At 59.2% G+C, this 200,337-nt stretch carries 180 protein-coding genes, 2 tRNA genes and 1 pseudogene (1 of these 183 only partly in view); 68 read left to right on the forward strand and 115 right to left on the reverse strand.

Features of this window, described 5'->3' with window-relative positions; translation table 11 throughout:
* The 3 genes in view from hisC to AC1DV6_RS04835 are tightly spaced (at most 5 nt apart) and all read right to left on the reverse strand, a layout consistent with a single transcriptional unit that may run on beyond the window.
* Positions 1–669, reverse strand: the 5' portion of a protein-coding gene (hisC, locus tag AC1DV6_RS04825; RefSeq protein ID WP_477975644.1) for a histidinol-phosphate transaminase. It extends 459 nt beyond the left edge of the window; 669 of the gene's 1,128 nt are visible here — the first part of the coding sequence; the start codon lies at positions 667–669; the stop codon falls past the left edge of the window.
* Between the two features lie 5 nt (positions 670–674).
* A complete protein-coding gene (locus tag AC1DV6_RS04830) occupies positions 675–1,139 on the reverse strand; it encodes a PIN domain-containing protein (protein ID WP_477975646.1) in 465 nt (154 codons plus the stop codon).
* A complete protein-coding gene (locus AC1DV6_RS04835) occupies positions 1,132–1,356 on the reverse strand; it encodes a CopG family transcriptional regulator (RefSeq protein WP_477975647.1) in 225 nt (74 codons plus the stop codon). The genes AC1DV6_RS04830 and AC1DV6_RS04835 overlap by 8 nt, the downstream gene beginning before the upstream one ends.
* Before the next feature lie 297 nt (positions 1,357–1,653).
* On the opposite strand from AC1DV6_RS04835, the gene AC1DV6_RS04840 reads away from it, so the two are divergent.
* From AC1DV6_RS04840 to AC1DV6_RS04850, 3 genes are all read left to right on the forward strand, one after another.
* Positions 1,654–2,166: a hypothetical protein gene (locus AC1DV6_RS04840; protein WP_477975649.1), complete on the forward strand. Its 513-nt coding sequence runs from the start codon at positions 1,654–1,656 to the stop codon at positions 2,164–2,166.
* Between the two features lie 68 nt (positions 2,167–2,234).
* Positions 2,235–2,684: an SRPBCC family protein gene (locus AC1DV6_RS04845; RefSeq protein WP_477975651.1), complete on the forward strand. Its 450-nt coding sequence runs from the start codon at positions 2,235–2,237 to the stop codon at positions 2,682–2,684.
* Between the two features lie 15 nt (positions 2,685–2,699).
* A complete protein-coding gene (locus AC1DV6_RS04850; protein WP_477975653.1) occupies positions 2,700–3,098 on the forward strand; it encodes a hypothetical protein in 399 nt (132 codons plus the stop codon).
* A 9-nt stretch (positions 3,099–3,107) separates the two neighbouring features.
* On the opposite strand, the gene AC1DV6_RS04855 is transcribed toward AC1DV6_RS04850, so the two are convergent.
* The 28 genes from AC1DV6_RS04855 to AC1DV6_RS04990 all read right to left on the reverse strand — a co-directional run bounded on the left by AC1DV6_RS04855 (position 3,108) and on the right by AC1DV6_RS04990 (position 31,351).
* Positions 3,108–3,455 (reverse strand): Rap1a family protein, encoded by a 348-nt coding sequence (locus AC1DV6_RS04855; RefSeq protein WP_477975654.1) that lies wholly within the window; start codon positions 3,453–3,455, stop codon positions 3,108–3,110.
* Positions 3,456–3,504: 49 nt separating this feature from the next.
* Positions 3,505–4,824, reverse strand: a complete 1,320-nt coding sequence (hisD, locus tag AC1DV6_RS04860; RefSeq protein ID WP_477975656.1) for a histidinol dehydrogenase — start codon at positions 4,822–4,824, stop codon at positions 3,505–3,507.
* A 5-nt stretch (positions 4,825–4,829) separates the two neighbouring features.
* Positions 4,830–5,474, reverse strand: coding sequence for an ATP phosphoribosyltransferase (gene hisG / locus AC1DV6_RS04865; protein WP_477975658.1), 645 nt, complete (start codon positions 5,472–5,474; stop codon positions 4,830–4,832).
* Positions 5,471–5,707 carry a BolA family protein gene (locus AC1DV6_RS04870; protein WP_477975660.1) on the reverse strand — a complete coding sequence of 79 codons (237 nt, stop codon included), beginning with the start codon at positions 5,705–5,707 and terminating at the stop codon, positions 5,471–5,473. Before AC1DV6_RS04870 ends, hisG begins: the two co-directional genes overlap by 4 nt.
* Positions 5,708–5,722: 15 nt before the next feature.
* Entirely contained in the window at positions 5,723–6,478 is a 756-nt protein-coding gene (locus tag AC1DV6_RS04875) for an ABC transporter permease (protein ID WP_477975661.1), read from the reverse strand.
* On the reverse strand, positions 6,475–7,425 hold the full coding sequence (locus AC1DV6_RS04880; protein ID WP_477975662.1) for an ABC transporter ATP-binding protein: 951 nt from the start codon (positions 7,423–7,425) through the stop codon (positions 6,475–6,477). The genes AC1DV6_RS04875 and AC1DV6_RS04880 overlap by 4 nt, the downstream gene beginning before the upstream one ends.
* A gap of 74 nt (positions 7,426–7,499) precedes the next feature.
* Positions 7,500–7,766, reverse strand: coding sequence for an STAS domain-containing protein (locus tag AC1DV6_RS04885; protein WP_477975663.1), 267 nt, complete (start codon positions 7,764–7,766; stop codon positions 7,500–7,502).
* Positions 7,767–7,768: 2 nt separating this feature from the next.
* The gene (locus tag AC1DV6_RS04890) at positions 7,769–8,395 is read right to left on the reverse strand and encodes an MlaC/ttg2D family ABC transporter substrate-binding protein (RefSeq protein ID WP_477975979.1); all 627 of its coding nucleotides are present in this window, start codon (positions 8,393–8,395) and stop codon (positions 7,769–7,771) included.
* 71 nt (positions 8,396–8,466) lie between these two features.
* Entirely contained in the window at positions 8,467–9,216 is a 750-nt protein-coding gene (locus AC1DV6_RS04895) for an MlaA family lipoprotein (protein ID WP_477975665.1), read from the reverse strand.
* Positions 9,217–9,220: 4 nt separating this feature from the next.
* Positions 9,221–9,694 carry an outer membrane lipid asymmetry maintenance protein MlaD gene (mlaD, locus tag AC1DV6_RS04900; RefSeq protein ID WP_477975667.1) on the reverse strand — a complete coding sequence of 158 codons (474 nt, stop codon included), beginning with the start codon at positions 9,692–9,694 and terminating at the stop codon, positions 9,221–9,223.
* Between the two features lie 32 nt (positions 9,695–9,726).
* The gene (gene mlaE, locus AC1DV6_RS04905) at positions 9,727–10,518 is read right to left on the reverse strand and encodes a lipid asymmetry maintenance ABC transporter permease subunit MlaE (RefSeq protein ID WP_477975669.1); all 792 of its coding nucleotides are present in this window, start codon (positions 10,516–10,518) and stop codon (positions 9,727–9,729) included.
* Positions 10,518–11,348 carry an ABC transporter ATP-binding protein gene (locus tag AC1DV6_RS04910; RefSeq protein ID WP_477975671.1) on the reverse strand — a complete coding sequence of 277 codons (831 nt, stop codon included), beginning with the start codon at positions 11,346–11,348 and terminating at the stop codon, positions 10,518–10,520. Before AC1DV6_RS04910 ends, mlaE begins: the two co-directional genes overlap by 1 nt.
* A gap of 95 nt (positions 11,349–11,443) precedes the next feature.
* Complete coding sequence (locus AC1DV6_RS04915) at positions 11,444–12,910, reverse strand: glutamate synthase subunit beta (protein WP_477975673.1); 1,467 nt, start codon at positions 12,908–12,910, stop codon at positions 11,444–11,446.
* A gap of 71 nt (positions 12,911–12,981) precedes the next feature.
* A complete protein-coding gene (locus AC1DV6_RS04920; RefSeq protein ID WP_477975675.1) occupies positions 12,982–17,754 on the reverse strand; it encodes a glutamate synthase-related protein in 4,773 nt (1,590 codons plus the stop codon).
* A gap of 183 nt (positions 17,755–17,937) precedes the next feature.
* A complete protein-coding gene (locus AC1DV6_RS04925; protein WP_477975676.1) occupies positions 17,938–18,642 on the reverse strand; it encodes a transposase in 705 nt (234 codons plus the stop codon).
* Positions 18,643–18,654: 12 nt separating this feature from the next.
* On the reverse strand, positions 18,655–19,128 hold the full coding sequence (locus AC1DV6_RS04930; protein WP_477975678.1) for a glycine zipper 2TM domain-containing protein: 474 nt from the start codon (positions 19,126–19,128) through the stop codon (positions 18,655–18,657).
* Between the two features lie 48 nt (positions 19,129–19,176).
* Positions 19,177–20,064, reverse strand: a complete 888-nt coding sequence (locus AC1DV6_RS04935) for a class I SAM-dependent methyltransferase (RefSeq protein ID WP_477975680.1) — start codon at positions 20,062–20,064, stop codon at positions 19,177–19,179.
* Positions 20,061–20,651 (reverse strand): DUF1415 domain-containing protein, encoded by a 591-nt coding sequence (locus AC1DV6_RS04940; RefSeq protein ID WP_477975682.1) that lies wholly within the window; start codon positions 20,649–20,651, stop codon positions 20,061–20,063. The genes AC1DV6_RS04935 and AC1DV6_RS04940 overlap by 4 nt, the downstream gene beginning before the upstream one ends.
* A 4-nt stretch (positions 20,652–20,655) precedes the next feature.
* On the reverse strand, positions 20,656–21,303 hold the full coding sequence (locus AC1DV6_RS04945; RefSeq protein WP_477975684.1) for a hypothetical protein: 648 nt from the start codon (positions 21,301–21,303) through the stop codon (positions 20,656–20,658).
* A 72-nt stretch (positions 21,304–21,375) separates the two neighbouring features.
* Positions 21,376–22,566, reverse strand: a complete 1,191-nt coding sequence (locus AC1DV6_RS04950; protein ID WP_477975686.1) for a deoxyguanosinetriphosphate triphosphohydrolase — start codon at positions 22,564–22,566, stop codon at positions 21,376–21,378.
* Complete coding sequence (gene aroB / locus AC1DV6_RS04955) at positions 22,563–23,678, reverse strand: 3-dehydroquinate synthase (RefSeq protein WP_477975688.1); 1,116 nt, start codon at positions 23,676–23,678, stop codon at positions 22,563–22,565. The genes AC1DV6_RS04950 and aroB overlap by 4 nt, the downstream gene beginning before the upstream one ends.
* Before the next feature lie 20 nt (positions 23,679–23,698).
* Entirely contained in the window at positions 23,699–24,217 is a 519-nt protein-coding gene (locus AC1DV6_RS04960; protein WP_477975981.1) for a shikimate kinase, read from the reverse strand.
* On the reverse strand, positions 24,211–26,157 hold the full coding sequence (locus tag AC1DV6_RS04965; RefSeq protein ID WP_477975690.1) for an Ig-like domain-containing protein: 1,947 nt from the start codon (positions 26,155–26,157) through the stop codon (positions 24,211–24,213). Before AC1DV6_RS04965 ends, AC1DV6_RS04960 begins: the two co-directional genes overlap by 7 nt.
* A 108-nt stretch (positions 26,158–26,265) precedes the next feature.
* On the reverse strand, positions 26,266–28,419 hold the full coding sequence (locus tag AC1DV6_RS04970) for a type IV pilus secretin PilQ (RefSeq protein ID WP_477975692.1): 2,154 nt from the start codon (positions 28,417–28,419) through the stop codon (positions 26,266–26,268).
* Entirely contained in the window at positions 28,416–28,958 is a 543-nt protein-coding gene (locus AC1DV6_RS04975) for a pilus assembly protein PilP (RefSeq protein WP_477975694.1), read from the reverse strand. Before AC1DV6_RS04975 ends, AC1DV6_RS04970 begins: the two co-directional genes overlap by 4 nt.
* Positions 28,955–29,629, reverse strand: coding sequence for a type IV pilus inner membrane component PilO (locus AC1DV6_RS04980; protein ID WP_477975696.1), 675 nt, complete (start codon positions 29,627–29,629; stop codon positions 28,955–28,957). Before AC1DV6_RS04980 ends, AC1DV6_RS04975 begins: the two co-directional genes overlap by 4 nt.
* A gap of 7 nt (positions 29,630–29,636) precedes the next feature.
* On the reverse strand, positions 29,637–30,275 hold the full coding sequence (locus AC1DV6_RS04985) for a PilN domain-containing protein (protein ID WP_477975698.1): 639 nt from the start codon (positions 30,273–30,275) through the stop codon (positions 29,637–29,639).
* Positions 30,272–31,351 (reverse strand): pilus assembly protein PilM, encoded by a 1,080-nt coding sequence (locus AC1DV6_RS04990; protein ID WP_477975700.1) that lies wholly within the window; start codon positions 31,349–31,351, stop codon positions 30,272–30,274. Before AC1DV6_RS04990 ends, AC1DV6_RS04985 begins: the two co-directional genes overlap by 4 nt.
* Before the next feature lie 267 nt (positions 31,352–31,618).
* Between AC1DV6_RS04990 and AC1DV6_RS04995 the strand changes: the two genes are divergently transcribed.
* Positions 31,619–33,988, forward strand: a complete 2,370-nt coding sequence (locus AC1DV6_RS04995) for a penicillin-binding protein 1A (RefSeq protein WP_477975702.1) — start codon at positions 31,619–31,621, stop codon at positions 33,986–33,988.
* Here the strand turns inward: AC1DV6_RS04995 and cyaY are convergent.
* On the reverse strand, positions 33,985–34,311 hold the full coding sequence (gene cyaY, locus AC1DV6_RS05000) for an iron donor protein CyaY (RefSeq protein ID WP_477975704.1): 327 nt from the start codon (positions 34,309–34,311) through the stop codon (positions 33,985–33,987). The two genes, AC1DV6_RS04995 and cyaY, sit on opposite strands and share 4 nt — an antisense overlap.
* A 15-nt stretch (positions 34,312–34,326) precedes the next feature.
* Between cyaY and lptM the strand changes: the two genes are divergently transcribed.
* Complete coding sequence (gene lptM, locus AC1DV6_RS05005) at positions 34,327–34,512, forward strand: LPS translocon maturation chaperone LptM (RefSeq protein WP_477975983.1); 186 nt, start codon at positions 34,327–34,329, stop codon at positions 34,510–34,512.
* The gene (gene lysA / locus AC1DV6_RS05010; protein WP_477975706.1) at positions 34,509–35,792 is read left to right on the forward strand and encodes a diaminopimelate decarboxylase; all 1,284 of its coding nucleotides are present in this window, start codon (positions 34,509–34,511) and stop codon (positions 35,790–35,792) included. Before lptM ends, lysA begins: the two co-directional genes overlap by 4 nt.
* A 13-nt stretch (positions 35,793–35,805) precedes the next feature.
* On the opposite strand, the gene AC1DV6_RS05015 is transcribed toward lysA, so the two are convergent.
* From AC1DV6_RS05015 to AC1DV6_RS05025, 3 genes are all read right to left on the reverse strand, one after another.
* On the reverse strand, positions 35,806–36,444 hold the full coding sequence (locus tag AC1DV6_RS05015; protein ID WP_477975985.1) for a protein-methionine-sulfoxide reductase heme-binding subunit MsrQ: 639 nt from the start codon (positions 36,442–36,444) through the stop codon (positions 35,806–35,808).
* Between the two features lie 5 nt (positions 36,445–36,449).
* On the reverse strand, positions 36,450–37,457 hold the full coding sequence (msrP, locus tag AC1DV6_RS05020) for a protein-methionine-sulfoxide reductase catalytic subunit MsrP (protein ID WP_477975708.1): 1,008 nt from the start codon (positions 37,455–37,457) through the stop codon (positions 36,450–36,452).
* Between the two features lie 143 nt (positions 37,458–37,600).
* Positions 37,601–38,239 carry a c-type cytochrome gene (locus tag AC1DV6_RS05025; protein WP_477975710.1) on the reverse strand — a complete coding sequence of 213 codons (639 nt, stop codon included), beginning with the start codon at positions 38,237–38,239 and terminating at the stop codon, positions 37,601–37,603.
* A 153-nt stretch (positions 38,240–38,392) separates the two neighbouring features.
* On the opposite strand from AC1DV6_RS05025, the gene yihA reads away from it, so the two are divergent.
* Positions 38,393–39,112: a ribosome biogenesis GTP-binding protein YihA/YsxC gene (gene yihA / locus AC1DV6_RS05030; RefSeq protein WP_477975712.1), complete on the forward strand. Its 720-nt coding sequence runs from the start codon at positions 38,393–38,395 to the stop codon at positions 39,110–39,112.
* Positions 39,113–39,376: 264 nt separating this feature from the next.
* Here yihA and AC1DV6_RS05035 read toward each other — a convergent pair whose 3' ends face one another.
* Positions 39,377–40,240, reverse strand: coding sequence for an LpxL/LpxP family acyltransferase (locus tag AC1DV6_RS05035; RefSeq protein WP_477975714.1), 864 nt, complete (start codon positions 40,238–40,240; stop codon positions 39,377–39,379).
* Positions 40,237–41,070: a lysophospholipid acyltransferase family protein gene (locus AC1DV6_RS05040; protein ID WP_477975715.1), complete on the reverse strand. Its 834-nt coding sequence runs from the start codon at positions 41,068–41,070 to the stop codon at positions 40,237–40,239. Before AC1DV6_RS05040 ends, AC1DV6_RS05035 begins: the two co-directional genes overlap by 4 nt.
* Positions 41,071–41,249: 179 nt before the next feature.
* Between AC1DV6_RS05040 and metK the strand changes: the two genes are divergently transcribed.
* From metK to AC1DV6_RS05060, 4 genes are read left to right on the forward strand one after another with little or no spacing between them, the layout of a single operon-like run.
* The gene (gene metK / locus AC1DV6_RS05045) at positions 41,250–42,434 is read left to right on the forward strand and encodes a methionine adenosyltransferase (protein WP_477975716.1); all 1,185 of its coding nucleotides are present in this window, start codon (positions 41,250–41,252) and stop codon (positions 42,432–42,434) included.
* Between the two features lie 60 nt (positions 42,435–42,494).
* Entirely contained in the window at positions 42,495–43,733 is a 1,239-nt protein-coding gene (locus tag AC1DV6_RS05050) for a glycosyltransferase family 9 protein (protein WP_477975718.1), read from the forward strand.
* A complete protein-coding gene (locus AC1DV6_RS05055) occupies positions 43,730–44,221 on the forward strand; it encodes a GtrA family protein (RefSeq protein WP_477975720.1) in 492 nt (163 codons plus the stop codon). Before AC1DV6_RS05050 ends, AC1DV6_RS05055 begins: the two co-directional genes overlap by 4 nt.
* Before the next feature lie 5 nt (positions 44,222–44,226).
* On the forward strand, positions 44,227–45,993 hold the full coding sequence (locus AC1DV6_RS05060) for an ArnT family glycosyltransferase (RefSeq protein WP_477975722.1): 1,767 nt from the start codon (positions 44,227–44,229) through the stop codon (positions 45,991–45,993).
* 18 nt (positions 45,994–46,011) lie between these two features.
* On the opposite strand, the gene AC1DV6_RS05065 is transcribed toward AC1DV6_RS05060, so the two are convergent.
* From AC1DV6_RS05065 to AC1DV6_RS05080, 4 genes are read right to left on the reverse strand one after another with little or no spacing between them, the layout of a single operon-like run.
* Complete coding sequence (locus AC1DV6_RS05065; protein WP_477975724.1) at positions 46,012–46,665, reverse strand: hypothetical protein; 654 nt, start codon at positions 46,663–46,665, stop codon at positions 46,012–46,014.
* A complete protein-coding gene (locus AC1DV6_RS05070; RefSeq protein ID WP_477975726.1) occupies positions 46,662–47,825 on the reverse strand; it encodes an exo-alpha-sialidase in 1,164 nt (387 codons plus the stop codon). Before AC1DV6_RS05070 ends, AC1DV6_RS05065 begins: the two co-directional genes overlap by 4 nt.
* Positions 47,822–48,466 carry an FMN-binding negative transcriptional regulator gene (locus tag AC1DV6_RS05075; protein WP_477975728.1) on the reverse strand — a complete coding sequence of 215 codons (645 nt, stop codon included), beginning with the start codon at positions 48,464–48,466 and terminating at the stop codon, positions 47,822–47,824. Before AC1DV6_RS05075 ends, AC1DV6_RS05070 begins: the two co-directional genes overlap by 4 nt.
* 11 nt (positions 48,467–48,477) lie before the next feature.
* The gene (locus tag AC1DV6_RS05080; RefSeq protein ID WP_477975730.1) at positions 48,478–52,128 is read right to left on the reverse strand and encodes a DUF748 domain-containing protein; all 3,651 of its coding nucleotides are present in this window, start codon (positions 52,126–52,128) and stop codon (positions 48,478–48,480) included.
* A 67-nt stretch (positions 52,129–52,195) separates the two neighbouring features.
* On the opposite strand from AC1DV6_RS05080, the gene AC1DV6_RS05085 reads away from it, so the two are divergent.
* Complete coding sequence (locus tag AC1DV6_RS05085; RefSeq protein ID WP_477975731.1) at positions 52,196–53,869, forward strand: alkaline phosphatase family protein; 1,674 nt, start codon at positions 52,196–52,198, stop codon at positions 53,867–53,869.
* A gap of 59 nt (positions 53,870–53,928) precedes the next feature.
* On the opposite strand, the gene AC1DV6_RS05090 is transcribed toward AC1DV6_RS05085, so the two are convergent.
* Together AC1DV6_RS05090 and AC1DV6_RS05095 are read right to left on the reverse strand one after the other, a co-directional pair.
* A complete protein-coding gene (locus tag AC1DV6_RS05090; protein ID WP_477975986.1) occupies positions 53,929–55,989 on the reverse strand; it encodes a M13 family metallopeptidase in 2,061 nt (686 codons plus the stop codon).
* A gap of 146 nt (positions 55,990–56,135) precedes the next feature.
* Positions 56,136–57,485, reverse strand: coding sequence for a hypothetical protein (locus AC1DV6_RS05095; RefSeq protein WP_477975733.1), 1,350 nt, complete (start codon positions 57,483–57,485; stop codon positions 56,136–56,138).
* Between the two features lie 108 nt (positions 57,486–57,593).
* On the opposite strand from AC1DV6_RS05095, the gene AC1DV6_RS05100 reads away from it, so the two are divergent.
* Positions 57,594–59,693, forward strand: coding sequence for a S46 family peptidase (locus AC1DV6_RS05100; protein ID WP_477975735.1), 2,100 nt, complete (start codon positions 57,594–57,596; stop codon positions 59,691–59,693).
* A gap of 130 nt (positions 59,694–59,823) precedes the next feature.
* Positions 59,824–60,177, forward strand: a complete 354-nt coding sequence (locus AC1DV6_RS05105) for a hypothetical protein (RefSeq protein ID WP_477975737.1) — start codon at positions 59,824–59,826, stop codon at positions 60,175–60,177.
* On the opposite strand, the gene AC1DV6_RS05110 is transcribed toward AC1DV6_RS05105, so the two are convergent.
* Together AC1DV6_RS05110 and AC1DV6_RS05115 are read right to left on the reverse strand one after the other, a co-directional pair.
* A complete protein-coding gene (locus AC1DV6_RS05110; RefSeq protein ID WP_477975739.1) occupies positions 60,174–62,405 on the reverse strand; it encodes a S9 family peptidase in 2,232 nt (743 codons plus the stop codon). The genes AC1DV6_RS05105 and AC1DV6_RS05110 overlap by 4 nt on opposite strands.
* A gap of 21 nt (positions 62,406–62,426) precedes the next feature.
* Positions 62,427–65,204: a M16 family metallopeptidase gene (locus AC1DV6_RS05115; RefSeq protein WP_477975741.1), complete on the reverse strand. Its 2,778-nt coding sequence runs from the start codon at positions 65,202–65,204 to the stop codon at positions 62,427–62,429.
* A gap of 121 nt (positions 65,205–65,325) precedes the next feature.
* On the opposite strand from AC1DV6_RS05115, the gene AC1DV6_RS05120 reads away from it, so the two are divergent.
* On the forward strand, positions 65,326–66,549 hold the full coding sequence (locus tag AC1DV6_RS05120; protein WP_477975743.1) for a TCR/Tet family MFS transporter: 1,224 nt from the start codon (positions 65,326–65,328) through the stop codon (positions 66,547–66,549).
* Here AC1DV6_RS05120 and AC1DV6_RS05125 read toward each other — a convergent pair.
* Entirely contained in the window at positions 66,546–68,585 is a 2,040-nt protein-coding gene (locus tag AC1DV6_RS05125) for a tetratricopeptide repeat-containing diguanylate cyclase (RefSeq protein ID WP_477975745.1), read from the reverse strand. The two genes, AC1DV6_RS05120 and AC1DV6_RS05125, sit on opposite strands and share 4 nt — an antisense overlap.
* Before the next feature lie 286 nt (positions 68,586–68,871).
* On the opposite strand from AC1DV6_RS05125, the gene AC1DV6_RS05130 reads away from it, so the two are divergent.
* Positions 68,872–69,855, forward strand: coding sequence for a hypothetical protein (locus tag AC1DV6_RS05130; protein ID WP_477975747.1), 984 nt, complete (start codon positions 68,872–68,874; stop codon positions 69,853–69,855).
* Positions 69,856–69,883: 28 nt separating this feature from the next.
* Here the strand turns inward: AC1DV6_RS05130 and AC1DV6_RS05135 are convergent, their stop codons facing one another.
* Together AC1DV6_RS05135 and AC1DV6_RS05140 are read right to left on the reverse strand one after the other, a co-directional pair.
* The gene (locus tag AC1DV6_RS05135; RefSeq protein ID WP_477975749.1) at positions 69,884–73,093 is read right to left on the reverse strand and encodes an error-prone DNA polymerase; all 3,210 of its coding nucleotides are present in this window, start codon (positions 73,091–73,093) and stop codon (positions 69,884–69,886) included.
* A 90-nt stretch (positions 73,094–73,183) separates the two neighbouring features.
* Positions 73,184–74,311, reverse strand: coding sequence for an ABC transporter substrate-binding protein (locus AC1DV6_RS05140; protein WP_477975751.1), 1,128 nt, complete (start codon positions 74,309–74,311; stop codon positions 73,184–73,186).
* Positions 74,312–74,446: 135 nt separating this feature from the next.
* Between AC1DV6_RS05140 and AC1DV6_RS05145 the strand changes: the two genes are divergently transcribed.
* Entirely contained in the window at positions 74,447–75,244 is a 798-nt protein-coding gene (locus tag AC1DV6_RS05145) for a substrate-binding periplasmic protein (protein WP_477975753.1), read from the forward strand.
* Positions 75,245–75,269: 25 nt separating this feature from the next.
* Here AC1DV6_RS05145 and AC1DV6_RS05150 read toward each other — a convergent pair whose 3' ends face one another.
* Together AC1DV6_RS05150 and imuA are read right to left on the reverse strand one after the other, a co-directional pair.
* Positions 75,270–76,619, reverse strand: coding sequence for a Y-family DNA polymerase (locus AC1DV6_RS05150; protein ID WP_477975755.1), 1,350 nt, complete (start codon positions 76,617–76,619; stop codon positions 75,270–75,272).
* Complete coding sequence (gene imuA / locus AC1DV6_RS05155) at positions 76,588–77,358, reverse strand: translesion DNA synthesis-associated protein ImuA (RefSeq protein ID WP_477975757.1); 771 nt, start codon at positions 77,356–77,358, stop codon at positions 76,588–76,590. The genes AC1DV6_RS05150 and imuA overlap by 32 nt, the downstream gene beginning before the upstream one ends.
* A gap of 161 nt (positions 77,359–77,519) precedes the next feature.
* On the opposite strand from imuA, the gene AC1DV6_RS05160 reads away from it, so the two are divergent.
* The 3 genes from AC1DV6_RS05160 to AC1DV6_RS05170 are packed head-to-tail and all read left to right on the forward strand — an operon-like array spanning position 77,520 to position 80,050.
* A complete protein-coding gene (locus AC1DV6_RS05160) occupies positions 77,520–78,284 on the forward strand; it encodes a class I SAM-dependent methyltransferase (protein ID WP_477975759.1) in 765 nt (254 codons plus the stop codon).
* A 10-nt stretch (positions 78,285–78,294) separates the two neighbouring features.
* Positions 78,295–78,786, forward strand: coding sequence for a DUF2844 domain-containing protein (locus AC1DV6_RS05165; RefSeq protein ID WP_477975761.1), 492 nt, complete (start codon positions 78,295–78,297; stop codon positions 78,784–78,786).
* 1 nt (position 78,787) lies between these two features.
* Positions 78,788–80,050 (forward strand): DUF3443 domain-containing protein, encoded by a 1,263-nt coding sequence (locus AC1DV6_RS05170; RefSeq protein ID WP_477975763.1) that lies wholly within the window; start codon positions 78,788–78,790, stop codon positions 80,048–80,050.
* A 20-nt stretch (positions 80,051–80,070) separates the two neighbouring features.
* Here the strand turns inward: AC1DV6_RS05170 and AC1DV6_RS05175 are convergent, their stop codons facing one another.
* Entirely contained in the window at positions 80,071–81,303 is a 1,233-nt protein-coding gene (locus tag AC1DV6_RS05175) for a multidrug effflux MFS transporter (RefSeq protein ID WP_477975765.1), read from the reverse strand.
* A 144-nt stretch (positions 81,304–81,447) separates the two neighbouring features.
* On the opposite strand from AC1DV6_RS05175, the gene AC1DV6_RS05180 reads away from it, so the two are divergent.
* Positions 81,448–81,924, forward strand: coding sequence for an RcnB family protein (locus AC1DV6_RS05180; RefSeq protein WP_477975767.1), 477 nt, complete (start codon positions 81,448–81,450; stop codon positions 81,922–81,924).
* Here the strand turns inward: AC1DV6_RS05180 and AC1DV6_RS05185 are convergent.
* Both AC1DV6_RS05185 and AC1DV6_RS05190 read right to left on the reverse strand, forming a co-directional pair.
* Positions 81,910–82,755 carry a hypothetical protein gene (locus tag AC1DV6_RS05185; RefSeq protein WP_477975769.1) on the reverse strand — a complete coding sequence of 282 codons (846 nt, stop codon included), beginning with the start codon at positions 82,753–82,755 and terminating at the stop codon, positions 81,910–81,912. The two genes, AC1DV6_RS05180 and AC1DV6_RS05185, sit on opposite strands and share 15 nt — an antisense overlap.
* Positions 82,756–82,817: 62 nt before the next feature.
* Positions 82,818–84,191 carry a phospholipase D-like domain-containing protein gene (locus tag AC1DV6_RS05190; RefSeq protein WP_477975770.1) on the reverse strand — a complete coding sequence of 458 codons (1,374 nt, stop codon included), beginning with the start codon at positions 84,189–84,191 and terminating at the stop codon, positions 82,818–82,820.
* 474 nt (positions 84,192–84,665) lie between these two features.
* Between AC1DV6_RS05190 and AC1DV6_RS05195 the strand changes: the two genes are divergently transcribed.
* The 3 genes from AC1DV6_RS05195 to AC1DV6_RS05205 are packed head-to-tail and all read left to right on the forward strand — an operon-like array spanning position 84,666 to position 88,777.
* Positions 84,666–87,203 carry a PAS domain S-box protein gene (locus AC1DV6_RS05195; protein ID WP_477975772.1) on the forward strand — a complete coding sequence of 846 codons (2,538 nt, stop codon included), beginning with the start codon at positions 84,666–84,668 and terminating at the stop codon, positions 87,201–87,203.
* Complete coding sequence (locus tag AC1DV6_RS05200) at positions 87,200–88,024, forward strand: response regulator (protein WP_477975774.1); 825 nt, start codon at positions 87,200–87,202, stop codon at positions 88,022–88,024. Before AC1DV6_RS05195 ends, AC1DV6_RS05200 begins: the two co-directional genes overlap by 4 nt.
* 24 nt (positions 88,025–88,048) lie before the next feature.
* Positions 88,049–88,777 (forward strand): Crp/Fnr family transcriptional regulator, encoded by a 729-nt coding sequence (locus AC1DV6_RS05205; RefSeq protein ID WP_477975776.1) that lies wholly within the window; start codon positions 88,049–88,051, stop codon positions 88,775–88,777.
* 72 nt (positions 88,778–88,849) lie between these two features.
* Here the strand turns inward: AC1DV6_RS05205 and AC1DV6_RS05210 are convergent, their stop codons facing one another.
* From AC1DV6_RS05210 to AC1DV6_RS05220, 3 genes are all read right to left on the reverse strand, one after another.
* Positions 88,850–89,176, reverse strand: coding sequence for a BON domain-containing protein (locus AC1DV6_RS05210; protein ID WP_477975778.1), 327 nt, complete (start codon positions 89,174–89,176; stop codon positions 88,850–88,852).
* A 109-nt stretch (positions 89,177–89,285) separates the two neighbouring features.
* Positions 89,286–97,541, reverse strand: a complete 8,256-nt coding sequence (locus AC1DV6_RS05215; RefSeq protein ID WP_477975780.1) for a GH36-type glycosyl hydrolase domain-containing protein — start codon at positions 97,539–97,541, stop codon at positions 89,286–89,288.
* 3 nt (positions 97,542–97,544) lie between these two features.
* Complete coding sequence (locus tag AC1DV6_RS05220; RefSeq protein ID WP_477975782.1) at positions 97,545–97,787, reverse strand: hypothetical protein; 243 nt, start codon at positions 97,785–97,787, stop codon at positions 97,545–97,547.
* Between the two features lie 241 nt (positions 97,788–98,028).
* On the opposite strand from AC1DV6_RS05220, the gene AC1DV6_RS05225 reads away from it, so the two are divergent.
* Complete coding sequence (locus AC1DV6_RS05225) at positions 98,029–98,187, forward strand: DUF3309 family protein (protein WP_477975784.1); 159 nt, start codon at positions 98,029–98,031, stop codon at positions 98,185–98,187.
* A gap of 65 nt (positions 98,188–98,252) precedes the next feature.
* On the opposite strand, the gene AC1DV6_RS05230 is transcribed toward AC1DV6_RS05225, so the two are convergent.
* Together AC1DV6_RS05230 and AC1DV6_RS05235 are read right to left on the reverse strand one after the other, a co-directional pair.
* On the reverse strand, positions 98,253–98,864 hold the full coding sequence (locus AC1DV6_RS05230) for an ATP synthase subunit B family protein (RefSeq protein WP_477975786.1): 612 nt from the start codon (positions 98,862–98,864) through the stop codon (positions 98,253–98,255).
* A gap of 33 nt (positions 98,865–98,897) precedes the next feature.
* Positions 98,898–100,064 (reverse strand): OmpA family protein, encoded by a 1,167-nt coding sequence (locus AC1DV6_RS05235; protein WP_477975788.1) that lies wholly within the window; start codon positions 100,062–100,064, stop codon positions 98,898–98,900.
* A 188-nt stretch (positions 100,065–100,252) separates the two neighbouring features.
* Between AC1DV6_RS05235 and AC1DV6_RS05240 the strand changes: the two genes are divergently transcribed.
* Positions 100,253–100,813, forward strand: coding sequence for a ferritin-like domain-containing protein (locus tag AC1DV6_RS05240; protein WP_477975789.1), 561 nt, complete (start codon positions 100,253–100,255; stop codon positions 100,811–100,813).
* A gap of 88 nt (positions 100,814–100,901) precedes the next feature.
* On the forward strand, positions 100,902–101,843 hold the full coding sequence (gene rpoH, locus AC1DV6_RS05245) for an RNA polymerase sigma factor RpoH (protein WP_477975791.1): 942 nt from the start codon (positions 100,902–100,904) through the stop codon (positions 101,841–101,843).
* Positions 101,844–101,860: 17 nt separating this feature from the next.
* Here the strand turns inward: rpoH and AC1DV6_RS05250 are convergent, their stop codons facing one another.
* Complete coding sequence (locus AC1DV6_RS05250) at positions 101,861–102,691, reverse strand: substrate-binding periplasmic protein (protein ID WP_477975793.1); 831 nt, start codon at positions 102,689–102,691, stop codon at positions 101,861–101,863.
* A 184-nt stretch (positions 102,692–102,875) separates the two neighbouring features.
* Between AC1DV6_RS05250 and AC1DV6_RS05255 the strand changes: the two genes are divergently transcribed.
* On the forward strand, positions 102,876–103,868 hold the full coding sequence (locus tag AC1DV6_RS05255) for a Bug family tripartite tricarboxylate transporter substrate binding protein (RefSeq protein ID WP_477975795.1): 993 nt from the start codon (positions 102,876–102,878) through the stop codon (positions 103,866–103,868).
* 4 nt (positions 103,869–103,872) lie between these two features.
* On the opposite strand, the gene AC1DV6_RS05260 is transcribed toward AC1DV6_RS05255, so the two are convergent.
* Positions 103,873–105,081, reverse strand: coding sequence for an AI-2E family transporter (locus AC1DV6_RS05260; protein WP_477975797.1), 1,209 nt, complete (start codon positions 105,079–105,081; stop codon positions 103,873–103,875).
* A 111-nt stretch (positions 105,082–105,192) separates the two neighbouring features.
* Entirely contained in the window at positions 105,193–105,825 is a 633-nt protein-coding gene (locus AC1DV6_RS05265; RefSeq protein WP_477975799.1) for a response regulator, read from the reverse strand.
* Between the two features lie 49 nt (positions 105,826–105,874).
* On the opposite strand from AC1DV6_RS05265, the gene AC1DV6_RS05270 reads away from it, so the two are divergent.
* On the forward strand, positions 105,875–107,239 hold the full coding sequence (locus tag AC1DV6_RS05270) for a CHASE3 domain-containing protein (protein WP_477975801.1): 1,365 nt from the start codon (positions 105,875–105,877) through the stop codon (positions 107,237–107,239).
* A gap of 2 nt (positions 107,240–107,241) precedes the next feature.
* Here the strand turns inward: AC1DV6_RS05270 and AC1DV6_RS05275 are convergent, their stop codons facing one another.
* The 8 genes from AC1DV6_RS05275 to AC1DV6_RS05310 form a co-directional block, all read right to left on the reverse strand.
* A complete protein-coding gene (locus AC1DV6_RS05275) occupies positions 107,242–107,964 on the reverse strand; it encodes a Crp/Fnr family transcriptional regulator (RefSeq protein ID WP_477975803.1) in 723 nt (240 codons plus the stop codon).
* 104 nt (positions 107,965–108,068) lie between these two features.
* Positions 108,069–108,473, reverse strand: a complete 405-nt coding sequence (locus AC1DV6_RS05280) for a VOC family protein (protein ID WP_477975805.1) — start codon at positions 108,471–108,473, stop codon at positions 108,069–108,071.
* 32 nt (positions 108,474–108,505) lie between these two features.
* The gene (locus AC1DV6_RS05285; protein ID WP_477975807.1) at positions 108,506–109,249 is read right to left on the reverse strand and encodes a sulfite exporter TauE/SafE family protein; all 744 of its coding nucleotides are present in this window, start codon (positions 109,247–109,249) and stop codon (positions 108,506–108,508) included.
* 30 nt (positions 109,250–109,279) lie between these two features.
* Positions 109,280–109,891: an SCO family protein gene (locus tag AC1DV6_RS05290; RefSeq protein WP_477975809.1), complete on the reverse strand. Its 612-nt coding sequence runs from the start codon at positions 109,889–109,891 to the stop codon at positions 109,280–109,282.
* A gap of 8 nt (positions 109,892–109,899) precedes the next feature.
* Positions 109,900–110,796, reverse strand: coding sequence for a heme o synthase (gene cyoE, locus AC1DV6_RS05295; protein ID WP_477975811.1), 897 nt, complete (start codon positions 110,794–110,796; stop codon positions 109,900–109,902).
* Positions 110,793–111,947: a COX15/CtaA family protein gene (locus AC1DV6_RS05300; protein WP_477975813.1), complete on the reverse strand. Its 1,155-nt coding sequence runs from the start codon at positions 111,945–111,947 to the stop codon at positions 110,793–110,795. Before AC1DV6_RS05300 ends, cyoE begins: the two co-directional genes overlap by 4 nt.
* Before the next feature lie 3 nt (positions 111,948–111,950).
* Positions 111,951–112,658, reverse strand: coding sequence for a hypothetical protein (locus AC1DV6_RS05305; protein WP_477975815.1), 708 nt, complete (start codon positions 112,656–112,658; stop codon positions 111,951–111,953).
* Positions 112,648–113,388 (reverse strand): SURF1 family protein, encoded by a 741-nt coding sequence (locus tag AC1DV6_RS05310; protein WP_477975817.1) that lies wholly within the window; start codon positions 113,386–113,388, stop codon positions 112,648–112,650. The genes AC1DV6_RS05305 and AC1DV6_RS05310 overlap by 11 nt, the downstream gene beginning before the upstream one ends.
* 15 nt (positions 113,389–113,403) lie before the next feature.
* On the opposite strand from AC1DV6_RS05310, the gene AC1DV6_RS05315 reads away from it, so the two are divergent.
* Positions 113,404–113,625, forward strand: a complete 222-nt coding sequence (locus AC1DV6_RS05315; RefSeq protein ID WP_477975819.1) for a twin transmembrane helix small protein — start codon at positions 113,404–113,406, stop codon at positions 113,623–113,625.
* A 71-nt stretch (positions 113,626–113,696) separates the two neighbouring features.
* Here AC1DV6_RS05315 and AC1DV6_RS05320 read toward each other — a convergent pair whose 3' ends face one another.
* The 7 genes from AC1DV6_RS05320 to AC1DV6_RS05350 form a co-directional block, all read right to left on the reverse strand.
* Positions 113,697–114,578, reverse strand: coding sequence for a cytochrome c oxidase subunit 3 (locus AC1DV6_RS05320; protein WP_477975821.1), 882 nt, complete (start codon positions 114,576–114,578; stop codon positions 113,697–113,699).
* A 58-nt stretch (positions 114,579–114,636) separates the two neighbouring features.
* Entirely contained in the window at positions 114,637–114,852 is a 216-nt protein-coding gene (locus AC1DV6_RS05325) for a DUF2970 domain-containing protein (RefSeq protein ID WP_477975823.1), read from the reverse strand.
* Positions 114,852–115,451, reverse strand: a complete 600-nt coding sequence (locus tag AC1DV6_RS05330; protein WP_477975824.1) for a cytochrome c oxidase assembly protein — start codon at positions 115,449–115,451, stop codon at positions 114,852–114,854. Before AC1DV6_RS05330 ends, AC1DV6_RS05325 begins: the two co-directional genes overlap by 1 nt.
* A 4-nt stretch (positions 115,452–115,455) precedes the next feature.
* Positions 115,456–115,569: a cytochrome oxidase small assembly protein gene (locus AC1DV6_RS05335; RefSeq protein ID WP_477975825.1), complete on the reverse strand. Its 114-nt coding sequence runs from the start codon at positions 115,567–115,569 to the stop codon at positions 115,456–115,458.
* A gap of 19 nt (positions 115,570–115,588) precedes the next feature.
* Complete coding sequence (gene ctaD / locus AC1DV6_RS05340) at positions 115,589–117,211, reverse strand: cytochrome c oxidase subunit I (protein ID WP_477975826.1); 1,623 nt, start codon at positions 117,209–117,211, stop codon at positions 115,589–115,591.
* A 49-nt stretch (positions 117,212–117,260) separates the two neighbouring features.
* Entirely contained in the window at positions 117,261–118,445 is a 1,185-nt protein-coding gene (coxB, locus tag AC1DV6_RS05345; RefSeq protein ID WP_477975827.1) for a cytochrome c oxidase subunit II, read from the reverse strand.
* Between the two features lie 69 nt (positions 118,446–118,514).
* Positions 118,515–119,402: a biotin synthase gene (locus AC1DV6_RS05350; RefSeq protein WP_477975828.1), complete on the reverse strand. Its 888-nt coding sequence runs from the start codon at positions 119,400–119,402 to the stop codon at positions 118,515–118,517.
* Between the two features lie 207 nt (positions 119,403–119,609).
* On the opposite strand from AC1DV6_RS05350, the gene AC1DV6_RS05355 reads away from it, so the two are divergent.
* Both AC1DV6_RS05355 and trmL read left to right on the forward strand, forming a co-directional pair.
* The gene (locus AC1DV6_RS05355; RefSeq protein WP_477975829.1) at positions 119,610–120,146 is read left to right on the forward strand and encodes a ComF family protein; all 537 of its coding nucleotides are present in this window, start codon (positions 119,610–119,612) and stop codon (positions 120,144–120,146) included.
* A 273-nt stretch (positions 120,147–120,419) separates the two neighbouring features.
* Positions 120,420–120,881, forward strand: coding sequence for a tRNA (uridine(34)/cytosine(34)/5-carboxymethylaminomethyluridine(34)-2'-O)-methyltransferase TrmL (trmL, locus tag AC1DV6_RS05360; RefSeq protein WP_477975831.1), 462 nt, complete (start codon positions 120,420–120,422; stop codon positions 120,879–120,881).
* Here the strand turns inward: trmL and AC1DV6_RS05365 are convergent.
* Together AC1DV6_RS05365 and AC1DV6_RS05370 are read right to left on the reverse strand one after the other, a co-directional pair.
* Positions 120,878–121,333, reverse strand: a complete 456-nt coding sequence (locus tag AC1DV6_RS05365) for a MaoC family dehydratase (protein ID WP_477975832.1) — start codon at positions 121,331–121,333, stop codon at positions 120,878–120,880. The genes trmL and AC1DV6_RS05365 overlap by 4 nt on opposite strands.
* Before the next feature lie 138 nt (positions 121,334–121,471).
* Entirely contained in the window at positions 121,472–122,089 is a 618-nt protein-coding gene (locus AC1DV6_RS05370; RefSeq protein ID WP_477975833.1) for a nucleotide-binding protein, read from the reverse strand.
* A gap of 41 nt (positions 122,090–122,130) precedes the next feature.
* Here AC1DV6_RS05370 and kefF point away from each other — a divergent pair, with 41 nt between their 5' ends.
* Together kefF and kefC are read left to right on the forward strand one after the other, a co-directional pair.
* Positions 122,131–122,847 (forward strand): glutathione-regulated potassium-efflux system oxidoreductase KefF, encoded by a 717-nt coding sequence (kefF, locus tag AC1DV6_RS05375; protein ID WP_477975835.1) that lies wholly within the window; start codon positions 122,131–122,133, stop codon positions 122,845–122,847.
* A gap of 1 nt (position 122,848) precedes the next feature.
* On the forward strand, positions 122,849–124,675 hold the full coding sequence (kefC, locus tag AC1DV6_RS05380) for a glutathione-regulated potassium-efflux system protein KefC (protein WP_477975837.1): 1,827 nt from the start codon (positions 122,849–122,851) through the stop codon (positions 124,673–124,675).
* Positions 124,676–124,687: 12 nt separating this feature from the next.
* Here the strand turns inward: kefC and AC1DV6_RS05385 are convergent, their stop codons facing one another.
* The 3 genes from AC1DV6_RS05385 to pcaF all read right to left on the reverse strand — a co-directional run bounded on the left by AC1DV6_RS05385 (position 124,688) and on the right by pcaF (position 127,258).
* Positions 124,688–125,212: a DUF1993 domain-containing protein gene (locus AC1DV6_RS05385; protein WP_477975839.1), complete on the reverse strand. Its 525-nt coding sequence runs from the start codon at positions 125,210–125,212 to the stop codon at positions 124,688–124,690.
* Between the two features lie 85 nt (positions 125,213–125,297).
* Positions 125,298–126,053, reverse strand: a complete 756-nt coding sequence (locus tag AC1DV6_RS05390; RefSeq protein WP_477975841.1) for a sulfite exporter TauE/SafE family protein — start codon at positions 126,051–126,053, stop codon at positions 125,298–125,300.
* A complete protein-coding gene (gene pcaF, locus AC1DV6_RS05395) occupies positions 126,053–127,258 on the reverse strand; it encodes a 3-oxoadipyl-CoA thiolase (protein WP_477975843.1) in 1,206 nt (401 codons plus the stop codon). Before pcaF ends, AC1DV6_RS05390 begins: the two co-directional genes overlap by 1 nt.
* Before the next feature lie 101 nt (positions 127,259–127,359).
* Here pcaF and AC1DV6_RS05400 point away from each other — a divergent pair, with 101 nt between their 5' ends.
* The 4 genes from AC1DV6_RS05400 to AC1DV6_RS05415 all read left to right on the forward strand — a co-directional run bounded on the left by AC1DV6_RS05400 (position 127,360) and on the right by AC1DV6_RS05415 (position 133,144).
* The gene (locus AC1DV6_RS05400) at positions 127,360–127,794 is read left to right on the forward strand and encodes a DUF1841 family protein (protein WP_477975844.1); all 435 of its coding nucleotides are present in this window, start codon (positions 127,360–127,362) and stop codon (positions 127,792–127,794) included.
* A gap of 276 nt (positions 127,795–128,070) precedes the next feature.
* Complete coding sequence (locus AC1DV6_RS05405) at positions 128,071–128,781, forward strand: energy transducer TonB (protein ID WP_477975845.1); 711 nt, start codon at positions 128,071–128,073, stop codon at positions 128,779–128,781.
* 66 nt (positions 128,782–128,847) lie between these two features.
* Positions 128,848–131,217 carry a TonB-dependent receptor gene (locus AC1DV6_RS05410; RefSeq protein ID WP_477975847.1) on the forward strand — a complete coding sequence of 790 codons (2,370 nt, stop codon included), beginning with the start codon at positions 128,848–128,850 and terminating at the stop codon, positions 131,215–131,217.
* Positions 131,218–131,353: 136 nt separating this feature from the next.
* Complete coding sequence (locus AC1DV6_RS05415) at positions 131,354–133,144, forward strand: bifunctional metallophosphatase/5'-nucleotidase (protein WP_477975849.1); 1,791 nt, start codon at positions 131,354–131,356, stop codon at positions 133,142–133,144.
* A 59-nt stretch (positions 133,145–133,203) separates the two neighbouring features.
* Here the strand turns inward: AC1DV6_RS05415 and AC1DV6_RS05420 are convergent, their stop codons facing one another.
* The gene (locus AC1DV6_RS05420; protein WP_477975851.1) at positions 133,204–133,869 is read right to left on the reverse strand and encodes a c-type cytochrome; all 666 of its coding nucleotides are present in this window, start codon (positions 133,867–133,869) and stop codon (positions 133,204–133,206) included.
* A gap of 123 nt (positions 133,870–133,992) precedes the next feature.
* Here AC1DV6_RS05420 and AC1DV6_RS05425 point away from each other — a divergent pair, with 123 nt between their 5' ends.
* From AC1DV6_RS05425 to AC1DV6_RS05455, 7 genes are all read left to right on the forward strand, one after another.
* On the forward strand, positions 133,993–134,847 hold the full coding sequence (locus AC1DV6_RS05425; protein ID WP_477975853.1) for an AAA family ATPase: 855 nt from the start codon (positions 133,993–133,995) through the stop codon (positions 134,845–134,847).
* 9 nt (positions 134,848–134,856) lie between these two features.
* Positions 134,857–135,078 (forward strand): hypothetical protein, encoded by a 222-nt coding sequence (locus AC1DV6_RS05430; protein WP_477975855.1) that lies wholly within the window; start codon positions 134,857–134,859, stop codon positions 135,076–135,078.
* Positions 135,079–135,080: 2 nt separating this feature from the next.
* Positions 135,081–135,674 (forward strand): GNAT family N-acetyltransferase, encoded by a 594-nt coding sequence (locus AC1DV6_RS05435; protein ID WP_477975857.1) that lies wholly within the window; start codon positions 135,081–135,083, stop codon positions 135,672–135,674.
* A 9-nt stretch (positions 135,675–135,683) separates the two neighbouring features.
* Positions 135,684–136,898 (forward strand): vWA domain-containing protein, encoded by a 1,215-nt coding sequence (locus AC1DV6_RS05440; RefSeq protein WP_477975859.1) that lies wholly within the window; start codon positions 135,684–135,686, stop codon positions 136,896–136,898.
* Between the two features lie 69 nt (positions 136,899–136,967).
* Positions 136,968–137,042 (forward strand) — tRNA-Arg (locus AC1DV6_RS05445).
* Positions 137,043–137,238: 196 nt separating this feature from the next.
* Entirely contained in the window at positions 137,239–137,487 is a 249-nt protein-coding gene (locus tag AC1DV6_RS05450) for a hypothetical protein (protein WP_477975861.1), read from the forward strand.
* Between the two features lie 13 nt (positions 137,488–137,500).
* Positions 137,501–138,274, forward strand: a complete 774-nt coding sequence (locus tag AC1DV6_RS05455; RefSeq protein WP_477975863.1) for a YdcF family protein — start codon at positions 137,501–137,503, stop codon at positions 138,272–138,274.
* On the opposite strand, the gene AC1DV6_RS05460 is transcribed toward AC1DV6_RS05455, so the two are convergent.
* Positions 138,275–139,570, reverse strand: coding sequence for a hemolysin family protein (locus AC1DV6_RS05460; protein ID WP_477975865.1), 1,296 nt, complete (start codon positions 139,568–139,570; stop codon positions 138,275–138,277).
* A gap of 24 nt (positions 139,571–139,594) precedes the next feature.
* Here AC1DV6_RS05460 and AC1DV6_RS05465 point away from each other — a divergent pair, with 24 nt between their 5' ends.
* Positions 139,595–140,455: a symmetrical bis(5'-nucleosyl)-tetraphosphatase gene (locus tag AC1DV6_RS05465; protein ID WP_477975867.1), complete on the forward strand. Its 861-nt coding sequence runs from the start codon at positions 139,595–139,597 to the stop codon at positions 140,453–140,455.
* Positions 140,456–140,460: 5 nt separating this feature from the next.
* On the opposite strand, the gene AC1DV6_RS05470 is transcribed toward AC1DV6_RS05465, so the two are convergent.
* The 12 genes from AC1DV6_RS05470 to AC1DV6_RS05525 form a co-directional block, all read right to left on the reverse strand.
* Positions 140,461–141,966, reverse strand: a complete 1,506-nt coding sequence (locus AC1DV6_RS05470; protein ID WP_477975988.1) for a DEAD/DEAH box helicase — start codon at positions 141,964–141,966, stop codon at positions 140,461–140,463.
* Positions 141,967–142,171: 205 nt separating this feature from the next.
* Positions 142,172–143,059, reverse strand: coding sequence for a KPN_02809 family neutral zinc metallopeptidase (gene ypfJ, locus AC1DV6_RS05475; protein ID WP_477975869.1), 888 nt, complete (start codon positions 143,057–143,059; stop codon positions 142,172–142,174).
* 19 nt (positions 143,060–143,078) lie between these two features.
* A complete protein-coding gene (locus AC1DV6_RS05480; RefSeq protein WP_477975871.1) occupies positions 143,079–143,609 on the reverse strand; it encodes a deoxycytidylate deaminase in 531 nt (176 codons plus the stop codon).
* A gap of 3 nt (positions 143,610–143,612) precedes the next feature.
* Positions 143,613–144,920 carry a guanine deaminase gene (guaD, locus tag AC1DV6_RS05485; protein ID WP_477975873.1) on the reverse strand — a complete coding sequence of 436 codons (1,308 nt, stop codon included), beginning with the start codon at positions 144,918–144,920 and terminating at the stop codon, positions 143,613–143,615.
* Positions 144,921–145,211: 291 nt separating this feature from the next.
* Positions 145,212–145,586, reverse strand: coding sequence for a 6-carboxytetrahydropterin synthase (locus AC1DV6_RS05490; RefSeq protein WP_477975875.1), 375 nt, complete (start codon positions 145,584–145,586; stop codon positions 145,212–145,214).
* Positions 145,583–146,218 (reverse strand): 7-carboxy-7-deazaguanine synthase, encoded by a 636-nt coding sequence (queE, locus tag AC1DV6_RS05495; RefSeq protein WP_477975877.1) that lies wholly within the window; start codon positions 146,216–146,218, stop codon positions 145,583–145,585. Before queE ends, AC1DV6_RS05490 begins: the two co-directional genes overlap by 4 nt.
* A 157-nt stretch (positions 146,219–146,375) precedes the next feature.
* Positions 146,376–147,413: an adenosine deaminase gene (locus AC1DV6_RS05500; protein WP_477975879.1), complete on the reverse strand. Its 1,038-nt coding sequence runs from the start codon at positions 147,411–147,413 to the stop codon at positions 146,376–146,378.
* Positions 147,414–147,451: 38 nt separating this feature from the next.
* Positions 147,452–148,219, reverse strand: coding sequence for a type 2 periplasmic-binding domain-containing protein (locus AC1DV6_RS05505; protein WP_477975881.1), 768 nt, complete (start codon positions 148,217–148,219; stop codon positions 147,452–147,454).
* 119 nt (positions 148,220–148,338) lie between these two features.
* Positions 148,339–149,481, reverse strand: a complete 1,143-nt coding sequence (locus AC1DV6_RS05510) for a BMP family ABC transporter substrate-binding protein (protein ID WP_477975883.1) — start codon at positions 149,479–149,481, stop codon at positions 148,339–148,341.
* A gap of 36 nt (positions 149,482–149,517) precedes the next feature.
* The gene (locus AC1DV6_RS05515) at positions 149,518–150,438 is read right to left on the reverse strand and encodes an ABC transporter permease (RefSeq protein ID WP_477975885.1); all 921 of its coding nucleotides are present in this window, start codon (positions 150,436–150,438) and stop codon (positions 149,518–149,520) included.
* Entirely contained in the window at positions 150,438–151,520 is a 1,083-nt protein-coding gene (locus tag AC1DV6_RS05520; RefSeq protein WP_477975887.1) for an ABC transporter permease, read from the reverse strand. Before AC1DV6_RS05520 ends, AC1DV6_RS05515 begins: the two co-directional genes overlap by 1 nt.
* Positions 151,513–153,051, reverse strand: a complete 1,539-nt coding sequence (locus tag AC1DV6_RS05525) for an ABC transporter ATP-binding protein (protein ID WP_477975889.1) — start codon at positions 153,049–153,051, stop codon at positions 151,513–151,515. Before AC1DV6_RS05525 ends, AC1DV6_RS05520 begins: the two co-directional genes overlap by 8 nt.
* A gap of 100 nt (positions 153,052–153,151) precedes the next feature.
* Between AC1DV6_RS05525 and xdhA the strand changes: the two genes are divergently transcribed.
* Both xdhA and xdhB read left to right on the forward strand, forming a co-directional pair.
* Positions 153,152–154,624, forward strand: coding sequence for a xanthine dehydrogenase small subunit (gene xdhA, locus AC1DV6_RS05530; RefSeq protein ID WP_477975891.1), 1,473 nt, complete (start codon positions 153,152–153,154; stop codon positions 154,622–154,624).
* The gene (gene xdhB / locus AC1DV6_RS05535; protein ID WP_477975893.1) at positions 154,621–156,927 is read left to right on the forward strand and encodes a xanthine dehydrogenase molybdopterin binding subunit; all 2,307 of its coding nucleotides are present in this window, start codon (positions 154,621–154,623) and stop codon (positions 156,925–156,927) included. Before xdhA ends, xdhB begins: the two co-directional genes overlap by 4 nt.
* 3 nt (positions 156,928–156,930) lie before the next feature.
* On the opposite strand, the gene AC1DV6_RS05540 is transcribed toward xdhB, so the two are convergent.
* Positions 156,931–158,553 (reverse strand): diguanylate cyclase domain-containing protein, encoded by a 1,623-nt coding sequence (locus AC1DV6_RS05540; protein WP_477975895.1) that lies wholly within the window; start codon positions 158,551–158,553, stop codon positions 156,931–156,933.
* 133 nt (positions 158,554–158,686) lie between these two features.
* On the reverse strand, positions 158,687–160,042 hold the full coding sequence (locus AC1DV6_RS05545) for a glycerate kinase type-2 family protein (RefSeq protein ID WP_477975897.1): 1,356 nt from the start codon (positions 160,040–160,042) through the stop codon (positions 158,687–158,689).
* Between the two features lie 36 nt (positions 160,043–160,078).
* Between AC1DV6_RS05545 and AC1DV6_RS05550 the strand changes: the two genes are divergently transcribed.
* Both AC1DV6_RS05550 and AC1DV6_RS05555 read left to right on the forward strand, forming a co-directional pair.
* Positions 160,079–160,717: a LysE family translocator gene (locus AC1DV6_RS05550; RefSeq protein ID WP_477975899.1), complete on the forward strand. Its 639-nt coding sequence runs from the start codon at positions 160,079–160,081 to the stop codon at positions 160,715–160,717.
* Between the two features lie 18 nt (positions 160,718–160,735).
* Positions 160,736–161,380, forward strand: a complete 645-nt coding sequence (locus tag AC1DV6_RS05555; RefSeq protein ID WP_477975901.1) for a glutathione S-transferase family protein — start codon at positions 160,736–160,738, stop codon at positions 161,378–161,380.
* 20 nt (positions 161,381–161,400) lie between these two features.
* Here the strand turns inward: AC1DV6_RS05555 and AC1DV6_RS05560 are convergent, their stop codons facing one another.
* The 4 genes from AC1DV6_RS05560 to xdhC form a co-directional block, all read right to left on the reverse strand.
* Positions 161,401–163,233: a S8 family serine peptidase gene (locus AC1DV6_RS05560; RefSeq protein WP_477975903.1), complete on the reverse strand. Its 1,833-nt coding sequence runs from the start codon at positions 163,231–163,233 to the stop codon at positions 161,401–161,403.
* A gap of 122 nt (positions 163,234–163,355) precedes the next feature.
* Positions 163,356–166,169, reverse strand: a complete 2,814-nt coding sequence (locus AC1DV6_RS05565) for a M16 family metallopeptidase (RefSeq protein WP_477975905.1) — start codon at positions 166,167–166,169, stop codon at positions 163,356–163,358.
* A gap of 119 nt (positions 166,170–166,288) precedes the next feature.
* Complete coding sequence (locus AC1DV6_RS05570; RefSeq protein WP_477975907.1) at positions 166,289–167,530, reverse strand: urate hydroxylase PuuD; 1,242 nt, start codon at positions 167,528–167,530, stop codon at positions 166,289–166,291.
* A 2-nt stretch (positions 167,531–167,532) separates the two neighbouring features.
* Positions 167,533–168,345 (reverse strand): xanthine dehydrogenase accessory protein XdhC, encoded by an 813-nt coding sequence (gene xdhC / locus AC1DV6_RS05575; RefSeq protein WP_477975909.1) that lies wholly within the window; start codon positions 168,343–168,345, stop codon positions 167,533–167,535.
* Positions 168,346–168,434: 89 nt separating this feature from the next.
* Here xdhC and AC1DV6_RS05580 point away from each other — a divergent pair, with 89 nt between their 5' ends.
* Positions 168,435–168,986: a hypothetical protein gene (locus tag AC1DV6_RS05580; protein WP_477975911.1), complete on the forward strand. Its 552-nt coding sequence runs from the start codon at positions 168,435–168,437 to the stop codon at positions 168,984–168,986.
* Here the strand turns inward: AC1DV6_RS05580 and uraH are convergent.
* Positions 168,983–169,336, reverse strand: coding sequence for a hydroxyisourate hydrolase (gene uraH / locus AC1DV6_RS05585; RefSeq protein WP_477975913.1), 354 nt, complete (start codon positions 169,334–169,336; stop codon positions 168,983–168,985). The genes AC1DV6_RS05580 and uraH overlap by 4 nt on opposite strands.
* Before the next feature lie 75 nt (positions 169,337–169,411).
* Here uraH and puuE point away from each other — a divergent pair, with 75 nt between their 5' ends.
* From puuE to AC1DV6_RS05610, 5 genes are all read left to right on the forward strand, one after another.
* On the forward strand, positions 169,412–170,362 hold the full coding sequence (gene puuE, locus AC1DV6_RS05590; protein WP_477975915.1) for an allantoinase PuuE: 951 nt from the start codon (positions 169,412–169,414) through the stop codon (positions 170,360–170,362).
* Positions 170,359–172,140: a 2-oxo-4-hydroxy-4-carboxy-5-ureidoimidazoline decarboxylase gene (gene uraD / locus AC1DV6_RS05595; protein ID WP_477975917.1), complete on the forward strand. Its 1,782-nt coding sequence runs from the start codon at positions 170,359–170,361 to the stop codon at positions 172,138–172,140. The genes puuE and uraD overlap by 4 nt, the downstream gene beginning before the upstream one ends.
* The gene (locus AC1DV6_RS05600) at positions 172,133–173,362 is read left to right on the forward strand and encodes a M20 family metallopeptidase (RefSeq protein WP_477975919.1); all 1,230 of its coding nucleotides are present in this window, start codon (positions 172,133–172,135) and stop codon (positions 173,360–173,362) included. The genes uraD and AC1DV6_RS05600 overlap by 8 nt, the downstream gene beginning before the upstream one ends.
* A 15-nt stretch (positions 173,363–173,377) precedes the next feature.
* Complete coding sequence (locus AC1DV6_RS05605; RefSeq protein WP_477975921.1) at positions 173,378–174,208, forward strand: urease accessory protein UreD; 831 nt, start codon at positions 173,378–173,380, stop codon at positions 174,206–174,208.
* 86 nt (positions 174,209–174,294) lie between these two features.
* The gene (locus AC1DV6_RS05610) at positions 174,295–175,962 is read left to right on the forward strand and encodes a tetratricopeptide repeat protein (protein WP_477975922.1); all 1,668 of its coding nucleotides are present in this window, start codon (positions 174,295–174,297) and stop codon (positions 175,960–175,962) included.
* Positions 175,963–175,968: 6 nt separating this feature from the next.
* Here AC1DV6_RS05610 and AC1DV6_RS05615 read toward each other — a convergent pair whose 3' ends face one another.
* The 8 genes from AC1DV6_RS05615 to urtA all read right to left on the reverse strand — a co-directional run bounded on the left by AC1DV6_RS05615 (position 175,969) and on the right by urtA (position 183,760).
* Positions 175,969–176,541: a YceI family protein gene (locus AC1DV6_RS05615; RefSeq protein WP_477975924.1), complete on the reverse strand. Its 573-nt coding sequence runs from the start codon at positions 176,539–176,541 to the stop codon at positions 175,969–175,971.
* 40 nt (positions 176,542–176,581) lie between these two features.
* Positions 176,582–177,157 (reverse strand): YceI family protein, encoded by a 576-nt coding sequence (locus tag AC1DV6_RS05620; RefSeq protein WP_477975926.1) that lies wholly within the window; start codon positions 177,155–177,157, stop codon positions 176,582–176,584.
* A gap of 32 nt (positions 177,158–177,189) precedes the next feature.
* Positions 177,190–177,753 (reverse strand): cytochrome b, encoded by a 564-nt coding sequence (locus tag AC1DV6_RS05625; RefSeq protein ID WP_477975928.1) that lies wholly within the window; start codon positions 177,751–177,753, stop codon positions 177,190–177,192.
* A gap of 392 nt (positions 177,754–178,145) precedes the next feature.
* Positions 178,146–178,838 carry an urea ABC transporter ATP-binding subunit UrtE gene (gene urtE / locus AC1DV6_RS05630; RefSeq protein ID WP_477975930.1) on the reverse strand — a complete coding sequence of 231 codons (693 nt, stop codon included), beginning with the start codon at positions 178,836–178,838 and terminating at the stop codon, positions 178,146–178,148.
* The gene (gene urtD / locus AC1DV6_RS05635) at positions 178,839–179,720 is read right to left on the reverse strand and encodes an urea ABC transporter ATP-binding protein UrtD (protein WP_477975932.1); all 882 of its coding nucleotides are present in this window, start codon (positions 179,718–179,720) and stop codon (positions 178,839–178,841) included.
* Positions 179,717–180,856 (reverse strand): urea ABC transporter permease subunit UrtC, encoded by a 1,140-nt coding sequence (urtC, locus tag AC1DV6_RS05640; RefSeq protein ID WP_477975934.1) that lies wholly within the window; start codon positions 180,854–180,856, stop codon positions 179,717–179,719. Before urtC ends, urtD begins: the two co-directional genes overlap by 4 nt.
* On the reverse strand, positions 180,853–182,427 hold the full coding sequence (urtB, locus tag AC1DV6_RS05645) for an urea ABC transporter permease subunit UrtB (RefSeq protein ID WP_477975936.1): 1,575 nt from the start codon (positions 182,425–182,427) through the stop codon (positions 180,853–180,855). The genes urtC and urtB overlap by 4 nt, the downstream gene beginning before the upstream one ends.
* A 58-nt stretch (positions 182,428–182,485) precedes the next feature.
* Entirely contained in the window at positions 182,486–183,760 is a 1,275-nt protein-coding gene (gene urtA / locus AC1DV6_RS05650) for an urea ABC transporter substrate-binding protein (RefSeq protein WP_477975938.1), read from the reverse strand.
* 207 nt (positions 183,761–183,967) lie between these two features.
* Here urtA and AC1DV6_RS05655 point away from each other — a divergent pair, with 207 nt between their 5' ends.
* Complete coding sequence (locus AC1DV6_RS05655) at positions 183,968–185,647, forward strand: AMP-binding protein (RefSeq protein ID WP_477975940.1); 1,680 nt, start codon at positions 183,968–183,970, stop codon at positions 185,645–185,647.
* A gap of 285 nt (positions 185,648–185,932) precedes the next feature.
* On the opposite strand, the gene AC1DV6_RS05660 is transcribed toward AC1DV6_RS05655, so the two are convergent.
* The 3 genes from AC1DV6_RS05660 to AC1DV6_RS05670 are packed head-to-tail and all read right to left on the reverse strand — an operon-like array spanning position 185,933 to position 190,657.
* On the reverse strand, positions 185,933–186,184 hold the full coding sequence (locus AC1DV6_RS05660; RefSeq protein ID WP_477975942.1) for a VF530 family protein: 252 nt from the start codon (positions 186,182–186,184) through the stop codon (positions 185,933–185,935).
* On the reverse strand, positions 186,181–187,173 hold the full coding sequence (locus AC1DV6_RS05665) for a response regulator (protein ID WP_477975944.1): 993 nt from the start codon (positions 187,171–187,173) through the stop codon (positions 186,181–186,183). Before AC1DV6_RS05665 ends, AC1DV6_RS05660 begins: the two co-directional genes overlap by 4 nt.
* 1 nt (position 187,174) lies before the next feature.
* Positions 187,175–190,657 (reverse strand): hybrid sensor histidine kinase/response regulator, encoded by a 3,483-nt coding sequence (locus AC1DV6_RS05670; protein WP_477975946.1) that lies wholly within the window; start codon positions 190,655–190,657, stop codon positions 187,175–187,177.
* A 51-nt stretch (positions 190,658–190,708) separates the two neighbouring features.
* Here AC1DV6_RS05670 and AC1DV6_RS05675 point away from each other — a divergent pair, with 51 nt between their 5' ends.
* The 10 genes from AC1DV6_RS05675 to AC1DV6_RS05720 all read left to right on the forward strand — a co-directional run bounded on the left by AC1DV6_RS05675 (position 190,709) and on the right by AC1DV6_RS05720 (position 198,177).
* Positions 190,709–191,011: an urease subunit gamma gene (locus AC1DV6_RS05675; protein ID WP_477975948.1), complete on the forward strand. Its 303-nt coding sequence runs from the start codon at positions 190,709–190,711 to the stop codon at positions 191,009–191,011.
* Positions 191,012–191,050: 39 nt separating this feature from the next.
* Positions 191,051–191,644, forward strand: a complete 594-nt coding sequence (locus AC1DV6_RS05680; RefSeq protein ID WP_477975950.1) for a HupE/UreJ family protein — start codon at positions 191,051–191,053, stop codon at positions 191,642–191,644.
* 10 nt (positions 191,645–191,654) lie between these two features.
* Complete coding sequence (locus tag AC1DV6_RS05685; protein WP_477975951.1) at positions 191,655–191,960, forward strand: urease subunit beta; 306 nt, start codon at positions 191,655–191,657, stop codon at positions 191,958–191,960.
* Between the two features lies 1 nt (position 191,961).
* The gene (gene ureC, locus AC1DV6_RS05690; RefSeq protein WP_477975953.1) at positions 191,962–193,680 is read left to right on the forward strand and encodes an urease subunit alpha; all 1,719 of its coding nucleotides are present in this window, start codon (positions 191,962–191,964) and stop codon (positions 193,678–193,680) included.
* A gap of 4 nt (positions 193,681–193,684) precedes the next feature.
* Positions 193,685–194,176 carry a GNAT family N-acetyltransferase gene (locus tag AC1DV6_RS05695; protein ID WP_477975955.1) on the forward strand — a complete coding sequence of 164 codons (492 nt, stop codon included), beginning with the start codon at positions 193,685–193,687 and terminating at the stop codon, positions 194,174–194,176.
* A gap of 62 nt (positions 194,177–194,238) precedes the next feature.
* The gene (locus AC1DV6_RS05700) at positions 194,239–195,480 is read left to right on the forward strand and encodes a serine hydrolase domain-containing protein (protein ID WP_477975957.1); all 1,242 of its coding nucleotides are present in this window, start codon (positions 194,239–194,241) and stop codon (positions 195,478–195,480) included.
* A 9-nt stretch (positions 195,481–195,489) separates the two neighbouring features.
* Entirely contained in the window at positions 195,490–196,125 is a 636-nt protein-coding gene (ureE, locus tag AC1DV6_RS05705; protein WP_477975959.1) for an urease accessory protein UreE, read from the forward strand.
* Between the two features lie 12 nt (positions 196,126–196,137).
* Positions 196,138–196,815, forward strand: a complete 678-nt coding sequence (locus AC1DV6_RS05710; protein ID WP_477975961.1) for an urease accessory protein UreF — start codon at positions 196,138–196,140, stop codon at positions 196,813–196,815.
* Positions 196,816–196,873: 58 nt separating this feature from the next.
* On the forward strand, positions 196,874–197,533 hold the full coding sequence (ureG, locus tag AC1DV6_RS05715; protein ID WP_477975963.1) for an urease accessory protein UreG: 660 nt from the start codon (positions 196,874–196,876) through the stop codon (positions 197,531–197,533).
* Between the two features lie 74 nt (positions 197,534–197,607).
* Entirely contained in the window at positions 197,608–198,177 is a 570-nt protein-coding gene (locus tag AC1DV6_RS05720) for a DUF4124 domain-containing protein (protein ID WP_477975964.1), read from the forward strand.
* 36 nt (positions 198,178–198,213) lie between these two features.
* Here AC1DV6_RS05720 and AC1DV6_RS05725 read toward each other — a convergent pair whose 3' ends face one another.
* The gene (locus AC1DV6_RS05725) at positions 198,214–199,011 is read right to left on the reverse strand and encodes an esterase/lipase family protein (protein ID WP_477975966.1); all 798 of its coding nucleotides are present in this window, start codon (positions 199,009–199,011) and stop codon (positions 198,214–198,216) included.
* Positions 199,012–199,125: 114 nt separating this feature from the next.
* Between AC1DV6_RS05725 and AC1DV6_RS05730 the strand changes: the two genes are divergently transcribed.
* Positions 199,126–199,215, forward strand: a tRNA-Ser gene (locus AC1DV6_RS05730).
* An 876-nt stretch (positions 199,216–200,091) separates the two neighbouring features.
* Here the strand turns inward: AC1DV6_RS05730 and AC1DV6_RS05735 are convergent.
* Positions 200,092–200,337, reverse strand: a pseudogene (locus tag AC1DV6_RS05735) (IS21 family transposase); the annotation flags it as partial.

A 200,337-nucleotide genomic window follows, 5' to 3' on the forward strand; every position in this document is an offset into this window, starting at 1 on the left:
CTGATTCGCTTGGGGGTTGGCGCGAATCTGGTCGAGCCAGGTGCGGCTGGAGAACGGCTGGTAGGCCTCGTCCATCACGACAATGCTGCCCGCCTCTCCCGCCGCCGCAATCACGCGCGCCATATCGGGCTCGTTCCACAGGTTCGCGGTCGGGTTGTTCGGGTAGGCCAGATAAACCAGCGCGGGCTGATGCTTGGCAATCGCTTGCAACATCGCCTCCGTGTCCAGCGCGAAATCTGCAGTCAGCGGAACGCCCACGAAGTCCAGCCCCTGCAACGCAGCGCTCATCGCGTACATCACAAAGCCAGGCAGAGGCGCCAGCACCACCGGCTTGGCAACGCCTGCCGCAGCAGGTACATCGCAGGCCATCGCCAGCAGCGAGATCAATTCATCCGAACCATTGCCCAGCATGAGACCTAAGCCAGCGGGCATATCGATGTAGGCCGCCAGCGCATCGCGCAAGTCATCGACGCGGCCATCCGGATAGCGGTTCAGCGCCAGCGCGCCCAGCCGTTGGCCCAATGCTTGTTGCAATGCGGGCGGCAAGCGGTGCGGGTTCTCCATCGCATCGAGCTTGACCATGCCTTTTGAGTCCTGAATGGCATAGGCATGCATGGACTGCACATCCTGGCGGATGCGGCGCTCGATCAGAGTTTTCAGGGTGTTCACATCATTCATTCGGCAAGCCCCAGTTCGGCGGCGGTGGTTTGCATGGGGTTGAGGATGGTCACCCCATCGATCTGCTGGCCGTGCTGCAGGTCCAGCGACAGCACATGGCTGGCCCCGCTTTGTGCTGCGGCGGCCACGATCAGCGCATCCCAATACGGCAGGCCAAATCGCGCTTCCACGCCCCACGCGGTTTCCACCGTCTGGTGGTCAATCTGCCAGGGCTGCCAGAGCTGGTAGCGGCGCAACTTGGCGCGCGCATCGCCCTGTGGCATCGCGAAATGCCGCGTAGCCCCAACGTAATACGCATTGAGCACCTGCGTGCTCAGGCGCCCGGCGCGGTGCTGCCACAGTGCTTGCAACCATTCGCGCACACGGGTCTGGCGAGAAGCATCATGTTCATCGTCCGCAGCCAGCAGCACATTCGTGTCGACAAACACGATGGCGCTCTTCGGCTCAAGTGCGCTAGCCATTGGAAGGATCTCTTTGCGGGTACGCCTTGCCACCCGAACTGAACGATGAGGTATCCGCCACCCAGTCGCGCTGCGCACGCGCATAGGCGTCGTCGTGCTGCATCTTGTCCACCAACATCTCACCCACCAAGCGCGACACACTGGTATTGCGCTTGGCCGCCTCAATCCGCACCCACTCCAGGGCCGCGTCGTCGACGGTGATGGTGACGTTTTTCATGGATGGGAATTTAACACGAAATTCGTGCAACACGAAATTCGTGTTGACTGCATGGGGTCTTGATTGGACTTAGAGCCTGTGCCAGTGCTTGGTTTGCGGGTTACATTCCGGGGAAACGGGGGGGGACAACAACATGACTACAGCCGGGGCAAGCATCAGCCGCTCACTTATGCCGGGTCTTTTGCTATCTTTATGTGAGCAGCTTACGCACATTCCACGGGCGCTAGAGGCCATTTTTATGGTGAATATTTCCAAAATATTCCGTAGAGCGATGCGGTTTACGTTGAGTTAGGCCTCATGTCGAACATCGTTTCATCGTTTACGAGGGCTTCAAGTCCAAAGGCATTTCTCTGCTTTCTATTTAGGCATGAGACCTATCTGGACATGGCTGTCTCTCATGGCTTGGCGATCAACCTCGAGGCCAGCGACCTGCGACGGGCCTTTGATGAAGGTAGGTTTCCTTCGGCTGGATGGGAGATTGAAGCTCGCTTGAGTGCTGACGCCCATGCTAAAGAACTAGGAGACGGCATTTGGTCGGCTTTAATGACGACCTTAGCTTTTGCCATAGCCGGGACAATTTTGGCCGCCGCCCTAGGCAAGGTTCATCCTGCACTTCCATTGGATTGGGGCAAGATACTTAGCGTGCTGGGCGGCCTGCTTGCTGCGTGGGCCACGCTGTTTGAGCTTGGTGGGTTCACCGAAACCTTTAGCGGCGAGGCGCTCCACGAGAAGTTACGTCCGATTTTTTTCCGTACAGTGTTTCTTCCCGGACTTATCTTTGCAACCGCAGGGCAACTGTGGTGGCAATGAGGACTAACCCGTCGCTCGCGGATCAGCTTTAACGTTAGGCGTCACAAACCCACAATTTGGAGCAACGCATGGCATCTGTAAAACGCATTCAATTCACCGAGCACATCGCTGCTCCCGTTCAGAGGGTCTTTAGCTTGATGCTCGACCCCGAGGGCTACAGGAAATGGGCCTCAGCGTTCGCAGAGGGTTGTTACTTTGAGGGGTCGTGGGAGCAGGGAAAGAGAATCAAGTTTCTCGCGCCCCCCGGGGACGGTATGGTCTCGGAGATCGCGGAGCACAGACCCAACGCGTTCGTCTCCATCCGCCATCTGAACTTCACTACGAACGGAGTCGAAGACACAGAAAATGAAGCCCTCAAGGGGTGGTTGCCTGCCTACGAGAACTACACATTTCAGGCGACCCCGACAGGCACCACCCTCATCGTCGATCTGGATGTCACTGAAGCGCTGGAGGCCTACATGCTTGAAGCTTGGCCCCAAGCACTAAAGAAGCTCAAAGCCATCTGCGAGACCGAGTAACGCATATCCATCACCATGACGCCCCTCTTCAAAAAACTCAACCTCAAATCCGAAACCTCTATCCTCGTGCTGGACGCGCCCGAGAGCTTTGAGCCCGAGTTGGCTTTGCTCGAAGGCGTGAAGGTGGTTCGCAGTGCCGCCAAGGCCAAGGAGGTGTCGTTCGCGATGGCCTTTGTGACCACGCTGGCTGGCGTAGAAAAGGCGACCGCGCAGATCGATGCCAAAGCGGTGGGCGATGTGATTGTGTGGATGGTCTACCCGAAGCAGACGTCCAAAAAATACAAATGCGAGTTCCACCGGGACACCGGCTGGCAGTCCCTTACCGATCTGGGCTATGAGTCGGTGCGCATGGTGGCCGTGGACGAAGACTGGTCTGCGCTGCGGTTTCGCAAGACCGAATTCGTCAAGAAATAGACCGCCTGATCAGCAGGGGTAGGCCGACACCAGCGCGTTGGTCAGCACCAACTGCACTGGCATATCGGCCTCATACACGCCCGCGTTGCGGCGCAACTCACCGTCATACAAACCACGTGCCATGCGCGGCTCCAGGCGGCGGCCGTTGAGGCAGATGCTGGGTTTGGCACCCTGACGTACTGCTTGAGCATGGGCTTCGAGCGCGCCTTCCATCACGCCGACGAGGTAGTAGTTCGCATAGTCCTCGCCCTGTTTGCTGGAAGCTTCCAGAGCGCGCAGTTCGCGCAGCGACATGGCGTTGGCGGTGAGGGATGCCAATGCGAGCGCTAATACCAACAGGGAGCGAAAGAAGGTCATGCAACGGTTCATATGAGTGAGTCGCCGCAGGCCACCGGACCTTACAGATTTACTTCTTCAGCCGCATTTCGGCGGCTTGTGCGTGGGCCTGCAGACCCTCGCCATAGGCCAGCGTTGCGGCGATCGGGCCCAATATCTGGGCACCGGCTTCGCTGACTTCGATCAGGCTGCTGCGCTTCTGGAAGTCGTACACGCCCAAGGGGCTGGAGAAGCGCGCGGTACCGCTGGTGGGCAGCACGTGGTTGGGGCCTGCGCAATAGTCGCCCAGGCTTTCGGAGGTGTAGGCGCCGAGAAAAATTGCTCCGGCGTGTTTTAGCAGGGGCTCCCATTTATGCGGGTCGGTGCTGGAGACTTCCAGATGCTCGGGCGCGATGCGGTTGCTGATTTCGCAGGCCTCTTCCATGCTGCGGGTGTGGATCAGCGCGCCACGGCCGCTGAGGCTCTTGGCAATGATCTCGGCGCGCGGCATGGTGGGCAGCAGGCGGTCTATCTCGGCCTGCACGCGGTCGATGTATGCGGCGTCGGGGCACAGCAAAATGCTTTGCGCCAGCTCGTCGTGCTCGGCCTGGCTGAACAAATCCATCGCCACCCAGTCGGGCGGCGTGGTGCCATCGGCCAGCACCAGAATCTCGCTGGGGCCGGCGATCATGTCGATGCCCACGGTGCCAAACACGCGGCGCTTGGCGGCGGCAACATAGGCGTTGCCGGGGCCGGTGATCTTGTGCACCGCCGGAATGCTTTGCGTGCCGTAGGCCAGCGCGGCCACGGCCTGCGCGCCGCCAATGGTGAAGGCGCGGGTGACACCAGCTACATAGGCCGCGGCCAACACCAATGCGTTCTTCTCGCCCTTGGGCGTGGGCACGACCATGATGATTTCGCCCACACCAGCCACGTGGGCGGGGATCGCATTCATCAGCACCGATGACGGATAGGCCGCCTTGCCGCCGGGCACATAGATGCCCACGCGGTCCAGTGGTGTGACCTTCTGGCCCAACAGCGTGCCGTCTTCGTCACGGTAGCTCCAGCTCTCGCCGGAGGCTTTCTTTTGTGCTTCGTGGTAGCTGCGCACACGTTTGGCGGCGGCTTGCAATGCGTCGCGCTGCTGCGCAGGGATGCTGTCAAACGCAGCCTTCAGTTCGGCCTGCGTCAGTTCCAGCGCTTTCATGTCGGAAACAGTGAGGCCATCGAAGCGCGCGGTGTATTCCAGCACGGCCGCATCGCCGCGCTGTTGCACATCCGCCAGAATCTCGGCCACGCGGGTTTCAATCGCTGCATCGGTGTCGGCAGACCAGTGCAGCCGCGCCTTGAATTGGGACTCAAATTGGCTGTCGGCGCAGGAAAGGCGGGCGGGGGCAGCTACCAATTTCATAGCGATCAGGATTTCGTATCGATGGCCGCGGCAAATGCATCGATGATGCGGCGCAGCGGTTCCTGCTTCAGTTTGAGCGCGGCCTGGTTGACGATCAAGCGTGAGCTGATGTCCATGATGCGCTCCACTTCGATCAGGTGGTTGGCCTTGAGCGTGTTGCCGGTCGACACCAGATCGACGATGGCATCGGCCAAGCCGACCAGCGGCGCCAGCTCCATGCTGCCGTAGAGCTTGATCAGATCAACGTGCACGCCCTTGGATGCAAAGAACTCGCGCGCAATCGCAACGTACTTGGTTGCCACCTTCAGGCGCGAGCCCTGCTTCACAGCCGAGGCGTAATCAAAATCGGAGCGCACCGCGACACTGATGCGGCACTTGGCAATGTTCAAATCCAGCGGCGTGTACAAGCCCTGGCTGCCGTGTTCAATCAAAGTGTCTTTACCCGTAATACCCAGATCGGCGCCACCGTATTGCACATAGGTGGGCACGTCGGAGGCGCGCACTACCAGCACGCGCACGTCCGGTTGGTTGGTATCCAGAATCAGCTTGCGGGATTTCTCGGGATCGTCCAACACCTCAATGCCAGCGGCTTTGAGCAGTGGCAGGGTTTCTTCAAAGATGCGTCCCTTGGACAGTGCCAGCGTAATCATTGCGCGGCCCATTCGGTGGGGGTGTAGGTCTTCATCGACAGCGCGTGCACTTCGTCGGTCTTCATGCGATCACCCAGCGTGGCGTAGACCAGTTGGTGGCGCTGGATCAGGCGTTTGCCTTCAAATGCGCTGGAGACAAAAGTGCCGTACCAGTGGCGGCCATCCCCCTCCACGCGGCACACATCGCAAGGCAGACCGGAGCTGATCAGGGATTGGAGTTCTTCGGCGGTCATGGCAGGTCCAGAAAATCAGTTGCGAATCTTGTAGCCCGTGCGCAGCAGGTGCAGTGCAATGCCGCTGACAACAACCAGCGTGCCACCGACAACAGCGAGGCTCAACCAAGGCGATACATCGCTCTGACCAAAGAAGCCGCGGCGGAATCCGTCGATCATGTAGAAGAATGGGTTGAAGTGGCTGACGCCCTGCCAAAAGGCGGGCAGCGAATGGATGGAATAGAACACGCCGCTCAGGAACGTCATGGGCATCACAACGAAGTTCTGGAAGGCGGCCAACTGGTCAAACTTCTCGGCCCACAAGCCAGCGATCAGGCCCAGCGTGCCCATCAGCGCAGCACCCATCACGGCAAACACAATGATCCACGCCGGCTCCACAAAGCTCATACCGGTAAACGGTGCGGACACCACGAAAACGCCAAAGCCGACGACCAGGCCGCGCACGACGGACGCGCCCACGTAAGCGACAAACCAGTGCATATACGACAGCGGCGTCAGCAACAGGAACACCAGATTGCCCATCACCTTGCTCATGATCAGCGAGGAGGAGCTGTTGGCAAATGCGTTTTGCAGCAGGCTCATCATCGCCAGCCCCGGCACCAGGAAGGCGGTGTAGCTGACCGTGTCGTAAACCTTCACATGGTCTTCCAGCGCGTGACCAAAGATCAGCAGGTAGAGCATCGCGGTCAGCACCGGACCGGCGATGGTCTGGAACGCGACTTTCCAGAAGCGCCAGATTTCTTTGTACAGGAGTGTTTGCCAGCCGTTCATTTTGAAGACCCTCCCACGCCATGCACAGAATCCTTGTGCTGCGTCATCACATCGAGGAACACATCTTCCAGATCGGCTTTGCGAATTTCGACATCCTGCGCGACCAGGCCTGCTTCACGCACAGCAGCCAGGTATTTCTCCACTTCCAGCGCGTCGTGCGCCGGGAACTGGACCACACGGCCGGTGATACGCGCGCCTTGGGCCAGCGCAGCGGGCAGTTCGCCATCGAGTTTGAAGCGCAGCACATTGCTGGATGCGGCTTTCAGCAGCTCGCTGGTTTTGTCCAGCGCAACGATGCGACCGGTCTTCAGCATGGCAATGCGGCCGCACAGGGCTTCCGCTTCTTCGAGGTAATGGGTGGTCAGCAAGACCGTGTGGCCTTGCTTGTTGAGTTTGGCAATGAAGGCCCACAGCGTCTGGCGCAATTCAACATCCACGCCCGCGGTCGGCTCGTCCAGCACGATCACCGGCGGCTTGTGCACCAGCGCCTGCGCGACCAGCACGCGGCGCTTCATGCCTCCGGAGAGCTGGCGCATATTGGCGTTGGCCTTGTCGGCTAGGCCAAGGCTTTCCAGGAGTTCATCGATCCAGGCGTCGTTGTTTTTGACACCGAAGTAGCCGGACTGGATGCGCAGCATTTCGCGCACATTGAAAAACGGGTCGAACACCAGCTCTTGCGGCACCACGCCAAGCTTGCGGCGGGCTTCGGAAAAGTCGCGTTGCACATCGCTGCCCAACACACTGACAGCGCCGCCTGTTGGACGAGCCAGACCGGCGAGGATGCTGATCATCGTGGTCTTGCCGGCGCCATTGGGGCCTAACAAGCCGAAGAATTCACCCTCTTCAATGTCCAGACTTACGCCGTCAAGCGCCAGAAAGCTGGAGCCTTTGGGCCCCTTGGACGAGGGATACGCTTTGGAGACGGATTGGAACGAAATGGCGGGCATGGGAGAGCGCCATTTTACGCGGCGAACCTATGAAGAACTTGACGTGAAAAAGCGGCCGAAGCCGCATTGGAAAATCAGGCGCTGGGCAAGAGCGCATTGATGCCGTACAGCGTCGCCAGATCGCGCAGGCGCTCCGGCAAACCCTTGACGGCGAAGCGCTTGCCCGCACGGGCGCACTCGCGGCGAAACTCCAGCAACACGGCCAATGCGGAAGAGTCAAAGCTCTTCAACTGCGTGCCATCCACAACCACTTCGGCGGTCTGCGCTGGCAAGCCGGCGTTGAGCTCTTCCAGGCACTTGCGCGCCTGGACCTGGGTGAGGGTTTCGGGCAGGCTCAACACGATCAGCCCTTCTTGCCGTTGGCCTTGTTGCGCTCGCCCAGCGATGTGATCAGACCATCGATACCCTTGGCACTGATCTCTGTCGCAAATTGGCTCTTGTAAGTTTGCACCAACCAGACGCCCAATACGTTCAAGTCATAGATCTTCCAGCCAGCGCCTTCGCCGGGAGTTTTTTCCATACGGTATTCCAGCTGGATCGGGTCGCCGCTGCCTTTGACTTCGGTACGAACGACGACTTCCTTGTCTTCAGGCGCGCTGCGCATGGGCTTGACGTTGATGGTCTGGTCAGACACTTGCGACAAGGCGCCTGCGTAGGTGCGGACCAGCAGGATCTTGAACTCGTCCTGCAGCTTGGTCTTTTGCTCAGGTGTCGCGCTGCGCCATGCCGGGCCAATCGCCGATGCGGTCATGCGCTGGAAATTCACATTGGGCATGATGCGGGTATCGACCAAGGTGACGATCTTGGCGACGTCGCCACCGCGCATGGCCTTGTCGGCCTTGATGGTGTCCAGCACGTCAGAGGACAGGCGCTTGATCATCACATCCGGCGCCTCGTCAGCAGCCATCGCAACACCGGAGAAGCTAAAGGCCGCCAGCAGGGTAAACAGGGCGGTCAGGGATCGGATCATTGGGGACTTCATACGCACTTTCTGGGTGAATGTTCACCCTCATTATCGGTTTTTGTGCCGTCTTGTGCTGGCTACGGCTTTTCGGGCTCAGTATCCCCATCTTCATCCGGGGGATTGCCATCGTATTGGATGTTTCTCTGGCGCTGCAAGTAGGAGTCGCGAGTAAAAGAATATTTGTCCAGCGCTGCACCGGCCACTACATCGCCTGCGTTCAAATACTTCGCGCGCAAGTTCAGCAGCTTCACAACTGTTAATCCTGTACGGGTTCCTTCATCATCCACATACGTCAAAGCATTTCCTTGCCTGTCTACTGGTAACGCGGCAACCTCGCGCAGCGTTGACGGCCCGAGCAGTGGCAGCACAACATAAGGGCCAGGCGGCACGCCCCAACGACCCAGCGTCATACCAAAGTCTGTCGTATGGCGCTCAATGTTCAGGTCGCTGGCGACATCGACCAAGCCGAGGATGCCAACAGTGGAATTCACCAATACGCGGCCAATGCTGTCACCGGTATCCATGCGCCGACCCTGGATGGCGTTATTGAAGATGGACCAGACGTCTTCGAGGTTGCCGAAGAAGTTGCCAACACCTTTGCGGACCACGCTGGGCACCACATTGCGGTACACCGTAGCCACAGGTTTAACTACAGCCGCATCGGCGGCATCGTTGAAGGCGAACACACTGCGGTTGATCGACTCCAGCGGATCGCGCTTGTCCGGGTTTGCCACCGTAGCGCAACCTTGCAGCATCAAAGCCGTCAAAGCCAGCGCCACCATGCCCCAACGGGGCCATGCCAACGAGCGTGTGGTGGGCAATGCCATGGAGTTACTGGCCCGACTTGCCATCCGCCGCCTTGCTATAGAGGAACTGGCTGATCAGGTTCTCCAGCACGACAGCAGATTGCGTGGAACTAATGGTGTCGCCAGACGCCAGCATTTTTTCGTCGGCACCAGGCTCGATGCCCAAGTACTGCTCACCCAGCAAACCTGCCGTCAGAATCTTCAGCGAGCTGTCTTTGGGGAAGGTGTAACGGTTGTCCAGACCCACGATCACGCGCGCCTGGAAGTTCTTGTCGTCAAACACAATGGACTCGACGCGGCCAACCACAACACCAGAGCTCTTGACCGAGGCTTTAGCCTTGAGGCCGCCGATGTTGTCAAAGCGTGCGGTGACAGAGTAGGTACCGGAGGAGCCAGTGAAGCTGCCCAGGTTGGCCGCTTTGAGGGCCAGGAAGACCAGGCCCACAAAGCCCAGCACCACAAAGGCGCCGACCAGGATTTCTATGTTTCGTTTTTGCATGGTAGTTCTGGGAATAAATCGCTACAGAGGGATCAGTCGGTGGAGAACATCAGGGCTGTCAGGATGAAGTCCATGAACAGAATGCCCAATGAGGAAATCACCACGGTACGGGTGGTTGCATAGGCAACGCCTTCGGGCGTGGCCTCGGTTTCATAGCCCTGGTACAGCGCCACGAAGGTGCAGATGATGCCGAACACGAAGCTCTTCACGATGCCATTACCGACATCGCGGACCACATCTACGCGGCTTTGCATGATGGACCAGAAGTTGCCTGCATCAATGCCGATCAGCAGCACTGCCACGACCCAGGCACCAATGATGCCGACCGCGGAAAACAGAATCGCCAACACGGGCATGGACACAACGCCGCCAATAAAACGCGGGGCCAGAATACGTTGGGTCGGGTCCACGGCCATCAGGTCCATTGCGGCGATTTGCTCGCCAGCTTTCATCAGACCGATTTCAGCAGTCAGAGACGTACCGGCGCGCCCAGCAAACAGCAACCCAGCCACCACAGGGCCCAATTCGCGCACCAGTGCCAGATTGACGATCAGACCCAGTGACTCGGCCGCGCCGTAAATCACCAATGCGTAATACATCTGCAGCGCCAGCACAAAGCCCACAGCCAGACCAGAAGCCAGAATAATCAGCAGCGAACGATTGCCTACCGCGTGAATTTGCGCAACTACCAGATAGGGGCGACGCAGTGCGCCACCAGTCGCTTTGAGCAGGCTCCAGAAAAACAAGGCGGCGTGGCCCAGGGAACCCAGAATGCCAATCGTGCGCTGGCCGACATTGGCCAGGAAATTCAGAGTTGTATCCATTACGCAGCCACTCCAAATTCTTCGGCCATCGGCTTGGCAGGGTAGTGGAAGTTGATTGGGCCGTCCGGTTCACCGTGGATGAACTGGCGGGTTTCAGGGTCCGTGGACGCCATCAATTCAGCGGGGGTGCCTTGCGCTACGATGCGCCCTTGGGGTGCCAACAACACAACATAGTCACTGATCTTCATGCACTGCGGAATGTCATGCGACACCAGCAGCGATGTGGCGCCGGTGCTGTCATTGAGCGTGCGAATCAATTTGGCAGCAACACCCATGGACACCAGATCCAGACCGGCAAACGGTTCGTCATACATGATCAGTTGCGGGTCCAGCACAATGGCGCGGGCCAATGCGACCCGGCGCGCCATGCCGCCAGAAACTTCCGAAATACGCAATTGCGCCGCACCACGCAGGCCCACTGCATTGAGCTTCATCAACACCAGATCGTTGATCATGGCCTCAGACATGTCGGTGTGCTCACGCAACGGGAAGGCTACGTTGTCGAACACTGACAAATCTGTGAACAGTGCGCCAAACTGGAACAGCATGCCCAGACGGCGGCGGAATTTGTACAGTTCTTCGCGGTTACTGAGATCCACCGGGACGCCGTCGTAGCGGACTTGGCCCGATGAAGGGGCATGTACACCACCGATCAGGCGCAACAACGTGGTCTTACCGCAACCCGAACCGCCCAGGATGGCCGTGACCTTGCCACGGGCAAAGTTCAGGTTCACATCACGCAGGATCAAACGCCTGTCGTCATAACCAAAGGAAACATGGTCAATCTCGATCAGGGAATCTTCACGGGAAACGGGGGTGGAGTGCGCCATAAAAAAGGAGCCGGGTCAAAGGGCCCGGCTCCGCAATCATAAGGGAAAACACCTAAACATTCACGCGTGACTGTAAATGCCCCTATGGCGTGGTTTCAGCGCGGCAAATTGGAGCTTCCCATCAGGAATTCGTCCACCGAGCGCGCAGCCTGACGGCCTTCACGGATCGCCCAGACCACCAGGCTCTGGCCGCGGCGCATGTCGCCTGCGGCAAAGACCTTGGCTACGTTGGTGGCATAGCCGCCGGTGAATTCGGTGGTGGCGCGTGCATTGCCGCGGACATCCTTGTCCACGCCAAACGCATCCAGCACGGTCGCGACGGGGTTTACAAAGCCCATGGCCAGCAGCACCAGATCGGCTTTGAGCACTTGCTCAGAGCCTGCAACCTCCACCATCTTGCCGTCCTTGAATTCCACCTGCACGGTCTTCAAGCCAGTGACCTTGCCTTTTTCACCGATGAATTCTTTGGTGGAGATCGAGAACACGCGCTCGCAACCTTCTTCATGGCTGGAGCTGGTGCGCAATTTAAGCGGCCAGTAAGGCCAGGTCATCGGGCGGTTTTCTTCTTCCGGCGGCTGAGGCATCACTTCAAACTGCGTCACGCTGACCGCGCCATGGCGGTTGCTGGTGCCTACGCAATCAGAACCGGTATCGCCACCACCAATCACGATGACGTGCTTGCCATCCGCGCGCAACTGGCCTTTGAGCTTGTCACCGGCGTTGACCTTGTTCTGCTGCGGCAGGAATTCCATCGCGAAATGGATGCCGTCCAAGTCACGGCCCGGCACCGGCAGGTCGCGCGATTGCTCGGAGCCACCCGTCAGGATGACGGCGTCAAAGTCTTTTTGCAATTGCTCAGCCGAAATGGTTTCCTTGGCCCAGTTGGTGACCTTGGAGCCCTTGGGCATCTCACCAATCAGCACACCGGTGCGAATCGTCACGCCTTCCTTGACCATCTGGTCGGCGCGGCGGTCGATGTGGTGCTTCTCCATCTTGAAGTCGGGAATGCCATAGCGCAACAGGCCGCCGATACGGTCGTTCTTTTCGAATAGCGTGACATCGTGGCCCACGCGCGCAAGTTGTTGCGCAGCGGCCATGCCAGCGGGGCCGGAGCCGACGACGGCGACCTTCTTGCCGGTCTTGACTTTTGGCGGCTGGGCCAGCACCCAGCCTTCATGCCAAGCGCGGTCGATGATGGCGTGCTCGATGGACTTGATGCCCACCGCGTCGTCGTTCACATTCAGTGTGCACGCAGCCTCGCAAGGCGCAGGGCAGATGCGGCCGGTGAACTCGGGGAAGTTGTTGGTGCTGTGCAGCGTGTCGATCGCGGCTTTCCAGTTACCGGTGAAGACCAAGTCATTGAAGTCCGGAATGATGTTGTTGACCGGGCAGCCGTTGTTGCAAAACGGCGTACCGCAGTCCATGCAACGCGCAGCCTGTTTGTTGGCCTGCGCGTCGTCGAGGCCGATAACGAATTCCTTGTAGTTTTTGAGGCGCTCAGGCACGGGCTTGTAGCCCTCTTCAACGCGCTCAAACTCCATGAAGCCTGTGACTTTTCCCATGATTCTTTTCTCTATTCAGTTGGGGACAGAGCAAATTTGCTGCGCAAATATTGGTCAATCCCGCAAGGTCATTATTTAGCCGGGGTTGCTACTTTTTTTGTAGCTGCCTGCGCACGTCCTGTGAGCTCTGCAGCCTCTTTTCGTGCATGAATTTCACCCAAAGCGCGCTTGTATTCCAGCGGGAATACCTTGACGAACTTGGCGCGGGAAGTCTCCCAGTTATCCAGCAGGTCGCGTGCGCGCTTGCTGCCGGTCCATCGGTTGTGCTCTTCCAGCAGGCGGCGCAGTTGTGTCTCATCTGCCTGGCCCCGGTGCCACAGGCCCTTGTCAATTTGTGCTTCTTGCTCTTTCGCAGTCAACACTTTCTCCATGCTGACCATGGCGGTGTTGCAGCGGCTGGCGAACTGACCGTCTTCGTCATACACATAAGCGATGCCGCCACTCATGCCGGCAGCAAAGTTGCGGCCAGTCCTGCCCAGCACGGCGACTGTGCCGCCGGTCATGTATTCGCAGCCATGGTCACCGGTACCTTCGACAACCGCGGTCGCACCCGACAGGCGTACCGCGAAACGTTCGCCACCAACGCCGCTGAAGAAAGCTTCACCGGCGGTCGCGCCGTACATCACGGTGTTGCCGACGATGGTGTTGTTGACCGCCACGCCGCGGAAATCGATGCTCGGTCGCACGACGACACGGCCACCGGAGAGGCCCTTGCCGGTGTAGTCATTGGCGTCGCCAATCAGGTACAGCGTGATGCCCTTGGTCAGAAAGGCTCCAAAGGACTGGCCACCGGTACCTTCGAGCTGGATATGGATGGTGTTGTCTGGCAGCCCCTCAGGATGAACCTTGGTCACCGCACCGGACAACATCGCGCCGACGGAGCGGTTAACGTTGCGCGCGGCTTCCATGAACTGCACTTTTTCGCCCTTGTCGATGGCAGCGCGGCTCTTGGCGATCAGCACGTTGTCCAGCGCCTTTTCCAAGCCATGTTCCTGCTCCAGCGTCTGGAAGCGGGGCACATCGGCGGGCACATTGGGTTGTGCAAACAGGCGGCTGAAATCCAGACCACTGGCTTTCCAGTGTTCAATGCCCTTGCGCATATCCAGCAGGTCAGAACGACCAATCAGGTCGTCAAACTTACGGATACCGAGCTGGGCCATGATCTGGCGCACTTCTTCGGCGATGAAGAAGAAATAGTTCACTACGTGCTCGGGCTTGCCGGAGAACTTCTTGCGCAAAGCCGGGTCTTGCGTGGCCACACCCACCGGGCAAGTATTCAGGTGGCACTTGCGCATCATGATGCAGCCCTCGACGACCAGTGGCGCTGTAGCAAAGCCGAATTCGTCAGCACCCAGCAGCGCGCCAATGGCGACATCACGACCGGTCTTCATCTGGCCGTCGGCCTGCACGCGGATGCGGCTGCGCAGGCGGTTCAGCACCAGCGTCTGCTGTGTTTCGGCCAAACCGATTTCCCACGGGCTGCCCGCGTGTTTGATGGACGACCAAGGCGAAGCGCCCGTGCCACCGTCGTGCCCGGCGATCACCACGTGATCACTCTTGCACTTGGCCACGCCTGCGGCAATCGTGCCCACACCGATTTCGGACACCAGCTTGACGCTGATGGAGCTGTGCGGGGCCACGTTTTTCAAATCGTGGATCAGCTGCGCCAAATCTTCGATCGAATAAATATCGTGGTGCGGCGGTGGCGAGATCAGGCCAACGCCCGGCACGGAGTGGCGCAGCTTGCCAATGTAGTCCGACACTTTGCCGCCAGGTAATTGACCGCCCTCGCCCGGCTTGGCGCCTTGCGCCATCTTGATCTGGATCTGGTCGGCGCTGGACAGGTATTCGGCAGTGACACCGAAGCGGCCGGAGGCGACTTGCTTGATGCGTGAGCGCAACGAATCACCGGGGTTTAGCGGGATGTCCACTTCCACCACGTCATGGCCAATGATGTCGGCCATGGTCTGGCCCTGTTTGATCGGAATGCCTTTGAGCTCCTGGCGGTAACGCGCTGGGTCTTCCCCACCCTCACCCGTGTTGCTCTTGCCGCCAATGCGGTTCATTGCGACTGCGAGCGTGGCATGTGCTTCTGTCGAAATCGAACCCAGCGACATCGCACCCGTGGCAAAACGCTTGACGATTTCTTTGGCGGATTCCACTTCGTCCACCGCAATAGCCTTGGCCGGATCGATCTTGAATTCGAACAGACCGCGCAGCGTCAGATGGCGCTTGCTTTGGTCGTTGATGATCTGCGCGTATTCCTTGTAGGTGTTCCAGTTATTGGCACGCGTGGAATGCTGCAGCTTGGCGATCGCATCTGGCGTCCACATGTGCTCCTCGCCGCGCACACGCCAAGCGTATTCGCCGCCGGTTTCCAACGCGTTAGCAAGCACCGGGCTGTCGCCAAAGGCCGCTCTGTGCGCGCGGATGCTTTCTTCGGCAATCTCGAAGACGCCAATGCCTTCCACGCGGCTAGGTGTGCCGGTGAAGTACTTGGAGACCGTGGCGCTGGACAGGCCAATCGCTTCAAACAACTGCGCACCGCAGTAGCTCATGTAAGTAGACACGCCCATCTTGGACATGATCTTGGACAGACCCTTGCCGATGGCCTTTACATAGTTGTAAATGGCCTTTTCAGCGCTCAAGTCACCCGGTAAATCCTTGTGGATGTTTCCCAGCGTTTCCATTGCCAGATACGGGTGCACCGCTTCGGCTCCGTAACCTGCAAGCACCGCGAAGTGATGGACTTCCCGAGCAGTGCCGGTCTCCACCACCAAGCCTGCCGTCGTACGCAGGCCTTCGGCGACCAAATGTTGGTGAATTGCCGACAGCGCCAGCAAGGCTGGAATCGCCACCTGATCAGCACTGATGTTGCGGTCACTGATGATCAGGATGTTCTTGCCGCCCTTGATCGCATCCACCGCTTCCGCACAGAGGGAGGCCAACTTGGCTTCAACCCCTTCGTGTCCCCAGGCCAGTGGATAGGTGATGTCCAGCGTGTGGCTGCGGAACTTGCCTTGCGTGTGGGCTTCAATGTCACGCAGCTTGGCCATGTCGGCTGCGTCCAGCACAGGCTGTGACACCTCCAGCCGCATCGGCGGATTCACCTGGTTGATGTCCAGCAGATTGGGCTTGGGCCCAATAAAGGACACCAGCGACATCACAATCGCTTCGCGGATCGGGTCAATCGGCGGGTTGGTCACTTGCGCGAACAGCTGTTTGAAGTAGCTGTACAACGGCTTGTTCTTGTCAGACAGCACGGCCAACGGGCTGTCGTTACCCATAGAGCCAATTGCCTCTTCACCGGCAGAGGCCATGGGAGCGATCAGGAACTTCAGGTCTTCCTGGGTAAAACCAAAGGCTTGCTGGCGATCCAACAAACTGGCTCTGTCAGTCACCCGCTTCGGTTCGATGCCCGCGACCGTAGCTGCGAGCGCCACCTCGGTGCGACGCTCGTCAAAGGTCACGTCGTCCAGCTTGATGCGCAGGTTTTCAATCCATTGCTTGTAGGGCTTGCTGTTGGCCAAATTGGCTTTGAGCTCTTCGTCGTCAATCATCCGGCCCTGCTCCAGATCGATCAGGAACATCTTGCCGGGCTGCAGGCGCCATTTGCGCACGATCTTGTTTTCCGGCACCGGCAGCACGCCGGACTCGGAACCCATGATCACCAGATCGTCATCGGTGATGCAGTAACGCGATGGACGCAGGCCATTGCGGTCAAGCGTAGCGCCGATCTGGCGGCCATCGGTGAACACGATGGAAGCCGGGCCATCCCAGGGTTCCATCATCGCGGCGTGGTATTCATAGAAGGCCTTGCGACGACTGTCCATCGTGGTGTGCTGCTCCCACGGCTCGGGAATCATCATCATCACGGCCTGGCTGAGCGGGTAGCCCGCCATTGTCAGCAGTTCGAGGCAGTTATCAAAGGTCGCGGTATCGGACTGGCCGGCAAAACTGATCGGGTACAGCTTTTGCAGATCGGCGCCCAGCACCGGCGAAGACATCACGCCTTCGCGGGCCTTCATCCAGTTGTAGTTGCCCTTGACCGTGTTGATTTCGCCGTTGTGCGCGACGTAACGGTACGGGTGGGCCAGCGGCCACTCGGGGAATGTGTTGGTCGAGAAGCGCTGGTGCACCAGACCCAGCGCCGACACGCAGCGCGAATCTTCCAAGTCAAGGAAGTAAACACCAACTTGGTCTGCCAACAACAGGCCCTTGTAGACCACCGTGCGGCTGGACATGCTGGGAACGTAGTATTCCTTGGAGTGCGTCAGCTTGAGCGCCTGGATGTTGGCACTGGCCGTCTTGCGGATCACATACAGCTTGCGTTCCAACGCGTCCTGCACGATCACGTCCTGACCACGCCCAATGAACACCTGGCGCTGGATGGGTTCCTTCTCGCGCACGGTGGGCGACATGGGCATGTCGCGGTTGACCGGCACATCACGCCAACCCAGCAGCACCTGCCCTTCGGCCTTGATCGCGCGCTCCAACTCTTGTTCACAGGCCAGGCGGGAGGCATGCTCTTTGGGCAAAAACACCATGCCTACACCGTATTCACCCAACGGTGGCAGAGTGACGCCCTGCGCCTTCATTTCTTCGCGGTACAGCGCATCCGGTAATTGAATCAGGATACCGGCGCCATCACCCATTAACTTGTCTGCCCCGACTGCACCCCGGTGGTCCAGGTTTTCCAGGATCTTCAGCGCGTTCTTGACGATGGAATGGCTCTTCTCGCCCCGGATATGGGCTACAAAACCCACACCACAGGCGTCGTGCTCCTGCTCGGAGGAATACAAACCGTGTTCTTGCAGATATTTGATTTCGGCAGCCGTGGTCATGGCGCTCTCCTGAGTTGGGCGGTGAAAAATCTCGAGCAATGAGAATACTGCAACGCAACAAAAGTGCCAATTGAATTAAATGGGGTCAGACTCTAATTAATACAGGCAAATAGAAATTGAAAATTAAATAGGGACATATCTAATTTAATAGCAATAAACCCAAACTGGATAATAGCCAGCAAGCTATTTGTTATCCGAAGAAACAGGAGTGCTTGGTCGCCCCGGCGCGCGTTTGCTAACCCGGCGTGGCGTTTGGGTTTGCAGATTTGCAACAAAATCAGGGTCTCCCAAGGCCCATCCCTGCATGGTGGCATCCGTCAAGGCCGTCAGGCTGGACTGCCCCAAACCAGCCTGCACCAACTCGGCATATGCAGCCTCGCGTGCAAACGGTGTATTGCCCATGTTCCACACCAGTGGATGGGGCGTGAGCCATTTGTCGGAGCGGCGCCCCACGTAATGGGCATGACTAGACCAGGGGAATTCGATCGCTTGCACTGCTATACCTGCGCGCACCGGGTTCAGATCGATATACGCCATACAGGCCAGCAAGTAGCGCTCAGTCTGGATCAACGTGGCGCGGTAGCGCCCCTCCCACAAGGTACCGCTACGGCGGTGCAAGTCGTTGAAATAGCGCACATAACTACGACCGACCGATTGCATCCATTTGGGGATGCCATCTGCAGTATGGGGGGTTGCAAGCAGATGAAAGTGGTTGTCCATCAGCACATAGGCGTGAACCTCGACCCCAAATTTGCGAGCACTTGCGTCCAGCAAAGACAGCATGGTCTCGCGGTCCGCCGCACCCAAAAAAATGGGTTGGCGGTTGTTTCCGCGCTGGATGATGTGGTGCGGATGGCCCGGCAGCGTCAGGCGCGGGAGACGAGCCATGCCTTTAGCACCTTACTTGGGCGCCTTGGTGACGCGCACCTTGCCGCCGGTTGTCACGAGGATGACTGGGTCACCCGCCACCAACACTTCAGCCCCCTTGGCTTGCACGATGGCACGGCGTTCGCCGCCCTTGAGCTGAACCAGGATTTCATAAGCGTCTTCGCGCGTAGACATGCGCTCAATCGCGTTGCCAGCAGCTGCACCGGCCACACCAGCCAGCACACCCAACACCTGCGCCTCGCGCTGCACGCCACTACCACCGTAACCACCAATGGCACCGACGACACCGCCGACCGCACCGCCGATACCGGACTGGCTGCCATCAACGACCACAGAGCGAACGGACAGCACAACACCATCTTCGACTTGCGCCATGCGTTGTGTGTCACTGCGCTTTATCACGTCCGGGCTGCTACTTGCGCAAGCGCCCAGAAGGGCAGTCAAGGTCAAGGCAATGGTCAAGCTTGGGATGTTCTTCAAATTCATTCTCATACTCCGTCAATCAAAAAGTTCAATGCCAGCGCATTTAACGCATTACGCCGGTATTGCGTTGTCGTCCTTATTGTCTGACGTCAATGTAAACCGGGTGTCAAGTAAGGTTTCCAGACCGCATTCCTTCAAGACGGCCTGCAACCGTTGCGCCGCAGCCCGTTTGCGCTGGCCGGTATACCGTGCCAGGATCAATTCGTTTTTCATACTGTGCTCCCAGCCCACCAGCTCGGTCACAGTGACCTGGTAACCATTGGCTTCCAGGTACAGGCACCGCAAGACATTGGTAAGCTGACTGCCAAATTCACGGGTGTGCATGGGGTGACGCCACAACTCAGCCAGTGGCGTACGGGCCAAGTTCAACGCCTTTTGGTGATTCAGGTGCCTCGCCACTTCTGCCTGGCAGCAGGGCACCAATACAAAGGCCTGCGCCTTCTTCGATAGCCCAAATGCAATCGCATCGTCCGTTGCCGTGTCGCACGCGTGCAGGGCCGTGACGACGTCAATGTGCACAGGCAGCTGGTCAGAGTCGGTGGATTCCGCTACCGACAGGTTGACGAAGGACATACGATCAAACCCGAGACGCTGGGCCAGCGCGCGTGATTTCTCCACCAATTCGGCGCGCGTCTCAATGCCATACAGATGGCTGGCCCCCAAGGCCTTGAAGTACAGGTCGTAAAGAATAAAACCCAAATAGGACTTGCCTGCGCCATGATCCGCCAGAGTACGCATAGCGCCTTGGGGAGGCGGCAACTCCTTCAGCAATTTTTCGATGAACTGGAACAGGTGGTACACCTGCTTGAGCTTGCGGCGTGAATCCTGATTCAGTTTTCCGTCACGGGTAAGGATATGCAACTCTTTGAGAAGCTCAATGGACTGGCCCGGGCGCAATTCATCGCCCAAGGGATTGGCCTGCGGTTTGGCGGTTTTCATAGGCCTATCTTGCCACGCGCCATACCAAGCGCTTGCCACCCTTCAAAGCCCAAATTTTCCAGTGTCTTGATGTTTTCTTCGAAGATCATTTCTGCTTCGGGAAACGCCTGCACAGCCCGATCGATACTGCTCTCGCGCAGCAAATGCAAAGTAGGGTACGGCGAGCGGTTGGTGCAGTTGGTGACGTCGTCCAGTTCGGTGTCAGCAAACTGGAAATCCGGGTGGAAACTGGCAATCTGCAATTCGCCATCCAGGCGCATGCTGGACAACAAGCTGTCGGCCAGAACCAGAAAGTCATTGAAATCCTGAAAAGCCCGCAAGCACTGAGGCACAATCAACAATGTGGTATCCCGAACTTCTGGCGCTGCTTCCATTAACCCCAGAGATTCGCGCTCCAGATCCATCAGCAAGGTCTCAATATGGGTCGCCTGGCTGACCGTGAAATGAATCTGATTCTTGACCAATACCCCTTTGGCGAATGGGCACAGATTCAACCCGATGACTGCACGATCCAGCCAACGCCGCGTCTCAGTTTCCACTTGCTGGATAGCTTCTTGTGTGAGCAAAGAAGTTGCAGACAGGGGCATGTTGTCAGACAAATGTACTGCTTTCTCCAACAATCAACTTGGCCAGCTCATCCAGCACACTGCCGTGAATCTGGTTGGCCGCGTAACTTGCGTTGACAACTTGAAAGCCAGACAGGCAACCCAACCGAAAGTTCAAACGGGCTTCGTCGTGATCGGCAGTAATGGTCACGCTGCCACGGCTCTCCGTGACATAGTCGAAACGAATTTCCTTCAAGGTATTTTTTTCGGGGTGCCGCACGTTGACGCGTTCATGCTTCACATTGCCCGCAACAATGCGTGACTCAATGCGCTGCAGATCTGGTGGGAAATTGGCTCTGACAGAACCGCTTATTGGCTGCCCCATTGTGGGCAGGATCTTCCAACCAAGGGCGATGTAATCAAAGACCTCCTGGTCGCGCAGCTTCTTCTTACGGGCATCGGCGCCGAAACTGGCGAGTTTCATTGCAGGCCACTGTGTCTTGCCATCCAGGCTCAGGGCAGGTCCTGCCGGAGCGATGACGTTAAGCTGTTTCGAGAGCTCAGACACATACAGCCAAACCGTACGGCAAGCTGCCTCCGTAGCTTTCGCGTTCGCTTCCAGCCGCACCGTGTCAGCACCCTGCTGTTGCTGCAATGCGCTTGCCTGCGACTTCAATTGGTTGAGAAAACTCAATTCAGCTCCCGATCGCCCTATAGATGTAACTGAATTTTACCGGGCACACGGCCCCAACTTCAATGCGAAGCCTCAGACCAATAGACGAATACCGGTCAGACGATAGTGCTCGCTGGCAGCAAATCGGTCTGTCATGCCCGCCACGTGGTCCGCGACCATTCGGTAAATATCAACCGCCTCTTGTTCTGTCATTATTTGAAGCGCGCGGGTTGTGGAGCCTGAATGCATCTCCTGCGGCGCTGCGACGTAAGCTGCAAATAGCTCTCGCACCACCTGTTTGGCCATATCCATGGTGCTAACGACTTGGGTGTGTCTGTACAAGCTATCAAACAAGAAAGATTTCAACTCCGTAGAGAGTTGCCGCATTTCATGGCTGAATTGCACCAACACGGGTTTACCGCGTACATCCCAAATATCCTGCGGCTTGGTCACCTCCAGCGCCGCTGCAGTCGTGGAGTTGACGTCACGCACCTGCGCGCTGAGCATTTGGCGAATGGTTTCGTACAGCAGCCTTCGCTCCTGGCCTGGTTCTGCCAGATGTCCATGCGCATGCAATGTTTGACTACAGAATTTCTCGAACAGCGGCACCGCGCGCAGTTGCTCCATGGTCAATAGTCCAGATCGCACACCGTCATCCATGTCGTGTGCGTTGTAGGCGATTTCGTCTGCCAGATTGCAAAGTTGGGCTTCCAGGCTGGGCTGGTAGCGTTCCAGGAAGCGCCGCCCAACCCCACCCTTGCCATCGCTGTAAGCGAACTCGCTCGCCTCCAAAGCTTCTGCATTGCGGCGTGCGCAGTGTTTGAGGATGCCCTCGCGCGTTTCGAAACTGAGATTCAATCCATCAAAATTGGGGTAGCGCCGCTCCAGCCGGTCCACCACACGCAGGCTTTGCAGATTGTGTTCAAAGCCTCCGTGACCCTGCATACACACATTTAACGCATCCTGCCCGGCGTGACCAAACGGTGTATGCCCCAGGTCGTGCGCTAGGGATATGGCCTCCACCAGGTCTTCATTCAATTGCAACGCACGGGCCATGGAGCGCCCCAATTGCGCGACCTCCAAAGAGTGCGTCAGCCGCGTGCGAAACATGTCGCCTTCGTGGTTCAGGAAAACCTGCGTCTTGTATACCAACCGTCGAAACGCGCTGGAATGGACTATGCGATCCCGATCCCGCTGGAACTCAGTCCGGTCAAATGCTGGGGGCTCGACATACCTACGTCCCCGCGATTGTTCCGGGTGACAAGCGTAAACAGCAAGCGTCATGGCACGGGGCTGCAGCAGGCGTCGATCACTTTGCGAACCAATGCATCCGGCGCACCACGCATGGTCGCATTACCCCGGCCATCCACCACCACGAAACGAATTTCGCCGCTCTCGGTTTTTTTGTCGACGCGCATTAGCTCCAGATAACGGCTGGCATTGTCTGCTGCATCAAGGAGCGGTCCACGTACAGGCAACCCCGCCTTCTGAATCAGGCTGGTCAGACGCTGCACATAAGCCAAGTCCACTAACCCTAAACCTAAAGACAGATGCGCAGCCATCACCATGCCACAGCCCACAGCTTCACCATGCAGCCACTTCCCATAGCCCATGCCCGCTTCAATTGCATGGCCAAATGTGTGACCGAAATTCAAAATTGCACGCAGTCCGGACTCTCGTTCGTCTTGTCCCACCACCCAAGCTTTGATCTCGCAACTTCGCTTGACTGCGTATCCAAGCGCAACCGCATCGCGCGCCAACAGCTTGTCCAGATTGGTCTCAATCCAATCGAGAAATTGCAAATCAGCGATGGGGCCGTATTTGATGACCTCTGCCAGCCCCGCAGAGATTTCTCGAGATGGCAATGTATTGAGGGTCGCCAAATCGCACACCACCAGTTTGGGCTGGTAGAACGCCCCCACCATATTTTTTCCCATGGGGTGGTTGATCCCGGTCTTGCCTCCGACAGAGGAATCCACCTGCGCAAGCAAGGTAGTGGGTACTTGCACGAAAGGCACACCACGCATGTAACTTGCGGCCGCAAAGCCTGTCATATCGCCCACCACACCACCGCCCAGTGCAAAGAGGACTGTCTTGCGGTCACATTGGTGAGCAAGCAAGGCATCGAATATCAATTGCAGGGTTTGCCAAGTTTTGAAGTCTTCGCCGTCTGGCAAGGTGACTAAATGGACTATGGCGAAGTGCGGCCGCAATGCAGATTGCAGCGCATCTGCATAAAGGGGCGCCACAGTCACATTGCTGACGATCAGCGCGGTTGAGCCCCGTGGAAGCTGGGCGAAAGTGTCGGCATTGCCCAAAAGACCTGTGCCAATAAAAATGGGATAACTGCGCTCACCCAGCGCGATGGAAACCGTTTGAGAGGAAGTATGCGACATACCCCAAGTTTAGGGGAGCTTTAGCGCAGAGCCCCGGCAAGCTCCAATTGCATTACGATCATGTTGACCAGAGTCGCCACGGAGGGCCGCCCCGTCTCGATCACAAAATGGGCAGTTTCGCGGTAGAGCGGATCGCGCTGGGCGTACAGATCGCGTAAACGGGCAAGCGGGTCTTCCACTTGCAAAAGAGGGCGATGGTGGTCGTGACGCAAGCGGCGCGCCAAATCATCGGGATTGGCCTTCAGGTAAATGACCTGACAACGTTCACGCAGAGCTTGCCGATTGGCCTGACGAAGCACCACGCCACCACCGGTAGACAACACACAAGTAGACTTTGCCGTCAGTAAAGCAATCGTTTCCTGCTCAATATCGCGGAAATTATCTTCGCCCTCTCTATCGAAATACTGGCGAATAGAACACCCCAACTGCACCTCAATGGCATGGTCGGAGTCTTCAAAAGGTAGCTGGAGACGTCGAGCGAGTTGTCGCCCGACGGTGGTTTTACCGGAGCCAGGAAGACCGATGAGGGCAATCAAAATCTCGCAACAGTCCCAACCCCAGCGGGAGATGTCACCGTCACCTCAACTGCAACGGTGATGCAATCGGCGGCAGCATCGAGGTTGACAATGTGATTTCCACCATCAGGAGAGTTGCGGACAATATTGGGACTAACACTTGACACAGTGCACGTTGCGCCGTTCGTTACAACTTTCGCAGACACAGTAGTACCCGTTGGCATAGCGTTTCCGTTCAAATCTTTTACGCTCACAGTAAGCCCAGCTGCGGTCTTACCTGAAATGAGGGCGATCTGAGCAGATGCAGTGCCAAGTGCTATCACAGCTTGTTTGCGGACCCGAATACTATCGCTCCAGGTGCCATCGCATGTATTGTCAATAGACGGATAGTTGAACTGCGAACTAGTAGCCAGACCAACACTCGTGCAGGATACAGCACCGGTCTTGCCACCGGGAATTGTTTGTTCCGTAGCTGCATCAAGGCTACCCGATTCATTGTCATCTCGATACAAGGTCCCAACGTCGTAGAAAGGCTCACTGGCATCCCAGACATTGTTGGCATTTTGGTCAATGAAGCTCTCTTCTCCATCCATATACGCGAGTATCACCGCTCGCCCATTGGCGGGTCGCTGCCCTTGACTGGTGTATTGAACTGAACATTGGGACGCTGTATCCAGGAAACAGGAGCCTTGGACCAAACCATGGGAGGCAATAAAAGTGACCGGCGTTCCTACAGGTACAGGGTTCCCCTGACGATCCGCAACCCGCATTGTCAGAGTTGTTTGTACGCCATCGGTATTAAAGGCTTCAAGACTCAATTTCGTGGCGGACAGCGAGGCCGAATTCTGGGTGGCTCGACCCGAAGTAACCGCAACACCCAAAGACGTAGCTTGAATAGACGGTGTACTCAGCAATTTTGCAGAGACATTTACAGGAGTGGGGAAAGCCCCGGAGGTAACGATCACCGACGCAACTCCAGAACTGTCTGTAACTATCTGTTGAGTTGCTGCTGTAGCAACACTACCCGCCAAAAACTTGACACCGGCCGCAACGGTAGCATTGTCCAAATCCATTGTGACCGACTGGCCTGCCATCCCAGCACCCGTGCTATCCAACACCTTGAATTTCAGCGTGGATTGTTTTATCCCGCCTGCGGTTGTCGATGTCACCATCAAGGGAGCAGTGGCTGAATCAAACACCACATTTGCCGGCATAGCAGCTGCAATGGTAACGGTAGTGGTTGCCGGAGGTGCATTCGTATTCGCCGCAGTAGCGGAAAGCAATGTAGGCCCGGAACAACCCACAGCAGATATGTATGTCGTTGTGACCAAGCCGGAGTTGTTTGTACTTGCGCTGGTTGGGCTGAATGTTCCGCAAGCGGCCGTGAAATTGATAGTAACAACACCGTTGCCTGCCAACACGCCACCGACCCGGCCTTCCGCCGTCACGCTTGTGGTTTGCAAGGCGTTGATGGTTGTCGGCGTCGAGACCATGTTTGTCACAGTCACATTGGCTGCTGTGATCTGGAAATCCAGATTGACAGACACAGGATTGCCATCGATCGTTGCAGAAGCAGAAAGGCTTCCCGCGCCGGTGGTAGACAAACTGACAGGAGAGATCTGTACTTTGGCGACGCCAGTGGCGTCAGTCAGTGCGCTGCTTTGCGCAAGTTTGGCAACACTCGCATCTGCCGTGAACGCAACCAGCTTGTTAGCTATGGGATTCCCCGTTCCATCCTTCAGGGTTGCACGTGCATAAAAAATTGCGCTATTAGCGATCGAATTGGCCGCAACAACAGCGCCGCCGCTATCGACAATTGCCAGTGCAATTGCTGGGGTTGTCGTACCGCCGCCGGAGCCAGAGCCAGAGCCACCAGAGTTGGTACCTGGATTGCCTCCACCGCCCCCGCATGCAACTAGCAATGCAGACGCCAACATCACCAACAAATAGTTAGACAGTTTCATAAAAAATTTACTCATACTTGGGTCTCTCTTGCTTCATGCAACACATTGGCGTCTTCACCTACGTTGTGATTTGTCAAGTTTCATGTGCAACTACACAAAATTCCGCCATCAACGAACGTTTGAATCAGAAAGGGTTTTAGGTGTTATGAATACCAACAACTCTTGCTTGGTTATGCCGTTAGTTTTGTTCTTGAAGAGGTATCCCAGTCCCGGCAAATCTCCAAAAAATGGGACCTTGGCTTCAACCACGTTTTCCACCATTTCGTAAATACCGCCGATAACCACCGTTCCACCATTCTCCACAAGCACCTGCGTCTTGATACGCTTCTTATTAATGACTGGGCCAGCGCTCGGGGTGTTCGCGCCTTGGGTGTCTTTCGTGATTTCGAGATTCAAGATTATTGCGCCCTCTGGAGTAATCTGTGGAGTGACTTCTAGTTTGAGCGTTGCATCCTTGAAAGAAATGGTCGGTCCTCCTCCATTGGCCGCTACGGATCCTTGATAAGGAATCTGCACACCAGATTCAATGATGGCCTGCTGCTGGTTTGCGGTGACGACCCGAGGGCTGGACACCACTTTGCCTTTGCGGTCGCCCTCAAGCGCCTGAATTTCGAGATTGAGATAACGATTTGCAGCGGCACTGAAAATAGACACCCCGAGGGACGCAACTTCTCCAAACCCGCTTCCGTCAGCTGGCAAATTCACGAATGTACCGGAAGTATTCAACGTGCCGCCTCCTCCACTACTTGCAATCGCATTGCCGTAGGAGGTTCCAATCGCAACCCGAGTGTCGCCGGAAACAAGGTATCCACCATCGCCACCACGTGCGGCGCGTTGGTCTGTTGCACCCAACTTGACGCCCAGTGATTTGCTAAAGCCATCACTGGCTTCCACAATGCGCGCTTCGATAAGAACTTGGCGGACAGCCACATCCAGCTTTGCAATCATCTGTTGCACTTGCTCTAACTTGGACGGAATATCAGTAACGAAAAGCTGATTTGTGCGTTGCTCGGCGATAACGCTGCCCCGGGTACTCAAAATTCGCGCACTTGCAGAACCGCCAGCGGCAGACAAAGTACTTCCGCCAGCGGCCAATTGCGCGGCTATATCGGAGGCTTTACCGTAATTGATTTGAAAAGACTGCGTACGCAACGGCTCCAGGTTTTGAACGGCTGCGGTAGCCTCAAAATCCAGCTTCTCCTTGGCGGCAATTTCATCCTTTGGAGCAACCCAAATCACATTGCCGTTTTTCCGCATACCAAGATTCTTGGCTTGCAAAATGATATCGAGTGCTTGATCCCAGGGCACATCTTGCAGGCGCAAAGTTACGGAGCCAGAAACCGAGTCAGACGTCACTATATTAAAGTTCGTAAAGTCTGCAATCACCTGTAGCAGAGAGCGCACTTCAATATTCTGAAAATTCAGTGATAGTTTCTGCCCGTTATATCCAATGCCTTGCGTCAATTTGCGAGGATCGGTCTTAACTTCTTTCACTTCAACAACGAACTGATCGTCGCTTTGATATGCACTGTGCTCCCACAGCCCGCTTGGCTCGATCACCATACGCACGCGATCACCTGCCTGGCTGGTAGTGACGGTCCGGACCGGGGTACCGAAATCACCCACATCGAGACGTCTGCGAAGTCCTTCGGGCAGAGTGGATTTCATGAACTCGACTACCAACCCTTGTCCTTGCTGGCGAATGTCAACACCGACTTGGTTGTTTGGCAGCGCTACGACAATGCGGCCAGCACCATCTGCAGTGCGTCGGAAATCAATATCTTTCAACGGCGCCGAATCCCTGCTGCGATTTTCGGCAAACACCGGGGCAGCGCTGGACGTCACTATGGGACTGCTGGCAATTGCCTCGAGTGCAACAATTAACGATTTGCCTTGAACTTCAGCCTTATACGAGGTCGCCTGACGCAGGTTCAATACAACGCGCGTGCGATCGCCAGCCTGAACAACACTGATTGAGCGCAAATTACCCTGGTTGACTTCTACAGTGGAGCGCCCCATAGCGTTGGAAACGCCCGGAAAATCCAGCGCAATACGCGCAGGAGATTGAATGGCGAATCCTGTAGGAACAGAGGCAAGAGGCTGCGACAAGTCAATACGAACGACCTCCGAACCTCCTTGAACTGAGCCTGAAACCGACTCAATGGCTGGCTGTGCGTAAGCGACGCCAGAGACAACGAGCAATACCGCCATACAAAACCGCTGCAGCATACCCATCTCCGCGCACTGTGTGTGCAATTTCATTTTGACCTCTCTTGCAACGAAAGTGTTGCAACGCGTTCAATCCATTCCCCGACCGCATCCTGAACAATTTCACGCAACGTAACTTCCGTTTCGCTGATTTTCGTGACTTTCCCATAGTTCTGACCGAGGTAATTACCCAGCTTTACTTGATACAAAAGGCTGTCCACTTTTACAAGGGCCACCGGCTGCCCGGCCTTGACTATGCTTCCAACCAAACTCATCGCATCGAGCGGAAATGCTTCCATGGGCTCTTTTCTCCGTGCTAGCTCGGGCGCAACCAATCCGCCATTGGACGCAACTTGAGCCGAGTCACGCTTGAGCGCTTGAGTCAATTTTTGGTTGCTAAAGGGCTCAATCGCAGACGCATTGGTATACGCCTCCGGTTTGAACTGCTTTGGTTCGGGAATAGGCTTCACTTTGGGACGTGTTTGGTTCCGCTCTTCAACCATCCATTGGCGGATATCGTCTTCTTTGGACGCCCCACACCCGACCAGAGGGATTGCCGTCAAAACAGCGAGAAATAAGAAAAAAATTCTCATTTTTTGGCTCCCTTGCCACCTGCAGCTTGACGTTGCGCCAACTGCTCGTCCGGGTCCAAATATCGAAAAGTTTTCGCTGTCGCATCCAATGTCAGCGCACCATCGGCTTTGGGCGCAATGGTCAAGTTATTCAGGGTAACGATTCGCGATAGATTGGCAACATCCGACGCAAATGCCCCAATATCGTGATAGCGCCCGGTATACCTGATTGAGATTGGAAGTTCTGCGTAATATTCTTTAACAGCAATTTGTCCAGGACGAAAAATGTCATTTTGCAAGCTGCGTCCCAAGCCGGCTTGATTAATATCAGAGAGGAGCGCATCCATTTCAGCCTTGCTTGGGAGTTGTTTCTCCAATTGCGTTACATACTGCTGAACCTGTTCACGCTGCTTCTTCAACACATCCAGATTGACTGCTTTGGCAAGCTTGGTCTTGTAGTCGTCTCGAAGCTTGACTTCCTTTTCTTCTTCTGCATGCAGAACCTCTTGAGACCCGCTGAGCCAAACAAACCACAGAGCAACAACAACCGCAATGGCCGTTGCAGCAAATAGCGCATTTCTCGGCAATGCGGGCCATGCAGAAGGATCCTTGGGATCCAGATCGCGAAACTGACTGACCAGCTTCTCCTGCAATGCCGCAAAGTCTATGGAACTTGGAAGTTTTGTTGCCATACCGTTCCTACTGCTTTTTCTGCTCAACGGCGGGAATTGGCGCCGATGCAGAAGCCGTTGGCGAAGTAGCCGCCTTCTCTACTTCGCTCGCTCTAACCAGCCTCACTTTAATTACAAAATTGGCAACACGCTTCTGCTCTTTTCCAGAGAGGGTGACATTTCCAGCAACGATTTCAATCAATTCAGGCTTGGTGAACCAAGGGGTGTTGTTTGCAAGGTTGCGGAATAGTTCGGCCACGCGCTCGTTCGACTGGGCAACCCCATTGATCGTGACCATCTTGTCCACTTGCGTCATTTTGGAAATATAAGTGCCATCTGGCAGCTGATTCACCAGCTCCGTTAACAAATGCACGGGCAAATTGCGGTCCGACTGCAAATCTTCAACGGCTTGCTGACGCGCACGCAGTGCCGCAATTTCTGTCTCGAGCGTTGCAATGTCCTTGATTTGGGCTTCGAGTTTTTTAATTTCGGTGTCGAGAATGAAATTGGTACTCTGTTGGGTAGAGATAGCCGCCTGGAACCACAGGAAGATTGCACCAGCCACGATGCCACCCAGCATGGCCGAGGCACCGATGGACACATTGAAAACATCACGGCGACGCTTGCGTGCCGCTTCTCGGTGAGGGAGCAGGTTGATCAGAATCACTGCGAGAACCTCCGCAAAGCCAGTCCACAGGACGTCAGATACGACGGCGCCTCACGCGTCATACGCTTCAGGCGCACGCCATCTCCAATTTCCATACCATCAAAGGGATTGAGCAGGCTGCAAGGAAAAGAAGTATGTTGCGTCACCGCAGCGGTCAAGCCAGGCAGCGCAGCCGAGCCGCCTGCCAACATGATGTAGTCCACTTTGTTGTGCGGCGTACTGGTAAAGAAGAACTGCAGCGCGCGCCCCAACTCCTGCACCATGGTATCGATGAAGGGCTTCAGAACAGTGGATTCGTAATCTTCGGGGAGCTCGCCACTGCGCTTTTTACTCTCCGCTTCTTCTTGGGAGAAACCGTATTGGCGCACGATCAGCTGAGTCAACTGCGCGCCACCGAATGCCTGATCACGGTCATATAGTACCTCTTCGTCACGCAACACCTGCATGCTGGTGGTCATTGCGCCGACTTCGAACAGTGCAACGATGGCACCGACACCTTTGTTTGGCAAATTCTCAATCATGCGACCGGCCGCCAGACGCGATGCGTAAGACTCCACATCCACAATAATTGGCGTGAGGCCCGCCGCTTCGGCCAGACCTTGAATGTCTTGCACCTTCTCGCGGCGCGACGCCGCAATCAGCACCTCCACATCACCAGGAGAGGTCGTACTAGGCCCGATAACGCAGAAATCCAGACTCACTTCATCCAGTGGGAAGGGAATGTATTGATTCGCCTCGGTTTCAACCTGGGATTCCAGCTCCTGGTCAGACATGCCGCCTGGAAGGATGATTTTCTTGGTGATTACCGCAGAAGGCGGTAATGCCATGGCCACGTTTTTGGTCTTGCTGCCGCTCTTTTTGACGAGCTTGCGCAACGCACCAGCCACTTCATCGAACTTTTCGATGTTGCCGTCCGTGATCCACCCTCGCTCGAGCGGTTCGATGGCGCAGCGTTCGAGCACCAGATTTCCGGCCTTGTCACGGCCCAACTCCACCAGCTTGACGCTGGAGGAACTGATATCCAACCCTAACATCGGTGCGGGTTGGCGACTGAAAAGCGACCCCAATGAGATCAAAACTGTCCCCTGAAACTGGCCAGTGGAGTACTGGTCATACTTAAGAAATCACTTGAATGCTATCAGTAAGCTCCTTGTCCCGCAAAGGTTTTTTCTGTTTCAGGTTGTTTTGAACGTTGCCAAAAGCAGACGCTTTGCGGGCTATTTTGCAATTGCCACATCCCCGCTCCTTATGAACCCGCGCCTGCGGTAACAATGCACGGCCAGCTCTTTCTTGGGCACGCCACACCATTTTTATAATGGCCCAGCGCGTTCAACACTCTTTTCATGCCAACCAACAACAGCCCCGACTCGAAAGCATCCAGTGCACCCAAGCCACCAGCGCAGCGCCATTGGTTGCTGACAGCGGCGCTGTGGGCTGCAGGCATTGCCGCCGCGGGTGCAATATCTCTGGCAATGGCCATTGGCCTGGCGCTCGCAGTGGCGTTCCCGAACCTTCCGGACATCACGGACTTGTCCGACTACCGGCCGAAGTTGCCACTTCGGGTTTTCTCCGCTGAAGGCACCCTCATAGGTGAGTTTGGAGAAGAGCGGCGCAATCTGACCCCCATGAACGAGATACCCAAGGTCATGGCGAATGCCGTACTGGCCATTGAGGATGCTCGCTTCTATCAACATGGCGGTGTGGACTACATCGGCGTAGTACGTGCCGGTCTGGCGAATGTGGGGAAAGTCAAAAGCCAGGGGGCCTCCACGATCACCATGCAGGTGGCGCGCAATGTATACCTGTCGTCCGAAAAGACCTTCACCCGCAAGATTTACGAAATCCTGCTGACCTTCAAGCTGGAGCACATGCTGACCAAGGACCAGATCCTTGAGATCTATATGAACCAGATTTTTCTGGGAAATCGCGCCTATGGGTTTGCGGCGGCTTCGGAAGCCTATTTCGGCAAACCGCTCAAGAGCATCACCATCGCAGAGGCAGCCATGCTGGCGGGTCTGCCAAAGGCACCCTCAGCCTACAACCCGATCAGCAACCCTAAACGCGCCCGCTCACGCCAGCTCTACATCATTGATCGCATGCTGGAGAACGGCTTCATCACGACTGACGAAGCCGAAGTAGCCAAAAAGCAAGAGCTGAAAGTCCGTGCCAATTCGAATGCCACGGAAATTCACGCAGAGTACGTCGCAGAAATGGTGCGTCAATTGATGTATGCCCAATATGGGGAAGAGACTTACACCCGTGGCCTGGACGTGCACACCAGCATACGAACCAATGAGCAGGAAGCCGCCTACAAGTCCCTGCGCCGCGGCATCATGGACTACGAGCGCCGCCAGATTTACCGGGGGCCGGAAAAGTTCATCACACTGCCTACCAACGCATCTGATGCTGAAGACGCGATTGATGAAGTGCTGGAGGAGCACCCGGACAATGGTGACGTGATGTCAGCCGTGGTTCTGGAGGCCGATTCCAAGCACATCAAGGCAATTCGCCAGAACGGCGAGTCCGTCGAAATTACGGGCGATGGCCTGAAACCCGCCCAATCCGGCCTGTCTGACAAAGCACCGCCCAACATCAAGGTACGCCGCGGTGCCGTGATTCGTGTCGCCAAGACCGCCAAGGGCGGATGGGAAATCACCCAGTTGCCTGAAGTGGAAGGCGCGTTTGTTGCATTGGACCCCCGCGACGGCTCCATCAAGGCGCTGGTGGGCGGATTCGACTTTGCCAAGAACAAGTTCAACCACGTGACCCAAGCCTGGCGCCAGCCAGGCTCCAGCTTCAAGCCCTTTATCTACTCCGCGGCGCTCGAAAAGGGCTTCACGCCCTCCACCGTGATCAACGACGCCCCCTTGTTTTTTGATGCCGGCGTAACGGGTGGCCAGCCGTGGGAGCCCAAGAACTATGACGGCACCTTCGAAGGCCCGATGACATTACGCAGAGGCTTGGCGAAATCCAAGAACATGATTTCCATCCAGATTCTGCAAAGCATCGGCACCCAATATGCGCAAGAATGGATTGGCCGATTTGGCTTTGATCCGGAGAAACACCCGGCCTATCTCACGATGGCGTTGGGCGCTGGGTCTGTGACGCCACTGCAAATGGCCACCGGTTACTCCGTCTTCGCCAACGGTGGCTACCGTGTAAACCCCTCGCTGATCACACAAGTCAAGGAGCAACGGGGTAAGGTATTGATCGAAACGCAGGCGTTCAAACTGGATGCGTCGCAACGCGCGATTGAACCCCGTAACGCCTTCATGATGACCAGCCTGCTACAGGAGGTCACTCGCTCTGGCACTGCTGCCAAGGCCCAGGCTACGCTGAAGCGCCCGGATGTGTACGGTAAAACGGGAACCACCAACGATTCCATGGACGCCTGGTTTGCGGGCTTCCAGCCCACACTCACTGCAGTGACCTGGATTGGCTACGACACGCCACGCAAGCTGGGCGATCGCGAAACCGGTGGCGGCTTGAGTTTGCCGGTCTGGATCAGCTTCATGGAAACTGCGCTGAAGAATATTCCGGTGATGGAACCCGCAGCGCCTGAAGGCGTAGTCCATGTCGGCGGCGAGTGGTATTACGACGAATTTGCCAAAGGCGGCGGTGTCAGCACCTTGGGCCAGGATGACAAACCACAGTCCATCGTGCTTCCTCCGGCCGAAGAGAAGAAGCGAATTCTTGACCTGTTCAAAAACTAGGAAAAGACCAGCGATTGCCCGCCTTGCAGGCTGGCATCCTGTGACAGCCGACTGAAGAAGTCACCCTGCCCCTTCGTATCCAGCCACTGTCCATCTTGCCATTTGAAGTGATAACCGCCAGTCTTGGCGGCCATCCAGACTTCGTGCAAGGGCTTTTGCAAGTTGACGACGATCTGGCTGCGGTCGCCAAACGTTAAAGTGACCATGYCTCCGCTGCGCTGGTTGTCGATATCGGCATCGGTTTCATCATTGAAGCGGTCACATGTTGACTCAATCGCCTGTAACAAAGCTTCGGCGCGGTCCAAAAATTCGGAGTCAGTCATTACAATTTGCCCATGATGAGATTGAAGCAAATTCTAGTTGGCACCCATACCCTTGCTGCAGGTGTGTGCTTGCTGACCGCCTGCGGTCAAACGGGTGCGCTGTATCTGCCCACTGCTCCAAATGTGGCCCCAAGTGCCGCGACTCCCTCTCAATCCTCCCCTCAACCCCCTGCTGATACACCCCCACCCAAGAGTCCATGACCTCCACTGTTTTGCCCGGCCAACCGCATATTCATTTTCAGAATGGCCAACTGCATGTAGAAGGTCAATCGGTTCAGGCCTTGGCTGACCTCCACGCCACGCCGCTGTTTGTCTATTCCAAAACGGCCATGCTGGATGCCTTGGCTGCGTACCAGCGCGGCTTTGCCGGGCGCAACGCGCAGATTTGTTACGCAATGAAAGCCAACTCGTCATTGGCCGTGTTACAGGTATTTGCGAAGGCCGGTTGCGGCTTTGACATCGTCTCTGCGGGTGAGCTCGCCCGCGCACTGAAGGCAGGCGCCGATGCTTCCAAGATCATTTTCTCGGGCGTTGGCAAGACCCGCGACGAGATGCGCACGGCGCTGGAAGTAGGGATCGGCTGCTTCAACGTGGAGAGCGAGTCGGAAATCGACGTGCTCAACGAAGTCGCGCTGGCTATGGGCAAGCAGGCGCCAATCAGCATCCGCGTCAACCCCAACGTCGACCCCAAGACCCATCCCTACATTTCGACCGGCCTCAAGGGCAACAAGTTCGGTATCGCGCACGAACGCACTGTCGCGACCTACCAGCATGCCGCTTCGCTACCAGGCCTGCTGGTCACTGGTATCGATTGCCACATCGGCTCACAAATTACCCAGGAGACGCCCTACCTCGACGCCGTCGACCGCATGCTGGATCTGGTGGAAGCCATTGAGGCCGCAGGCATCCCCATCCACCACATCGACTTCGGCGGCGGACTCGGCATCCATTACGAACGCGACATACCGCCCGCGGCCGATGCCTTGTGGACCAAGCTGCTGGCCAAACTGGACCAACGCGGCTACGGAAATCGCAAGCTGCTGGTCGAGCCTGGCCGCTCGCTGGTGGGCAACGCCGGCATTTGTGTGACCGAGGTGCTGTATGTCAAGCCCGGCGAACTCAAGAATTTCTGCATCGTCGACGCGGCGATGAATGACTTGCCGCGACCTGCGATGTACCAAGCCTTTCATGCCATCGTGCCGGTCAACGAAGCTGCATTGCAAACGGATGCCTCCGCGGTGTACGACGTGGTCGGCCCGGTCTGTGAAAGCGGCGACTGGATTGGACGCGATCGCAACCTGGATGTGAAGCCCGGTGACCGCCTCGCCGTGCTATCCGCGGGCGCCTATTGCATGAGCATGGCCAGCAACTACAACTCGCGCAACCGTGGTGCGGAAGTGCTGGTGGATGGCACGCGAGCTCACCTGATACGTCGCCGCGAGACGCTGGACGAGCAAATGCGCTCCGAGTTGTTGCTATAAAAAAAGTAGCTGCCTACGCACGTTCCGTGGGCGTTACAGGCACTTTTTTCTTGTAGCGCTGAATGACACGCCAACCCAGTAGCAGGGTCAGAATGCCGGCGTAGACAGCCACCTCGGCGAAGTTATTCTTGCCGGAGCGCATCCAGAAGAAGTGCAGGATGGCCAGCGCAGCCACGGCATAGACCAGCTTGTGCAAGGCCTGCCAACGTTTGGCGCCCAAAAACTTGATGGCGCGATTGAATGAGGTTGCCGCCAGCGGCGTTAGCAGCACAAAGGCGCCGAACCCGACCAGGATGAACGGTCGTTTGGCAATGTCCTTGGCGATATCTCCCACATCCAGCCCCATGTCAAACCATGCATACGCAAACAGGTGCAGACAGACATAGAAGTAGACGAACAGCCCCAGCATGCGCCGCAGGCGCGCTAGCGCGGGCAGCTTGGCGATTACACGCAATGGGGTCACTGTCAGTACGACACACAACATCCGCAATGTCCAGTCGCCGGTGGAGCGAACCAGTGCCTCCGCTGGATTGGCGCCCAGCTTGTCGGCAAACGCCGCGAACACCAGCCAGGTGAATGGCAGGAGCGCCAACAAGAAGAGCACCGGCTTGGCCCACGCGCCAAGCAGCCAGCGATTGATGCGCGCAACCATGGCGCTCAATAGAACTTCTTCAGGTCCATGCCGGCATAGAGCTGACCCACCTGCGCCTCGTAGCCGTTGAACATCAGCGTCTTGCGCTTCTTCGCAAACAAGCCGTCCTCACCAATGCGCCGTTCCGTCGCCTGGCTCCAACGCGGGTGGTCCACCTCAGGATTAACGTTGGAATAGAAACCGTATTCGTTGGCGGCGGCCTTGTTCCAGGCGGTTCCCGGCATGCGGTCTGTCACACGGATTTTCACAATGCTCTTGCCGCTCTTGAAACCGTATTTCCATGGCACGACCACGCGCACCGGCGCGCCGCTCTGGTTGGGCAACACTTCGCCATACATGCCGAACGTCAGCAGCGTCAGCGAGTGCATCGCTTCATCCATCCGCAAACCCTCCACATACGGCCAGTCCAGCACACGCGAGCCAACGAAAGGCATGGTCTTGGGGTCGGCTTGCGTGACGAACTCCACATACTTGGCACTGCCCTGCGGCTCTACGCGTTTGAGCAATTCCGCAAGTGAGTAGCCCACCCACGGGATCACCATGGACCAGCCTTCCACGCAGCGCAGGCGGTAAATGCGCTCTTCCATCGGGCTGAGTTTGAGCAGGTCTTCCAGCGCCCATTTGCCGGGCTTCTTGACCATGCCTTCGACTTCAACGGTCCACGGACTGGTTTTCAGCGTATGGGCGTTGGCAGCGGGATCGGACTTGTCGGTGCCGAACTCATAGAAGTTGTTGTAGGTGCTGGCGTCTTTGTAGGGTGTGATCTTTTCCCCGGTACTGGCACCGGCCACGGTGCTGGTTTTGGAATTGAGCGGCGAAAGTTTTCCGGGGCGCACAACTGCTGCGGGCGTTTGCGCCAGCGCCGCACGATTGGCCCAGGTCGCCATCGCCGCGCCCCCCGCACCCAGCGCCAGACGCTTCAGAATGTCGCGGCGCTGTGCGTAGATCGCTGGATCAGTGATTTCACTGGGCACCGGGTGGTTGAAACCGTCGTCTTGGGTCTTGATCAGCATGGGATTTCCTTATTACGACCATTGGTCGGCGTGACGCCAATATTCTTACAGTCTGGCACGAACGCAAGACCCGCGCTGTGCGTCAACCATCACAAAGCAAAAAGGGCATCCGAAGATGCCCTTTTTTGTGGATAGCCGCACTATCAGCGCAAGCCAGCGATGTAATCAGAAACCGCCTTGATTTCCTTGTCGTTCATCTTGGCTGCTACCTGTGTCATTTGCAGGCTGTTCTTGCGGCCGCCGTCGCGGAAGGTGGTCAACTGGGCAATCGCATAGTCCGAATGCTGGCCACCCAGACGCGGATATTGGGAAGGAATGCCAGCACCGTTGGGGCTGTGGCAGCCGGCGCAGGCAGGCACCTGGCGGTCGGCAATGCCACCGCGGTAAATGCGCTCACCCAAGGTCACCAGTTCCTTGTCCTTGGCAAAACCGGGCTTGGCTTTCTTGGAAGCCACCCAGTAGGCAATGTTCTTCATGTCTTCATCAGACAGCGCGGCAGCAAAGCCCTTCATGACGGGGTTGGCGCGCTTGTCGGATTTGAATTCCTGCAATTGCTTGACCAGGTACTCGGGATGCTGCTGAGCCAGCTTGGGGTAGGCCGGTGTGCCCGAATTGCCGTCTGCACCGTGGCAGGCGGCGCAAACCGCGCCGTAGCTGGCCTCACCCTTGGCGAGATCCGGCTTTGCGGCTTTGGCAGGTTCGTGGCTGGCATCGGCTGCAACAGCCGGGGACTGGAAGCCAACGAGGGCTGCAGCGATAAGCAGGGGGGCGATCAACTTCATATGCGTTTCGTGTCTGGTGGGCAAAACTGCCCGCATTCTACATTGCCCCCACGCTCCCGCTGTGCGGGTCGCTGCCCCCCGAGGGGGCGAATTTGCCTTGGGGGCGGCCCGGCGGCAAATTAGAATGCGTCTTCGGGCCCAACTACCAATTCAATGACCACCCACACCAAGCCAACGCCCGCAAAGCCCGCTATTGCCACGCCTCCCGCCGAAAAATCGGCTGCGACCGTCGCCCTGGGCTGGTTGCACACCGCCAAATTCCTGACGACAGCGCCCGAACTGCACTTCCTGCCCGAGCTGGAAGTACCGGAAATCGCTTTCGTGGGCCGCTCCAATGCGGGTAAATCCACCTGCATCAACATCCTGACGCAGCAAAAACAGTTGGCCTTCGCCTCCAAGAAGCCAGGCCGCACCCAGCACATCAACCTGTTTGCGTTGGGTAAGCAGGGCATCATGGACGCCGTGTTGACCGATTTGCCGGGCTACGGCTACGCGGCCGTGCCCAAGGCGGACAAGATCCGCTGGCAGCAGGTGATGGCCAACTATTTGGTGACCCGCAAGAACCTGAAAGCGATTGTGCTGATGGCCGACCCACGCCATGGCATGACCGAGCTGGACGAAATCCTGCTCGATGTAATCCGTCCACGGGTTGAGGAAGGCCTCAAATTCCTGATCATCCTGACCAAGGCCGACAAGTTGACCCGCAGCGAGCAGACCAAGATTTTGTCGATCACCAAGCTGCAGGCTGGTGGGGGCGAGGTGATGCTGTTCTCGGCGCCCAAGCGTCAGGGTATTGATGAGGTGGCTAAATTGCTTTGGAAGTGGGCGCATCCTGTATCTGAGACACCCGCACCCGCTGCATTGCCGGAATAGGTTTCCTTTGGGAGAGGAGGGCTTGGGTGTTCTGCTCCGTGTCCCCCGCCCTTTGGGCTCCTCCTTGACCTGCGCAGAACACCCAAGCCCTCCTCTCCTGCCTATGCTCTTGTACGGCGACGACATGAGTCCCCCAGTCTCAAGCAACGGGGATGGGGTGCATGCCGCAGCGAAATCAAGGGGGAGGCCGAAGGCCGGAGGACATTCGCGGAGGTATGTACCCCATCCCCGATGCGGGCGAACGCAATTACCGGCACACAGAAATCAGTAAGGCGGCGCTTCCCCATTGGGGCGGTCTTTGAACCGCTTGTGCACCCAGTAATACTGCGACACCATGGTATCGATATAGGCCTGCAAGCGAACATTCATCAGCGCCGTATCAGCTTCAACATCGTCGCTGGGGTAGTCGGTCCACGCTGGCTTCACGTCCACTTCGTAACCCTCATGCGTCATGCGCGTAATCACGGGCACAACCTTGGCACGGCCCAATCTGGAAAAACGTGGCAGCGAAGGCACGGTCGCCGCAATAACGCCGTAGAACGGCACCCACAGCGACTCCTTGGGGTCGAAGTTCATGTCGGGCAACAAATACATGGGTTCGCCGCGCTTGATCGCATTGACCATGGGCTTGACGCCGGCCAGCCGCGCGACAATTTCCGGGTTGCCGAAACGGCGTCGGCCGGCTTCAATCCAGGCATCGGCGACAGGGTTGGCCTGCGCCTGGTAAATACCGGAACACCGACGCGGCAACAACAAAGTCAAAGCGGTCCAGCAGGCGTCCATTCCGACAAAATGCGGTCCGAACAAAACGGTGGCTGAATCGCCCTGCAGCTCCTGCACTGCACCAGTCAACTTCAGACGCTTGCGCAACGTGTCTTCGCTGGCGTGCCACAGCCAGCCGCGGTCCAGCCAGGACTGCGCGAAGTAGATAAAGTTCTCGCGCGCAACAGCACGCACCTTTTCTTCAGGCCACTGTGGAAAGCACAACCGCAAATTGATCTGCACGACTTTGCGACGTGAGGCGACCAGTGCGTATAGCAACCGGCCCAGCAACCAGCCCAGGGCGCGCACCCACGGTAGCGGCAGGCGGCCCACCCACTCCATCAGCACATAGGGCAGTCGACTCATTGTTTGTCTTCCCGAGGTTGCTTGTAACGGTCGTAGCCCCACAGGTACTGCCCGGCACCTTGTCGCACCAATTGCTCCATCGCCCGGTTGATTTGTAAGGTTGCAGCACCCAGATCGGCAGCCAGAGCATCGTGCATCGCATGCACATGCACGGCATAGCCACTGCCCCACGATAGACGCTCGCCCCACGCGATCAAGATGCTTGCGCCGGTCTGCTGGGCTAACCGGGCAGACAGCGTCATCGTGTAGGCATCGCGGCCAAAGAAAGGCACCCACAGCCCTTGCCCTGCAGGCGGCACTTGATCCGGCAGCAAGCCCACACAATTACCTGCTTTCAATGCGCGCACCAGTTGCTTGACACCCGCAAGCGTGGTGGGAGCGGTGGTCATCCCCGGGCGTGCACGCGAGCTCGCGACCAGGTCCGCCAGCCAGGCTTTGCGGGCGGGTCGGAACAAGACGGTCATCGGACGGCCCGCCCTACCGAAGCGTTGCGCATAGGCCTGCGCCGTCACTTCAAAACAACCCAGATGCGGGGTCAAAAACAATACCCCCTTACCCGTCTGCAGGGCTTGATCAATATGCTCCGCACCATGCCAAACAACGGGCACTTCGGAGCCCATCCACAGTCGCGGCAATTCGGCAACAAGCTTGCCGCCTTCGCCCACGGCCCGCGTCCATTGGCTTGATGCAACACCCGCTTGTGCGCAGTTCGCAAGAAAACGCCTGCGATACGTGGGGGACAACAGGAAACTCACCCAACCCAGGAACCAGCCCACGCCATGCAATACCCACAATGGAAAAACGGACAGTATTTTGAAAAGACCGAACATGGCTGGGATAAAATACAGGCGTCGCTGAGTTACGGAACTACTTGCAGGGCGACACCCATGATGGCATCCTTCTGCGGGTTGCCATTGTGCCTTGTCAATGCTGACAAATCTGCTAAAGCGTTCGCTGCAAGCTCCATAGCCCAAGCAACGCGACTTGATGTTTTATTGGAGCAAGCACTATGGCGAACGATTTTCTCTTTACATCCGAGTCTGTTTCTGAAGGTCATCCCGACAAGGTGGCAGATCAGATTTCTGACGCAATTCTGGATGCGATTTTCAAACAGGACCCGCGCTCGCGCGTGGCCGCAGAGACACTGACCAACACTGGCCTGGTTGTCCTCGCCGGTGAGATCACCACCAACGCACACGTCGACTACATCCAGGTCGCACGCGACACGATCAAACGCATCGGCTACGACAACACCGAGTACGGCATCGACTACAAGGGCTGTGCGGTCCTCGTGGCTTATGACAAGCAATCCAACGACATCGCCCAGGGCGTGGACCATGCGTCTGACGACCACTTGAACATTGGCGCTGGCGATCAGGGTCTGATGTTTGGTTACGCCTGCGATGAAACGCCCGAGCTGATGCCCGCGCCCATCTACTACGCGCACCGCCTGATGGAGCGCCAGGCCCAGTTGCGCAAGGATGGCCGCCTGCCTTTCCTGCGCCCGGATGCCAAGAGCCAGGTCACGATGCGCTATGTCGACGGCAAGCCCCACAGCATCGACACCGTCGTGCTGTCCACCCAGCACAGCCCCGACCAGTCCGAAACCCAGACCACGATGAAAGCCAGCTTTACCGAAGCCATCATCGAAGAAATCATCAAGCCGGTTCTGCCCAAAGAGTGGCTGCAAAACACCCGCTATCTGGTCAACCCGACAGGTCGTTTCGTCATTGGCGGCCCACAGGGTGACTGCGGTTTGACCGGTCGCAAGATCATTGTCGACACCTACGGCGGCGCCTGCCCCCACGGCGGTGGCGCGTTCTCCGGCAAAGACCCGAGCAAGGTGGACCGCTCTGCCGCCTACGCAGCCCGCTATGTGGCAAAGAACATCGTTGCCGCCGGTTTGGCCAAGCAGTGCCAGATTCAGGTCGCCTACGCGATTGGTGTGGCCAAGCCGATGAACGTGACTGTGTACACCGAAGGCACTGGCGTGATCTCCGACGAGAAAATCGCCGCCTTGGTCAACGAACATTTCGATCTGCGCCCCAAGGGCATCATCCAGATGCTGGATCTGCTGCGCCCAATCTACGAGAAGACCGCTGCCTACGGTCACTTCGGTCGCGAAGAGCCGGAATTCACATGGGAACGCACCGATAAAGCGCAAGTGCTGCGTGCAGCGGCCGGTTTAAAGTAAGACTTGCAGGTCAGACCATTCGCGCAAGCGTGTGCTCTGACCCCAACTGATTAAAACCCCATGAAACTCCAGACACAACGCTTCATTGACCGCTGGGTCGGCCAGTTACTTTGTAGCGTCGTGTCTGCGTGGGTGCGATTCACCAGCCTTTTCGGAGCTCCAGCGCAGATCAAAAAGGACGCCAAAAACATCCTGGTCATCCTGCTGTCCGAAATGGGCAGCATCGTACTAGCGGGGCCCATGTTTGCAGAGATCCGCCGCAAGTACCCCAGCGCCAAGATTCACATCCTGCAACTGAAGAAGAACCAGGAAGTCTCCAAGCTGCTGCAGCTCACCGAACTGGAGAACATGCACAGCCTGGACGATAGTTCCGGTGGCAATCTGATTCGTGACATTTTGAAGATCAGCCTCGAGATGCGCAAGCTGGGTCTGGACGCGGTGATTGACTGCGAACTGTTTTCCCGCGTCAGCGCCCTGCTGTCGTTCTCAACCGGTGCATCGGTGCGCGTGGGCTTTACGCCGCACACACAAGAAGGTTTGTACCGCGGCAGCTTCATCAACCACAGTATTCCCTACAACCCCTACCAACACATCAGCAAACAGTTCCTCTCGCTGGTCGATGCGCTGGAGTCAGCGGGCAGCACGCCGCGTAACAAGGCGGCCGCCATTCGCGAACTGCCGCACGACACCGAGCTGTCGGTCGCATTCACGCCGGATGAACTGCACGCCTACCGCGAAAAGGTGCGCAGCGACCACCCCATCACGCAAGGGAAAAAACTGGTGTTGATGTACGCCGGCGGCGGCATCCTGCCGGAACGTGCCTGGCCCGCTACGCATTACGCCCGCGTTGCACAAGGCCTGTGCGCCAAGGGCTATGCCGTCGGTCTCATTGGACTGAAAGACGACGCTCAGTTGGCCAAGGATCTGATCACCCAAATTCAAAGCACCGCCTGCGTTGACCTGACCGGCTACACCAAGAGCATCCGCGAGCTGCTGATGTTGTTCCATGCGTCCGACCTTCTCATTACGAATGATGGTGGCCCAGGCCATTTCGCCACGCTGACGCCAATTCAGACCATGGTGTTCTTCGGCCCCGAAACCGGCAAGCTCTATGGCCCGCTGGGCTCACGCAACAAAGTGCTGGAAAGCGGCATCGCCTGCTCGCCCTGCCTGTCGGCCTATAACCACCGCCTGACATTCTGCGATGGCGATAACCAGTGCCTCAAGCGCATTGCACCCGACCCGGTGCTGGACCAGGCCCTGGCCTTCTTGCACGCTAACGCGGCCACTACGTTATGAACGCAGTGCAACGCCTGGTTCTGTGGGCTCTGGGCTTGATCGAACGCTACCGATATATCAAGTTCGGCATCGTCGGCGCCAGCGGTACCGTCGTCAATCTGGTGATGCTGCACATCGGTCACGAACACATCTTCAACGCGATTGAAGCGGGCTACAAGAAACCTTATCTGTCACTGGCGCTGGCCATTAGTGTGGCCACGCTGAACAACTTCACATGGAACCGGCTGTGGACCTGGTCGGACCGGGTGCGCACCATGGAGGCGGAGGAACATGTACCACTGCCCAGCTTGCGCCTGATTGGCAAGGAATTTGGCCAGTACGCCACTGCCTCGGCCTTTGGCAGTGCGCTGCAATACGTTTTGACGCTGCTGCTATCCAGCACGATGGACTATCGCCTGGCCAACTTGATCGCCATTGCAGCCGCCAGCGTCAGCAACTTCCTGGCCAACGACCGCTGGACTTTCAAGCGCCACAAGGACGAGGACTGAGTTTCATGGACGGCTCCGGCAAATTGCCGTCCTGGTTCTGGTGCCTGCTGCTAGCCTTCGCAGCCGCGCTGTACCTATTCGGCCTGGACAGCCCCTACGCTCCCACCAACGGCGATGAGATGGTCTATATCCATATCGCCCGGATGACGGCCGAGTCCGGTCACTGGTTGCCACTGCAATCCGAACTGATAGACACACGCAACACCAAGCCGCCGCTGCTGATCTGGCAAGCCATGGTTGCCGGTGACTGGGGGCAAAGCTGGAGCCTGTTCAACCTGCGCCTACCTAGCATCCTGTACACCTTCGCGACAACCGCCCTGATCGCCTTTTTCACGCGGCACATTTCCGGCAAATGGCGCACTGCCTGCTTGGCGGCGGTTCTGTATCTGCTGTACTTCTCCACCTTCCGCTACGGCCGCGCCTACCTAACCTCGGCACCCGAAACCTTCTGGCTGGCGTTGCCGATGTGGTGGGTGCTCTGGATGCGCCTGCGCCAGATGACGGACGCCACTGTGCAAATCTCTACGCCCGGTTGGTTCGTCTATACCTTGCTGGGCGTAGCGATGGGCCTGGGCGCAGCCTACAAGTCATTTGCCTTGCTGGCACCTACCGCTGCAGCCGTTTGGTGCGCGTTACTGCTGAGCTATCCCAATGAACCACGCTGGAGCTGGCGCCGCGCGTTCAACGCGACATCAGGCCTGGGCTGGAGCACGCTCGTTGGCCTGGCGATCTTTGCCTTGTGGTTTGTGCTGGACCCGGACCCTGCTGCGGTGTGGCAGGAATTTGTTGTCGCTGAAAACGCCGGCAAAATGTCCAACAGCCAGGGTTACTGGCACGCTGCTTTCTTTGGCGCGTATCCGATGTGGACGCAGCTGCTTGCCTATCCGGAAAACGCCGGGCTGCTGGCCCTGCCCGCGCTGGGCTTCTGCTGGTGGGCCGTATCCCAAGGCATTCGCCGCAAGGTCTACGCACAACTGTCGCCCGCGCACTGGACTCTGCTGGCCTGGCTTGCCGTGTGGCTGATCGTGTTCACGATCCCCAGTCAACGCTCCGCCCGCTACGTGATTCCAGCCATGCCCGCGCTGGCAATAGCGATGGCGCTGGTGTGGGAACGCATCGCCAAGGGTTGGTTCCTGGTAACGCTGCTGATTACCGCGCCCGTGCTGGTGCTGCTGGCGCGCATTGCCTGGGCAATGGGCGAAATGGGCATGGCAAGCCAGACAGAAGTTGCTATGACTTTAGTAGCTGCTTGCGCAGGTCTGGCGGGCGTTGTAGTCGGATTTTCTCGCATTTCCTGGGCACGCAACGCCACGTTGGTCGCTTGCCTTGCGGTCTATGGCACTTTTGGCCTGATGGTGGAACCCATCTCGCATACAGCCACAGACTACGCCCCTGACGTACATGCCGCGATGCAAGGTAAACGCATTGCGGTACCGAATGGTTTCACCGGCCAGTACGAGCGCTTCCACTTCGTACTGCATGGCGCGCGCATCACGCCGTATGACGCCGAAGGCAAGAACTCTGGCGGCCTGTACCCGGAGATGCCGCCCGTTGAACGACTGGCACGGCTGCTCAATGAGTTTGATGCAGTGGTGTGGTTGCAAGACACGCCTGCCGAGTTGCAACCTAGTTGCGTGCCGCAGTGCAAAGTGATTGGCCAGCGCTGGCATGTAAAGAGTCGTCACAAGGGCGGTGAGATCACGCTGGATAACCTCTGGTATCCGCAGCAGTGGTTGTTTCGGCGCGAATGGCTGATCGTCAGAACACCTTGATTTTTTGAACTCACCCAGTCACATCGATCTCTTGCGCTTCCAGATGTTGCGAATCACAAAACCATTCAGAAATAGCCACAGCCACGGATCCAGCACTGCGTCCCAGACGTTGCCACTCGGCCAGCGCGAGAGCAAGAAAAGGACGATTGCCGCAGGCAACACCCGCACCCATTCATTGCGCCAAGCCGTCGCGCCATGCAAGATGCCTGGAAGCAAACCCAGCAGCAGCAAAACACCGCTGGCCAGCGGGTGGAAACCCGCCGCATAGAGTTGTACTGGCAGCAAGGCCAGCGTATCTAGCAGTAGCAACCAACCCAGTGCTACGCCCGAAATCAGTACGGGCAACAGTTCAACAACCAGCGCTGCAGATGGCAAGGTCTCCTTGCGCAATTGCGCGCGCAGCAGGGTTGCGCAGATCAGCGCAGTGCACAAGCTGGGTGCCTGAAAGGCCAGCCCCAGCCAGTGGGCAGTCGAGAGCGCTCCGGGCAGAAAGCAGCTGCCAAAGGCCAAAACCGCCAATACTGCGTGCCCCGTGCGGCCCATACCAGTCCAGCGCCGCGCGGCCCACAACAGCAATGCGGCCAACACCAAACCCCAACCGAAATGCGTGGCCACGTATTGCACTGCCGGGTGCGGCAACAATGGCGTCGCGTTGAACCACTGCGCGTTCATGGTGTGCCCTTCGCAACGGCGGGCGTTAGCTTTTGCCACGCAATATCCTTGCGGTGGTCGGTGTAACTGACCCACAGCGCACCATCGGCCCAGGCCATGGATGGGTAGGAAAACTCGTCGCCTTTGACGCCGTCTTCCAGCGCCAGCAGCTTGCGCCATTGCGCGCCGTCGGCCGAGTAGCTTAAATCCAGCTTCTCGCGCGAAGCGGGCGCGCTGTTGTGCACCAGCAGTTGATCTTGCGCCGTCAGCGCCACGCCGGAGGCGGCCGAGTCCGGGTTGACCAGCGCGAGGTCTGGCACATCGGTCCAGGACTGTCCGCCGTCTTGTGTCTGTGCAGCCAGCACTTTGCCGTTCGGCCGCGTGTCGCGCATCAGCGCCAGCCAGCGCGTGGTGGATTGCGCGAGCAAGGTGGGTTGCAGCGCCCAGGTTCTTGCCGAGATGCGCTGCATGCCGACAAAGTTGCCATCGCTGTCGAAGCGCAGCGCAGTGGGGTACTTGATGCCCAGTTCAAAATACGCGGGTAACACCATTCCACCGTCGGCCAGCGGCAATGGCGCGTTGCGAACCAGGTAGCTGGTGTTCCAAAGCCATGACAGCGGCAACACGCGCTCGGGTTCGAATTCCAATTCTTTCAAGTCGCTGCCTGCGCTGCTTTGGCGCAAATGCAGAACACGCCCCGCAGCCCAACCGCCCCAGCCGGTGGCGACCACAAAGAGATGCATGCGGCCTTGGCCATCCAGCCATGCGACCGGGTTGCCCAAGCGGCGCAGGCCGAAGCCCAGTGCCTCGCCCATCGCATGGCGGTTCACCACAAAGCGCGCTGGCGTCCACTGTTGTGTCTTCCGGTCCCACTGCGCGGCGGCGATCTGCACATTGGGTGCGCTCTCGCGGTCTCCGGCAAACCAGAATGCGGTCAGTGCTGCGGTGTGGTCTTTGGGCATCGCCAGCAGATAGCTGGCATGTGCCGCACGGGCATCAGCAGGCATGGGGATATGCCCTTTGCCAACGGCTTGCCAGTTTTGCATACCCGATGGCTCTGCGTTGGTTGGCCACACGGCTTGTGCAACACCTGGCGCACTCTTGCGCAAGCCCGCGTCCAGCGCTGCTACCAATCCCGCCGCAACAACGGCCAGCAGCACGCGCTGCCAGTACAACTTCATCCGCGCGCTCCGACTGCGGCTGCCACCAACCCTGCCATCGCATCGCCATCTGCCGAACCTTCTGCACGCAAGTTCTGCAACAAGCTGGCCTGATTCACAGCAGGCTGGTTCTGGCTGACCTTCCATTTGCCGGACAAATCAACGATAGGAATCGAAATACCCACCAGCGCGCGGATCATCGTGTCGGTGTATTCACGCGGCGCGTCGTCCACTGCCCACGGCGCAGGTGCAGGCGCTTCCTGCTGCGTGACGAGGTCCATCAGCTGTGCGCGAATCCACGCCGGGTCTTGCTGCACTTGCAGTGGCCCGCGTGCATGCACCGTCACATAGTTCCACGTCGGCACCACCTTGCCATGTTCTGCCTTGGTGGCGTAGGCGCGCGGCGTGATGTATTTGTGCGGCCCCTGAAAGATCGCTAGTGCTGCGGTGTTCGCATCAAAGTCTTTCCATATCGGGTTGGCGCGAGCGACATGGCCGACCAGCGTACCCTGCCCTGTGCCATCGAAACGCAAATACAAAGGGATGTGGTTCGCCACCAAGCCGTCTGCAGTCAGCGTGACAAGCGTAGACAGCGGTTGCTGACGGATCAATCCGTGCAACACGTCAAGACGGGTTTCCTGAAAATGGCTGGGGTTGTACATGGTGGTTCCTGTCAACGGTGGGTCAGTGCCAGTTCGGCAACGGGCTGAAATGCTTTGTCCGGTGTTGCCGATTCTTCGACTTTGACGCTGCCCAAAAACAAACGCTCGGAGGGAAACTTATGCGCGGCGAGATAGTCCTTGACCACGACACCCCGCGCCTGCGCCAGCGCGCGCATCGCATCCGCGTCCACCGGCAGACTGGCGAGCAGCAGGTTTTCCATCTCGCGCGGCGCCAGCTCTTTGGCCAACCCCAGGATGTTGCGCGGCTTGTTGATTTCTGCGCGTCGGTACACCGCTTTGAGCAACGCTGGCGCCTCTTCGTCGGTCACGGTCGAGATCGCTGCTGCGTCCTGCGCCTGGCGCCTGCGCTTTTCGGCAATCAGCAGGCCCTTGAGTCTTTCGCGTTTGAGTGCTTCGCGCTCAGCTTCCAGGTGCGCCGTGCCTGTCACTGTGAGCGACAGCGCCGCCTTGCCGCTCACCGTCTGAATGACCTTGTCCAGCGCTTGTACGGCCTGCGCATCCAGCGCGCTGCTGCCCGGCGCAAATGCAATGCGTCCACCACTCTCGTTGGCATCGCCCGACCCACCGCCCAACAAACTGAACGGCGAGGTCAGCGCCTTCGCGATCACATTGGTAATGACCTTCCAGATGACCGGCCCCACGCTGAACTGTGGATCGTTCAGCGAACCGCTGATTGGCAGATCCAGGTCGATCATTCCGTTGTCATCGGCCAGCAGCGCCGTCACCAGTTTCACTGGCAGGCTATTGGGCGCTCCGTTGACGGCCTCACCAAACGCCAACTGGTTGAGCACCACCTTGTTGCTGGCAGTGAGCTGGCCGTCGCGCTCCACCTTGTAGTGCGCGGTCACGCTCATCTTGCCGCGGTCGATGCCGTAGCCCGCGTATTTGATCGCATAGGGAGACAGCGGCGGCAGTTCCAGATCGCGCACCTTGCCTTCAATATCCAGCATCAGCGGCTTGGCCAGCGGATTGATCTGCCCGGTGATCTCCAGCGCCGCAGTGCCCTCGGCCCGACCACGCAGCTCCAGGTCCGCCAGCTTGGGCTCCGCGCCTGGCGCCTGCGTTGCAAACGCGCCCAGCTTGCCGGTCAACTCGCTCAGGTCTGCGCTGTAGTTGGGCTTGATGAAGCGGTCTGAAAACAGCACCTTGCCTTGCACCAGCGTCATCGGCCCCACGGTGATCTGCGCCGGTGGTCCGGCAGGCTCAGCGGCAGTGCCCGCAGGTGCTGGCTTCACCAGATCCTGCAAATTGATGCGTCCATCCGGTGCCACGGCGATGCGTGCAAAAAAGTCGGTCAGCGCAGCTTCGCGTACCTGCAGCCGCATCGGTTTGCCGGGCGCAATAGAAAGTGCGATGCCGGGCACGTTGAGCGCCTTCCAGCTCAACAGCTCTTCGCCCAGTGCCAGCGTATCGCCCTCCTTCGCGGCTACTGCGTTGTTGGCGCGGAACTCTTCCAGCGCGCCATCGGCCCGCAGGCTCACCTCAGCGCCGGCGGGCGTGTCGGCGTAACGCAGCCGCCCGCGCAGGCTCACATCGGCGCGCAAGATGTCCAGATTCAAGCGGTCGGCAAAGTACGGCACCAGCGCGTGAGCCGGCACGTCGGTGGCATCTAGCTCACCCCGCAGCTGAAGAGGCGCCCACGCTGCCATGCCTTTGAACTTGAGGCTGCCCGTCTCGGTCTGCCCGGAGCGCAAACGCGCGGCCAGCGTCAGTTGCGCGGGCTCTTTGCCCGCGACATCCAACGCGCCTGTCTGCACACTCAGCCCAGACACTTCCATGCGCACCGGCTTGCCCTTGCTGCGATCCGAGAAGGCCACGACACCGTCGCTGACGACCAGACTCTCCAGTTGCACGCGCCACGGGGTCTGCGTAGCGGAGGCCTCTCCATCGTTTGCCTTCTGCGCTTTCATCCAGGCCTGAACCATCCAGCGCCCGTCTTCACTCCTGCGCACACCAGTGCTGGGCGCACGCAATATGACTTTGCCTAACGCTGCAGAGCGGGCCGCTAGATCGACCGTGGCACCCTGCAACTCCAGCGACTGGATGCGCGGCATGTCGCTGGACGACGGGCCGCTGCGTGCCGGGGCACCGGCGACAGCGGGCGTATTCATGCCGACAAGCGCTGCGTCCGTCAGCGTTAGCTTGGAGATCGCGATCTGTACTTTGTCGCCCTGCCAGCGCACATCCAGCTCCGTATCCAGCGTGCCGCGCAGCTTGGGCACCAAATATTCGCTGACCCAAGGCTCAGCCAGCACCAGCGCACCATCGTTGAGCTGCAGATGCGTCGCCCCGCCTTCCGCCGTGGCGTCTCCCTGCAATTGCAGACGGGATGCCTTGCCTTTGGTTGGCGCGTTGGCAGACGCTTTGAAGGCAAGGGGTTTGTCGGACAAAGGCCACTGCAGTGCGCTGGCTTGCACATCCACATCTGCCAGCGCCACGAGAGCGGCAGGCTTGAAGTTTTCGTCGCTGTAGCGCAGTTGCCCGCGCTGGATGCGCAGCGCATGCAGGGTCAGCTTCCAGTCTTCGCTCTTCGCTGGAGATTTAGCATCATTTAGGCCTGCAGCCCTCGCAGAATGTGCGTAAGAAGCTCCTGATTTAGTAGCATCTTCGGAGACCGGAACATCCAGCAACTCCACCTTCAGGCGCCCCGCACGCTTGCGCACCCATTGCAATGCGGGCGCTTCCAGCGTGAGAGAGGCCAGCGTTGCTACGCGCTCCAACGGGCGCACGTCGTCCAGCTCGGCAGTAACGGCATTGCTTCGCAATACCTCGTCGCCCGCTGCATCCTTCAGAACCAGTCCACTGGCACCAAGATGGCCAGAGACCTTGACCGAAGCCTTGGGCGCATCAGAAAACGCAATGCGCAAATCCGCATCCAGCACACCCGTACTGGGGCGTATCGCCAGATCGGCAGGCACATAAGGCAACCACGGTGCAAGATCAAGGCGCGGCACTTTCAGGCGCGCTTCCATCGCATGAGAGGTGTCAAACGGCGTACCCTGCATCGCTGTGTCAAAGCTGCTGCCGTTGAGCTCAAACGCCAGATGCGGCTGGATCTGCGCGGTGCGCCGGTAATCCAGATTGCTCAGGAACGGAATACTCACTTCGAGCTTATTCAGCTTATGCGTCTGTGTCCCGGATGGCAGGGAATCGGTGAAGTCCGCCGATCCGTTGTGCACCTGGACGTTGTACAGCGCAAATTGCAGGGGCTTAGAAGCGGACGTTGCCGAGGGCTTGCTCAAGCGCTGGAGCACGTCGTCAATGTCGTAATGACCCTGGCCGGTGTGGGCGAGGTTCAGGTGCGGAATATCCAGCACCAGACTGTCCAGCACGGGCGCCATGCGCAGCAGCGACTCCAGCTCCAGATTGGCCTCCAGGCGCGCCAGCGTGAACTGCCAGCCGCGGCCTTCCGCCGCACCGATCTTCAAATCGTTGAGGGTCAACCGCAAGGACCAGGGCTGAAAGCCCACCTCGCCCACCGACACGGTACGCCCCAGTGCGGCTGTGCCCTGTCGCTCGATTTCGCGCTTGACCAGCGGCGGCACCAGCATCGCCAACAGCACCCACACCAGCAACAGGCCGCCGACGCCCCAGCGCAGACGTGTCATCCAGGAGGTGGGAGGTGCAGTTTCAAAAGGCATGGCCGATTATTAGGGAAAACATGCCGGAAACGCCCGAGCTTCACACAGCTTGCCTACACTGTGCGCCATGAATTCCCTCTACATGTTCAAACGACTGCTTTCCTGTGCCGCCATCGCCGCTGTGCTGAGTGCGGGGCCCGCGGGCTGCGCGACCCAGCCACCGACCAATCCGCCCGCGCCCAAACTGCTGGTCTTCCTGGCTATTGATGGCCTGCCCATGCGCCAGGTCTTGGGCTACCGCGACCAGTTGGCGCCCGATGGCTTTAACCGTTTTCTGCAGCGCGGCGTCACCTTCAACAATGCTTTTTACGGCCACGGTTACCCGGTCACCGCACCGGGCCATGCCACCATGCTCAGCGGCGCCTACCCGCACCGCAGCGGCATCATCAGCAACGAATGGCGCGACCCCGTTACCGGCGCGTACCTGTACTGCACGCAAGACGATGCCCATACCTATATCGGCAACATCACTGTACCGATGTCCGGCACCAGCCCCAAGAACTTGATGGTGGAGACCGTAGGCGATGTATTGCGCCGCGGCACACCGGAATCCAGAGTGATTGCCATCTCCAGCAAGGACCGCGGCGCCATCCTGCCTGCGGGCCATGCGGGCACGGCCTATATGTACATGGATGAAACCGGCATTTATGCCTCCAGCACCTACTACATGAAGGCGCATCCACAATGGGTGAACACCTTCAACGCGGCCAAGCCTGCCGACGCCTATTTCAAGAAAACCTGGGCGCCGCTGTTGCCAGAGTCGGCCTACCAGCGCTCCGTACCCGACGGCCAAGCCTGGCAGCGCGTGGATGGCAATCCAAACCGTTTGCCTGTCGTCATCGGGGAAGGCAGTGACGCACCTGGGCCACGCTTTTACGTCAACCTGATCGCCACGCCCTTCAGTGATGAACTGTCGCTGGCATTCGCACGCGCCGCCATCGAAGGCGAGTCACTGGGCATGGGCCCGCAAACCGATATTCTCGCGGTCAGCCTGTCCGGCCACGACTATGTGAACCACGCGTTCGGCCCGGAATCACGCCTGTCACACGACCACTTTCTGCACCTGGACCGCGCGCTGCAAAGCTTCTTCGCTGACCTGGATCAGCGCATCGGCAAGAACAACTACGTCGTGGCGCTGACCGCCGACCACGGCTTTCTGGATACGCCCGAATGGGCGCAATCGCAGGGGCGCAATGCTGGGCGGCTGAACGCAGCGCAAGCCGTGGCCCGCGTGAACGCCGGGCTATCCGAGAAATTTGGTGAGGCCAAATGGGCGTTTGGGTTTTCTGCAGGCGGAGTGCTGCTCGACAACAAAGTGATCGAAGCCAAAGGTTTGAACAGTGCTGTCGTTGAGGATGAAGCGAAATCCATCCTGCTCGGGATCACCGGCGTGCTGGACGTTTTCACGCGCGCGCAACTCTCGGGCACAGAGCCGACTACCAACCGTTTCCTGGCCGCAGCACGCAACTCCTGGTACGCCGACCGTTCGGCACAGTTGTTCATCGTGCTGGAGCCGGGCTGGATGGTGGGCACGCGAAAGGCCGGAACAACCCACGACGCACCGCACCCCGCCAACACCCATGTGCCCATCCTGCTCTACGGTCCGCGTTGGGTGGGCTCTGGCCAAGTGCAAGAGCGCGTCGAAGTGGTGGACATTGCGCCCACGCTATCGCGCATTTTGAAGATCGCAGCGCCAGCGCAATCCGAGGGCAAGCTGCTGCCTTTGCCAGCAGCTCGGTAGTCGCTCATGAGGCCGACGGTCAGCCCTTGCTGATTCGTCGTGGCCCCACTATCCAGTAGTTACCAAATAGAAACGCGTTTCTCGGGCGGCAAGTACATCTTGTCGCCCTCTTTCACGCCAAAGGTTTCGTAGAACGGCGTGAAGTTGCGCAGCGAGCCGTTGGCGCGGAATTCGCCAGGGGAATGCGGATCCGTCTTCAGGTGCTCGATCTGCAACTGCTCACGCGTCTTGGAGCGCCAGATCTGGCCAAAGCCCAAGAAGAAACGCTGCTCGCCGGTCAGGCCATCGATCACTGGCGCTGGCTTGCCTTTCAGCGACAGCTTCCAGGCCTTGTAAGCCACGGCCAAGCCGGAGTTGTCGGCAATGTTTTCGCCCAGTGTCAGCTCGCCGTTGACGGTGTAGCCAGCGATAGGGCTGAAGCCGTTGTACTGCGCGATCAGCATCTTGGTCTTTGCTTCAAACTTGGCGTGGTCGTCCTTGGTCCACCAGTCGCGCAGGTTGCCCTTTTCGTCGTACTGCGCGCCCTGGTCGTCAAAACCGTGGCTGATTTCGTGGCCAATCACCGCGCCAATGCCGCCGTAGTTGACTGCATCATCCGCTGCGGCATTGAAGAACGGTGGCTGCAGAATCGCGGCCGGGAACACGATTTCGTTTTTCTCGGGGTCGTAGTACGCGTTGACCGTTTGCGGCGTCATGTCCCATTCGGCGCGGTTGATAGGACCGCCCAGCTTGGCCAGCTTCAGCTCGGTGTTGAACTGCTTGGCGCGCTGCACATTGCCCAATGCATCGCCCTTGACGATATGCAACTTGGCGTAGTCGTTCCACTTGGACGGGTAGCCGATCTTGGTTTCGAAGGTGGCTAGTTTGCGCTGCGCCTCGGCCTTGGTGGCCGGGCTCATCCAGTCCAGCGTGTTAATGCCTTGCTTGAAAGCCAGCAGCAGGTTCTTCACCAGCTTTTCCATGCTGGCCTTGTCTTTGGCGGGGAAATACTGGGCTACATACAACTTGCCCAAGCTCTCGCCCATCACCGCGTCAAGCATGCGCACGCCGAGCTTCCAGCGGTCTTCCTGCACCTTGGCGCCGCGCAATGTGGCCCCGTTGAAGGCAAAGCTTTCGTCAACGAAAGGCTGCGACAGTTGACGTGCGCTGCTGCGCAACAGGTGCCATTTGAAATAGGTCTTCCAGACATCCAGCGGCGTGGTCTGCAGCTGTTGGTTCAACGCCGTCAGGTAGCTCGGTTGCGCGACGATCACGTACTTGATCTTGCCGCTGACACCCAGTGCATTGAAGTAGCCGGCCCAGTTGTAACCCGGTGTCAGTGCATCGAGCTTGTTGATGGCAATCTTGTTATACGCCTTGACGGGGTCGCGCAACTCAACCTTGCTCCATTGGGCTTTGGCCAGTGCTGTTTCCAGTGCCAGCACATCGGCAGCATGCTTGGCCGCATCCTTGTCGCCGGACAGCGCCAGCATTTTTTCTACGTGCGCCAGATACTTGTCGCGCACGCTCTTGAGCTTGGCGTCGGTGTCGTTCAGGTAATAGTCACGGTCAGGCATACCCAGGCCACCCTGGCCCAGATCCAGCACGTACTTGGTGGCGTCCTTGTTGTCCTGGTGCACAGTGATGTCGTAAGGCGCGGTGTCGAGGATCTTGTTGTCGCCGCGCGCAAAGTCGCTGATCTTGTTGAACCAGGCGATCAGCGCCGGGATCTGTTTGACATCGGTCAATGCATCGATCCGGGCAAAGTCGGCCTGCAAGGGCTTGAAGCCCAACGCGTCGATCGTGGCTGTGTCCATGTAGCTGGCGTAGGCGTCGGCAATCTTTTGCGCGTCGGTGCCGGGCTTGTTCTCGGTCTTGGACAGACCATCAATGATGGTCTTCAGGCGAGGCAGCACCGCCTGACGCAACTCCATGAAAGAACCCAGCCTGGACTGGTCTCCCGGGAACTCCGTGTTCTTCAGCCAGGTTCCGTTGACATGGCCAAAGAAGTCGTCTTGCGGACGAATCGCAGCGTCGCTGTATTGCGGATTCAGGCCGGACTGCAGCGCGCTGGCCGCAGCCTGGGTGGCTGCCGGTTCGGCGCCAAAAACATGGGTGGTGCTGGTGGCACCGGCAATCATGAGCGCGATGGCGCCGAGAACGTGGGCTTTCACTGAATGGGGTCTCCTGGAGGTGAAACGCGGGCAGATTTGCCCGGCCAGAAGCGTAACCGATACAGTAATGCCCGCTCAGTCAATAGCAACCTTGCTACTGACTTGCCAGTCCATTAGCGACCGAACAATCCCTTCAACAAATTCACAGCGCCCGGGACGCTGTTCAAGGGGTTCTTGTCGGCCGGATCTTTCGGCGCTTCCTTGTTTTGTTCGTCCTGCGGCATGTTTTGCGATGTGTCGCGGCTCGGCATGATGTCCTGACCGAGCATGGCCATAGTCTGTGACTTCACACGCAGGCGCACCGACCACTCCTGGTCCCACGGAATCTTCACATCGGTGGGGCGCGGTGGATGCACAAAGCCATGTTCGCCGCCATACGCCACCATTCGCAGGAAGGCGCCGCCACCATCGCGCCCCTTGCTGCGCACCGTATCGGCTTTTGCATCAAAAATGCCTTGTGGCACCGCGCATTTGTTGACGCTGGATGCCAGCAGCACTTTGTCCTTGACCCACTTGTCTATGTTGGCGTTGGACAGGTAATCAAACAATCCGAAACCAGAGTCCGGCTGCTCGCTGCTGGACCAGAAAATCATGTCCTCTCCCTGCACCGCCATGGCGTTCAGGAAGTAGCCTTTGGCATTGGTCACCGCAGCCCACTCCAGCGCGATGCTGTCTTTCAGTCCGCCATGGCTTTGTAGCTCGATCGGCGGCATCACATCCTGCGCCGCATTCAGCGTGAACTTGAACGACTCAGGAACGCCATCGCCAACAATCTGGTGCTCACCTACTAGCGACGCGCCCTTGGGCAATCCGCGCTTGTCGCGCTCATTCGGGAATACGTCGTAACCGGGTTTGACTTTGGCGCCGCGGTCCGGCGCATAGCGGCCACTGAACGCATTGCCGAAAGCCTGCATCGAGTCTGCTGTGAGCTTGCTCAAATCCAGAATACGCGGCTGACCGGAACGCACGTTCGTGCCGCAACCCCAGTAAAACAGCAATCGCCCTTTGGGTGGCTCGTAGTCGTAAGTGCCGGTACTGCCAGGCTTGCCTGGCTCCGCCACGCGTTCGGGATCGACGGCTAGCAGTGGCAGTTTGTCGCCCATCTTCATGCCCGCAGGAATCCGCTGCGCAGCCTCGGTGTTGGGCTTCAAGCCATTCCACAAGGCCACGTCCACGATACGCGGCGGCATGATGTGGAAGGTGCGCGCCATGCCGTAATACTCTTTACCAGTGCTCTTGGCGTCGGACGACTTGCCCATCGCGCCCATCAGTCCGCCCATCAAATTCCCCATACCCGGGATTTCGATTTCCGGCATGCCCGCCATGCCACCGGTGGATACGTCCATCCACAAGATGGTTTTGGGTGGATTGACGACTTGCGGTTTGGTTTGTGCATGCGCATTACTGACCAGCAAGGCAGTAGCAAAACAAATGGGGGTGAGAGCAATTTTCGCGAACGCCATGGTGACTCCTGAATGTGCCCAAAACTATAGAGCAAGGGGCTGATGCAGGCAAGCCAGCATCACGCAACATCGCTACACTGGCCGCTTTTCCATACAAGGGGCAGACCTATGCGTCGCAGTTTGGCTATTTTCTTGGCGGGGCTGTTGTCCCTCAATGTGGGGGTTGCACTTGCCGACGAAGGCATGTGGACCTACAACCAGTTTCCTGCCGCCAAAGTAGGCGCGGCCTACGGCTTTGCGCCTGGTGCCGACTGGCTCAAGCAGTTGCAATTGGCCAGCGTGCGCATTGCCGGTGGCTGCTCGGCCTCTGTCGTGTCACCGGACGGCCTGGTGATGACCAACCACCACTGCGCGCGCGATTGCATCCAGAACCTGTCTGGCATGCGCAAGAAGGACTTCAACAAAGATGGCTTTCTCGCCCGCAAGATGGAGGAAGAGCCCCATTGCCCCGGCATGGAGATGAACCAACTCACGGCCATCACCGATGTGACGCAAGTGGTGCAGGACGCGACTAAAAATGCACCCACCGAAAAGTTCGACGAAGTGCAGAAAGCGACGATTGCAGGCATCGAAAAAGAATGCGCAACCGGCAAGGAGTGGCGCTGTGACGTGGTCACGCTGTTTCGCGGCGGCCAGTACAACCTGTACAAATACCGTCGCCTCCAGGACATCCGCCTGGTGTTCGCACCAGAAGACGCCATCGCCTTCTTTGGTGGTGACCCAGACAACTTCATGTTTCCGCGTTACGACCTGGATGTCAGCTTCCTGCGCATCTACGGTGCAGACGGCAAGCCCTGGAAGACGACCAACTACCTGCCCTTCGCAAAGACCGGCATCAAGGATGGCGAGCTGACTTTTGTCTCCGGCAACCCCGGCGGCACCAGCCGTGGCATGACCATTGCGCAAATGGAAGACCAGCGTGACCACGGTCTGCCCGTCACGCTGATGCGCCTGTCGCAACAACGCGGCTGGATCACGGAATACCAGAAGCGTGGCAAGGAGCAACTGCGCCACTCCAACGACGACTTGTTTGGCGTGGAGAACAGCCTGAAAGCACGCAGAGGTCAGCACGAAGCGTTGGGTGACGCCGCATTCTTTGGCCAACTGCAGAAGAATGAACGCGATTTCCGATCCAAGGTGGTAGCAAACCCCGCACTGTTTAACGAGTACGGCGACGTCTGGGACAACATTGCTGCACTGACCAAAAAACGCAACGAAATGCGCAAGACCGCCAACGCGCTGGGCAGCAATTTCGGCAGCAGGCTGGTGAGCATTGCCCGCAACATCGTGCGCCATGCCGATGAAAAGACCAAACCCAACGCAGACCGTTTGCGCGAATTCGCCGATGCGCGCATGCCCCAAATGGAGCAAGGCGTGTTGTCCGACGCGCCGATCTACAAGGAATTTGAAATCGCCCATTTGAAGCACGGCCTGACCGGCTTCCGCGAAGACCTGAGCGCAGACCACCCGCTGGTCAAGAGGCTGTTGGGCAACAAGAGTCCGGAGCAGGTCGCCAATGAATTGGTCAAGGGCACGCGCCTGCAAGAGCTGAAGATGAACGCCAAGGGCGAGCCCGTGGGAGGCCTGCGCAAGACGCTGTGGGATGCGGACAGCAAAACCATTGCGGCATCCAAAGACCCGCTGATCAAATTTGTCGCGTCTTACGATGCCGAAGTGCGTGCGATCCGCAAGAAATTTGAAGAAGAGGTGCAAGGCCCGTTGAAGAAGCAGGAAGAGCGCCTGGCCAAGGCCCGCTTTGCGGTCTACGGCACCGAGAACCCTCCGGACGCCACCTTCACACTGCGCTTGTCGTATGGTCGCGTCGTGGGCTGGAGTGAGAATGGCACACCGGTCACGCCCTTCACCGAGATCGGCGGCGCCTACACCCGCCACACCGGCGCAGAGCCGTTCGCCCTGCCTAAAAGCTGGCTGGCGGCCAAGAACAAGGTCAACCTGAAGACCCCGTTCAACTTCGTCACCAACAACGACATCATCGGCGGCAACTCCGGCTCGCCGATGGTCAACAAGAATGGGGAAGTGGTGGGCCTGGTGTTCGACGGCAACATCCACTCACTGGGCGGTGAGTTTGGCTTTGACGAGAAGCTCAACCGAACCGTGGCCGTGCATTCACAGGCACTGCTGGAAGCGCTGGACAACGTCTACTCGGCAAAGCGTATCGCCGCCGAGATTCGAGCCGGGCAGAAATAGGCTTTACGGCGGATACAAAAAGGGCGCTTCGGGCGCCCTTTTTTTATGTCGATCCAGAAATCGATACAAGTTTGGACTTGTGTTCGCCATGGCACAGAACCGGGCAGCATGGATATCTAGTCTGTGAACCATGCTCAAGACTCTGTCCCGATTTACATCCAGCTTTGTGTCGCTACTCTCCGACCCGGCAACGGAAGTGGATGCGGACGGGCGCATTGAAGACATTCGCGCCGCAATGATGTATCAGCTTACGTTGATCGATGACTCCAGCGATTGCAGCTACGTCTGGTCTTGCGTCGTACGTGCAAGCGACGTTCAAGCCCTGTGGTACTTGCGCTGTGATCTGGTCAGTGCTCTGGCGGACAGCGTCGGCGAACCCGCTGCCAGAGAAAAGGTTGAGCCGATCACCGAAATGTTTCGCGGCCTGGTGCCCAGGCAATATATGAAGAGCCTGGGGACAAGTCCAAAACACAGGTCGAGTTAGCGCTGCTCGTCAATGCCCGATTGCTGCGCCTTCAAATGCCGATCAAAGAAATTGGCAATCGCTCGAAACACATGCTTCTGGCTGGCTGGGCCGGACAGACCGTGCTTGCCGCCAGGGTAGGTCATCAGATCGAACTGGATACCCTTCTTTTGCATCGCATCCATCAACCGGGTGGAGTTGGTGAAAAGCACGTTGTCGTCGGCCATACCGTGGATCAGCAACAGCGGTGAGCGCAGGCCATCCAGTTGGGCGAACACGCCGCTCTGCGCATAGCCCTCCGCGTTGTCCTTCGGGCTGCCAAGGAACTGCTCGGTGTAATGCGTGTCGTACAGCGCCCAGTCAGTCACCGGCGCCACGGCGACGCCTGCGGCGATGCGGTCTGACGCGGCGGCCAGCAGGCGCACTGTCATGAAGCCGCCGTAGCTCCAGCCGAATACGCCAATGTGTTTGGCATCTACAAAGCTCTGGCTGCGCAGCCAGTCGATACCCGTCAATTGGTCTTGCACTTCATTGCGACCCAGGTTGCCATAGATCACATCGGTGAACACGCGCTCACGCCGTGCAGAGCCTCGGTTGTCCAGCGAGAAGACGACATAGCCTTGCTGCGCCATGTATTGCTCGAACAGGCTGCCCCATTTACGCCCCACCACTTGCGAACCTGGGCCGCCATAGGTGGACAGGAATACCGGATAGCGCTTGGTGGCATCGAAGTTCAGCGGCTTGCGCAATTCGTAATACAGGGTCTGGCCGTCAGCCGCCTTCAATGTGCCGTATTCGGTTTTGACGTGGCTGCTGAGGTAAGGGTAGTACGGATGTTGTGGCGTCAGCGCGTTCGCCTCGATCCATGCAACGCGTGCGCCATCGGGCTTGTAGATGCCTATTTGGGGCGGCGTGTCAGGATCGGAGAAGGTGTCGATAAAACTTTGACCCGCTTCGGAAAACTTGGCTTCATGCCAGCCATCGCCTTGCGTGATGCGTTGCGGCGCATTGGCATTGCTGCCATCCAGGCGCAACGCGTAGACCTGCTTGTCGATCACCGCATCGCGGTTGGAAGACACATAAGCCAGGCCCGCTTTTTCATCCACCGCCAGCAAGCGGTCAATGCCCCACTCGCCCGAGGAGATCGGGTGCACAACCTTGCCGTCCAGCCCCACCAGATACAAGTGCTTGCGCCCGCTGCGCTCGGAAGTCCAGATGAACGCCTTCTGTGTCTTTAGGAAATGCGGTTCGTCCAGCACGCTGACCCAAGTCTTGGCCTGCTCGTCCACCACCACGCGCGGGTGCAGCGTATCCACTGCCGCAGCACGCAGTTGCAGCTGCTTCTGGTTGCGCGCCTGAACCTGGAAGAACACCTGCTTGCTATCGGCGCTCCAGTCGGCGCGCACCAGGTAGATGTCTTGCTCCGTGCCCAGCGATACGGAGCGGACGGCACCGGTTGCGGGCGATACCACGGCCAGTGAAACGTGCACATTGGGCTGGCCCGCTGCGGGGTAGCGCTGTTCCGTTACGTTGGTGCGGTCGGCCTGCACTTCAAAGCGCTTTTGAATCGCCACCGGACTCTCATCAAATTTCTTGAATGCGATGGCGGAGTCGTCGGGCGCCCACCAGTAGCCGCTGCGTTGGTCCATCTCTTCCTGCGCCACAAACTCGGCCTCGGCGTTGTGGATGGTGCCCTTGCCGTCCCGCGTCAAACGCTTTTCCTTGCCCGTCTTTAAATCCACCACACACAGGTTTTGATCGCGCACAAACGAGACATAGCGGCCCTTGGGCGAAATCTTGGGGTCCAGTAGATCGCCACTTGCCACCTTGCGCGGTTTGTCCGGGGTATCCACGTCGATCAGATACAGGCTGCCCCCCAACGGAATCAGCATCTGCTTGCCATCGGGTGACCAGCTGTAGCTGGCAATGCCCTTGAAGCTGGCGGTGCGCGCCCGCTCACGACGTGCGCGCTCGGCTTCCGACAGATTCTCTTGCGGGGCCAGCAACGTGGAGTTCACCAAACGCCGTGTGGCCTGGTCCTTCAGGTTGAACTCCCACAGGTCGAGCTGAAACTGGTTGTCGGGCCGCCCTTTCAGAAACGTGACACGTGCACCATCCGGCGCAATCTGCAGGCCACGCACGCGCGGCCCGGACAGTGCCGGGTCTGAGTTGATGCGATCAATGGTGAGACGTTCAGCCCAAACGGGTACAGCAGCAATAACGAGCAATGAAAGAAGAAAGCGACGCATGATTGAAATGGGCAAAGTGATTTAGGGTTTGATCGGGTTCAGTACGAACTGCACCATGTTTTGGGTGTCCAAGTATTGTTTGGCGGCTTGCTGCACATCCGCCGCTGTCAAGGCCTTGACGCGTGCCTCGTAGCTCAGCACGCGCATCGGATCTTCGCCTTGCTCTTTGGATGAGCGCAGCACGCTGAGCCAATAGCCATTGGTCTTGACGGCTTCGCGGAAGTTCTTGACCCAGTTTTCCTTGACCTTGGCCAAGTCGCCAGCTTGCGGGCCCTCGTTCTGGAGTTTCTTCATCTCGGCCAGGCTGGCGTCGACGATCTTGCCCACGTTGTCCGGGCTCGCAGGCACGGTCAGGTTGACCGTGTAATGGCCGTAGGGCAGCTTGCTGAGCTGGGCCGACAGGCTGGGCGAATACACCGCTCCCATCTTTTCGCGCAGCACTTCCACCAGCTTGATATCCAGAACATCAATCATCGCCCGCATCGCCATATTGGCGCTGTTGGAATAGGCGGCGTCTCCGGTCAACGTCAGCGACAGGATGCTCTTGGCTTCGCTACCCCCCAGCACCTCTGACCGCACCACGCCCTTGACCGGGCGCAAGCCAAGATCGCGGAACTGCGTCGGCACATCGGTAACCGGCAAGCTACCCAGATAACGCGCCACGAGCGGCTTGATGGCCTTCATGTCCATGCTGCCCACAAAGAAGAACGTGAACCCCTTGGCACTGCCAAACCTTGCGCGGTAGATGTCCATCGCACGGGTCAGATCCAGTTGGTCAAAGTCCGCGGCCTTGGGCATGCGCGGGCGGCGGGGATGGTCGTTGTACAGGGCTTTCTGGATGGCCTCGGCAAAGCGCACCTCCGGGCTGCCTTCTGCGTTCTTCAGCATGTCACGGCTCTTGCCGACAAAGGAGGTGAACAGGGTCTCGTCGCGACGCGGCTGGGTGAAGAACAAATGCGTGAGCTGCAGCAGGGTTTCCAGCTCGGCATTGCCCGCTTGCCCGCCAAAGCCTTCGGAGATGTCACCCAACTGCGGGCCGGCGCTGACGGCTTTGCCTGCCAGCAACTTGCGCAAATCATTGGGCGAGAAGTCGGCCAGCCCCATCTCCGACACCACCGGCACCGCGTAGCTGCCATTGATCACATCGGTATCCGGGAATAGCGACAAACCACCTGCGCGGTAAGCGCCCATCAGAATCTGGTCGTTTTTGTAGTCCGTAGGCTTGAGCACCACCTTGACGCCATTGCTCAAGGTCCATTCCGTCAGCCCCAGCGAAGGCGTTTTCTTCTCGGACACCACCGTCCCGCTTTGGGGCAACAGCGGCATCAAGCCGTGCGCCATGGCTTTCTCGGCATAGGCCGCCACCGGTGTCGCCGCCGCCTTGGCCACGATGTCCAGCAAATCCTTGCCTGTGGGCTTGGCCGCGTCCGGGGCATCCACGCCCTGGTAAATCACCAGTTTGTTGTTGCTACCATGGATCAGTTGACGGGCCAGTGTGCTGATCTCCTGCAGCGTGATCGTGGGCAGCATTTCATCCGCCGCGCGGGCTTCTGCCACGATGCCGGGAATGGGCTCGTCAGTCAGAAAATTGCGGACAAATTCGTCAGCAAAGATGAGCGACTCGGTCTTGCTGCGTTCCTTGAAATACTGCTCCATGTCGCGGGCATAGTTCTTCTTGCCGCGCTCCAGTTCCGATGCAGTAAAGCCGAATTGCGCAGCGCGTTCGTTCTCTTGCACCAACGCGCGGATTGCGGGCTCCGCGCCCGGTTTGCCTAAAAGCGCGGACGCATTGAACTCCCGGTAGCCCTTGATCAGGCTTTGCAGGCCGCTGCTACCCGCCACAAAAGGCGGATTGGCAGTCAGCGTCAGTTCCTGCAAACGCAGGCCCAGCATCTGGTTCAGCAGGTTTTCCACCATGTGCTGGCGGTAGGCGCCCCAGGTAGTTTCCGGCCCGTCTTCCTGGCGCGAGTAGGTGATGCTGACGACGTTGTTGGTCGCTTCCTTGTCAGTCGCTACGACCGCTTCCTGCACTGTGCGGGCCGGCAGCTTCTCAACGGGCCGCGGACGCTCCGGCACCGGATTCTTCAGACCGCCGAAGTACTTCTTCACCAGCACCTCCGCGCGCGCAGGATCGACGTTGCCGACCACCATCACCGCCATCAGGTTAGGGCGGTACCAGTCGCCATAAAACCGCTTGACGGCCTCGCGTGGGAACGAACGGATGATGTCGTCATGCCCGATCGGCAGACGCTGTGCGTACTTGGAGCCTTCCAGAATTTTGGGCAGCGTGATCTTGCCGAGGCGGTCTTCTGCGCCCTTGCCGCGGCGCGACTCTTCCAGCACCACGCCCCGCTCCTTGTCGATCGCATCCGCGTCAAAAGCCAGGCCACCGGCCCAGTCCTGCAGCACCTGGAAGGCCTTCTCAAGATTCCCCGGCTTGCTGGTGGGGACGGACAGCGTGTAAACGGTTTCGTCAAAGCTGGTGTAAGCGTTCAGGTCTGCCCCAAAACGCATGCCCAGGGACTGCAGAAAAGACACCAGCTCATTGCCTTTGAAATGCGTCGAACCATTGAACGCCATGTGCTCGGTGAAGTGCGCCAGACCTTGCTGATCCTCATCTTCCAGCACCGACCCGGCCTTGACCGCCAGACGCAGTTCCACTTGCTGGGCCGGCTTGTCATTCTTCTGGATGTACCAGGTCAGCCCGTTGGGCAACTGGCCTTTGCGCAAGAGCGGTGACAGCGGCACCGGGTCGTCCAGTTTGACCGCAGCCTGCGCGGCCGTCAGGGCTACAGCCATGCAACAGGTGGCGGCTAAAATTTTGAGCAGTTGGACGTGTTTCATGGTGGGGCAGTGGCAAGGGCAAAGTGTTTGCACGCACGCTATCACAGACAATGTCGAAGATCCCCCAAAGGCCCAAATGCTCAAGCAATTTTTCAGTAAAGACCGCAAGGCCAGCCAGGCCTTCATTTTGGTGACCGTGTTTCTGGATGTGCTGGGCATTGGCTTGATCATCCCGGTGTTACCCGCTTTGGTCGGGCAATTCACCAGCAGCCCGGACGAGCAGGCGCATTGGTATGGACTTTTGTCGGCCATGTATGGCGTGATGCAGTTCCTCTGCACACCGATGCTGGGCGCTTTAAGCGATCGCTTTGGCCGTCGCCCGGTCTTGTTGTTGTCGATCTTCGGCCTGGGGATCAGCCTGTTGGTGCAAGCAATGGCCACGTCCTTGATGGCCTTGCTGCTGATTCGCATCGTCAGCGGCGGCACGGCCGCCAGCTTCTCGGTGGCGAATGCCTATATCGCCGACATCACGCCGGCGGAAAACCGCGGCAAGGCCTACGGCATGCTGGGCGCGGCGTTTGGCATGGGCTTTATTTTCGGACCCATGATTGGCGGCTTGCTGGGCGGGCAGGATGTGCGGCTACCGTTCTTTGTGGCATCGGGTTTGGCGTTGGTCAACTGGCTGTACGGCTACTTCGTGCTGCCAGAGTCGCTACCCAAAGAACGCCGCAGTAGCTTCTCGCTGCTGCGCGCCAACCCGCTATCGGCACTGTCCCACCTTTCCAAAATGCGCGGCGTGGGCCTGATGATCTTTGTATTTGCGCTGACGGTGTTCGCCCAGTTCATCCTGCAAAGCACCTGGGTGCTGTACACCACCTTCCGCTTTCAGTGGACGCCGACCGACAACGGCATCGCGCTGTTTGTCGTGGGCGCCCTCAGCGCGGTCGTGCAGGGTGGCCTTCAGGGCCGCTTGCTGGAAACCTTTGGCGAGCGCCGATTGCTGCTGATCGGTTTTACGTCCGCCACGATTGCCTTCTTCTGCTATGGCGCGATCACCGCTGGCTGGATGATGTACGTGATCATGTTTGCGAACTTCATGTCCATTGCCACCGGCCCCACGTTGCAGGCCCTGGTGTCGCGCGCCGCCGGCGCGCATGAGCAGGGCGTGACGCAGGGCGCGCTGAACGCGATCAACGGCCTGTCCATTATCTTTGGCCCATTGATTGGCACCGCCATCCTGGCGCAGGTCGGCCATTTGCCAGCCAACGACTGGCGCATGGGCTCCACCTTCTATCTGTGCGCGGCGCTGCAGGGCATCGCACTGCTATTGGCCTGGCTGCACTTCAGGAAAACCGCTTAGGGGCGGGGACCGACGACCTCCACCAGTTCCACCATGTCTGCCTTCAGTGCGGCAGAGATGTCGTTCTCCAGCGTCGGCATGGCCTCTGCAAAGGGAACGAGCAGGCGGCTCAAGCCATAAGCGCGGTTGCGGCCGTTGACTTTGCCCAGATAGAGCGCCATATCGGCAATCTGCATGGCCTTTTCCCAGTTGCATTCACTCTCCGGCAATCCAGAGAATGGCAGTGTCAGAAAGCCTCCGGTGACCGTCACGGGCAGCGACTTGTCACCCACTGCAATCGGTGCTTCTCCGATCACATTCAAAACGCGCTGGGCCAGTATCTTGAGATGGGTCGTATTGGCTTTGGGTGAATAGATCAGGAATTCTTCACCGCCCCAGCGGATGACCATGTCCGTGTCACGCACCGTCGTGCGAAGACGCTTGGCAATTTCGACCAGCACGGTGTCGCCGCCAGCATGGCCCAGGGTGTCGTTGATATTCTTGAAATGGTCAATGTCCAGAATCATCAAGCCATCCGGATTGTCCCCTTCGCGCCGTCCGCTGGCACCGTCCACAGGGCGCTTCTTCATCAGCTCCAGGAAAGAGCGCCGGTTAAACAGTCCGGTCAACGGGTCGCGCACCGAATGGAATTCGAGCTGTTGATTGGCTTCGCGCAGTTTCTCGTTCGTTTTGCGCACACGGCGGTACAACAAGAACACGAACACACCACCCATCACCGTAACCACAGCGCCCAGCATGGTCACCGCTTGCTGCAGGCGGCGGTTGTTGATCTCTGCGTCTTTCAGGCTGTTTTCCCGGGCCAGCAGTTCGATCTGCTTGTCGCGCTGCACCGAGTTGAATTGCTCCTGCAATGCAGCGACCGACTTTTCCCGGTCCGAGCGGAACAACTCAGCCGTCAACATTTGCTGTTCACGAATGGTGGCTACCGCCTCCTTGTACATATTGAGCTGTTCGTACATGGCGCCCAACTCGCCCAGGACCGACTCCTGATCGGTTTTGGCACCAGAGTCTTTGCTGAATTGCAGCGCAGCCCGCACGGCGGCCGCACCCTCAGACACTTTGCCTGAGCCCATTTTTGCCAGGCCCATGTTGCTTTGTGCGATGGCGACACCACCCAAATCGCCAGCCTCTTTGTATTTCTCCAGCGCCTTGCTGCACAGCACTTCGACTTGGGCGTAGTTTTTCTCCTGCAGGTATCCGTCGCAGATGTTGTTCAATGCATTGGCCTGCAAGCGCACTAGGCCGGCCTCACGGCCAATGTCGCCAGCGCGTTCGTAGGCGACACGCGCCTTGGCAACTTCATGGATGGAGCCGTACACGTAGCCACGGTTGAGGTACAGGGTACCCTGCATCTTGCTGGACCCCAGCGCATTGGCAACTGTCAATGCTTCATCAATGACTGCAAGCGCCTTGTCCCAGTTGGTCATGGAGATGTAAACCCGGGACAGCATATTGAGCGACTTGAGTTGCGTAAGACTGGCGAACTTGGGCAGCTGCTTGGCATAGTCAATGCTTTTGAGTGCGCTGGCCAGAGCCAGCTCAAACTTGCCCGCAACAAGCTGTGACTCGGCCAAAACAGAATAGAAGCTCCACAGGGCCTCGGGATCGCCCGCCCGCACCGCAACAGGCTCCAGGTTCATCAGTTTGACAATCGCCGCATCGGTTTTACCGGCCCGCATCATGCGGTAGGCCGCTTTCGACGTGGCAAGCACGATACCCACATCGTCGCGCTGGTCCTGGGCGAGCTTGAGCAGTCGGGCGATGGTGATGTCCGCGCCTTCCATGTGGGCAGCGTCCACCTCCAGATTCATCAGCAGGGTGAGGTATTTGCGCCGCGCCACGTAGGGTGTGTCGGCCGGCAGGGTTGGCCACATGGGCGCAAGTTGTGTCAGTGCCGCGGCATTGTCCTTCTCTGATATCTCTTGCAGCGCGTTCAAACGCTCCAGCACGTCTTGCTGGGCGAAGGCAGGTCCGCTTGTGGCAACAAGTGTCGCCAGAGCCACCACCACAATGAATCGCAAGCCGCCTGATCGCAATTGGTTCCCCTTGGTTACCAGATTCCCCGTCGCTGAACTATACGGCAGCAAGCGTTGCGGAATGGCCAAAATGTAAATTGCTGTGGCTGGTTGCCAGACTGCCCGGCATGGGTGTCAAATTCACAACATGCAGTGTCGGGTGGCGTGACTAATGAATGCAGGGTGACAGTATGTGCGCCACTGCACGGTTTAGACGGAGACAATTTGAGAGACTAGACTCAACACTACGATTACACGATAGCCCAAAATTCATTTGCCACGACCCAAACTTAAAGCGGGAGCGCCCTTGTCGTATTTTCTGAACCGAAGTTTCGCAATCTGCACCGCCTTGGCGTCCGCAGGTTTGACTGCGGCTACTGGCGTTGCGGCACAGGAGTCCCCGGAGCCCGCTCCGGCTGTGCGAAAAGTGGATGTGGATGCATCCGTCGAGTCCGCGCGCGAGGCGGCGCGTAACGCCGCTGTGTGGCTGGCCAGCGGTGTAGACAGCTGGTTTGGAAACAAGCCCTTTACCGAGGGTGGGGAGGTCAGCGATGGCGAAGTCGCCGTGAGGTTCTACAGCCGCCAGGACCAGAAGACAGACTATTCATTCACGTTCAACGCCCGCTTCAAATTGCCCAATCTGGAGGAAAAGACGTACCTGTTTACAGGGCGTGACAACACCGCAGGTGTCGCTTCGGACAGGCCCGCCGTTTTCGCTGCAAAGCAGCGCTTGTTGCAGCCCAACTCCACGCAGGACAATACTTTTTTTGCCGGGCTTGGCCGGGCGCTGGACGACTCTGTCGATGCGCGTATCGGGTTCCAGGGCGGGTTGAAGCTGTATGCGCAGGTCCGCTATCGCAAAGAATGGAAACTCGCGGAAAAGGACAGCATCGAATTCAGCCAGACCGTGTTTGCGACACAGGCGGATCGTCTCGGATCTTCTACGGTGGCTTCGTATCAGCACCAGTTTTCTCCCACGCTGGTGGGCCGCTGGCTCAACGTCGTTGGCGTGACACAAAACGATACTGATGCCGAATGGAACAGCAGCTGGGGCGTCTTCAAATCCTTGGGGGATCAGCGCTTGCTTTCGCTGGAGCTTCTGGCCAGCGCCAAGCAGAACACCGGCCTGTCACTGACCGACTACGGTCTGCAGATGCGCTGGGAACAACCCGTGCTGCGCAACAGGTTGATTGGAGAAATTGTTTTCGGACACTTCTGGCCCCAATCGCTGGACCCCGACGCTCGTTCTACCGCATGGGCCGTGGGTACTGGGGTGAAGATGCGGTTTTAGGCTTCTGCTTGCAAGCCCATCCCTTGTCCTAATGAAAATCCCGGCTACTGGTGGCCAATTCACCCAGCATGGCGGTCAAGTCCACGATGCGCTTTGCGATCACGTGGCGTACTTCGCCACCGCTCTCGTCATCACGTTGCCACACGCCGAAGACCGCCATCAGGCGTGACTGGTAGACCTCGTGGCGAAACTGCTCCTTGACGGACTTCCACACAATCACATTGACACTGCCCGTCTCGTCTTCCAAAGTGACGAACACCACGCCATTGGCCGTCTGCGGGCGCTGCCGCGCCGTGACGATGCCGCAAGCACGTACCAATCTTCCACTGGGCCAGTCGCGCATCTGCTGCGCTGTCAGCAGCTTCTTTTTTGATAGCTGCTCACGCAATAACAACAAGGGGTGCGAGCGCAAAGTAAGCCCCACCGAGGCGTAGTCAAACACCACCTCCTCGCCCTCCTGCGCAGCGGGCATCACCAGCGCGTCTTCCTCAATCGGGATGCCTTGCAACAGCTCTGGCGCAGGCCGCAGTGCCGATGCATCCCACACCTGTTGGCGCCGGTGGCCCGAAAGCGACCGCAATGCATCGGCACTGGCCAGCGCCTTCAAGTCGCCCACATCGAGTTCGCAGCGCAGCGCCAGATCCTGTGTGCTGGTGAAAGGACCGTGCACACGCGCGGCAACCATGCGCTCGGCTACCGTGTGTGTCAGACCCTGAACCATGCGCAGACCGAGACGAACGGCGACCTCTCCTGAACCCAGCGGCTCCAGTGAACAATCCCAATCGCTGTGCACCACATCCACGGCACGCACTTCCACACCATGGCGCTGCGCATCCTGCACCAGCTGCGCCGGGCCGTAAAAGCCCAGTGGTTGGCTGTTGAGTAACGCGGCAAGAAAGCAGGCCGGCTCATGCCATTTAAGGTAACTGCTGATGTAAACCAGGATCGCAAAGCTGGCGGCGTGGCTTTCGGGAAAACCGTATTCACCAAAGCCCTCCATCTGCTTGAAGATGGCCTCGGCAAAGTCCAGCGGGTAGCCGCGCTCCAGCATGCCATGGACCAGCCGGTCGTGGTACTGGCTGACATTGCCATGGCGCTTCCATGCGGCCATCGAACGGCGCAGCGCATCGGCTTCGCCGGGCGTGAACCCGGCCGCCAGCACGGCGATCTGCATCACCTGCTCCTGAAAGATAGGGACTCCGTTGGTGCGACCCAGCGCTTCCCGCAGCGCGGGGTAAGGTGACTGGGCTGCATCGGTAGCATTGCGTGCCTTGAGATACGGATGCACCATGCCGCCTTTGATCGGCCCGGGCCGCACGATAGCCACTTCGACCACTAGGTCGTAGTACTCGCGCGGCTTCAGGCGCGGCAACATGCTCATTTGCGCACGGCTTTCGATCTGGAACACACCCACGGTATCGGCCTTGCAAATCATGTCGTAGGTCGCTTCGTCACCGCGCGGAATGTCCTGCATGCGCAGCGGCTTGGACAGACCGCGCCTTTGGCCCACCATCTCCAGGCAGCGCCGGATCGCGCTGAGCATGCCCAGGGCCAGCACATCGACTTTCATCAAGCCGACCGCAGACAAATCGTCCTTATCCCACTGGATGATGGAGCGGTCTTTCATCGACGCGTTTTCCACCGGCACCAGACGTGTCAGCGGCCCTTGCGTCAGCACAAAGCCGCCGACGTGCTGGCTCAAATGGCGCGGGAAACCCTGCAGCGCAACGCTCATGCCCAGCCAAAGTTCCAGACGGCGCAGCGGTGGTGCAACAAAGTCCGACCCCAGCTGCTCCAGCGCCGATTGCACGCGCTCCACCAGTACCTCCCGGTTGTACATACCCGGATGCTCCTTGGCCATCGCCTTGATCAGTGCATCGGGAATCGCCAACGCGCGGCCCACATCGCGCAGCGCGCTGCGCGGGCGGTAGCTGATCACCGTGGCGGCGATGGCGGCCCGCTCACGGCCATATTTGGCATAGATGTACTGAATGACTTCTTCGCGGCGCTGGTGTTCAAAGTCCACATCGATATCGGGCGGCTCGTTGCGTTCGCGGCTGATGAAGCGCTCGAACAGCAGAGAGGTTTCTTCCGGGTTGGCTTCGGTGATGTGCAGGCAATAACAGACCAGCGAGTTGGCTGCCGAGCCGCGCCCCTGGCACAGGATCAGTTGCTTGCGCGCAAAGCGCACGATGTCGTGCACCGTCAGGAAATACATCTCAAAGCGCAGCTCGGAAATCAGCGCCAGCTCATTCTCAATGCGCACACGCAAATCGGGAGGCATGCCATTCGGGTACCGTTCCTGTGCGCCGTCCTCGACGTACTGGCGCAAGGTCTGGGCAGGCGTAGTGCCCGGCAGCACCGCTTCCATCGGGTAGTGGTAGCGCAATGCTTCCAGCGTGAAGCTGCACTTGTCGGCAATCACCAGCGTGTTGTTCAACCATTCGGGGGGGTACAGCGCGGCCAGACGCTTGCGTGAACGCAAATGCAGCTCGGCATTGGCCTGCAGCGCAAAGCCGCAATCCGACACGGGCTTGCCCAAGCGGATGGCAGTCATCACATCGTGCAGCGGCTTGCGCGAGCGCAGGTGCATGTGCACATTGCCTGTGGCCACCAGCGGCACACCACTGGCCCGTGACAGTTGCTCCAGGCGCTGCCGGTGCAGCACATCATCGGCATGCAGCCCCAAGGTCGCAGCCAGCCAGAGTTGCGTATCAAAAATGGCTCTGAAGCGCATGGAAATTGCGTAAGCAGCTTCCATTTTGATAGCAGACGGGATGCACAGCAGCACCTCACAATCCTGCAGAAGTTCCCAACGTGCCTCGCTCCAGACCACGCGGTACTGGCCCTTGACAGCAGCCCGGCGCGCCAGCGTGATGAACTCACACAGATTGCCCCAGCCTGCCAGGTTGTGCGCCAGCACCACCGCACAGACCTCATCGCCATCTGCGCCGTCTTCGCCAATGCTGGCGTGGAACTCGGCCCCCAGCAATAACTTCAGCCCGCAGGTTTCGGCCTCCTGGTGCGCCTGCACAACGCCCGCCACAGAGCACTCATCGGTAATGGCCAGCGCGCTATAGCCCAAAGCCGCTGCACGCTGCACCAACTCTTTGGGGCGTGAAGCACCGCGCTGGAAGCTGAAACTGGTGAGACAGTGCAGTTCCGCGTAGGCCGGTAATGGCGTCGCAGAAAAGGGGGAGGGATCGGGATTCATGGCGATGGCGGATACACCAGCCATCGCCCAGAGCCTTGCAGAGCAAGGGGTTTCGCAATTTACTGGTTATTTAACCAGTATAAATGCAGATCCCTCTTTTGCAACCGAATCCACTCAGGTGCGCACGCGCCCGTCGCCTGTCAGCATGGACAGTTCCACAAAGCTGGAAGCAACGTGGTCGGATTTGGAAAAACTGATGTTGAAGCCACCAAAAGACTGGGAGCCTATGGACTCCAGTCCGGCGATCAGGCCTTCGCGCGAACCCTTGGCGCCGCCGCGGCGCAGCCCTTCGACCATCACGCGCGCAGCCAGATAGCCTTCCAGGCTGGAGTAATTGGCCTGCACCGTACCGCCGGATTTGAGTACCGCTTCGGTGTACTCGCGAACCAGCAGGTTGCTTTGCACAAAAGGCGAAGGCACGACCTGCGACACCACAACCCCCGCACCGTCCTTGCCAAGCTCATCCGACAGCGCCTTGGTGCCAACGAAAGACACATTGAAGAACTGACCGCCATAACCCGCCTTGCGCGCGGCACGGATATAGGCCGCGCAGGTCTTGTAAGCGCTGATCTGCACCACCGCGTCGGGCATCGCCGCGTTGAGCGTTGCCACAGCAGCGGCCACGTCCACGGTATTACGTTCGACCGAGGCAATCGCCACTGGCTTGCTGTCCAATTTGGCCAGCGCTGCGGTCACGCCATCCAGTCCGGCCTTGCCGTAGGCATCGTTCTGGTACAGCACGGCCACCTTGCGCAAACCGACGTGGTTGAGCTGTTTGACGATCAGGGCGGTTTCGTCGTTGTACGAAGCACGCACATGGAAGACCTGTGGATGCTGGGGATTGCGCAAACCCATGGCACCGGTAAAAGGGGCGACAAAAGGAACTTTGGCTTTCAGTGCCAGCGGTAATGCGGCCAGGCTGGTGGGCGTACCTACATAGGCAAACAGCGCCAGCACGTCCTGATCAATCAGCTTGCGCGTGTTTTCCGCGCAGCGGTCCGGCTCATAGCCATCATCCAGTTGGTGAATCTCCAGCATGCGACCGCCTACACCGCCACTGGCATTGATCTGGCTGAAATACAGCTGTGCGCCGGCGTGGTACTGGATGCCCAATTGCGCCGCCGGACCGGTAAAAGGAGCCGATTGGCCGAACACGATTTTGTCGGACTGCGCGTGCACGGCCGGAAAACCCATCAAAGCCGTAGCACCGGAAGCGAGTGAGAATTGGCGTCGATTGATCATGATTTTTATGCAAAAAATAGGGGCTTTTGGATTATGCATCCGCCATCACAACTGCCAACCCTTCGCCATCGATGGCATGCCTTACAGTAGAAGCTACTAAAAAGGCTAGTGCAGATGGCTTTGGGGTTTCGCAAAATGGCACGTTGGATGCTGGCCTTGGGCTGGCTGCTGGTGCTGGCGCATTCCGCCCAAGCAGCGGACTGCGGCATCAAGACCGTGCGCTGGTATGACGATGCACCTTACTCCTTTGCAGGCCCCAATGGCGAGGTGCGCGGCTTCAATGCCGATCTGGTGCGCGAAGCCTTGCATCGCATGGGCTGCACTGCCAAATTTGTAGAGATGCCATGGGCCCGCGCATTGGTCGAACTGGAGGCCGGGCGGCTGGATGTTCTGCCCGGCGCACTGCGCAAACCGGAGCGCGAACGCTTCGCCTATTTCTCTCGCGCAATCAACCGTTCTCCCAATGTATTGTTCATGCACAAGAACGCACAGGCGATCTACAGCATCAACAAACTGGCCGACCTGATGGGTACCAATTTTCGCTTGGGCGCACAGATTGGCGTGACGTACGGACCCGACTTTGACGCACTGTCCCAGAACCCGGAATTCACCTCCCGGATTACCCCGTTATCGCTGCGCAAAAGTGCCTGGAAGATGATGGAAGTCGGACGGCTGGATGGCATCATTGCCGACGAAGCCACGGCGCTGGCAGAGCTACATGAGCTGGGTCTCTCCAAAGACATCGTGCGCTCCAGCGTCGTGGTTTCGCTGGAACCCGCGATGATTGCTTTGAGTAAAAAGTCGCTGACAGAAGATTTTCTAAAAGGTTTTGACCGCAGTCTGGGCAGCATGTTGAGCGATGGAAAGTACCGCGAAATCCGCGAACGCTACGTGCCTTGCACCGCTTCTGTTGAAACATTGGGTTGCAAATAAGCGCACTTTGTTACCAAATATTGGCTCAGGCAAACCAGCCGTGTAAAAACCAGCGCGGATTCGCATCTGGCGCCTGCAGCCGATCACGGTAAATCCACAACAAACCATGCTGCGCACTGCGCGCCACAAAGTAATCGCGCAGCACTGGTACGCCTTCCAGCCACCCCGTCTCCAACCGCTGCGGCCCTGCCAGTACTTCCAAGGCGCCTTGGTATTGCGGCTGCGTCTGGTGCACCTGCAGCGGCAATGGTGCAGCCAGCAGCCAGGTCGGATAGATCGCAGCATTCGGATGAATTTTCAAGGGAAAAAGGCCTGCAACGCCCGCAGAATGTGCGTAAGCAGCTCCTGATTTAGGAGCATCTTTAACATCCCATGTACTCCAGCGCTGCATGCATTCAGGCACATGGCTGGCATACGGCTGCACGCTTTGCACCTGCTCTTTGCCCAAACGGGCGCCCAGGCGCTCAAGCGTCTGGTGCAGGCTGTCGCCCTTGCGCTGGTCTTCCGGCAGCAGGCTCCAGCTTTCGCCAGGCATCGCCTGCGTTTGCAGCGTGCGCAGACGCAAGTGAAGCACAGGCGCGGGCAAGCTAACGCGCGCCAGTTGCTCGCCCAACAGGCGTTGCAAATGCTGCATGTCCTGTGTCGGGTGCGCAGTACGCAGCTCAAGCCGCCCCCGCTGACCACCGCTGTGGTGGGCGTCCACATGCTGCACATTTGAACGCCGTGCATCCAGCTCCCACACCAGCTCCAGTGTCAGCACACCCAGTTGACGTGCGCGCAGCCACACCAGCAATTGCGACAGCAAGCGGCGCGCACCGAACAGCAGGGCTGGCGCCGACTCCACACTGGCCGTCAGTTCGAGCGGCACGTCAAACACCTCGGGCAATGTGATCCACGGGTACAGCTCGGCGCGATGGCCATAGGCCTGGTCCAGCGCATCCACCAGCCCCGCGCCAAAGCGGCGCACCAGCCCGCCGCGCGGCAGCGCGCGCATCTGCCCCCAAGTGCGCACCCCCAGCCGCACAAACGTAGGCAGATGCACGCGTGCTGCAGCCAGTACTTTGACCGGCAAGGCGTCCACAGGCGCGTCAGGCGCGGCACTCCACAAACGCCCCAATGCTATTAAAGATGTAGCGCCTTGCGCCTGCTGTATGCGCGCTACAGGCTTGTTTTTCTGATGAAATAACTGCAGCAATGCCGCACGCCCACCAAACAGGCGCTCGCTGGCCGAGATCTCCAGTACCAGTGCATCTTCCACGCGCGCGACCAGCGGCGTGAAGCACAGCGCATTCCAGGCCAGCGCGGTGTGGATGTCAGCCGGTATGGGTGCGTCTGTCGGCGCATCAGGCGCGGGCTGTAGTGCGATCCAGTGCATGGATAGAAGCCAGCGCACGTGTGCGCACAGGGGGCGGACGGCGCTCTGGACGCGCAGCCGCCAGCAGCGAATCCAGCAGGGCACCACGCGCCCGCAGATGCAGAGGCGCATCCAGCGGCGGGCCACGTCGCTTGAGTATCTGAATCTGCAAAGCGTCTGAGTCGGCATCGTTACTTGGCGCAATCTGCAGGCGCAGCGCAGCGGGAGATGCTTCGCTCTGTGCTTGCTGTGGACGCATCACGAACAACAGTTTGTGAAATTCGGTGGCCGCCATTTGCAGACGGCGAAGCTGATCCGACCGCACCTGCGGCAACCAGGCCAGCACCGCGTCCACCTCGGCGCAACGCAGCACCTGCTCGGTCGCCCACAGACGCTGGGCGGCGGTCTGCGCACCCACATGCAACAGACGCTGCAGTGCCAAGCCCTGCGCCGACAGCGATGGCGCAAACGGCACTTGCGGCGCACCCACCAGCACCACAGGACCGTGTCCGCTGCGCGCCAGCGCTGGCAACAGCAGTCGCCACTCGCTGTGCATGCCATCGGGTTGCAGCAACTCCGTCAGCGCCCCCAGCGGCCAGCCGCCACCCGGCAACTGTGCGTCCAGCAGCGCGTCCCCCGTGGGCAATATCTGCGTGGCAGACTGGGCCAGCGTGTGCGCATGCCAGACATCGGCATGGATGTCTTCCGGTGCCACCATCTCTCTGGACGACACTTTGTGGATGAGCGCAAGCGCAGGCATGGCAAGGGTTTCGACTTGTAACTGTATTTATGTACAGTATATAGCACCGACTGTAACAATGCAAAACCAAGGGCCTGCCTACAATGACTTCGTACCACCACATCTCTGCAAGGCCTTCTGTGAAAAAAGCGATCTCCACGGTTCTCTTCACCCTGTCTTTCATGGCCGCAGCGCAAGCGCAAGACGCACTGCAATCGGCCATCGCCGCGCCCCACCGCACGCCAGCCTTTGCCGCCCGCGATGTCTGGCGCCACCCGTATGAAACGCTGAGCTTCTTTGGCATTCGCCCCGACATGACCGTGGTGGAGATCAGCCCTGGCGGCGGCTGGTACACCGAAATCCTCGCACCCTATTTGATGGCCAAAGGCCAACTGGTGCTGGCCGCTGACGATCCGGATTCCGACAGCCAATACGCCCGCAACAGCATTGCGCGCCTGCAAAAGAAACTGGCGGCCCAGCCCGAGCTGTACGGCAAGGTGCGCATCGGGGTGTTTGCACCACCGAAGAAGCTGCAGTACATCGCACCGCAAAGCGCCGACCTGGTGCTGACCTTCCGCAATGTGCACAACTGGGTTGATGCTGGCGGTGAAGACAACGTCAAGGCCGTGTTTGCCAGCGCTTACGCGAGCCTGAAATCCGGCGGCGTGTTCGGCGTCGTCGAGCACCGCCTGCCCGCCAGCCGCGTTCAGGACGCGAAAGCCAGCAACGGTTATGTGCAGGTGGACTATGTGACGCGGATTGCGCAAAGCGTGGGCTTCAAACTGGCTGGCACATCCGAGGTCAATGCCAACCCCAAAGACACTGCCGACCACACCAACGGCGTCTGGGCATTGCCGCCGACCTATGCCAACAAGGATGTGGATCGGGAGAAATACACCGCCATTGGCGAGAGCGACCGCATGACCTTGAAGTTCGTCAAGCCCTGAGCCCGCGCACATGCATCCACGCCTTCGACACTGGCACAGCAGTTGGTGCCTGATGCTGCTGCTGGCCTGCGACAGCAGCCACGCCACGCTGGGCGAGAAACGCAGCACTAGCGCGGCGAGCACAACAGCTTCGACCATCGCAGCGCCGCAATTGCGCGCCCAGGCATCAACGCTGCAGACCGCAGGCGTTACCCAGCAGACCACCCAATTGCCCAACGGCACCAGCGTCGTCGAATACATGGACCGCAACGGCACCGTATTTGCCGTGACATGGGAAGGCCCGGTGCTGCCGGATTTGCCCGCCACGTTGGGGCGCTACTTTGCGCAGTTCAAATCCGAGGTCCAGCAGTTGGGCACCGCCAGTCGCCGGGCTGGCGTACTGAATCTGCGCGACAGCGATCTGGTCGTGCATTCCGAAGGGCGCATGCGCCGTTTTTCAGGCTACGCCTATGTAGTGAGCCTGGTACCCCCTGGACTGAATCTGCAAGATGTACTGCCCTGAGATGTTTCACACTGCGGCGCTGCTGCGCCGCCTGCGCGCAAGTCTGTTGACGGGCCTCTTTGCCAGCGTTCTGTGCGCATGTGGCGGCGGAGGAGGAGGTGGCAGCAGTGCAGTGGTCGGCGGTGGCGGTGGCGGCAGTGTCACGCCTCCTGCAGCGAGCAACGCGATTCCGGTCACGGTAGACGCCGGCCCCAGCGGCAATGAGGTCAACCTGCTCTACACCAGCGTCACGCTGTGCACGCCACAAACCAGCGTGTGCCAGACCATAGACCACGTGATGGTAGACACCGGCTCCAGCGGCCTGCGTATCCTGTCTTCGGTACTGTCACCGACGCTGAATTTGCCCAAGCAAAACAGCACGGCCGGCACACCCCTGGTGAACTGCGCACAGTTCATCGATGGCAGCTTTACCTGGGGGCCGGTGGTGCGTGCCGATGTGATGCTGGGCACCAAGCTGGCGTCGAATCTCCCTGTGCAAATCGTTGCCGACTCGAGTGTGCGCGCGCTGTCCGCCAATTGCGCCAGCGGCGACGAGCAAGCCACCGCGCAGGCACTGGGCGCCAATGGCATTCTGGGAGTCGGCCTGTCCAGGGAAGATTGCGGCACCGGCTGCACCACGCAAGCCAGCAACGGTTATTACTTTCGTTGTACCGCAGCCGACTGCAAATCGGTGGTCGCATCCACAGCCAGTCTCGCGCAGCAATTGCAAAACCCCATCTTGAGCTTTGCCACTGACAACAACGGTTTGGTGATTGACCTGCCTGCGGCCAACCCGCTAGGCGCACCCAGCCTGAACGGCACGATGTATCTGGGCCTGGGCACGCAGACCAACAACCAGGTCGGCGCTGCCAAGGTCTTCGCCACCGGCAGCTCCGGCCTGTTCACTACCAATCTGGATGGACGCGTTTACTTTCGCAGTTTCATTGACACCGGCTCCAACGGCATTTACTTTGACAGCAATACCCTGACCCAGTGCAGCGGTGCCAACATCAGCAGCGACTTCTATTGCCCTGCCAGCACGCAGTCCCTGCTGGCCACACTGACAGCCGACAACGGTGCCACCAACACCAATGCGTTTGCTGTGGGCAATGCGGCATCCCTGTTTGCCACCCGTGCCAATGCCGTGCAACCCATGCTGGCGGGAATCATTGGCAGCACGCGTACGTTTGACTGGGGCCTGCCCTTCTTTTACGGCAAGCGCGTGGGGTTTGCATTCGAGGGGCAGACGACCACGATGGGTGTCGGCCCTTTCTTCGCCTACTAAGGCTTATTCACGCAAAGGCCTTAGGCCTGCACCACGCTTTGCCCAATCTCGGGCCACTTGCGGCGAATGTAAAACCAGGCCAGCAGGCCAATGCACATCATCAGCACAGAGGCCGTGGCCAGTGCGATCGTGGAGTGCATCACCAGCGGCGAAATGACACCGGCAACGATGCCGTTGGCCGTGGACCCCACAAACATCTGCAAGCTCGACGCCATGCCGCGCCGCTCGGGGTGCAGGTCCAACACCAGCAGCGTCACCACCGGCACCATCATGGCCCAGCCAAACGAGAAGATGCCTATCGGGAACATTGCCCAGCTGACATGCGCGGTGAACAGCAGATTGGCCACCAGATTGATGGTGCCGATCACCAGCATGATCAGAAAGCCGTTGCGGATCTGGCGCTTGGGGGCGATCTTGCCGGCGACGCGGCCGCTGACAAAGGCACCGGCCATGATGCCGCCAATGGTCAGCAGGAAAAACCAGAAGAACTGTTGCGGCTGCAGACCCAGATGCTCGCCCAGAAACACGGGGGCACTCAATACATACAAGAACATGCCGTTGAATGGAATGCCGCTGGCCAGCGCCAACAGCAAAAAGCGCGGATCAGAACCAAGCTGCCAATAGCCCGCCATCAGGTTGCGCGGATGGAATGCCTGGCGCTGCGTGTCATGCAGTGTCTCGGGCAGCAACTTGTAAATCGCCGTCCACAGCACAACGCCAACAAAAGTCAGGAACCAGAAGATCACGTGCCAGTTGGCGTGGATGAAGATCCAGCCGCCAATCATCGGAGCGATGGCGGGTGCCACGCCGAAAAAGATCGTGACCTGGCTCATCACCTTTTGCGCCTGGTTGGGCGGGAACATATCGCGGATCACCGCACGGGACACCACGATGCCCGCGCCCGTAGACAGGCCCTGCACCGCGCGGAAGAAAATCAGCTGACCAATGCTTTGCGACAGCGCGCAGCCGATGGACGCAACGGTAAATGCAAACAGGCCCCACAGCACCACCGGTCGGCGGCCAAAGCTGTCGGAGATCGCGCCATGGAACAGGCTCATGAAGGCAAAGCCGAACAGGTAAGCCGACAGCGTTTGCTGCATCTGCACCGCCGAGGCGTCCAGCGATTGGGCGATCCCGGCAAAGGCTGGCAAATAGGTGTCGATGGAGAACGGGCCTAGCATGCCCAGGAGCGCCAGCAGGATGGAAAACGCCCACTGCGGGGCGCGCCAGAGGGATTGCGCGTCGGGGTTCATGTCATTCTCAAATTCGTGTGGTTATGCCATTGGAACACGGCAGAACCGTTTCCGTTCACGAACGGTGCGTTGCCACACGGACTTTTGATCGGCTGAGGAATACGGTGAGGCGTACTTCAACCCTTATCCATTTATGGAGCTCCTATGACACACCACCGACTGGCCTGCGCCCTGATTGCGCTGGCCCTGCTACCGACCACCAGTGTGCTGGCGCAAGGCAATAGCCGAAACGATGACAGGCGTGACGACAACTGCCGCAATGACCGCAGCCGCTGCGTGGTCAACCGCGACCGCCCCGCTCCACCGGCGCAACCCGCGTGGCGCAATGACCGATCCGATGACCGCCGAGACGATAGGCGCGATGACAGACGTGACGATAGACGTGATGACCGCCGCAACGACTGGCGCGACGGCAATCGCGGTGCCGGACCCGATCATTCCTTTTACCGCGGCAACCGCCTGCCACCGCAATACAGAACGTACCAGTACGTCGTGGAAGACTATCGCGGCCACGGACTGCATTCGCCCCCACGCGGCTACCACTGGGTGCAAACCGGCAGCGACTATGTGCTGGTAGCGATTGCCACTGGCGTTATTCTGGAATTGCTACTCGGCCGCTGACCGCTGGCGCGCGATTTCTGCGCGCTTCATCGCCAGATAGGCTGCGCGATCCACTTCATGCAGTTGGCGCGGATAGCGTTCGCTTTGCTGATACCAAGTTTGCAGTCGGTTCTCTGTCTGCGAGCCCGGCGACAGCGACAGCGAACGCAGATAGGCATCAATGGCCAAGTAGTAGCGCATGGTGTTGCGCTCTATCAATCCGCGCACACCGCCTACCAGTGCCGCCGTGTTGCCGTCAACCGGATCCTGTGTGCTGAAACCCACCTTGTCTTTGCCCGTTGAGCCGAGATAGGCTGCAAATGCGAGTTGCCCTGCCAGATTGACCTGGTAGGCATACGTCAAATGCAGAAAGGTTTTGGATTGCGGCAAGGCCACTGCCTCCAGAACAATCGTGTATGCACTGGTTCCCCAGGGACCGCGCTGCGCGCTCATCTCCACATGCAACTCGGCCGCTGAACTGCGCAACCGGCGAAACGCGAAATCAATGCGCGTGGCATCCGCCAGTGACTGTGGTGTTTTCTTGCCGATATATACGCCCAACAAGCCCTCCGGTGTTACCACGCATTGTTTGGTATTGATGTGCAAGATCAGGATGTCGCACCAGGCCGCGGGCTTGTCCAGACTGCTGCTCGCCAACTCCATGGGGAAATCCAGCACGGCAAATACCTCGCCCTGAATCTGCCGCCCTGATTCGGATGACGAGATCACCAGCGGCTGCCCGTAGGGATTGTTTTGCAGGCGCGGTTGCAGCTGACGGTAGGTTTGCAGCAACCGCGTGGCGCCCTGGGCATCGCCCGTTTCCTGCGCTGCCTTTGCACATGTCATTGTCATGACCATTGAGGGCACCAGTACCAGCAACGTCTTGTACAGACGATTGCGCCATGTGTGCCCCATCACAACCAATACCCAAAGCGGCTGGCCAGCCATTCCTTGATGCGGTCGCCCACCGGGCGTTCAGACCACTCTTGCAGACTCACGGGTTTGGAGGACTTCAAATCTTCAGCAAACGCATCTTCCATCGCTGCTGCAAACGCGGCGTCGAACACCATCACGTTGAGCTCCGAGTTGTGCAGAAAACTGCGCGTGTCCATATTGGCCGAGCCTACGGTCGACCACACTCCGTCAATCACTGCCGTTTTGGCATGCAAAACAGCGATCTGCAGTTCATAGATCTGCACGCCATCCGTCAGCATGCGCTGGTAGGTGGCATGCCCGGCGTAAAAGGCGGGGCCACTTTCGCGCACCCCCGGCAACACCAATTTGACTTCCACCCCGCGCAACGCAGCTTCGCTGAGCGCCTGGCGTACCTGGTCATCCGGCACAAAGTAGGCACAGGTAATGTGTATGGACCGCTTCGCCGAGCGGATGGCCAGCAGATGGGCGCGATAAATTTCCTGATCACCACCCGGCTCACTGGCCAACACACGCACCAGCGTGTCACCCGCCTTGGGCAATGGCGGAAAGAAGTTGCTGCCCACCAATGTGGTGCTATTCAACTCAAACCAGGTATTCAAAAACTCCCATTGCAGTGACGCCACCGCCGGGCCTTCGATCTTTACGTGCGTATCGCGCCAGCCGATGTTGGACGTCTTGCGGGATTTGGAACGAAACAACGAACTGTTGGAATACGTGCTGCTAATGTTCACGCCACCAGTGAATCCCACCTTGCCATCCACCACCAGAATCTTGCGGTGATCGCGGTGATTGGGGTCCCAGTTTCCGTTGGTCTTCAGGGGATTGACAGGATTGAAGGCCTGCAACTGAATGCCTGCATCACGCATGTTCTGAAAGAATGCATCGGGTGTGCCGATAGTGCCTACGGCGTCGTACAACACATGCACATGGACGCCGGCGCGCTGCTTGGCTATCAACAGCTCCGCAAACTGAATGCCCACTGGGTCCTGGTCAAAGATGTAGGTTTCCAGATTGATGTGGTTGGTGGCTGCTTTGATGGCTGCGATCATGGCGCCCATGGTTTGCGGGCCGTCATACAGCAGTGTCAGCTTGTTTCCCGGAATAAGAGGTTTACTGGTGGCCTGCTCCTCCAGTGCAGCCGCGGCGCTGACATCGAGGTAATTCGGGCCCCAGCGCCGTGCCATGACTGTCTTGGCCGCTGGCGCAGACATGGCTCCGCGGGGCGTGGCGACAGTAGGCAGCGTGCCTGCCGCTGGCTGCTCATTCACAAAACCTTCACCACGCAAACTGCCACAACCCGCCAACATCAGCGTGCACAGCGCAAGAGGAATTGCGCTTCCTATCTTGCCCATGCCGTGTACTCCTTGAAAGCGGATCAAACAATAAGCTTCAGCATAGCTGAGTGAAACGGCTAGCGTCCGTGTGGTGCCGCACCGACATGGCATACCTGCATTCCTAATATCCAGGCACAAAATACGGGGTGTGCCATGATGATTTTTCTTGATTTTCTACTGGTAATAGGTGCCATTGTGTTGGTTCTCGGCACGGTGGCTTCTGCCTCAAAAAACCGGCGCCAACGCAAGACCGATGGCTGGCCCACGCAAGGCATCTGGATGCACCCTCAGCGGGATGAATAGCAGCTGAGTTCGCTGGCGAACACAGCGTGTTCGCCAACGGGGGTATAAGAGTGTATTGACTGTATCGACTCCCTTCGGGAATCAGCAGGCCATTTCACCAAAGGGCTTCATGCAAACGCACACTGTGGCCAACGGCAACAGGTAAGCCCCATGCTACCTACACACGGGAAATCCCCCCAGCTTTTCAGGGTGGCATTGTTGCTGGGCCTGATCCTCACGGCCATATTCTTCTACACACTGTCCATAGGCAACTTCAGCGCCAGCGTTCTGGCAGCGCTGGCCATGCTACTGCTGCTTTATCTTGGCTCTCTTCTCCAAGCCCAGAAAAAACTCAACGCCGATTTGCAGACAGCCAACTCCACGCTGCGCGTCAGCGAGGTCAAGCTGACGGTCACGCTGGATTCCATAGGCGACGGCGTGATTGCGACAGATCGCAACGCCTGCGTCACCTTACTCAATCCCGTCGCCCAGCAGCTCACCGGCTGGACCGAAGCCCTGGCGGTAGGCCGCCCCGTGGACGAAGTCTTTCGCATCCTGAGCAAAGCCACCCGCTTGCCCACCAAAATTCCAGTTGCCGCCGCCCTGGAACATGGAACCGTACAAGGCCTGGCGAACCACACGATCCTGCTATCACGCGATGGACAGGAGTTTGATATTGCGGACAGTTGTGCCCCGATCCGGGACGCTTCCGAAGAAATTGTGGGCGCTGTGCTGGTGTTTCGCAATATCACTGCACAGTATGTGGTGGAGCAGGCGCTGCGTGACAGCTCCGAACTAAACCAGACTGTGCTGAACAACATGGTGGACGGTATCGTCACGATGCTGGCGGATGATGGAAAAATTGCCACCACCAACCCGGCCTTCAACAACATGTTTGGCTACGACGCGGGTGAGCTCGAAGGCACGGACTTTACCCATTTGATCGACGGCTACGACGCGTCGGGCGCGTCGGACTTGAAGGCCTACTTCGCCATCCACAATCTTGCGCCAGGCAAGGAGTCTCAAGTGATGGGCCGCCGCAAGGATGGCGGCAGCTTTCCACTGGAAATTGTGGGCAGCCCCATGCAGCAAGGCAATCTGCAGTATTTCACCGCCATCGTGTGCGACATCAGTGTGCGACGCGACGCTGAAGATGCACGGCGCAAGAGCGAAGCACGACTCGGCGGTATCGTGGCCACCATAATCGACGGCGTGATTGCTGCGGATGCCAGTTTCAATATCACGCTGTTCAATTCCGCGGCAGAAGACATGTTTGGCCTGAGCCGCGAAGAAGTCCTGGGCACCAGTCTGGAGAGATTGGTACCGGAGCGACACCGTGCCGAACACGGCGTCTCCAAACAGGTGTTAGGCAGACAGGCCGAAATTACCGGCTTGCATGCGAATGGCCGCGAGTTTCCGATGCAGGCCACGATGACCATGCTCGAAGCCAATGGCGAAAAGGTGTTCACCGTCGTCATGCGTGACGTGACCGAGCGCAAGGTGCTTGACCAGGAGCTGCATGCCGCCAGCGTCGCTTTGCAGCGCGCCAAGTTTTCTGCAGATAAAGCCAACCAGGCGAAATCGGAATTCCTGTCGAACATGAGCCACGAGTTGCGCTCTCCGCTCAACGCCATCCTGGGCTTTGCGCAGTTGATGGAGTCGGGTGTTCCCGCGCCCACCGAACTGCAAAAGTCCAATATCGACCAGATCCTGCGAGCTGGCTGGTACCTACTGGAGTTGATCAACGAGATTCTGGATTTGTCAATGATCGAATCGGGCAAGCTGTCCATGTCGATGGAACCCATTTCGTTGAGGGATTTGCTGCCGGACTGCGATGCCATGATTCAGGCGCAGGCACTGCGCAGCGGTATCCAGGTGAAGTTTCACAACCTGGCTGCGGCGTATTCGGTGAGGGCCGACCGCACCCGCGTCAAGCAGGTACTGGTGAACCTGCTCTCGAATGCTGTCAAGTACAACAGGCCGCGCGGGCGCGTCGATGTACATTGCATCGCCGGACCCCTTGTGGAAGGCACGACACAGCGCATCCGTATCAGCGTGCGCGATACCGGCGAAGGCCTGTCACCGACCAAGTTGACGCAACTCTTTCAGCCCTTCAACCGACTCGGACAGGAGGCAGGCACGGAGGAAGGCAATGGCATTGGCCTAGTTGTCAGCAAGCGCCTGGTGGAACTGATGGGCGGCACCATTGGGGTCAACAGCGCAAGCGGTGTGGGCAGCGAGTTCTGGTTTGAGCTGGACCGGATCGCACCACAAGAATTGGGCTCCCATCATCCAACGATGTCGATATTGCACCCCCCCCTGCACGAGGGCATGGCTTTGAAGACGCTACTGTACGTGGAAGACAACAAAGCCAATATGGATCTGGTGGCGCAGTTGATTGCACGCCGCCCCGATATTCGCCTGCTGGGTGCAGCAGACGGTATGCGCGGCATCGAGCTAGCGCGCAAGCACCACCCGGATGTGATCCTGATGGACATCAACCTGCCAGGCATCAGCGGCCTGCAGGCGCTGCAATTGCTGCAGGAAGACCCCCAGACCGCAAAGATTCCCGTACTGGCGCTCAGCGCCAATGCGATGGACAGAGACATTGAAAAAGGCCTGGAAGCCGGCTTTCTGCGCTACCTGACCAAGCCCATCCGCATTGACGCATTCATGAATGCGCTGGATGTCGCACTGCAGTCATCCAACAACATAAAAACTTACACACCACCATTGGAAACACCATGATGATCAGCAACTCGGAAATTCAAAAAGCCAACATCCTGATCGTCGACGACCAGGAACCCAACATTGCGCTGCTGCAGCAATTGCTCACACAGGCAGGCTACACCGGGGTCAGCGCAACCACCGACCCTACCCAGGTGTGCAGCCTGCACCGCAAAAACAATTACGACCTGATCCTGCTGGATCTGCAAATGCCGGTGATGGACGGCTTTGTAGTCATGGAGGGTCTGAAGGCCAATCTGACGGACAGCTATATGCCGGTCATCGTGCTGACCGCACAGCCCGGCCACAAATTGCGTGCCTTGCAGGCGGGAGCCAAGGACTTCATCAGCAAACCACTCGATCTGATCGAGGTGAAAACGCGTATCCACAACATGCTGGAAGTACGGCTGCTGTACCGCAAACTGGAAGATTTCAACCGTGAGCTGGAGCAAACCGTGCTGGAGCGCACTGCCGAGCTGCGTGAAAGCGAAGCCCGCTACCGCAGCCTCACGGAGCTGGCGTCTGACTGGTACTGGGAGCAGGATGAAAACGGCAATTTCACCAAAGTGTCAGGCCCGGTACTGGAAATGCTGGGTATACAAACGCCCGCGCTGGAAGGCCATGCGGCGGAGGCAAAGACGGACTGCTGGAATAACTCTGAACGGGAAGAGCTGCGCAGCACCATCGCTGCGCGTCGGCCATTTCTGGACTTTGCGTTCCACCGCACTAATCCCGACGGAACGCTACAGGAATTCCGCGTCAGTGGTGAACCCATGTTCAATCAGAAAAGTCAGTTTCTGGGCTATCGCGGCATTGGCATGGAAATCACGCAGAACCATTGACCCGCACATTACAGATCGCCCCACATGTCACCTCTGCACCACCCCCACCAAAACCACCTGCTGGCAGCTTTACCCCAATCCAGTTTCGATAGCTTTGCCCAAGAGCTGGAACTGGTTGCGCTGCCTCTAGGGCAGATGCTCTACGAGCCTGGCACGCAATTGCGCCACGCCCTGTTTCCCATCAACAGCATTGTCTCGCTGCACTACGTTACCGAAACCGGTGCTTCTGCGGAAACCGCGGGCGTGGGCAACGAAGGCGTGGTGGGGATATCGCTCTTCATGGGAGGCGAAACCACGTCCAGTTCGGCCGTCGTGCAAACCGCAGGACATGCATACAAGCTAGAGCGCAGCATTCTCAAACGGGAATTCAACCTGGCAGGACCGCTGCAACAGCTTTTGCTGCGTTACGCGCAGGCATTGATGACGCAAATGGCTCAGACGGCGGTATGCAACCGGCATCACTCCGTAGAACAACAACTGAGCCGTTGGTTGCTACTGACGATGGACCGTGTACCGACCCGGGAGTTGGTGATGACACAAGAGCTGGTAGCCAGCATGCTGGGCGTGCGCCGGGAAAGTGTGACCGAGGCCGCAGGCAATCTGCAGACCGCGGGCTTCATCAGCTACCGCCGCGGTCACATCAGCGTGCTGAACCGCAAGGGCCTGGAAACCCACACCTGCGAATGCTATGGCGTGGTCCGCAAAGAACTGGCGCGTCTGTTGACCGACGTGCGCGCCCCTATTACTACTTGAAGTCAAAAGAAAAAAGCCTGCCAGGCCAGATATGTATCTGGCCTGGCAGGCTTGATAAGCGTTTAGCTGAGCTTAAGGACGAATAGCGATCTCGTTCTTCACGGAATTCACGCCCTTTACACCCCAGGCGATCGATTCCGCAGTGGAACGCTCGGTGGCGCTCTTGGCAAAGCCGGACAGCATCACGGTGCCCTTCATGGTTTCCACACTGATGGCCGAAGCATCAACTTGCTTGTTGTCGACGAACCGGGCCTTCACCTGGGTGGTGATGGTCGAATCGTCGACATAGGCGCCGACTGATTCCTGACCGCGGGTTACCGCGCAGCCGGTGGCCGACAGTGTGGCGACAGCCAGCATAGAGGCGCTGAGAATGAAAGCGAATGATTTGCGTTGGATCATGGTAAATCTCCTGTAGAACAATTAACCCTGACTCCAGGAAGCGGCGCCAGATGGTGATTGCACTTTAGGTTTCGGCCAATTTTTCGTCGGTGCGTTGGCGCACGCAGCCTCAAGCTATCGCAATGACCCAGCAAGAGTCTGTCGGCAAGTTGGTCCATGGAAGCGACTGCCCCACTGCCAGAAGCTGCGCACCTTCCACGCCAGCAGCAGCAATCGCGTTACGGGCCTCCTCGCGCAACAGTATGAAGCGCAGTGTCTGCGTGCCACGCACCAGTTTGATTTCTGCACGCGGCCAATGCAACGGCAGGCATGGCGTCAACGTGATGTGCTCAGCAGTTTGTTGCAGCCCCAGGATGGATTCCACCGCCGCGCGGTGCATCCATGCAGCGGCACCGGTGTACCAGCTCCAGCCGCCGCGCCCCACATACGGTGGCGCGCTGTACACATCGGCCGCCATCACGTAGGGCTCCAACCCATAGACGGCGCCTCGTGACGCATGGGCCGCCCGATGGGCAGGGCTCAGATAGGTGAAATAGCGATACGCCTTGTCCGGGTCTTGCAGCATCTTGGGCTGCGAGACAGCTAGCTTGGCTGTCGCCATCAAGGCCCACACGCCTGCATGGGAGTACTGCCCACCGTTCTCTCGCACACCTGGCGGATAGGCTTGTATGTACCCGGCAGCAGGCACGGTATGCGCGAACGGTGGCGTCAGCAACTTCAGCAGGCCTGCTTGGGTATCCACCAGCATCGCCTCGGCGGACGCCATGGCTTCGATTTGTTTTGGCACGGAAGCAGCACCCGACAACACCGACCAGGCTTGCGCTATCAAATCCTGCTGGCCTTCCGGGTTGTCATGGGCACCCAAGGGACTGCCATCGTCAAAGAACGCCCGGCGAAACCACTTGCCGTCCCACGCAACACCTTCCAAGGCCTGCTGCCAACCTTGCATCGCCTGCTCCCAGCGCGCGACGCGCTCTGGTTGGGCACGCTCGCGTGCCAGGGCTATAAAGCCCGGAACCATGCTGCACAAGAACCACGCCAACCAGACGGACTCACCCCGACCCTGATCACCGACACGGTTCATGCCGTCATTCCAGTCACCACCGCCCATCAGCGGCAGACCATGCACGCCGACGCGCAGACTGCGGTCAAGGGCGCGCGCCGCGTGCTCAAAGACCGAGTCGGTTTGTGCGCTGACGGTTGGCGTGAAATAGGCATCTTCTGCGCCCTCGGGAATTTCCATGCCCTCCAGAAATGGAACCGCTTCGTCCAACAGCGCCACATCACCGGTGGCGCGCAGATAGTGCAGACAGGCATAAGGCAGCCACAGCAGGTCATCCGAAAAATGTGTGCGAACGCCGGCGCCGCCCGGTGCATGCCACCAGTGCTGCACATCTCCTGCTGCAAATTGGCGCGATGCACACAGCACAATCTGCGCGCGCAGCATGTCGGGTGCTGCCCAAGCCAATGCCATCGCGTCTTGTAACTGGTCTCTGAACCCCGTTGCGCCGCCAGCCTGGTAAAAGCCGGACTTGGCCCAGAGACGGCAAGAGACTGCCTGGTACAACAGCCAGCGGTTGACCATTGCGTCAAAAAGTGGGTCAGGGGTTTCCACGGTGGTCGCGCCCAGCAGTTGATCCCAGCGTTGCGCAAGCTGTTCGCTGCGCAATGCGCTGCCCTGCGCGGCAGATTTTCTTGCCAGTTGCAGACTCTCGTCTGCGTTGTCCGCATACCCCAGGATAAAGACACATTGCGATGTAGCCCCTGCGCCCAGATCCATGCCCATTGATAGCGCGGCGCACGGGTCCAGTCCGTCGCCACGCGACTGGCCCCAGTCCTCTGGCAGTACAAGGCGCCCCTGGACATCGAAACATTCACGGCGGTCACAGGTCCAGTCGGCTTCGCTGCCGTACGGAACCTGAACGCTCAGGAATGCCGTGCCTCCGCCCAGCCCCGTCGCGGTATCAATTTGGGTCGCACGCAACACATGCAGTGCATTTGCTCCGCTGTGCTCCTGGGAAAACCGTGTGAACACGCTGGCACGGTCTGCACGGCGTGATCCCATCAGCCAGGCGACGACGCCCGTGATGCGCAGGTGCTGCGTGCGCTCACCGCTGTTGGTCAGCGTGATCTGCAATTCCTTGACACTGGTGTGCGCGTCGACAGACCAGCGCGCATGTACCTGCAGGTTGCGATGGGTATGGCGGATGCTGGTGTAGCCCTGTCCGTGCACGACCTGGTAGCTTGCGTCATGGGCACCATAGGCATTGGGCGCCACGCTCCAGACATCACCAGAGCGACGCTCCTGAATCAGAAACCATTCAGCCGCAGGGTCGCGCACAGGATCGTTGGCCCAGGCGGTCAACTGGGCCATGCGACTGTTGCGCGCCCAGGTATAGCCTCCACCCGATTCGGAAATGTGGGCACCGAAATCCGGGTTGGCCAGCACATTGATCCACGGACGCGTGGGACGGCTTCCGTCGCGCACATCAAAGCGAAACTCGCTGCCTGTCTCCTGAAAATATCCTTGCGCGGGATTGTTCACCACGTCGCGGCTTCCAGTGGGGCTGACCACCACAGGCGAGCGGCCTTCGCGTGCCTGCAGCGCCAGAGCGTGGCGTTCCATCCATTCCTGCACATGGTGCGACAGCGGCCTGCCATCCGCGTGCAAATGCAGACGCGCCAGCGCCTTCAGTGTGGAGAGCTCCGGCGTGGACAGCGTATCGGTACGCAACACATGAAAGGCCGGCATGGGCACATCGCTACGGGCATGTGTTCCCGCTGCATGGCGCTCGCGCAAGGCTTCCACCTCACGTTGCAGTTCCATCGCATACGACGCCGGTTCCGCATTGAGGATGACCAGATCGCAGGCAACGCCACCCCAGGTCCATAGCCCCATGGCCTGCGTCAGTGAACGCAGCATGCCGAGGCCGTGCAGAGCGCCAATCGACACCAGCAACAGAGGGCGATCACCCGAGATGCCGAAGCGCCACAACACCTTGCGGTCACAGAAGCGCGGCCCGGTCTGCACTGAAGGATCACGCGGCGGACGGGCGCGCGACAGGGTTTGCGTCAGGGCACTGGTGAGCAACTGTGAGGCAGCGAAAGTATCGGGACTGATGCGCAGCGACCGCAAACGGATGCCAGCCAGCGTCGCTGACATCAGCGAAGCACGGCGGATATGGCCACTCTGGCGGTATTTGTCCACCACGGCGCGCAACGTATTTCCATTGTCACTCACCGCGGTGGCGAAGGTCAGTTGTACTTTGGCGTTGGGTGGAATCTTCAGCGCCACTGCGAGGCAGGCCATCGGGTCCAGGCCCGTGCCGAGCTGGGTGGCAGCACCCAATCCGGTGGTCGGCACGCTGTCCAGCCGGGCCAGGGGATTTGCAGGCCCACGATTGCGTCCCAGCCACTGCTGCCTGTCAGTCTGTACACGCAGGGTGATGGTCGATGCATCGGTAGAGGCCAGGAAGTGCGCCATGTGCACGCCTGCATCGGTGTCCAGTCGCGGTCTGCGCTCGAACAGTATGGCCTGGTGCGAAGCAAGCCATTGCGCCTGCACAAAGAGATTGCTGAATGCCGGGTGTGCTTCATCAGCAGAGGGCGGAGCCAGCGTGACCTCTATCGTAGAAATGAGCTCCAACGCAATCGGTATGTCGCTCAGGTTGTGCAATTCGATCTGGCGAAACTCGATGTCATCCTCCGGGCTGACCCAGACCGTCGTACGGCTGTGCAACTCCGGCCAGCTGGCATCGAAACACATGCGATCTGCATGGTGCACTGTGCGGTAACTGGCCTGTGGGTCCGCCGCTGGATGGTGTGTGACTGACGAGAGCGGATCATTGCCCCGGCGCAAATAGATGAAATTTCCGCAGTCATCCTGCAGTGCGTCATCGCGCTCCCGGGTAATACCCGTCGCACCCCAATGGCTCCAGCCCGCGCCATTGGCACGCAGTGCTACGCCATAGCGGCCGTTGGACAGCAGATGCGTGGGCAATACGGCCTGTTCATGCGGCAGTACTTCGCGCAGCATGCTGGGCGAACGGCGGCGCTGGCGCTTCTGCAGCTGCTGGCCACGGTCCAGCTCCGTGAGCAACGAAACTTCGCGCGGAATACGGTCCTGCAGCAGGGACTCGACCGCCTGTATCGCAGCGGCGCCCATGCCCCAGCGCTGGGCACAACCTTGCAGCAACACGTTGGCCAGTGCTACCAGCGTCATGCCCTGGTGGTGGGCCATATAGGTTTCCACCGGCGCATAGGACTTGTCAGACGGCTTGCGCGCTGGCGAGAAGTCCAGCGCATCCATGAAGCCGTATTCGCTGCGCGCGCCCATCTCCTCCAGCATTCGGAAATTTTGTACCGCGCGTTGCGGCGAAACCATGGCAGCCAGTGCAGTTGCGTAGGGTGCGATGACCAATTCGTCAGCAGGTGTGCGTCGCAATGCGAGGCGGGGCACGCCCTGCGGGGCGTACTGGAACGCCAGCGTGTGGTCCCGCGCTGCATACGCCGATTCGGATATGCCCCAAGGTACACCCTGCTTCGCAGCGAACGCCATTTGCTCCAGCACGGCCGTCGCACTGGCTTCGCGCAATGCGCTACCCTGTGGTTCGTCCATCAACAAGCGCGGCATCAAGTACTCGAACATCGAGCCGCTCCATGAGCGCAGGCCCACATGGCGCCCCACCGCAAAGAACATGCGACCCAGCGACGCCCAATGCCGCATGGGTACATCACCCTTGGCTATGGAAATGATGCTGGTCAGTCGTGCTTCCGATGCCAACAGGTCATAGAAACCTGAATCCCATTGCCGCTCCGTGACGCGATAGCCGATGTGAAACAGGTGGCGCTTCTCGTTGTACAGGAAACCAAACTCTGCCTCCCACGCCATCTGCTCAAAAGCTTGCGCCAGCGCATGCAGGCGCTGCTGCTGCACCGTTTCCTGTTCCTGCTTCGACAGCTCGGTACAGGCCTGCGCAGCGGCCAGCGCCAGCGCGCTGAAATTGCCGCTGTCTACTGTCGATATATACGCGGGCGTCAGCACTACGCAACTCTGGGTGTCATACCAGTTGTAAAAATGTCCGCGGTGGCGCTCCAGTTTTTGCAGCGTTCCAAGCGTGGCCTCGAGCCGGTCCAGCAGGTCAGGCGTACTGATCCAGCCGAATTGGCGCGCGCAGGCCGCGCTGACCAAGTACATGCCCATGTTCGTGGGAGAGGTACGGTGCGCCACCATGTCCTGCGGCGTGATCTGCAGATTGTCAGGTGGCAGATGGTTGTCTTCCGGCCCGACACAGCGCTCGAACAACCGCCACGTATCCCGCGCGATGCCCTCCAGGTACAGGCGGTCCTGCAAGGTCAATGGGGCCTGCTCGCCAATGCGCCAGGTTCGGCTGACGCTCCACGTCCAGAACGGTGACGCGGCCCACAAGAGACAGATCATCAGCGCCGGTATCGATAGTGCACCTGATGCCACAGCCATGCACAACAGCAAAGTCAGCGCGATAACTGGCTCCTTCCAGTGCAGTGCCACCAGCCCACCCCAACTCGAACGCGCCTGGCTTTGTGCCGCTTCCGCAGTGGTCCACTGCAACAAATGGCGATGGCTCCAGAACGTGCGGTACAGCGAACGCGCGATCGCGTCGAGCGCAACCATCGCGCTTTGCAGCAGTTGGGCAAATTGCCATAAGCCGCCCCACAGCGCGCGCAGCAAACCGGCAATGGCCTCAAAGTAAAAGTGCTCTTTGGCCAGACCGCGCCGGTAGGACAGGAAGCCCGCCGCTGCGCCCATAACCGGCCCCACACACAGCGCAATGGCAATAACCCACAATACGCGCGCAGGCGACAGGCTCTCGCCGACCAACGCCAGCGCCAGACATGCCAGTGACGCCGGAGCGACCAGCGATCGGCGCAGGTTGTCCAGCATCTTCCATGCACTGACCGCAGGAAAATGCAAACCCCGCGTTCCAAACGAAGATCCCAGCAACACGGGCAGCAACTGCCAGTCCCCGCGCATCCAGCGGTGCATCCGGGAAGCAGCTACATCCGCGTGCGAAGGCGCGTCTTCGAGGACGGTGAGATCCGACACCGAACCGCAACGGGCCAGCGATCCCTCCAGCAAATCATGGCTGAGTATTTGGCCTTCGGGCAAGCGGCCCGACAGCACTGCGTGCACGGCCTGCACATGCAGAAGCCCTTTGCCAGTGAATGTGCCTTCAGAAAACACGTCCTGGTACACCTCGGAACTCGCGGCACTGTAAGGATCCATGCCGCATTGGCCGGAGAACAACCAGTGAAACGGAGTTTGCCTCGCACTTTCCGGCAGCGGTGTCACAACGCGTGGCTGCAAGATTGCGTAGCCGCTCACGACCGACTTTCCGTCGGCAGCGAGTTGCGGCTGATTGCAAGGATGTGCGGCTACCGCCACCAACTCCCGCAAGCGGCCCGGAGGCAACTGGGTATCGCTGTCCAGCGTCAACACATAGCGCGTGGCGTGCGCAGTGATGGAGATGGCACCCAAATCCAGAAACGCCTGGTCAAACCCATGGGCCAGCTCGGTCACCAGCAGTTCCAGCTTGCCACGTTTGCGCTCCCAACCCATCCAGCATTGCTCGGTCTTGCTGTACTTGCGCAAACGGTGCAGCAACAAAAACCGGCCATTTGTCTCTGGTCTGGACGCTTCTGCGTATTTGGCGTTTAGCGCGGTAATGCCGTCCACTGCTCTTTGGAGCAAGGCGGTGTCAGCGAGCGTGTGCTGGGTTGGCGCATCGGCCCAGTCGCTGAGTAATGCAAATTGCACAAAGCGCTCCGGGTTGGCCAGGTAGTGCATTTCCAGGCGACTCACCACCGCAGCAATCGACGCCGGAGATGTCAGCATGCAGGGCACGACGACCATGGTCTGGTGCGCAGCGGGAATACCGTCGCGCCAGGCCAGGCGTGGCAGGTAGCGGGGCTTGAGCGACTCGGCAATCAGCCGGTTGGTAATGGCAACCGCCCCTTCCGAGGCCGGAAAGACCAGCAATACCAGAGCTGTCCAGAAAAGCCAGGTGTGGGCGTCCACTACATGCATCTTGCTGCCCAATCCCGCCCATAACAATAGACCGGTCCAGACCGCCAACACAACCATATAGAGCGGGAAGGCCCATTTGCGCATGAGCCCTCTGCCGCGCGAAAGCCATGGCGTTGCCATACCCAATGCCAGAAGGATCTCAGTGCGTCCGCCGCCAGACAACCAGTACTGCGCCAATCCCCTGCCAGCATCGTCGCTGGTTCGCATGTACTCCAGCAACATCTGAGCCACGGACACTTCGCTGCGGCCACTGCGCTCGGCCATACGCTCAATCGCATGCAGCGTCTGGTCGCGGGTCACACGGGCCTCTGCCGCGAAAATCGGTGAGGCCTCCATGCACAGAGTGAGCACATTGGTTCTGTCAATGATGTCCGCCCAATCGACGTCGCCTATCACCCGCAGGGACGTCAAGCCATTGCTGACGCTCAGGTTATCGGCCGCTTGCTCTGCACTTTGCCAAGCCAGCGCCGCCGCCACATCGGGCAATGCCTGCATCAGCCATGCCTGTATCGCCTCGTGTGCGCCACCATCCTCTGTGCCACGCCAATCTTGAAAGCGCTGTGCCAGTTGGGCCAGAAAAATCCGCTCCACTCCGCGCAATGCAAGCTGCTGACGGACAGTTTCCAACTGGTCAATGCGTAGTTCGTCAATCTGGTCAAACGCCAGATTGGCCAACTCACGCGCAGCTTTATTGCTGGCCACACGTTCCGCCAATCGACGCAGGTTTTCAATCAGCACTACGCGCAACGTGGTGGGCAGGGCCCATATCTCGCTGAGCTTGAGTTCGCAGGACTCCTGGTACGCATCCAGGTACTCCATCAGCAGCGATTCGTCGAATGCGCCGTCCGTGTGGGCGACGAAAGCCCATGCCACGCCATAAATGCGAGGCAAGCCTTGCAGTGGCGCGTCTCGCAATGTCGGCAATTTGCGGAAGTAGCTGGCAGGCATTGCCTCATGCACTTCCTGCAGCTGCGATTCGACGAGGTGAAAGTTGTCCAGTAACCATTCGGCCGCGGGGCTTACGTCATAACCATTGCTGGCTTGCATGCCGATGAAGGTGTGGGCCTCGCGCAGTACCGCAACATTGCTTTTCAGGCGCGGAGAGAAGGTGGTTCCCAGCGCGTTGGGTACGCTCGCAAAGTGTGTCAGGCCAAGGCTGCGACCATGTTGTGCAAATCGCTGTGCACCGAATATTTCTGCACGTATCGGAGCGGGCAATGCGCCCCGGTCCGCATCCAGCAACCTGCGCAGTTCGGGCGATGCGAGGTTGACCCAGCCAGGCATCGCACGCAATACCATGGCTTAGATGGTGGACAGAATAATCCAGCCCAGAAAAGCCACGGAGGCACAAGTCGTCACCAAGCGTGCAGCAGCAAACACATGCACGCGTTGCGCGATGTTCCAGAAAAGGTCCAATCCCCCGCTCTTGCGGCTGCAGCCACTGAGGTGCTCACACAGTGTCAAAAGCTCCTGCGCGGAAAAAGCGGGTGCCTCATGGACCCGCGCGGTGCTGCCTGCATAGGTGTAGTTGGATCGATGTTGCATAGCTGCCCTCCTAGGAATATGAGATTCGTTGAGGGGATGATGCCGAGCGGTGGACAAGGTGTCCGTGCAATACCGCACGGACACCTTTTGAGGCCTATGGCCCACTCATGGCGCTGGTAGGTATCCACGCAATGAATGCGCCCGTCCACAGTCGCGCGGGCGAGTTCTGGCTACCTTCAAGCGGTCCTGCTCGACGCATCTGTCTGGTGGGTTACATGACCGTAATTTTCTGGAGAACACCATGAGCTTGGGAACCATACTGTTGGTCGTGCTGATACTTCTGTTGGTTGGGGCTATTCCGACCTGGCCCCACAGTGCCAACTGGGGTTATGGCCCTAGTGGTGGATTGGGACTGGTTGTCATCATCTTGATCGTCTTGCTAATGACCGGCCGGCTCTGACGGGACAACAACCGGACCCCAAAAAAAGGGCCCTGGCGGGCCCTTTTTTAATGCAACTTCTATGTCTACTTGCCGAACCGGGCCTTAGCCATCGCCAGGCAGTTGTCTTTGGCGGCCCCTGCCAGCACATCGCATCGTTCTTTTTCAACTTTGTATGCCGCGTCTAGCTTGTCGGCATTGGCATCGTTGCGCGCATCGGTGATTTTTTCCTGGGCCTTGGCTTGGGCCTGATTGGTGGTCTTTTGCGCTGCGCCCGCTGCTTCTGCAGTTTCGAGTTGCAGCTTGGCATCGGCCTTGGCGCTCACTTCGGCGGCCTTGGCTTCCTTCAGGCATACGTCCTTGAAGTTGCCAGCCAGGTCATCGCACTTTTCTTTGGAAATCGCATATTGCGCTTCCGCCTTGGTATCCGCCACGGCGCGGCGGGCCTTGTTGGAAGGCTCGTACGTTGCGTTCAGTTGTGCCTTGGCCACTTTTTCATTGCCCTTTGCTTCCAGGACGCAAATGTCCTTGGCATTGCCTGCAAGTGAATCGCAGGCCTTGTCTGCAACTTTGTAGTCGGCTTCGATTTTGTCTTGCGCAGCCTTGTGCGCTTCCTTGGTCATGGTTTGGGCCGAAACCAGGGCACAACAGCTCAGACCCAATGCCAGTGTCAGCAGTTTGATGGATGGAGTTTTCATAGTGATTCCTTTGAGTAGGTTGAGAAAGTGGAATTAGCGTTCGCCAGTTACTTCGACATCAACGCGACGGTCTGGTTGCAGGCAAGCAATGAGTGCCTTGGTAGGGCGTGTGCCTTTGCAATCTTCGGGTTTGGTGACAGGAGCGCTCTCGCCATTACCAACGGTGGTGATTCGGCTGGAATCGATGCCGGACGACACCAGATAAGTCTTGACCGCGTCTGCGCGCTCCAAGGACAGTTTCTGGTTGTATTGCGTGGAACCCAGGCGGTCAGTGTTGCCAGCGACAGCAATCGTGCGGAAACGTGTACCTGACAGATTGCGGATGAAGCCATCCAGTGCTTCCTTGCCTTGTACGCTCAGACCTGCCTTGTCAAAGCCGAACAGGGAGTCCGCCGAGAAATGCACGCGTTGAGGTTGCACAACTACTGGAGGTGCTGGGGCAACAACCACAGGCGCTGGAGGTGGGGGAGGAGGTGCGACCACTGGCGCAGGAGCTACTACTGGCGCCACATAGGCGGGCGCTGGTGCATAGACCGGCTTGGCCTTGCGTCCGAACGGGAACACAAGTGCGACCGAGAATTGATTGACATCACCCCAGTTGTTCACGCCGTCCTTGACGCGGTAACGCTCTGCTTCTCCACGAACCAGCAGCGAAGGACTGATTTCATATTGCAAGCCCAGACCGACTTTGGCATTTGTGTCTTGCTGGCTGGGGTTGGATGCCATGGTCGGCAGCAAAGCGGTGCCGCTGAAGTTGTCGCGGGTATTGGCGTACTGCACACCCAGGCGCGCCGATGCAGACCAGCGTTGGCTCAATGGCAGGGTGTAAATGGCGTCCAGATTCACGCCATCAATTTCATAGCGGCCGTTGAAGGTGCCAGTGGGCATAACAGCTTTGTAAGTGAACTTGCCCAGATTGAAATAGCCGAATTCCCACGAGAAATGGGGAGTGACCTGATAGCCACCAAAAATCTTGTAAGCGGTATCTTGTCGCTCGTTGGTCAACGACAAAGGTGTACTGGAGAAGCCCAGCACACTGTTGGTCGTTGTCTGTTCGTTGATCTGGTTATGCGACTGACCCGCGGAAAGGCCGCCATACCAGTAGCCTGAATCCTGTGTGCCTTGCGCATTCGCAGAGACAGACATCAAGGCGCCCAGACCAGCCAAGCTGAGCATATGCAGGGGAGTTAACTTCTTCATTTGTAATCCTTCTTTCGGTTAGGTTGTACGGTTGGAACAGAGCGGATTGTTCAATTCGGAGCCATTGCAGTCCGTGCGGCAATGCACACAAATGCAATAAAAACAACGGTCCACACGTGCGTTGCCGCACGGAACTGAACAGCCCTTTTGGCGATGCTGTCTGCATCCAATCACTACCGAGAAACACCATGAAACAGGCCACTGCCCTCACCAACGTCGCGACCATGCGCCGCGAAGCCCGCAAACACATTGAAGAAGGCGCTGTCACTGTCGACTACAGTGCCAACCGCGAGGAAGTTCTGAAGCAGCTCAATGAAGCGCTGGCCACCGAGCTGGTGTGCGTATTGCGCTATCGCCGTCACTACTTCATGGCGCGTGGCATCCACTCGCGCGGTGTGGCCGAGGAATTTCTCGCACACTCGAATGAGGAATTGGGTCATGCGGACCGCTTGGCCGCGCGCATCGTGCAATTGGGCGGCGAACCCGACTTCAACCCGGCCGAATTGACAGCACGCAGCCACGCGGAATATGTGGAAGCCGACTCCCTGAACGGAATGATCAAGGAAGATCTCATTGCAGAACGCATCGCTATTCAGAGCTATCGCGAAATGATTCAATACATAGGCCACGCGGATCCAACCACCAGCGATTTGCTCAAGTCCATCCTCGCCGTGGAGGAGGAGCACGCCGACGAACTGTCGGACCTGCTGGCCGACCTGCCCGCCCACCACGTCACGACCAAGGTCTAGCCAGACCTTGCAACCACACGGCGAAGAGGGTTTAGCACTCCTCGACGTAGAGTGCTAATATTGCGGTTCTGAACAAAGGAGTTCTGAAATGACCTATGCCTTAGCTACCCCTGCCAGCACACTGAATACGGCCAATCCATGGTCGGTCGTGCCATCGCTTGGCAATCTGGATGCCTACATTTCAGCCGCCAACCGCCTGCCCATGCTCACTTTGGAAGAAGAGCAGGAATTTTCGCGCAAGTTCAAGAATGAGAATGATCTTGAAGCTGCCGGTAAGTTAGTGCTCTCTCACTTGCGTCTGGTGGTGTCCGTATCCCGCCAATACCTGGGTTACGGTCTGCCCCACGGCGACCTGATCCAGGAAGGCAATGTGGGCCTGATGAAGGCCGTCAAGCGCTTTGACCCGGACCAGGGCGTGCGCCTGGTGAGCTACGCGATGCACTGGATCAAGGCCGAAATCCATGAATACATCCTGAAGAACTGGCGCATGGTCAAGGTCGCGACGACCAAGGCCCAGCGTAAGTTGTTCTTCAATCTGCGCTCTATGAAGGCGCGCTACAAGAGCGACGATGCCGCCGCCGATCTGGGCACGCACCGCGAAACCCTGAACCCCGAGCAGATCGAGGCGATGGCGCGCGAGCTCAACGTCAAGCCGGAAGAAGTCATCGAGATGGAAACCCGGCTGTCGGGCGGCGATGTACTGCTGGACCCAAGCCCGTCGGACGATGGCGAAGAGGCCTTTGGCCCGATTGCTTACCTGACCGATAACAACCACGAACCCGTGGCGATGATCGAAGCGCATCAGCGCGATGTCTTGGCATCTGAAGGGATTGCGACCGCATTGGACGCATTGGATGCACGCAGCCGCCGCATCGTGGAAGAACGCTGGCTGAAGGTCAACGACGACAACTCTGGTGGCATGACGCTGCATGAGTTGGCAGCCGAATACGGTGTCAGCGCCGAGCGTATCCGCCAAATTGAGGTGGCGGCGATGAAGAAGATGAAGACGGCACTGGCGTCATACGCCTGAACGCCTTATTTCTCGGCCTACTTTTCTGCCTGTTTACGCCACAGCTGGATATTGGTTTCCACCAGCTTCTTCATGGCGTTGTCCGCTACCAACTGGTACAACGCTTTGGCGATGCGCCCACGCATCTCGCCAGTGTTGCAGGGTGATAAATGGGACAGTGTGAGGTACAAGCCTTCGTTGCTCACCGCAACGGATGAGGTTTTCAGACTGGTGTAATCGAGCTTGGCCGCCAAGGCCAGGCCCGGATCTTCCTCATAGACTACGTATTCCACCCGCCCCACCGAGAGCATGCGAAATGCCTGCTCGAGTTGGGGGACTTCATCAATCTGTAAAGACGCTTTGGCATAGCGATCAAAGCCTTCGCCAAAACTGTTGTTGATGACTGTCAGCCCTCTGCGCCCCCGCAGATCGCTCCAGGCTTTGTAGGGAAAGGTTTCGTTGGAGCGGGTCCAGATAACGGTGCGTGTCCCCCGGAAAGCAGGGTAAAAGTAATCCATGTACTCCAACCGGGGCATGGTGAGAAAAGCCCCTGCAATCAGATCAATGCGCCCGCTTTTAGCCTCTTCCTGCACGCGCGCCCACGAACCCACATACTTCACCGTGATGGGTAGTCCAATCGCCTTGGACAGCAGTTGCATCAGGTCTGCGTTGGCGCCGATCAGTCGGGTACCGTCCAAGGGATCGCGCCAGAGGTAAGGCGAGTACTCCGGGTTACCCGTAGCGACAAGGGATTTGCAGGCAGCCGTCTGCGCCGCGGCACTACCGCCTATGGCAAGCAGTAACAGCGTCGCGCAAAGGCAATGGTTTCCAACTTTGAGAATGCGCCTTCCGGTGCTTTTTATTTTCATAGCCTGCCGCTGGTGTCAACGCCACATGGCCAGTACAGTCTAGCGGCAAGTGGTCGTTCATGTAAACAAAGAAAACGCCCCGCTGTTGCTTGCCAGACGCTACGCAACGGCAAACGCTTTGCGACACAATACATTGCCAGCCTCGGCCCGCAGGGGCATACCTTCCTGTTTTGGTCTGCCCGCCATGCTTCACAAAAATCCACTGCCCGCTCTCTTTTTTATAGCTGCTTACGCAATCTCTGCGGGCGCTGAGGCCCAATTTGTCACCAAAAATACAAATCTCTGGCCAACCAAACCGCTGCGCATCATCGTTGGCTTTCCTGGTGGCTCGTCGCCCGATCTGACGGCCCGGGCCCTGGCCGAGCCGCTGTCCAAATCGCTGGGCCAGGCGGTGATTGTGGAAAACAAGGTGGGAGCGGCCGGCAACATCGCGACGGACTATGTTGCCAAAGCCACGGATCACCACACCATCGGTTTGATGATCAACGGCAACATGACGATTGCCAAACTGCTCAACCCCAAGTTGCCGTACGACCCGCTGAAAGACTTGCAGCCGATCAGCCTGGTGGGTTACTCGCCGCTGGTATTGGTGGCGCCCGCGTCAGCTCCGGGCGCAACGGCGCAGGACTTTCTGGCCATCGCCCGCCAGGGTGGTGACCGCTGGAACTACGGTACTCCAGGTGTCGGCACGGTCGGCCACTTGGGCATGGAATTGCTGAAATCCAAAACCGGGCTGGCTGCAGTGCATGTACCTTACCCCGGTTACCCACAGGTAGCGACCGCACTGATCTCCGGCGACCTGCAGCTCTCGCTCTTGCCTCCCGCTCTGGCCAGCGCGCAAATCCGCGCGGGCAAGCTCAGAGCGATCGCAGTTACCGCTAGCGTGCGCAGCGCGCTGGTGCCCAACATTCCCAGCTTGTCGGAAGCAGGCGTGAAAGATTTGAACCTCGAAATCTGGAATGCGGTAGCAGCGCCCAACAGTTTGCCCAAACCCATCGCCGCGCGGCTGTCAGCCCTGATCAGCGAGATCGTGCGCACACCCGAGATGCGGCAAAAGCTGTTTCAGCAAGGCTGGACGGTGATGGGTACGTCGGCCGAAGGTCTGGCGAACCGGGTGAAGGCAGATACCGCGCTCTTGAGCGGCATCATTACCGCGCAGCACATCTCCATCGACTAACACTTTAGTCGCCGAGCAGTTCACCAATGGGTTGAAGGTCTTCCACCCTGTCGCACACCGATTTGATGACCATGACGATGGGTACGCCCAGCAGCAAGCCCCAGACGCCCCACATCCAGCCCCAGAAAATCAGCGCCACCAAGGTTGCGACCGGGCTCATGCGGCTGGTGCGGGTGGTGAGCCAGGGCAGTAGCAGATTACCCACCAGGGTGTGAATCAACAGCGAGATGCCGCCAACCAGCAGCGCCATTTGAATGCTGTTGAATTGCATGAAGGCCAACAAGCTGCTCGCTCCCATCATGGCGACCGAGCCAGCGTAAGGAATCAGGTTGGTCACGGCGGCAATGATGCCCCAGACGATGACGTTGTCCATGCCAATGGCCCAAAACATCAGGCTGGTCGACACGCCGACCACCACGCTGACAAAAATCTGCACCAGCAAATACCTCTCGATCTGCATACGGATGTCATCCAGTACATGCACCGTGATTTTTTTCTTCTGCAGACTAACGCCGGATATCTTGACCAGTTTTCGCCGAAAAGTATTGCCAGAACCCAGTGCAAAGTAGGTCAAGAAGGCCACCAGCGTCAGTTGTCCGGCAAATGCGAGCAGGCCCATCGTGCCGCTCCACAAGTAATCACGCACATTGAAATGCGGCCGCTCCACGGCCACCCGCATTACGCCCTTCTGCGCCGCAGCTTTCACAGCGTTGTCCTGGCCCACCTGTTCCAGCTGCGCAGCAGCCTGTTGCACCGCGTCCAGCGCACTGGTGTTGGATACCCCGCCGGGGTGCAAAGCCTGGCGCAACTTCTGCGCTGCCACGGGCAGGGCATCCAGCAATTCAGATGCACTGCCCGACAGCGAATAGCCCGCCCCGCCAAAGGCACCCGCCAGACTGAGCAACACCAGGGCCGCGCCAACCCAGCGGGATACACCGCGACGCTCCAGCCACGCAATCAGGGGTGAAAGCGCGTATGTCAGAAGGATACTGAGCATGAGCGGAATGAACACCTGAGCCGCCCAGTGCAGCGCGAAGATGCTGGCCAGCGCCGCCAACACAAAGAGAGACGCACTGCGTACGTCCACCGGCATATGCAGAAGTACCGGGTCAGGTTTTGCGGGTGATGGCTCCGACGCAGGCACGGGGTCGAGAGCAGGCGCGGCTGTGACTGTGGCTGTGGGCGCTTCGGCCAAGTCTGTCTGGTCTTCCATCACTGTCTTCGCAAGTAGTAAGTGGGCAGTATCTGCAAGTTGCGCTGCAGCCACTGTACGCTGGCACACGGACAGCGGGTCCCCAAAAAGGGACAGTGACGTTGCAGTCGCTTACTGGATCAAACCGTTCTTCAATGCGTAATATGTCAAATCGCTGTTGGATGCTAGGTTCAATTTCTCCATGATCCGGGTGCGGTACGTACTGACTGTCTTGGCACTGAGAAACATGTTTTCCGCAATGCTGCCCACCGCTTCACCTTTGGCCAGCCGAAGGAAAACATGCAGCTCGCGCTGAGACAACTTCTCATGCAGTGGTTTGTCCACTCCACCCACCAGCGCCTCGGCCAGCCGTTCGGCCACTGCGGGGGTGATGAATTTGCGCCCCCCAAATACCGTGCGAATGGCTTCTGCAATTTGCTCGGGATCACAATCCTTGCTCAGATAGCCGCTCGCGCCCTGCTGCAACAAGGCGGTCGCATAGTGCGTTTCCGGCAGGGCGCTAAGTATCAACACCGGCAAGTCGGGCACACGCTCCTTGATGGCTGCCAGCGCCTCCACTCCCCCCTGGTCACCCATGGAAAGGTCCATTAGCATGACATCGACCCCGCCAGCCTTCGCGATTTCAAGTGCTTCACGGCCATTGGCCGCCTCAGCAACGACTTCCAGGTCTGCATGGGCGGCAAAGAACTGCCGCAGCCCGGCGCGCAAAATGGCATGGTCATCGACAATCGCAACACGAATCATGGAATCCCGCTCTTTCTGGGCTTGATGCTTTGTATTCTAGGATAGCCGCATGAACACACAAATAACTACCGTCGTAAAGCGCAATCCGATTGCCATCCTGATGCTGGTGTTCGCCTCGGTTGCCGTGGTGTGGATCACCGAAGACTCCAACCAACGCGCTGCGACTCTGGTGCAAAAGCTCGGCTCGATTGCAGAGAATCGCCTCCATCTCTATGACCTGACCAAGGGCGTGCTGGACGCGGAGTCCGGGCAGCGCGGCTACCTGCTGACAGGCCGGGAAGAGTATCTGATTCCCTATGACGATGCCCTCAAAAGTATCGAGATTGCATTCAAACTTCTGGATGCCGCCTACTATGCGGACCCGAATGCAGCGGTACGGCTCACCAAGCTGCACGAGTTAGTGGGAAACAAGCTCTCGGAACTCGCCATCACCGTGCGCATGCAAAAAGAGGGCAAGCAGCAAACCGGCAAAGACTTCATGTTCAGCGGCATCGGTCGGGAGTACATGGACGCCATTCGGGGGGTGGGCGATGAACTGCTGGCGATCGAAACGTCGCGGCTGAACTCCAGTCAGAGAGAAGTGTCTGACATCCTGTTATTCAGCCGCGTCGGGGTTGCACTGCTCAGCGCCATCAGCTTGCTGCTGGTGATGCTGAATATGCGCCACAACCAGTCCTTGCGAGCCCAGCAGGATCTGCATCAACAGGCGATGCATGCCGAACAGGAGCGCCTGCAGGATGTGGTGACCGAGCGCACAGCGCAACTGGTGGAATTGAACAACCACCTGCAAACCGCGCGCGAAGATGAGCGCCACCGGATTGCGCGCGATCTGCATGATGAACTCGGCGCCTTGCTCACTGCCGCCAAACTGGATATCGCGCATATCAGGGCTTATTTGGGCGCGGGTTCAGAGGGCGCGACTGAGCGGTTGAACCATGCGGTCAAAACCCTCAACGCCGGGATTGCGATGAAGCAACGCATCATTGAAGACCTCTGGCCTTCTTCCTTGGGGGACTTGGGGCTGGTCGCCACGCTGGAAATTCTGGGCCGCGAGTTTTCTCAGCGGGCGAGTGTGCAAGTGCATTGCGAACTGGAACCCGTTGAATTGAGGCCAAGTGCCAACCTGGTGATCTACCGCCTGGTACAGGAAGCCACCACCAACATCGCCAAATACGCCGAAGCCCGCAACGTATGGCTGGACCTGGTTGCCCGGGATGGATTTGTCGAAATTTCGGTACGTGACGATGGAACCGGTTTTGATATCAGCCAGATGAGCGGCAACCCGCATGGGCTGTTGGGCATGCGGTTTCGGGTAGAGGCAGAACTGGGCACGCTGGACATCACTTCGACACCGGGTCAAGGCACACAGATTCGTGCCCGGATCCCGGAAGCATTGGTGCTGCCTGCCAGTTGATTTCAAGCCGCAAGTGACAAAGGCAACAGGCGGTGATATTCCTTTTTGGCAGAGGCATAGCATTCGCAGGTGTGCTTCTCCAGACGCGGGCGGTCCAGGACCTCGATGTGGCCGCGGCGGTAGCGGATCATTCCGGCCAGTTGCAACTTGTGCGCCGCAACCGTAATGCCTTCGCGGCGTACGCCCAGCAAGTTGGCCGCAAGTTCGTGGGTCATATTCAGCTCATTCGAGGATGAACGGTCCAGGCCCAACAAAAGGCGGCGGGACAGTTGCTGCTCAATCGAGTGATAGCGATTGCAAACCGCGGTCTGGGCCACTTGTCCCAGCATGGACTGGGCATAACGCAGCATGATCTTCATTACGGCGCCGGAGCGCTCCACCTCACTCTTCACAAAATGGGCGCTAAGCCGGAACGCCTTGCCCGCACTTTGTACGACGGCTTCGCTGGGAAGAGCGTCTTCGCCCAAAAAAAGTGAAACGCCGACAACACCATCGTTGCCCACCAATGCCACTTCTGCCGATGAACCCTCCTGCGTGAGGAGCATCAACGATGCCATGGCCGTCGTAGGGAAGTACACATATTCTGGCGTCCTTCCTGCAGCACACAGTACTTGGTGCAATGACAATTCCACCAGCTCCATGTGATCCTGCCAACGGTCTGCATCAGCCTTGGGCAATGCGGCGAGCAACTGGTTTTGCAATGCGCCATACGTGGTGTGAATCATGAGAGCTCTCCTGGATGGATGGAAGCCCTATGGTCTCGAGTTCTGCCCGTTTGCGGTATCAGTGGCCACCACCACGTTGGGTGGGCGCCGTCCTACAAAGGGTACTAAGGCGTCGAATCACCACCCGGTTGGCGCGCATAGCTGACTGTCAGCATTTCCCACTGGTGGCCATCAGGTTCATTCCAATACACCATGCGCCCGCCATAGTCGGTGTTGATCTGCCTATCCTGCGGGCCACGTACGTTGCTACGGTACGCAATGCCAGCGGCCCGGATGCGCGCAAGAATGGCGTCGAATTCAACATCGCTCACACGAAAGCAGAAGTGGTACACCTCGAAAGCCTCATCGGTATCAATGAAATCCAGCGTGAGCCCGGAATTTACAAAGACCGGCGAGAACGGCCCTAACCCCGTCTCGGCCCAGGGCACGTCCAGCAATTCGGCCAATAGCTTGGCCGATGCAACTTTGTTCTTGGACGGAACGATGGTGTGGTCGAGTTCGATAGGCATGGCATGGAATCCCGGTTGAATTTACAAGATCGTCAAAGCGCCCTCACCAGCATATAGACGCCCAGCACAATCAGCCCCACAAAGAACCAGCGGCGAAAGGCCTCTGGATTCAGGCGGTTGCGTACATATTGCCCCAGGTACATGCCGCCTAGAGCGGGCAGCACCGCCAGCAACGAGCTTGCTGCAGCCTCTATTTTGTAATGGCCACTCAAGGCGAGCGCAGCTGCCAGCGCCACAGTGGATACCGTGAAAGACAGTCCCAAGGCCTGGATGAGGTCATCTTTGGCGAAGCCCAGCGCGCTGAGATACGGCACTGCCGGAATGACAAATACGCCGGTTGCACCAGTAATCAGGCCCGTGAGCACGCCGATCAACGGCGACAACCACGGCTCCATTCGGCGGGGTACGGTGAAGCGGCGCGCCACAATGCCAACGCCACCATAGACCGCCAGAATTGCGCCCAGCGCAGCACTGGCAGCGGAAGAAGAATTCCCCGTAAGCACTCCGATACCGAGGAAGGTGCCCAGGCACAGCGCCAGCATCATGGTCGCCAGGCGCCGGGCCAGTGCGAGGAATTGCGGGCCAGTCAACAGCTGCCAGAGATTCGTCACCAGCGACGGAACGATCAGCATGGCCGCAGCGGTGGCAGGCGGCATGGTCAAGCTCAACAAGCCCATCGCTACCGTCGGCAAGCCCATTCCGACCACGCCCTTGACGAACCCCGCCGCTACAAATGTCAGGCCAACGAACAGCAGGAGCAGATGGGATTCGTTCATAGGCCCGCAATGCGCGACGGGTAATGCAGATTAGCGCGCCTGTTTGAGCAACTGCTGGATGTCCGACACCAGCGCCGCGGCGCCGCTGCCGTAGCGGGTAAACAGGCGCAACTGGCCTTGCGTGTCGTAGATATAGCTACCGGCTGAATGGTCCATCGTGTAGCTGGTGGGCGTTTTGCCATCCACCTTCTTGAAGTAGATCTTGTAGTCCTTCGCCAGCGCAACTAGCTTCTCGGGCGTGGTGTACAGCGCCAGGAAGGTTGGGTCGAAATTGCCCATGTAGGCCTTCAGGACCTCGGGTGTGTCGCGCGCGGGATCAACCGTCACAAACAGGCCCTGCAATTTGTCACCGTCCTTGCCGAGTGACTTCCTCACCTCGGCCAGTTCGGCCATGGTCGTGGGACAGACATCGGGACATTGCGTGTAGCCAAAGAACAGCACGACCACCTTGCCTTTGAAGTCTGCCAAATGGCGCACTTGGCCGTTGTGGTCCGTCAGCTCAAAGTCGTGGGCATACGCAGCGCCTGTCACGTCGATCGCCTGAAAACTGGGTTTCTGCTCGGAACAGGCAGTAAAAAGTCCTGCAACGCCCGCCAATATTGCGTAAGCAGCTATGTTTTTTATAGCAAATCGAAACTGCATGGTGGGCCTTACAGAACGTAATGGTCGATCAGCAAGGCCGCGAACAGCACGCTGAGATGAATCAAGGAAAAGCGGAAGGTGGCACGCGACAGCTCGTCGGTGTAGTGGCGCAGCAGCTTCCACGCATAGCCACAAAAACCCAAGCTAAGGACAACCGCCACCACCAGGTAGAGCCACGAACTCATGCCGTAGATATAGGGCAACAGGCAGGCCGCAAACAGGATCAGCGTGTACAGAAAAATGTGCAGCCGCGTGAACTCGCTGCCGTGGGTGACCGGCAGCATTGGCAGGCCGGACTTGCGGTAGTCCTCCACGCGGTACAGCGCAAGTGCCCAGAAGTGCGGCGGTGTCCAAAAGAAGATGATCAGGAACAGGATGATGGCTTCCGGGCCCACATCACCCGTCATCGCAGCCCAGCCCAACACGGGCGGCATCGCACCGGACGCACCACCGATCACGATGTTTTGCGGCGTCATGGGTTTGAGGATCACGGTATAGACCACGGCGTAGCCGACAAAGGTCGCAAAGGTCAGCCACATCGTCAGCGGATTGACCCACACATACAGAAGCACTGAACCCGCAATACACAGCAGCGCTGAGAAGATCAATGTCTGTACATCGCTCAGCTCACCGCGCGCTGTGGGGCGCCAGGCGGTGCGCTTCATCTTGGAGTCAATACCTTTTTCGACAATGCAGTTAAACGCGGCGGCAGCACCGGCCACCAGATAAATACCAAGACAGGCAATGGCAGCCAGGCCGGTTTGCGCCAGCGTGGGCACACCGGGCACGGCCAGCACCATACCGATCAGTGCACAGAACACAATCAACTGGATCACGCGCGGTTTGGTCAGCGCATGGAACTGGCGCAGCACCGACATCGCACCGGGAGAAACAATGGCATTCATGAGGAAAACTTTGCGGCCGATTGCGGCACAGAAGGAGAAGAAGAAATTCGGCTGATGGTTCGAGTGACGGTGAGCGCCCAGACCAGCACCACCATCATGGCCCCTGCGCCGCCGGTATGCAACACGGCAGCCACCAAGGGCCAGTCCAGCACGACATTGGAGAGGCCCGTGACCAGTTGCAGTATCAGCAAGGCAGCCAGCCAACGCGCCAAGCCATTCAGTGCCGACCTGCGCCACATGCGCCACGCCAACCATGCCAGCACCAGCGCCGTCAGTCCGGCCAACATGCGGTGTGCGAAATGGATGGCCGTCAGCGCTTGCACGGTAATGTGGCTGCCATCCGGATTCAGCCCCAGCGGACGCCACAGCGTGAAACCTTGGGCAAAGTCCATGGCCGGCCACCATTGGCCCTGGCATTGCGGGAACTCGGTACAGGCCAGCACGGCGTAATTGGTACTAACCCAAGCGCCAGACAGGGCCTGCAGCAACAGCAGCAACAGCGCAGCCGCTGTCCAGAAACGCAATACAGGTGGCACAGCGCCTCCAACCGCTTTCGACGCTGCGGCGGCCTGCACTGCCAGCAACACCAGCAACAGATAACCACCCAGCAAATGCAGCGACACAATCGCCGGAAAGAGTTTCATCGTGACTGTCAGCGCGCCGAACGCGCCCTGCACGCAAACCCAAACCAGTGTGACGGTCGGCCACCAAGGACTCACGCCAACACTCCGAGTGGACTTACGACGTTCCAGCCAAGCCATCACGGTCAACGCGATGATCAATACGCCCACACCTGTCGCAAGATAGCGGTGCACCATCTCCACCCACGCCTTGCCGTGCGTCACTGGGCCGGTCGGCATGGCGGTCTGGGCGGCGGTGATTTCAGCGTGCGCGCCCAGCGGGCTGGCGCTACCGTAACAGCCTGGCCAATCGGGGCAGCCCAGACCGCTGTCGGTCAGTCGCGTAAATGCGCCGAACAGCACGAGGTCAAACGTCAGAAACAGCGTCAGCAAGGTGAGCGCCTGCACCCGGCTCATCGGAGAATCCTTGCGCGAACGCAGGCCCACCCACAACAGCGGGCCCGCGGCCAGCGCGATGCCCATCAGCATCATGCGCAGCAGCGGCGAGAGGTCGTACAAAGAAGCTTGCATGGATTACTTGGAAGCTGGCGCAGTACGCCCTTCCTTGTCCCAGAACGCCGAGGCACGCATCAGGTTGGAGAGGTCGCGCTTCGCTTTGTAAACACCCTTGTCATCCATGTTGGGCGGAAAGCGCATCATCCAGTTGCCAATCGGGTCCACGATGTACAGGTGCTCGGGCAAAGCATGGCCGTCTTGCGGCTGCAGCCATTGCGCCAACGCGGCGGCAGGCACACGCAGCACCGTGGCCGATTTCAGTGCCGGTTGCAGGCTCTCGGCCACCGGTGCGTCATCGCTGATCAGCCAGACCCAGTCCAAGCGATCCTTGTCTTTGCCCAGCCCTTCACGCAATTGGCGTTGCAAGAAGAGGTGGCGTTGGCACAAAGCGTCGCAGGCACCGCCCGCCACGCTGACCAGCACCCACTGGTCCTTGAGGGTACGCAAGTTCACAGACTGGCCGTCCAAAGTGGTGCCCACCACATCCGGCAAGGGGCGCTGTGGATCGATCAGCTCACCAAAGTTACGGCGGCCATCAGGGCGGACCACGTAGTAGGTGAAATACGAAGCGATGACCGGCGCAGCGCATAGCAGCATCACCATGAACATCTTCCAACGGCCCGAGCGTGTGCGCGCTGGCAATTCGGTAGACAGTTGGTCCGGATTGGGCAGAGAGTGCACCGTCAGCCCCAAAGGCTGGTCGTGTTGAGAAGATTCACTGGACATGGGGCGGTGGCTTTGAAGATGAAAAATAACGAGGGCGCAGAACAACAAACCAGAGGTACAAGCCCGCAATCAGCGCGGCAATCGCAAACCACTGAACGGCATAGCCATAGTGCTTGTCCACGCCGAAATTCACGATAGGCCAATCACGCAGCAGCCCGTCGCTGGCCGCGCCGGTTTGCTGCAAGGTCATGGCCATCAGCGGCAAGCCAGTCTCTGTCTTGTACGCAGCCAAGTCCAGATTTTGCCGGATCGTGCCGGGCTGTTCCTGACCCGGTGCATATAGCTTGCTGGGTGGTAAGGCCATGCGTCCCTGCACCTCGACCACACCGGGTGGCGTTTGCACGTTCAGCAAGTGCGAGCGATTCTGGAAGTCGCGCGCGACCCAGCCGCGCTGCACGACGATGGCCGCGCGTGTGCCTTCCAGCATAAGCGGCGTCATCACAAAGAACCCCACCCGGCCTTGCATCTGGCGGTTGTCCAGATACACGGTATGCGCTGCGTCCCAGGTGCCACGCAGCAATGCAGGCTGGTGCACCAGGGCTTGCAGATCGAACGACTTTTCCAGTGCCACAGCGTTCAGCGTGGGTTTGCCAGCCTGACCGTCAATCGCTGCTTGCAGCGCCAGTTTCTCCGCCGCGCGGCGCAACTGCCACTGCCCCAGCGATGCAGTCACCGCCAGCCCAAGAATGGCGGCCACTGTGATGACCAGTGTGCGTGCGCGTGCATTCACGGGATAATCCATCCCATGTCATATCTGGTCGCACTTGCTTTTGTCGTCATTCTGGGCAGCCTGGCTGCAGCCTTGTATTTCATGATGCGTGGAGGGCAATCGGAAATGGCCAAGTCCAAGCGCATGGCGCGCGCGCTGGCGATGCGGGTTGGTTTTTCCATTTTGCTGTTTGTCTGCGTGCTGGTGTCATGGAAGATGGGGTGGATCCACCCGACCGGTATTGCACAAGGACAATAAATTTTCCTGAAAATCAAAAAGGCACCGCATGCGGTGCCTTTTTTGTTGAGGGCAATGCGCCTCAATGTGCCTTAGAGCCAGTACACCAGGATGTACAGACCCAGCCACACTACGTCCACGAAGTGCCAGTACCAGGCAGCACCTTCAAAGCCGAAATGCTTGTCAGCGCTGAAGTGACCCTTTTGCAGGCGCAGCGTGATGAACAGCAGCATCAGCATGCCGACGAACACGTGAAAACCGTGGAAGCCGGTCAACATGAAGAAGGTCGAACCGTAGACGCCGGAGCTGAGTTTGAGGTTCAGTTCAGAGTACGCGTGATGGTATTCGTAACCTTGCACGAACAGGAAAGTCACGCCCAGCAATACGGTGACCCACATGAACTTGATCGTTTTGCTGATATTGTTTTCCAGCAGCGCATGGTGGGCAATGGTCAGTGTCACGCCCGAAGTCAACAGCAACGCAGTGTTGATAGTAGGCAGTGGCCATGGGCCCATGGTGGTAAATGGCTCAACGATGTTGGCAGGCGATGCTGTCACACCCGCGGCAATGCTGGGCCAGACGGCTTTGAAATCAGGCCACAGAACGGCGTTTTCCAGGCTACCCAGTGCAGGCACAGAGTGCATGCGGGCCCACCAGAGCGCGGTGAAGAAGGCGCCGAAGAACATCACTTCGGAAAAGATAAACCAGGTCATGCTCCAACGGAACGAGATGTCGATCTTGTGGCCGTACTGACCACCCAAGCTCTCCGTAATCGCATCGCCGAACCATTGGTACAGCACAAACAGCCAGAACGCCAGACCGAAGAACAAGCTGTACATGCCCCAATGCGCGCCGTTGACCCACTGGCCTGCGCCTAGGATCACGAAGAACAGGCCCAGGGCGGCCATCGCAGGATGGCGCGACGGGCCGGGTACAAAGTAGTACGGTGTTGTGCCGTGTGATGTTGAACTCATTTTCTTCTCCTATACCAATCAGTTGGGGACAGAGCTAAAGATCTGTCCCGCAAGTTATTTACTTCGCGACCACCCAATTCACCAGGGCAATCAGACCCACAACAATCAATAAAACACTGACAAAGCCGACCAGCACGACGTGCATGGGATTGACCTTGGCAAAATCATCTTTATGGCCCTTGCGGCTACGAATACCAGCAAACGACCAAGCCACCAGCTTCAGGCTGTGCAGGAATGAGGGGCGGGGCTGCTTCTCAGCCACAGACTCACCCATCACGCACCCACCACGGCAGGCGCGCCGTCCTTGGTTTGCGCGACTGGTGCAGCAGGTGTCTTACCACCCACTTCAAAAAACGTATACGACAACGTAATGGTGTGCACATCCCGAGACAGCTTGGGATCAATCACAAACACCACTGGCCAGGACTTTTTTTCACCCGGCTCCAGCGTGTATTGGTTGAAGCAGAAACACTCCACCTTGTTGAAGTGGGCCTGCGCCTGCTGCGGGGCATAGCTGGGAATGGCTTGCGCCGCCATACGGCGGTTCTGCACATTCTGGAACTCGTACATCACCGTGGTCAGCTCACCGGGGTGCACTTGCAAAGAGCGGGTTGCGGGCTTGAATTCCCAAGGACCGCGGCTGTTGGCATCGAATTCCACCGTGATGGTGCGGCTCGTATCCACCTGCGTATTGCTGTTGTAGCTGCCCTTGGTGCCCGAGATCACTTGCTCACCCAAGGCGAGGATGTTGATGCCGGTCACTTCACAAATCGACTTATAGATCGGCACCAGCGCGTACCCAAAGGCGAACATGCCGACCGTCACCACGGCCAGCTTGCGCACCATCTTGAGATTTTCGGGCTTCAGTGCCATACCGTTAGCGGCTCAGCATCACCATCTTGGCCATGAAACCAAGAAAAAACACCACTGCCACAGACGCCAGAATCAGGCCGGTGCGCAGGTTGGCTTTCTTTTGCTCAGGGGTTGCCATGGTCACTTATACAAAGAGATCAGGCAACGATGCGGGTCGCAGTAGCGTCCAGCTTCGGCGGTGTTTCAAAGGTATGGAACGGCGCAGGCGAAGGAACTTCCCACTCCAGACCTTCGGCGGCTTCCCAAGGTTTTTGCGCGGCTTTTTCGCCCTTGCCCATCATCGTGGGCAACACCACGAACAGGAAGAAGTACACCTGCGCCAGACCGAAGGCGAACGCACCTACCGATGCCACGGCGTTGAAATCAGCGAACTGCATCGGGTAGTCGGCATAGCGACGCGGCATACCGGCCAGACCCAGGAAGTGCATCGGGAAGAAGGTTACGTTGAAGGCGATCAGCGACCACCAGAAGTGGATCTTGCCGCGGGTTTCGTTGTACATCACACCAGTCCACTTCGGCGACCAGTAGTAGTAACCGGCGAACATCGCGTACAGCGAGCCGGCCACCAGCACATAGTGGAAGTGGGCAACAACGTAATAGGTGTCCTGCAACTGGATGTCAATCGGCGCCATCGCGAGGATCAGGCCGGTAAAGCCACCCATCGTGAACACAAAGATGAAGCCCACAGCGAACAGCATAGGCGTTTCAAACGTCATGGAGCCTTGCCACATCGTGGCGATCCAGTTGAAGATCTTCACAGCGGTAGGCACGGCGATCAGCATCGTGGCGTACATGAAGAACAGCTGGCCCGTCACCGGCATGCCGGTGGTGAACATGTGGTGCGCCCACACGATGAAAGACAGGATGGCGATGGACGATGTCGCGTACACCATGGAGGCGTAACCGAACAGGCGCTTGCGTGCGAACGCAGGAACGATCTGGCTGACGATGCCGAAGGCCGGCAAGATCATGATGTACACCTCCGGGTGGCCGAAGAACCAGAAGATGTGTTGGTACATCACCGGGTCACCGCCGCCAGCGGGGTTGAAGAAGCTGGTGCCGAAGTGGCGGTCCGTCAGCGTCATCGTGATCGCGCCAGCCAGCACGGGCATCACGGCGATCAGCAAGTAGGCGGTGATCAGCCAGGTCCAGGCGAACATCGGCATCTTCATCAGCGTCATGCCAGGCGCGCGCATGTTCAGGATGGTCACGATGATGTTGATCGAGCCCATGATGGACGAAGCGCCCAAGATGTGCATCGCAAAAATGCCGGCGTCCATCGACGGGCCTTGTTGCAGTGTCAGTGGTGCGTACAGCGTCCAGCCAGCAGCAGGTGCGCCGCCAGGCATGAAGAACGAGCCGACCAGCATCAATGCGGCGGGAATCATCAGCCAGAAGCTGAAGTTGTTCATGCGGGCAAATGCCATGTCACCGGCGCCGATTTGCAGCGGGATCATCCAGTTCGCAAAGCCGACGAAGCCCGGCATGATTGCGCCGAACACCATGATCAGGCCGTGCATCGTGGTCAGCGAGTTGAACAGCTCAGGGTTGACCAGTTGCAGACCAGGCTGGAACAGCTCGGCACGGATCAGCAGCGCCAATACGCCACCGATCATCAACATGGTGAACGAAAACAGCAGGTACAGCGTACCGATGTCCTTGTGGTTGGTGGCAAACACCCAACGACGCCAGCCTTCGGGGGCATGGTGGTCGTGGTGGTCGTCATGGGCGTGATCGGGGTGGCCTGCAACTGCGCTCATTTGGATTTCCTTCTGAATTCTCTATTCGGTCTTGCAACAGGACTTGGACTTACTTGCGCAAAGCATGCACATCGGCAGGCTGCACGAGTTGCCCGGTCTTGTTGGACCAGTTGTTCTTGGTGTAGCTGATAACCGCAGCAATATCGGTATCGCTCAGCGCCTTCCAGGACGGCATGGCGTTGTTGTTCTGGCCGTTCAACAGCACCAGAATCTGCTTGTTCTTGTCAGCATCCAGCACCACAGCGGAGCCATCCACGGGCTTGATCGCGCCGCCGCCCTTGCCGTTGGCCTGATGGCAAGCCACGCAATTCTTGGCGTAAACCTGTTCGCCGCGCTTGGTGATGTCGGCCAGAGTCCAGACCTTGGTCGGGTCGTCCAGCTTGGCAGCCATCTTTTTCTGCTCAGCACCCACCCACTTGGAATAGTCCTCAGCGGACAACACCTTCACGTGGATAGGCATGTAGGCGTGTTCCTTGCCACACAGTTCCTGGCACTGTCCATAGAAGTCGCCTGTCTCTTCGGCGCGGAACCAGGTGTCACGCACAAAACCGGGGATCGCATCCTGCTTGATGCCGAACTGCGGCACAGCAAAGGCGTGGATCACGTCGTTGGCAGTGGTGATGATGCGAATCTTCTTGCCCACGGGGACGACCAGCGGGTTGTCGACCTTCAACAGGTAGTTGTCCACCACTTCGCCCTTCTTGGGGCCGCCATTGTTGGACATTTCACGTTGCTCGGTGTCGATGGTGGACACGAAGCCAATGCCTTCGCCTTCGCCTTTGAGGTAGTCGTAACCCCATTTCCACTGCATGCCAGTGGCCTTGATGGTCAGATCGGCGTTGGTCGTGTCTTTCATCGCCACGACGGATTTGGTGGCCATCAGGCCCATGATCACGACGATGATGAAGGGAATAGCGGTCCAGGCGATTTCAACGGCAACGCTTTCGTGGAAGGTAGCGGCTTTGTGGCCCACCGACTTGCGGTGCTTCCAGATGGAATAGAACATGACCGCGAACACGGCCACGAACACCACGGTACACACGATCAGCATGAACCAGTGGAGCCAAGCCTGTTCGGCGGCGATTTTGGTGGCCGCATGAGGCAGATTCAACTGGTTGACCGCCGGACCACCGGGCAAGTCACCCGTGGCATGGGCCAGCGTCAAAACTGCGGATGCTGCCCAAGCAGACACCACCAGTCCCAATGAAGCCAACCGGTTCAAAATGCTCTTCATCGCTCTTACCTCTTCAATATGTAGATTTCTAGCCGTCTTTGGGGGGTGATTCTATCCGACAGAGTAGGGCTATTTCCTCTGACTCAGGGCCTTGCGCATTTCATCCAGACTGACACGGGTCTCCGGCGCTACCCCCAATCGTGCGGGTGGCTTGAAAGCATGACCGTAGATCACCTCAAAGCTCAATTGCAAACGGCCATCCGCGGTTTTGGTCGCCAATTGGGCCAAGCCAGCGTGCAATTTCGCCAGCCAACCGCGCCCGCGCAGGGCCGGGAATCGCCCGGAATGCAGATTGCGCCCCAGCCCGCGCAACTCGGCCAGCAGGGTTTGCGGCGTACTAAAACTCAGGGTGATGCGCTCCATGTCCATCACCGGCTCGGCAAACCCTTGCCCGACCAGCATGTCGCCCCAGTCGTGCATGTCGGTAAACGTGTGCGTCGGTGGCGGCCAGCCGAATTCCGCATACAGCGGACGCAATTCGCGCAGCGTGTCTGGACCCAGACAGGAAAACATCAGAAAACCGTCCACATCCACCAGGCTGTGCCATTGGGCGATCAGCGCCTGCGGATCGGCGGCCATATGCAGCGCCATATTGGCCCACAGCATCTGCACCGGTTGCTCAGGCTTGGCGTAAACCGTCTTCGGGGCGCTCCAGGTGGCAGGGTTCCACCACGGATTTGCTATTCTTTTGTGAGCTGCTTGCGCTTTATCTACGCTGCTTTCAAGCGCAAACGCCTTGGATTTCGGGTAGCGCTTGGTTAGCAGCGCATGCGCCTGCAGTCCACCTTGCAGCGGTTCCCAATGCAGCCACTCTGATGGCTTTTTGACAATCCACTCCAACCGCTCTTCCATGCGCCGCGCCACTTCTTCGTGCAGCCACGGCGATGCATCCGGCACGCGCGCAGCCCAGCGCGCGGCGGCGGCGGGGGAAATAGTGGGGGGGCGTTGGGTAGACATGAGGGAGGAGTGGGGCGCCTTTGAAGGCGTGGCGAGTATATTGGCTGGATGGTGGTCGACTTGTTTCAACGGCTATTGCGCAGGCTGCCCAGCCAGTGCGCGGTCTGCCACCGCTGGCCCGCACACCCGATCTGCGAAGCCTGCGTCGCCCAATTCGGCCAACCTGTTCCGCGTTGCCAGACTTGCGCTCTCCCCGTACTGGCAAGCATGCGTCGCTGCGGCGCCTGCATCGTCGCCCCGCCGACTTTGGACCAATGTCTTGCTGCGGTGCCCTACACCTACCCTTGGGCCGGATTGGTTCAGGAGTTCAAGTTCCACGAACACACAGCGTGGGCTCGCTCTTTTGGAACCTTGCTGCGTAGCGCGCCTTGGGTGGAACCGGCGTTGGAGGCCGCCGACTACGTATTGCCCCTGCCTTTGTCCAAAGAGCGGCTGCAATGGCGCGGTTTCAACCAGGCACTGCTACTGGCCCGTGCGCTGGAACCTACCAAAGTAAAGCACGACCTGCTGCTGCGCATTAAAGACACGCCGCCGCAAAGCGCATTGCCACGGCATGAGCGGCTGGGCAGTGTGCAGGGTGCGTTTGCGGTTGACCCGTTGCTGGCTCTTCGTTTGAAAGATCGTCGAGTGGTGTTGGTGGACGACGTGATGACCAGTGGGGCTTCATTGCACTCTGCTGCCAAGGTGTTGCGGCAGGCTGGTGTGGCGCATATCACGGCTGTTGTGTTTGCGCGGACTGAATAGCTCCGTCGTTCGTAAGAAAGACTTCTTTCGCCCGCTGACGGCACGGGGTAAGCCCCAAAGCGAATGTCCCCCGGGGCCGTGAGGGCCCCTCCTCCTTGATTTCGCAATGAGGCCTACCCCGCACCATCCGCTTGAAAAGTAGTAGCCTGAGCTGAATTCAAAGCCATCGCATGCTAACAATTTGCCGGAGCGGGCGGGGGACACGGAGCAAAACATCTACCCCGCCCGATCGGGCCCGCTGAAAGCATTTTTTATGCACTGGATAATTCACGCATGTTTCACATCGTCCTCGTCGAACCCGAAATACCGCCGAATACCGGTAACGTCATCCGGCTGGCTGCCAATACCGGCTGCACCTTGCACCTGGTCGAACCGCTGGGTTTCTCGATGGACGACAAACATATGCGGCGGGCTGGGCTGGATTACCACGAGTACGCCACGCTGCGCCGCCATAGCAATTGGCAGGCCTTTCTGGAAACGGAGAAACCAGCACCCGAGCGCCTGTTCACGCTGACCACGCGCGGCACGCGCAGTCCATTCGAGGTCAAGTTTCAGCCGGGTGACTGGCTGGTGTTTGGCTCCGAAACAAAAGGCATTTCCGACACCGTGCGCGCGTCGTTTGGCACTGGCCAAAGTCTGAAATTGCCGATGCGCGAAGGTCAGCGCAGCCTCAATCTATCAAACGCGGTCGCCGTGACCGTGTTCGAGGCCTGGCGGCAAAACAATTTTTCTTAAGGGTATTGCCGCGACAGCGACTCGGCCACACACACCGGCTTGGTCGCACCTTCGCGCTCAATCGTCACCTCCCAAGTGGACTGGTAGCCATTGTTGTCGATAGGGTCGCACTGCAACAGCTTCATACGTGCGCGCAGTCGACTGTCTACTGGCACTGGCGACACGAAGCGCACCTTGTTGAGTCCGTAGTTCACGCCCATGCGGGTTTCGGTCACTGTGAGTGCGTTCTCGAAGAATTTGGGGATCATCGACAGCGTCAGAAAGCCATGCGCGATAGGGGCGCCAAACGGGCCTTTCTTGGCCCGCTCCACATCGACGTGAATCCACTGGTGGTCGCCCGTGGCCTGGGCGAACAGGTTGATGTGCTCCTGCGTGACGGTGATCCAGTCGCTGGTGGCGACTTCCTGGCCCACACAGGCAGCGAGATCGGAGATTTTTTCAAAGGTTTTCATGGCACCACTGTAGCCATCTCAAGCCGCCCCGACTGTCAGTCGTGTGACATAAACCGGACAATTTGCCGCCGGGCCGCCCCAAGGCAAATTAGCCCCCACGGGGGGCCGCGACCCGCGCAGCGGTGGAGCGTGGGGGCACTATTTATCCAGCCATTGGCAAATAGGCTGCCATTGCTCCAGATCACGCTCCACACGGCTCTTCGACACGTCGAACAGCGACAGTCCGCGGGCCGCAGCGTGGACATAGTTCTGCGTGTCGCGCAAATAACCCAACACCGGCAGCTTCAGCGAATCGACAAACTCGTGCAGTTTGTCGGCGGAAATCGTGCGGGCATCTACCCGCATGCCGACGATGCCGATCTTGGCCTTGAGCGTGTGTTTGCTTTGCGCCAGCTCGTCCAGAAAGGCGCGCGTCGCAAAGATGTCAAACACGCTGGGCTGCAGTGGCACGACGATATGGTCGGCCATTTTCAGGATTTCCTTGAGCGCCTTGCCGTGCAGACCCGCTGGCGTGTCCAGCACCACGTGGGTCGTCCCCTTAGGAGGTTTGGCAATCTGGTCGTCGCCGATATCCCAGGAAGCGATGGGCCGCGCAGCACCCGGACGCAGGCTTAGCCAGAGCCGGGAAGACTGCTGACGGTCCGCATCGCCCAGCATCACGGCATGCCCTTTAGCGGCGAAATAGCCCGCAATATTGGTCGACAGCGTGGACTTGCCGACCCCGCCTTTGGGGTTGGCTACGACAACTACGGGCATGGCGCGCTCCTGAGTGTGACAGTTTGCGCTATGTTACGGGCATGAACGCCCCCAGCACAAGCCCTGAAGATAGCCCCCAAGCTCCGCCGCTGCGCGGGTCGCTGCCCCCCGAGGGTGCCACCCCGCCTTGGGGCGACCCGGCGGCGAGTTCATCAGCCTCCCAACCCGGAATCTACGTGGTCGCAGCCCATCCCAACTGGAAAGACTCCCGCGCCAACCGCCGTTTGCTGCAGGCCGCACAAGCGCTGGCCACCGTCCAGGTGTGCGACGTCTTTGGCCAGTACGCCGATTACTCCATCGACGTCCCCCGCGAACAAAAGGCCTTGCACGCCGCGCAACTGGTGGTGCTTCTGCACCCCGTCCAGTGGTACAGCATGCCGGCGCTGCTCAAACTATGGGTAGACGAAGTGCTGGCCTACGGCTGGGCCTATGGCGGGGGTACGGCCTTGCAAGGCAAAGACATGTGGCTGGTCGCAACCACTGGCGGCTCGGAAGAGGCCTACCACCCCAGCGGCTACAACCGCTACTTCTTCGACGCCTTCATGCCCCCCTACGAGCAAACCGCGCACCTCTGCGGCATGCGTTTCCTGCCACCGCTGGTGCTGCATGGTGCGCATGCAGTATCGGAGGCCGACCTTGCGGCGCATGTGGACGTGTTTGCCCAGCGGCTGCAGTCGTATCCGGATTGGCCGGAGCTAGAAGAGCTGGAGGTGTGTGAGGCTTGCGATGTGCCGGCCTCGGATCGGCCGGAGAACTGACATGGAACACGCCCCCACTTGGCTGATCAACAGCTTCATTTATCTCAGCGCCGCGGTGATCGCTGTGCCACTGAGCCGCGCACTTGGTCTGGGCTCCATCATTGGCTACCTGGCCGCAGGCATCGCGATCGGGCCCTGGGGGCTGGGACTGGTGACGAATGTGGAGGACATCCTGCACTTCGCCGAGTTTGGCGTGGTACTGATGCTGTTCCTCGTAGGACTGGAGCTGGAGCCACGCCGCTTGTGGAGCATGCGCCGGCCGATCTTTGGCTGGGGCAGTGCGCAGGTGTTCGGTTGTGCCGTGTTACTGATGCTCATTGCGCTGCCGTTTGGCGTGAGCTGGCAAATAGCTATCGTGGCCGGGCTGGGGCTGGCGCTTTCCAGCACGGCGATTGCGCTGCAGGTGATGGAAGAGCGCAACCTGCTGCCGACGCAAAGCGGGCAGGCTGCGTTTTCCATTTTGCTGTTTCAGGACGTGGCGGCCATTCCCATCCTTGCCTTGCTGCCTTTGCTGGGCTTTGCCCCCAATGAAAATGAGGCCACGGCGCCCGTACAGCATGCGTGGGAAGCTCTCAAAATCATAGCAGTCATTGCGGGCATTGTGCTTGGCGGGCGCCTTTTGTTGCGCCCATTGTTCCGCTGGATTGCGCGCTCCAACACACCCGAGATATTTACCGCCACGGCACTGCTACTGGTCGTAGGCATCGCCGCATTGATGCTGAGCGTGGGCCTGTCGATGGCGCTGGGCGCGTTTCTGGCGGGCGTGCTGCTGGCTGAGAGCGAATACCGGCGCGAGCTGGAAACGGATATTGAACCGTTCAAGGGCTTGTTGCTCGGCTTGTTCTTCATCGCGGTCGGCATGGGCATCGACTTTGGCGTGCTGCGCGAATCGCCCGGGATTGTGGCGGCGCTGGTAGTGGGCTTTCTGACCTGCAAGGGCATCGTTATTTACACGCTGGCACGCACTATCGGCCTGCCTATGCAGGAACGCCCGGTGTTCGCACTGTTGCTGGCGCAAGGCGGCGAATTTGCTTTCGTGGTGTTCCAGGCCGCATCAGGCTCGCATGTGTTCTCGGACCGCGTGGCGTCACTGTTGATTGGCTCGGTGGCAGTGTCGATGTTGGTGAGCCCCCTGATACTGGTGGCCATTGACCGTTTCGTCGCGCCGCGCTTTGCGAATTGCGGCATGCCACAGCTGGATGAGATTTCAGAGCAGCAGGAAGCGCCGATCATCATCGCCGGCTTCGGCCGCTACGGGCAGATCGTCGGACGCCTGCTGCTGGCACAAGGCATTGGCGCGACGGTGTTGGACCACGACGCCGACATGATCGAAGCGGTGCGCAGCTTTGGCTACCGCGTGTTTTACGGCGATGCGACCCGATTGGACTTGCTGCGCACGGCGGGTGCGGACAAAGCCAAGATTCTGGTGCTGGCGGTGGACGACGTGGAACAGTCGCTGGCGATCGTGGATATGGTCAAAGAGCACTTCCCCAACCTGGAGATCGTGGCTCGTGCCCGGGACGTGACGCACTGGAACAAGCTGCGCGAACGCGGTGTGATGCGGGTGGAGCGGGAATTGTTTGAGTCCAGCCTGCGCACCGGGCGCAGCGTGCTGGAACTCTTGGGCGATGAGCCACACGTGGCGCGCCAGGCCGCGATGCGCTTTCGCCAGCACAACCTGGAGCTCTTCGAGAAGATGCATCCGCACTACAAGGACCGCAAGAAACTGATTGCAGTTGCGACAGAGGGGCGCCTGCAACTCGAAGAGCAGATGGCGCAGGAGCGCGCCGAGAAAGAGCGCCTGCGCCCCAAGCAATGGGATAGCTGAATTGCGCGCCGCTTAAGCAGAAGCGGCTGCTGCGCCTGCGAGGAAGTCGGCCTTGCCCAGATCGACACCGTTGTGACGCAGGATCAAATATGCAGTTGTCGCATGGAAGTACAGATTGGCCGTTGCGCGGTACTTCAGGTAAGCCTCACCAGACATATTGAGCACCTTGTTGGGACCAGCGGGGATAGCCATCGCCTTCTCTTCGGTGCCATCAATCTGCTCCGGCTTTACCGTGGCAAGGTAGTCCAGCGTTTTCTCGATGCGCTGCTGCAGCTCTTCCAGCGTGGTTTCCGTATCGTCAAACTTGGGCGCGTCCACGCCGGACAGGCGCGCAACGCACAGCTTGGCCGAGTCGCAAGCGATCTGCACCTGACGGATGAACGGCAGCATGTCGGGTGCCAGACGGTCGTTCAGCAGAACGGCAATGTCGAACTTGCGGGCTTCGGCACTGGCTTTGGCCTTGTCCAGGAAATGGCTGAGGTTGCGCAGTACGTTTTTGAACACGGGAACGCTGGAGGAATACATGGAGGTAGACATGGGGTTCTTTTCGATCAAACAGAGGAGGGAGCGCTTTGTAGCATGGCAGGCGCCATATTGCTCGTGTAGGCCTATTGCTTACGGCTTATTGCAGGCCATCCCACAACAGCTTCACGCCTGTCAGAAACATGCCTGCATAGATAAAACGGTAAAACAGAACCTGACTGATGCGCCGCGCCATGCGCACGCCCACCCACACCCCAATCGGCGCGATGGGCAGCAGCAGCAGGCTGGTCGCCATGTTGCGCATGTCCAGCAGGCCCAACACGCCATACGGAATCCACTTGCACAGGTTCACCACGAAGAAGAAAAATGCCATCGTCGCGGTGAACTTCACCGGGCTGAGTTTGAGCGGGATTACATAGGCATTGATCGGCGGCCCACCCGCGTGGGCGATGAAGCTGGTAAAGCCAGACGTGGTGGTGAGCAAGGCGCCCAGCCAGCGCGGCGGTGGCCTGCTTGCGGGATGCGGTGGAAACAGCAGGCGCTGGGCCAGAAACAGCAAGGTGAAAGCGCCAACAATCGCCGCAACCGTATGCGCATTGAGCAGTTTGAACAGCAATGCCCCAATCACAATACCCAGCACGCCAAACGGCAGCAGGAAGCGCAACAACGTCCAATCGAAGTCCTTGCGAAATGCAGCGACCCCCAGTAAGTCCATCAACAGCAGCACCGGCATCAGGATTGCGGCGGCTTCGGGCACGCTGACGGCCAGCGCCATCATCGGCACGGCCAGCGAACCAAAGCCAGCGCCAAACCCGCTTTTGCTAATGCCCAGCAGCAAAACTGCTGGCACGCTGACCAGATAGAAGACCGGATCCGTAATGAAAGGCAAGGCCATCAAACCCTTTCCAGAACCAACGCAATGCCCTGGCCAACGCCAATACACATGGTGCACAGCGCGTAACGGCCTTCGCCCTGGTGCAGCTGGTTCACGGCAGTGGCCACCAACCGCGCGCCGGACGCGCCCAGCGGATGGCCCAGTGCGATGGCGCCGCCCCAACGGTTGACCCGCGAGTCGTTGTCATCCAGCCCCAAAGTGCGCAAAACCGCCAGCGCTTGTGCGGCGAAAGCTTCGTTGAGTTCGATCACATCCATGTCGTCCAACCTCAACCCGCATTGCGCCAGCACTTTGCGGGTAGCGGGCACCGGGCCAATACCCATGGTGCGCGGCTCGACCCCTGCTACCGCCATGCCAACGATGCGCGCGCGGGGCGCCAGGCCATGGCGGGCCGCACACTCCGCATTGGCCAGCAACACGGCGGCGGCACCGTCATTGACGCCGGAAGCGTTGCCTGCCGTGACAGTTCCACCCTCGCGAACGATGGGCTTCAGGCGGGCCAGATCATCCAAACTGACGTCGCGTGGATGCTCGTCCTTCGCAAACTGGGTAGTTGCGCCTTTTTTGCCCGGCAGAGTCACTGGAACAATCTCTTCGCCAAACAGCCCCGCAGCCTGGGCAGCCAGCGCCTTGGTTTGGCTGGAATGCGCAAACGCGTCTTGGTCCGCGCGGGAAATGCCCAGCGCATCGGCCAAGTTCTCGGCGGTTTGCGGCATGCTGTCCACGCCGTAGAGTGCCTCCATACGCGGATTGATGAAACGCCAGCCGATAGTGGTGTCGTACACCGCGTTGTTGCGGCCAAAGGCAGTATCCATCTTGGGCATGACGAACGGCGCCCGGCTCATGCTCTCCGCCCCACCCGCTATCAAAAGCGTAGCTTCTCCCGCTTTGATCGCGCGCGCTGCTGTGCCAATCGCATCCAAACCCGAGCCGCACAGTCGGTTAATGGTGGCACCCGGCACCGCAGTAGGGAGGCCCGCCAGCAGCGCTGCCATGCGCGCCACATTGCGGTTGTCCTCTCCAGCTTGGTTGGCACAACCCAGCAGCACATCGTCCAGCACCGCCCAGTCCACACCCGGGTTGCGGGACTTTAGGGCAATGAGCGGCAGAGCGGCCAAATCGTCGGTGCGCAAGCCGGACAATGCGCCGCCGTAGCGGCCAATGGGCGTACGGATGGCATCACAGATCAGTGCGTCAATGGACATGGCGGAATCTCCGGATCGAGGTAAGAGGCAGTGGTCGACTGTATCCAAACCAGCCACCAGCCAGGGACGCCGGGGTGTCAATGCCGTGCTAATCTTGCCGCATGTTTAGCCCCTCACAAGCGGACGTGCGCCGCTTTTTCTGCTCCGTTTACGCCAAAGCCCGCACGGGGCAGGCGATGGAAGCTATCGAAACAATAGCGTCTCAATGGATGGATGAACATCCCGAGTACGCCATGGATTTTGCCGATGTGGAGCGGGCACTCACCACCATGTACGAGAGCGATCCAGGCCGCACCAATCCATTCCTGCATTTGTCCATGCATCTATCCATCAGCGAACAGTGCAGCATCGACCAGCCCCGCGGCATCCGGCAAGCGGTGGAATTACTCACACACCGCCGCAATTCCCTGCATACGGCCCACCACGAGGTCATGGAATGCTTGGGAACCATGTTGTGGGAAAGCCAGCAAAACGGAAAACCACCAGACGGGGACGCTTACATCGCCTGCGTTCAGCACCACGCCACCCGGAACTGACCCAGATGCTTTAGGTTTGGTCAGCCGTTTGTCAGCAAATGTCATCTGTTGGCTTCAAACAACGCTGCTTGTTGGCTTCAAACAACGTCACTTTTTGCCATTTTGATCCGCGTCACATACCGGTAACGGGAATGTCATCCTTTGAAATTACACTTGGTCACAATAGTGAATCGAATATGTATGGGGCGCGCTTTTGCGTGCCCCTATGACTTTTAGACCTCTAATGATTGATACCAAGCGCCCTCCCTTCCACTTTGCACAATACCTAGGAACTCTATGAACTCCCTGGGGATGGAATACGGCTACAACCAGCGCGACCCCTCCAGGCGCGCAAAAGGCATTGCTATTGTCGTGCTCGTGCACGTGCTGATTGGCTATGTATTAGTGACTGGCATGGCGCGCACAGGACTCAACATTCTGAAGAAGCCTCTGGAAGCCGTTGTGGTGCAGGAAGTGATCATTCCGCCCCCTCCGCCACCTCCGCCGCCTCCCAAGCAAGTTGAAAAAGTGACAGACGCTCCGAAGGTGGACGCTCCCCCTCCATTTGTGCCTCCTCCGGATACGACACCCCCCGTGAGCACGGCGCCTACTATTGTTGCGACTGCTGCGCCGCCTCCTGCTCCGGTGGTGATCGCGCCACCACCACCGCCACCTCCAGACAATGCGAAGGCGCAAATCACGTCCCTGGAGAACGAGTACTCCATCAAAGTACGGGCGATGCTGAATTCCACCAAGCGCTATCCGACGGGTCGCAAGGCCAGTCAGGAACGTCCACAAGGCAAGGTCAAGGTGTGGTTTATCGTCACCCGAACAGGCACTTTGGTCGACGCTGGCGTGCTGCAATCATCTGAGTCCAATCTGCTAGACGACGCGGCGCTGGCCACCGTACGCCGTGGCACGTATCCTGCGTTCCCTCCGAACACCTGGGTGGGCGAAGAACAGCACAAGTTTGTTGCCGAAATTGAATTCACGCCGCCAAGTTCCTAAACAACGATCGTCGTCCGTTTTATTTTCCCCTCCCCTCCTCAACCTGTACTGAAAAAGAGAGAAACCATGAAAAAGTTCAAACCCTCGCAAGTGGCGTTGTTGGTCAGCGCGTTGTGCGCCGCACCCACGCTGTGGGCCCAATCCGCAACCACCGATATCGGCAAGATTTCCGTGCAAGGCGCCCCTGGCACCGGCCTGATCGTTCAGGAAGAAACCCCCAAAGCACGCTCTTCCGTCACCAAGGCGCACATTGAGTCGCTGACGCCCACCGCCAGCCCTTACCAGGCCATCGAAATGCTGCCTGGCGTCAACACATACAGCTACGATGCAACCGGCCTGTTTGGCGGTTCGCTGACCATTCGCGGCGCCAACAGCGACCAGATGGGCTTCACTATCAATGGCGCACCTGTCAATGATTCGGGCAATTTCGCGGTGTATCCACAGGAATACGCTGACAACGAAAACATGTGCGAAATTTTCGTTACCCAAGGCTCCACCGACAATGAAGCACCTCACGTCGGCGCTTCTGGCGGCAACGTGGGGATGGTGACTTGTGCGCCGACCGACAAGTTCGGCGTTACCGTCGCCCAGACCGTTGGCGACCTGAATCATCTTAAGACTTTTGTCCGCCTGAACACTGGCAAATTCGCCAACGATATGGCCAAGTTGTTCATTTCGTACTCCCACTCCAAGGCCGACAAGTTCAAGGGCCCAGGCATTGCTGATAAGAATCACGTTGACTTTGCCGCTCAGTTCAAACCTACCAGCAGCCTGGAATTCTCGACCAGCTTTCTGTACAACAAAGCGGTTAACAACAACCTGCTGTCGCTGTCCACAGCTCAGCTAGCGCAGTATGGCCCTGGCAGAGACTTCAGTGTGGTTGTTCCAACGCACTTGCCACCAGCCGCCGGCACCGCACAAAACGAAACTTCCCGCAACCCGGCATTTGTCGACAACTACTACGGCTACCAACTCAACCCGTTCTTGAACTACCTGTGGACCGGCAAAGTCGAGTTCAAAGCGAGCAAGGACGTTTCTATTTCTGCTGAACCGTATTTTTGGTACGGCTTTGGCAACGGCGGCACCAGCCTGCAAAACTTGTCTGAGTCCAACAATGGCAATCGCCTGGGTGGCGGTATTACCGACCTCAATGGCGACGGCGACACGTTGGACACCATCATGGTGTACCGCGCCTCTGTGACCCGCACATTCCGCCCTGGCATTACGCTCAAAACCAATGTGCGTGTGGGTGACAACAACATCATGGCAGGCTACTGGATGGAGAAAGCCCGTCACTTCCAGACCCAACCTGCAGTCCGCATTGATAACTTGGGCAATGCCGCAGACATCTGGTTTGAAAATCCGGATCTGTTCATTCGCCGCCAGAATGGCACCTACTATCAGGGTCGTGACCAGATGACCATCAGCACGGCGCAATCGCTGTTCCTGCAGGACACGGTCAACCTGTTGAACGACAAAATGAATCTGCAAGTGGCAGTTCGTCAATCGGAAATCAATCGCGACTTCACCAACTACGCCAATGAAAACACCGGCAACGGCAACACATTTGGTGGTGCAGACTACAAAGTCAATAAAACCTACAGCAAGTTGCTGCCAAGCATTGGCATCCGTTACGCGCTGAGTGCAGAGAGCTCGGTATTCGGCAATTTGACTGACAACATGAAGGCGCCAGGCAACTTCAGCTACCAGACTCTGCTGACTGGTACCAGCTACACCAATGGCGTGTTGACACCCGGATACATCACACGTGACCCACGCGTGGAAATGGAAACTTCGACCAATCTGGATCTGGGCTATCGTTACGCCAGCGATGCCACAACATTCTCTGGCACGGTGTTTTACAACTCATTCCGCAACCGCATTGCGAGCTCGTACGACCCCGTGGCCGGCTTCTCCACTGATTACAACGTCGGTGGTGTGACTACTCAAGGTCTGGAGCTGGAGTCTGGCTACAAGTTCGATCCGAAATGGTCTGTGTACGGTTCCTTGTCGTTTACACGCAGTGTGATGGCAGACAATTTGCAGACAAGTGCCACAGTGACAGCAGCCACAGCTGGCAAGATCTTGCCAGCTACCCCTGAGCAAATGGCCAGCTTGCGCTTCAACTACAACACCGACACGTGGTACGGTAACGTCGACATGAAGTACACCGGAAAGACTTACTCCACTCTCGTAAACGATGAATGGGTTGATGCTTCCAACGTGTTTGGCCTGACAGCCGGCTATCGCTTTGCAGACAATGGTCCGTTCAAGAAGGCATCTCTGCAATTCAACGTCAGCAACCTGTTCAACACAAACTACCTGCGACTGTCTGGTAGCAGCGGTAGCCAGTTCAAGGTTAACGCGGCCGGCGCTCCTCTGTACTACGTGGGCTCCCCCCGTTTTGTGGCTCTCACATTGCGCACGGACTTCTAATAGACCGGGCGTAATCGCAGCTTTCACCAACGTGTGAATTGACCGCCAAGGCGTGCCCGACAGGGCACTCACCTTGGCGGTTTTCATTTGGGGCGCAGAATCCCCAACATCACGGACCATCTTCTGGGTAAACAACATGAAAAAGTCTTTGCGGAGCATCCTGAGTTTCACAGCCAGCCTGGCACTACCCGCCCTGCTCTTGGCTGCTCCTGCGGGCCCCGCGCCAATCACCTTGTCGCTTATTGGGATGAACGATTTCCACGGAAACATCGCGCCGCCGGTCGGTAGCGTGTTGGTGCCCGATCCAACCAATCCGAACGGCGCACGCGTCAGCCTCGGCGGCGCGGCCTATCTGTCCACGCTGGTCAAGGCCCTGAAAGCGCAAAACCCGGGGCGCACGCTGGTGGTCGGAGCCGGCGACTTGATCGGTGCTTCGCAGATCAGCTCCAACCTGTTCCATGACGAACCGACCATCGAGATCCTGAACCAGATAGGTTTGGACATCAGCAGCGTCGGCAACCATGAATTTGACCGCGGCCGCACCGAGTTGTTGCGCCAAGCTAAGGGGGGCTGCTATCCGGCGAGCCCGGATGGCAGCGGCAAACCGGGTGTCGATACCTGCATGCACGACGGCCGCTATCCTGGGGCGAAATACCAGTACCTTGCGGCGAATGTGGTTGATACCGCCACCGGCAAACCCCTGTTCCCGGCCTACACCATCCGTAACATGGGTGGCGTCAAGGTAGGCTTCATCGGCATGACCCTCAAGGACACACCCAGCGTCGTCTCACCCTCGGGCGTGGCTGGCCTGCGCTTTGATGACGAGGTTGAAACGGTCAAACGCCTTGTGCCCGAGATGCGCGCAAAGGGGGCGACTGTCTTCGTGGTGCTGATCCACCAGGGTGGCTCGACGAAAGCCAAAACCGTAATGGACAAGTCCTGCCCCGGCTTCTATGGCGACATCCTGGACCTGTCAGACCGGCTGGACCCGGCAATTGACGTCATCGTCAGTGGCCACACGCATCAGGAGTACGTTTGCTTCCGCCCCAACGGTCGCCTGATCACGCAAACCGGATCCTATGGCCGACTGCTCAGCAAGATCGACATCACGGTCGATGGCAGAACCAAAAAGGTCATCGCCAAGGACGCCAACAACCACCTGGTGCTCAACGATATCGGCGTCAAGGACACCAACGGGAATCTACTGCCAGTTCCTGCTGGTTACCAGGTCCTGACCAAGGACCCGGCGATTGAGCGCATCGTCAAACGCTATGGCGATCTGAGCAAGCCCATTACCGATGTACCTGTCGGCCGCCTGGTTGTGCCGCTGGACCGGAAGATCAACGCTTCCGGTGAAACCACTCTGGGAAGCCTGGTCGCTGACATCTATCTGGCTGCGAGTTCGGATTCCAGCTATGGCGACAAAGCCGCGCAGATTGCATTCGTCAATGGCGGCAGCCTGCGTGCCGACCTCTCCAGCACAGCCATCAGCTTCGGCAGCCTGTTCAATGTTATGCCCTTCGGCAACAACCTGGTGACCATGGACTTGACCGGCGCGCAAATCCTGCGCCTGCTGGAGCAACAGTGGGAAAAGCCACAGCCGCCAACCAGCAACCGCGTGATGCCAACCTCCAACGGTTTTAGCTACAGTTGGGACGCGGCCCAGCCAGCTGGCGCTGAATCTGGCCAAGGCCACCGCGTTGTGCCTGGCTCGATGAAGCTCCATAGCGAGCCGATCGCGATGGACAGGGTCTACCGCATCACCGTCAACAGCTTCATGGCCGACGGCGGCGACAACTACACAGTGCTCAAGCAAGGCAAGAACGCCCAGGCTGGCGAGATCGATCTGGTAGCCGCCAAGCTGTACTTCAGGGTCAAGGGCGTCGTGCCAGAGCCTTCCTTGGGCCGCATCACCCGCGTCAACTGACCGTTGTGAGCCAACAAAAAAAGGCCGCTGACAGCGGCCTTTTTTCATGGGGAGACGAATTAGCGGAAGCGCTTCTCGGGAACCGTTTTCAGTTCCGTTGGAAGCTTGCTCAGGTACGTCGCCAGTTCCTTCAGCTCAGCATTCGAGAACTGCTTGGCAATGCCACCCATGATGGCATTGCTGCGTCCCACGTTGGCGTTGTTTTCAGCTTTGTAAGACTTGAGCGCCACCAACAGGTAGTCACCATGCTGGCCTGCAATTTTGGGGTATGAAGGGTCAATCGGGGCGCTCAGGCTCTTGCCGTGGCAGGATTCGCAATTGCCCTTGGTCAACAACTCGGCTGCCTTGCCGGTCGCGGCAGGCGCGTCACCCAGTGCAGCAGCGCCTTCGACCACACCACTGGTGGAATAGAAAGCCGCCAGATCGGCGATGTCCTGGTCGGTCAGGGAGTCAGCAATACCGCGCATGGAAGGGTGCTTGCGCTCGCCTTTCTTGTAGGCATTCAAAGCGACAGTAATGTAGCCCGCACCCTGACCAGAGATCTTGGGCACCTTGTGGATTTCGGGGAAGCTTGCCTGGTAGCCAATGATTCCGTGGCAGCCAATACACATGGCGTTCTTCTTCTCACCGGCTTTGGCGTCGCCCTTGATATCTTCGGCGTGGACAGAAACTGCGGTCACGGAAGCGACAAGCAAGGCGGACAGGGACAAAAGCAATTTGTTCATTTTGCGATGACAATCAGACGGTGATTGGTAGAAATGGGCTGGGCCATTATATCGACCACTGTGCCCGTGCCAGATGGCCATTTCGGCACCTTTTTTGCCATCGACTTCAACCACCGCTGATCCATGAAATTCCACGGAACCAAGAATTACGTCGCCACGCAAGACCTGATGCTGTCGGTCAATGCCGCCATTACGCTGCAACGCCCGCTCTTAGTCAAAGGCGAGCCTGGAACGGGCAAGACCATGCTGGCCGAAGAAGTGGCCCAGGCGCTGGATATGCCGTTACTGCAATGGCACATCAAATCCACCACCAAGGCCCAGCAAGGCCTGTACGAATACGATGCGGTCAGCCGCCTGCGCGACTCCCAACTGTCGGACATCGATGGCGGCGAGCGCGTCAAGGACATTCACAACTACATCATCAAGGGCGTGCTGTGGCAGGCCTTCACCGCCGACAAGCCAGTCGCATTGCTGATCGACGAGATCGACAAGGCCGACATCGAGTTCCCAAACGACCTGCTGCGTGAAATCGACCGCATGGAGTTCTACTGCTACGAGACGCGGGAGCTGATCAAGGCCAAGCACCGCCCGCTGGTGTTCATCACTTCCAACAATGAGAAAGAATTGCCAGACGCCTTCCTGCGCCGTTGCTTCTTCCACTACATCAAATTCCCTGATGCCGACACGATGAAAAACATCGTGGACGTGCACTTCCCCGGCCTGAAGAAAGAATTGCTGAATGCGGCGATGAAGTCATTCTTTGAAGTGCGGGGTCTGCCAGGCCTGAAGAAAAAACCTTCCACCAGCGAGCTGCTGGATTGGCTCAAACTCTTGCTGGCCGAAGATATTCCCGCCGAAGCACTGCACAGCAAGGACGACAAAATGGCTGTGCCGCCTCTGGTGGGTGCATTGTTGAAGAACGAGCAAGACGTCACGCTGTTTGAAAAACTGATGTTCATGCAACGTCATAACCGCTAAGACCCGTCCATGAACAAGCTGTTGATTGAAGGCCTGTCGGATGCTGTCGGCTTTGTCGGAGGCGCTCTGTTAGGTTTCTGGGCCGGGCGCATGCTCGGCTGGGACATCTTTGCACCCGGCTACGGCAATGCCAGCATAGGCGGCATTGTGCTGACGGGACTGGGCGGTGGCTTGGGCTTGCAATTGGCGCGCCGCTGGCGCCGCGCACGCGATAACGACATCACAAAATAGACATGGCACTGGTTCATCCCGTCACCCTGGAAGACCGCGGCGTGCGGCTGGAGCCGCTTGGCCTGCAGCATGAGGAAGGCCTGCGTGAAGCTGCCTGCGATGGCGAGCTATGGAATATCCGGGTTACTTCCGTCCCCGAGCCCGAGAAGGTGCGCGCCTATATCGAGTTGGCACTGTCGCATCGACAGGAAGGTCATCGCTTTCCATTTGTGGTGCTGGACGTCGCCACGGGCAAAGTGCTTGGAAGCACCAGCTACCACGACATATTGGAGCCAGTGAAGCGCGTAGAAATCGGCTGGACCTGGTACGGCAAAAGCAGTCAACGTAGCCACGTCAACACGACAGCCAAGCTGCTGTTGCTGACACATGCCTTTGAAACACTGGGCTGCCATGTCGTCGGCTGGCGCACCGATAACTTCAACTTCGCGTCGCAAGCCGCGATTGAACGCCTGGGCGCGAAGAAGGACGGCATCATTCGCGGCCACGCGTTGCGCCGCGATGGAACGATTCGCGACACCGTGATGTACAGCATGCGTTCGGGTGAATGGCCGGAAGCCAAAGCCCAATTGCTGTACCTCCGGGACAAGCCCCGTTAGGAGACCGCGATGTTGCTGGACTTCTTTTACACCCTGCGCTCGGCCAAGCTGCCAGTCTCCGTCAAGGAATACCTGACGCTGCTGGAAGCCCTGCAAAAAGGCGTGGTCGGGCCCAATTCGCCCGCGCCCGACGATGATTCAGAACCTACGGGTTACAAGGTCGATGACTTCTACTACCTGAGCCGCACTACGCTGGTGAAGGACGAAAAACACTACGACAAGTTTGACCGCGCCTTTGCCGCCTACTTCAAGGGCATTGAGCTGGTCGCCGATTTCACCAAGGACATTCCGCTGGAGTGGCTGCGCAAGAATCTGGAACTCAACCTCAGCCCCGAAGAACTCGCCAAGATCGAGAAAATGGGCTGGGACGAGCTGATGGAGGCGTTGAAAAAACGCTTGGAAGAGCAGAAGGAGCGCCACGAAGGCGGATCGAAATGGATAGGCACGGGCGGTACATCACCTTTCGGTGCCAATGGCCAGAACCCGCAGGGCATACGCATTGGACAGGACAAGGGGCGCAACAAGAGCGCCGTCAAGGTCTGGGACCAGCGCGCTTACAAAGACTACGACGACACGCAAGAGCTGGGCACGCGCAACATCAAGGTCGCGTTGCGCCGCCTGCGCAAATTTGCCCGCGAAGGCCATGAGGACGAGCTCGACCTGGACGAAACCATCAGCAAGACGGCGGCCAATGCGGGCTACCTTGACATCAAAATGCGGCCCGAGCGCCACAACAACGTCAAGGTGCTGCTGTTGATGGACGTAGGCGGCACGATGGACGAGCACATAGCTCGCGTCGAAGAATTGTTCAGCGCCACCAAGACGGAGTTCAAGCACCTGGAGTTCTATTACTTCCACAACTGTGTCTACGACTTCATGTGGAAGAACAACCGCCGCCGATTTGCCGAAAAGTTTGAGACCTGGGACATCATCCGCAAGTACAACAAGGATTACAAACTGATCTTCGTGGGCGACGCGACGATGAGCCCGTATGAAATATTGCAACCCGGTGGCAGCGTGGAGTACAACAACGAGGAGGCCGGTGCCGAGTGGCTGCAGCGCCTGTTGCATGCTTTCCCCAAGTTCGCGTGGATCAACCCTGAACCGCAGGGCGTATGGCAGTACCGCCAGAGCATCAGCGTGATCCAGCAAATCGTGCACAACCGCATGTACCCGCTGACGCTCAAAGGCCTGGAAGAGGCGATGCGGCATCTGACCAAGTGACGGCTTGGCGGGTCAGCCCCGAACCTCTGTCACCTAGCGCGCAGGAGCCGACCTTACAATTCCGGCTTCGTCTCCGTAGTTCAATGGATAGAACGGCCCCCTCCTAAGGGGCAGATACAGGTTCGATTCCTGTCGGGGGCACCATATTTTCTCGAGAAGTGGTATGTGTTGCGGCCCCGTCGATATCGGGCCAAGTTAGGTTCAACACGAAGTCAGACAACTTCGCTTCTATCGGCAGTTGCGACAACAAAATCGCGAAAGCGTGGACCCAGTGGCGCAGATGTGCACCGCGTGGAGGCCCATAATTGCTACCCATCAAGACGCTTTGCAAGGAATTGGTATGCGCGGCATGTTCGGACTGGTCGGTCTATTGCTAGTAGTTGCCATCGTCGGCCTGCTGGCCAAGAAGAATTTGAGCTCGCTTAGCGGTGCGCCTGCACCTGCAGCAACCTCTGCTGGCGTGACACTGCCGGTCTCGACACCCGGTGCGACCGTCAAAGATCAGAGCCATCAGATTCAGCAGCAGGTCAAGCAACAGGTAGAGAGCGCCGTGCAACAGCCGCGCGCGATGCCTGAAGACACAAAGTGACTGCTGGCCGTTCGTGATATCCATCCTGGCAGCCAAGCTGCTCTCGCTGATCACCCAGCCACTGGCCTGGGTAGCGCTCCTGCTATTGGCTGCCGTGATGCTGTGGCAGCGACCGAAGGCCGCGCGCAGACTGGCGACTACCGCGCTGTGCTTGCTACTGCTGATCGGCTGGCAACCCTTGCCAGACATGATGGTGCGACATCTGGAGAGCCAGTTCGCAGAAGTTCCGCCGGGTGCGGACATGCAACGATTTGCCGGCGTCATCGTATTGGGCGGAGCGCTGGAGCCAGCGTTTCAAACCACACCGCACAGCCAACCGGTACTGAACGACGCAGCTGAACGCATGACCGCAGTGTTGCCGCTGTTGCTGCGCAACCCGCAGCTCACCATCGTGTTCACCGGCGGCGAAGGCCGACTGATGGAGACCGGCCTGACCGAAGCGCAGCGGGCTCAGATTTTCTTCGACAGCCAGGGAATTGCGGCTGGCAAAGTACTTTATGAATCGGCTTCGCGCAACACCTATGAAAACGCCGTGCTCACTGCGCAGATGCCAGGCATAGATATCACCAAACCCTGGCTACTGCTGACATCGGCCTGGCATATGCCGCGTTCTATGGCGACCTTTCAGAAGGCAGGCTGGAATGTGACGGCGTATCCGGTGGACTTCCGCACGGGTGAACCGACGCCATGGACTGAGTATTCATTGGCACGCGGCGCTCAGCGCTGGCAACTGGCGCTGCACGAGCTATTGGGTTTGCTGATGTACCGGCTGGCGGACAGGGCCTAGTCAGTCGAGCGTACGACGCGCGACGACCTTGTCGATACGGCGGCCTTCGAGCGCGCTGACTTCAAACTTCCAGCTTCCCAGCGTGATGTGCTCACCCACCGCGGGCAAACGCCCGATGACCGACAGGATCAGGCCCGCGACGGTGTTGTAGCGGCCACGCTCTTCCTGTGGTAACTCATCAATCTCCAGCCGCGCCTTGAGTTCGCCCACTGGCATCAGTCCATCCAGTTCCCATGAGCCGTCAGCCGTCTGCGTAGCCCAGGCTTGGGCTTGCACACTGGGTTTCAGTTCACCGGTGATGGCTTCCAGCAAATCGTTCGGTGTGATCAGGCCCTGCACCACACCGTATTCGTCCACGACGAACACCATGCGTGCGGACTTCGTGCGGAACTGCTCAATCAGCTCCATGCCACTCAGCGTCTCGGGTACATACACTGCCGGGTCGACCAGCGCACCGATGGCAAATGGATAACGCGTGCCGCGCTCCAGCAGACGCGCGACGCTGATGGTTCCGACCACTTCATCCAGCGAGCCACGGCATACCGGATACCAGGAATGCACTTTTTTGTCACCGGTTGCGCTGGCTTGCTCCAGGCATTGGGCCACTGTCAGCGATGCATCCAGCCATTCGATATCGACTCGCGGCAGCATCATCGACGTGAGATGCCGTTCGTCCAGATGGAACACGTTGCGCACCATCTGGTGCTCGTGTTCCTCGATGATGCCGGCATCCACGCCCTCTTCCAGGCTGGCGTCAATCTCGGCTTCGGTCACGCCGCGCGTGTCGGTGGTGTCAATTCGCAAGAGCCTCAGGATGGCATGTGTGCAGAACGACAGCAGTTGCACAAAGGGCCGTGCAATGCGCGCCACCCAGGTCATGGGTCGCGACATCCAGCGCGCCACGGTCTCGGGGTACAACTGGCCAATGCGCTTGGGCACCAACTCGCCAAACAGGATGGTGATGAAGGTGATGGTGGTGATCACGATGGCCGTTGCCGAGATTTCGGACGCACGGTGCGAAATGCCAAAGGTCAGCTCCAGCCACTTAGAAACGTTGTCACTGAATGCCGCCTCGCCCACCACGGCGTTCAGCATGCCGATACCGGTGATACCCACCTGCACGACGGATAGGAATTGCGTCGGGTTGTCCAGCAGTTTCAACGCTGCCGCTGCGCCGCCGTCTCCTGCGTCCGCCAGATTCTGCAGGCGCACCTTGCGGCTGGCGGTGAGCGCAAGCTCCGACATTGCAAACGCGCCGTTCAGCAGCGTCAACACCATGATCAGAAAAAAATCCATGAAACCCGAGCGAGAATGAACACCATGGCAATGTACCTTATCGGCGATGTGCAAGGCTGCGATGACGCACTGCAACGGCTGCTCCAAAAAATCGCGTTCTCGCCGAGCCGCGACACGCTCATCCTGCTGGGTGATCTGGTCAACCGAGGACCGTCTTCAGAGGCCGTGTTACGCAGGCTGAAGGGTTATGGCGCCAGTGCTCGCTGCCTGTTGGGCAACCACGACTTGCACCTATTGGCTGTCAGCCATGGCGCACGTAGCGTGCATTCCAAGGACACGATCAGCGACATCCTGAACGCCCGGGATCGCGACGCACTTCTGGATTGGTTGCGCCACCAGCGCATGGCGATGCTGGAGCAGATTGGCGGCAAGCCACTGCTGATGGTGCATGCGGGCGTCTTGCCGCAGTGGACAGCGCAGCAGGCCTTGTCGCTGGCGCAAGAGGTGGAAGTGGTGCTGCGCAGTGACCAGGCCCACGCGTTCTTCCACGCAATGTACGGCAACCAGCCAGACCATTGGAACGACACACTGGAAGGCGCAGAACGGCTGCGCGTCATCGTCAATGCGCTGACAAGGCTGCGGTTTTGCAGTGCTGAGGGCGCGATGGAATTCAAATCCACCGAAGGCGCGGGCAATGCGCCAGAGGGCTATATGCCGTGGTTTGAAGTGCCGGGCCGCAAAACCAAAGATGTGGCAGTCGCGTTTGGCCACTGGTCCACGCTGGGTTGGCTGAACCGACCCGATGTGCTGTCGCTGGACACAGGCTGTGTCTGGGGCGGTTGTCTCAGCGCGCTACGGCTGGATGCACTGCCAGCGCCGCAGGGCTGGACAAGTGAACTGATTCAAGAACAATGCGCGCAGGCCCTCAAGCCTGGCGCCGCTTGAACTAACTAGTCTGCCTTGAACAGCGCCGCCACCTTGCGCTTGGGGCGGATGTTGCTGGAAATGCTGCGGGTTGCAGGCTTGGCCGATGCTTCCCATGACGGCGTGGCGGCAGCGGCGTCGGCCACAGCAGTTGGCTCATAGGGCTTGTCGAAAAACGGATCGCGCGGTGCGGGCGCGGGGCGCTTGTAGTCGTTGCGCGGCGCGCGTTCACGGAAACCTTCATCGCGGGAGCCACGGCCCTCACCACGACCTTCACGGCTCTCACCGCGTCCAGCACTGCGGCCATTGTCACCGCCGCTTTGTGCGTCGGCTTCGTGGTACATGCGGCGGCCATCGTTGATGCGGCCTTGCTTGCGAATGTCCGGCTGGTCTTCTTCAAACTCCACCGCTTCGAGTTCGATCTTGGTCTTGATCAGCTTCTCGATGTCCGCCAGCAGGCGTGCATCGTTGCCGCCACCCACAAAAGTCACGGCCAGACCGGATGCGCCAGCGCGGCCGGTGCGGCCAATGCGGTGCACATAGTCTTCGGCGTTGAACGGGATGTCAAAGTTGAACACCGCAGGTACGTCCTTGATGTCCAGACCGCGGGCGGCCACATCGGTACACACCAGCAGATCGACTTCGCCCTTTTTGAACGACTCCAGCGCTTTGAGGCGCTCGTCCTGGCTCTTGTCACCGTGCAGCGCAGCGGTCTTCAGGCCTTCACGTTCCAGCGAACGGGCCAGACGGGCGCAGCCCAGCTTGCTGTTGACGAATACAAACGCTTGCTTCATGCCGCGCTGTTTCAGGATCTGGTGCAGCGCGTGGCGCTTGCTGTCTTCGTTGACGCTGTAGAAATGCTGCTCAACGGTGGAAGCCGTCGCGTTGGAACGCGCCACTTCGATGGTGACCGGGTTTTGCAGGTAGCTGTTGGCCAGGCGTTTGATTTCGGGCGAGAAGGTCGCCGAAAACAGCAGCGTGGTGCGGCTCTTGGGCAGGTAGGACAGGATGCGCTGCAAGTCCGGCAAAAAGCCAATGTCCAGCATGCGGTCCGCTTCGTCCAATACGACGTATTCGACCTGGTTCAGGACGGCGTTTTTGGCTTCGATATGGTCCAGCAGGCGACCGGGCGTAGCGACCAGCACTTCAACGCCTTTTTTCAGCTCCAGCGTCTGGGGCTTCATGTCCATGCCACCAAACACCACAGCGCTGCGCAGGTTCGTGTACTTGGCGTACAGCTTGACCTGCTGGGCAACCTGGTCGGCCAGCTCACGCGTGGGCAGCAGCACCAGCGCGCGCACCGGGTGGCGGGCAGGCGAAGTCGAAGGGTTTTCGTGCTTCATCATGCGCTGCAGCAGCGGCAGCGCGAACGCGGCAGTCTTGCCGGTACCGGTTTGGGCGGCGCCCATGACGTCCTTGCCAGCCAGCACAACGGGGATGGCCTGGGCCTGGATCGGGGTCATCGATTCGTAGCCCATCTCAGCCACAGCTCGGGCAAGCGGCGCGGCCAATTGCAGCTGGGCAAAGGCCATGATGGGGGTGTCCGCGTTCAGTTCGTTGGAAACTGCGGGGGCAACAGAGGGAGTCAGTTCAGTATTCAAGTCGGTCAGGCATAGCCAGTTGTGTGCTATCCATCCGATAGCGGGTCGCGCCCGGTAGTCCGGGGCAAACCCGCATTATCCCCTATAAGGCAGTTTTTGACCCAATTTCAGGTCATTGGGCCAGGAAACCGTCTGTTTACAGTGTCGAGGCGGTAAAAGTGTCGCACCGCTTCACACTGCCGTTTTTGAACCCGGTATCAAACCAGCGCTGGCGCTGGGCGCTCGTGCCGTGGGTAAAGCTCTCGGGCACCACGTGCCCGCCACCGGCACTTTGCAAGGCGTCGTCGCCAATCTTGGCAGCGGCGTTCATGGCTTCCTCCACATCACCTTGCTCCAACAACTGGCGGGCATTGTTGGCGTGATGGGCCCAGACGCCGGCCAGGCAGTCAGCCTGTAGCTCCAGCTTTACGCTCAGGGCGTTGTATTCGGTTTTGCTGACCCGTCCTTGCATTTGCTGCATTTTGGCGCTGATGCCCAGCAGGTTTTGCACATGGTGACCAACCTCATGGGCGATCACATAGGCCTGGGCAAAGTCGCCGGGGGCGCCCAAGCGTTTTTGCAGGGTTTCGTAAAAACCCAGATCGATATAGACCTTTTGATCGCCCGGGCAGTAAAACGGTCCCATGGCCGACTGGCCCTGACCGCAGGCGGTAGGCGTAGCGCCGCGGAACAGTACCAGCTTGGGCTTTTGGTAGGTTGCGCCGCCCTTGGTGAAGACGTCGGTCCAGACATCTTCGGTATCGGCCAGCACGGTAGATACAAACTTGGCCATGCGGTCGTCTGCAGGCGGACGGTGCGCGGGGGCCTGCTGCACTTGGGGTGCGGGGCCGCCTTCACCACTGAGCAGGCCCAGAATGGTCAGCGGGTTCACGCCCAGTACCCAGCCGCCCAGCAGCGCGACGACGATGGTGCCAATGCCTATGCCGCGGCCACCAACCAGGCCCCCCAAACCTCCGCCTCCACCACCGCCCTGATCGCGGCGGTCTTCCACATTGTCGGATTCGCGGTTGCCTTCCCATTTCATGGTGTGGCCTTTCTAAGACTTACGCCTTGGGTTGAGTAGAGGTTTCAATGAACTGGGCCAGCTCGGCTGACCAGTCGGCCGACCCGGGATGAAGTTCTTGCAAGGACTCCACCTCGACACCAGCGTCCGCCAGCATTTTTTCGGAGGCACCGTTGATACGCTCCTGGTGCGCCTTCTTGTCCAGATAAACCACCCGTTTGATGCCGACCTGGATGATGGACTGAACGCACTTCGGGCAAGGGTATTGGGTGGCGTAGATGGTGGAACCATGCAGCGGCAATGAGGTGCAGTTGAGGATGGCGTTCTGCTCGGCATGCACGATATAGCTATGGCGCGAATTCAGCGGGTCGGTGTCATCGTCTAGCCAGTAGCTCTCGTCGTCATCGTCACAACCGCGCGGCAGGCCGTTGTAGCCGACACCAGAAATTTTGTTGTCCGGGCTGACGATGCAGGCCCCGTTGCGCTTGCGCGCGTCTTTGGAGCGGCCTGACGCCAGCAGCGCCACGCCCATGAACATCGAATGCCAGTGGAGCAAGGGAAGGTTTTTCATGGTTCAGGCAATGGAGGTACGCTCGATCAATCGGTCGTCCCCCAAGACTATCAGGGAAAACAACAGTTCATCCAGGCTGTTGGCCAACGAGGTCTTGCGCTCCAGCAAAGGCGTGGCCTTGGGGTTAATCACGACAAAGTCAGCCTCGCATCCTGGCAACAGGTTGCCGGTCACACCTTCCAGCCCCATCGCCCGCGCGGCACCCGCCGTGTGCTGCCACCACAGATGTTGTGGGCTGAGTGACAAGCCTTCCTTGAGGTGCCCCTCACGCCCTACGTAATACGCCGCCAGCATGGTGTGGAAAGGGCTGAACGCCGTTCCACCGCCCACATCACTGGCCAATCCATACATGAAGCCCGCCTCGTCTGCCTTCACATAGTCAAAGAAGCCGCTACCCAGAAACAGGTTGCTGGTCGGGCACACCGCAGCGGCGGTGCCAGTGTCGTGCATCAGAGCACGATCCTCTGCATCGAGGTGAATGCAATGGGCATAGACTGCGCGCGGCCGCAACAGGCCAAAGTCGCCGTAGCTGCTGAGGTAGCTGCGCGATTTCGGGAATAGCTCGGCGGCCCAGCGGATCTCGTCATGGTTTTCGGCGACGTGGGACTGGATCCATACGTCCGAATACTGTTTGGCCAGCTCGCCCGCGCCATGCAGTTGCGCGTCCGTGCAAGTGGGCGAAAACCGCGGCGTGATCGCATAGCCCAATCGGTCTTTGCCGTGCCAGCGCTGAATCAGCGCCTCGGTATCGCGCAGGCTTTGCTCGGTAGCGGTGGTACCTGCGCCCGGCTGGTTCAGCAAATCGGCTGGCGCATTGCGGTCCATCAGGCACATGCCGGTGACCATGCGCATGCGATTGGCCTGTGCCGCTACAAACAGGGCGTCTACCGATTGCGGATGCGAAGTTGCAAAAGCCAGCGCGCTGGTGACTCCGTTGCGCAACAACTCTGCTATGAAAAAAGTAGCTGCTTGCGCACAGTATTCGGGCGCTGCGAAGCATTTTTCCTCTGGAAATGTGTAGTTCTCCAACCACGGCAGCAGTCCGTCTGCGGGCGAGCCGATGACATTGGTTTGCGGATAGTGCACATGCATATCGACAAACCCCGGCGCGATGATGCGGCCAGGCAGGTGTTCTACCTTCAGATCGGAGTACTTCGGCGATAACACGCTCCACGCACCAATCGCTTGGACTACCTGCGTGCCTGCATCATTTGTGTCGATGACCAGCAGGCCGTCTTCTTCGAAGAGAGCACGTGGTGTCGCTCCGTCGTTTGGAGCAAACCAGAGCAGGGATGCGCGGTAGGCTTTCATGCTTGTGAGCTTAGCATCCCGTTGAGGCTGGATACAGGGTGCTTTTGTACCTGCCGGCGTTGGGTATGCCGGAAGGCCTCATCAGTCCCCTGCGGGTCCAGCAAATCGGCTTCCCGGCATACCCAACACCAGCGAGTCGAGATGAAATTGATGTGCCAATGTTCAGGACAAAACTACCGCTCAGGGTCGGGTCAGTGTGCCTTGCTTCCGGTAGCCGATTTTCTGTTCGCGAAGAGAACAGCATGAGGCCACCGGGAGCAATGCGCAATGACCCGCGCAGACCAAGGAAGTTCACCGCAAAGTACAGCTATCACCCATCCCCGTCCGCCACACACGAACCTGCGTCAATCCAGGCAACCGCACCGCCAGATCACGCCAGATAAAAGTACACAGGTTTTCCAGCGTAGCAGGGCCCAGACCCGGCACTTCGTCCAGCAAATGGTGGTCGAGCTGCGCGCGCAGATGCTCGATGGCGCGCCGCACCAGCCCCAAATCCACGACCATGCCGGTTTTAGGGTCGGGCTTGCCACTCAATGTCACCTCAGCGTTGTAGGTGTGACCATGGATGCGGCGGCTGCCCTCTGCCTCAACTTCCCGTTTGAGCGTATGGGCTGCGTCAAAGAAGAAGCCCTGGCTAATCTCGAAATGTTTTCCGGAGGTATTCATCGTATGCCCGTGATCTTGTGGGTTTGCAAAGACAGGCGCCATGCGGGGCGCTGCATGCATTGTTGGATGCACATTTCGGTATTGGAGCTGCGTAGCACGTTGTCCATGGGTTGCAGATAGCGGTGTGTGAAGTCGGCCGCTTCCAGCGCATCCAGGTCCAGACCAGCTTGCGGCCAGACAACTTTCAGCTCATGACCACTCCTTTGCACCCATGGCGCACCGGCCTTGGGGCTAACGCAAACCCAATCGATACCCTCGGGCGCGGCGATGCTGCCGTTGGTTTCCACGGCGATCTGAAAGCCCCGTGCATGCAGGGCTTCAATGAGTTCCGCATCCACCTGCAACAACGGCTCACCACCGGTCATCACGACAAAGCGGTGCGCGCTATCGGCGGCGGGCCATTGCTGGGCAATGCGCTCGGCCAGGGCCTCAGCGGTCGTGAACTTGCCACCCAGCGTACCGTCGGTGCCGACAAAGTCGGTGTCGCAAAACTTGCAGACCGCAGTCTCCCGGTCCTGCTCGCGGCCTGACCACAGGTTGCAACCGGCAAAACGGCAAAACACAGCTGGGCGCCCAGCATTGGCGCCCTCTCCCTGCAATGTGTAGAAAATTTCCTTGACCTGGTAGCTCATGACCAAGCCGCGGGCTGAACGCCCAGGAGGTTTTTGTACATGGTAGTCCTCTACATGGCTCCGAATAAACAACCAGGCCCGCCGGAGCTGCGGGCCTGAGGGCGCTATTTTAATGCGCCCACAAATAGCGCATGGCTACCCACCTGGATCAGCGGGCTCAAGCGAAGCTGGCAAACACGGCGTCGAGCCGTTCTATATGTTTGGCAAGCGCTGACGGCTCTATGAAGCTGGCATTGAAACTGTTCAAGGCCAACTGGTAAGCATGCTGCGAAGTCAAGCCCAACGCAGCAAAGGTCTGCGTGAAGTTCTCGTTCATGTAGCCGCCAAAATACGCCGGGTCGTCCGAATTGATGGTGGCAACGATGCCTGCGTCCAGCATGCGACCGATGTTGTGCTCTTTGAGCGTGGGGAACACGCGCAGCTTCAAATTCGACAACGGGCATACGGTCAGCGGAATCTTGTCTTTCGCCAGACGCTGCATCAGCGCCGCATCGTGGATGGCTTGCACGCCGTGGTCAATACGTTCGACCTTCAACACATCCAGCGCGCTCCAGATATAGGCCGGCGGTGCTTCTTCGCCGGCGTGCGCCACAAGACGAAAACCCAGCTCACGCGCGCGCGCATAGACCTTGGCAAACTTCTCGGGCGGGTGACCTACTTCGCTGGAAGCGAGGCCAATGCCCACGATCTTGTCGCGCAGCGGCAGCGCTTCTTCGAGGCACTCAAATGCCTCTTCCTCACTCAGGTGGCGCAGGAAGCACAGGATCAGCGAGGCCGTCATACCGAACTTGGCGGGGGCATCGGCACAGGCGCGATACAGGCCATTGATAACGACGTCCGCGCTCAGGCCATGGCCGGTGTGTGTCTGGGTATCAAAGAAGATCTCGGTATGCAGCACGTTGTCTGCCTGCGCACGCGCCAGGTAGGCGCAGGTCATGTCGTAGAAGTCCTGTTCGGTCTTCAACACCATCGTGCCTTCGTGGTAAATGTCCAAAAACTCTTGCAGGTTGTTGAACACATAGGCATCGCGCAAGGCCTGCTCGCTCGGGAAGCGCAGCGCCACATTGTTGCGTTTTGCCAGCGCAAACATCAGCTCCGGCTCGAGCGAACCCTCGATGTGCATGTGCAATTCAGCTTTGGGCATGGCTGCCAGCAAAGCGGGCAAGCGGTCTGTTGCGACGGGTTTATGTTTCATGTTCATTCAATCTGTTCGGTGCGGGCAATGGTAACGGCTCAACGTCTGGATTTGAGGCGCGACTGGGATTCGGCATCCCGCAAATCCCGCACCTCGGAAAGCTGGGCCCACAAGGCCTCGACCAGGCGCTTGTTGTCTTCGTAATAGCGCTTTCCAAAGATCAGGTAGTAGTCCTTGACGATCAGCGGGGGTGTCACTTTTTCAATCTGCCCCTGGAACTCGGCCAACTTCATGGTTTCCTCGCCCTGCTCGGTCACCATGACGCCGAACTGCGACCGCCTGGCCATCAGCATCCTGAATACCGTTTCCGGATCACCGGCAGACTGATCCACCGGGATGGCCATCCGGTTCAGGTCGGCCACTACCGAGTAGCCACGCTGTGCAATCACACGGCTCGAAAGGCCCATGAACTTCTTGCCGTCCCAGTTACCGCTGGCGCCGGAAGCGCGAAAAAGAGAGTAACTGCTGGATAGCATGCGCCGCGAAGGGTCCAGTTGCCCATCGGCAGTGGCGGGGTAGACCGCAAATGCCGCCCGCTCTTCGCTGTAGCTGGCGCCAACGGCACCGGCATAAACGCCCTTGTCGACGTCACGCAGGCAGCGCAACCAAGGCAAAGGCACCTGTTCAAAGGCAATGTGTTGTAGCGAGCCAGAGGTCTGCAGCAAGGGAACGCCCAGCTTGTTGACCCAGGGCCGCAGGGCTGTCGCGTCGTAACACACGCTCACCACACGCGACTGGGCCTGGGCCGTCGCCAGCGGGCAGCCCCAGATACAAGCAATCAACAGGCAGGCAAAAAGTCGCATCATGTGACCGAATGGCAAGACCCCCTGTTGCAAATACTACGCCAAACCTCGGTGAACAGTGCCCCGGGGTCATAAAAAAAGGCCACCGAAGCGGTGGCCTTTTTCCAGATTACTGCGGTGGATTACTTTCCGCCAGGGATCTTGCCTTCCACACCCTTGACATAGAAGTTCAGGCCGCCGAGGAACTTGTCATCTGCGGTTGCATCCTTGGCGATTTGTTCCTTGCCAGTGTTGTCGACGATAGGGCCTTTCCAAATGACAAAGGTGCCTTCCTTCAGGCCCTTCTTCACTTCATCGACCTTGGCCTTGGTTGCTGCAGGCACGTCTTCGGCGATGGACACGATATCAATCGCGCCTTCTTTCACACCCCACCAGCTCATGCCGCTGGACCACTTGCCTTCCAGTGCGTCCTTGGTGGCCTTGATGTAGTACGGGCCCCAGTTGATCACGCTGGATGCCAGGTGGGCTTTGGGACCGTAGGCGGTCATGTCGGAATCCCAGCCAAAGGCGCGCTTGCCCTTGTCCTGTGCCGTCTTCAGCACAGCGGGGGAATCGGTGTTCTGGAACAAAACGTCGGCACCGCCATTGATCAGGCTGGTTGCAGCTTCGGTTTCTTTTGGCGGGTTGAACCACTCGCCCACCCAGACCACCTTGGTCTTGACCTTGGGGTTCACCGACTGCGCGCCCAGCGTAAAGCTGTTGATGTTGCGGATCACTTCGGGAATCGGGATCGAACCGACCACACCCAGCGTGTTGCTCTTGGTCATTGCGCCCGCGATCACGCCGGCCATGTACGCGCCTTCGTAGGTGCGGCTGTCGTAGGTGCGCATGTTGTCGGCGGTCTTGTAGCCGGTCGCGTGTTCGAACTTCACGTCCTTGAACTCGGGCGCCAGCTTCAGCATGGGTTCCATGTAGCCAAAGGTGGTGCCGAAAATCAGCTTGTTGCCTTGCGAGGCCATGTCGCGGATCACGCGCTCGGCGTCGGCCGACTCAGGCACGTTCTCTACAAACGAGGTCTTGATCTTGTCGCCGAATTCTTTTTCCAACGCCTTGCGGCCGTTGTCGTGCGCAAAGGTCCAACCGCCGTCGCCCACGGGGCCTACGTAAGCAAACGCAATCTTCAAGGGTTCGGCCTTGGCCACGGGTGCCGAAGCTGCGGGTGCAGGCGCCGGTTCTTCCTTCTTGCCGCAAGCCACCAGGGCGGCAGCGGCCACCACGGAGAGCGCAGTCACTTTCAACAGCGAGCGTTTGTACAGGTCGGTCATGTCAATTCCTTTAAAAATCAGGTTTGCCGTAAAAAATCAGGAGCCGGGATAAAAAGGTTTACCAATGGACGCTGGCATATTAATCCGAATCCACTTGGGATTGCGGGAGATCAGTGCCAGCACCAGGATGGTGGCCAGGTAGGGCAACATGCTCAGGAACTGGCTGGGAATCTCAACCCCCGCGCCCTGCAAATGGAACTGCAACATCGTCACCCCACCAAACAGATAGGCCCCAAGCAATACACGTGCCGGGCGCCAGGTCGAGAAGGTAGTCAGCGCCAGTGCGATCCAGCCTTTGCCCGCAACCATGCCTTCCACCCACAGCGGCGTGTACACCGTAGCGATGTAAGCCCCGGCCAGCCCACACAGCGCGCCTCCCACAACCACCGCCGCCAGTCGGATGCGCCGCACCGGGTAGCCCAACGCATGGGCCGACTCCGGGCTTTCGCCCACGCTGCGCAAAATCAGGCCGCTGCGCGTGCGGTACAGAAACCAGATCAACACCAGCGCAAAGATCACCGTCAGATAGACCAGCGGGTGGTGGCGAAACAGCGCCGGGCCAAACCAGGGAATGTCGGACAGCCAAGGAATCGCAAAGGTTGCGCGCTCTGGGATTTTTTCCTGCACGTAGGCGATTCCGGCAAACGCCGAGAACCCCCCGCCGAACAGGCTGAGTGCAAGGCCAGTGGCGTACTGATTGGTGTTGAGCCAGATCACCAGCACGCCAAACAGCCCCGCCAACAACGCACCTGCGACCATGCCCGCAACAAACCCCAGCGAGAAACTGCCGGTGTGCACGACGGTCGCAAAACCAGCAATCGCGGCGCACAGCATGATGCCTTCGGCGCCCAGATTGACGATACCCGCCTTCTCGTTGATCAACAGGCCCAGCGAGGCCAGCGCCAGCACGGTGCCCGCGTTCAGCGTGGCGGCAAGAAGCAATGCGTAGGATTCCATCAGTGCGCCCCCGCCTTCTGGACGACACCCTGCGCCCAGCGCAAGCGGTAGTTGACTAGCGTGTCACACGCCAACAGCGTGAACAGCAGCAGCCCCTGGAACACACCGGTCAGCGACTTCGGTAAACCCAGGCGCGACTGCGCGAGTTCGCCGCCGATATAGAACATGCTCATCAACAAGGCTGACAGCACCATGCCTACCGGGTGCAGCCGCCCGACGAAAGCCACGATGATGGCCGCGAAACCGTAGCCTGCGGGCACATACGGCGTGAGTTGCCCGATGGGGCCAGCAACTTCCAGCGCACCGGCCAGACCCGCCAAGCCACCCGATATCAACAACGCAGTCCACAAGGCACCGCGCGCCGAGAAACCAGCATACCGCGCCGCGGCCGGTGCCAAGCCACCCACCTGCTGCGCAAAACCAGCACGCGTTCGGAACAGAAACACCCACAGCCCCCCCACGCCCACCAGCGCAAACAGCACGCCGATGGAAACGCGGGAGCCATCGAACAGCCGCGGAATGCGGGTCGCGGCTTCAAAGGTTTTGCTTTGTGGAAAGTTGTAGCCGTTCGGGTCTTTCCAAGGGCCATAGACCATGTAGCCCAGCAATTGCACGGCCACATAGACCAGCATCAGGCTGACCAGAATTTCATTCGCGTTGAACTTGTCGCGCAGGAAGGCGGTGATCGCTGCCCAAAACATGCCACCCGCAATGCCGGCCAGCACAATGGGCACAACAATCCAGCCGCCCGTCGCCTTCTCTGCCAGCAGCGCCACGCCACTGGCGAAAATCGCACCCATCACATACTGGCCTTCGGCGCCGATGTTCCAGACGTTAGAGCGAAAGCACACCGCCAGCCCCAACGCAATCAGCAGCAAGGGCGTGGCCTTGACCAGCAACTCGCCCAAGGCGTAGCCGGATTTGATGGGTTCCCAGAAAAACACCAGCAATCCGGCCAGCGGGTCTTTGCCCAATGCGGCGAACAGGATCACGCCGATGATGACGGTGCACAGTAACGCGAGCAGCGGCGAGCCGTAGCTCCATACCTTCGAGGGCTGCGGTCTTGCTTCCAGCTTAAGCATGGGCCGTCTCCTGTGTCGTCGATTCAGGCCACAAGCCGCTCATCCATTCGCCCAGCATCTCTATCGTCGCCTCGGCCACTGGCACCGACGGCGACAATTTGCCACGCGCCATCACGTGCAGGCGGTCGCTCAGCTCAAACAATTCATCCAGTTCTTCGCTGACTACCAGCACCGCGCAGCCCGCATCGCGCAGCGCCAAAATCTCGCCACGGATTTGCGCTGCAGCGCCCACGTCCACGCCCCAGGTCGGCTGTGCGACGATGAACAGCGTGGGGTGCGATTCGATCTCGCGACCCACAATGAATTTCTGCAGGTTGCCGCCGGACAGCGAGCGCGCCACGGCCTGCGGCCCACCGGCCTTGACGCCAAAGCTGGCAATGATGCGTGCCGCATGGGCCTGCAACTTAGCAATGCCAATCCAGCCACCCGCCACACGCGGATGCGAAATGTCTTCGGTGCGGGTCAGCAGCATGTTTTGCGCCAGGCTCAGCGTGGGCACTGCGCCGCGGCCAAGCCGCTCTTCGGGCACGAAATGCAGGCCCAGCTTGCGTCGCCCACCAGGATGCAGGTGTGACACGTCGACCGCGCCCATGTGAACGCTGCCGGTCGCTGCGCGGCAATCTTCTCCCGACAATGCGTACAGCAGTTCCTTCTGCCCGTTCCCAGAAACACCGGCAATACCGACGACCTCGCCCGCGCGCACCTGCAGGTCCACACCCGCGAGGTCCACGCCAAACTGGTCTTCGCGTGCCAGACGCAGATTCTTGACCGTCAGCACCGCGTCGCCCGCAGTGTGCGGCCGGTGTTCCAGTTGCGGCGGCTCGGCGCCAATCATCAGGCGCGACAGCGATGCATTGCTCTCTTCTGCGGGTTTGCACACGCCGGTGACTTTGCCGCCGCGCAATACCGTGCAGGCAGTGCACAACGCGCGGATTTCATGCAGTTTGTGGCTGATGTACAAAATGCTGCAGCCCTCGGAGGCCAGCTTGCGCAACACCACAAAGAGCTTTTCGACCGCCTGCGGCGTCAGCACGCTGGTCGGCTCATCCAGGATCAGCAGCTTGGGGTTGGCCAGCAGTGCGCGAATGATTTCGACGCGCTGCATCTCGCCGACGCTCAGCGTGTGGACAGGCCGGGTCGGGTCAATGTCAAGCCCGTATTCCTGCGCCTTGGCGGTGATGCTCTGGCTCACCTCTTCGAGCTTCAGGCGTTTGTCCAGCCCCAGCCAGACGTTTTCGGCAACCGTGATGGTGTCAAACAGGCTGAAATGCTGGAACACCATGCTGATGCCCACGGCGCGGGCTTCGTGCGGGTTGCGGATATTGACCAGTTGACCATCCATGTGCACCGTACCTGCATCGGGCTTGACCGCGCCGTAGATGATCTTCATCAGCGTGGACTTGCCGGCCCCGTTTTCGCCCAGCACTGCGTGGATTTCACCGGGCAGAACTTCCAGCGAGACATCACTATTGGCAACTACGCCCGGATAGGACTTGGTAATGCCGTGAAGCTGGAGGCGCGGTGGAGCCATGAAGTGGATGGATTTGCGGACAGTAAACGCGGTGCAGATTTGTCAGTGCAAGTTTGATGCCACCGTGGAATTCGGGTGTTCTCTATGCTACAACGGAACCATGAGCATTCAACCCCTGCGATTCATACGCCGTGGCGAGAGCGTCACGCTGCACGACATCCCGCCCGACCGCACCCTCCTGGAGGTGCTGCGCGAAGACCTGCACTGCACCGGAACCAAGGAGGGCTGCGGCGAAGGCGATTGCGGCGCCTGCACGGTCGTCGTCGGCGAGCCCCATGGTGACGCCCTGCAGTACCGCGCCATCAACAGTTGCATTCGCCTCGCCCACTCCATCGACGGCATGGCACTGTGGACCGTCGAAGACCTGGCTGACGCCAAGCAGACCCCACACCCCGTGCAACAAGCCATGGTGCAGTGCCACGGCTCCCAATGCGGCTTTTGCACGCCCGGCTTTGTGATGAGCCTGTTTGCGCTGTACCAACAGCACCAGAAAACACAAGCGCCCGTGCATCGCGCGGACGCGATGGAAGCCTTATCTGGCAACCTGTGCCGCTGCACCGGCTATCGGCCTATCCTGGACGCCGCGCAGACCATGATGCACTGGCCTTCCGCGCCTGTCGATGAATCCGGCTTGCTATCAAAAATGAAGCTGCTTACGCACACCAGCAGAGCGCTACAGCCCGATTCGGCATACATTTCCCCCCGAAATCTGCCAGATTTTCTGGCAGCAAGGTCCCGGTATCCCGATGCCCAACTGGTCGCCGGTTGCACCGATGTCGGCCTGTGGGTTACCAAACAGCACAAGCAGTTTGCCCGCGTGCTGGACATCACCCAGGTGGCCGAGCTGCGGCGCATTGAAGACTACCCGCGCCACATCGCCATCGGTGCTGCCGCGCCGCTGACCGATGCTTTTGCGGCACTGGTGGCCGACCGACCCCAGCTCCACAGTTTCGCCCACCGCTTTGCCGGCTTGCCCGTGCGCAACTCCGGCACGCTCGGCGGCAACGTGGCCAACGGGTCGCCGATCGGCGATTCGATGCCCTTGCTAATTGCGCTGGGCGCGAACATCGTGCTGATGCGTGTGCACAAGGGCAAGGTGGCTCACCGCGAAATGCCGCTGGAAGCGCTGTACACGGGGTACCGCACCAACGTGATGGCGAAAGACGAAGTGCTGGCCTGGATCAAGGTGCCCAAGGCGAGTGCAGACGAATTTAGCCGCGTTTACAAAATCTCCAAACGATTTGAAGACGACATCTCCGCCGTCTGTCTGGCCATCGCGGTGCACGTCAAAGGCAATGAGGTCGTCAAGGCGTCCGTCGGCGTCGGCGGAGTTGCCGCCACGCCGGTGCGTGCCCGCAAGACCGAAGCCGCGCTGCTGGGCCAGCCATGGACCTCAGCCACTGTGCAAAAGGCCGCCGAGGTTTTGCAAGCCGAGTTCAATCCGATTTCCGACATGCGCGCAAGCAGCGGCTACCGCGTGGACGTATTGGGTGGGCTGGTGCAACGCTTCTGGCTGGAAAGTCAGGGGACAAGTTTGGTCAGCCTCGAACAGCTATCCGGAGCTGAAGCATGAACACCGCCAGCCATCCCGCGCACGAAAGTGCGGCCGCGCAGGTCAGCGGCAACGCCATCTATGTGGACGACATGCCCGAGGTGCGCGGCACCTTGCATGCCGCGCCCATCCTGTCCACCCTCGCCCATGCGAAATTGTTGGGCGTAGACGGCACGGCTGCGTTGTCGATGCCGGGCGTTGTCGGTTTGGTACTGACCGGCGATATTCCCGGAGACCCCATGCTGGCCGCGTTTGCCGGTGACGAGCCGGTGTTTGCGATTGATACCGTGCAGCACATCGGCCAGGTGATTGGCCTGGTGGTTGCCAAAACCGTGATGCAGGCACGCCGCGCCGCGCGCAAAGTGCAATTGAAGCTCGAGGCCTTACCCGCCGTGCTGAACGTGCACGATGCGCTCTCTGCCAAAAGCTTTGTGCTGCCACCCGTTACCGTGCGCCGTGGTGACGCAGCCGCCGCGTTGAAGAAGTCGCCCCACCGCATCAAAGGAACCCTGGAGGTCGGCGGCCAGGAGCACTTTTATCTGGAAGGCCAGATCGCCTACGCGCTGCCGCAGGAACAGCACCAATGGGTCATCCACAGCAGCACACAGCACCCCGGCGAGATACAGCACTGGGTGGCACACGCACTGGGCATAGATAACCACGCAGTACGCGTGGAGTGCCGGCGCATGGGGGGAGGGTTTGGCGGCAAGGAAACGCAGGCAGGCCATCTGGCCGTCTGGGCCGCGCTGGCCGCGAACAAATTCAAGGCACCTGTGAAGCTGCGTCTGGACCGCGACGATGATTTCATGGTCACCGGCAAGCGCCATCCGTTTGCCTATGAATACACCGCGGGCTTTGACGACACGGGGCGCTTGACTGCGCTGCAACTGATGATGGCGGTGAACTGCGGCTTCAGCGCCGACCTGTCCGGCCCGGTGGCGGACCGCGCGGTCTTTCACAGCGACAACGCCTACTACCTGCAGGATGTGGACATCACGTCCTACCGCTGCAAGACCAACACGCAGAGCCACACGGCCTTTCGCGGCTTCGGCGGGCCGCAAGGCGTGATCCTGATCGAAACCATCATGGGCGACATTGCCCGTACGCTGAAGCTGGACCCGCTAGATGTGCGCATGCGCAACCTGTACAGCGACGAGGTGGTGCCTGCGACCGGGGAAAAGCGCGACACCACGCACTATCAGATGAAGGTAGAGGACAACATCCTCGCACCGCTGCTATCAAAACTGGAGCTGTCTGCGCACTACCGAAGACGCGCACAGGCCATTTCAGCATGGAACTCCGAGAGCCCGGTGTTGAAACGCGGCATCGCGATCACCCCGGTCAAGTTCGGCATCAGCTTCACTGCCACGCTATTCAACCAGGCTGGTGCTCTGGTGCATGTCTATACCGATGGCAGCGTGCAGGTGAACCATGGCGGCACCGAGATGGGCCAGGGCCTGCACACCAAGGTCGCGCAAATCGTGGCCGATGAGCTGGGCGTGCCGTTCGCGCGCGTACTGTGCACGGCCAGCGATACCAGCAAAGTACCCAATGCTTCCGCCACCGCCGCATCGGCGGGGACCGACCTGAATGGCCGCGCCGCGCAGTTCGCAGCGCGCAATGTGCGCGACAACCTGGCTGCGTTTGTCGGCGGGCTGGACATGTGTGGTGCGGGCGCCATTCGTTTCAAGAACGGCGAGGTGTTCTCACCCAAAGCCACGCGCAGTTTTGACGACGTGGTGAAGCTGGCCTACGCGAACCGCATCCAGCTATGGAGCGACGGCTTCTATCGCACGCCCAAGATCCACTACGACAAGGCCACGCTGACCGGCCGGCCGTTCTATTACTTTGCCTACGGCGCTGCCTGCACCGAAGTCGCCATCGACACGCTAACCGGCGAGAGCAAGGTGCTCAAGGTCGACATTCTGCACGATGTGGGCCGCAGCATCAACGAGGCGATTGACATCGGCCAGATCGAAGGCGGCTTTGTGCAGGGCATGGGCTGGCTCACGACTGAGCAACTGGTCTGGAACGACAAAGGCTACTTGTCTACCCACGCACCCAGCACCTACAAGATTCCGACTGCAGGCGACGTACCGCAGCACTTCAACGTCGCTTTGTGGCCTGAGCCCAACCGGGAAGACAACGTGGGCGGCAGCAAGGCGGTGGGCGAACCGCCGTTCATGCTGGCGATCAGCGTCTACGAAGCTTTGCGCGATGCCGTTGCACAGGCGCGCAATGACGGCACCACAGTGCAATTGACTGCCCCAGCAACGGCCGAGAATGTATTGACAGCCTTGAAGCGCGCGCCGGTCGCGCGCTAAACCTCAAGCTTCGGGCTTGTAAAACTGCACGTTGTTTTTGCCCAGATTTTTGGCCTGGTACATGGCCAGATCGGCGGCATTCAACAAGTTGCCGATTTCGTTACCGTCTTGCGGAAAGCGGCTGATGCCTATGCTGGCGGTCACGTGTGCGGCCTGCCCGCACAGGTCGTAGGCGGCCTCCAGCGCCTCCAGTATCTTTTTCGCAATGCGCCGGGCGCTATCCGCATCATCGTGTGCTTCGATCAGCACCACGAATTCGTCGCCCCCCAAACGCGCCACCAGATCGCTTCCGCGTACGCAGGACTGGATGCGCTGCGTAACCTGCTGCAACAGCAAGTCGCCCATGTCGTGGCCCAGTTCATCGTTGACTTCCTTGAAGTGGTCCAGATCGATGAACAGGATGGAGAACATGCCGCGCTTGCGCTCCATGCGCCCCGCCGTGCGCTTCAGCGCATCCATGAACATTGCGCGATTGGGCAAACCTGTCAGGCCGTCGTGGTACGCCCGGTATTGCAGGTCTTCATGCGCCCGCTTCTTCTCATCGATATCAACCAATGCGGTCAAAACGCAGTCCAGCCCGTCATAGGTAATCCGCTGTGACGAGTACTGCACCCAGAAGGTCACGCCATGTGCGTCTTTGAGCTGGACCTCCAGGTCTTGCACCTTGCCCGTCGCCTGCAAACTCGCCATGACACGGTCGCGGTCGCCGGAATTGGCATAAAAGTCACGCGGCTGCACATTCGGCAAATCGGTTGCAGTGATCTTGAACTGCGCCATGCCATGGTCATTCATGTACACAACAGCCCCGTCAGCAATGCGGGTGATGGCAATGGGCATGGGCGCGTACTGCAGTACATCCTTGAGCTGATCCTTGCTTTGCCGCAGGGCATCCTGAAACGCTTCGTTCTGTAGAACCAGTCGCCGCGAGAACTGAAAAGCACCCACCAGCAACACAGCGACGACAACCGACATGACGATCAGGATTAACAGGGTCATGTCCCGTGCCGCGAGTCCCAGCGTGTAGGAAAAATCGTCTTCCAGTGGCGTCAACTTGCCGTTGATGACATCCAGCTCAGTCAGGAAGTCGCGCCCCTGCTCGGGGGACAGCGCCGCCAGGCTGGCTGTCGCCCGGATACGCGCACCCACATCGGTGAGCTCTTCAATGTGTTGGTCCGCCTCGGTCCAGATGGCAATGGCTCTTGCGATATGCGGCACTGTACGAAACTTGCGAAAGAGAAAAATCATGCCCTCGATGTCATTGGGATGATTGCGCCCTTGCAGAAAGCCGTCGTAGGCGACCTTCAAATCGGGATACGGTTTCTCCAGCTCAAGGCGCGCGCGACGGTCACCTTGGTTGACCGCCAAGGCGGACATATATGCCTGGTAATCCTTATCGTCCCCATACAGCGTGTAGCGTGACAGCGCATAGATGGCGTCCTTTTGCCCCTTGGACCAGAGACCTTCGCCTTGCACATAGGCCCGTCCTGCCGACAAAAGATAGATGCTGACGCTGGCGAACAGGAACAGCCCCAAGACCAGCGCGGCAAATACCCAGACGATGACGAACAGCCGTCGCCGCCTCGGGTCTGGAGCCACCTGCACCGGCAGGCCGGGCTGTTGAGACATCTTCAGTACTCCCCTGAAAATTCTGCTGTCCCCTGATTTTCTGAATTCTTTCAAGTCCGGCGACCGTGTCGCTTGCCCGTATTGATTTTGACCAGCAGTTTCACCGCACTATAGCGTGCGGTGCCCTTTTTGGTCACAGTATCAGCAAGGCCCGAAAGTCATTCACATTGGTGAAGGTTGGGCCGGTGACAAACAAATCCCCCAGCGGACCAAAGAAGCCGCAGGCATCGTTGCGGTCCAGATAATCCGGCAGCTTGTGGCCCAACGCAGCCGCGCGCGCCAATGTGTCGGGCAGCACCCGCGCACCTGCATTGTCTTGTGTGCCATCGATACCATCGGTGTCCGCAGCGAGCGCGAACACACCAGATTGACCCTGCAGACCGGCCGCAAGTCCCATGCAAAACTCACCAGCCCGCCCACCCTGTCCGCGCGCTGCGCCGGGCGCCAATGGGCGAACGGTGACTGTGGTTTCACCGCCGCTTAAAACAACACAGGGCCGCGCGAATGCTTGAAAGGGCTGGCTCTGACCCGCCACGGCGAGTGCGAGCGCGGCGTGCACCTTGCCCACTTCGCGCGACTCGCCCTCCATGGCGTCACTGAGGATGTAGGCATTCAAACCCGCCAAGCGCGCGGCCTCGGCAGCCGCCTCCAGCGATTGCTGGGGCGTGGCAATCAGTTGCACTGTGTGGTGCGCGAACACCGCGTCTGCTGGCTTCGGAGTCTCCAGGTCCCCCCGCTGCAAACGCCCACGCACGGATTCAGGAATTGCGATGCCATAGCGTTCCAGCACCGCAAGCGCCTGTTCGCAGGTACTGGGGTCAGGCACAGTGGGCCCGCTGGCAATCACCGAGGGCTCATCGCCCGGCACATCGCTGATCAGCAGTGTCACCACGCGCGCTGGTGCGCAGGCTGCGGCCAGGCGCCCACCCTTGATCGCAGACAGATGCTTGCGCACGCAATTCATCTCGCCAATCGTCGCACCGCTTTCCAGCAGGGCCTTGTTGATGCGCTGCTTGTCCGCCAGCGCCAGCCCTTCTGCGGGCAGCGTCAACAACGACGAGCCGCCGCCCGAAATCAGGCACACGACCAGGTCGTTTTCAGTCAAGCCCTGCGTCATTGACAGCATGCGACGCGTAGCCTCCAGCCCTGCGGCATCGGGCACCGGATGCGCAGCTTCTACGACCTCGATGCGCGCAGGAACGGAGCTATCGCGCGGTGGCGTATGGTCGTAGCGGGTGATCACCAGCCCCTGCATGGGTGCCTCCTGCGGCCACAACGCATCAAATGCATGCGCCATCGCACCCGAGGCCTTGCCCGCACCCAGTACCAGCGTACGCCCCTTTGGTGGCGTGGGCAAAAATTCCGCCAACGTGTGGGCTGGCAAGGCGCGGCGTACGGCGGTCCAGTACAGGAACTCCAGAAATGCCTGCGGCGCACGCGCCGGGTTGGGTGCCACAAGATTGCTTACGTTAGGATCAGATGGGTTCATTGCCCCATTTTGACAAACCCAACACAACACTGCTTCATGCCCAGTCTCGATACCAGCCTCGCCTTCTTCGCAGCCTCCGTTTTGCTGGCGCTAGCGCCCGGACCGGACAACGTGTTTGTGCTGCTGCACTCCGCAATGCACGGCCGCCGCGCGGGCTTGCTGGTCGTGGCCGGGCTGTGCAGTGGGCTCTTGTTCCATACCGCCGCGGTCGCACTGGGTCTGGCAGCATTGCTGGCGGCGTCTGCCACTGCGTTTACCGTGCTGAAGCTGTGTGGCGCGGCGTATCTGCTATGGCTGGCCTGGGGCGCCTGGAACGCGCCAGCCAGCATGGGGCCGGGTGAAGGCAAGGGCAATGACGGTGGCGCCATGCCGCCGATGAAAACCTATCTGCGCGGCGTGGTGATGAATGTCACCAACCCCAAGGTGGCGATTTTCTTTTTGGCGTTTCTGCCGCAGTTTGTGGACACGGCCAAAGGCGATGTGCCGCTGCAAATCATGGCACTGGGCGCGATCTTCATGCTGGCCGCGTTTCTGACCTTTGGCTGCATTGCCTGGTTTGCCGCAGGCTTTGGTGCGCGGCTGCGTGAATCGGCGCGCGCGCAACGTCTGCTGAACCGCACGGCCGCCGTGATCTTCGCCGCGTTGGCGCTCAAACTTGCGTTGGCACAGCGTTGACATACAACAGGAGGCACCATGATTGAGCTGTATTACGTTCCTGCGACTGCCTCTATGGCGCCGCATATCGTTCTGGAAGAACTGGGCATTCCATTCACGTTGAAGCGCATTGACCAGGATGGCGGCGAACTGGACTCGCCCGAATACCGCAAGCTCAACCCGAATGGCCTGATCCCTGTGCTCATCGACAACGGCAACGTGCTGTTTGAAACGGCGGCGATCTGCCTGCATCTGTCGGATTGCCATCCGCAGGCGGGCTTGATGCCAGCCATCGGCACGCCGGAGCGCGCGCAAGTCTACAAATGGATGAGCTGGCTATCGACCACCATGCAGCAGGCGCTGATCAACTACTTTTATCCGCAACGCCTGGCAGCAAGCGAAGACGCGATTGCCCAAGTCAAAGCGCATGCCGAACAAAAAGTGCAGGCTTGCCTGGACCAGCTGGATGCGCAACTGGCCACCAACAATGGCGCATGGCTGCTGGGTGACACCTACTTGTTGCCTGACCTGTACGCGATGATGCTGTGCCGCTGGACCCGCAACTTTGCGGGCCGCAAGGCCAGAGAGCTTCCGCACATTGCGCCTTGGTTGCAGCGGGTGCTGGCGCGCCCTGCGGTGCTGCGGGTCTATGCCCGCGAGGAGATCCAGCAGCCCTGGGTTTAGGACTGCTGGAGAGGCCCGCTTTACATCACGCGGGCCATTGCCTTCGCAGGATTGACCAGCGTACGACGCCCATCGGCAGACTTTTCCGATGTCTCGCGGATGATAGTAATCACTTCCGTCGGCTTCAGTGACGGCTTGGCTGCCAGCAGCTTGGCCGCCAGGTTGGCCACATTGGGTGACGCCATCGATGTGCCCGACAGCGCGACCTTGTTGCCACCTGGCAAGAAGCTTTGCACCTGGTAGCCATTGGCATGCACAGCCACGGTAGGGCCATAGCTGGTGAACGGCGCTTCGTCCCCAGCCTTGTCTACCGCACCCACGGTCAGCAGGTTTGGCAAAACGATGCTGGACGGAATGAATTCGCCAAAGGTTGCATCTGAATTCGCGTTGCCCGCTGCAGTGACAAACAAGATTTCAGGCGCGCTGGCAAATGCCTTGGTCAACGCTTTTTTCTCGATTTCAAACAGCTCCCGTGCGGTCTTCTGGCGCTCATCGGTGGTTTTACCGATGCCGCATTTCTCCAGCTCTTCTTCATAGCTCTTGACCGTGCCACCCCAGCTCATGTTCACAACCCGTACCTTGTTGCGCTTGAAGAAATCCACATACGCCTGATTGGCCTTGGCGCCGCGTTCGGCCAGTTCCTTACTCGGGCAGGGTTCAGGCATCAGCTTGTAGCCAAAAGAGATGCGGGCTACGGCCAGACGCGCATAAGGGTTTCCTTCGACGGTGATGCCAGCAACGTGGGTGCCGTGCACATAGTTGCCTGACAGGCCCAACTGTTCCACCGTGGGCTTGAACTCTTCGGGCTTCAGGCCGGAGAAGAATTTCTTGACCTCGCTGGCCTCAGGGCTGTCGATGTTGGAGGTCATGTCCGAAAAGCCTTTGGTGCGCGCCAGCATTTCAGGCAGCTTGGGTTGCAGCGCTGCAGGAATCGGAAATAGTTCGCCAGTCGCAGGACGGGACTCCAGATCAAACGCAATCAGTGCGGGCTTGCCTTTGGCATCGGTCAGAACCTGGCCGGGGAAGAGCTTGGTATCCACGCCACTGTCCCAGACGGCAACATTGACGGTCTTGTACTTTCCGGTGGCCGGCAGCGTCACATTGCGCGAAGCCCAAATGTCCTGCTTCTCCACCTTGTGGGCATCGAGGTAGGCGGTGTAGGTGGCAATCAGCGTCTGCTTCAGCGGCAGCGCGGTTTCCAGCGCGTAGCGGGCATTGATGATGCCAGGGGCAACGTCAGAACTCAGTGCGCCGTTCTTGTCCACCGTGGCCTGCATCACACTGCGAACGCCCCCCATGATCAGACCTTCGCCAATGCGTTCGGAGCTTGCCTTGTAGCTGCGAATGTCATTCGCAATCACTTCGAAGGGGTAGCCGTCGAGTTCCTTGCGGATCGCAGTGCCCACGGCTTCAAAATACGCAGGCGTATTGATACCGCCGGTTTGCTTGGCCGCAGCCGCCATCGCCCGCACACGCAGACCCGACAGCAGCTTGTCAGCAGGCTTTTCTTCCAGTGCGCGCATCGCATTGGCACCGGCCAGCGCCGCATCGTAGTTGCCGGCCAGAAAATCCAGTTGCCACAAGCTGGCCAGGAAACCTCGCTGCACGGCCTTGTCGCCAATGTCGTACTTGGCCAATACCGATTCCATATCCGCGCGCACCGGTGTGGTCACTTTGGCAAACAGGACCTTGTCGCGCACCACGTTCTCCAGCGGATCGGTCACCTTGTAGCTGAAACGGGGAATATCCGCTTCCTTGTCGATGCGTTGCTTGTCGGCGGCCAGCGCGGGTAACGCCAACGCCAGGGCGAGTGTCAGAACAGTGGGTTTCAAAATGCCAGAAATGCGAGACATGGATGGACTCCCTTGGTGGAATAAATGAACACTCAACTGAGCGCACAAGCGCAGCAGTGTAGACCGTGCGGCCAAATAAAACAGCCCCAGGGTCCGCTGGACCCCGGGGCTGCAACGTCGGCTTACTTGGAGGCAGCCGCTGCTTTGGCCACGCCAGCGAAGTCACCGGCAGCAATAACCGACAGGCTTTCGATCTTGAAGACCTGTTTGACGGCCTGGTTGACTTGCTCCAGCGTCAGCGCGGCGACCTTGGCCTCGATGTCCTTGTCGAAAGCCATCGTGCGCTCGTAGCTCAGGTACTCCGACAGGCGGCGCGACAGCATTGCGTCTTCGGTACGGTTGACTTCCTCGCCTTGGCGCCAGGCTTTCTTGGCCTCGGTCAATTCGGTCGCGGTGAAGCCCTCGGCCAACACCTTCTGCATTTCTTCTTTCAGCGCCACTTCCACCTTGGCGGTGTTTTGCGGAGCGCTGATCGTGAAGGCCAGCCACAGACCCGTGGGGTCCAACGCGGGTGCGCTGAACTGCGAGCCCACACCGTAGGAGAGGCCTTCCTTCTGGCGGATGCGATCCGCCAGACGGCTCTTCAGCGCGCCGCCACCAATCATGTGATTGGCCAGCACCAGTGCTGGGTAGTTGGGCGCGCTGTCCTTGATCGGCACGGGCAGGATGGTCAGCATCACGCTGTTGGCCTTGTCAGGCGTTTCCAGCGTCACTTTCTGGCCATCCACAAGCTTGATGCTGCGTGTCACGCGCACATACGGTTGCTGCGCTTTCCAGGCACCAAACAGGCTGGTCAGCTGGGTCTTCAGTGTCGCCACATCAAAGTCACCCACGGCAGAGAAGGTCGCATTGCCAGCGCCGTAGAACGCTTGCTGGAAGGCGCGAACGTCTTCCACCTTGACGGCCTTGACGGCGGCCAATTGCTCTTCAAACGTCAACGCGTGCCGCACATGGCCAGCGGGTGTCGCGTCTGTCAGGCGACGCATGGCTACCAGGGCTTGCGGTTGTGGTTCTGGAATCGATTGCTCGATACGGCCAATCGTTGCGAGCTGCTGCTCGGTGAATTCCTTGGCTGGGTAAGCGGGCTTGGACACGACCTGGGCCAGCAGATCCAGCGCTGCAGGCAGGTTGCTACGCACCGTGGTGATCGTGGCTGTTACGCCTTCGGCACCGCCTGCAACAGAAACCTGCGCCTTCAGTTTGTCGAAGCTGTCCTTGATTTCCTGACGACTCAACTTGTCAGTACCCATCAACAATTGCTGGGCAGCCATTTCGCCGACCTGCGACTTGCCACGCAAGGACTCCTCGCTGCCGATGCGCAACTGCAAGGCCACACTCACAGTCTCGCCCTTGGACTTCTTGGGCAGCAACGCGAGCTTCATGCCATTGGACAATACGGAGCGCTGTGTGCGCTTCTCGATGTTGTCTGGACTCGGGTCGAACACCTCGCCCTGTGCAACCACGGCGCGGCCTTTGTACTCTGTGACCAGCGCCGCGATGTCGGGCGTTGTGGGAATGGTGGAACGGTCGGCAATGTCAGTCGGGACGAACTTGCCCAGCGTACGGTTGGTGGTCTTGAAATAGGTGTTGGCTGCGGCCTGCACACTGGCCAGATCGAGCTTTTCAACACGGTCACGGTTGATGAAGAACAGGCGCCAGTCGCCGGCGGCGAGCGCTTCGGTCAGACCAATGGTCAGGTTTGCCGTGTTGTTCATCGTCAGGTCGATGTTCTTCAACAGTTGCTGCTTGGCGCGGTCCAACTCGGCTTGGGTAATGGGCTGTGCGGAAAAACCTTCCATGACCTTCAGCAGCGCGTCCTGCGCGGCGTCCAGGTTGCCGTCCTTGGCAACGGCCGCACCATAGATGCGGTAGCTGGGTTCCAGGTTGCTGACCGATTCGACCTGCAACTTGTTGGCCAGCTTAGTTTCGATCAGGGCCTTGTGCAGGCGTCCGGCCGGGGCATCCACCAAGATGCGATCCAGCGCCGTGACTGCCACAGCATCAGCATGCGCGCCAGGCGCTACGTGGTAACCGGCGCCGACAAACTGCGTGCCACCGGAGCGGCGCACGACCACCGAGCGCTCACCGTCCTGTACCGGCTCTGCGGTATAGGTAGGCTGGATCACGCGCGAGGGACGGGGGATCTTGCCGAAATATTCCTGCACTTGCTTCAACACCTTGGCTTCGTCAAAGCGGCCAGCAACCATCAGGATGGCGTTGTCGGGCTGGTAGTAGTTTTTGTAGAAGGCGCGCAGGCGGGGAATGTTGACCTGCTCGATATCGGAACGCGCGCCGATGGTGGACTTGCCGTAGTTGTGCCAGTCAAAAGCGATGGCCTGCATGCGCTCGGTGGTCACGCCGATCGGGTCGCTCTCGCCCATCTCAAACTCGTTGCGCACCACGGTCATCTCGCCCTTGTTGGTCTTCGGGTTCCACAAGTCGTTCTGATCGATGGCAGCGTTGACCATGCGGTCGGCTTCCATGGCCAACATCAGGCGCAGGTTTTCGTCGTTGGCCGGGAACACCGAGAAATAGTTGGTGCGGTCGTACCAGGTCGTGCCGTTGAATTCGCCGCCGACGGCGTTGAGCACTTCGACCGGAGTCTTGGTGCCCTTCTTCACGCCAAAGTTGGCGCTGGGCTTGAACAACAAATGCTCCAGCAAGTGGGCCATGCCGGTTTCACCATAGTTTTCGTGGCGCGAGCCGACCATATAGACGATGTTGGTGGTCAGGGTCGGCTTGCTGGCGTCGGGGAACAGCAATACGCGCAGGCCGTTGGCCAGGCGGTATTCGGTCAGGCCTTCGACCGAGGTCACCTTGGTAACCGGGGCGGTAGCAGATGCTTTGGATGCGGCGGGTGCTGCAGCTTGCGCAGCGGATGCCAGAGAAAGGGAAAGCAAGCCTGCCGACAGCAAGGCCAGAGAAAGATTTTTCAATTTCAAAACAGTAACTCCAGAGTGGAAAGGCCGGGCCACTATGCCATAGCTTGCACCGGCAAATCGGCAAGCCCGCTGGCAGTTATGACCCCGTGGTCAGTTTGGCTGCGGCTGGCGCTTTACTGGGCGGCAGCGCCCTGCTCAAACCACGTTCTGATCAGCGCACGCTCTGCATCGGTAATGCCCGTCGCATTGTTCAGCGGCATGATTTTGCTGACTACCGCCTGCTGGTAAATCGCCTGCGCATGTTGCTTCACACTTTCGGCCGAGTCCAGCCGCACATTCTTCATTTGCACTGCCTCGCCGTGGCACATATAGCAGCGCTGTGCCAACACAGGCTGCAGTTTCTCATAGCCAATTGTGGCTGTGACGCCCGCGGAATGTGCGTAAGCAGCTCCTGAATTCATAGCATTCCCGGCGCCAACCGCACCCGGTGTTGGCGCCAACCAGACCACCACACCCAGAATCGCCGCCACACCGGCCGTCACATAGGGCCACGGATGCGGGTTGCGACCCAACTTGAAACCATGGCGCAGCACGAAGAACTGACGGATCGCCGCACCCGCGCCCATCATCGCAATCAGCACCAGCCAATTCATCGCATGGCTGTAGGTAAAGCTGTAGTGGTTGCTTAGCATGGCAAACAGCACCGGCAACGTGAAGTAGGTGTTGTGCACGCTGCGCTGCTTGCCACGCCAGCCATGCACCGGATCAACCGGCTGTCCGGCCTGAATGCTGGCCACCATCTTGCGCTGGCCCGGAATGATCCAGAACAACACATTGGCGCTCATGCTGGTGGCGATCATCGCGCCGACCAACAGGAAGGCCGCGCGACCGGCAAACCACTGGCACGCCAGGTACGCCGCCACACACACCAGCACGGCCATCAACAGACCGACGATGCGATCGCCATGTTTGCGCTGGCCCACCACGCGACAGATGGTGTCGTACAGCAGCCAGAACACCACCAGAAATCCGAGCGCCACCAGAACTGCCGTGTTGGGCGACCAGTCCATGCGCGATTTGTCCACCAGATAGGTACCGGCATTCCATAGGTAGGACACGGTGAACAGCGCAAAGCCGGTCAGCCAGGTGCTGTAGCTTTCCCAGTAAAACCAGTGCAAAAGCGCGGGCAGTTGGGGCGGTGCGCCAGCGAACTTGACCGGGTGGTAGAAGCCGCCGCCATGCACGGCCCACAACTCGCCGCTGACACCGTCGCGCTTGAGCTGTTCGTCCACCGGGGGGGTCAGACTGCTGTCCAGAAACACAAAATAAAACGAGGAGCCCACCCAGGCAATCGCGGTGATCACATGCGCCCAGCGCAACAACAGATTGGCCCACTCCAGCAAATAGCTTTCCATCCTTACTCTCCTTGACTTGTACGCACTTGCAAGAGTTGGGCCGCCACCCCAATGGCGATCACCTCGGGGCGCTTGTCCGCAATACCGGGCACGCCAATCGGACAAGTGACATGTGCCAACTCTTCTTCGCTGAATCCGCGCGCCAGCAACTGCTGGCGGAACGACGCCCATTTGGTCTTGCTGCCGATCAGGCCCACATAAGGCAGATCGGCGCGCGCGCGCTGGCGCTTGAGGCAGGCCGCCACAATGTCCAGATCTTCCGCATGGCTGAAGCTCATGATCAGCACGCGGGACTGCGCCACCAGTTGGTCCACCGCCGCATGCACGGGATCGGAATGCTCACACTGCACGTTGTCCGGCACCTGCACCGGAAACACCTGGTCCCGGCTATCCAACCACTGCACGGTAAAGGGCAGCGCAGCCAACACCTGCACCAGCGCGACCCCCACATGCCCTGCACCAAACAATGCAACTGGCTCGCGCTCGGCGGCAAGTTCCCGTTGCAAACGACCGATATCGGTGGCACCCACCCGCTCCAACCGCGCATGCACCACGCCGCCACAGCATTGCCCCAGACTTGGCCCGAGCGCAAAGCGCTCTTCACGTGGCGCCTCGCCAGACGCAAGCATCTGTCGCGCCATTGCTATGGCACTGAATTCCATGTGTCCACCGCCAATGGTGCCCAATAAATCCTGACCAAACACGGCCATCCACGCACCCGCCTCGCGGGGCACGGAACCTTGCACGCGCAGCACACGCACCAGCACCGCGGGCCCGATGTGTAAGCGTTGCAACAACTGATGGATAGCATTCACACTTGGATACCTTTAAAACTAAACCGCAGATGCATTCGTCCGGGAAATGGGGCACAGTATCTGCCAGAGACACCAGAATGAGGCAAGCCGTGACACCGATTGGCCGTGATGCACCGCGTTGGAACGCCACCCCCCGATTTTTCTTCTGCCATGCGCTGTGGGCTTGCGTTGCCGCGTTGATTGCCGGCTGTGCCTCCAAACCCCCCGAGCCCGTGGTCGTGGCTCCGCCCCCACCCCAACCACCGGTCGTCGTGGCACCACCGCCACCGGTCGCACCGCCCGTCTTTTCTTCCGGCCCGGTTTCCACTGCGATTACCCCCAAGGCTTACCGCATGGATGCCGCCAGCCTTCTGTATGCGAAGTACAGCGATCGCATCTACAAAGGCAAGATGCCGCCCCTGCTCTATGCGATTGGCGTTCTGGACGTCGAGATTGATGGGCGCGGACAGGTCGTTCGCATCCAGTGGCTGCGCGCACCCAGCCAGGCGCCCGAGGTTGTCAAGGAAATTGAGCGCATGATTCGCGCCGCCTCGCCTCTGCCCGCACCCCTCAAGATGGGGCGGGTGGTCTACACCGAGACTTGGCTGTGGCACAAAAGCGGCAAGTTCCAACTCGATACCCTGTCGGAAGGCCAGTACTAGGAGCCGCGGTAGGTGGAGTAGCTCCACGGGCTGACCAACAGCGGCACGTGGTAATGCGCGGCTGCATCTGCCACACCAAAGTCGATGCTGACCTTGTCCAGAAAGTTGGGCTGCGGCAATGCAACGCCGCGCGACGCGAAATAGCCGCCCACAGAAAAAACCAGCCGGTAAGTGCCGACCTTCAGACTGGCGTTGTCATACAGAGGCCCGTCCGGGTTTCGTCCATCGGCATTCAGCACAAAACGCTTCACCAAAGTGGCCGCATCTCCCTGGGTAGTGAACAGCGCCACCTCCATGCCAGCGGCAGGGCATCCATGCGTGGTGTCCAGTACGTGTGTGCTCAAGCCCATGGCGGGTCCTCGGGGTTGTTAAGTTTGGTTTCGATAATAGGGTATTGCGGCCTGCCTGGCCCGATTCTGGCTATCATGACCTGCATGGATTCCACCTCCCTCTACCCTCGCGATCTGGTCGGCTATGGCAGCCAGGTGCCGCATGCGCAATGGCCCGGTGAGGCACGCGTGGCAGTGCAGTTTGTCCTGAACTACGAAGAAGGCGGCGAGAACAGCGTGCTGCATGGCGACGCGGGCTCCGAGCAATTTCTGTCCGAGATGTTCAACCCGGCCAGCTACCCGGACCGGCACATCAGCATGGAGGGCATTTACGAATACGGCTCGCGCGTTGGCGTGTGGCGCATCCTGCGCGAGTTTGAAAAACGCGGCTTGCCATTGACGGTGTTTGGTGTTGGCATGGCCTTGCAACGCCACCCCGAAGTCGCAAAAGCCTGCACGGCGTTGGGCCACGAGATCGCCTGCCATGGCTGGCGCTGGATTCACTACCAGAACGTGGATGAAGCGACCGAGCGCGAGCACATGCGACTGGGCATGCAAGCGATTGAGGCCATCACCGGAACACGCCCGCTGGGCTGGTACACCGGCCGCGACAGCCCGAACACGCGCCGCCTGGTCGCCGACTACGGCGGCTTTGCCTATGACAGCGACTACTACGGCGACGACCTGCCGTTCTGGATGCCGGTCAAGAAAACCGATGGCACCGTGGTGCAGCAACTGATAGTCCCCTACACGCTGGACTGCAATGACATGCGCTTCGCGTTGCCGCAGGGCTACTCCCATGCTGATCCGTTTTTCCAATACCTCAAAGACACGTTTGACACGTTGTACGCAGAAGGGGCCGAGCGCCCAGCGATGATGAGTATCGGCATGCACTGCCGCTTGCTGGGTCGCCCCGGACGTATCACCGCGCTGCAGCGTTTCCTGGACCATATCGCCACCCACGACCGCGTCTGGGTCTGCAGGCGCATAGACATCGCCAACCACTGGCGAACCACCCATCCAGCTCTTACCCACCCCGCACCATGACAGCCACTCTGGAACAACTTAATGGGGCGGACCTGATAGACGCCCTGGCCCTGCTGGATGGCGTGTACGAGCACAGCCCGTGGATCGCACAAGCCGCATTGGCGCAAAGGCCGTTTGTCTCACTGGCTCACCTGAAATACGCCTTGGTGCAGGTCGTGCAGAAGGCATCCGTAGAGGCCCAGTTGGGTCTGATCCGCGCCCATCCCGAGCTGGCGGGCAAGGCGATGATCGACAAGGGCCTGACCGCGGAATCCACGTCCGAGCAAAGCCGCGCAGGCCTGACACATTGCACGCCAGAAGAATTTGAAAAACTGGGCGCGCTGAACAGTGCCTACAACACCCGCTTCGGCTTCCCCTTCATCCTTGCGGTGCGCGGGCCGCGCGGTGCCGGACTCAAACGGCACGCCATCATTGCGACGATGGAGCGGCGCCTGCACGCACACCCCGATCAGGAGCGCGAAGAATGCCTGCGCAATATCCACCGCATTGCCGAGCTGCGCCTGAATGACAAATTCGGACACGTACCCGCCGCAGGCGATCAGGTCTGGGACTGGCAGGAGACACTGGCCCAATTCTCTGAGCCTGAGTTTGAAGCCTTGGGGCAATTGACGGTCACCTACCTGACCGACGCCCACCTGGGGGCGGCCCACCAGATCGCGCAGGACATGCGCGACTGCGGTTGCGACACGGTGCACATCGATGCGGTAGGCAACGTGGTGGGCCGCTATACGGGCACCGATCCGCACGCACGCGCCCTGATGACTGGCAGCCACTACGACACGGTGCGTAACGGCGGAAAATACGATGGCCGATTGGGAATTTACGTGCCGCTGGCCTGTATTGAGGCTTTGCACGCAGATGAACGGCGCTTGCCATTCACCATCGAGGTCATTGGTTTCGCGGAGGAAGAAGGCCAGCGTTACCGGGCCACTTTCCTGGGCTCCAGCGCTTTGACCGGAGAGTTTCAGGATGCCTGGCTGGACCAGCAGGATGCCAAGGGCATTTCGATGCGTGAGGCGATGCAGCACGCCGGGCTGCGCATTGCAGACATCCCTGACATTCGCCGCAAGGCGGAGAACTATCTGGGGTTTGTCGAAGTGCATATCGAGCAAGGCCCGGTCCTGAACCAGTTGGGCCTCCCTCTGGGCATCGTCACCTCGATCAATGCCAGCGCGCGTTTCTCCGGCGAAGTCACAGGCATGGCCAGCCATGCTGGCACGACGCCCATGGGCGTGCGCCGTGATGCGGCCACAGCCGTCGCAGAGCTGGTACTTTTTATCGAACGCCGCGCCGCGCAAGACGTTGGCAGTGTCGGCACGGTGGGCATGCTGCAAGTGCCGGCAGGCTCGGTCAATGTGGTGCCGGGCAAATGCCAGTTCTCCATCGACATGCGCGCACCCAGCGATGTTCAGCGCGATGCGTTAATGAAGGATGTGTTGGCCGAGTTTGACGCGATTTGCAGCCGACGCGGCGTACAGGGCCAGTTGACCGAGACCATGCGCGCCAGCGCCGCGCCCAGTGATCCCCAATGGCAACTCCGCTGGGAAAAGGCCGTCGCCGCGCTGGGCTTGCCACTGCATCGCATGCCCAGCGGTGCGGGCCATGACGCCATGAAGCTTCATACGCTGTTACCGCAAGCCATGCTGTTTGTGCGCGGCGAAACCGGTGGTATCAGCCACAACCCGCTGGAATCCACGACCAGCGACGACATGGAACTGGCGGTGCAGGCCTTCGGCCAATTGCTGCATGCGCTGGCAGAAGAAAAGACCAATGACTGACTACGCACGACTCGACCAATGGATAGATGCGCATTTCGATGAGGAAGTGCGCTTCCTGCAAGCCCTGGTGCAGGTACCCACCGACACACCGCCAGGCAACAACGCGCCCCATGCGGTGCGTACTGCCGAACTGTTGACAGCAATGGGGTTGCCACCCGAGCAATACCCGGTGCCCGCAGAACTAGTGCACGCCGCTGGCATGCAGTCCATCACCAATCTGGTAGTGCGCCGCCGGTATGGCGATGGCCTTACCGTTGCGCTGAATGCCCATGGTGATGTGGTGCCGCCCGGTGACGGCTGGACGCACAAGCCCTATGGCGGCGAGATAGCAGACGGCAAGATGTTTGGCCGCGCAACTGCCGTCAGCAAGAGCGACTTCGCCACCTACACCTTTGCATTGCGTGCGCTGGAGGCGATGCAGGCACCGCTCAAAGGTGGCATCGAACTGCTGTTCACGTACGACGAAGAATTTGGCGGCGAACTGGGCCCGGGCTGGCTGCTGCGCGAGAAACTTACCCACGCCAACTTATTGATTGCGGCGGGCTTTTCTTACCAGGTCATCACCGCGCACAACGGCTGCCTGCAAATGGAAGTGACCGTCCACGGCACGATGGCGCACGCGGCGATTCCCGACACCGGCGTGGATGCCTTGCAAGCCGCAGTCCACATACTGCAGGCCCTGTACGCGCAGAATGCCGAATACAAAAAGGTTCGCTCTGCCGTTCCCGGCATCACGCATCCCTATCTGAACGTCGGCCGCATAGAAGGCGGCACCAACACCAACGTCGTGCCCGGCAAGGTCAGTTTCAAGCTGGACCGCCGCATGATCCCGGAAGAAAACCCCAAACAAGTGGAAGCACGCATCCGTGAAGTGATTGCACAAGCGGCCGCGCAATGCCCTGGCATCTCCATCGATATACAGCGCCTGCTGATGGCGCACTCCATGCAGCCGCTGCCAGGCAACCAGCCGCTGGTCGATGCGATACAGCGCCACGGCGAAGAAATTTTTGGCGAAGCATTGCCCGCAATGGGTACGCCCCTGTACACCGATGTGCGCCTGTTCGCCGCAGCAGGCATTCCCGGCGTGATCTACGGCGCCGGCCCGCGCACGGTGATGGAATCGCATGCCAAGCGTGCAGACGAACGACTGGATCTGGAAGACCTGCGCCGCGCAACCAAGGTCATCGCGCGCGTGCTCTTCGATCTGCTGTCGGCGCGCTGAATTCGCGAACCCTGCATGCCCTGGCACGCCAAACTCGCGATCGATTACCGATTGGAACTAGGGCGCACCGTCGCCCGCCATGAACACAGTGGCCCGCTGCGCCTGCTGCAAAGCCTGTACCCCGAAGGTGACACCGTGTGCCACAACGTGCTGGTACACCCACCGGGTGGCTTGGTCGGTGGCGATACGCTGGAACTCCAGGTCGAAGTTGGCAGCGGATCGCATGCGCTGATCACGACGCCAGGCGCCACCCGTTTTTACCGCAGCGATGGCGAGCCTGCACTGCAGACCACATGCTTGGCGTTGGCACCCGATGCGCGCCTGGAGTGGCTGCCGCTGGAGGCGCTTTGCTACAGCGGCTGCCTCGCTGAAAACCGCCTCACGATGGACTTGCAGCCAAGCGCCGAAATGCTGGGCTGGGATGTCACCGCACTGGGCTTGCCCAATGCCGAGCAACCTTTTGTCAAAGGCCGTTTCACACAACACATCGAAGTCCCTGGCGTGTGGCTCGAGCGTGGACATCTGGACGCGCTGGACCATCGCCTGCTGAACAGCCCACTCGGATTGGCCGGCAACGCCTGCATCGCCAGCCTGTTTTTTGTGGCTGGCAATGTGCTGCAGCGCAGCAGAAAAGAGCAGGCACTGGAAGCTACGCGCGTGCTACTCGCCGCCAGCCCATTGGCCACCACCAGCGGCGTGACATGCCCCAACCCGCAAGTGATGGTGGTGCGCGTATTGGCACCCGTGGTCGAACCTGCGATGACGCTGCTGCGTGAGATACGCGCCTGCTGGCGACACGAATTTTGGCAAAAAGAAGCAACTAACCCCCGCATTTGGTCCATGTAGTGCTATCCTTTTGATAACACACCCGGCCATGCAAGCTACAAACTGCGTTCGCCACACTCCCCTGCGGGAGGGTGCCTGCCCGCACCATGGCCGCCCTTGAGAACGATCTGGCCACCTGTTCCGCGTTGGTCGTGGATGGGAACCCCACTTCACGTTCGATACTGATTTCCCAATTGCGGGACTTTGGCTTGCCCACAGTCGTTCAAGCTGCACGCACTGCCGACGCACGACGTCAACTCGAATACCGCACCTTCGACTTCGTGCTGTGCGAGCAGCATTTCCCCGGCGAGTCGACGTCCGGCCAGGATCTGCTGGACGACTTGCGGCGCAACCAGTTGCTGCCCTTCTCCACCATCTTCATCATGATCACTGGAGAGGCCACCTATGCCACCGTGGCCGAAGCGGCCGAGTCGGCGTTGGATGGCTATTTGCTCAAGCCGCACAAGGCCACCCAACTGCAGGAGCGCATCAACACCGCGCGCATCCGCAAAGTCTCGCTGCAGGAGATCTTCGGAGCCATTGAAGAGGAACAGTTTGAGGAGGCCGCACGGCTGTGCATGGAGCGCTTTGAATCCAAAGGCATGTTCTGGCTATACGCCGCGCGCATTGGCGCCGAACTGCTGCTGCGCATAGGCAAATTTTCAGAGGCGCAGACGCTGTACCAGGCCGTCATCGCGGCCAAGACCTTGCCGTGGGCCAAACTGGGCGTGGCCCGCGCACAGCTGGAGTCGGGGCAGGTGACGCAGGCCGCCAGCGTGCTGGAGCGGCTGATCGGTGAAGACCCGAACTTCGCCGACGCCTATGACGTGATGGGCCGCGCGCACTTCGAGTTGGGCAAATTCGACAAGGCGCTGGAAACCTACAAGATGGCCGCGATGCTGACGCCCTCCTCCATCAGCCGCCTGCAAAACCTGGCGATGATGACTTACTACGAAGGCGATCACACCGAAGCCGAGAAGCTGCTGGACAAGACCACGCGCATGGGCCTGGAATCCAAGATGTTCGATGCGCAAACGCTGGTGCTGCTGGCCTTCACCCGCCTTGAACTGGCTGATCGCAAGGGTTTGCAGCGCTGCCACGATGACTTTGTACGCCTGATCGACAAATCACCCGATAACGCCCGTCTGAAGCGCCTGTCCGAAGTGGTGATTGCGCTCAACCTGATACAGCAACACCAGTTCGCCCAATCAGTCGACGCCGTACGCACGCTGGCCCACAAGGCACGCAATCCGGAGTTTGATTTCGAGTCCGCCAGCAACATGCTGGCCTTGATGGCACAGCTGGCGCATAAGGCCATACAGCTCAATGACGTGGAAGATGCGGTGGATATCATCGGTCGGCGCTTTTGCAGCAACCGCTCGCTGACCGAGCTGCTGGCCGCCAGCGCCAAGGCGTACCTGCCCTACGCCGAGCGCATACGCGGCGCGCAAGCCAGTGTGTTGGAACAGGCGGAAACCGCAATGGCACTGAGCATGTCCGGCAACCCGACAGCGGCCGTCAAGAACCTGCTGCTGCATGGCAAGGACACCTTGAACGCAAGGCTGATAGACAACGCCTACCAGCTGCTGCAAAAACACGCGGCCAAAATTCCGGAAGCTGCGTCACTGAGCCTGGCCGTCAGCGAACTGCGCAAGCAGTTTGGGACAGGTGCGATGCGCGCCTCGTTGGGCGAACAAAAACGCCAGGCGGGTGGCCTGGCGTTGCGCACGGGAACCCGGCCTGCGCCGGAGAAGATCCCGAATACGGTGGTCTGAACGGGATTACTGTTTCAGCGCTTCGACCGAGACAGTGATGACCACGTCATCGCTGACTGCAGGTGCGTACTTGCCAGCACCGAAGTCACTGCGCTTGATGGTCACGGAAGCATCAGCACCTACCGCTTCCTTCTTGGCCATAGGGTGCACAGTGGCAACAAAGCTGTTGACCGTCAGCGTTACAGGCTTGGTCACGCCTTTGATGGTCAAATTGCCATCAACGGTGGCTGGCTTGTCACCGACGAAATTGACCTTGGTCGATTTGAAAGTCGCGGTCGGGAATTTTTCGGTGCTCAGGAAGTCATCGCCCTGGATGTGGCCGTTGAACACGGTAGAACCGGTATTGACGGACTTCATATCAATCACGACATCGACGGAACCAGTCTTGGCTGCCGCGTCCAGCACCACGGTACCAGTGGTCTTGTCAAACTTGTGCGCCTGGGTGGACAGACCCATGTGGGTGTAGCCGAAGCGGGCGAAGGAATGGGATGAGTCCAGTACATAGGTCACTGGTTCGGCCATGGCAACGCCGCTGACAAAGGTTGCCGCGAGGGCGATGGCTGCAAAAGAAATACGCATGAAAAACTCCTGTTTGGTTTGAGTTGGGTTGAAAAAAGAATTACAGCTTGCCGACGCCTGTCAGCGCCAGCTTGAACTTGACCTGCACGTCATCCGCCACCATCGACGTATCAGTCCATTCACCTTCGCCGATCTTGAATGCCAGACGCTTCAGCACAAAGGTGCCCGTGGCGGTGGTGGTGGGACCGGCTTGTGTCAGCACCACAGGCACGACGACGTCGCGCACATTGCCTTTGATAGTCAGCTTGCCGGTGACTTCAATCTTGCCAGGGCCTGCTCCCTTGACAGAGCTGGATTGGAAGGTGGCTTGCGGGAACTTGGCGGTGCTGAACCAGGCGGCTTTAGGCAGTTCGGCATCGGTCTCCGGCGAACCAAACGAGGCACTGGCAACATCAATAGTGAAAGCCATCTTGCTGGCTTCTGGCTTCGCCGGGTCAAACGTGACTTGCGCATCAAACTTCTTGAAGCGTCCTTCAACTGGCACGCCCATTTGCTTTGACACAAACGAAATCTCGCTTTGTGCAGGCACCAGCTTTTGCTGTGCGAATGCGGGTGCACCCATCAGAGCGGTCACGGCCAATACAGGCAGCAGCAATTTGGAAGCAATATGTTTCATGGTCTTTCCTCGGAAAACAATCAATGCCGTGTTCAACGTTTGGACGGCAGCATCCGGCTAATCAAGCCGTCGCGGTCAATGAACTGATGCTTGATGGCAGCGCCCACATGCGCCGCTACCAAGGCCAACAGCAAAAATGCAGCATAGCCATGCCATGGCTTTATTGCTTCGGCAAGGGCTTTATCCGCCGTCAGCAGATCGGGCAAGGGCAATACGCCAAACACGACGATGGGGAAACCAGCAGCCGAGCTATAAGCCCAACCGAGTAGCGGAACGATGAAGAACAATGCGTACAGACCGTGGTGCGTGGCGTGGTACGCCACCATTTGCCAGCGCGGCATGGCGTTTTCGATCTCGGCCGGCAGTGCTGGCGGCTTGTGTGTCAGGCGCCAAACCAAGCGCGCCACAGACAGCACCAGGATGGTGATACCCGCCCACTTGTGCCAGTTGTAGAGCTTGAGTCGCTGCGGAGAGAAAGGCAGGTCGGCCATGTACCAGCCCACTCCAATCATCCCAAGCAGCGCCACGGCCAGCAACCAGTGCAGCACGATGGCAGTCAATGTATAGCGTGTTGAGGGTGTAGCTGATGTAGACATGACCTGAAGTCTAGGCCCACTGCATGTATTTATTTTGAACTTTATTGTCGATTACGTTCAAAAATTGTGAAATAGAGTTACTTCAGGGTCTGAGTCCTAAGGCAGCGCTACTTCTGGATCATGCGTGTCGGGTACTCTTTTCCGTACGTGTCCCCCGGGCCGTGAGGGCCCTCCTCCTTGACCTCCCGGAAAAGAGTACCCAACCCACCTGATCGTGCACGGTGTTGGCGCACCAATGTCCTGAATTCACTTGTGGCCACTACTTCTCAACCGGCAGGTGTGGGGTGTGCGTTTTGCGCAGGTAAAGGAGGAGCCCGCAAAGCGGGCGGGGGACACGGAGCAAAACGCATACCCCGCGACTGCTGCGGGCGAACGAAACGCTCAGAAAGAACCTAAATGGCAACCAAGGAGCGAACCCCGTCAATCTCCATATTGGCCCCCTTGCCCCGAGCCAACGCCGCACCCCGCTCCATCACCACATAGTCATCGGCCAATTCCTGTGCAAAGTCGTAATACTGCTCAACGAGAACGATGGCCATCGTTCCCCGATCGGCCAGCATGCGAATCACGCGACCAATGTCTTTGATGATGCTGGGCTGTATGCCTTCGGTCGGCTCGTCCAGGATCAGCACGCGCGGCGCACCGGCCAGTGCGCGCGCAATCGCTAACTGCTGCTGTTGCCCACCCGACAGATCACCACCCCGCCGCCCCAGCATTTGCTTTAGCACTGGGAACAACTCGAACAATTCTTCGGGAATCGGCGTGCCCGCGGGCTTGCCAGCCAGACCCATACGCAAGTTGTCCTCCACGGTCAGTCGCGCGAAAATTTCGCGGCCCTGCGGCACATAGCCCAGACCGGCGCGGGCCCGCTCGTATGGCGTCGCCTTGATGATGGACTTGCCGTCCATCTCAATACTTCCGCTCTTGACCGGCACCAGGCCCATCATGGATTTCAGCAGGCTGGTCTTGCCTACGCCGTTGCGCCCCAGAATCACCGTGACCTTGCCAGCCTCTGCGGAGATACTCATGTCCCGCAGGATGTGCGAGCCGCCGTAGTACTGGTTGAGGTTCTTGATCTCTAACATTCAGCGCCCCAAATACACTTCGATCACACGTTCATCGGCCTGCACCTGCGCCAACGTGCCCTGTGCCAACACGGAACCATCGCACAGCACCGTCACGATATCGGAGATGGTGTTGATGAAGCTCATGTCGTGCTCCACCACCATCATCGAATGCTTGCCTTTCAGCGACAGAAATAGCTCGGCCGTACGCTCGGTTTCTTCGTCGGTCATACCGGCCACAGGCTCGTCCAGCAGCAGCAGTTTGGGGTCTTGCATCAGCAGCATGCCGATTTCCAGCCACTGCTTCTGGCCGTGGCTCAGCGTGCCCGCGAGTGCAGTGACCTGACTGGCAAGGTGGATTGTGTGCAGCACTTCAGCGACACGGTCGGACTGCGCCGAGTCAAGCCGGAAAAACATTGAGGCGCGCACACCCTTGTGGGTCTTGAGTGCCAGCTCCAGGTTTTCAAACACGGTCAGTTGCTCGAACACTGTTGGCTTCTGGAACTTGCGGCCAATGCCCAATTGCGCAATCTGCGGCTCGTTGTAGCGCAGCAGATCTATCGTACTGCCGAAAAACACGGTGCCACTGTCGGGTCGCGTCTTGCCGGTGATGATGTCCATCATCGTGGTCTTGCCTGCGCCATTGGGGCCGATGATGCAACGCAGCTCACCCGGTGCAATGTCCAACGACAGACCGTTGATGGCCTTGAAGCCATCGAAACTGCGGTGCACATCGTCCAGGTACAGGATGCGGCCATGGGTCGTATCGACCTCGCCGTCCTGCACCAACCGCGAAAAGCCTGCAGTACGGCCACCCGATTCCGTCTGCCCGGTTTTCGCTGCAAGCGCGGCCATATGCGCTTCCACTCGCCGTGCGCCCTGCTCCAGCAAATCGGGGGTCATTTCGTGCCTCCCTTCGCGCTACGGCGATCGCGCAACTGCTTCAACAGCCCGACCACACCGCCCGGCAAATACAGCGTTACGCCGATGAACAATGCGCCCAGCACATACAACCAGAACTCTGGGTAGGTCACGGTCAGCCAGCTCTTCATGCCATTGACCAGGAAGGCGCCGACGATAGGACCGATCAGCGTGGCACGCCCACCAACCGCGGCCCAGATCGCGATCTCGATGCTGTTGGCGGGACTCATTTCGCTGGGGTTGATGATGCCGACCTGGGGTACATACAAGGCACCTGCCACGCCGCACATCATGGCCGACAGAGTCCATATCGTCAGCTTGAAACCGACCGGCGAATAGCCGCTGAACATCACGCGGGTTTCCGCGTCACGCACGGCCTGCAACACGCGGCCAAACTTCGACTTGACCAGCCAGCGGCCCATCAGGAAGAACCCCAGCAATACGACAGCGGTCAGCACAAACAAAAACATGCGCATGCTGGGGGTCGCAATGGGCAGATTCAGAATGCGCTTGAAATCGGTGAACCCATTGTTGCCGCCAAAGCCGGTTTCGTTGCGGAAGAACAGCAGCATTGCAGCGAAGGTCATCGCCTGCGTGATGATGGAAAAGTACACGCCCTTGATGCGCGAACGGAACGCAAAGTAACCAAAGACAAAGGCGACCAGGCCAGGCACCAAGACAATCAAAAAGAGCGTAGCGATAAAGCTATCGGAGAAGGTCCAATGCCAGGGCAAGGTCTTCCAGTCCAGAAACACCATGAAGTCCGGCAGCTCGCTTTTGTAGTTGCCATCCAGCCCGATCTGGCGCATCAAATACATGCCCATCGCGTAGCCACCCAGCGCAAAGAACAGGCCGTGGCCCAAGCTCAGAATACCGGTGTAGCCCCAGATCAAATCCATCGCCAACGCGCAGATCGCGTAACACATGATCTTGCCGACCAGCGCGACGGCGAAGTCGCTCATGTGGAAGATGCTGCCAGCTGGGACGATCAGATTCAGCAGCGGAACAATGCCGCACAGCACCGCGAGTGCGGCGAACCAACCGGCCCAGCCACCGCGGGTCAGCAATGGCTCGCGGCCCGGCAACTCGATGCGGGCAGGGGTAGGTACAGCGCTCATGCTTCAGCGCTCCGACCCTTCATCGCGAAGATGCCTTGCGGCCGCTTCTGGATGAAGATGATGATGAACACCAGCACGGCGATTTTGGCCAGCACGGCGCCGGTCCAGCCCTCCAGCAATTTGTTCAGCACACCAAGGCCCAGGCCAGCGTAAACGGTTCCAGCCAGTTGTCCAACGCCACCCAGCACCACCACCATGAACGCATCGACGATGTAACTCTGACCCAGGTCTGGCCCCACGTTGCCAATCTGGCTCAACGCGCAACCGGCCAGCCCTGCAATGCCGGAGCCCAGTGCAAACGCCAGCGTATCAATACGCGCCGTGTTGACGCCCATGCAGGATGCGATGGGGCGGTTTTGCGTGACGCCGCGCACAAACAAACCGAGGCGGGTTTTCTCGATCAAGAACCAGACGGACACCAGCACTGCGAATGCAAACACCACGATGATCATTCGGTTGTAAGGCAAGGACAGATTGCCCATCACCTGAAATCCGCCGCTCATCCAGCTCGGATTTTCAACGCCGACGTTTTGCGCGCCAAACAGTGTGCGCACGCCTTGCATCAGCATCAGGCTGATGCCCCAGGTCGCAAGCAATGTCTCCAGCGGGCGGCCATACAAAAAGCGGATCACACCGCGCTCCAGCGCTGCGCCGACTAAAGCCGACGCCATGAAGGCCATCGGCAGTGCCACCGGCAGATACCAGTCAAACCAGCCCGGCGCGTACCGCTGAAACAGGCCTTGCACGACATAGGTGGCATAGGCACCAATCATCATCAACTCGCCATGCGCCATATTGATGACGCCCATCAGGCCATAGGTAATCGCCAGGCCCAGGGCCACCAGCAACAGAATGGAGCCAAGGCTGATACCGCTGAAGATGGCGCCCAGCCGGTCACCCCAGGCCAGACGCGCTTCGACTTTCTGCAAGGCGATTTGCAGCGCACTTTTGACGGCGGGGTCGGTTTCTGTGGCGATGCGCTCCAGCAGCAAGGTCTTGGTCGCGGCCTGCGAGCTCTCGGTCAACGCCCGCACAGCTTCCAGTCGTTTGACTGCATCGGCGCTGGAAAGCAAGGCCGCCGCACGCAGCAGCCCCAGGCTTTCGCGGATATCAACCACAGTCTCTTGCGAGAAGGCGCGCTCGATCATCGCCAGACGGCCTTCGTCCACTTCGCCCTGAAGGGCCTTCACCGCGTCACGGCGCACAGCCTCGACGGGTGACATCAATTTGAGGGAAGCCAGAGCGGCTTCAATTTCACCGCGCATGCGGTTGTTGTTCGATATATCTTCTGCTGTGTCGGGCAATGGCACCGTGGCACCTGTCACCGGATCGATCGCACCATCGGCCTTCACAATGACCGGGACGCCGGCGACCAGCTTGACCGCGTCATCGGCCATGGCCTGGATGAATTCCAACGTCTTCTCGTCCGCATCCTTGGTAGCTGCATGCAAGGCCGAAATACGCGCCTCACCCTCTCCATTTGCCATGGCTTTTGCGGCTGCAGGCGTTAAGGAATGCGCGTGAGCAGCTACTAAAAGTGTAGCAATCAGTACAAGGAATTTATTCAGCATGAAGGCTTTCACCAAACCCCGACACACCAGGTGTCGGGGTTGATCTCAGACGGACAACTTACTTCTTGACAGGTTCGTCAGGTTTGGAAGCGTTGCCTTCAATGTACGGAGACCATGGCTTGGCTTTGACCGGGCCAGGTGTCTTCCACACCACGTTGAACTGGCCGTCGGCTTTGATTTCGCCGATGAACACACTCTTGTGCAGGTGGTGGTTCTTCTCATCCATCTTGGAAACGATGCCGGAAGGTGCCTTGAAAGTCTGACCCGACATGGCGGCAATGACCTTGTCCACATCGGTGGTACCAGCCTTTTCAACCGCTTGCTTCCACATGTTGATGCCGATGTAAGTCGCTTCCATCGGGTCGTTGGTCAATGGCTTGTCTTTGTGACCGGCGATGCCCTTGGCCTTGGCGTAGTCAGACCACTTCTTGATGAACTCGGTGTTGGTCGGGTTCTTGATCGACATGAAGTAGTTCCATGCTGCCAAATGGCCGACCAGCGGCTTGGTATCCACGCCGCGCAGCTCTTCTTCACCCACGGAGAACGCAACCACTGGCACGTCCTTGGCCTTCAGGCCTGCGTTGCCCAGCTCCTTGTAGAAAGGAACGTTGGAGTCACCGTTGATGGTCGACACCACGGCAGTCTTGCCACCCGCTGCGAATTTCTTCACGTCAGCCACGATGGTTTGGTAGTCAGAGTGACCAAACGGCGTGTACTTCTCGTCGATGTCAGTGTCTTTCACGCCCTTGCTCTTCAGGTAAGCGCGTAGGATCTTGTTGGTGGTGCGAGGGTAGACATAGTCGGTACCCAGCAGCACCCAACGCTTGGCGCCGCCGCCTTCTTTGCTCATCAAATAGTCGACGGCAGGAATCGCTTGCTGATTCGGCGCGGCGCCGGTGTAGAACACGTTCTTGGACAGCTCTTCACCTTCGTACTGCACGGGGTAGAACAGCAGGCCGTTCATTTCCTCGACGACTGGCAACACGGACTTGCGCGACACCGAAGTCCAGCAACCGAAAATCACCGAGACCTTGTCCTGACCCAGCAATTGCTTGGTCTTTTCAGCGAACAGGGGCCAGTTGGAAGCTGGGTCAACGACCACGGGCTCCAGCTTCTTGCCGAGCACGCCGCCTTTGGCGTTGATTTCGTCAATCGCCATCAACACGGTGTCTTTCAACACGGTTTCAGAAATCGCCATCGTGCCGGACAGGCTGTGCAGGATGCCGACCTTGATGGTGTCAGCGGCGTGGGCGGGCAGAGCGGACAGGCCGCCCAGGGCGATGGCGGCGGTGAGTGCCTTGAGGGTCAGGCGACGGGATGAGGAACGTTGCATGTGGGCTTCTCCAGCAGAAAATAGGGTTGATCAGGCGAGTTGGCTTTGGGCTGGGCACAGGCTGCAGTGAGCTTTGCGCTTCAGACGATTCAATCCTAGGGATTACCCGCAACCCGGGATATACGCCGACTGGCGTATATCCCAAGCCCCTACGCTTCGTGGGGCGCTTAAGATGTATGCAGCAAAAACACAATGAGGAGCAGACACATGGCAAACAAGAAATTGTTATTGGACTTCATTCAAGAGCACGAAAAATCCCGTGCCAATGAAGTATTCATGACCCAACCCCTGGGCGGCAACACCGTCAAGGACTACACGTGGGGCCAAACCATGGGCGAGGCCCGGCGCATGGCTTCTTACCTGAAAGCCCAGAACTTCGAGCCGGGCGCACGCATCGCGATCCTGTCCAAAAACTGCGCCCACTTCATCATGGCCGAGCTGGCCATCTGGATGGCCGGTTACACAACGGTCGCGATCTTCCCCACCGAAACCGCCGAGACAGTCGGCTACGTCCTGAACCACAGTGGCGCCAGCCTGCTGTTTGTCGGCAAGCTGGATACCTGGGAGCAACAGATTGCTGGCGTCCCCAAAGATCTGCCTTGCGTCGCATTGCCACTGGCGCCCAAGACCACATTCACAACGTGGGACTCGATCATTGCCCGCACCGAACCGCTGGCGGGCCACGCGACCCGAGGCCCCAAAGACCTGGCATTGCTGATGTACACCTCCGGCTCCACCGGCCAGCCCAAAGGCGTGATGCACAACTTCGAAGGAGCCACGGATGCGGCCCAAGGCTTCGTCGATTACATCAAGCGTGGCCTGGGCGAAGGGTCCGAAATCCGCGTGCTGTCTTACTTGCCACTGGCGCATATCTTCGAGCGCGCCTGTGTCGAATGCGCCTGCCTGCTGGATGGACGGGCACACGTGTACTTCGCGGAGAGCCTGGACACCTTCCTGGCCGACCTGAACCGCGCACGACCCACGCTGTTTGTATCCGTGCCGCGTTTGTGGCTCAAATTCCAGCAAGGCGTGTTCGCGAAGATGCCGCCGAAGAAGTTGGACCGCCTGCTCAGCATTCCGATTCTCGGCCGCATCGTTGGCAGAAAGGTCCTGCGCGGACTGGGCCTGGACCAGGTCAAATTTGCCAACAGCGGCTCGGCCCCGATTCCACCGCAACTGATCGACTGGTACCGCCGTATCGGGCTGAACCTGCTCGAAGGCTACGGCATGACCGAAGACTTTGCCTACTCACACGCCTCCACGGACGAATTCCATGCGCCAGGCTATGTAGGCATTCCGCAAAAAGGCGTGCAGGTGAAGCTGAGCGAAGAAGGTGAAATCCTGATCAAGTCACCCGGCACCATGGTGGGCTACTACAAGCGCCCCGATCTGGACGCCGAAGTGTTCACGGCCGATGGTTTCTTCCGCACCGGTGACAAGGGCGAGCGCCAGCCCAATGGCCTGCTGAAGCTAACAGGTCGCGTCAAGGAAATGTTCAAGACGTCCAAGGGCAAGTATGTGGCTCCAGCGCCTATCGAAAATCAGATCAACGCGAACCCATTGATTGAGTTGAGCATGGTTTCCGGCGTAGGCCAGCCTTCTGCGTATGCCATCGTCGTTTTGGCGGAGAGCGTGCGCCCCAAGCAAAACGATCCGGAATTCCGTGCCCATGTGGAAGCCGAGCTCACGCAGTTGCTAAAAGATGTCAACAGCAACCTGGCGGACTACGAAAAGCTGCAAATGCTGGTCGTGGCGAAAGAACCCTGGTCAGTCGAGAACGGCCTGCTGACCCCAACGATGAAGATTCGTCGCAACCGTATTGAAGGTGCGATCGAGACACGCGTTGAGGGCTGGTTCAAGGGAAGCTCTAAAGTCCTTTGGGCTTGAGAGGAACTCTGAGCTGCTGAGCTCGCCGTAGGGCCAGGGTGGACTGTTTTGCTACGTGTCCCCCGGCCTTCGGCCTCCTCCTTTACCTTCGCAAAACAGCCCGCCCTAACCCTGCGGCTACGTCGGGATGTAATTGGTTTGCCGCCGAGTGCGCGCCAAGATTTTTTCAGAATCGGGTGGGGTACCTGTTTTACGCAGGTAAAGGAGGAGCGCCCAACGGGCGCGGGGGACACGGAGTAAAACAGGTACCCCGCCTGATCCCGCGCAGACGGAAGCAAACGGAAGCTAAGAACCCCGCCTCTTCTCCCGCAACATAAACAGATAAAGCGACTCCACCTTCTCTCGCGCCCACGGCGTCTTGCGCAGAAATTTCAGGCTGGAAGAAACACTGGGCTCAAAAGTAAAGCAGCGAATCGGCACACGCTGGCCCAAATCTTCCCAGCCATAGTGCTCGGACAGTTGCGTCACTATGTCTTCAAGTTTGACGCCATGCAAAGGGTTGCGCGGCTGCTCGGGGGCGATTGGTGCGTCGCTCATGTGCTGCCTTCAAACTGCGGCTGCAGTTGACGGATACGCCCCAGCGCCTTGTTGGCGGCGGCGGTGCGAGTCTCTACGCCCAGCTTCACAAATACGCGTTCCAGATGTTTTTTTACGGTCATGGGGCTGCTGCCCAGAATGTCGCCAATGTCTTTGTTGGTCTTGCCTTTGACGACCCAATATAGCACCTCGGCCTCGCGTGCGGTGAGCTGCAAGCTCAGGCGAATCGCCTCGATCACCGCAGCGTCCGACGACTCGCGCATCACCAGCAACCAGTCACCACCTGCGTCTGTGTCGCCGATTTGCTGGTGCAGATTGACGATCAGTTTGGCCGCCCCTTTTTCAATCGTCAGGCCGGACACTTCCTGCCGATCTGCAACGCGTGCCACGCAATGGTCCAACCAGTCGCGCAGCGGTGGTGGTGCGATGGCGTTGCTTGCTTCAAAGTACCGTTCCAGCAGTCCACGCGCCAGCGGTGTTTGCCATAGCACGCTGCCATCGGATTGGCGCACCGCGATGCTGGCGTAGCCAAACGCGTCCAGCGCATTGCGCGCCTGGCGGCGTTCGCGTGCTCCCTGCAGATGCACGGCCATGCGCGCCATCACCTCTTTAGGTTTGATCGGCTTGGTGACATAGTCCACGCCGCCGGATTCCAGCGCGGCCACCAGGTATTCGGTCTCGGTCAGGCCGGTCATGAAGATGATGGGGATATGTGCCGTCAAGGCAGACGCCTTCAATCGGCGCGCGACCTCAAAGCCGTCCATGCCGGGCATCATCGCGTCCAGCAATACGATATCCGGCAGCGCCTGCGCCGCACGGGCCAGCGCGGTCTCGCCCGAAGTTGCCAGCAAGACGGTGTAACCGGACTCATCCAGCGCGTCGTGCAGCACCGCGAGGTTGTCGGGCACGTCGTCGACGATCAACACGACGTCGCTGTTGGCACGGTCCAGCGTGCCATCGAGTTTTGCGCGATCCAGTGTGAGGTTCATGTCAGTGGATGGGCGCAACATCGAGCGTTTTTTGCAATTGCGCGAGCATGGTTTCAAACTGGTACTGGCGCGCCAGTTTGTCCATCGCACCCACAAACGCCTCGCAATCCGGATGTGCATGCGCAATCGATTCCAGCTGGTTCATCACGCCGCGGTAATAGCCCAGCCGCACCAACTCTTGCAACGCCAACAACTCGGCGCGCGGCGGTGCGTGCAGCTCTGTGACCACAGGTGCGGGCGTGGAGCTTGGTGGAATGGCTGCGGTATCCAACCACACCAATTCCAGCTTCCGCTCCAGCCAGTCCAGCAGCTCCGAATGCCGCACCGGCTTGACGATGAAATCCTCCGGCGGCAGGCCCAGGCCGTTGTCCAGGCCGCGGTCAAACGCATTGGCCGAGACGATAGCCACATGGGTTTGTGCCAAGCCCAGCGCGCGCACGCGGCGCAAGGTCTCCCAACCATCAATGCCTGGCATCGCCAGATCCAGCAGCAGTACATCCGGCACTAGCCCAGCTGCCAACAAATCGAGGCAGTCGTGGCCGCTGGCTGCGGTGCGCACTTCAAAGCCCAAGGGTGTCAGCAGTTGCACCAGCAAATCGCGGTCTGCCTCTTCGTTGTCCACCACCAGAATCTTGCGGCGCACGCCCGCATAACCGCGCCGCGCTTTGGCGGCAGGCACAGCCGCGCGCTCCGGCGCACCCGACACTGGCACATGCAACTCCGGCAAGAACAAACGCACCTGGAAAATGGAGCCTTGCCCTGGTTCGCTGGTCACAATCAGTTCGCCGCCCATCAGATCGGTCAGCATCTTCGCGATCGTCAGCCCCAGCCCCGAACCCGTTGTGCCCGCAGGGCCTGTTGCTGCGCTGTCGCCGCGCGTAAAGGGCTCGAAGATGCGCTCCAGTTCCTGCGCCGACATACCCGGCCCGGTGTCCAGAATTTCAATATGCGCCATCTCGCGCGCATAGCGAAGGCGCAATGTCACGCCACCGCTCTGCGTGAACTTGATCGCATTGCCCAGCAGGTTGAACACGATCTGCCGCACGCGCTTTTCGTCCGCGCGCACCCAGTCCGGGATGCTGCCGCGCACTTCGTAATCAAACGACAAGCCCTTGTCGGACGCTTGCAACTCGAACATGCTGGCGATTTCGTGCATGCCATCGGCAAAGCGCATGGGTTTGACATTCAGCGTGAGCTTGCCGGACTCGATATGCGCCATGTCCAGCGTGCCTTCAATCAAAGAGAGCAAATGCTCGCCGCCGCGCTTGATCACGCTGACCGCTTGTTTGCGGTGCGGCGGAATCGCGGCGTCTTCGCCCATCAATTGCGCGTAACCCAAAATGCTGTTGAGCGGCGTGCGCAGCTCGTGACTGATCGCGCTGATGTAGCGGCTCTTGGCCTGGTTTGCGTGTTCGGCCGCCCGCTTGGCCTGCTGCAGTGCTTCGTCCGTCTGGCGGTGCGATTCGATTTCCTGCATCAGCAAGTGCGTTTGCCGGTTCGATTCTTCCTGCGCCACCTGCCGGCTCTTGTGCGCCAGAACCAGCCACCACGCGCCTATGCACGAGAGCACCAGCAGCGCCGCAAACGCCTTGCCAAAACCGGAGCGCAAAGCCTCCTGCACCGCCGTCGCATCACCCGCCATGCTGCCCAGCGCTGCCAGCTCCTGCCGGTAGAACATCGCGAACACCGTCGCCAGCAGCGGCACGATCACACCAAGCAACAACAAGAAGTGCCCCAGCCCCGAATCCAGATACGGCCAGGTGCGCTTGGGCAACAGCCAGCGCAATGTTGCCGACCATTGCGACGACAGACTCGCATGCGGCTTGCAGGCGTCGCCGCAGCGCGCGTCCAGCGTGCAGCAGAGCGAACAGATCGGCCCCTGGTAGGCGGGGCAATGCGCCATGTCCGGACCTTCGTATTCGCGCTCGCAGATGACGCAGCGGTGTACGGCCAGTTTTTCAGCAAACGCGGGTGCAGTCTCAGTGCGGGCAATGTAGTAGCGGCCTTTGGTCGCCCACGCTATCGCCGGGGCGGCGATCAGCGCAGTGATCATCGCAATCACCGCCGAAAACGCCTGCGCCAACGGACCGAAGAAACCCAGATGCGCTGCAATCGACAACCCAGACGCCAACGCCATCGCGCCCACGCCCACCGGGTTGATGTCGTACAAATAGGCGCGCTTGAACTCAATGCCTTTGGGCGACAGGCCCAGCGGCTTGTTGATCACCAGATCGGCTACCACCGCCATGATCCACGCGATCGCGATATTCGAATACAGCCCCAGCACCTCGCCCAGCGCCTGGAACACATTCATCTCCATCAGCATGAAGGCGATCAGGCTGTTGAACAGCACCCACACCACGCGCCCCGGGTGGCTGTGCGTAAGCCGGGAGAAAAAATTACTCCAGGCCAGCGACCCGGCGTAGGCGTTTGTGACGTTAATCTTGAGTTGTGACACGACCACAAAAATAGCCGTAGCCGCGACCGCCCAGCCCAGCACCGGGAACACATACTCATAGGCAGCTAGGTACATCTGGTTCGGGTCCACCGCCCTGTCGCTGGGCACGCTATGGCCCATCGCCAGATACGCCAGAAACGCGCCGCCCAGCATCTTCAACACGCCGGGAACGATCCAACCGGGGCCACCGACCAACACCGCGGCCCACCAGCGCTTGCGGTTGGCCGCCGTCTTTTGTGGCATGAAGCGCAGGTAATCGGCTTGCTCGCCCATTTGCGTGATCAATGCGATGCCCACGGTTAGCGCAGCACCAAACAAGTGCACGTCAAACGCGCCGCCCTTGCCGGATTCACCAGCATAGTGCGTGATGCCCGCAAATGCGGCGGGGTCGCGCACCGCCACAAACGCATAGGGCACGACCAGCATCAACAGCCACAGCCCCTGCGTCCAGACCTGCAAGGCGCTGATCGCCGACACGCCGTGGCTGACCAACGGAATCACCACCAGCGCGCAGATCAGGTAGCCCCAGGTCGGCGGTATGTCCAGCGCCAGCTCCAGCGCGTAGGCCATCACCGCCGCCTCCAGCGCAAAGAAGATGAAGGTGAAAGACGCGTAGATCAGCGAGGTCAGCGTCGAGCCTATGTAGCCAAACCCGGCACCGCGAGTCAGCAAATCCATGTCCACGCCATGGCGGGCGGCGTAAATGCTGATCGGCAAGCCCGCCAGAAGAATGATCAGTCCGGTCGCCAGAATGGCCCACAGTGCATTGACAAACCCGTACTGCACCAACAGCGTGGCGCCGACCGCCTCCAGGATCAGGAAGGATGCCGCGCCAAAGGCCGTATGCGCCACGCGCCACTCCGACCATTTGCGAAACCGCTGCGGCGTGAAGCGCAGCGCATAGTCCTCCATGGTTTCCCGCGCCACCCAGTTGTTGTAGTCGCGCCGAATCTTCACCACGCGCTGCGGTGGGCTGAAGGAACTGGGCGGGGGAGGCAGGTCGCTGTGCACTGGCTGAAAGTGCACTTTCTATGCCATCACTCCCCCATAGGGCACGGCACTTGCTATAACTCTTCCATGGAACTCACACCTAGAGAGAAAGACAAGCTGCTGATCTTCACCGCCGCGCTCCTGGCCGAGCGGCGCAAAGCCCGCGGCCTGAAGCTCAACTACCCAGAATCCATCGCGCTGATCAGCGCCGCCGTGATGGAGGGCGCACGCGACGGCAAGACCGTGGCGCAGTTGATGAGCGAGGGCCGTGCCGTGCTGACCCGCGCCGATGTAATGGATGGCATCGCCGAGATGATTCCAGACATCCAGGTTGAAGCTACCTTCCCCGACGGCACCAAGCTGGTCACCGTGCACCAACCCATTGTCTGAACGCGATTGTTTTAAAAGACTATTTTTCGGAGACTTTTCATGCGCACCCCCAACCGATCCGCTCTGTTTTTGATAGCTGCTTGCGCAATATCTGCGAGCGCCAGAGCCCATACCGGCCATGGAACCCATAGCCTGATGGAAGGCCTTACCCATCCTTTTGGCCTGGACCATTTGCTGGCCATGGTGGCGGTGGGGGTCTGGTCGGTGAATGCCCTGCCTGACAACAAGGTCTGGCAAGGGCCTGCCACATTCATGCTGGCGCTGGTCGTCAGTGCGGTTTTGGGCGCCAGCGGCGTGACGCTGCCCTACCTGGAACACGCGGTTGCGCTGTCGGTGGTTCTTTTTGGCGCGATGCTGGTTTTCGCCACCAAGCCCATACCCAAGTCTCTCGGTCTGGGGCTGATCGCCGCCGCGGCCTCGCTACACGGCCTAGCGCACGGAGCCGAGGCGCCAGACACCGGATTCATGGGCTACGCCGCTGGCTTCCTGCTGACCACCGGCGTGCTGCACATCGGCGGCGTCACCGTCGGCCTCTCTGTGCGCCGCTGGCTGGCAGAACGCAGCACCACCGTCCTCGCCAGCATGGGCACGCTGCTCGGCTTCACGGGCCTCTACCTGTTCACACAGGTCTGAGGGTCACACCATGATCCCCGGCGAAATTCTTTGCGACGAAGGCGAACACCCGCTCAACACGGGCCGCCGCACGTTGACGGTCGTGGTCACAAACACCGCAGACCGGCCTATTCAAGTCGGCTCGCATTACCACTTTGCCGAAACCAACGGCGCGCTGGGGTTTGACCGCGCTGCCGCGCAGGGCATGCGGCTGAACATCGCGTCTGGCTCGGCCGTGCGCTTTGAGCCAGGCCAACAGCGCACGGTAGAGCTGGTGGACTTCAGTGGCGACCGCATCGTTTACGGCTTTCGCGGTTTAGTGCAAGGGAAGCTTTGATATGGCAACGATTGGACGCCGCGCCTACGCGGAAATCTTTGGCCCCACGGTCGGCGACCGCGTGCGTCTGGCCGACACCGGCTTGCTGATCGAGGTCGAGAAGGACTACACGCTAGCCGCAGGCAGCTACGGCGAAGAAGTGAAGTTTGGCGGTGGCAAGACGATTCGCGACGGCATGGCGCAGAGCCAGCGCACGCGCTACGAAGGCGCGGTCGACTGCGTGATGACCAACGCACTGATCCTGGACCACTGGGGCATCGTCAAGGCCGACATCGGTTTGAAGGGTGGCCGCATCGTCGCCATCGGCAAAGCGGGCAACCCGGACACGCAACCGGGCGTGGACATCATCATCGGCCCGGGCACCGAGGTCATCAGCTGCGAAGGCAACATCGTCACTGCCGGTGGCATCGACAGCCACATCCATTTCATCTGCCCGCAGCAAATCGAAGAGGCCATGGCCAGCGGCGTGACCACAATGCTGGGCGGCGGCACCGGCCCTGCGACCGGAACCTTTGCCACGACATCCACACCCGGCCCGTGGAACATCGAGCGCATGCTGCAAGCGGCCGACGCGTTCCCGATGAACCTGGGCTTTCTGGGCAAAGGCAACGCCTCATTGCCCGCCGCGCTGCACGAGCAAATCCAGGCGGGCGTGATCGGCCTGAAGCTGCACGAAGACTGGGGCACAACGCCCGCGGCGATCAGCAACTGCCTGGACGTAGCCGATGAAACCGACACGCAAGTTGCGATCCATTCCGACACGTTGAACGAGTCCGGCTTTGTCGAAGACACCATCGCGGCTACCAAGGGCCGCGGCCTGTGCGCCTTCCACACCGAAGGGGCGGGCGGCGGGCACGCACCCGACATCCTGCGCGTCGTGGGCCAGGCGAACTTTCTACCCAGCTCGACGAATCCGACGATGCCGTACACCGTCAACACGCTGGACGAGCATGTGGACATGCTGATGGTGTGCCACCATCTGGACGCGGGCATTGCCGAAGACCTGGCGTTTGCCGAGAGCCGTATCCGCAAGGAAACCATCGCCGCCGAAGACATCCTGCACGACCTGGGCGCGATCAGCATGATGAGCAGCGACAGCCAGGCCATGGGCCGCGTCGGCGAAGTCATCATCCGCACCTGGCAAACTGCCCACAAGATGAAAGCGCAGCGCGGCACATTGCCCGAAGACTCCGTGCGCAACGACAACTTCCGCGCCAAACGCTACATCGCCAAGTACACGATCAACCCCGCGATCTCGCACGGCATCAGCCACGAAGTCGGCAGCATCGAAGTTGGCAAGTGGGCCGATCTGGTGGTGTGGAAACCAGCCTTCTTCGGAGCCAAGCCCGCACTGATCATCAAAGGCGGCTTCATCGCGTATGCAGCGATGGGCGACCCGAATGCGTCTATCCCGACGCCGCAGCCTGTGCACTACCGCCCGATGTTCGGCGCGTACGGTGGCGCCGTTGCCAAAGGCTCGTTCACGTTCGTGTCTCAAGCCGGTTTGAATGCAGGCATCAAAGAGCGCTTTGGCCTCGCCAAGAACATCACTGCCGTGAAAAACGTGCGCGGCATCCGCAAGCAGCACATGGTCCACAACAGCTACCTGCCGGTGATGGAGATTGATGCGCAGACCTACAGCGTTCGCGCCGACGGCCAACTGCTGACTTGCGAGCCGGCAGTCAGCCTGCCGCTCGCGCAACGCTATTTCCTGTTTTGAGCTTATGTCTGCCCTGCCACTGCACATCCGACTGGATGACTTAAGCGACCCGCGCATTGCCATTTTTCTGGAAGAGCATTTGCAGGACATGCGGGCCACGTCGCCGCCCGAGAGCGTGCATGCGCTGGATCTCTCCAAGCTGCGTGACCCCGGCGTGCATTTCTGGTCGGCCTGGTTGCCGGCAGGGACTGGCAACTTGGATGGCAGGCTGGTCGGCACTGGCGCGATCAAGCGCCTGGATGCGCAACATGCAGAACTGAAATCGATGCGCACCGCCGCAACACTTCGCGGCATGGGCATCGCCAAACAGGTGTTGCTGCATATCGTCGAACAAGCCCGCGCGCTCGGGTTTCAGCGCCTGAGCCTGGAGACCGGCACCCAGTCCTTCTTCGCGCCCGCACACAGCCTCTATCTCGCGCACGGCTTCGAGCCCTGCGGCCCGTTTGGCAGCTACACGCTGGACCCGAACAGCCGTTACCTGACGATGGCCTTGTAGCGGATCGGGGCCACGTGCCCTCTGCGCCACAATCAGCCATCTTCACTGCATAGCCACCGCCCATGCTTCGTGTCTCCGTTTTCTGCCTTGCCTGCGCTCTGGCCTGCAGCGTCAGCCTTGCCGCCCCAGACGAAGACCTGCTGGGCAAAGCCGCTGGCTATCCCGTCGCACCTAAATTGGCGCAAGCTTTTCAGGAGCCCTTCCGCGTGGGTTCGTTCAGCGCGATGGACAGTATCTCGCCGCACTGCGTGCTCGAACCTTCGGCACAGCCCCAGCCATTGCCCAAGGCATCTAGCGAGCCCGCCCTTCGCTACAAGTACGACGGTAAAGCGCTGACGCTGGACGACTACATGCAACGCCAGCGCGCTACCGCGGTGCTGGTCTTGCACGACGGGCAGATCGTCGCTGAGCGCAGCAACTACGACCGTAAACCCGAACAACGCCTGCTGTCCAACTCAATGGCCAAAACCATCGTGGCGCTGGGCATAGGCAAGGCGCTGGAGGAAGGCCGCATCCGCTCACTGGAAGACACCGCTGCCACCTACGCGCCCCAACTCGCGGGCACCTTGTATGGCGAAACCAAGCTGATCAACCTGATGCGTATGGCCTCTGGTGCGCAGTTTGTCGAAGATTATTCCGGCAAGGACGATCTCGCGCGTTTCAACCAGGCGGCCCGCACCGGCGGCATTGCCGCCGGTGCCAAAGTCATCACCGAACGTGTGGCAACCGAGGGCACGCTGTTCAACTACGCCAGTGCCGAAACCCAGATGCTGGGTCTGGCGCTGCGCGGCGCGACGGGACAGACGCTGTGCCAGTACATCGGCGAAAAACTCTGGCAACCGCTGGGCGCAGAAGCGCGCGCCACCTGGCTGACCAACCCTGTCGACAAAGTCGAGCAATCTGCTGGCAACTTCAATGCCACCGTGCACGACTACGCACGTTTGGGGCTGCTGCTGGCCAACGACGGCGTGCGCGACGGCAAAGTAGTGATCGCCAAAGACTACCTGCTGCGCATGACCGACGCCAGCCAGCAGCCACCCCAATTCCGCCCCGGCACGATGCAGAACAAGGGCAGCACCTACGTGGGCTACGGCTTGCAAACCTGGCTGTGGCCGGGCAGCCACCGCCGCTTCGTGCTGCTTGGCATTTATGGGCAAGCCATTTTTGTAGACCCCGAGCTCAAACTCGTCATCGTGCACATGGCCGTCGCCAAAGACGCCTCGGGCGACGCCAGCGGCACCCACATGGGCGTCGAGCGCAGCGCGCTGTGGCGCGGCATAGTTGCTGCTTACGGCAATTGGTAAGGAACACTCATGCTTCAAGTCTCCAAATGCATCCCCCAAGGCCAGGGCCTCGCGCCTGTGCTGCTTAAACGCGCATCCACCGTCGAACTCGACTGGGACGTGCGCCAAAAGAGCCGCTTTGACGCGACCGACTCTCTGGGCCGGGCGCTGGGCATCTTTCTGCCCCGCGGCACCGCGGTGCGCGGCGGCGATGTGCTGCTGGCCGAAGATGGCTCGCTGATCAAGGTGGTCGCCGCGCCCCAATCGGTATTGAAGATCACGCATTGCACCGAGCACGGCACGCCCTACGATCTGATACGCGCGGCCTACCACCTGGGCAATCGCCATGTACCCATTGAGTTGAAGCCTGACCACCTGAAGATTGAGCCGGATCACGTGTTGGCCGACATGCTGCGCGCGATGCACCTGATCGTCAATGCGGTGGACGAAGCGTTTGAGCCGGAGAACGGCGCGTATGCGACGGGCGGACATACGGGCGGCCACGCGCACGGTGGACATGGCCACAGCCATGGCGACCACGACCACAGTGACCATGACCATAGCCACGCGCATCCTCCAGCCAAATCCAAGCTCGCCTCCATCCCTATTGCAGCAGCCCCCGCCGCGCCCCACGTGCACGGCCCGGGCTGCGGACACAACCACTAGGCAACGCCCACCATGCTCGATAGCAGCCTGATGCAATTGATGTGGCTGGCCTCACCGGCCTTGCCCATTGGTGGGTTTTCATACTCTGAATGCCTGGAAGCAGCCGTAGATACCGCACGAGCCGCTACAGAAAGTGAAGCATCCGCCTGGTTGGTCGATCAACTGCACCTGAGCCTGTCGCGCTCCGATCTGCCCGCCGTGGCGCAAGCCATCCCCGCCTGGCGTGATGGCGACAACGCGCGCATCGCCGAACTGAACACCTGGGTTTTGCAAACCCGCGAGAGCAGCGAACTGCGTGCGCAAACCGAACAAATGGGCAAGAGCCTGCTGGAATGGCTGCGCAACCACACGACTGCCACGCCTGCGCAAATCGCCGTACTGGCAGGCCAGGCGCCCACCTACCCCATCGCCTACGCACTCGCCGCCAGCGCCACGCAAGCACCGGTGCGCGAATGCCTGCTGGCCTACGCCTTTGGCTGGGCCGAGAACATGACGCAAGCGGCGATCAAGTCCGTACCGCTGGGTCAAAGCGCGGGGCAACGCATCCTGTCCGCGCTCACCGCCGAAATCCCTAGCGCGATTGACCACGCCTTGAGTGTGACCGACGACAACCGGCAAGCCTTCTCCCCAATGCTGGCCATTCTGAGCAGCCAGCACGAAGTTCAATATTCAAGGCTTTTCAGATCGTAATTGGCCCCCAAGGCGCATAAAACGTGCGTAAGCAGCTCCTCTATTTATAGCAACCACCATGTCCACACTGCACCACATCCCCAACCGCACCAAGAACCTGCCACCCCTGCGCGTGGGCATCGGCGGCCCGGTCGGCTCCGGCAAGACCACGCTCTTGGAAATGCTGTGCAAGGCGATGCGCGAGCAATACGACCTGGTCGCGATCACCAACGATATCTACACCAAGGAAGACCAGCGCCTGCTGACCGTCAGTGGCGCGCTGCCTGCGGACCGCATCATGGGCGTGGAGACCGGCGGCTGCCCGCACACCGCGATCCGCGAAGACTGCTCGATCAATCTGGAGGCGATTGACCGAATGCTGGAAGACCACCCCAACGCGGACATCGTGTTTGTAGAGAGCGGCGGCGACAACCTGGCCGCAACCTTCAGCCCCGAGCTCTCTGACCTGACGATTTACGTGATCGACGTAGCAGCGGGCGAGAAGATTCCGCGCAAGGGCGGCCCCGGCATCACCAAGAGCGATTTGTTCGTCATCAACAAGACAGATCTCGCGCCGTACGTGGGCGCGAACCTGGATGTAATGCATGCCGACACCACCCGCATGCGCACGACGCCCAAAGGCTTGAAGCCTTTTGTGATGACCAACCTGAAAACGCTCAGCGGCTTGCAGGATGTGATCAGCTTCATTGAAGTGCGAGGAATGCTGCGACCTGCCTAGCGCTGGCATTTTGGTACCTGCGTGGTAACCCGCAGTCTCTAGAATCCGCCATTCAATATCAAGGAAGGTAAGGGATGAAGCGTCAATTCGTCTTTGCAGTTTTAGTTGGCTTGCTGCAGCTCAGCACCACCGCGTGTCTCGCGCAGGGCGTCTTCAAATGGGTCGACGCTGACGGCAAGGTCCACTACGGCTCACAACCGCCTCCCGAACAAAAGGCAACGGAGCCGGTGAAGATACGCAGCGAGACCAGTTTCGGTGGTAACAACTACGGCCCCTCCGCAAAGTCCGAGTACAACGCCGACGGCACCAAAAAAATCCCGAAAGAGGTCGAGGAGTTTCGCGATGGTGCGATCAAGGCGTTAAAAAAAGTGGACTCCAAGAAGGAAGGTTTGTCGTGTGCAACTGCGGTGGAGAACGTACAGTCCCAGTTCGACAGCATGATTGAAGTCGGGCAGCGCAACACCAAGGACGGTTATATCTCAGCCTCTGAATACGAAGCCACTGCAGCCAAACTTCGCAAAGCAAAATCTGAAACTACCTTGGGCGAATGCGAGTCATCAACGGGTAACAAGCGCGCGTTTTTTCAATGCATGTCCAGTGATCGCAACCACATACTCGGCTGCTCGAGCCAGCACCCGTTCTGATTCGCAGAGGCCCTTGCGCCCCAGGACTTGAATCCTTTAGTGGATATTCGTATCCGGAATCAGCGAAGGACGGCACGGGCCGGGTTTCGCCAGCCGCTCGGCCACAATGCGCAACACGGACGGGTTCCACACCATGCCGATGTGGCTGCTGCGCACTTCCACATCCTGCGCAACCTGTGCATCTTCATCGCCGTGGCGGCATGTCTGCCAGGCCACCACGCCGTCGGTGCGGCTGTAGATGGATAGCGTTGGCACCTTGGGTGCGCGGCGCAAGCGCTGGCACAGTCTTTCATCAATTTTGGGCTCGGCGCCACTGAGTTTGCGGTACAGCCATCCGACATTGGTGTAGTCCGCCTCGGCGTTGAAGGGCGTGCCCATCGTGATCACCTGGCGCACGCCGCCGCCAAGCAGCTTGGCCACTTCGCGGGCGTAGACGCCGCCCAAACTCCAGCCGATCAGCGTCGCGCTTTGCTTATGCTCGCCTAACATGGCGGCAACGTCCTTTGCCAGATCGGCCAGCCAGGCATGCACATCGCCTTGTGGCCCACGGTTCAAGCCGCGGCCCCAGTTCAAGGCCGTATAGCCCAAAGACTCGCAATGCTCGCGCAGCGTAGCGACCGAAGAAGGGCCTGCGCCCAAGCCCGGGAAGATCACCACAGGATGACCGTCGCCAACGCGGGCGGCGGGCTCGCGCAACAGCATCCACTTGTGGCTGACAAGCTCTAACGCCGCACGCAAAGGCTCGGTACCCAAAAGCGCCAGCGAGGGGCGGCAAATGGGCTCCATGGCAGTTGGCGCGGCGGTGGTTGAGGTGTTAAGGCTCGAATTCATCATGGAGCCTATGATCCGCCGCCTGCGTCCTACAGACCATAGGCTTGAGTCGCGATTGCTTGTAGGACAAGGCCGCAGAAAGAGGGTACCCAGTGCCTCAGTTACACTTGAGGGCATGGAAGCTTGGCCGAGCGGTTTAAGGCACCGGTCTTGAAAACCGGCGAGGGTTTATCCCCTCCGTGAGTTCGAATCTCACAGCTTCCGCCAAATTTGTTGTGTCCCTAGACCCAAAAGCGTGCCGCTTCGGAACGCTTATGCTTCCTAAAACGTTCGTCAGTGATATGCACCTCTAGGAAGCGCTCATCTTTTGAGCAAAAATCTCCTCCTAGGTAGCTAAAAACACAAATTTGTTGGTTCTGGCGGAATGGTTATGTGGTGCTGCGGCACGGTTATGTTTCCTCCCGGGCACGAGCGTGCAGACGGGCTCTTCTAGTCGAATCGACCTGACGTCCATCCATATCTGCGTGGACTCAAAAAAGCATTTGCACCGTTGCTGCACGGTATGCGTATTATTTGAGGAAGCATTGACTGAGCGCGCGTGCAAATGTATGTCGCAGACATTTCCAGGAGCTTGCTTAGTCAGGGAGACTTTCGACGGGATTTTTTCTCTGGAAAGTATTCATCAGGAGTGCTAGGAAGATACTTCGCGAGCTGCGTCAATTCAGAAGCCAAACGCGCAATCCGATCACGAGGTGAGAGGGGGGGCTCAGATTGCTCCATATACAACGAGTGCTGCCCTTCGTTCCAGTGAGATCGATTTCGGGCCTGGAACGTGAAGGAAGTCGATACGTATGGAATGAGCTCAACTTGAAGCTCACTTGCGTGACCGATTTTTCCGGCCATTCCTTCAAGACCGGTACGTGCAACGATTTTTAGCTCGGTGTATGCAATATCAGCAATTGGGGGAGCCAGCTTGTCTTCCACTCGGAGCAGGTCCCGCATCAACCGGAACCCCAAACCGTTGTGTAGCGACAGAATTTCTTTCGGATGCTGCAGAGTGGCATAGAGCGCATACCAAACAAGCAATTCCGGCCGATCAATACTTCGCAATACCTCCAAATGCTCAAGAGAGCCAGGGGCTGTGTGGAGTTGCTTCAAATTGCGCCGCTGTTTCCGCGATTTCGTGACCTCCATTCCTAGCCACAAAGCCAGCTTCTCGGCGTAGGGATCGAGCTTGCTGGACCGGGTTTGGCTTGCGTACTTAGGCTCACTCTCGTCGGATCGCAGGTACTTCTTCACGGTGTTGCGAGCCAGGCCTGTACGCCTGGAAATCTCACGGATGGACATCTGTTCTCGCAGTGCCCAACGTCTGATGACATTCAATGTCGC

Source organism: Rhodoferax sp. P2_H8_2 (assembly GCF_056403235.1).

Bases quoted from the DNA above. Each gene is read 5' to 3' on its own strand.
- AC1DV6_RS04830 (WP_477975646.1), bottom strand. From the start codon at position 1,139: ATGGCTAGCGCACTTGAGCCGAAGAGCGCCATCGTGTTTGTCGACACG.
- AC1DV6_RS04835 (WP_477975647.1), bottom strand. From the start codon at position 1,356: ATGAAAAACGTCACCATCACCGTCGACGACGCGGCCCTGGAGTGGGTG.
- AC1DV6_RS04840 (WP_477975649.1), top strand. From the start codon at position 1,654: ATGTCGAACATCGTTTCATCGTTTACGAGGGCTTCAAGTCCAAAGGCA.
- AC1DV6_RS04845 (WP_477975651.1), top strand. From the start codon at position 2,235: ATGGCATCTGTAAAACGCATTCAATTCACCGAGCACATCGCTGCTCCC.
- AC1DV6_RS04850 (WP_477975653.1), top strand. From the start codon at position 2,700: ATGACGCCCCTCTTCAAAAAACTCAACCTCAAATCCGAAACCTCTATC.
- AC1DV6_RS04855 (WP_477975654.1), bottom strand. From the start codon at position 3,455: ATGACCTTCTTTCGCTCCCTGTTGGTATTAGCGCTCGCATTGGCATCC.
- hisD (WP_477975656.1), bottom strand. From the start codon at position 4,824: ATGAAATTGGTAGCTGCCCCCGCCCGCCTTTCCTGCGCCGACAGCCAA.
- hisG (WP_477975658.1), bottom strand. From the start codon at position 5,474: ATGATTACGCTGGCACTGTCCAAGGGACGCATCTTTGAAGAAACCCTG.
- AC1DV6_RS04870 (WP_477975660.1), bottom strand. From the start codon at position 5,707: ATGACCGCCGAAGAACTCCAATCCCTGATCAGCTCCGGTCTGCCTTGC.
- AC1DV6_RS04875 (WP_477975661.1), bottom strand. From the start codon at position 6,478: ATGAACGGCTGGCAAACACTCCTGTACAAAGAAATCTGGCGCTTCTGG.
- AC1DV6_RS04880 (WP_477975662.1), bottom strand. From the start codon at position 7,425: ATGCCCGCCATTTCGTTCCAATCCGTCTCCAAAGCGTATCCCTCGTCC.
- AC1DV6_RS04890 (WP_477975979.1), bottom strand. From the start codon at position 8,395: ATGATCCGATCCCTGACCGCCCTGTTTACCCTGCTGGCGGCCTTTAGC.
- AC1DV6_RS04895 (WP_477975665.1), bottom strand. From the start codon at position 9,216: ATGGCATTGCCCACCACACGCTCGTTGGCATGGCCCCGTTGGGGCATG.
- mlaD (WP_477975667.1), bottom strand. From the start codon at position 9,694: ATGCAAAAACGAAACATAGAAATCCTGGTCGGCGCCTTTGTGGTGCTG.
- mlaE (WP_477975669.1), bottom strand. From the start codon at position 10,518: ATGGATACAACTCTGAATTTCCTGGCCAATGTCGGCCAGCGCACGATT.
- AC1DV6_RS04910 (WP_477975671.1), bottom strand. From the start codon at position 11,348: ATGGCGCACTCCACCCCCGTTTCCCGTGAAGATTCCCTGATCGAGATT.
- AC1DV6_RS04915 (WP_477975673.1), bottom strand. From the start codon at position 12,910: ATGGGAAAAGTCACAGGCTTCATGGAGTTTGAGCGCGTTGAAGAGGGC.
- AC1DV6_RS04920 (WP_477975675.1), bottom strand. From the start codon at position 17,754: ATGACCACGGCTGCCGAAATCAAATATCTGCAAGAACACGGTTTGTAT.
- AC1DV6_RS04925 (WP_477975676.1), bottom strand. From the start codon at position 18,642: ATGGCTCGTCTCCCGCGCCTGACGCTGCCGGGCCATCCGCACCACATC.
- AC1DV6_RS04930 (WP_477975678.1), bottom strand. From the start codon at position 19,128: ATGAATTTGAAGAACATCCCAAGCTTGACCATTGCCTTGACCTTGACT.
- AC1DV6_RS04935 (WP_477975680.1), bottom strand. From the start codon at position 20,064: ATGAAAACCGCCAAACCGCAGGCCAATCCCTTGGGCGATGAATTGCGC.
- AC1DV6_RS04940 (WP_477975682.1), bottom strand. From the start codon at position 20,651: ATGCCCCTGTCTGCAACTTCTTTGCTCACACAAGAAGCTATCCAGCAA.
- AC1DV6_RS04950 (WP_477975686.1), bottom strand. From the start codon at position 22,566: ATGACGCTTGCTGTTTACGCTTGTCACCCGGAACAATCGCGGGGACGT.
- aroB (WP_477975688.1), bottom strand. From the start codon at position 23,678: ATGTCGCATACTTCCTCTCAAACGGTTTCCATCGCGCTGGGTGAGCGC.
- AC1DV6_RS04965 (WP_477975690.1), bottom strand. From the start codon at position 26,157: ATGAAACTGTCTAACTATTTGTTGGTGATGTTGGCGTCTGCATTGCTA.
- AC1DV6_RS04970 (WP_477975692.1), bottom strand. From the start codon at position 28,419: ATGAAATTGCACACACAGTGCGCGGAGATGGGTATGCTGCAGCGGTTT.
- AC1DV6_RS04975 (WP_477975694.1), bottom strand. From the start codon at position 28,958: ATGAGAATTTTTTTCTTATTTCTCGCTGTTTTGACGGCAATCCCTCTG.
- AC1DV6_RS04980 (WP_477975696.1), bottom strand. From the start codon at position 29,629: ATGGCAACAAAACTTCCAAGTTCCATAGACTTTGCGGCATTGCAGGAG.
- AC1DV6_RS04995 (WP_477975702.1), top strand. From the start codon at position 31,619: ATGCCAACCAACAACAGCCCCGACTCGAAAGCATCCAGTGCACCCAAG.
- lptM (WP_477975983.1), top strand. From the start codon at position 34,327: ATGAGATTGAAGCAAATTCTAGTTGGCACCCATACCCTTGCTGCAGGT.
- lysA (WP_477975706.1), top strand. From the start codon at position 34,509: ATGACCTCCACTGTTTTGCCCGGCCAACCGCATATTCATTTTCAGAAT.
- AC1DV6_RS05015 (WP_477975985.1), bottom strand. From the start codon at position 36,444: ATGGTTGCGCGCATCAATCGCTGGCTGCTTGGCGCGTGGGCCAAGCCG.
- msrP (WP_477975708.1), bottom strand. From the start codon at position 37,457: ATGCTGATCAAGACCCAAGACGACGGTTTCAACCACCCGGTGCCCAGT.
- AC1DV6_RS05025 (WP_477975710.1), bottom strand. From the start codon at position 38,239: ATGAAGTTGATCGCCCCCCTGCTTATCGCTGCAGCCCTCGTTGGCTTC.
- yihA (WP_477975712.1), top strand. From the start codon at position 38,393: ATGACCACCCACACCAAGCCAACGCCCGCAAAGCCCGCTATTGCCACG.
- AC1DV6_RS05035 (WP_477975714.1), bottom strand. From the start codon at position 40,240: ATGAGTCGACTGCCCTATGTGCTGATGGAGTGGGTGGGCCGCCTGCCG.
- AC1DV6_RS05040 (WP_477975715.1), bottom strand. From the start codon at position 41,070: ATGTTCGGTCTTTTCAAAATACTGTCCGTTTTTCCATTGTGGGTATTG.
- metK (WP_477975716.1), top strand. From the start codon at position 41,250: ATGGCGAACGATTTTCTCTTTACATCCGAGTCTGTTTCTGAAGGTCAT.
- AC1DV6_RS05050 (WP_477975718.1), top strand. From the start codon at position 42,495: ATGAAACTCCAGACACAACGCTTCATTGACCGCTGGGTCGGCCAGTTA.
- AC1DV6_RS05055 (WP_477975720.1), top strand. From the start codon at position 43,730: ATGAACGCAGTGCAACGCCTGGTTCTGTGGGCTCTGGGCTTGATCGAA.
- AC1DV6_RS05060 (WP_477975722.1), top strand. From the start codon at position 44,227: ATGGACGGCTCCGGCAAATTGCCGTCCTGGTTCTGGTGCCTGCTGCTA.
- AC1DV6_RS05065 (WP_477975724.1), bottom strand. From the start codon at position 46,665: ATGAACGCGCAGTGGTTCAACGCGACGCCATTGTTGCCGCACCCGGCA.
- AC1DV6_RS05070 (WP_477975726.1), bottom strand. From the start codon at position 47,825: ATGAAGTTGTACTGGCAGCGCGTGCTGCTGGCCGTTGTTGCGGCGGGA.
- AC1DV6_RS05075 (WP_477975728.1), bottom strand. From the start codon at position 48,466: ATGTACAACCCCAGCCATTTTCAGGAAACCCGTCTTGACGTGTTGCAC.
- AC1DV6_RS05080 (WP_477975730.1), bottom strand. From the start codon at position 52,128: ATGCCTTTTGAAACTGCACCTCCCACCTCCTGGATGACACGTCTGCGC.
- AC1DV6_RS05085 (WP_477975731.1), top strand. From the start codon at position 52,196: ATGAATTCCCTCTACATGTTCAAACGACTGCTTTCCTGTGCCGCCATC.
- AC1DV6_RS05090 (WP_477975986.1), bottom strand. From the start codon at position 55,989: ATGATTGCCGGTGCCACCAGCACCACCCATGTTTTTGGCGCCGAACCG.
- AC1DV6_RS05095 (WP_477975733.1), bottom strand. From the start codon at position 57,485: ATGGCGTTCGCGAAAATTGCTCTCACCCCCATTTGTTTTGCTACTGCC.
- AC1DV6_RS05100 (WP_477975735.1), top strand. From the start codon at position 57,594: ATGCGTCGCAGTTTGGCTATTTTCTTGGCGGGGCTGTTGTCCCTCAAT.
- AC1DV6_RS05105 (WP_477975737.1), top strand. From the start codon at position 59,824: ATGCTCAAGACTCTGTCCCGATTTACATCCAGCTTTGTGTCGCTACTC.
- AC1DV6_RS05110 (WP_477975739.1), bottom strand. From the start codon at position 62,405: ATGCGTCGCTTTCTTCTTTCATTGCTCGTTATTGCTGCTGTACCCGTT.
- AC1DV6_RS05115 (WP_477975741.1), bottom strand. From the start codon at position 65,204: ATGGCTGTAGCCCTGACGGCCGCGCAGGCTGCGGTCAAACTGGACGAC.
- AC1DV6_RS05120 (WP_477975743.1), top strand. From the start codon at position 65,326: ATGCTCAAGCAATTTTTCAGTAAAGACCGCAAGGCCAGCCAGGCCTTC.
- AC1DV6_RS05135 (WP_477975749.1), bottom strand. From the start codon at position 73,093: ATGGCTGGTGTATCCGCCATCGCCATGAATCCCGATCCCTCCCCCTTT.
- AC1DV6_RS05140 (WP_477975751.1), bottom strand. From the start codon at position 74,311: ATGATCAATCGACGCCAATTCTCACTCGCTTCCGGTGCTACGGCTTTG.
- AC1DV6_RS05145 (WP_477975753.1), top strand. From the start codon at position 74,447: ATGGCACGTTGGATGCTGGCCTTGGGCTGGCTGCTGGTGCTGGCGCAT.
- AC1DV6_RS05150 (WP_477975755.1), bottom strand. From the start codon at position 76,619: ATGCACTGGATCGCACTACAGCCCGCGCCTGATGCGCCGACAGACGCA.
- imuA (WP_477975757.1), bottom strand. From the start codon at position 77,358: ATGCCTGCGCTTGCGCTCATCCACAAAGTGTCGTCCAGAGAGATGGTG.
- AC1DV6_RS05160 (WP_477975759.1), top strand. From the start codon at position 77,520: ATGGCCGCAGCGCAAGCGCAAGACGCACTGCAATCGGCCATCGCCGCG.
- AC1DV6_RS05165 (WP_477975761.1), top strand. From the start codon at position 78,295: ATGCATCCACGCCTTCGACACTGGCACAGCAGTTGGTGCCTGATGCTG.
- AC1DV6_RS05170 (WP_477975763.1), top strand. From the start codon at position 78,788: ATGTTTCACACTGCGGCGCTGCTGCGCCGCCTGCGCGCAAGTCTGTTG.
- AC1DV6_RS05175 (WP_477975765.1), bottom strand. From the start codon at position 81,303: ATGAACCCCGACGCGCAATCCCTCTGGCGCGCCCCGCAGTGGGCGTTT.
- AC1DV6_RS05180 (WP_477975767.1), top strand. From the start codon at position 81,448: ATGACACACCACCGACTGGCCTGCGCCCTGATTGCGCTGGCCCTGCTA.
- AC1DV6_RS05185 (WP_477975769.1), bottom strand. From the start codon at position 82,755: ATGACAATGACATGTGCAAAGGCAGCGCAGGAAACGGGCGATGCCCAG.
- AC1DV6_RS05190 (WP_477975770.1), bottom strand. From the start codon at position 84,191: ATGGGCAAGATAGGAAGCGCAATTCCTCTTGCGCTGTGCACGCTGATG.
- AC1DV6_RS05200 (WP_477975774.1), top strand. From the start codon at position 87,200: ATGATGATCAGCAACTCGGAAATTCAAAAAGCCAACATCCTGATCGTC.
- AC1DV6_RS05205 (WP_477975776.1), top strand. From the start codon at position 88,049: ATGTCACCTCTGCACCACCCCCACCAAAACCACCTGCTGGCAGCTTTA.
- AC1DV6_RS05210 (WP_477975778.1), bottom strand. From the start codon at position 89,176: ATGATCCAACGCAAATCATTCGCTTTCATTCTCAGCGCCTCTATGCTG.
- AC1DV6_RS05215 (WP_477975780.1), bottom strand. From the start codon at position 97,541: ATGGTATTGCGTGCGATGCCTGGCTGGGTCAACCTCGCATCGCCCGAA.
- AC1DV6_RS05220 (WP_477975782.1), bottom strand. From the start codon at position 97,787: ATGCAACATCGATCCAACTACACCTATGCAGGCAGCACCGCGCGGGTC.
- AC1DV6_RS05225 (WP_477975784.1), top strand. From the start codon at position 98,029: ATGAGCTTGGGAACCATACTGTTGGTCGTGCTGATACTTCTGTTGGTT.
- AC1DV6_RS05230 (WP_477975786.1), bottom strand. From the start codon at position 98,864: ATGAAAACTCCATCCATCAAACTGCTGACACTGGCATTGGGTCTGAGC.
- AC1DV6_RS05235 (WP_477975788.1), bottom strand. From the start codon at position 100,064: ATGAAGAAGTTAACTCCCCTGCATATGCTCAGCTTGGCTGGTCTGGGC.
- AC1DV6_RS05240 (WP_477975789.1), top strand. From the start codon at position 100,253: ATGAAACAGGCCACTGCCCTCACCAACGTCGCGACCATGCGCCGCGAA.
- rpoH (WP_477975791.1), top strand. From the start codon at position 100,902: ATGACCTATGCCTTAGCTACCCCTGCCAGCACACTGAATACGGCCAAT.
- AC1DV6_RS05250 (WP_477975793.1), bottom strand. From the start codon at position 102,691: ATGAAAATAAAAAGCACCGGAAGGCGCATTCTCAAAGTTGGAAACCAT.
- AC1DV6_RS05255 (WP_477975795.1), top strand. From the start codon at position 102,876: ATGCTTCACAAAAATCCACTGCCCGCTCTCTTTTTTATAGCTGCTTAC.
- AC1DV6_RS05260 (WP_477975797.1), bottom strand. From the start codon at position 105,081: ATGGAAGACCAGACAGACTTGGCCGAAGCGCCCACAGCCACAGTCACA.
- AC1DV6_RS05265 (WP_477975799.1), bottom strand. From the start codon at position 105,825: ATGATTCGTGTTGCGATTGTCGATGACCATGCCATTTTGCGCGCCGGG.
- AC1DV6_RS05270 (WP_477975801.1), top strand. From the start codon at position 105,875: ATGAACACACAAATAACTACCGTCGTAAAGCGCAATCCGATTGCCATC.
- AC1DV6_RS05275 (WP_477975803.1), bottom strand. From the start codon at position 107,964: ATGATTCACACCACGTATGGCGCATTGCAAAACCAGTTGCTCGCCGCA.
- AC1DV6_RS05280 (WP_477975805.1), bottom strand. From the start codon at position 108,473: ATGCCTATCGAACTCGACCACACCATCGTTCCGTCCAAGAACAAAGTT.
- AC1DV6_RS05285 (WP_477975807.1), bottom strand. From the start codon at position 109,249: ATGAACGAATCCCATCTGCTCCTGCTGTTCGTTGGCCTGACATTTGTA.
- AC1DV6_RS05290 (WP_477975809.1), bottom strand. From the start codon at position 109,891: ATGCAGTTTCGATTTGCTATAAAAAACATAGCTGCTTACGCAATATTG.
- cyoE (WP_477975811.1), bottom strand. From the start codon at position 110,796: ATGAATGCCATTGTTTCTCCCGGTGCGATGTCGGTGCTGCGCCAGTTC.
- AC1DV6_RS05300 (WP_477975813.1), bottom strand. From the start codon at position 111,947: ATGCAAGCTTCTTTGTACGACCTCTCGCCGCTGCTGCGCATGATGCTG.
- AC1DV6_RS05305 (WP_477975815.1), bottom strand. From the start codon at position 112,658: ATGTCCAGTGAATCTTCTCAACACGACCAGCCTTTGGGGCTGACGGTG.
- AC1DV6_RS05315 (WP_477975819.1), top strand. From the start codon at position 113,404: ATGTCATATCTGGTCGCACTTGCTTTTGTCGTCATTCTGGGCAGCCTG.
- AC1DV6_RS05320 (WP_477975821.1), bottom strand. From the start codon at position 114,578: ATGAGTTCAACATCACACGGCACAACACCGTACTACTTTGTACCCGGC.
- AC1DV6_RS05325 (WP_477975823.1), bottom strand. From the start codon at position 114,852: ATGGGTGAGTCTGTGGCTGAGAAGCAGCCCCGCCCCTCATTCCTGCAC.
- AC1DV6_RS05330 (WP_477975824.1), bottom strand. From the start codon at position 115,451: ATGGCACTGAAGCCCGAAAATCTCAAGATGGTGCGCAAGCTGGCCGTG.
- AC1DV6_RS05335 (WP_477975825.1), bottom strand. From the start codon at position 115,569: ATGGCAACCCCTGAGCAAAAGAAAGCCAACCTGCGCACCGGCCTGATT.
- ctaD (WP_477975826.1), bottom strand. From the start codon at position 117,211: ATGAGCGCAGTTGCAGGCCACCCCGATCACGCCCATGACGACCACCAC.
- coxB (WP_477975827.1), bottom strand. From the start codon at position 118,445: ATGAAGAGCATTTTGAACCGGTTGGCTTCATTGGGACTGGTGGTGTCT.
- AC1DV6_RS05350 (WP_477975828.1), bottom strand. From the start codon at position 119,402: ATGTCTACCCAACGCCCCCCCACTATTTCCCCCGCCGCCGCCGCGCGC.
- AC1DV6_RS05355 (WP_477975829.1), top strand. From the start codon at position 119,610: ATGCGTCGCTGCGGCGCCTGCATCGTCGCCCCGCCGACTTTGGACCAA.
- trmL (WP_477975831.1), top strand. From the start codon at position 120,420: ATGTTTCACATCGTCCTCGTCGAACCCGAAATACCGCCGAATACCGGT.
- AC1DV6_RS05365 (WP_477975832.1), bottom strand. From the start codon at position 121,333: ATGAAAACCTTTGAAAAAATCTCCGATCTCGCTGCCTGTGTGGGCCAG.
- AC1DV6_RS05370 (WP_477975833.1), bottom strand. From the start codon at position 122,089: ATGCCCGTAGTTGTCGTAGCCAACCCCAAAGGCGGGGTCGGCAAGTCC.
- kefF (WP_477975835.1), top strand. From the start codon at position 122,131: ATGAACGCCCCCAGCACAAGCCCTGAAGATAGCCCCCAAGCTCCGCCG.
- kefC (WP_477975837.1), top strand. From the start codon at position 122,849: ATGGAACACGCCCCCACTTGGCTGATCAACAGCTTCATTTATCTCAGC.
- AC1DV6_RS05385 (WP_477975839.1), bottom strand. From the start codon at position 125,212: ATGTCTACCTCCATGTATTCCTCCAGCGTTCCCGTGTTCAAAAACGTA.
- AC1DV6_RS05390 (WP_477975841.1), bottom strand. From the start codon at position 126,053: ATGGCCTTGCCTTTCATTACGGATCCGGTCTTCTATCTGGTCAGCGTG.
- pcaF (WP_477975843.1), bottom strand. From the start codon at position 127,258: ATGTCCATTGACGCACTGATCTGTGATGCCATCCGTACGCCCATTGGC.
- AC1DV6_RS05400 (WP_477975844.1), top strand. From the start codon at position 127,360: ATGTTTAGCCCCTCACAAGCGGACGTGCGCCGCTTTTTCTGCTCCGTT.
- AC1DV6_RS05405 (WP_477975845.1), top strand. From the start codon at position 128,071: ATGAACTCCCTGGGGATGGAATACGGCTACAACCAGCGCGACCCCTCC.
- AC1DV6_RS05410 (WP_477975847.1), top strand. From the start codon at position 128,848: ATGAAAAAGTTCAAACCCTCGCAAGTGGCGTTGTTGGTCAGCGCGTTG.
- AC1DV6_RS05415 (WP_477975849.1), top strand. From the start codon at position 131,354: ATGAAAAAGTCTTTGCGGAGCATCCTGAGTTTCACAGCCAGCCTGGCA.
- AC1DV6_RS05420 (WP_477975851.1), bottom strand. From the start codon at position 133,869: ATGAACAAATTGCTTTTGTCCCTGTCCGCCTTGCTTGTCGCTTCCGTG.
- AC1DV6_RS05425 (WP_477975853.1), top strand. From the start codon at position 133,993: ATGAAATTCCACGGAACCAAGAATTACGTCGCCACGCAAGACCTGATG.
- AC1DV6_RS05430 (WP_477975855.1), top strand. From the start codon at position 134,857: ATGAACAAGCTGTTGATTGAAGGCCTGTCGGATGCTGTCGGCTTTGTC.
- AC1DV6_RS05435 (WP_477975857.1), top strand. From the start codon at position 135,081: ATGGCACTGGTTCATCCCGTCACCCTGGAAGACCGCGGCGTGCGGCTG.
- AC1DV6_RS05440 (WP_477975859.1), top strand. From the start codon at position 135,684: ATGTTGCTGGACTTCTTTTACACCCTGCGCTCGGCCAAGCTGCCAGTC.
- AC1DV6_RS05450 (WP_477975861.1), top strand. From the start codon at position 137,239: ATGCGCGGCATGTTCGGACTGGTCGGTCTATTGCTAGTAGTTGCCATC.
- AC1DV6_RS05460 (WP_477975865.1), bottom strand. From the start codon at position 139,570: ATGGATTTTTTTCTGATCATGGTGTTGACGCTGCTGAACGGCGCGTTT.
- AC1DV6_RS05465 (WP_477975867.1), top strand. From the start codon at position 139,595: ATGGCAATGTACCTTATCGGCGATGTGCAAGGCTGCGATGACGCACTG.
- AC1DV6_RS05470 (WP_477975988.1), bottom strand. From the start codon at position 141,966: ATGGCCTTTGCCCAGCTGCAATTGGCCGCGCCGCTTGCCCGAGCTGTG.
- ypfJ (WP_477975869.1), bottom strand. From the start codon at position 143,059: ATGAAATGGGAAGGCAACCGCGAATCCGACAATGTGGAAGACCGCCGC.
- AC1DV6_RS05480 (WP_477975871.1), bottom strand. From the start codon at position 143,609: ATGAAAAACCTTCCCTTGCTCCACTGGCATTCGATGTTCATGGGCGTG.
- guaD (WP_477975873.1), bottom strand. From the start codon at position 144,920: ATGAAAGCCTACCGCGCATCCCTGCTCTGGTTTGCTCCAAACGACGGA.
- AC1DV6_RS05490 (WP_477975875.1), bottom strand. From the start codon at position 145,586: ATGAATACCTCCGGAAAACATTTCGAGATTAGCCAGGGCTTCTTCTTT.
- queE (WP_477975877.1), bottom strand. From the start codon at position 146,218: ATGAGCTACCAGGTCAAGGAAATTTTCTACACATTGCAGGGAGAGGGC.
- AC1DV6_RS05500 (WP_477975879.1), bottom strand. From the start codon at position 147,413: ATGAAACATAAACCCGTCGCAACAGACCGCTTGCCCGCTTTGCTGGCA.
- AC1DV6_RS05505 (WP_477975881.1), bottom strand. From the start codon at position 148,219: ATGATGCGACTTTTTGCCTGCCTGTTGATTGCTTGTATCTGGGGCTGC.
- AC1DV6_RS05510 (WP_477975883.1), bottom strand. From the start codon at position 149,481: ATGACCGACCTGTACAAACGCTCGCTGTTGAAAGTGACTGCGCTCTCC.
- AC1DV6_RS05515 (WP_477975885.1), bottom strand. From the start codon at position 150,438: ATGGAATCCTACGCATTGCTTCTTGCCGCCACGCTGAACGCGGGCACC.
- AC1DV6_RS05520 (WP_477975887.1), bottom strand. From the start codon at position 151,520: ATGCTTAAGCTGGAAGCAAGACCGCAGCCCTCGAAGGTATGGAGCTAC.
- AC1DV6_RS05525 (WP_477975889.1), bottom strand. From the start codon at position 153,051: ATGGCTCCACCGCGCCTCCAGCTTCACGGCATTACCAAGTCCTATCCG.
- xdhA (WP_477975891.1), top strand. From the start codon at position 153,152: ATGAGCATTCAACCCCTGCGATTCATACGCCGTGGCGAGAGCGTCACG.
- xdhB (WP_477975893.1), top strand. From the start codon at position 154,621: ATGAACACCGCCAGCCATCCCGCGCACGAAAGTGCGGCCGCGCAGGTC.
- AC1DV6_RS05540 (WP_477975895.1), bottom strand. From the start codon at position 158,553: ATGTCTCAACAGCCCGGCCTGCCGGTGCAGGTGGCTCCAGACCCGAGG.
- AC1DV6_RS05545 (WP_477975897.1), bottom strand. From the start codon at position 160,042: ATGAACCCATCTGATCCTAACGTAAGCAATCTTGTGGCACCCAACCCG.
- AC1DV6_RS05550 (WP_477975899.1), top strand. From the start codon at position 160,079: ATGCCCAGTCTCGATACCAGCCTCGCCTTCTTCGCAGCCTCCGTTTTG.
- AC1DV6_RS05555 (WP_477975901.1), top strand. From the start codon at position 160,736: ATGATTGAGCTGTATTACGTTCCTGCGACTGCCTCTATGGCGCCGCAT.
- AC1DV6_RS05560 (WP_477975903.1), bottom strand. From the start codon at position 163,233: ATGTCTCGCATTTCTGGCATTTTGAAACCCACTGTTCTGACACTCGCC.
- AC1DV6_RS05570 (WP_477975907.1), bottom strand. From the start codon at position 167,530: ATGGAAAGCTATTTGCTGGAGTGGGCCAATCTGTTGTTGCGCTGGGCG.
- uraH (WP_477975913.1), bottom strand. From the start codon at position 169,336: ATGGGCTTGAGCACACACGTACTGGACACCACGCATGGATGCCCTGCC.
- puuE (WP_477975915.1), top strand. From the start codon at position 169,412: ATGACCTGCATGGATTCCACCTCCCTCTACCCTCGCGATCTGGTCGGC.
- uraD (WP_477975917.1), top strand. From the start codon at position 170,359: ATGACAGCCACTCTGGAACAACTTAATGGGGCGGACCTGATAGACGCC.
- AC1DV6_RS05600 (WP_477975919.1), top strand. From the start codon at position 172,133: ATGACTGACTACGCACGACTCGACCAATGGATAGATGCGCATTTCGAT.
- AC1DV6_RS05605 (WP_477975921.1), top strand. From the start codon at position 173,378: ATGCCCTGGCACGCCAAACTCGCGATCGATTACCGATTGGAACTAGGG.
- AC1DV6_RS05610 (WP_477975922.1), top strand. From the start codon at position 174,295: ATGGCCGCCCTTGAGAACGATCTGGCCACCTGTTCCGCGTTGGTCGTG.
- AC1DV6_RS05615 (WP_477975924.1), bottom strand. From the start codon at position 176,541: ATGCGTATTTCTTTTGCAGCCATCGCCCTCGCGGCAACCTTTGTCAGC.
- AC1DV6_RS05620 (WP_477975926.1), bottom strand. From the start codon at position 177,157: ATGAAACATATTGCTTCCAAATTGCTGCTGCCTGTATTGGCCGTGACC.
- AC1DV6_RS05625 (WP_477975928.1), bottom strand. From the start codon at position 177,753: ATGTCTACATCAGCTACACCCTCAACACGCTATACATTGACTGCCATC.
- urtE (WP_477975930.1), bottom strand. From the start codon at position 178,838: ATGTTAGAGATCAAGAACCTCAACCAGTACTACGGCGGCTCGCACATC.
- urtD (WP_477975932.1), bottom strand. From the start codon at position 179,720: ATGACCCCCGATTTGCTGGAGCAGGGCGCACGGCGAGTGGAAGCGCAT.
- urtC (WP_477975934.1), bottom strand. From the start codon at position 180,856: ATGAGCGCTGTACCTACCCCTGCCCGCATCGAGTTGCCGGGCCGCGAG.
- urtB (WP_477975936.1), bottom strand. From the start codon at position 182,427: ATGCTGAATAAATTCCTTGTACTGATTGCTACACTTTTAGTAGCTGCT.
- urtA (WP_477975938.1), bottom strand. From the start codon at position 183,760: ATGCAACGTTCCTCATCCCGTCGCCTGACCCTCAAGGCACTCACCGCC.
- AC1DV6_RS05655 (WP_477975940.1), top strand. From the start codon at position 183,968: ATGGCAAACAAGAAATTGTTATTGGACTTCATTCAAGAGCACGAAAAA.
- AC1DV6_RS05660 (WP_477975942.1), bottom strand. From the start codon at position 186,184: ATGAGCGACGCACCAATCGCCCCCGAGCAGCCGCGCAACCCTTTGCAT.
- AC1DV6_RS05665 (WP_477975944.1), bottom strand. From the start codon at position 187,173: ATGAACCTCACACTGGATCGCGCAAAACTCGATGGCACGCTGGACCGT.
- AC1DV6_RS05675 (WP_477975948.1), top strand. From the start codon at position 190,709: ATGGAACTCACACCTAGAGAGAAAGACAAGCTGCTGATCTTCACCGCC.
- AC1DV6_RS05680 (WP_477975950.1), top strand. From the start codon at position 191,051: ATGCGCACCCCCAACCGATCCGCTCTGTTTTTGATAGCTGCTTGCGCA.
- AC1DV6_RS05685 (WP_477975951.1), top strand. From the start codon at position 191,655: ATGATCCCCGGCGAAATTCTTTGCGACGAAGGCGAACACCCGCTCAAC.
- ureC (WP_477975953.1), top strand. From the start codon at position 191,962: ATGGCAACGATTGGACGCCGCGCCTACGCGGAAATCTTTGGCCCCACG.
- AC1DV6_RS05695 (WP_477975955.1), top strand. From the start codon at position 193,685: ATGTCTGCCCTGCCACTGCACATCCGACTGGATGACTTAAGCGACCCG.
- AC1DV6_RS05700 (WP_477975957.1), top strand. From the start codon at position 194,239: ATGCTTCGTGTCTCCGTTTTCTGCCTTGCCTGCGCTCTGGCCTGCAGC.
- ureE (WP_477975959.1), top strand. From the start codon at position 195,490: ATGCTTCAAGTCTCCAAATGCATCCCCCAAGGCCAGGGCCTCGCGCCT.
- AC1DV6_RS05710 (WP_477975961.1), top strand. From the start codon at position 196,138: ATGCTCGATAGCAGCCTGATGCAATTGATGTGGCTGGCCTCACCGGCC.
- ureG (WP_477975963.1), top strand. From the start codon at position 196,874: ATGTCCACACTGCACCACATCCCCAACCGCACCAAGAACCTGCCACCC.
- AC1DV6_RS05720 (WP_477975964.1), top strand. From the start codon at position 197,608: ATGAAGCGTCAATTCGTCTTTGCAGTTTTAGTTGGCTTGCTGCAGCTC.
- AC1DV6_RS05725 (WP_477975966.1), bottom strand. From the start codon at position 199,011: ATGATGAATTCGAGCCTTAACACCTCAACCACCGCCGCGCCAACTGCC.